This window comes from Pontibacter sp. JAM-7 (genome assembly GCF_048548695.2).
Taxonomy (GTDB): domain Bacteria; phylum Pseudomonadota; class Gammaproteobacteria; order Pseudomonadales; family Balneatricaceae; genus Neptuniibacter.
The window spans coordinates 1-230,686 of the sequence record NZ_JBLYIF020000004.1 but is presented as its reverse complement, the minus strand read 5'-3'; the positions used below and the strand labels follow the sequence as shown (position 1 = coordinate 230,686).

Here is a 230,686-nt window from a genome sequence, read left to right as displayed (position 1 = left end):
GAACGCACCATGGTCTTCTCTGCAGCCGGGAACACGTCTATAACACGGTCAATGGTCTTCGCTGCCGAGGTGGTATGCAACGTACCAAATACCAGGTGACCCGTTTCAGCCGCTGTGAGCGCCAGACGAATCGTTTCCAGATCTCGCATTTCACCCACCAGAATCACATCGGGATCTTCACGCAGCGCAGAACGCAGCGCATTAGCAAAACTGTGCGTATCACGGTGTACTTCACGCTGGTTAATCAGACATTTTTTGCTCTGATGGACAAATTCGATAGGGTCTTCAATGGTCAGAATATGGTCCGGACGCGTGTCATTAATGTAATCGACCATCGCCGCCAGGGTGGTACTTTTACCGGAACCGGTAGGCCCCGTCACCAATACCAGGCCACGGGCCTTCTCTGACAGATCCCTGAAGACCTGACCCATACCCAGGTCATCCATGGTCAACACATTACTGGGAATGGTACGAAATACCGCGGCAGCACCACGGTCCTGGTTGTAGGCGTTAACACGAAAGCGGGCCGTGCCTGGAATCTCAAACGAGAAGTCGGTTTCATAGACTTCTTCATATTCCTTACGCTGCTTATCGTTCATGATGTCGTAAATCAGACCATGAACTTGTTTATGATCCAGGGCAGGGAGTTTAATACGACGCACTTCCCCGTCCACTCGAATCACAGGTGGCATGCCGGCCGAAATATGCAGGTCGGAGGCATTCTGCTGTACGCTAAAGGTCAATAATTCGGTAATATCCATAACGATCCTGTAAGCCGGTACTACTGCTAAACAATTCATTTCTAGCAGATTGGGCTAAGCAATCCAATTGCCAGAGAGCAAACATGCAAAACATTGCAGACAATCTCGCCACAATTCAGCGCCAAATTCATGCAGCAGAAGCTGCCGCAAACCGTCCAGAAGGCACGGTATGTCTACTGGCAGTCAGCAAAACCCAGCCTGCAGAAACTATCCGCGAAGCCTTTGCTGCAGGGCAGCGGCAATTTGGCGAAAATTACCTGCAAGAGGCACTGGATAAGATCCAGCAACTCTCCGATTTGGAGATCCTCTGGCACTTTATCGGCCCGTTGCAATCAAACAAGACCCGAAAAGTGGCAGAAAATTTCTCCTGGGTACATAGCATCGACCGTTTAAAGTTAGCACAACGCTTGTCCGAACAGCGTCCGGCCCACTTGCCACCACTACAGCTGTGTTTACAGGTCAACATCAGTCAGGAAGCCAGCAAAGCTGGCTGCTCCCCAGAGGAAGTACCTGAACTGGTACGCGCGATTCATCCACTGCCACAGATAAAGTTACGCGGCCTGATGGCAATCCCTCAGGCTGTTGCTGATCCTGATCAGCAGCGGCAAGCGTTTCAAGCCCTGCGGGAGTTGTTACAATCCCTGCAACATGAATACCCTGATATGGACACCTTGTCGATGGGTATGTCCAGCGACATGACAGCAGCCATCACTGAAGGCGCCACCATCGTCCGTATTGGCACTGCAATTTTCGGCGCGCGCCAAGCACGCTAACAAAGTTCGGGAGTTACCTTTGAGCACACAACCTGTTTTAGCATTTATCGGCGCTGGCAATATGGCCCGGGCCATTATTGGCGGCCTGCTAGCCAACCAATACCCGGCTGAGCGTATCTGGGCAACCGAACCGGATGCCGAAAAACTCATCGACCTGGCCGACCAAGGACTGCACACAAGCACTGACAACCTTACAGCGGTTACCGCAGCCGACGTGGTAATTCTGGCGGTGAAACCTCAGGTCTTGAAAACAGTGGCTTGTGACCTTGCACCGGCGGTACAAACCCGCCAGCCATTGATCATGAGTGTAGCGGCAGGTATTAGCAGCACCAGCCTACAGCAGTGGCTGGGCGGCAACTGTGCCGTGGTACGCTGCATGCCAAATACCCCGGCACTGGTTCAAACGGGAGCCAGCGGTCTCTATGCCACCGATAACGTCAGCCCGGATCAACGCATTCTGGCAGAACAGATTATGGCGGCCACCGGCATCAGTCTGTGGGTCGATACCGAGTCCCAGCTGGATGCTGTCACCGCCGTTTCAGGGTCTGGCCCCGCTTATTATTTCATGGTGATGGAAGCGATGATTGCCGCCGGTGAGCAACTGGGCCTGAGTCCGGATGTCGCCCGTCAGCTCACGCTGCAAACCGCACTGGGGGCAGCCAAGATGGCCAATGCCAGCGAATTTGATCCCGCCGAACTGCGCCGCCGGGTAACATCACCGAAGGGCACCACTGAACAGGCGATCCGCTGCTTCAGCGAAGATCAGTTGCCCGCCATTTTTGCCCGGGGCATGCAAGCCTGTCATGACCGCTCTGAAGAACTGGCGCGGGAACTGGGCGATGACTAAGCAGTCCTACAGACTGTCATCCATACCATATAAACTCTATACTCTTAAGCCTAACTCGCTGTTTTAGTACGGGAATCGTCATGCAACAGGATCCAGTCAACTTTCTCATCACTGTCCTTGGCCAGATGTATGTGTTTATTGTGGTCATGCGCTTTTTATTGCAGGTTTCTAACGCTGACTATTACAACCCCATCTCGCAGGCAATCGCCAAACTCACCAACAAACCGGTGTGGCCACTGAGCCGGGTACTGCCTAAAGTTGGTCGGCTGGATATCTCAGCACTGGTGCTGGCCCTGCTAGTAAAACTGGCAGTCATTTTGTTGCTGGTGTTATACAACGGCAGCGGCTTGCCACACCCACTGGGCATTCTGATTTACGCATTGGTTGGCGTGTTGGACACCATCCTCACCATCTATTTCTGGGCAATTCTGGGTGCCGTGATTATTAGTTGGGTAGCACCCGACAGCTACCACCCAGGGCCACAACTAATCCAGCAGATCACTGAACCGCTGTTCTCCGTGGCGCGCAAAGTCATCCCGCCGATCGGAGGTCTGGATCTGTCACCAATTCTGATCATCATTGTGATCCAGTTGATTCAGTCCCAGCTGGGACGGTTACTGTAACGGCATGCCCTGGTGTACGTGGCAAGGAGCAGACCTACTGCTCCAATGTCACCTGCAGCCCAATGCCAGTCGGGATGAGTTTTGCGGCCTGCATGGCGACAGCCTGAAAATTCGCATCAAGGCACCGCCAGTAGACGGCAAGGCAAACACTCACCTGGTGAAATACCTTGCCAAACAGTTTGGTGTGGCTAAAAATGCAGTTACCATCGTCAAAGGTGAGCTGACGCGAGAAAAACGCGTTAAAATCAAAACACCACAAAAGATTCCAGACGTTTTAGAGATAGAGATACCCTGACGTGATCACGTACACCCACAATGTTTCCAGCTGTTTGTTAATCCTGTACGAGATGTGATGCTCGATCATCGCTGCAACCAGTGCAGCCAATGTTCCCTGTGTGCCTCCAGAGAAGCCGAGTATCAACATGCCAGATGTAATTCCTGAAGATTCTGTAGGTCTGGTTCAACCCCAGACCATTCACTTTGATGAACCGTTGCAGCTCAGCTGTGGCCGCACCCTGAATCAATATGATTTGGTGGTGGAAACCTATGGCAGCCTCAATGCCGATGCATCCAATGCCATTCTGATCTGCCATGCACTGTCCGGTAACCACCATATTGCCGGCTATCACAACATGGAAGATGCCAAGCCCGGCTGGTGGGACAGTGCCGTAGGGCCCGGCAAGGTGATAGATACCAACCATTTTTTTGTTATCGGCCTGAATAACCTAGGCGGCTGTCACGGCTCTACCGGCCCCAATCAGATCAGCCCTGAAACCGGTCAGCCGTACGGTCCGGATTTTCCCATCGTGACCGTAGACGACTGGGTAGAGAGTCAGGCGCGGCTGGCTGACCATTTCGGCATCCAGCAGTTCGCCGCCATCATCGGTGGCAGCCTTGGCGGTATGCAAGCACTGCAATGGTCAATCAATTACCCGGAACGGCTGCGACACTGCATGGTGATTGCCGCCGCCCCTCGATTATCGGCACAGAACATTGCCTTTAACGAAGTCGCCCGCCAGGCCATTACCCAGGACACCCAATTTCACAACGGCCACTATTACGCACAGGACACTGTGCCTCGCGTGGGGCTGATGCTAGCCCGTATGCTGGGACATATTACATACCTGTCCGATGACGGTATGCGGAATAAATTTGGCCGTGAGATGCGCTCCGGTAAATTGAATTTTGATTTCACGCCGCAATTTGAAGTGGAGTCTTACCTGCGTTATCAGGGTGAGCGTTTCTCAACCGCGTTTGATGCCAACACCTACCTGCTGATGACCAAGGCTCTGGACTATTTTGACCCCGCTTCACGCTACAACCATGACCTTGTCGCGGCGCTGAAAAAAGCCCAGGCCAAATTTATGGTGATCTCCTTCACCTCTGACTGGCGCTTTGCACCTGAACGCTCACGGGAAATTGTCGATGCTCTGGTGGCCGCTGATAAACCCGTCAGCTATGCAGAAATCGATGCCCATCAGGGACATGATGCATTCCTGCTGCCGATCCCCCGCTATCTGGATGTGTTTGCCGCATATATGGAACGGGTAAAGGCCGACACACCAATCCACAACACACTGGCAGAGGAGGGTTGAGCATGCGAGCAGATCTTGACCTGATCAAAGACTGGATCAAACCCGAAAGCCGTGTACTCGACCTGTGCTGCGGCAATGGTGAATTATTGCACTACCTGCAAAACCAAAAGCAGGTCACCGGCTTTGGCCTGGAAATAGGCCACGACAACATCACCGATTGCATCCGCAAGAGCGTAAACGTGATCGAAAAGAATATCGAAGAGGGGCTGGCATCGATTCAGGACAACACCTTCGACAGCGTGGTCATGACCCAAGCAATCCAGATCATGATGCGGCCAGACGAAATCCTTGATGAAATGCTGCGTATCGGCAAAGAGTGCATTGTCACTTTCCCCAATTTCGGCCACTGGCGCGCCCGGGGTTATCTGGCGTTTCGCGGTAAAATGCCGGTGTCCAAGTTCCTGCCCTATACTTGGTATAACACGCCAAACACCCACTTCTGTACGTTCAAGGACTTTGAGCGCCTGTGTGTGGAACGAAACATCTATATCATGGATCGAACAGTGGTGGATCATGAACATCAGCACCGGTGGTGGATTCACCTTTGGCCGAATATGCTGGGGGAAATTGCCATCTACCGGATTACCAAATAACGGAGAGGCAGGTCATGAGCAAACTAACAACAATGGCACGTCATGGAATACAGGGAATGCTGCTGGTTGTGGCAACCCTGCTCAGTCAGCCGCTACTCGCAGAGCAGTTCGTTGCCTATGGCGATTACGAAATTCATTACAATGCATTCAATAGCACCTTTATCGATCCCACTATCGCCAAAAATGCCGGTATCCAACGCAGTAAGGTACGCGCATTAGTGAATGTATCCGTGCTCAAAAAACAGGGTGACACCAAAGTGCCGGTAGCTGCTCAGATCAGTGGTATGGCAACCAATCTGATCTCACAAACTCAGAACATCAACTTCAGCAAACTGGATGAGGGTGACGCCATCTATTACCTGGGACAATTCGGTTTTTCTGATGACATGGTGATGCGGATCGCGTTGGATGTGCAGCCCGATGCCAATGTAGCGCCTTATCACCTGGAATTTGAACAGCGATTCTTTGCTCAATAACCCATTCACCCGGGTCTACCAACCACCCGGGGGATCTATACAGATAGCCCATGATCGAAAAAATTGTCCTCGCCAGCGGTAACCGCGGCAAACTGCGTGAATTTAACCAAATCCTCGAATCACTGCAGGTCAGTGTTATTCCACAATCAGAGTTTGATGTAGCCGATGCTAAAGAAACCGGCCTGAGCTTTGTTGAAAATGCCATTCTCAAAGCCCGTCATGCAGCATCTGTCACCGGCTTGCCTGCGTTGGCAGACGATTCAGGCCTGGAAGTAGATGCCCTTAAGGGCGCGCCAGGCATCTACTCCGCCCGCTTTTCCGGCCCTGACGCAACCGATGCCCGTAATAACACCAAGCTGCTGGCCGAACTGGAAGGCCTGCCTGCGGAGCAACGTACTGCCCGCTTTCGCTGCGTGCTGGTCTTTATGCGACATGCCACCGATCCCACGCCCCTGATCTGCCAGGGCACTTGGCAAGGCCGTATTCTGACTGCACCACAGGGGGACAACGGCTTTGGTTATGATCCGCTGTTCTGGATTGACAGCCTGGGCAAAACCTCTGCCCAACTGGCTTCCGCAGAGAAAAACCGCCTCAGCCATCGGGGGCAGGCCGTCGCCGCCTTCAAGCAGGCCATTGCGGCCTATCTAAAGTAAGCTATATGCCACTGCAACTGCCCCCGTTATCGCTCTATATTCATATCCCTTGGTGTGTGCGCAAGTGCCCCTACTGCGATTTCAACTCCCATGCCGTGCGGGATGCGCTGCCCGAGCAGGAATATATCGAATGCCTGCTGGCAGACCTTCGCGATGAAACGCGTTTTGTGCAGGGACGTCAGATTCAGAGCATCTTTTTTGGTGGCGGCACACCCAGTCTGTTCAGTGCTGACAGCTATCAGCGCTTACTGCAGGACATCGATAGCATTACACCGCTAGCCGACGGTATTGAGATCACCCTGGAAGCCAACCCCGGCACCTTTGAACAGGATAAATTTCGTGGTTTCAGGGCGGCGGGCATCAACCGTTTATCCCTTGGGATCCAGAGTTTCAGCAACCCGCAGCTGCAAGCGCTGGGACGCATTCATGATGCCGATGAAGCGCTGCACGCCGCGACGCTGGCGCGAGAGATCTTCCCCCGGCTCAACCTCGACCTGATGCACGGTTTGCCGGATCAGACTTGCACTGCAGCCCTTGCTGATCTTGAGCAAGCACTGAGCGTCAAGCCGGACCACCTTTCGTGGTATCAGCTAACGATAGAACCCAATACCGAATTTCATGCCAGACCACCGCAGTTACCTGTAGATGAAACTCTGTGGCAAATTCAGGAAGAGGGACAACAGCGCCTGGCAGCAGCCGGACTGCAACAATACGAGATATCCGCCTATTGCCAGTCTGAGCAGGAAGCACGGCACAATCTGAACTACTGGCAATTTGGTGATTACATCGGCATTGGTGCTGGTGCGCACGGCAAGCTGACGCTGCCGGAACAGGCGACCATTTTACGTCGCTGGAAACAAAAACAGCCCAAGGCCTATATGCAGGCAGAAAGTCGGCTGGGCGGCGAAACCATCATCAGCCAGAATGAACTGGCATTTGAGTTTATGTTGAACGCCCTGCGCCTAACCCAGGGCGTCGACAGCGAGTTACTGCAGGCCTACACCGGCCTGACACTGGAACAGCTCTCACCACAATTAAACGAAGCGCGGCGCCGGGGTCTGTTGATCGACAATCCGCATCAACTGGCACCCACCCAACAGGGGCGTCTGTTTCTTAATGATTTACTGGGAATATTTCTGGATTAATCCGCACGCAGCACAGCAGACAGCAGCCCCAAATAAGAACCCACGGCCGACTTACAATCTGACCCGGTTTTGAGCCAGCTCATTAATCTCAGCCACCCGTTGCGGGATTTCACTGAGACAGGTGACGTGTGCATCAGCCAGCACTGGCTGCGCACACTGACCCTGTAAATTAACCCAAATGGTCCATAACCCCAGCTGCCGGGCACCCTCAATATCATGCTGAGGGTTATCGCCAATATGGATCACCTGCTCTGGTCGCAACCGGGTATGGCTCAGCATGGTTTCAAACATCAGCGGGTGCGGTTTCATCGCTCCCACCTCATCCGCCTTGAACTGAAAGTCCATCAGTTCATCCAGACCCACGCGTTGAATATCGGCATTACCATTGCTTAACGCGCCAAGCACATAGCCCTGTTGTTTAAGGTCACGTAACATATCCCAGGCATGAGAGAAAAATTCCACCTGCTGGCGGGCGTGCAAAAAAACAGCAAACGCCTGTTGCGCCAGCTGTTCAACTTGCGAATCTGAATATCCGGTTTGTTGTAACCCGAAACGTAACTGCTCCAGGCGTATCAAGCTGACACTGTGGGCGATCTCGGGTTTTTCTGCCAACACGGTGGCGCGCAGATCTACCAGATCCTGTAGCTGATAACTCTGGGTAAATGCCGGCGCATTCTGCGCCAGCCAGTCAAACAGGGTTTGATTAGCCTGCCGGATTACCGGGTCAACGGCCCACAGGGTATCGTCCAGATCAAACGTAATGCAGCGAATCATTTCTTGGCCTTTTTCGCCCGTGGATGGGCTTTTTCGTATACCTGCATCAAGTGCTGGAAGTCGAGATGAGTATAGATCTGGGTGGTGGATATATCTTCATGCCCCAGCAGCTCCTGGACGGCTCTGAGGTCACCACTGGACTCCAACACATGGCTGGCAAAACTATGCCGCAGCCGGTGAGGATGCACCTGTCCCTGCACACCCATGCGACGCCCCCAGTAATCCATACGTTGCTGTGCCGCCCGTACTGACAGACGACTGCCACGACTGCTGACGAACAGCGCATTGTCGTAAGCATCTGCCAGTTCATGACGGACCTCCAGCCATTGATCCAGTGCTGCCAGGGCCTTGCCACCGATGGGTAGCATGCGGCTCTTGCGGCCTTTACCGGTTACCACCAGGCTATGGTCATGCAGGTCCAGATCATTCAGGTTCAGGCTGATCAGCTCCGAAATACGCAACCCGGACGAGTAAATCAGCTCCATCATAGCGGCATCCCGGGCAGAGATTGCATCTGTAATCGGAATTTCCAACAGCTGACCGATCTGATCCACATCCAGGGTCGCGGGTAATTTACGTGCTGATTTAGGTGCTTGTACTGCATCGGCGGGATTCTGATCCGCCAAGCGTTCACGGATTAGAAAGCGGTAGAAGCTGCGAATAGCAGAGAGATGGCGCTGAATGCTTTTGCCGGACAAGCCCTTGCGATGCAAGCCGGCAATATAATGGCGTAATTGTTTAGTCTGTAGCGCCTGCCAGCTGTCTATCTGTTGCTGTTCAGCATAATCAAACAGGCGCTTCAGGTCCCGACGGTAGTTACTCTGAGTATGCGGGGACAACTGACGTTCACTGGCCAGATGCTGCAGATACTGCTCCAGCCCCGTGAACATATTCATCACCTTTACTGCACCTGGTGTAGCACCCGGCTGACAATCCGGCTCAGCACTTCACCGACATAGCTGAGCAGTACCGTGCCCTGACTGCTCTGGAAATAGCTCGGATCAAAACTGCCGATGGCCAGCAGACCCAGTGTTTCGCCCTGAACCAAGGGTACTACTGCGGCTGACTTCACTTTATTGGCATGATCTTGAAAGATAAACTGGTTTTCCACTTCGGTCAGTTGACCGCAGCAAGGTAGGTTGGAAGAAACCAAAGCATCTATCACTGCGGCCTGATTGCGCGGTACCAACTGCAGGTTATTCGCCGCCAATGGAGCTTCGGTGAACAGCACCAGACTGGTAATATCGCTGTGAAAGTCCTGACACAGACTTTCATCGATGGCGATAGCAATGTCGTCCAGATTTTCCGCTTCCAGCAGACCCAGCACCATGCGTTTAGTTTTTTCAAACTGCACATCGTTATAACGTGCTACCTCAATCATATCTGAAAGGTGAGCACTCAGGTCTTGATTACGTTCCCGCAGCATAGAGGTCTGCCGCTCCACCAATGACACAGCACGACCTGTCTCATGGGGTACCTGCAGTACCTCGAGCAACCGACTGTTACCCACAAAAAAATCCGGATGTGCTAACAGGTACTCAGCCACCTGTGCTGGTGAAATAGAGGTATTAGCCTCAGCTTCGCTGTTCATCATAAAAAAATCTGTCCTTCAAAAACCGTGGTCGCAGGCCCAGTCATAATGACCGGTTCACCATCACCCGTCCAGCTTATCTCCAGTGCACCACCGGGCAAATGCACGGTCACAGGCATATCCAGCAACCCGCGCAAACGCCCGGCAACAACTGCCGCGCAGGCACCGGTGCCGCAGGCCTGGGTTTCGCCTACACCGCGTTCAAACACCCGCAGTTTGATCTCATTCCGCGAGACCACCTGCATAAAACCGATGTTAGCTTTGGCCGGAAAGCTCGAATGCTTTTCCAAGGCAGGCCCCAACGTTGCCACCGGTGCGGTATCGACACTGTCCACCAGCAGCACCCCATGCGGGTTGCCCATGGAAACCGCACTTAACTCGACGGTGGTATCCAGTACCTCCAGCCGGTAAGTAACCGCCTGCTGTTCCGCCTGGAAGGGGACCTGTGCCGGAGCCAACACCGGAGCCCCCATATTCACTTCCACCTGTTTATCTTGGCGCAGTTTCAGCTGCGCCCGACCATTGGCCGTTTGCACCCGGATATCCTGCTTCGCCGTCAGACGTTTATCCCGCACAAAACGGGCAAAACAACGAGCACCGTTGCCGCAGTTTTCAACTTCTGAGCCATCGGCATTAAAAATCCGGTAGGAAAAATCCACATCAGGCTCGGTTGGCGGTTCAACAATCAATAACTGATCAAAGCCGATACCGGTGTGACGGTCGCCTAGTTTTTTAACCAGCTTTGGCGTGACTTTAATACGCTGGCTCACCAGGTCCAGCACCATAAAGTCATTACCCAAACCATGCATTTTGGTAAAACGCACCAGCATTGTCCGATTACCTCAACGATCCTTGGGCAACAATTGTTCACCGCGCAGCATGTCATCTACCGATTCACGCTGACGAATAAGGTACTGTTTGTCGTCATCCACCATGACTTCAGCTGGACGTCCACGGGTATTGTAGTTAGAGGCCATCACATAACCATAAGCCCCGGCAGAACAGACTGCCAACAGATCGCCCGGTTGCAGGTTAAGCTGACGTCCCTTGCCCAGAAAATCACCTGTTTCACAGACCGGCCCCACCAGATCCCAACTTTGGGTAGCATCGGTTTCCCGGATCTGCAGCGGTATGATTTCCTGATAGGCGCTATACAGCGCAGGGCGGATCAGGTCATTCATTGCCCCATCAATGATGGCGAAATTTTTGTCGCCGGTACACTTAAGGAACTCCACCCGGGTCAGCATCACACCCGCATTGGCGGCGATAGATCGACCCGGTTCGAAGATCAGTTCCAGGTCTCGGCCCTGCAATTTTTGCAAAATCGCACTGATATACTGTTCCGGTGTTGGTGGCACCTCATCGGTGTAACAAACACCCAGGCCACCACCCAAATCAAGGTGTTTGATCTGAATTCCCATCTCGGCCAGGCGATCCAACAACATCAACACCCGATCCAGCGCATCAAGAAAGGGGGCCAGATCAGTCAGCTGACTACCAATATGACAATCAATGCCGGACACCTGGACATTGGCCATCTCTGCCGCACGCTGGTAGATCCGCGGCGCATCATCGATATCGATACCAAACTTGTTTTCTTTCAGGCCGGTGGAAATATACGGGTGCGTACCGGCATCGACATCCGGGTTCACCCGGAAGGAAATTGTCGCAACCTTGCCCTCGGCTGCAGCAACAGCATTCACCCGTTCCAGTTCGGCTTCAGACTCGATATTAAAACAGTGGATACCGACATCCAGCGCGCGCTTAATTTCATGGGGCTGCTTGCCGACACCGGAAAACACCACCCGTGCCGGATCACCACCGGCACGCAGTACCCGCTCTAACTCGCCGATAGACACAATATCAAAACCGGCACCCAGTCGAGCCAGCACGTTCAGCACAGCAATATTAGAGTTGGCCTTGACGGCATAACACACCAGTGAGCGCTGACCTTGCAATGCCTGCGCATAAGCCAGGTACGCCTGTTCCAGTGCTTCACGGGAATACACATAGGTCGGCGTGCCATACTCATCGACAATCCGTTCCAGTGCCAGCTCTTCGCAATAAAGCTGGTCGTTGCGATACTCAAAACTGTCCATTCAAATCTCTTTATTTCTGCGCCGCACTTTGAGGTGCTTCATCCGGCAGATACAGGGGGCCTTTCTGACCACAACCACCCAGCAAAACCAGTGAACCCAGAATAATGGAAAGCATGATGTTGTAGAGTTGATTACGCACGGCCAGACACCCGATGGTTAATGGATAAGCGATCGATTATACCTAAAGCCACTGCTCCCGCTAAGCCGCACCGACAAAAAGTTAACGCTTACGGCATAATGACAACACTATTTTGGAGATGAGCCGCTGCAGCAAATTAGCTATACTCCGGCCGTGATTCGATCCGGGGATGATTCCCCTCAGCCAGGAAGCCCGCCATGACCGAAAGCGAATTTAATGATCACGTAGATGATACATTGCAACAGATAGAAGATATTCTTGACGACGCTGAATCAGATCTGGATTGTCGTAACGGCGGCGGTATTCTCACCGTGATCTGCGAAAACGGCAGCCAGGTCATTTTCACCCGACAAACCCCGGTGAAGCAGCTGTGGGTAGCAGCCCGCAGTGGCGGTTTTCACTACGACTATGATGCAGAAAAAGCCTGTTGGCTGAGAGACACCAATCAACAGCCACTTAATATCATGCTGGAAGAGATTTTTACCGAGCAGGCAGGCGAAACCTTTAGCTTTGATCTCTGAGGCAGTGTTTTTCAACCAGCGCATATAGACGCTCCAACGCCCCACGGTTGGCAGCCACGTAATGTTCAGCCGCCTGACCAACCTGTTGTGCCTGCTCCGGTGCCGACAACCAGTCAGCTACCTGAGTATGCAAAGCGGTTTGATCCTCAACCTGAACCAGACCACCCGCACCTGCCAGCGTATCCACGATTGACTGAAAATTAAAGCAGTGCGGCCCCATCAGAACCGGCTTACCCAAAGCGGCGGGCTCCAGCGGATTATGACCACCACGCGCTACCAGGCTGCCACCAACAAACACCATATCCGCCGCCTGATAAAATAACATCAGCTCACCCATGGTATCAGCCAGGTAAACCTGTGTATCCGCCATTGCTGGCTGCTGCAGGCTTCGCCGACTGCAGGTCAGGCCAGCCGTATTGATCTGTTGCGCAACAGGATCAAACCGCTCCGGATGCCGCGGCACCAGAATCAACAACAGTGCCGGGTAATGCTGCTGCAATTGTTGATACAGCGACAGCAATATCTGCTCTTCGCCCTCATGAGTACTGCCCGCCACCAGCACTGGACGCTGGCCCCCCCACTGGTGCTTAAGCGCATCTGCCTGTTCCATCAGCCCTTGCGGGATAGCCAGATCAAACTTAATACTACCAATCACACTCAGTGCTGCATCAGGCAGACCTAAAGCCACCAGCCGCTGGCCATCGGTTTCATGCTGAGCCGCCACCTGAGCTAACTGCTGCAGCATATTGCGGGTCAAGCCACCAAAGCGGGCATAACCCCGGGCAGAACGTGCTGACAAACGCGCATTAGCCAACAACACAGGCACTTGGGCTGCCGCACAGGCGGCAAGCATATTCGGCCAAAGCTCTGTTTCAACCACCACCAGCCCACGAGGTTTCACCCGGCGGATAAAACGCTGCATGGCATGGGGCAGGTCATAAGGGCAAAAACTGTGCATAACCCGATCACCAAACAGGGCCTCAGCCCGGGCAGCGCCGGTAGCGGTCATATGGGTCAAAAGCAGGGGAATCTCAGGGTGGCGCGACAGTAATAGCTCAACCAACGGGGCAATCGCCACGGTTTCACCCACCGAAACGGCATGAATCCAAAGCGGACGACCTTGTTGCGGTGCCAGCTTGCCAAAGCGCTGACCAATATTACGCCCGTATTCTGGCGCGCTGCGGCTCCGCCGCCACAGGCGCAATAACACCAACGGCAGTAACAGATACCACAATAAGCTATACAAGAAACGTGACATCGATAACCCTGATCAGATCACTGAACAACAAACCCAACGGCATCAAAGTCGCTGATAGTAGCATTTAAGCCAGGCTGAATCAGTGCATGCAGCATCGAGACCCAGTGCGCAATCATTGGCACCAACCACGCTGCAATATCAACTCAGCACAGCGTCCAGCCTCATCAAGCACCGTTGCTGATTGCATTGGCTGCCCCGTAAGAACCTGTTCTAGAGAGCTAATCAGTGCCTGCTGCTCAAGCCGTTGCAAACCACTACCGAGGCGACCCAGACGGCCGCCTTCAACCGCCAGAGTACCCACCTGGCACCCGGCGCTCAGGGCTTCATAAATCATCGACACACTGTCTTCGGTCACCCAGCAGACCTCTGTGGTTGCCAATTTATCTGGTAACCAGCCGGACGGTGTCTCTGCCGCAGGAAAGACCTCAACACCTGGCAACTGCAGCAGTTTCGTCAGGGTACTCTCGGGGGTTCTGCGGGAGGTGGTTAACTGCCAGGTACGACGGGGCTGCTGTGCTATCAGTGACTGCAGCTGCGCCAGCAGACGGTCTTCATGCCACGTCACATGTTTGCTGGGGCCACCAATCAACAGCATGCCGCTGTTAGCTGTTTTGACCCCGGGCAGCATTCTATTGAGCGCCCCACGGGTGGGCACTACATTCGCCCGTGCCGAAGGCTGGTCATGCTCCGGTATCAGACAAAGATCGAACCAGGACAGTGGCAGGCTTGGCTTCATCAGCACCACCGCAGGAACTTTCAACTGTCTACCCAGCAGCAGCAAACTGCGGTGGGTCGCATGTCCGGCACCCACTAACAGATCGACCTGCGCGGCTGATGTGCTAAATAAACTGGCCAGTTGCTGATGCAAACTAAGCGGGGCATGTTGCGTTATTTCCAGTTGCGGACAACGCCGCTGCAAGGCTTCCGCCAAACCCAGGCTTTGGTTCAGATGACCAGGTTTGCCATCGCTGATAATCCAGATCTGTGCCACACACACTCCGCAAGCAAAGGTAACGGTTAATTACCGACAGGGGAAAAACTTAATAATACGTGATTCAATTGAAAAGCCCTATCGCAGCAATGAATTACGAGTTTTGCTGACGACGGTTGCAATTGCATAACTGATGCTGGATATGCAGTTTCAAAGCATGCAGGCAGAGACCAAGCCAAGGCAATAAACGTCCTGTTCGGCCACTACTGCTGAGGGTGGCCGTGGTCATTTGCACCGGAAGCTGAAGCTGGCAAATCGATAGCAGCAGACATAAATCGCTATCATCACTGCCGGGCGGAAAACCTCCCAAAGAAGCCAGCATACTCTTGCTGACACAGTAACCCTGTTCCGGAAGGGGCAACTTGATGGCTCTGCTGAGCAGGTTAATTAACGGATTTAATAATCGAAACTGCAACGGCGCAGATTTCAAATAGCGTACCCGGGCACACACCACACCCCGGAACTGATCCAGTTGCATGGTCTGCATTTCGGAGATGAGTTTGATATTCAGGAGATGATCGGGGCGTAGAAACCACAACCAACGCCCCTGAGCGGTAGCGGTGGCGGTATTTAACTGGGCGGTAGTACTTTCCGCTGCACACAACCACTTAATCTGACACTGACTCAGACATGCGTGCACCGGTTCTCGTTCCAGTTGCCGGAAATAATGGCCACTACTGACAAAAATAACCTCTGACCCATCAGGCAGTGCCTGCATGGCTTTGAGCCAGTCCGGATCCAGCGAAGTCTGCCGGCCCAGCGGAATAATCACTGTCAGCTTGGGCATTTCGGGTACCATCGAGCATCAGCTCCATTTTGGTCAATCTGCGCGGCCTTACATCTTTGTTGCGCCGCACAACAGAGCACACCATCTTAATACGAATGTATAAGATGATGCAAAAATAACCAATTCTATGCCAGCTCTGGCCTCTGCCGTACCGCCATTGCTATGATCAACCCCTGACACCTATAAGACAGCCACAGACACCATGACTGACGTGATTAAGCTTATTAAGTCCCACCGTTCTATCCGTAAATTTACCGATCAAGTCGTTGATCAGACAACGGTAGAAGATTGTATTGCCGCCGGGCAGGCAGCCCCGACATCCAGCTTCATTCAGGCCTGTACGGTGATTCAGGTAAATACCCCTGAGACCCGGGCGTCAATTGCTGAATGGGCCGGTAATCAAACCTATGTGGCACAGGCGCCCGTATTTCTGGTCTTCTGTGCGGATATGCACCGGCATAAACTGGCCTGCGAGATGCACGATGCACCGATGCAAACCGGTTTTACCGAGCAATTTATTACAGCAACGGTGGATTGTGGTTTATTTGCACAAAATGTCGCCCTCGCAGCCGAGTCACTTGGCTTAGGCATCGTCTATATTGGCGGCATTCGGAATCAGATCGATAAAGTTGCCAATGCACTGAACCTGCCGGAGCTGGTTTACCCGGTATTTGGTATGTGTCTGGGCTATCCGGATCAGGATCCTGAGGTGAAACCCCGCTTGCCATTGCCGGTTATTCTGAAACAGGATGAATACAATTTTACTAAAGATTGTAAGGAGATAGCCGAGTACGATAATGCAGTGCGTGACTATTACCGCACCCGTACCGGCGGTCAAAAGGAGATGACCTGGAGTGAACAGATATCGGGCATGCTGGTCAAAGAAGCTCGGCCCCATATGCTGAGTTTCCTCCAAAACCGGGGCTTCCTGGAAAAATAAACAACGTCCATTCAGCTGCAGTACAACAGGAGTCGCCAGTGGCGAGTCAATTAGAAAACGAAGAATCATTGGATCTATTACTGGCACGGCAGCCGGTATTTAATAAAAGCCAGGACGTTGTTGCTTACCTACTGCTATATCGCGGTGCCGGTGGTGAGCTACCGGCCGAGCTGAATGACCACCTCGCCACCTCATCGGTCATTCTGAATACCTATGCCAGCATCTGCCAGCAGGGTGAAGTACGCCACCTGCCCTGCTATATCAAGGTTACCGACTCAACACTGATGTCTGAGCAATTCCCGGAACTGCCAAAAGAGCACTTTGTCCTGGAAATTCTCGGCCACTCAAAAATCACTCCGGAATTTGTCGAGCGTGTAGCTGAACTGTCCCAGCTTGGCTACCGCCTGGCATTAAGTGATTTTGAGCCAAGCGAACGATTTATGCCGCTGCTGAAACACATCCATGTACTGAAACTGGATGTGCAGCGCTTTGGTATTGACGGCCTGGAAAAGATCGTCACCGACCTCAAGCCCTATAACCTGGAGTTGCTGGCGGACAAAGTTGAGACCAAAGAAGAATTCCGCAAGTGTTATGAACTTGGCTTCAGCCTGTTTCAGGGTTATTTCCTCAGCAAGCCTGAACCGATCAAGGGCAAGAAGCTCAGCAGCAGCAAGGTGTTACTGTTGCAACTGATGCTGGAGCTGCAAAGCCCACATGCCTCCGCCGCATCGGTGGAGCAAATTGTCATCAACGATCCGCTGCTGACCTATCGCATCCTACGGGTGGTGAATTCTGCTGCCTTTAACATGCAGCGGGAAATTCAGTCGTTGTCCCATGCAATTACTTTGCTGGGCTTTGACCAGATCCGCAAATGGGTCAGCCTGTTCCTGGTCTCAGATACCGCCGACAAACCGGAAGAACTTACCCGAATCATGTTGGTACGTGGCCGAATGTCGGAGATTATCGGCGAAATGACCGGTTTAGATCAGCCAATCAGCGCCTTCATCACCGGGCTGTTTTCGCAACTGGATGTGCTGTTGGATATGCAGATGACCGACCTGCTATCTCAGGTGCCACTGCAGGATGAAATCAAAGCGGCCCTGCTGGATAAAAGCGGGCAGCTTGGCAAGATCCTGAATGAGGTTGAGCTGTACGAGGCTGGAGATTTCGACAACCTCGGCAAGCTACTGGAAACCCGTTTCTACGAAACCGCCTACCGGCACAGCCTGTCCTGGTCACAACAGGTGATGCAGACCCTATACAGCAACGACTGAGCGTAGCCTGGCATGGATATTGGCCTGCTATTCCCCGACCTGCTCAATGAGTGGGTCATTGCAGGTCTGATCCTGACAGCAGGCTTCACCTCTTTCATGACCGCAGCCATGGGTATTGGCGGTGGCGTATTATTACTGGTGGTGATGGCTTCGGTAATGCCCGTCAGCGCCCTGATACCAGTGCATGGACTGGTACAGATGGGCTCCAATGCCAATCGCGCCATACTCACCCGACAACATACTGACTGGCAGCTGGTAGCGGGGTTTACCATCGGAGCAACGCTGGGTGCTGCGGCTGCTTCACTGATTGTGGTGCAACTGCCACTACAGATAATCCAGCTTTCGGTGGCGGTGTTTATTCTTTATCTGGTTTGGGGCCCCAAACCCCGGCAAACACAGATGGGACGTACCGGGCATATGCTTAGTGGTGGGCTCACCACGCTACTATCCATGTTTGTCGGAGCCACCGGACCACTGGTTGCAGGCCTGATACACCGCCAGCAATACGACAAACTGGCCACGACCGCCAACTTTGCCACCTGTATGAGTGTGCAGCATGTACTAAAACTCCTGGTATTTTCGGTGGTAGGTTTTGCCTTCTGGCAATGGTTGCCGCTGATCTTGTTCATGATACTCAGCGGCATGGTCGGCACCTGGCTTGGTATGAAAGTTTTGCATCGTATATCGACCCATCACTTTCGCAGACTATTCCGCATCAGTATCACCTTGCTAGCGTTGCGCTTACTCTGGCAGGGCTTAAGCCAGTAGGTTTAATCCAGACATAAAAAAGGCAGCTATATGGCTGCCTTTTTCTGTTGCGGTAAATAATCAGTCCAACTGCGACAGGTCTCGCACCGCACCCATATCCGCCGAGGTCGCCAGTTTCGCATAGGCTTTCAGTGCAGCAGACACCTTACGTGGGCGCGCTTCCACCGGCTTCCAACCCAGCTTATCCTGCTCGACACGCCGTGCAGCCAGCTCTTCATCGGACAACAAAACATCGATACTGCGGTTTGGAATATCGATACGAATCAGATCACCGTTACGCACCAGACCAATCGCGCCACCCGCTGCTGCTTCAGGCGATACGTGACCAATAGACAGGCCGGAGGTACCTCCGGAGAAACGGCCATCGGTCAGCAGGGCACAAGCCTTACCCAATCCCTTGGACTTGATGTAAGACGTGGGATATAGCATTTCCTGCATACCCGGCCCACCACGAGGGCCTTCATAACGTACAATCACCACATCACCGGCTTTAACTTTATCATCCAGCACATTTGCAACCGCTTCATCCTGAGATTCAGTGATATGCGCAGGGCCTTCAAATACCAAGATGGAGTCATCAACACCTGCTGTTTTTACCACACAACCATTCAGTGCGATGTTACCGTGAAGTACCGCCAAACCACCTTCCAGCGAGAACGCATGCTCAAGGGAGCGGATGCAACCATTAGCACGGTCACCATCCAGCGATGGCCAACGCGTTGCCTGACTAAACGCCACCTGGGTAGGAATACCGGCAGGGCCAGCCTTGAAGAATTCAACCACCTCAGGCGTCGGGTTACGCATGATATCCCACTCATCCAGCGCATCTTTCAGAGTCGCTGAGTGCACAGTAGGGACATCGGTATGCAGCTTACCGGCCCGGTCCAGCTCTCCCAGAATTGCCATAATGCCACCGGCACGATGCACATCTTCAATATGATATTTCTGGGTATTAGGGGCCACCTTACAAAGCTGCGGCACTTCCAACGACATACGATCAATATCCTTCAGCGTGAAGTCGATCTCAGCTTCCTGAGCAATCGCCAACAGATGCAGAATGGTATTGGTAGAACCGCCCATGGCGATATCCAGGGTGATCGCGTTCTCGAAGGCCTTGAAGCCGACTGAACGTGGCAACAGGGTGTCATCATCCTGTTCGTAATAGCGCTTCGCCAAGTCCACAATCAGGTGGCCGGCACGCTTGAACAGCTGTTCACGGTCTGCGTGGGTTGCCAGCACGGTACCGTTGCCCGGCAGAGACAGCCCCAGGGCTTCTGTCAGGCAGTTCATGGAATTGGCGGTAAACATGCCGGAACATGAACCACAGGTCGGACAGGCAGAACGTTCTACCGCATCCACCTCCTCATCAGTGGCCGACGGGTCTGCCGCCAGCACCATGGCATCCACCAGATCCAGCTTATGATCGGCCAATTTGGTTTTGCCAGCTTCCATCGGACCACCGGAGACAAATATCACCGGGACATTGAGGCGCATCGCGGCCATCAGCATGCCGGGGGTAATTTTGTCACAGTTGGAGATACACACCAGCGCATCAGCACAGTGCGCATTCACCATATACTCAACAGAATCGGCAATGATATCCCGAGAGGGCAGTGAATAGAGCATGCCGTCATGGCCCATCGCAATGCCGTCATCCACGGCAATGGTATTGAACTCTTTCGCCACGCCGCCGGCTTTTTCAATCTCACGTGCTACCAGCTGCCCCATGTCCTTGAGGTGAACATGTCCGGGAACAAACTGGGTAAATGAGTTAGCGATGGCAACAATCGGCTTATGAAAGTCTTCATCCGTCATCCCCGTGGCGCGCCACAGGGCACGGGCACCCGCCATATTACGGCCGGCGGTGGAGGTCTTGGAGCGATACTGAGGCATGGAACTGTCCTTTACGATCTTATTCAACGCAGCAAGTATAACGGAATCTCTGCTGACCTGCGCCTGTCTATCTATACTGCACACAAAGATCTTTACGAGGTATCGACATGGATATTGGTGTACCAAAAGAGATCAAGAATCATGAATACCGGGTCGCCCTGCCCCCTTCCGGGGTGAAACAGTTGGTCATCGCTGGACATCAGGTATTTGTAGAACACAATGCCGCCGACCATATCGGTTTCAGCAACCAGGATTATCAGACCGCTGGCGCGATTGTCTGCGACACTGCCGAGCAGGTCTGGCTACAATCCAAGCTCATACTTAAGGTCAAGGAACCACAGACAAGTGAATGCGCCTACCTCAGGCCAGATCATATTCTGTTTACCTATCTGCACCTCGCTGCGGACCAGGCCTTGACCGACAGACTGCTGGCGATTGGCTGCACGGCCATTGCCTATGAAACCGTCACCGGCCGACAGGGCGATCTGCCTCTACTGACCCCCATGAGTGAAGTGGCTGGCCGCATGTCGGTGCAGGCGGGTGCGCACTGTCTGGAAATTTCCCAACAGGGACGCGGCGTATTGCTCAGCGGAGTACCCGGGGTCGAGCCCGCCCAGGTGGTGATTCTGGGTGGTGGTGTGGTCGGCAGTAATGCCGCAGGGGTGGCTCTGGGCATGGGTGCCGATGTCACGGTTCTGGATACTTCACCCAGTCGACTGGCCTGGCTGGAACATACCTATACCGGCCGACTAAGAACCCTATTTTCCACCCCGGAAGCCATTGAACGCCTACTACCCAGCGCGGATCTGGTGATTGGCGCGGTACTGATTCCGGGAGCGGCTGCGCCAAAACTGATTAGTGAAACCCAGGTCAAACAGATGACTAATGGCGCAGTCATTGTTGATGTGGCAATTGACCAGGGAGGCTGTATTGCCACCAGTCGGCCAACCACCCATAGCGATCCTACCTATATGCTGCATAACGTTGTGCATTACTGTGTCGCCAATATGCCGGGGGCTGTCGCCAGGACATCCAGTCAGGCACTCAGCAATGTGACCCTGCCTTACGCTCTGCAATTGGCAGAACATGGCTGGGAAGGTGCCAGCCATTTAGATCCCGGTTTCGCCCAAGGTTTGAACCTGCATCAGGGCAAGATTTATTGCCCGGGTGTAGCCGCAGCCTTTAATCGACCGTTGGCACAGCTATAGCCTACAGATTTGCTTGATCCAAGCCCGACGAGCCACTACTCTGAGGCCAAACTCGGAGAGGTTGTCATGTCATCACTTGATAGAAAAGCCATTCGTGCCGACAAGTGGATGCAACGGTTTATGAAAACCGGCATCCCGGTAGCGGTTGTCAGTGTGCTGAGCCTGTGGGCTGGCTGGTTATTAAAAATTCCCGCGCTGGGCAGTGTGTTTATGATTACCGCCTCGACTGCGCTGGTTATCGGGATGCTCTACAACATCCGCTTTGTCATCCTCTCGGTGCGACAGATCAAAACCAAACAGGATGACTAGCACCAATTCATTCAGGATTCATCGGCATAGGGTTAGGCTATGGTTATTTCCACCAGGCTCTCGTTATGCTGTACTGGGTATAACGCACAAGGTGTAACTTAAATAATCCACGATATCCGGCCATGCCTTTAACTAAACCCATGCTGCGAAGACGATTTACTGCACTCTTTTCTGGCGCGCTGGTCGCTCTATTCTCTGCTGGCGCCCAATCTGTGCTGGCGGCTGAGCCAATGAGCCTGCAGCAGGCACGCCAGATGGTAGAAGCACAGACCGGCGGACAGGTTGTGAAGTCCCAGACAGGCTATTCACAGGGCACTCTGGTTTATCGATTCAGGATCGTACAGCAGGGACGGATCAGAGACCTCCTGATGGACGCGCAAACTGGCACACTGATCAATCCACTGAAGGGAGATAAGAATAATGAAAATTCTAGTGGTCGAAGATGACGCCGATCTGCGCCGCCAATTGGTCGGGGCATTGCAGGAACGCAATTACACCGTAGAGGAGTGCGCCGATGGTAACGAAGCGGCGTTTCTCGGCACCGAGTACCCCTACGATATGGCCATTGTCGACCTGGGCCTACCCGGCCAAACCGGCATTGAAGTGATTCAAGGCTGGCGCAAACAGGGCAGTGATTTTCCGATTCTGATTCTTACTGCCCGAAGCGACTGGCAAGATAAGGTGGAAGGACTGGAAGCCGGTGCCGACGACTATCTGGTTAAACCCTTTCATATGGAAGAACTCACTGCACGACTAAACGCTCTGCTGCGCCGTGCGGCGGGTCATGCCAAACCGGTATTGGAGTTTGGTCCGATCCAACTCGACACAACGGGACAGGCGGTTTATCTGGATGACAACCTGGTCAATCTGACCAGTTATGAGTACCGCACCTTTGAATATCTAGTGCTTAATGCCGGTAAGACCATTTCCAAAACCGAACTGACCGAGCATCTGTACCATCAGGATTTTGAACGCGACAGCAATGTGCTGGAGGTGTTTATCCGACGCCTGCGACAGAAGCTGGACCCCGAGCAAAATCTGCAGCCTATCGCGACAGTGCGAGGACTGGGTTACCGTTTCACCATGGCTGACAAACCACCTAAGACGTGAAAATTATAGCTCCCCTGTACTCGCTGCAGGGCCGACTGCTGATCGCTTCAACCATCGTGCTGCCACTGGTACTGTTTCTGGCAGCATTGGCGCTCAGCAGTGCCTACCGCTTTAATACTGAAAATGCTGTGCGTGAGCAGCTGCAGCTGCAGATCTATCTGCTACTCGGTTCCATCGAGCTGAACGAACAACATATTCAGTTCCCACAACGCCTGCAGGAACCTCGCTATGATCGGGTGGGGTCCGGTTTATATGCATCTATCCATGAACAAAATAACCTGCTGTGGCGTTCGTATTCCTCCAGCCTATTAGACAGTCGTATTCTCAATGATGCCGAGAGTGGCACGTTGTTGCCAGGGCAACCCTATTTCACCCATATGAACGAATTGGGACTGTACCGGTTACAACTCAAGCTGATCTGGGATCACCCCTTAGGCGAACGGGCACTGGTATTTTCGGTGATGGAAACAGACACCGCACCTGAAGCAGCCATTCGCACCTACAACCTGCAGCTAATGCTGTGGATGGGAGTGATTTTCCTGGTGGCGTTACTGGCCCAGACGTTAATCCTCTACTGGGGCCTGCGTCCATTAAATAAGCTGGCAGACGATCTGCTGCAAATTGAACGCGGGCATACCGAATACCTCCGTGGCAACTACCCCACGGAGGTTGAACAGGTCACCCGCAACCTGAATCAATTGATCTCGAGCGAACGCGGCCAACGCGAACGATATCGCAACACCCTGGACGACCTTGCCCATAGTCTGAAAACACCCTTGGCTGTGATGCGGGGTGCAGGAGATGAACAGCTGAATCGGTCTGAATATCAGACGCTGATTACCGAACAAACCCAGCGCATGGACCAGATTGTGCAGTATCAACTCAGCCGTGCAGTCCAATCTGGCAGCCGCCCACTGGGCATGTCCACCGATGTCAGACCAGTAATCGAGCGATTAAGTGGTGCCTTGCAAAAGGTTTATCGTGAGAAACAGCTACAGATAAAACTACAACTAGAGTCACCACTGACATTTACCGGTGATCCCCGCGACCTGATGGAGCTGCTGGGAAATATTCTGGAAAATGCCTGTAAATACGGACAACAGCGAGTAGAAATCAGAGGCTGGCACAGTGACAGTAACCTTAGGCTACAAATCTGTGATGATGGCCCCGGTGTCGGGGAAACGATGCGCAAAACCATTCTGCAGCGTGGTGCCCGGCTGGATACCTCAGTGCAGGGTCAGGGTATCGGGCTGGCAGTCGCGACAGACATTATCAGTAGCTACAATGGCGAACTCAGTGTCACGGAATCCGATTTAGGCGGCAGTTGTTTTGAAATAGTTCTGCCCGGGCACAACTGAACCGATCGGGCAGAATTTAATAGACCGCTTAGAACTTACTGGTCGTTTTCAATCACCAGCTTGCCAAAATGGCCGGCAGCAGCCAGCTGTTGATATGCCTGCATCGCGTCACTGAAGGCATAGGTTCTATCGATTACAGGGTGTAACTGATGCTGCTCCATCAGCGCAACCATCTCCTTCAACATCTCCACACTGCCAACATATACACCTTGGATATGTAACAGGTTAAAAATAGTCATCAAACTCATGGTCGGGCTATCCATACCCGTCAAAATACCAATAACCGACACAGTGCCATTCACTCCGACCGAGGCGACCGACTTCTCAAACGTCCCGGCACCACCTACTTCCAGCACATTGTTGACGCCTTTACCCTGGGTAATCGCCAGTACCTCTTGCTCCCAGTCAGGGCAATCTTTGTAGTTGATAGTGTGATCAGCCCCCAGTCCCCGAGCCCGTTCCAGCTTTTCATCACTGGACGAGGTAATGATCACCTCGGCACCCATGGCTTTGGCCAGTTGTAGACCAAAAATAGACACACCGCCTGTGCCCAGCAGCAAAATAGTATCGCCGGCTTTAATGCCGCCAGCATGCACCAGTGCATGCCAGGCGGTGGTCGCAGCACAGGGCAGGGTTGCAGCTTCTGCATATGAGAGGTAGTCAGGGATCTTAACCGTACCATCCTCGTGCAGGATAAAGTAATCCGCCAACACACCATTGATCGCACCACCCAGTGCCGAGGTCAGGCCCGCATCACCCATGGAGCCTTCTATCCAGTGTTGAAAAAAGTTACCTATAACCCGGTCACCGGCCTTAAAACCCGTGACACCCTTACCAACACTGACGACTTCACCCGCACCATCAGACACTGGAATCATCGGCCGTATGTCATTACGGACATAGCCGCCATTGGCCACCAGAAGGTCGCGGAAATTCAGTGAACAAGCTTTCATCTTCACTAAAATTTCACGGTCGCCGGGAGTTGGTATCTCCAGTTCTACTTGCTGGATAGCTTCAATGCCATCGGGCTCTACTACCTGGTATGCACGCATCTATTTGCTCCAATTATGTCTTTTTTTTAAGGGAGGTACCGACCGCAAAATTTGCCGATACGGCCTGAGCCTGGCCTGCCGCCCGTTACAGGCCGGCTCTAAGCATAAAGCAGGAGGTGAGTGAGATCTGGATCAGTTTTCAGACCACACTTTACAGAGAAGGATTGCTGCCTCCAGCCATGACCCACGGGCCATATGCCTTTCAGCAGCATAGCAGTTTTTTTTAGATACAATCAGTCAGTTTTGGCAAACATCAGATCCCAGACACCATGCCCCAGACGCTCACCGCGCTTCTGAAATTTGGTTACCGGGCGCCAATGGGGTTGTGGTGAATACTGGCCTTCACCTGCGATGTTGCGATAGCCCGGCGCAGCACTCATGATTTCCATCATATGCTCAGCATAATTTTCCCAGTCGGTCGCCATATGAAAGACACCGCCCGGTTTCAACTTGCGATGCAGAGTGGCAGCAAACTCAAGCTGCACAATGCGCCGTTTATGGTGCTTTTTCTTATGCCAAGGATCAGGAAAAAACAACTGAATACAATCCAGGCTATGGTCCGGAATACACTGCGCCAACACTTCGATTGCATCATCACAGAAGACACGAATGTTACTCAGCCCCTGCTCAGAGGCGTTTTTCAGCAAACGACCAACACCGGGTTTATGCACTTCGATGCCAATGTAGTTTTTCTCGGGCTGATCTTTGGCCATCTCCACCAGCGAATCGCCCATGCCAAAACCGATCTCCAGCACCACCGGTGCCTCACGGCCAAACACTTGACCGAGATCCAGCATGCCTTTCGATAGCTCTAAGCCCACTTCAGGCCAACGCGCATCCATGGCCCGCTGCTGACCTTCGGTCATCCGGCCAGCACGCAGCACAAAACTGCGGATGGTGCGCATATGTTTGGTTTCAAGTTCAGTCACGGTCTTAGGATCTTTTTCGCTCATGAGGTTTAGGTATCAGGTTATCAGGCCAGCCAATATGGCTGGCCCTGCGGTGGCATTATGGAGTAGAGATAATGCCGTCTAACGGAGAGGAAGCGCTGGCATATTTTTTCCGCGGCATCCGTCCAGCAAGGTAGGCTTCTCGACCGGCTTGAATCGCTTTGCGCATCGCTGAAGCCATCAAAATTGGATCGCGGGCTCCCGCAATCGCAGTATTCATCAACACAGCTTCACAGCCCATTTCCATAGCAAGTGCAGCATCTGATGCGGTACCAACACCCGCGTCAACCAGCACCGGAACCTTCGCTTCTTCCATGATGATGTTAATGTTGTGCGGGTTCAGAATACCCAGACCAGAGCCAATCATGGAACCCAGTGGCATGATAGCGATACAACCAATCTCTTCTAGTTGCTTGGCCACAATCGGATCATCACTGGTATACACCATCACCTTAAAACCATCTTTAACCAGTACTTCTGCCGCTTTGAGTGTATCGACAACATTTGGGTACAGCGTTTTCTGATCACCCAGTACCTCGAGCTTGACTAGGTCATGTCCACCCATCAGCTCACGCGCCAGTTTACAGGTACGCACTGCATCTTCAGCAGTAAAACAACCGGCAGTATTTGGCAGAATGGTATAGCGATCCGGCGTAATCACATCTAACAGATTCGGTTCATCCGGATTCTGGCCAATATTCGTGCGGCGCACGGCAACCGTAACAATCTCTGCACCGCTGGCCTCAATCGCCAGACGGGTCTCTTCAAGATCCTTATATTTGCCAGTGCCCACCAGCAGGCGTGAATTATAGCTTTTACCAGCAATGATCATCGGGTCGTTTGACTGTTCAGACATGTCAGTTATCCAGATTGAATTATTTTTTGTAAGGAAGGGGAGCCGGAATAGAACCGATTCAACCGCCACCAATCGCATGCACAATTTCGACCTTATCGCCGTCATGCAATGCCGTGGTCACGTGTTGACTGCGAGGAATAATTTCCAGATTGAGTTCTACGGCAATACGCTTTTCTGCCAAACCAAGCTGTTTCACCAGGCCAGACAACATCAGTCCATCGGTGACTTGCATCTGGTCGCCATTTAGCTCTATCTGCATCAATCGTCTCCTCTTGTATAAAAATATGCAGCCACGACCAGGCAGCCCCAGCCACATAGCAACAACAGTCCACCCAGGGGGGTAATCATGCCCAAAGCACCCACGCCCGAAAGCGCCAGAACATAAAGACTGCCACAGAATAACAGGATGCCGGCAATAAACGTCCAGGCTGACCAGCGCAAAGGCAACAGATCATGCTGCTGCCGCATCACGACCACCAGCAGCAAAGCCAGGGTGTGATAAAACTGGTATTCAACACCCGTCTGATACGCAGCATACAACTCCGGCGCAAGACGCGCTTTAAGTGCATGCGCGCCAAACGCACCCAGTGCGACTGCCAGCAGACCACTGATACCCGCAAAAAATAGCTGTACGCGACAGGTCATAAAATCATCCTGAAATCAGGGTGGCGATTATACCCCAAACATATCCGGGATGCTGACCACCTGAAGCAAGAAAAGGAACTCCGGTACATGCCTCAACCCGACACCATGACTTTAAACTTCAGCCAGGCTTGTCGCTATCAATTTGGTGAAGCCCCATCTGAAACGTTGAAACGCCTGCGGCGCTCTATCTGACATAGCGCCATAAAAAAACCGCCATTCGGCGGTTTTTAAAATAGCAGTTTGCGGTCGCGTTAAGCTTCCATCGCCACCCGAATTTTTTTCATGGCGTTCTTTTCAAGCTGACGAATACGCTCAGCAGACACACTATATTCAGCCGCCAATTCATGCAGCGTTGCCTTATCATCCTGTAGCCAGCGACGAGATAAAATTTCCTGGCTGCGCTCGTCAAGGTCGGTAATCGCACTCATCAAGCGACGCTGTGAGTCTTCTTCCCAATTGCTGTTTTCCAGCAGCGTGCTTGGATCAGCACTTTTATCTTCCAAATAATGCACTGGTGCCCAAGCATGATCATCATCGTCAGATTCAGGGGCATCAAAGGCTGTATCAACGGACGCCATACGGCCTTCCATCTGGCGAACGACCTTGGCATCAACACTCAGATCCTCGGCAATCGCCTCAACCTCATCGTTGGTCATCCAGCCAAGACCTTTCTTACGAGAGCGCAGATTAAAGAACAATTTACGCTGTGCCTTGGTGGTAGCGACTTTGACAATCCGCCAGTTACGCAAGATAAATTCATGCATTTCGGCTTTGATCCAATGCACGGCAAAAGAGACCAGGCGCACACCCATGGTAGGATCAAAGCGTTTTACCGCTTTCATCAAACCGACATTCCCCTCCTGGATCAGATCGCCCAGCGGCAGGCCATAACCCGAGTAGGTTTTAGCAACGTGCACCACAAACCGCAGGTGCGACATAACCAACTGACGTGCAGCTTCGACATCTCCATCAAAATACAACCGCTCCGCCAGCGAACGCTCTTCTTCTACGCTAAGCACAGGGATGGCTGCCACCGACTGCATATATGCATCGAGGTTGCGACCCGGAGTTATGTTATTGATAGCTTGTAAGCTGGTGCCCATCTATGACCTCGCATCATGTTACTGACTGCTGCCTTTTCACTGGCCAGCAGCTCGCAAATGTGACCCTGTCAGAAAATAAAAGTTCCACGCTCAAAAATAGCGCGGCACGAAAATATAGCGGGGAACAGATAAAACCGCAACCTTGAAACCCTATTACCTAGGTTCAATCTCGGCCAGATGCTGGCCAACGGCCAAGCGGGCACCCAATAAGCCTAACAAGACTCCAGACAGGAGCAGTGCCAGTGCTTCTTGAGGTGCCAGGCTCTGTAAAGCAAAGCCGCTTTGGTAAAGTCCAACCAACTGTTTTACCGGCTCGGTAATCAAGACCAGACTCACGCCCATTAACAACAGCGCCAGAGCGCCGCCCAGCAGGCCAAACCAGAAGCCAGTATAGAGGAAAGGCCGCCTGATCCAGGCATCGGTAGCGCCCACCAGTTTAGCTACCAGGATTTCATCTCGCCGGTTTTCAATAATCAAGCGGATGGTATTCCCCACCACCAGCAACACAGCCAACGCCAATAACGCACCCAGCACAACCACAATCCGGTTAGCGACCTCAACAAAGGCAGCCAACCGCTTCACCCACTCAATGTCCAGCACCACTTCAGCCACCTCAGGCATGACGGAAAATTCCTGCTGTAACTTATTCAGTGCGACAGGAGTTTGCTCTACCGGTTGCACGACCACCACCGCTGGCAGCGGATTGCCTTTAATGTATTCAAAGATATCCGCCATACCAGAGGTCTTTTTAAAGTCGTACAACCCCTGATCTTTGGAGATCAACTCCACTGCCTGCAAGTCACTTCGCAACAGCAGTTGCTGGCTGAAACGCTGCGCTTCATCATCCGGCAGGCTGGCCTGCAGATACAAGGAGACCCTTGGCCCGCTCTGCCATTGCAGGCTCAGAGCATTAATATTCTTCAGCGCCAGATACATCACCCCTGGCAGAGTCAGGGCAATAGCCAATACTGCCAGCGTCATCAAGGTTGGCAGCGGCGTTTGTAACAGCCGGGATAATGCCTCTTTGGCGGTACTGATATTGTGCCGCCACCAGCTCTGACTTTTCTGTTTCAGCGTCACCTGATGTCTGTCGGCACCACGACGCACAGCAGCCGTGGTAGCTTTCGCCGCCTGACGCACGGCTCCGCGCGCCCGGGAATTATTCGGTTCATTGGCCATGATCAGTCATCCTACCCTGATTCAGGGTCAACTTACGGCAGCGCATCTGATCAATCAGCGCCAGGTCATGACTGGCAATCAGCACGGTAGTACCGTGATGATTAAACTCCATAAACAACCGCATGATTTCGGCTGACAACTCAGGATCAAGGTTACCGGTGGGTTCATCGGCCAGAATCAGCTGCGGCCGATTAACAATTGCCCGGGCAATACCTATACGCTGCTGCTCCCCTGTGGACAGGGCAACCGGGTTAAGTTTTTCCTTACTTAACAAGCCAACTTTATCCAGTGCGGCGCGCACCCGCTTACCAATATCATCCAAGTGATAACCGGAAATGTGCAAAGGCAGGGCAATGTTGTCGTATACGCTACGATCAAACAGTAACTGATGATTCTGGAAAACCACCCCGATACGGCGGCGATGAAAGGGAATTTCCTGGCTTTTGAGCTGAGTCAGCTCCCGGCCGGCAACCTGCAACTTACCCCGGCTGGGGCGCTCCATCAGCATGATCAGTTTGAGCAGAGTACTCTTACCAGCACCGGAGTGCCCGGTCAGGAACGCCAGCTCCCCCTGAGACAGGGAAAAACTCACATCCCGCAGCGCATCATGGCCTGTTGGGTAACGTTTACTGACATGGCTGAACTCAATCACGGCATGGTCTCAATCAGTCAAACAACGCGTCGACAAACTCCTGCGCCTTGAATGGCCGCAAATCATCAATCTGCTCACCAACACCAATAAAACGGATCGGCAGTTGCAGCTGTTTGGCAATGGCAAAGATCACCCCACCTTTAGCGGTACCGTCTAACTTGGTCAGAGAGATACCTGTTACACCAACACTATCGCGGAATATTTTCGCCTGACTCAGTGCATTCTGGCCAGTGCCGGCATCCAGCACCAGCATCACCTCATGAGGCGCCTGCGGCGAAAGTTTCTGGCTGACACGCACCACCTTCTCCAGCTCCTGCATCAGGTTGTCCTTGTTCTGCAGACGACCTGCCGTATCAGCAATCAGCACATCAACCCCCTTGGCCTGAGCCGACTGCAGGGCATCGAATATCACCGATGCAGAGTCTGCACCGGTATGCTGTGCAATGACCGGGACATCATTACGTTCACCCCAGACCTGCAACTGCTCTACTGCAGCAGCACGGAAAGTATCCCCGGCAGCCAACATCACCGATTTACCCTGGCTTTGGAAGCGTTTGGCAAGCTTACCAATGGTGGTGGTTTTACCCACACCGTTCACCCCGACCATCAAAATCACATAAGGCGTTTTATCCGCCGGTATTTCCAGCGGTTGCTCAACCTGTTGCAGCAGATCGGACAGTTCCAATTTGAGGGCGCCATACAAAGCCTGCGCATCGGCCAACTGCTTACGTGCGACTTTATCAGTCAGGCGCAGGATGATTTCACTGGTTGCCGCCACCCCGACATCTGCAGTCAGCAGCAGAGTTTCGATCTCTTCCAGCAGGTCATCATCGATCTCTTTAGCACCCAGAAACAGATTACCCAGCTGCTCGCTAAGGTTTTCCTTGGTGCGACTTAACCCGGATTTGATGCGACCGAAAAAACCGGCCTTTTTTTCTGGTTCAGCACTGACGGGGGATGCCTCGGGCTGCACAGCCGCAACATTGGCCGTTGGTTCTGTCGACGCAGGCTCCGACTCAACAATCTCGGCCTCTGTGGATACGGCGGGTTCAAGCGGCGCATCAACATCTACCGGCGCGACCGGCAAGTCGGTGCGGGGGTCAGCTGATTCTGTTTCAGGCTGTTTGTTTTCCGAAAACAAAGTTTTCAGTTTTTTTAACATGCATCATCCTCATCCGGCCGATGAATTGGCCAAAAGACAGGGGGAGCCACTCAGATAAAGTCGTCCCGATTTACATAGAGAAAAATGGCGGCTAACAACGCAAGACTAAACAGCCCTCCAGCCAGAGCAATCCAACCGGAACCCCAGCCATTAGACTGAAACCAGAAAAACACCGTTTGCATGCTGTATCTCCATCGCTACACCAGACGCTCTAAAGAGGAGCTAACCGGCACAGCAGCACCACCTGATAAAGTCTGGTATCTTATCATAGTGTTCCCGGCTCGCGACTATCTTTGCCATGACTGACGGCTATCGTCCCATCTTCAATCGCAAATACCTTACAGCACTGATCTGGTTCTGCCTGATAGCTATTGTGGTACTCACTTCAATGGGCCCGGAGTCGACCGAACCAGGCAAAATAAACCGACTCTCTGAGCGCAACATCTACTGGCTGGAGCAGCCCGAAGCACCACTGACGTTAACGCTGACGTTTGCCACACCCCCGGCCCTGCATCCCAAGCAGACTCTGCTGCACAAACTGATGTTAGAGATCATGCGGCAACGGCTACAGCCATTTACACACCCGGATTTCAGTTATGGCCTGTCTCAACAACTGGACGGCCTTGCATTAACCCTTAGCTGGTTACCAGAACAAAGCGCTCCACCGCTGACGGCAATGCTTACGGCCCTGCGAAAACCTGTGGATCCGCTGCGCTGGGCTTCTGCACTGGAAACACTAAAAGCAGAAGCCTACCTGGACAACCAAACCACTGAGTCGCAATTGCTGCAGCAATTTTTAGGTCAGTTTCCGGCACCCTCAATACCACTGTTGGAAATGCTTGTCCCCAGCTACGCAGACAGCATGAATTCACCCGCGATCAGCCTAAGCGGCGATGGGGCTGAGCAAGCCAGTCAGCAGCTCCCACCTTTAAGCATTGTCAGCACCAAACGATCGGATATTGACCGGTTTACACCAGCGGCCCAGATCACTGGCAGCCCGAAGGATGAAAATTTTCACCTGTTACTCGGTAGCAGCTTACCCGGACGCCAAGCGGACACTTACCTGATGCAACGCTGGGTAATTCAAACATTGCAGGACCTGCTCGCCAACTACCACCAGCAACAACAGCTTGATTACCGACTGCTGTTCCGCGCCGGTGGCGAAGCAGGCTACCGCGCCATCCTGCTGCACAGCCAGCAACATCCCGCCAAGATACTGCAGCAACTACAGGCAGCAGCAACCGAGCAGCAACTTGAAAGTAGCAGAGCAGGGCTCATCACCCAGTGGCAGGAGGATGCCCGGCAGCCGCTCACACGCCACCTGCAGCTGACTCAACTTAGCCGCTATCAATTCCCCCCCGACCAGCTAGAGCAGGACATCGATCAGTTAAAGTCACTGGATGTGCAGCTGGCTATTGCCGGGGTGAAAGCCGCCTTGCAAAGTCGCGCCCAATTTAGCATCCTGCTGCCGCCACACTGATCAGGAAACCCACTATGGCTCGTCACCACCCGGCACGCCGCACACCGAATAAAACCCCGACGTCCAGCTTACGCATCATCGCTGGTAACTGGCGGGGCAGAAAACTGGAGTTTGCATCAGTGGACGGTTTACGACCAACACCCGACCGGGTCAGAGAGACGCTGTTTAATTGGCTACAGCCTTTTATTAATGACGCCCGCTGTCTGGATCTGTTTGCCGGCAGTGGCGCACTGGGGCTGGAGGCATTATCCCGAGGCGCGGCATCCTGCGCCTTTATCGACCGGGAAGTCACCTCTTGCCGCATGCTGCAAAGCAATCTCCAACAATTAAAGGCGGATAACGGCGAAGTGATACAAGCCTCTGTGGTGACATGGTTACAACAGCGCATCACCGATATGGAACCACGCTACGATCTGGTTTTTATGGACCCGCCTTACCGGCAGGGGCTGATCCAACCCTGCTGCGAGCTACTCGAACAGCATAATCTGCTGGCCGACAACGCCATCATCTATGTCGAAACCGAATCCGATCTGACCGAGAGAGTGGTGCCCGCCCACTGGCGCGAACACCGCAGCAAGCAGGCCGGGCAGGTCAGCTACCGACTCTACCTGCGCGAGCAGCCCACCCCTCAGGACTAGCGTGGCAGCGCATCATCTAGATAGTATTTGCCCGGCAATTTTTTCAGTTCTTCCACACTCAGGTCATCCGGCAGGCGAAACCGGGCAACAAATACCTGCCCCGGGTTTACACTGCCTTCAACATGCGCCACATAACGCAAGAGTTTGTCGTCACGCTTCACCATCAGCCCCATCACAACATTTTTCAGGACTGGCTGTCGCGCCTGATAGCGCCAGCGGGTTTCCAGCAAATGAGGCTCTCGCTGCTGTGCAGACTCCAGCTTCAAACTGGCCTCAACGGCTTTCACAAACTGACTGCGGGCCGCCTGACGCTGCTCTTCCTGTTTCGCTGTTTCATGATCCACATAAGCACCCAGTGCAGTCCCCAGCAGTGCCGCCAAACCACCACCCTCTCCGGCAGTGGTACCCTGCTGCTTTTGCCATAAAACATTGTTTTGCAACAAACTGCCTGCCTCCGGGTTGATCTGCCCCTTGCGGTAGTAAGGGTTCACCGCTTCAGCCACCGCTTTCGCCTCAGCGTAACGTTCGGCATTAACCGGGTGGTCATGATTGAACAGCGCCCGGGCATTACCCTCTTCCGTGTATTTTCGCTGCCAAATGCGGCTTGCCGCCAGTGGGTCATAACCCGCCAACGCGCAATACAGAATGCCGATACGGTCTGCCTCACGCTCGTTTTCATGGGTAAAAGCCGCCTGATAACTACTGCGCCGGGCAGAGTTTGAACCCGTTAATGCCGTAAGCTGACTCATGCTGCGGCGCTCAAAAGCATGATTAGCAACCGTATGCGCAATCTCATGCGCCACCACCGCCGCCAGTTCAGCATCGTCTGTAATGCTATCCATCAGGCCGGAAAACACCACAATATAGGTACCGCCGGTCGTGAAAGCATTGAACTGCGTGTTGTTAACCAAAATCGGCTGCCAACGTTCCTCACTCAAGTGCGAAACACGATGCACCCGGTCAAACACCTGCAGCAATCGCTGATACTGCACCTTATTAACCTGTGCATTGACGCCACGCCCTGCTTTTTGCTCCTGTGCAATAACCTGCTCGACATAAGCATTGCCCGCTTCGATCTGGGCTTGCCGGTCCGCCAAACTCAGCGAGCGGCGTCCGGTCACCCGGTCCTCTTCGCTGACCGCTTCCGCCACCTGATAGAGGCCCTGATCAACTCGTTGCAGCGCCTGACAGCCTGACAAACAGCCACATAGCAGCACAAAAACACCTAAAATTCGTACGGGCATGGCAAAATTTCCTTACTATTTTATTCCAAATAAATATATAAAAAACTTTTCTTATAACTGGTTGTCGTTAGCAGTTTGAATTATAGTGTTTGTGCGCGTTTGCCATTTCGGCTAATATTCCGCGCTTGCACATTTGCTAGTATGTTAAGCAGACACCAGCCTCTGTGAACCCGATATGAATACTGCAGTATATCCAGGTACGTTTGATCCGATAACTAACGGCCATTCTGATCTGATACATCGGGCCAGTCGTTTGTTTGACCGTGTTGTGGTGGCCGTTGCCGCCAGCCCGAAAAAGCAACCGATGCTGCCGCTGGAAAGCCGCACTCAGCTCTGTCAGGAAGTGCTGGGTAATCTCGATAATGTAGAGATTATTGGCTTTGACTGCCTGCTGGCAACATTACTGCAAGAGCAGAATGCAAATATTATACTGCGTGGCCTGCGTGCGGTTTCGGATTTTGAGTACGAGTTTCAACTCGCCAATATGAACCGACATCTGGCACCCAGCGTGGAAAGTATATTCCTGACACCGGCAGAACACCTGTCGTTTATTTCCTCCACGCTGATACGCGAAATCTCCAGCCTAGGCGGAGATGTGAGCAAGTTTGTACATCCGGCGGTTGCCGAAGCATTACAACAGCTTCATGGCCGGTAACCATAGATAGAAAAGTGAGGTAGCCAACATGGCATTGATCATTACTGACGAATGCATCAACTGTGATGTATGTGAGCCGGAATGCCCTAATGAGGCAATCTCTCCCGGTGACGAAATTTATGAAATTGACCCGGGCAAATGCACCGAGTGCGTTGGCCATTACGATACGCCACAGTGTGTGGAAGTATGTCCGGTTGACTGTATTCCTAAAGACCCGGATCACGTGGAAAGCGAAGTGCAGCTGATGGATAAGTACAAACAGCTGACCGGTCAGGCATAACGGCCCGCCCCAACCACACAAAAAAGCCGATCATATGATCGGCTTTTTTATTGCCTTATCAGCTCTCGCAGGCCAACTGGTCCAGCTGAAACAGCTCATCCAGCCGCCGTCCAACCGCACTACCCGCCACTGTGTGAAACGCATATTGCATATGCAGACAACGAATCTTATCCCAGTGACGAATTCCGCCAATACCGTATTGGTCAAATAACGACGTGAAACCAAGCTCCGCAATCCGCTGCCGGTCCTGGCTGGTCATCAGTTGCCAGCGCAGATCAACGTAGCGTTGCTGGTCTACCAAGTGTTCCGCCATGAAAGCGGCATCGCTCTGCAACGCCTGTTCTAATTGTTTAACGGCACCCGCAGTTTCAATCTCGGCGATGGCCTGGTACAGCTCACGACTGCTCAGCCAATACAGGGTTGGAAAAGGCTGGTCGTCCACCAACGAGCGCATCTGCAAAACCAGCGGTATCCCCGCCGTCGACGCCAGAGCAATACCGGCCAGACCACGAGGCTCGCGTCCCAGTTGCTGGCGGATAGTTTCAAACTGTTCAGCCGTTGGAGTAATCAGGCTCATCAGACATTGCCATAATGTTCTGCATGACCCAACCAGCGCTGGATCAATAGATCCACCTGTTCAGGCCACTGCTGCATAGGGTCTGCCAGGGTACGAATACGAGTCAGCAGATCCGCATCACGCTGCAGATCAGCCATGCGGAATTGCATCATGCCCGTCTGCCGGGTACCGAGCACTTCCCCGGGACCTCGCAACTCAAGATCTTTCTCGGCAATACGAAAACCATCACTGGTTTCACGCATCACACTTAAACGTTCACGCCCCTGGCGTGAGAGCGGCGCATGGTACATCAGAACACAATGACTTTCGACTGAGCCACGACCAACTCGACCACGCAACTGGTGCAGCTGAGCCAGGCCAAGGCGCTCCGGGTTTTCAATAATCATCACACTGGCATTGGGTACATCCACGCCAACCTCAATCACCGTTGTCGCCACCAGCAGGTCCAGCTCCGCCTGCTTAAACGCCTGCATCACCGCAGCTTTTTCCGCCGGTTTCATGCGTCCATGTACCAAACCGATACGCAATTCTGGCAAGCTTTCACGTAGCACCTCGGACGTCACTTCCGCGGCCTGACACTGCAACACCTCAGACTCTTCTATCAGAGTACAGACCCAGTAAACCTGCCGTTGTTCGGTACAGGCAGCACGGACCCGGGCGATAACCTGATCACGTCGACCATCGTCTATCACCACTGTATTGACCGGTGTGCGCCCCGGCGGAAGTTCATCGATGACTGAACAATCCAGATCAGCATAGGCACTCATAGTCAGGGTCCGGGGAATTGGCGTTGCCGTCATGATCAATTGGTGCGGCACCTGACCCTGCTGCCGGCCTTTCTCCCGCAATGACAAGCGCTGATGCACCCCGAACCGATGTTGTTCATCAATCACCACCAACCCCAACCGGGCAAATATCACATCATCCTGAAACAAGGCATGGGTACCCACAACCACCTTGGCACGACCGGATTGAATCGCCTCCAGTTGTGCCTGACGCGCTTTGCCTTTTAACTTACCCGCCAACCAAGCAACCTCGATACCCAGCGGCTGAAGCCAGGTCCTGAAATTGATGAAGTGCTGTTCCGCAAGAATTTCTGTTGGGGCCATAATCGCAGCCTGGTAATCGTTTTCCACCGCCTGCAATGCGGCCAGAGCTGCCACCACGGTTTTACCCGAACCAACATCACCCTGTACCAAACGCAACATAGGGCTGGGTTGTGCCAAGTCGCGACCAATCTCCTCGGTCACCCGCTGCTGGGCAGCCGTCAGCGGAAACGGCAGCTGCTGCAGGTAAGCCCGCACCAGTTGCTGCGCAGGCGGCAACACCGGCGCGCCAATTTGCCGGGTTTGCTGGCGCAACTTCATCAGGGACAGGTGGTGCGCCAGCAGCTCCTCGAATGCCAGCCGGCGCTGGGCCGGATGCATACCCTCCAGCAACAGGTGTTGATCCGCATCCACCGGGGGGCGGTGCAGGTACAGCAACGCATCCCGCAACGCCGGGAACTGCCAGTTTCGCCGTAACGGCGCAGGAATCAGCTCTATAATTTCGCCGATTTCCAGCTGTGCAATCGTCTGCTGCAGCAAGCTACGCAAGCGTGCCTGATGCAGACCTTCAGTGGTTGGATATACCGGGGTTAGATATTCTTCAGCCGCCTGCAATTCATCATCGGCCACCCGGCTGTATTCCGGGTGTACCAGCTCCAGCCCGGCAGGCCCCGGCCTGACTTCGCCGAAACAGCGCAGGCGGCTGCCTGCCACCAGATTATTTTTCTGTGCTGCGGAAAAATGAAAAAACCGTAACGTGACGGAGCCGGTGCCATCCTGTAACCGGCATAACAGGCTACGACGGCGGCCATGCTGAATGTCACAGAGTTTAATTTCACCTTCAATGACACACTCATCCCCCGGTCGCAAAGCCCCCAGCGGCACCACCCGGCTACGGTCCTGATAACGTAGCGGCAGATGAAACAACAGGTCCTGCAGGGTCGTGATACCCAGCCGCTCAAGCTTTAGCGACAGTGCGGCACCGACCCCTTTCAAACGACTAACAGGAATATCAGCAAGCGTCTGGCTCATGTCTCCTGAGCCAGCCCACATTTACCAATCGCATTGATCAGCACATCAATCGCCTGAGGACGGGGGAAACTGGCACGCCAGGCAATTGCCACGGTGCGTTTTGGCCCGGGCGCCTTGAATGGCCGAGAGACAACCAAGTCATTCTTTCGCTCTACCTGTAGTGCAGATACCGGTAATACCGAGCAACCCAGACCGGAACTGACCATCATGCGGATGGTTTCCAGTGAACTACCCTCGGTGATCGTGTGCTGGTCATGCAGGGTCTGGTTCAGAGTAGGACAGGACTCAAGTACCTGATCTCGGAAGCAGTGCCCTTCTCCCAGCAACAACAGCGGTGTCTCCGGCAGCAGTTCACTGTCAATCTCCTTACGATTGGCCCAAGGATGCTCTTTAGGCATCAGCATTTCGAAGGATTCGTCATACAGCGGCCGGGTCACTATATCCGGTTCATTAAATGGCAATGCCAAGATCACCGCATCCAGCTCACCATTACGAATTTTAAGACGCAGGCTCTCTGTGAAATTTTCCTCTATATACAGCGGCATATGGGGTGCCAAGGCCTGCACCCGAGGAATCAGATGGGGAAACAAATAGGGACCGATGGTATAGATTGCACCAACCCGTAACGGGCTTTTCAGCTGATCTTTACCCTCATGCGCCAACTCCTTAATGGTTTCCGCCTGCTCCAACACCCGTTGCGCCTGCTGCACCACCTTGGCACCCACCGGTGTCACTCTGACAGAGTTCTTACTGCGCTCAAACAACGCAACACCCAATTCTTCCTCGAGTTTTTTAACCGCGATGGACAGGGTCGGCTGACTGACGTAACACTTCTCGGCAGCATGACCAAAATGCTGCTCACGGGCCAGAGTTACAATGTAGCGCAGTTCGGTAAGAGTCATTCCTGCAGTCCTTTGTTATTATCGAGCGCTGAATTAGGTAGAGGTATAAACATGTCTGAATCACTGACCATTCTGATTGCCGGTTGTGGCGATGTGGGCACTACCCTGGGACGCCAGTTGGCTGCCGATGGCCATCGAGTGTATGGCTTGCGACGTGACATTAGCAAACTGCCGCCAGAGATTAAGGGCATCTCCGCAGACCTGTCTCAACCTGATAAATTGAAACTATCACTCAGCATTCTGTCAAGCTGTGATCTGCTAGTTTATAGCGCGGCCACTTCGGCACCAGGGGAGGAGGGCTACCGCAGCGCCTATGTTGACGGTCCGCAGAACCTGTTAAGCGCCCTGCCGGTGACACCGAAACAGATATTCTTTACCTCGAGTACCGGCGTATATCATCAGGATAATCATGGTCTGGTGGATGAAACCAGCCCCTGCCAGCCCACCGGCTTTCGTGGTCAACTGATGCTGCAGGCGGAACAACAACTGCTGCAGCACTCCATTCCCGCTACCATTGTCCGCTTCAGTGGCATTTACGGCCCTGGCCGCAACCATCTACTGAGCAGCGTGTTAGCCGGCAAGGTAGCACCGGAGTCGCCAACACACTTCAGTAACCGCATCCACCGGGATGATTGTGCCGGCGTACTACTACACCTTATCAACCGCTGGCGGCAGGGTCTGCCACTGGAAGAGATCTACCTGGCCAGTGATGATTGCCCGGTAAGCATGCAGGAAATTACCCACTGGCTGGCCAAGCAACTGAAGGTCACAGTGACTGAGCACCATCTGGCTCGGCGCGCCGGTAGCAAACGCTGCAGCAACGCGCGCCTCAAGGCCACTGGCTACGAATTCAAATTCCCGGATTACCGCACTGGCTACGCGCCCTTGCTGCCAGGCCCCACAGAGCCCTGATCACTTGGCGTAAGTATCCAGCAGATATTGCTGCGCAGAGAAGGCCTCTTCACCCTCGCCGGGCTTGCTCTGGATATAGCTACCATCGGCATGCAGCTCCCAACTTTCACAGTTATCCTGCATATAGCAATCGAGTTCTTTCTTGATACGCTCAGCATGCTTGCCGGTCAATTGAAAGCCGGTTTCTACCCGGTGCAGCATATTACGTTCCATCCAGTCTGCACTGGAGCAGAACACCTCCGGCTTGCCGTTATTACCGAAGAAATACACCCGGGTGTGCTCCAGAAAACGGCCGATGATGGAGCGCACCCGAATATTATCTGACAATCCGGAAATACCTGGTCTTAAACGGCACATACCCCGAATGATCAGCTCCACCTTGACCCCGGCAGCCGATGCTTCATACAGCGCCCGAATCATCTTCGGCTCAGTCAGTCCGTTAACCTTGACCATGACATGCCCCGGCTTACCCGCCTTGGCCAGTTCAGTTTCGCGGCGCACTAACTCAATCATGCGGCTGTACAGGGTAAACGGCGCGGTGAGCAAGCGTTTCAGTTTCTGGATCTTGCCCATTCCGGTCAACTGCTGGAAGACTTTGTGCACATCTTCACCAATATCCTGATCCCGGGTGAGAAAGCTGTAGTCGGTATATAAACGAGCCGTACCTGAGTGGTAGTTACCGGTACCCAGATGAGAGTACCGCACCAGTTCATTACCCTCTTCACGCACAATCAGCATTGCTTTGGCATGGCACTTGTAACCAACCACGCCATATACCACCAGGCAGCCGGCCTCCTGCAGTCTGGATGCTAGATGCAGATTGCTCTCTTCATCAAACCGGGCCCGCAGTTCAATAACTACCGTCACCTCTTTACCAGAGCGGGCGGCTTCCACCAGTGCATTGACGATGTCGGATTTCACCCCGGTACGGTACAGCGTCTGTTTGATCGCCACCACATCCGGGTCTTTAGCGGCCTGGCGCAGCAGATCAACCACCGGCGTAAACGATTGAAACGGATGCAGCAGCAACATATCCGCCTGTTTCAGCGCATCAAACACCGTATCCGAGGCTTTCAACTTACCCGGCACACCGGGCGAAAATGGTTTCCAGCGCAGCTCATTGCGCTCCACCAGCTCACGCACCGCCATCAGTCGGGTCAGATTTACCGGGCCGTCTACCCGGTAAGTCTGGCTTTCGTCGAGTTTGAATTCCCGCTGCAGGAAGCCAATCAGCTCTTCTGGTGTCCGGTTATCCACTTCCAGTCGCACCGCATCACCAAATTTCCGTGAGTGCAGCTCACCCCGCAGGGTATTGGCCAGATCCTCGACCTCTTCCACATCAAAGCTCATATCAGCATTACGGGTGATACGAAACTGGAAACAGCCCTTCACCGTCATACCGGGGAACAGCTCTTCCGCAAACTCATGGATGATGGAGGAGAGGAAAATCAAGTTATCACCGCCCTCACACAGTTCATCCGGCAGGCGTATCAACCGAGGCAAGGAGCGCGGAGCTGGGATAATTGCTAACCCGGTTTGGCGGCCAAAAGCATCTTTGCCATCCAGCTCGACGATAAAGTTCAGGCTTTTGTTGACCAGCCGGGGGAAGGGGTGAGAAGGATCAAGCCCTACCGGGCTGATCACCGGTACGACTTTTTCCTGAAAATATTTACTGACCCAATCACGCTGCGCGTCAGTCCAGTCACGCCGACGCAAAAAGTGAATCTGCTGCAGCTCCATGGCCGGGAACAGAATTTCATTGAGGATTTTATACTGGCGATCGACGGTAGCATGGCAAATCTCACTGATCCGCTCCAACACCTTCTTCGGGTGCATAGCATCTGGACCCACCACTTCACGGCCATACTTGAGCTGGGTGATCTGTTCGGCGACCCGAATTTCAAAGAATTCGTCCAGGTTACTGGAGAAGATCAACAGGAACATCAGCCGTTCAAGCAGCGGATGCTTCTCCTCCAGCGCCTGTTCCAGCACCCGGATATTAAACTGCAGATGACTCAGTTCGCGGTTGATATAAAGCTCTGCTGCCTTCAGGTCTACCGGCGCTTCTTCCACCTCCTGTTCGGTGATGGATACCACTTCACGGCTTTCCAGCAGTGCGGCAGCCGCAGCATTTGGATCAAGCTCACCAGACTCATGACTGAGTGATTCAGAGGTTACTTCTGTCATCTGCGTTTTCTGCCAGTTATGTTGGCGCTCAACGCCAACCGGTTATTGGTTTAGTAGCTGTGCAACATCCTTAGCAAAATAGGTCAGGATGCCATCAGCACCGGCGCGTTTAAACGCCAATAGCGATTCCAGCATAACGCTGTCCTTATCTAGCCAGCCATTCTGAAACGCCGCCATATGCATGGCATATTCACCGCTCACCTGATACACATAGGTGGGCGCTTTAAGTTCATCTTTCACCCGACGCACGATATCCAGGTAAGGCATGCCCGGCTTTACCATCACCATATCTGCACCCTCTGCCAAATCCAGTGCTACCTCATGCAGGGCTTCATCACTGTTGGCCGGGTCCATCTGGTAGCTGTACTTATTGCTCTTACCTAAATTCCCGGCAGAACCCACTGCATCGCGGAATGGGCCATAGTAAGCACTAGCATACTTAGCCGAATACGCCATGATTAATGTGTTGACAAAACCATGCCCTTCCAGCTCATCGCGAATACCGGCAATTCGACCATCCATCATGTCACTGGGTGCCACGATATCGGCACCCGCTTCGGCATGAGAGACGGCCTGTTTAATCAGCGTATCAACAGTACGATCATTCAGCACATAACCCGAGTCATCAATGATCCCGTCCTGACCGTGGGTAGTAAACGGGTCCAGCGCCACATCGGTCATCACACCCATGTCGGGACAGGCGTCTTTGATTGCCTTAACCGCACGCTGGGCAAGACCCTCCGGGTTGTAGGCTTCTTCGGCAAATTCCGATTTAGCACTGCCCGGGGTCACCGGAAATAACGCCATCGCCGGAACACCCAGGCTAACCAACAGTTTGGCTTCTTGCACCAGCAGATCTATGCTCATACGTTGTACGCCCGGCATAGAAGCAACCTGTTCAGTGGCGTTTTCACCTTCTATGACAAACACTGGATAGATCAGATCGTCCGGGCTGAGTTGACTCTCGCGCATCAGGCGACGGGAAAAATCATTGGCTCGCATACGGCGCATCCGGGTTTCCGGATAAAAACGCTGGCTGTTATTAAAGGACACAGGCACTCCCTATTTTGGGCAGAATTAAACAAAACCTTGATGACCGTTTCATGACGGCAATCGACTTTATGCGCGTAGCGCGGGAAAACATCTTATCGTACTCTTTCTTGGTGTAATTATGACACGGAACATCGCTTTGCGGGATTTCGGTCAGACGGACTAGGGACAATAAAACAATGAAAAAAGTTGCTGTAATACTATCTGGTTGCGGCGTATATGACGGCTCTGAGATATATGAAACGGTTCTGACCCTGCTGCATTTAAGTCAGGCGGGGGTAAAATACCAGTGTATAGCACCCAATATTGACCAACTTCATGTCGTCAACCACGCCTCCGGCCAACCGGAACCTGATGCTGAGCGCAATGTGCTACAAGAGGCGGCAAGGCTGGCCCGCGGTGAGATTATTGATCTGGCTGAAGCCGATCCGGATGACTACGACGCAGTCATTATTCCAGGCGGTTTTGGTGCCGCCAAAAACCTTTCCAACTTCGCCCTGAAGGGGGCTGAAGCACAGGTCGACCCAGCCGTGCAGGCTTTCACCAAAACCGTGCATAGAGCAGGCAAACCCATTGGCCTCATCTGCATTGCCCCGGCACTGACACCACTTTTGGTGGGTAAAGGTATAACCTGCACCGTAGGCAACGACGCTGGTGTCGCCACGGCCATTATGCATATGGGCGGCAAGCATAAGTTATGCGCTGTTGACGACATCGTGATCGATAGTGAGCATAAGGTGGTAACAACACCGGCTTACATGCTGGCGGGCTCCATAGCCGAAGCGGATATCGGTATCAGCAAACTGGTACAGGCCATACTCGACATGATTTGAGGCCAACCGAGATAGAGGGTCTGCAAATTATTGCGATACGCCACGTTAGCGGACTAAAAAAGGCCGTCTTTGACGGCCTTTGGCTTACTCGTTAATGTTTTACAACCGCACTTCAATGCCACGTTCACGCATATAAGCCTTAGCCTGCGGAATAGTGTATTCATTAAAGTGAAAGATTGAAGCTGCCAACACAGCATCCGCTTTACCGGCAATACAGCCATCCACCAGGTGATCCAGATTACCCACCCCTCCCGAGGCAATCACCGGCACCGTGACGGCGTCACTTATGGCCCGGGTCAATTGGATGTCATAGCCTTTTTTCACCCCATCCTGATCCATCGAGGTCAGCAGAATCTCCCCGGCACCCAGCGCAACCATTTTACGCGCCCACTCCACTGCATCAATGCCGGTGGGTTTACGACCGCCATGGGTGAAAATCTCCCAACGATTGGTTTCACCCTCAGACGAAACCTTCTTGGCATCAATTGCCACCACGATGCACTGAGAACCAAAACGCTCGGCAGCTTCACGGACGAAGTCAGGGTTGGTTACCGCCGCAGAATTAATGGATACCTTATCAGCACCGGCATTCAGCATGGTGCGAATATCCTCACAGCTACGGATGCCGCCCCCCACTGTCAGTGGGATAAACACCTGGGAAGCCATGCGTTCCACTGTTTCCACCATGGTGTCACGGCCCTCATGGGTCGCTGTAATATCGAGGAAGGTGATCTCATCAGCACCCTGTTCATCGTACCGACGGGCAACCTCCACCGGGTCACCGGCATCCCGGATATCGACGAAGTTAACGCCTTTAACTACCCGGCCGTTTTCCACATCCAGACAGGGAATGATGCGTTTTGCCAGCGCCATGCTAGAACCTCTTAAATCATGTGGGTGTGGTCAGACAATCAGGGCTTGCCGTCCCAATTAAGGAAATTTTTCAATAGCTGCAGACCCACCTTGGAGCTTTTTTCCGGGTGAAACTGCACAGCAAACACATTATCGCGCGCTAAGGCAACATCGAAGTCGATGCCATAGTGACAGGTACCCGCCACCAGCGCGCGCTGTTCAGCCTGAACCTGATAACTGTGCACAAAGTAGAACCGGCTATCCTGCTCAATGCCAGCCCACAACGGATGATCAATGCACTGAGATACCTTGTTCCAGCCCATATGCGGCACCTTCAGGCGCTCACCATCTTCCTGCAGATCAGCACCAAAATATTCAACCTGGCCCTGAAAATGAGACAAACAATCAACACCTGCGTTCTCTTCAGAGCACTGCATCAAAGCCTGCATACCTACACAAATACCCAAAAACGGCTTACCAGAGCTGATCGCCTGAGCAACCTCACGGTCAACGCCAAGCTTAAGCATCTCGGCCATGCAATCGCGGATTGCGCCGACTCCAGGCAGAATCACCCGGTCGGCGCTAGCCACCTGGGCGGGGTCCGCAGTCACCCGAACGTCAACACCGGGTTCAACCGTCTCCAACGCTTTAGCAACCGAGTGCAGGTTGCCCATGCCGTAGTCAATTACTGCAACACTTGCCATTGATCAGAGGCACCCTTTAGTGGATGGCATCACCCCGCTGGCACGCGGATCAAATTCCAGTGCCTGGCGCAAAGCGCGGCCAAACGCTTTAAAGATCGTTTCCGCCTGGTGGTGAGCATTAAAACCTTTCAGGTTGTCGATGTGCAGGGTAACACCGGCATGATTGACAAAGCCCTGGAAGAACTCCCAAAACAGCTGAGTATCCAGTTTGCCAATGCTGGCACGAGTAAACTCCACCTTCATATCCAGACCAGGACGGCCGGAGAAATCTACCACCACGCGTGACAAAGCTTCATCCAATGGACAATAGGCGTAGCCGTAGCGGTTGATGCCCTTACGGTCACCCACTGCCTCTTTAAATGCCTGTCCCAGAGTAATGCCGATATCTTCCACGGTGTGGTGATCATCAATGTGGTTATCACCCTTGGCATCAATCTCCAGATCGATCAGGCCATGGCGGGAGATCTGTTCCATCATGTGTTCCAGAAAGGGCACGCCGGTTTTTGCACGGAACTTGCCAGTGCCATCAATGTTCACAGCAACTGTAATCTGGGTTTCCAGAGTATCCCGGCTTACCTTGGCGGTACGTTCTGCCATGTTGTTCTCCCGCTAACTGAATCAAAGCCGGAATTATACAACCATCCCTGTAACCATGCACTTACCGACCCACTAACAGTCAAAGCGATGCTCGGATTACATTGAAAATTAAACGATTCTGGTTATGCTCAGACAACAAGGTTTATACCAAGGAGATAATAATGAAGGTTTTGCTCAAGATTGTTGCCGGGTTCGCAGCACTGGTCCTTATTCTGGTTGTTGCCGGCGGGGCCATTCTCGGTGCTTTTTTTGACCCCAACGAATACAAGCCCGAGATCGAGCAGGCAGCCCTTGATAAGGGCGGTGTCGAACTGAAGATCAACGGCGACATCGGCTGGTCGGTTTTCCCCTGGCTCGGGCTGGAAGTGAACCAGATTGATGTTAAATATCCGAGCAAACCGCAACTGGCCAGTCTGCAGCAGGCCCAAGTTTCAGTAAAACTCCTGGCGCTCTTCTCCGGCAAGGTCGAGATGAAGAGTGTCCTGATCGATGGACTCAATCTGGCCCTGGTGCAAAACAAAGATGGCAGCAATAACTGGAGTGCCTCCAGCAGCGCAACCCAAGCCAAAACCAAGCCCGATGCGGCAGAGAGTGCCGGTGGTGGAGCCCTGGCGTTAGATATTGAAAGCATCGAGGTGAAGCAAGGCCGGATAAGTTATCAGGATCTGACCAGCGGCATGGAAGCCCTGATCACCGAATTGAACCTCACTTCCGGCCAGGTGGTCACCGGCGCATTTTTCCCGCTGGAGCTTGGTTTTACCCTGGAACAGAAACTACAGGGGGAAAGCCAGGTTAAGGTGGTCAGCCAACTCAAAACAGAGATTTTGCTAGACCTAGAGCAACAGCTCTACCAGCTGCAAGGCCTCGACTCAGCACTGACCCTCAGCGGCAAACCGCTGGCTGGCAACAGCCTGAGCTTCTCCACGCAAGCAGATGTAAAAGCAGACCTGGCCAAGCAGCAGGCAGAGGTCAGCAATCTGACACTGGCATTAGCCAACCTGACTGCCAACGGCAACCTGAAGGTAGCCGACTTCGATAACCCGGTCATCAGCGGTAACCTGAATCTGGCAGAGTTTGACCTGAATAAGCTGCTGGCTGCTCTGGGCCAGACCAAGGTGGAAACCACTGACTCGGACGTGCTGAAAAAGATCAGTCTGCAAGCCGAGTTGGGTGGCGCGGCCAATACCGTCAACGCCAAAAGCCTGACCCTGAAACTGGATGACACCACCTTTACGGGTAATGCAGGCTTTAATCTGGGCACCTCAGCGATCAGTCTCAACCTGAAAGGCGACAGTCTGGATGCCGATCGTTATCTACCACCCGCGACTGATAGCAAACCCGCCAGCAAACCTGTGGCAGGCGTGCCAGAGACCTACTCGAAAGAGCCGGTCATTCCGGTTGAAGCCCTCAAACCTCTGAACCTGGATAGCACCCTGGCGCTGGGCACCCTGAAAGTCAGCGGACTGGATATCAGCAATATCGATCTGGCCGTCAATGCTCGTGGTGGTGTTATTAACGCCAGCAAACTGAATGCGGATATGTACAAGGGGCAGTTGCGTAATAGTGTTCAGCTTGATCTGCGCAATGCCAAACCTTCATTGCGGGTACGCAAGAACATCAGCGGCATCGATATGGGCAGTATGCTGATTGCTCTGGCGCAGGTCGACCAACTTACCGGTACCCTCAACGCGCAGGCGGATATCACTACCCGAGGCAACTCGGTGTATGACTTTGTTAACACCGCTACCGGCAGCTCCAGCATTAAGCTATCCGACGGTGAAATTAAAGGCATTGATGCTGCACAAAGCGTCTGTCAGGCGATGAACAACGTCAGCTCCCTGGGCATAAACAGCCAGGAAGTAGACCGCTCGACTCCGTTCGCTAACATTAGCGCCACCCTGCCGATCACCAACGGCGTAATCAACAGCCAGGACCTGACGGCGCAACTGGATGCCATGGCACTGAATGGTCGTGGACTGGTCAATCTGCCTAAGCAAACTCTGGATTACCGGTTGGGCTTCAAAGTAGAGAAAAACCTGTTCAAGGAAACCTGCTCTTTCCCGAATGCACTGGAAAATGTTGAGATTCCCATTAACTGTAAAGGCGGTTTTGCCACACCACCGCAGAAGATGTGTAAACCTGATCTGAGTGTTATCACTGACGCCCTCAAGGCACGAGTGAAAGAAAAAGCCAAGGCTAAGGTTGAAGAAAAACTCAACAAAGAACTGGAAAACAAACTGGGCGATAAACTCAAGGGGCTACTTGGCCGCTAATGACTCCTTCCCAGTTCAATAGCGCCGTGCTGGCCTGGTTCGATCAGCACGGCCGCCATGATCTGCCCTGGCAGCAAGACAAATCAGCCTATCCAACCTGGATCTCTGAAATCATGTTGCAGCAGACCCAGGTCACCACTGTGATTCCTTATTTCCAGCGTTTCATGACGCGTTTCCCAGATGTATTCAGTCTGGCCGATGCCCCGCTGGACGAAGTACTGCACCTTTGGACCGGCCTCGGCTATTACGCCCGCGCCCGCAATCTACATAAAGCCGCGCAACAATTGGTCGCAGAACATAATGGCGAATTTCCTGACACCGTAGACGCGATGGAGCGACTGTCTGGCATCGGCCGCTCTACTGCCGGAGCGATCCTCTCCATCAGCCGTGGGGTAAGGGCACCGATCCTGGATGGCAATGTCAAACGGGTACTGACCCGCTTTTATGCGGTTGAAGGCTGGCCCGGCAGCACCGCCAACCAGAAAACACTCTGGCAGTACGCCGAGCAAAACACACCGCAACAGCGTGTTGGCGAATACACCCAAGCGATGATGGATCTGGGTGCCACCCTCTGCACCCGAGGCAAACCCCAATGTGGCAGCTGTCCGTTGCAAGCAGACTGTCAGGCCTATCAGCAAAACCGTACCCGAGAGCTACCGGCACCACGCCCGAAAAAAACCTTACCGGTAAAGCAGACTTACATGCTGCTACTGCAGAACGACACAGAAGACACCGTGTTACTGTATCAGCGTCCGCCCAGTGGTTTATGGGGCGGTTTATGGAGCCTGCCGGAAACCACAGACCTGCGCGACCTGCACCAAGAAACAGGTCTGGAGGCGATCCAGGAATCACTGCAGCCATTGACACCTATGCGTCACACCTTCAGTCATTTCCATCTCGATATCACCCCGGTACTTGGCCGACTGAAAGACCCTACAGACTGTGTCATGGATGCGGGGCCGCTGCTCTGGTATAACATACGGCAACCGCAGAACGTGGGTCTGGCTGCACCAGTCAAAAAACTGCTGCAGCAATTGGCCCGACAACCCGCTTTAAGGCTGGAGATTTAGATGAGCCGCACCGTTTTTTGTCGCAAATACAAACAGGAACTGGAAGGGCTGGAACGCCCACCCTATCCCGGCCCTAAGGGTCAGCTTATTTTTGACACTATATCCAAGCAGGCATGGCAGGAATGGACCGACCACCAGACCATGTTGATCAATGAAAAGCACCTCAGCCTGATGGATCCGAAAACCCGCGAATTCCTGTCAGAAGAGATGGAAAAGTTCATGGATGGCGAGGACTTCGAAAAGGCTGAAGGCTACGTACCTCCATCAAAATAATTTTTGTTATCAGGCGCTTGACACTAAACCGCTGAAACGGTTTAATACGCGCCACTTGAGTTGCCCGGATAGCTCAGTCGGTAGAGCAGAGGATTGAAAATCCTCGTGTCGGTGGTTCGATTCCGCCTCCGGGCACCAACTTTAAAGCCTCGCTATCAGCGGGGCTTTTTGTTTTGTGCGAAAGACCGGATGAGAACCGCCGATGCGGTTGTAACGTCGCGCCATTGTAACGTCGCGCCATTTTTGGCACAGATTTACGCATTTTTTGGCATTAGGGTTCTCGAATAATTTCCTCTCTGATGCTTCCCTACAGTTCAATAAATTCTACAGTGGCACCTCTAGCCAGTCTGTCTTACCTACCTCTTCATCTAAAATTTTTTCAGAATAAGGTACCCGATACCATTCTGTCTTTGGCCCATCGACAGGGTTGTAACACTGCCCAGTAGTCTGATTAACCCAAATGGCTCCATCGTCTCCACGCTTCCAAGCCTCGCCCATATTCGCGTCAACCATGCATGTATAGGAGTCAGGGAATGGATCTTTTCCCCACTTATCATGGATTGGTACTGTTATGGTTTGCAGCTTATTTGCTGTATCTGCCATGAGAACTCTCTTTGTAATCTGCTTGCTTAAAACAGCCCTTGCTGTCCTTTTGGTTTCGGTGGTTCTGACCAGTTGCCGTACTGCTCAAAGCAGTTTGCTGCTTCTGGTACCAGGAACCGAAGAATTAAAGAAATTCAGAAAACTCGCGCAGCTTGGAAACCGACTGGGGTAATTGCTGCTTTTGTAGTGTTGCCAAAAATTCATCCACTTCGACAGGTGGATTTTTTAACGCCATACGCTGCTTTTTAATCGCCGAACAGCAAATAGCAGGCGCCATATCGATTTGGTAGTAGATAAAATCATCCGGGTGTAACAAATCAATCCCATATGGCTCTAAAGCATCTGGTGGAAAATCTTTCATATTAAATGTGACGATCGCATCAGCGCCACAACGAATCTCTGCGGCTAATACATGGCGATCATCAGGATCGGGGAGCTGTAACGTCTCAATTAAAGACTCATATCCAGTTACTTTGGCGTCCTTGACATGAGCATCCATCAAATCCCGTACTCGCTCCAGAGCTTCTCGCGTAAATTTGCCTTGGCGGAGTAAAGCATCGATCCATTCTTCATGTATTTTTTCCGTCCAATGAGCTTTAAACAGATCCGTTAATGCCAGCCGCATGAGCGTATCCCGCAAGGGGGCGGGATAGAGCACACAGGCATCGTATATAACGGTAAATTTACTCAATGGAAATCAATACCCCATATCCTCTTCCTGAGACAGGGCCGCCAACTCGTCCAAAGCCTGCTCTCTAAGCTGTGCAGTCCGTTCCCGGTAGGTTAGTACATCATTTAATAACACTCGACGATGGGCGCCTACCTTGCGAAATGGAATTTCACCTTTTTCCAACAGCCCCACCAGAAAGGGACGACTTACATTGAGTAAGTTAGCAGCCTCTTGAGTACTTACCTCTTGATGATGGGGTATCAAACTGATGGCATTACCTTTAGACACCTCCGCCAGTACATCCAACAAAACCTGTAAGACATGACCCGGCAGCACTAAATCGTCTGATTCACCATTGCTGCCTCGCAGTGAAAGTTGCACCCGATCCACATCTGCATATTTGGACAATGTGCGGCTTGATATTTTGGCTTGCTCTACCTCTGCCTGGGTAGGCAATTGGACTATTTTTTGGGCAGACATAACCAATACTCCTTGTTGCTTCATCGCATAAAAAGCGAAGCTTATGTAGAGAAGCTTAGCACAAACGAAATAAACGAAACTATCGAAATAAACGAATAGATTCCACCCATGATTAAAACCATACTGTCAGGCTTTACTCCTTTACCTGCCAATACAAACAAAAAGCATGGCACTCGATGCTGTAAGTTAATGTCCAATTTGGTAGTAAAGCAGGACCGCTCTTGCCATCAAATGGTGATAGTCACAGAGTCGAAAACGAGGCTTTGCCATGCCAAACCCTGACAACAAAATCACCGTGTTCTACGACGGTGCCTGTCCCCGCTGTGTTCGGGACCGGGCGAATTATGAAAAAAGAGATCCGGGTAGCGGGGCTGATATTGAGTGGTTTGATATCACGGGTCGCGAGAGTGAGCTGTGTTCACTAGGCATTGATCCACATAGGGCGTTAACTGAGCTGCATATTCGCACCGCCGAGGGAGAGATCCTGTCAGAGCTGGATGCCTACCGGGTCTTGATGGCGCGCGTACCGGCATATCGTCTGCTGGGCTGGCTGATCGGTTTACCCTTCATCCGGCCCTGGGTGAGCTGGTTATATCATCGCTGGGTAACCCGGCGACTGGCACGGGAGGGCCGGCTTTAGTCATCTCGGCAGCAGCCTTCTGTGCCCAATGCACTTAACGCACAAAACGTTTTTTAAACTCCTTAGGCGTTTGCCCGGTGATCTTGATAAAGGTTTTACGAAAGGCACCTAGGTCTTCATAACCCACTTCCGTGGCGATGCGCTCAATAGATGTGCCGCTGGTTTCAATCAGCTCACAGGCCTTCTGAATACGCAGCTGCTGCAGATACTGGGTCGGTTTTAGACCCGTGGCTTTGACAAAACGCCTCAGGAAAGTCCGTTCGGTCAGGTGTGAAAGTTGCGCCAGCTGCCTGATTACCACGGTCTTCTGGAAATCTCGCTGCAGCTGATGCTGAACCCGAATGATCGTTTCATCACCATGATCCAGTTTGGGCGTAAAACGCCTGTAGTAGCTCTGTTCCCGCGGGCCGGTATCCACAATCAGAAAACGCCCCAACTGACGCATGATCTGCGAATTGGTAAACTGCGCCACCAGTTCCAGCCCCAGATCAATCCAGCTCATTAACCCGCCCGCCGTAATGATATCGGCATCGTTGATCAGCAGCTTATTGATGTCGAGCCCGATCCGCGGAAAGCGACTGGCAAATTCATCAGCCAATGCCCAGTGTGTGGTGACCCGGCGGCCATTCAGCAAACCGGTCTCGGCTAACACAAAGGCTCCGGCACAAACAGAGCAGATAATGGCACCGTTTTGATGCTGTTTTGTCAGCCAGTCCAGCAACCTCGGCTCTGGATTAAGGTAATAGCTATCATCCAGACAGGGCGGCAGAATAACTACCTGCATCGGTGCTGTGTCATCAATTACGCCCTGATTGATCTGCAAGCCGTCAAAAATATGGGTATTAAAAACACCTTCACACCCCTGTTGATGACATATGGTATTAGCCAGATAAAACTGCTCGGCCATCCCTTGAACTGCAGACAACAGTGCACCCGGATAATGAACGATGCCGATCTGAATGGTTTTTTTTGTCATTTTTAACTTCTTTTATGCCAGTTTCACCCGCAGTATGGGATGCTAATTCCTAACATAATAAAAACCAACACTAACCATCATCTGTCTTTGCACGTTTACAGAGACTGATTTCTACACACCCAGACACAGAGGGCATGATATGAGCGATCTGACTACCCTGCGGGACCTTGTTGGCCTCGGCAATACAGCCACCCCAATCAGTGATTCGGCACTGGTGATTATTGATGCACAAAACACCTATTGCGAAGGCATCATGAAACTGGATGGCGTTGAAGCCGCGCTGGAAGAGTGCAAAACGCTGCTGGCTCGTTTTCGTCAGGCCGGACGCCCGATTTTTCATATTCAGCATGATGCTGGCCCTGGCACACCGTATGATGTTTCCAGCCATATTGGTCAGATCACTGAAGCTGTCACACCGCTGGCAGATGAAACGGTGATTACCAAGAACTACCCCAACTCTTTCACTCAAACCGAGCTGGATGCCCTGCTGAAGCAGGCGGGCGTTGCCAATCTGATTCTGGTGGGCTTTATGTCTCACATGTGTGTCAATTCAACCGCACGCGGTGCCTTCAGCCTGGGCTATAATCCCACGGTGGTGGCCTCTGCAACAGCGACCCGATCACTGCCCTCTAAAGTAACAGGGCAGGCACTGCCTGCCGAACAGATTCAGGAAGTAGCACTGGCTGCTTTGTCTGACCTGCCATCTGCAGTCGTGCCATCCTCTGCAGATGTACCTGACTGACACCTGAGACGTAGATGCCCGGCGGACCAAGCGCAGGCCGGGCATCATCAGCTTTTATCCCACGCACACCACCCGCATAACGTCATTGCACGCAGATTCCTGCCTTATCGTTTTGTCAGTGCCTGTCACCTCACAGGCCGCGACTTAAATACCAGCCCTTCCCCGGGGTTTCGGACGGTTGATTAATTAAAGCAATCGACCCTAATAACAGGATCAATTTCATCCCTTCACCGGTTACGACTATAACTAATATGCAGGAACACGACTGGATATGCATGACGCACCTCCATAGGTCGAGAGAGGAGAGAATAATGAACAACAATAATGAAACCACTGCGGGTCAATGCCCATTTATGCACGGCGCGCAAACCCAAGTCGGTGGCAGTGGCACAGACATTCATGACTGGTGGCCAAATGCGTTAAACCTAGACATCCTGCACCAGCATGACAGCAAGACCAATCCACTTGGCGCAGGTTTTAACTATACCGCAGCTTTCAACTCCCTGGATCTGGCCGCCGTGAAAAACGATTTGCACAGTCTGATGACTGACAGCCAGGACTGGTGGCCTGCCGATTGGGGTCATTACGGCGGTTTGATGATCCGTATGGCCTGGCACGCAGCCGGCTCCTACCGTATTGCCGATGGCCGCGGTGGGGCAGGCACAGGCAACCAACGCTTTGCTCCCCTCAACAGCTGGCCCGACAACGGCAACCTGGACAAAGCGCGACGTCTGCTCTGGCCGATCAAACAAAAGTACGGCAACAAGCTCTCCTGGGCAGATCTGATCATTCTGGCTGGCACCGTGGCATATGAGTCGATGGGACTGAAAACCTATGGTTTTGCTGGCGGTCGGGCTGATATCTGGCATCCGGAAAAAGACATCTACTGGGGTTCAGAAAAAGAGTGGTTGGCAACCAGCGACAACCCCGACAGCCGCTATTCTGGTGAACGCGATCTGGCCAACCCACTGGCGGCGGTAATGATGGGGCTGATCTACGTGAATCCGGAAGGGGTCGATGGCAAGCCCGATCCGCTGAAAACGGCACAGGACGTCCGCATCACCTTTGCCCGCATGGCAATGGACGATGAAGAAACCGTGGCGCTGACCGCCGGGGGCCATACTGTGGGCAAGGCACACGGTAATGGCGATGCGGCGAATCTTGGCCCGGAACCCGAAGCTGCTGATATCGAGGAGCAAGGGCTCGGTTGGAACAATAATGTCAGCCGGGGAGTAGGCCGGGATACTATCACCAGTGGCCTTGAAGGTGCCTGGACCACCCACCCAACCCAGTGGGATAACGGCTATTTCCAACTGCTGTTAAGCTATGACTGGGAGTTAACCAAAAGCCCGGCAGGTGCGTGGCAGTGGGAGCCGGTGAATATCAAAGAGGAAGATAAGCCAGTAGATGTTGAGGACCCCTCTATTCGCCTGAATCCAATCATGACCGATGCCGATATGGCCATGAAGATGGACCCGGAATACCGCAAGATTTCCGAACGCTTCTACAACGATCCGGACTACTTCTCAGAAGTATTTGCCCGTGCCTGGTTTAAGCTGACCCATCGCGATCTGGGACCAAAAAGCCGTTATCTGGGGCCAGACGTTCCGGCGGAAGATCTGATCTGGCAGGACCCCGTGCCGACCGTTGATTACAGCCTGAGTGACACCGAAATTGCCGGACTGAAGGCGCAAATACTGGCCAGCGGTCTGAGTGTTTCAGAGCTGGTCAGTACGGCCTGGGATAGCGCCCGTACCTTCCGTGGTTCCGACTACCGCGGCGGTGCCAACGGGGCACGCATCCGCCTGGCTCCGCAAAAGGACTGGCAGGGTAACGAACCTGCCCGATTGGATAAGGTGCTCAACACACTAGAAGCGATACAAGTCGGTTTAAGCAAGCCAGTCAGTATGGCTGACCTGATCGTGCTGGGTGGCAGCGCAGCGGTAGAAAAAGCCGCCTGTGATGCGGGCGTAGAGATCACCGTACCCTTTGTGCCAGGACGAGGAGATGCCACGCAGGAGATGACCGATGTAGAATCGTTCGCAGTACTTGAACCGCTACATGACGGCTACCGCAACTGGCTGAAGGGAGATTATGTGGTCTCCGCAGAAGAGATGCTGCTGGATCGTACCCAGCTGCTGGGACTGTCCGCCCCCGAGATGACAGTCCTGATTGGCGGCATGCGGGTATTGGGTACCAATCATGACGGCAGCCAACACGGCGTGTTTACCGACCGCGTGGGCGTACTGAGCAATGACTTCTTCATCAACCTGACCGATATGCGCTACCGCTGGAATCCGGTTGGCAAGAATCTCTATGAGATTTACGACCGCGCCAGCGGGGAGGTCAAGTGGACCGCAACCCGAGTTGATCTGATATTTGGTTCCAATTCGGTGCTGCGCAGCTACGCTGAGGTGTATGCACAGAACGACGCCAAAGAAAAATTTATCTGCGACTTTGTCAGTGCTTGGAACAAAGTCATGAATGCGGACCGTTTCGACCTGGTCTGACACATGACTCCCAACAAAAACCCGGCATCAGCCGGGTTTTTTATTCAACGGCGAACCTGAAAGCATTTACTCTGCCACTGTCACCGTGATTTTTTCAGACACCACCGGAGGATTATGCGGGGTATGTGTCATATCCCCCAGAATCAGCTGCAAGGTGTGGGCACCCGGACTCAATGTCAGTGTCGTTTCGGTCTGACCACCACCAAAATGCTTCACATCTTTGCCCAGTGGCATGCTCATATCGGGTAAAGCGCCGTCCACCAATAGGTGATGGTGACCCGTGTTCGCTTTATCGGTCCCCGCAGGTGCGACGCCCATACCTTTGAGGCCAAATTTAACGGTGAAGGTTGCGGGTACAGTGGCACCGTCAGCCGGCGCAATAATATAGGCCATCGCCCCTTCGGGGGCATCAGCGGCAATCGCAACCTGCGCTGCCAGCACACTAAATCCAACAGCAAGCAGAAGTTTTTTCATTGTCATGTTCCTTGCAAAGATTAAAAAACAGCACTACACGCACTGATACAGTCCTTTAACTGTAGCCAAGTTGTGCACCGCCACAAGAAAACAGCAGCGAAAATCCCAAAACTGCCAACGCCAAACGTTGGCCCATATATACCAGTAAACACTATGGTTGCCTTACTAAAACGTCTGACTTCAGGAAACAAACCGTCAGAGCGAAAACATTACATTAAGTGTTGAGCAAATCCCGCTGTCATATGTTGATACACAATGCTGAGCTGAGAGCTGCGTGACAACAGTTCTGCTACTGGCTCACGTCGCCCCTGACACGTGACATGATCCATCACAAACGTTCAGTACAACAGTCAGTCTGATCCTGATTGTTACCGGAGATCAACATGGTACAGTTGCGGCCGTCTGATTTAGCTTTGTAAAGCGCCTTATCCGCCAGTGCCACTAACTCATCAACCGAGAGTGAGGACTGATGGGGGTCGATGATACAAATGCCTGTGCTCACCGTAATGTTCAGGCTGACGCCATCCACCCTAAAGGGAACCGAGGCTATATGGTTGCGCAGACGCTCAAACAAACTGCAGATTTGGCTGCGCGAGGTGCTTAATACAATCATAAACTCCTCGCCGCCATAACGACCGATCAAATCATAGGGGCGTAAGGTGTCACAAAGCCTGTTCGCCACTTCGATTAACACCTGATCACCGGCTGCATGCCCGTGGGTATCATTTACCTGCTTAAAGAAATCCACATCGCACAGGGCAATACAAAAAGCCTCATCTTGCCGGGCAGCCCGCGCCTGCTCTACACCGACCCCATCATAGATCGCCCTGCGATTATACAACCCGGTAAGGTCATCGTGACTGGCACGATATTCCAGGTTGGCATAGGCCGCATGCAGTTCTGACTGCATCTGTAACAGCCGCTGGCCGACCCTGATTCGAGCATGCAGTTCAGCATTTTCAAAGGGTTTGGCAATATAGTCGTTGGCGCCCTGATCCAGGCCGGCAACCACATCTTCAACTCGATTCCGCGAAGTCAGCAAAATAATGTAGGGAGGGCTATCAATAAATTTCGCGCGAATTTTCTGGCACAACTCAATACCATTCAGCCCAGGCATTTCCCAGTCCAGTAACAGCATCGACGGAGCCTCTTCCACCTGCATTGCGCGCCATGCAGTCAAACCATCTTCCGCCATCACAGGGTCAAATCCCCACTGCCGTGACAGCATCATCAACATCGTGCGAGAAGTTGCATCATCATCCGCGATCAGAAGCTTCACCGCTTTGCTCCTCAAGTATATTTTTTAACTGGGCATAACTCCGCTCCAGTATTGAGAATAACTGTCGGACTTGTTCCATGTCCTCGGACCCACCTGCCTGCTCCATGGCAAATGCACAACGCCCCATTGCAACGGCCCCGATATTTAATGCTGCGCCTTTTATCTTGTGCACCAGGGCAGTCAATAACACTCGGTCCTGCTGCTCGACCAGATCACGCAGCTGATGTAACTGCTGGGGCATATCCAGCAAAAACGTTTCCAGCACAGCATTGATCATTGACTGATCACCCTGCATGCGGCGCTCTAAAGCGGCATGGTCCCAGATCAGCGGGTTATCGCGATCTTGCTCCGGTGCTTCAGCAACCGCAGGCAACACCGCAGTCTCCGCCGTCCGTTCTGCTGCTGCACACAACCATTTCTGTAAAATATCACGCAGATTGAGCACATCTACGGGTTTACTGAGAAAGTCATTCATGCCCGCGTCAAAGCAGCGCTGACGCTCGTTATTTAGCACATTAGCGGTCATGGCAACGATAGGTACGGCTCGATTCAGTGCCGTAGACGCCGGACTTCGAATCAGTCGCGTTGCCTCATAACCATCCATATCCGGCATCTGGCAATCCATCAGAACCATGTCGTAATCAGTCTCAGCGACAGCGTTCACAGCCTCTGCTCCGTTGGCCACGATATCGACCTTAAGCCCCTGCCGCTCCAGCATCAAGCGAGCAACTTTCTGATTAGTAGGATTATCTTCCGCCAATAACACATGCCCGGAAAAATCTGTGACTGCGGGTGTTACGGTTGTTTCTATCAGCTGGTTTTCTGCTATAAACACCTCGCCGGCCACCACCTGATACAGCTTTTCTTCCACCATCGGCAGCGATACAAAACCATCGAAATAATTGGTTAGCATTTTCCTCACTGCGCTCTGAATACGCATGGATGTCATCAAGTATTTACGCAGCGACGCAAACCCCGGTTGTTGCGACAGAGACTGGCCAAGCTGCTGCAGTTCGACCAATGGAATTTCACTGTCCACCAGCAATACCGTATAGGGCCGATCAGCGGCCATTGCCGACTGCAACAGTTGCTGAGCATGGCCGGTTGTTTCCGCGCAGCCGAAACCCGCTCCCCATTGACGACACAGTCGCTCCATATAGGAGGCGGTCAAGGCCTTATCCGACAATAGCAGAACGTCTGCCTGCGGCAGTTGCCTTGTTGGCGCTGGCTGCTGCTGACTCAGGCTACGCAACGGCAAGGATACCCAGAATGTGGAACCTTCATGCAGCTTACTGTCGACCCCAACCTCACCATCCATCAGTTCCACCAGCTGTCGGGAGATTGCCAACCCCAGCCCTGTACCGCCGTAACGACGCGTGGTGGAGTTATCGGCCTGAGAAAAACGATCGAACAATGTTTGGCGTTGTTCGGCGCTCATGCCGATACCGGTGTCCTTAACCCTGAACCTGACCTCAACCAGCCCATTAGTCTCGGGGCCCAGGTCAACAAACACTGCCACGCTGCCTTTACGGGTAAATTTAAGCGCATTGCCCACAAGGTTGGTCAGAATCTGCCTGATACGCGAGGGGTCGCCAACCACCCGGGTGGGCGGAATGGGGCGAGCCGGACAGACAAATTCCAGATTTTTTTCCCCCGCCTGGACTGAGAAAAACTGCGCCAGTTCCGACAGCACCTGCGACAGGTCGAAAGGCATCACATCCAGTTGCAGTTTGCCCGCTTCAATACGTGAAAAGTCCAGAATATCGTTAATGATATTCAGCAGTGACTCGCCACTTTGCTGCAGGGTTTTAGCCAGCATGCGCTGTTCGGTATCGAGGTCAGAGTCCTGTAATAATTGCGCCATCCCCAGCACACCGTTAATCGGTGTGCGAATCTCATGGCTCATATTGGCAAGGAAGTCGGTTTTTGCCTGGCTGGCAGCTTCAGCCTCGGCACGCGCACGCTGCAACAAGGCTTCATCCGCTTTTTGCTGGGTCATATCCAGATGTACCCCAGTCAGACGCAACGGCTTGCCAACAGCATCACGCAATACCTTGCCCATCATATGCACAAAATGGACTTCACCATCTGGCCAAACAATGCGGTACTCGGTTACCAATGGCAGCGCATCATCCAGAGTCAGTTGCAAAGCCTGGTCAACACGGCTGGCATCGGCTGGATAGATTGCCCGCTGCCAACTGTTATAGTCATGATCAAAGTCACGCTCGGTTAGCCCGAAAATCTCCAGCATTCGGGCATCCCAATACAGGCGATTGGTTTTCAGGTCCCATTCCCAGATACCTATTCCCGCCACCGACGAGGCCAGTTCCATCCTCCGCTTAGCGTCTTCCAGCGCTTCTCTCGCCAGCTTTTGTTCGGTGACATCACGCAACGCGGCAATACTGACATCCCCATCCGGCAACGTGATATGACTGAGGTTAATCGCCACATCACGCTCCTCCCCTGAAGCCATGCGCAGCTTAACTGCCCGCCCTTGCGCCATAACCCGACTGTCGGGTTGCGATTCATAACTTTCACGCAGCTGTGGATGCTGCTGGTGATAACGTGCCGGCAAGAGCGCTTCCACCTGCATACCCAATAGCGCATCCAGGCCATACCCCGTTAGCTGAGCGGCCATCTCATTGGCGCGAATAATCAGGCCCTGAGCATCCACTGCCAACAGCGCATCTGGCAGTTGCTCTAACAATGAGTCGTTGGTTTTACGTGCGTCATCAAGCGCCACGCTGGCGTTCACCAACTGTCGCAACATGACACTGTGTAAAATGGCAAAGACAAACAGCGGCACCAGGCCAATCAGGCCCAGCAACAACAGCTGATTAAACAGCTGCAATTCCCGCCCTGTGGCATCGTGTGCTTGCCAATACCCTTGTTGCAGATGCAGCTGTAACAGAGCCAGCGCCTGAATCGCAGGCTGATCATCCACTTGCACTAAGGGGGCAACATCCTCAATGGACTGGTCCGTCGAAATGAAATTTCGCAACAATGAATATTTCTGCTGATACTGTTGCAGCGTCTGATTGAGTTGCATCAGTGCCGTCTGGTCGGCGCTATCGGGTAACAGTTCCTGCAAAGCACTAATGGCTTGCAAGCTATTGGTGAGCGCCTGTTCAGCGGCGACCGCACTACTTTCAGTACGGTAGAGAAGGTAAGTATTGAAGTGATGCACAAAGCCACCATAACCCAGACTGCGGGTCAGCTGGCTAAGGGTGCCATTGATGGTTTCTACGCCCTGATTATAGTCTTGCCAGGTATCGTTCAGCCGCTTGCCACGGTAATACAAACTGCCACCCCAGTAACAGAACACCGCCGTCAGGAGGACTGTCAGGCTTAATATCAACAGCAGGCGTGTCCGTGTGAAGCGCTTATCCATGAGTCGAGGCCGTAACGCTTGTGCGTCATATCCGTTGGCTATATGTCTCTATCAGCGCACAAAAGCGGCATGATACTTCATCCCATGGAGCCTGATTTCTGTATAAAGATCAAGGAGAAATCAACTGTCTGAGCGATTACTGATCCACATGACCTGATAGGGTTCAACGTCGATGACAGCATGCAGATCGGAGTATTCCGCGCGGGTTAATAGATCCTGCCAGCACTGGGTATTCACCAAATTCAGATCGGACAAACGCAGTTCAGCTTGTTGATTGCTGATATTGGCAATACAGAAAATACTTTGCCTGCGGTTTGGACTCTGACGCCAGAAACCAAATAACTGACTACCTAGGTGCAATGTAAACTGCGTGGCATTAGGGTGAAACGCCGGTTGCCGGGTGCGGATTCGCAGCAGATGCTTAAGCCGCTGCAACACGCGATGGTGATGGCAATGCGGATCATCCAGCTGTTCTTGTAGTTGTTGATATTGCCACTGACTGCGGTTGATTGACCGGTTATGACCCGTGCGTGCCATACGCGCATAATCATTATGGCTGCCAAACAGGCTCTGTATGTAGATTGCCGGAATCCCTTCCAGCGCCAGCATAATGGCATGGGCACAGATAAAACGGTCTTCGTTATAGCTGTCAGGTCCATCCTGGGTACCCTGTAAGGCATCGAACAGCGAGATATTGATCTCGTAGGGCCTGGACTCACCCTGATTCAGACTACGCCAGGAAATTTCGCCGCCAAACTGCTGCATGGTTTCGACCAGCTTTTGCTCTTCTGCATCCGTTAACAGGTTTTCCAAAGGTCTTAAGCCTATCCCGTCATGGGAGGCGATAAAGTTGAAAAACGCGGTACCATCTTGGGCCGGAGGCATCGCCATCAACCACTGCTTGAGGTAATGGCTGTCGCCACTAATCAGGGTGTAGACCAGCAAGGGAGGCAGCGAAAAGTTGTAAACACAATGGGCCTCATTGCCGTTACCAAAATAGGACAGATTTTCCCGGCTAGGAATGTTGGTTTCAGTGATAATCACGGCATCATCACAGGCATATTCAATCAAACTGCGCAGCAGGCGGACCACTTCATGGGTCTGCTCCAGATTAAGGCAACTGCCGCCAATCTCCTTCCATAGAAAAGCGACCGCATCCAGGCGGAAAATTTTCACCCCCTGATCCAGATAGAACCGCACAATCCGCACCATCATTTTCAGCAGTTCCGGGTTTCGAAAATTGAAATCCACCTGGTCGGGACTGAAGGTACACCAGACATGCCGCTTCCCATCCACTGCTTCAACTTCGTTCAGCAGAGGCGTGGTGCGGGGCCGGACCACAGCCGAGAGGTCGGCCTCAGGCTCAGCGGTAAAATAGAAATCCCGCCCCGGGGATTTATTCTGCAGAAAGTTACGGAACCACTCACTGTCGCTGGAACCATGATTGATCACCAGGTCGGCCATCAAGCGGTAATGCGAGGCAATATCCCGGATATCCTGCCAGTCACCCAGACTGTCACGTACGGCAAAAAAATCCTGCACCGCAAAGCCATCGTCACTACTGAACGGGAAGAACGGCAAGATATGCAGGCTATTAATCAAACCCTCCGAATATTCGTCCATGAACCGTAACAGGGTGTGTAGCGGCCACTCATCAGGCGCTAACAGAGTGTCGCCATAGCTGATCAGCACCACATCCTGTTGATCCCAATGGTTTTCCGCCGGGCGCGGCTCATTGGTAACCCCCTGCAAGCGCATCAGTTCGACCAGTTCATCCGCCAATGGCGTTATCTGTTCTGTATCCAGCAAGCCGGCATAGATAACCTGCAGATGTGTTGCCAGTTGAAACCTGAGCTGCTCACAGGCTGTTGTCATGTTTTCCCCTTAGCGGCTGAACTGCTTGTGATCCGCCTCTACCGCATCGATCAGCCGGTCAAACACATCCGGCATGGCACTGGTTACCCGGTTCCAACTAGGAATAAAGGGTTTATCCATTGGATTGGTCAAGAAAGCCTCACCGGCTTTCATGATATTACGGGCAAACATCTCTACCGCTTCCTCTTCCTCATGGATATCAAGCGACAGGCCATTCATCACCGCATCGTTATGGTAAGTCTCGATAAAGTCGAGGGCAATGCGATAATAGGTAGCCTTGAGAGTACGGAAGGTTTCCGTATTGAACGTATGCCCCTGAGTCGCCAGTTTACGGAACAGTGCCTTGGTGATATCGATAGACATTTTCGACAAGCCACCATCATCGTTTTCTAACGACAGGTTTTGATGTTTATGGTCGTAGCGATCCGCAATATCTACCTGACAGAGCCGGTTGCTGGCAAAGTTACGATGTACTTCAGACAGCACACCGATCTCCAGCCCCCAGTCGCTGGGGATGCGCAGGTCGGTCAACACGTCACGCCGGAAAGAAAACTCACCGGACAGCGAATAGCGGAAGCTGTCCATGTACTGCAGATACTCCTGCTCACCAAACACCTTCTTCAGCGCCCGCAGCAGGGGGGTAACCAGCAGGCGGCAGACCCGACCATTAATTTTGCCGTCAGCCACCCGGGCATAAAATCCTTTACAGAATTCATAGTTAAACTTCGGATTAGCGACGGGGTAAATTAAACGCGCCAGCAACTCGCGTTTATAGGTCACGATGTCACAGTCATGCAAGGCAATAGATTCTGCCCGCCCGGTGGCCAGCATATAGCCCATGCAATACCAGACATTACGCCCTTTACCGCGTTCACGCGGGGCAAGATCTAGGTCCTGAAGTTCAGCATCCAGCGCTTTCAGGCGAGGGCCATCGTGCCACAGCACTCTGTGCTCCTGTGGCAAACAGCTGAAAAACTCCAGCGCATAGCGGTACTGTTTTTCATCTGCCATATCCAGACCAACAACGATTTCCGACAGGTAGGGAACCTGACATAGCTCTTCGACAATGGGCCCCAGCGCCGGGCCTTCCAGCTCCGAATACAGTGAGGGCAGAATCAAAGCCATAGGACGCTGACGGCTAAAACCCAACAGTTCAGCTTCCATGTCCTCAATCGGTCTTTGCGCCAAGTTATGCAGGGTGGTAATAATCCCATTCTGATAAAAATCGGCCATAACATCTCCTCAGCATCAATGCTGTTCAGTCTGCTGGCAACGCCAATAGTTGCCTGACTCCTGCCGCCCAACCAGATGGGCCACAGGTTTCACTTAACAGATAATCGGTTTCGGCTGGCAGTACCGGCGGGGCATGAGCCGGTGAGCGCACCAGCAGGGCCCGGTCAGCCGCCTGCAACATAGCAATGTCATTGCCACTGTCACCGGCTGCCAGGGTGATAAGTTGATGTTTCGGTTGGTATAGCTGGTAACAGCGGGTCAACCAACGCAATGCCTGCCCCTTGTCACACTGATCCACCAGATGCAGAAAGCGCCCGCCCTGCAGGGGTGTTACCCCGGCACGGGCAAGTGCAGACAAAAAGGCTGTGCGGCGCTCTGGGCTACCCTGCCAGTGCAGAGGCTCACTGAATTCACGCTGCTGCGCCAGCAAGCCTTGCTCCACCGACAACCCCGTTAATTCAGTCACCTGCTCTGGAGTGGCCTCACTGAGCAGCACAAACTCATCAGCAAAGTCGGTTTTCAGCTGCTGCAACAGTGTCTGCCAGATACCTGTCGGGCGGGAGAACGCCTTAACCCAGAAGCCACCTTGCTGCTGACACTCAGTGGGCTGTATTGGAAAATACTCCACTGGAATATACACCGCCGCCCCGTTTTCAGTAATAAACGGATGTCTATTACCCAACTGGCCCCTCAACGGCAACAGCTCGGCACGGGTTTTACTGGTGACTGGTATCACAGGGATATGCTGGGCTTCCAGCAGATCCAGAGTCGTCTCAGCTGCGGCGAAGCTATAGCTATGGTGATCCAGTAAAGTACCATCAAGGTCAGTAAATACTAGATAATTGAATGGTCGCTTATCGTTCAGCATCTCGGTGCAACTATGGCATTGCGTTTCCTTGCACCACAATAGTGCAAAAAAAACATACCAACCTCTATCAATTAGGTTTAGCCATAGTACTGCAGGTTTTATGCCGATTTATTGCGGCGCACAAAAAGAAAAAAGCCGGCAACGCCGGCTTTGGACAAATCAGGCTACCACCGCCTGACTTGAGGGAGTGAACAGGTCACAGTGAATATCCTGCATACTGGCCCCGGCGAGAAAGGTCTGCTTACGCAGCGCCTGTACCCGCTGTGGCGAGCCGCAGAAATACGCGCGATACCCCTTGGTGTCAGGAAAGCGAGATTTCAGTACCTGATTCAGGTCGCCGTTTTCTCCACCACCCTCCGGTACTGCACCCTCCAGCACCACCGGGGTATAGCTAAAATTCTGATATACCGCATCGAGTGCCCGTAACTCTTTATCCAGATATAAGTCATCTGCCACCCGACTGCCGGCAAACAGATGAATCGGGCCATCATGCCCCACTCTCAAAGCATCCCGAACGATGCCATACAATGGCGATAGACCTGTGCCAGTGCCCGCCAACAGCAACGGCTGCTGTTTTTGCTCCGCCAGATAGAAACAGTCGCCAAAAGCGCCCTGCACTTTAAGCGTGTCACCAATGGCCAGCTTCTGCTGCGCCCACTGACTGAACTGGCCATCTTCATGCACGCGAATCTGCACTTCCAACTCACGTTCCAGTTCAGGCACGCTGGCCAGGGAATAAGCACGGCTCAGACCGTCGTCCCGCACTAGGTTCACAAACTGACCCGGCCGGTAGTGAATGTCGGCACTCATGCGCAACCGAAGGACCCGACCCGGCAGCAGCTCTTTATCAACCACAACTGCCGATACGGTCTGGCTGGCAGGGTTACGCTGTACCCGAAGTCCCGCTTCAGGCTCGCAGCAGCAAGCCAGGAAATAACCCTGGGCCTTATGCGTTGCTTTCAGGCCCTGCTGCGCTGCTGCCGGTAGTTCGCCCTCTATCAGCTGCATCATGCAGCTTTGGCAGGCACCGGCACGGCAGGAGTTAGGAATATCATGCCCGGCAGTCAGCAGCGCCTCCAGCAAGTTACTGCCGGGGGCGACATTCACCTCAGTATCTTCAAAGTGCACCGTTGCCACAGGCGCCTCCTAGCGGTTCAGCACGTCATCACGCACACTGTTGCCGATCCCAGCAATTTGCGTGATTTTTTCGTCATCTACACCCAACTCAGTCAAGGTTGCCGCCAGGTTTTCCAGTACCGCATCAAAATGCGTGTCATTCAGCCCCTTCAGGTGCTTGTGACCTTCACGCATATCTTTACCGGTGTAGCTGTGCGGACCGCCAAATACCATGGTCAAAAAGGCTTTCTGCTTAACCGACTGGGCTTCCATATCGACGCTATCGAAATACTGGCTGATGCGGTCATCTGCCAGTACCTTGCGGTAGAAGATATCTACCGCGGCGTCCACGGCGGCTTCGCCGCCAAGCTGTTCATACAAACTACTCATCTGCTTCCCCGATTATTTATTCAGTACATCACCACGAACACTTTCTGCGATACCGGCAATTTCACCAATATCACTGTCCGCTACGCCCAGCTCAGTAAGAGTGGCCGCCAAATTTTCAACCACCGCATCAAAGTGGGTGTCGTTCAGGCCAGTCAGATGTTTGTGGCCTTCACGCAGGTCTTTGCCGGAATAGTTGTTAGGGCCGCCAAACACCATGGTCAGAAAAGCTTTCTGTTTTACAATCTGCCCATCCATATCAACGCTGTCGAAATAGTGACTGATACGGTCATCCGCCAGGACTTTGCGATAAAAGATATCTACCGCCGCATCCACTGCGGGCTGACCGCCAAGACGCTCGTATAAACTTGGTTTGGCTTCGCCTTTACCGGTAAACAGGCCTTTCAGTTTATTCATGAAACTACACATATTTCACTCCTTTATCGGGCTTCCAGCTGGGACAGCATGTAGTCCACGGCATTGCCGATATCTTCGTCAGTAAGATCTGTATTACCACCTTTCGCCGGCATCAGTTGATAACCGTTGATGGCATGTTGCACCAATACATCTCGACCCTGGCCAATACGCTTGCCCCACATTTTCATGTTGCCAATGATCGGGGCACCATTGATGCCCTGACCATGGCAGGCAAAACAGGTCCCGGAGACAATCTGTTCTCCCTTCTGTAAAGCAGGGGAGAGACTAGCTGCTGGGCCATCGCCTCCGTCACAGCCCGTCAACGCGAGCAACAGTGCCAGGCTTCCGATTCGAGCTGTGTTTCCCATCATGCATCTCCTTGAGGCTTAGCCACCCAGGGGCACACGAATGACAACACCACCCATTACTTCACCAATTTTGAAGTCATTACGTGGGCTGTCTTTGTGCTCGTTATGGCAAGTCACACAGGGTGTCGCTACCGCAACATCGGGATACACCGCTGTAAAGTAGGTAGTGTCACCCAGCTTTTCTTCGCCGTAGAAGTTTTTGCCAGGATTTGCCGCAATGTACTCAAGACCCTGTTTTTCAATTTCCGTACGCGGTGCGTTCTGACTGTTAATTGGCCAGATAGACTGGAGTGAATAGGTGAAGTCATCCGTCATTTCAGCGACAGCTTCAGCACCTGCACGGAACATCTGTGCCGGCAGTGGTGCACCATTTTCCAGGTCCTGCCAGTGCTCCTTAGGCGCGATGGCATCCGCGCCGGCTGGGCCAAGGCGCTTGATGATCAGTTTGGTGTAGTTGGTACGGTCTGCTTTCATGACTGCAAACAGCGAGTCAGTGTACAACTCAGGCTTGATGCCGACCGCTTGAGGTTCATCCTGACAACCAGTCAGGGCCAGGGTGGTAGCCGCCAGTGCGACACCTGCAATTGCTTTTTTCATCATCTCGAACGCTCCATTCTCAGGTTGAGTTGGGTGATAGGTTTATTGCTTTTGCTTGTCCCGGTCCCGGGCCACCGCCATATCGATGGACGGAATGTGACTGCCGGGTTTACCGTTGAAGTTGTTACGAACCAGTGCCGGATCGGCTAAGGCGTCCAGGCTAAATGCCAGTGAATGGCAATCCAGACATACCGAGCGCACCATTTTCTCGTTAGGGCGCAGGTTCATGCTCTGGTTATGCTCAACACGCACTGTGGTCTTGCCGAAGGCTTTATGTGACTCACGCGGCATATGACAGGTAGCACAACTCACACCACTGCCTGCAGGTAGCACTTCAGCCTGTTCCTGCTGCCACAGCTGGGCATGGGGTGACTGAGCATAGTTGCGGCTGTGTTCATCGTCATGGCAGCTGGTGCAGGATTCCACGGCAGCCGTTGCCAGGTCAGGCTGATGGGCATCATGGCAACTGGCGCAGTCGAGTCCGCTCTGATCGGCATCATGTTTGAAAGGCAACCGGGCCATGGCAGGTGACATCTTGCTCAGGCCTGCTTTCAGGCGCATGCCATGCTTACCACTGAGAAAACCTGAGGCTTCATTTTCATGACAGCTGTTACAGCTGGCCAAACCGGGATCATCCTGCCAGACGCCTGAAACGCTATGACAGTCAGTACAATTAACGCCGGCATCGGCATGACCACTGAGGCTCCAGTCCTCCACCAACGCATGTGCAGCCTCGCCATCGGCATCCGCAACGGCCAACGCCGGTTTACGTGCCAGCGCTTCGGTACCATTACGCGCCAGCACCTGTGCCATCGCCTTCACCATAGGGCCGGTTTGATTGGCCAGCAGGAAATCTTCATATAGCGCGCGGTTATCATGGAAGTTGTGGCAACCCGCACTGCCACAGGTATCGAATCCCATACCTTCATGACTTGGCCGATCCTCAGCGATGCTCTGATGACACTCGTAACAGAAGTCTTCCGGCAGGGTGACCCCCATCGCAAAGGTTTGATGTTGTTTATGCTCACCATGGCAACTGACACAGTTGAGGGCATTGATCTTTTCCAACCGGTCAACATTACGCGGATCAGTAAATTTCTTGCGTGGATGGGAGTCGTGGGCGTCTTTCAATTCCTGCTCATGACAACCCATACAGGCATCATGCAGTAGTTCCTGGCCGCCAAACGGATCGGTATGACAAGTGTCGCAACTTAATTCAATCTGATAATGGCCATGGGTGGTGGGCCCGATCAAGAAATGCGGCTTCTCCGGCTGAGCCAGCATTTCATAACCCAGCACCCCCGCCAGACCTGCGCAGAGGGTTAACCAGATAAGCCAGATAGATAGCTTGCGACTCATCAATCCCCCTTAGAAGTAATACACGCTGAGAACATGAAAACTGAGCAGGACCGGTAAGGGCCATGACAGCAAGAGGTGCCCCCAAAAACCGATAGAACGCAGTCGGCGACCAGTTGCTGGGCGGAGTTTGTACTGCAATCCAATCACGACACTTACCGCTACCCCCAGCAGACTGAGCGCCAGAAAATTCACCAGTAACCATTGGTTGAGGTGCTGCCCCGCATGCAACCCCGTATGTACAAACAGGATCAGCACACAGCTAAGTGCCAGAATCGTATGCAGGCTGCGCCAGAAACGGAAACTGCCGAATCCAAGCAAGGGACTGCGCTTCTTCAGCGACATGAGGAGTCCCAGCACGGTTAGACCGAGCAGGGTAAAACCAGAAATTTGTTTAAACAGGCCGTCATTCCATATCAGATCAAGCCGCAACGGAGCCTGTACTGATTGGCTGACATCCAACCCAGGGATCATCAAAAAAGCCAGCACTGCAGCCAGTACGGATAATCCGGTCACCATCAGGGTATTACGATCAGTATCCGGCTGAGCTTTTTCAGCACTGCCCACCATCATCTGTACCAGCGGTTTACAACTACCGCAGGTGGTCGCTGCGCCTGTTGCTTCACCCAGTGCCGTAACCGAGCAACAGCCCGCCTCCATGGCAGCGGTTAATTGCCCCCGGGTCACCTGTTTACAGTTACAGATCACCGACGACTCGGGCCACGCCAATGGGTTATCTGCGGTGGATGGATTCCACAGAAAACCGCGCAGGCGAAAACTTATCAACTGCCATGGGAATATCATTCGCTGGTGGGTAATGAGTTCCTGTAACCGAGGAATCTCAGCCCACTCACCTATGGAAACCGCTCCGACCAATCGCCACCCTTTCATGATCAGCTTACGGTAATCGCCATTATCACCCCGCCAAACGACAAATTGTTTCGGGTCGTTGGGCTGATCATCATGCACATCACCCATGCTGAACACGGGAACGCCGACAACCTTTAACCGGGCAATACTGTGTGAACCAAGATAACGACTGGTACCGGCACTGATATGGTCTGCCGCAATTGCCGCCTGTTCAAAACCGGGGGCAACCAGGCCATAAATCTTTTCGTTATGCTCCGCACACTCGCCAATCGCGTAGATATCGCGGTCACTGGTGCAGAGGTGGTCATCCACCCGAATGCCTCGGCCAACGCTCAACCAGGCCTTACGGGCTAACTCAATATTGGGACGAATACCGGCGGAAATTAACACCGTATCGCAGGCAATAACTTCGCCATTACGCAGTGCCACACCCTCGGCCTTGCCTTCACCTATTACGCCACTCACGCCAGCCCCGGTCACGATGCGAATACCCAGAGACTCGAGTCGTTTCTGCAGCAAATCAGCGGCCGTGTCATCCAGCTGCTGATTCATGATTCTGGGCGCTTGCTGTACCAGGGTGATGTTGATCAGATTACATTGCAGCGCGCGGGCGGCTTCCAAACCTAACAGTCCCCCGCCGACCACAACCAAGTCCTGACAACGAGCAGTACGGGCTTTTAATCGCTCCGCATCACGCATGTTGCGAAAGGTGAAAACACTGTCCAGCTCGACCCCGTCCATATGTGGCACATGGGCCCGGGAACCGGTGGCCAGCACCAGCTTCTGATAAGGGTATGCAGTGCCTTCAGTATCGATGACGCATTTCAGTTCACGGTCGATACTGGCGATTTCAGCACACACAAAACGAAACCCCGGATCCTGTTCCAGGTCGTCCAGAGGCAGCAGCAGGTTATCGGCACTGTCCTGACCCGCCAATAGCGCACTCAGGCGCACGCGGTCATATGGCTGATAGGGTTCGTTACCAAACAAAATGACCGGCGTATCGATGTGCCGCTTGCGCAGCTCCTGAATAAAACGGAAGCCAACAGGACCCGCTCCTACTACGAGGATGGCGTCATCCCAACAGATAGATTCTGGCTCTGATGTAGAGGTGGCAACCGCCTGCATGTTCATATCTGGCTCTGTTACAGTTCATTTTGTACACAACATGAGCACAGCAAAAGCTTTGCCAAAAGCATTATATAAGTATAATCTAATATTTTTTATCTATATAAATCATGCCCTTACATAACAGCAAGCAACATATAAGACAACCCAAAAGATGTATTTGAAATGCACTAAAAGGGGTATTTTTTCGCGCTTGCAGCAAAGCACGCACCGAAAAGACGCAAATAAAGGAACAGTCAGTTGATTAAATCAACCGCCCCAGACTGTATATAAGCCGGAGCGGTTAACTAAGGCGAATTAATTGATCAGCGAATCACTAGATCGGGTAACCAGCGGTGCTTACGTTCAATCGGGTCACGCAGGTTTTCATGTAACGGTGGGATATTCAGGTCGGCCGGCGGAGAAGCCAGATTATTGAGGTCAATCGCTTGCGCCTGACCGGTGATCTGGCCGTCCTTCAGCTGCATCTGGTAGTAGATGCCATTCCAGAAATTAGCCCCAAACTCATCCGGCGACTTAAACATAAATAGCAGATCATGCTCCAGCCAGCGAAGATCATCACCGCTGACCAGGTGCGGCTGTTCATAGGGGTAAGGCAGATGACACCAGAGCTCAGGCCCTTCGAGGCATTTCATCTCTTTCATAGAAAGGAAAAAATCTTTAAACCTGGCATGGTCCATATGCAGAGAGTAGTGAGCGCCCTCTGCCTGGGGTTTAAACGTGATCGTGCCTACCGGGATTTCCATACCGGTTTTATCCAGCAGGTAGATCACTTTATCACCGGCCAACGGTTCGGCTGTGGCCATAGCAGCCCATAGCCAGCAGAGAAGCAGGGGCCAGAGGCGTATGGAGCCACGAGATATTTTATTACTTCGCATCAGACTCTCCGTTGTTGTTATTTTAGACATCAGTAATTCTGCAGTAGCATTTATTGACTATTAATAACTCTACATACAAATATGCAATGCCGCTAATAAAGAAACGGTAAAGATTAAAGGCAGCCCACCACCTGATTGCACCAATGTAGTGCTTCTTCATGAATCGGCCGATATGCCTCTCGCTCCTCTGCGCTTAAAGCCGACCAAACACCATCGCAATAGGCGGTTACCCGACTAAGGAGCGCCCCCAGATCGCCATTGCCACCATTCAGCGCCCGTTTTACCTCAAGCGCGATAGGCAGTTGCGGCATCAATTCATCACGCTCGATATCTAACAGGGCATCTAAACCAGAAATCACCCCAGCCAGAAAAGCAGTTGACGGTTCGACTGAACGACTTTCCTGAGCCAACTGTTCACACATACGGGCCTTGATCAGCAACAGCCGCATAAGCTCCTGGGGTTTGTTCTGATAACGACTAACAGAAAACAGCAATAACCACTTACGTAGCTCATTCATGCCCAGCAAAATAATTGCTTCCTGAATGCTACTGATCTGTCGGTGGCCTCTGAATACTGCCGAATTGACCAGTTTCAGCAGACCAACAACCAGAGAGGGATCACGCTTAATTAATTCTTCCAGAGTCTGCGGAGACGTTTCCGGGTCATGCGCTTCTGCAATCAGCTGTAACATCACCGTCTCTTGCAAACTTAAACGTCGGCCATTTACCGGTCTCGGCCGAGCAAAAAAACTGCCCTGGAACAGCGGCACTTCCAGTGCACTGCAGGCTTCATAGTCGGCATAGTTGTTAATACCCGTCACCAGTAAATCGGCATCCATGGCCAGTAGCGTCCTGGCATGTTTTTCCAATGCTTGCAGTGAAAAACGTGTCAGATCCAGCTTGATCAAGTCAGCCAAGGCTCTGACATGTCGCGGAGCATCCACGGCCACAACCAACCGATAGCCACGGTCATTCAACTGTTTCAAGTACTTAAGATCATCCGCGGTAACCCTATCCATCTCTGACAGCACCAACTCCAGAACAAGCCGATTTGGCATGACTGAGGGCACGACATAGGTTCGCAGCCAATCCAGAGAGATGGTGATAATTGCAGGCAGTATCCGCAACTGTCCCTGATCCAGAATACTGCAACAGGTATCGAGCAGCAGATCATTACACACATCAGGTTCCGGAGGTTGCTCCAGCAACGGCAGATCCGGATGCGCGATACGCAGGTTATAGGCAAAGGTTTCCAGTTGACGGTCAAAAACCGGTTGCCGGGCGAATAGCATTTCGCAGGACATAGTATTCAAAGGATCCAGAAACGATAAGGTATTGCGCACTCAGACTAACAGTAACAACAACTTAGGCGGCGCGCAGCTTTACACGAAAGGATAGCACTTACATTGAGTCAGGTTAATGACTTTTATAGGGAGCGGGTAATTACAAGCATTGGTGCAGATGGGGAGACTCGAACTCCCACGCCCGTGAAGGCACTAGCACCTGAAGCTAGCGTGTCTACCAATTCCACCACATCTGCGTCGAAAGTGGGGCGCATTATATAGAGCAAACCCGCCTTTGTGAAGACTGCCCTAGATTTATTTTTACCGCCAAATGACGACTTATCTGACTATGATCAGATGCCCGAAAGGCAGTGCTGCAGGCGCTGACCAAGCTGCTGCAGGTATACGGCATAATCGGCTTCAGGAGCCAGGTCACTGGCCAGCGGATCAAGGGTCGCTGTCGTCACCGTAAGGCCATCGATCAAGCGCGTGATCAACCCTGCCTCAAACTGCGGCTCCACAAAGATACACCGGGCGTCACCTGAACGCAGCAAACGCCGAATTGCAGCAGTTTTACGCGCCCCCGGAGGCATCCCCGGTTCCACCGCCAGATACGCCACCTGATTTAAGCCATAGTGCGCAACCAGCCGCGAAAAAGCGTCATGAAATACCACAAAACCCACATTCCTCAATGGCTGCAGCAACACTCGGTTATACTCGTCCGCCTCGCTTAATGTTGCGACAAACCGCTGATAGTTCTGTTCAATCTTTTCCGCCTGTGCTGGCCGCAACTGCTGCAATTGCTGTCGGAGTCTCGCTGCAAATGTCAGTACCGCATCAGGGTCCAACCAGATATGTGGGTCCAGCCCTGCATGTTGGTGGCCATCCCCAGCATCATGCTCATGGATCTGATCAATTGCCTCATCGTGTAGCCACTGTAACTGCAAAGCACTGCTGGTTTGCAATGGCCGTTGCAGGAATGGCTCAAGCGAGGGCCCTATCCAAACCACCAAGTCAGCCCGATAGAGCGCCTTTAGCTGAGATGGCTTTAAACTGAAATGATGCGGTGAGCTACCCGCAGGCACCAGCACTTCGCTTTGTCCTACCTCAAGCAGCAGGCTATCAGCAATCAACTGTACTGGTCTGATCGACGCCACCACGTTAAGCGACTCAGCAGGTACAGCGACGCTGTACAAGCAACAAAGTAGACAGAGAATAGACTTCACAACAGGCACTCACAAAAAAATCGCGTTACACTATAACATTATACAGCTTACAGGATAATCTATGGCCTCCGTTTCTCTGGCATTTGATCCTAACCACAATCACAGCACGTGCCGCAAACAAGCATTGGCCAAAGCCAAGCAGCTTTGCCACGAGCGGAAACTGCGCATGACGCCAATTCGCGAGTTGGTGCTGGATACCATCTGGCAAAGCCACAAGCCACTGGGTGCTTACGAACTGCTGCCCACCCTGTCCGAAGCGGGATTCAACTCAGCACCGCCAACCGTTTATCGCGCGCTGGAGTTCCTGCAAGAACAGGGACTGGTCCACCGGATTGCCCTGCTCAACGCCTTCATCGGCTGTCCCCATCCCGGCGCCAAGCACCATTGCTCATTTCTGATCTGCCAGCACTGCGGTAATACTCAGGAACTGGATATGCAGGCAGTCTCAGCGCAGATTAACCTTCAAGCCGCTGATCTGGGATTTACCCCGCAGCAGCAATCACTTGAGGTGCTGGGACTGTGCCGGAATTGCCAGGAGCAGCAACCATGAGCCATACCCACGAAGCCCTGATCAGCCTGCAACAGATCAATCACCACTTTGGCGGCAATCACGTTTTACAGTCCGTCAATGTCGAATTTCACCGCGGCTGCATCACCACCCTTATCGGCCCCAACGGCGCGGGTAAAACCACACTGATCAGAGTTTTACTGGGGTTACTGAAACCGGATAGCGGAAAGGTCTGGCGCCAGCCAGACCTGCGCATCGGCTATATGCCGCAAAAACTGCAGATTGATAAAACCTTCCCACTCACGGTTAAGCGTTTCCTCGAAACCAGCCAGTGCCGGGACACACAACGGTTGCAGGCCGCCCTGAAAGACGTGGGAGCCAGCGCCCTCTGGCAGCAATCGATTCACGACCTGTCGGGCGGTGAAATGCAGCGCATTTTGCTGGCACGGGCACTGCTGCGAGACCCCGAACTGCTGGTACTCGACGAGCCCGTGCAGGGGGTCGATATCAATGGCCAGTTAGAGCTTTACAGTCTGATTGAGCGCATCCGTGACCAACGGGGCTGCGGTGTAGTCATGGTCAGCCATGACCTGCATCTGGTCATGGCTGCTACCGACCATGTGGTTTGCATCAATCATCACGTTTGCTGCTCCGGCCACCCGGAACATGTCACCAATGACCCGGCGTTTGTCGAGCTGTTTGGTCAGCGCGGGGCCGAGCAGCTGGCAATCTATAACCATAACCACAATCACCGTCATACCGTGCACGGCGATATTGTCACAACCCATAACTGCGAGCACCACTGATGGAGATGTTTCTGATATATGCCCTGATCGGCGGGCTGGGTGTCGCAACCATCGCCGGACCTCTGGGTGCTTTTGTCGTCTGGCGCCGCATGGCTTATTTTGGTGACACCCTGGCGCACTCCGCCTTGCTTGGTGTTGCCTTGGGTTTTCTGCTGGATATCAACCTCAATCTGGCCATTATTGCCTGCTGCGTGGGCTTGTCCCTGCTACTGGTCAGCCTGCAACGCCAGCATCTGGTGGCCACAGACACGCTGTTGGGCATCATGGCCCACAGCGCCCTGTCACTGGGTCTGGTTGCGGTCGCCCTGCTGGAGATACGAATCGACCTGATGGCTTACCTGTTTGGCGACCTGTTAGCGATTGGGCCACAACAACTGGCCTGGATCTACGGCGGAGGATTATTGGTACTGGCGCTGCTGTACCGGCTGTGGCAACCATTGCTGGCAATCACCATCAATGAGGAGCTGGCCCGGGTAGAGGGTGTCAACGTGACCCTGATTCGCCTCTGCCTGATGTTGCTAATCGCGGTGGTGATTGCCATCGCCATGAAAATTGTCGGCCTGCTGCTGATCACGTCACTGCTGATTATTCCGGCCGCCACGGCCCGGCGGCTAGCCAGTTCACCGGAGCAAATGGCCATTGGTGCCGCCGTCTGTGGCTGTTTAGCCGTGTCCGGCGGCCTATTGCTGTCATGGTTTGGTGATACGCCGGCCGGTCCATCCGTGGTGGTTATTGCATTACTGTTGTTTATTATCAGCTACTTGTTACCACAACGCCTTACCGCATGACCAATCCGATCCTGCGCCACTGGCCAGAGCCAGACCTATTCAAAAGAGTATGGTCCCTGGCCTGGCCCATGATGTTATCCAATATCACTGTTCCCTTACTGGGTCTGGTGGATACCGCCGTCATCGGCCACCTACCAGACAGTCGGCATCTGGCAGCCGTCGCCGTTGGTAGCATGCTATTTACCATTATCTACTGGGCGTTTGGCTTTTTACGCATGGGCACAACCGGCCTGGTCGCGCAGGCTTGCGGCCGCAATGACGGCGAAGCCAACCGGCGCTTTCTGGCTCAGTCACTGCTGCTGGGCATTAGCATTGGGGGATTGCTCTGGTGTCTGCAGATACCCCTGATCAGTACCGGTCTGTATCTAGTTCAGGCCGCACCAGAGGTCACCGCCGAGGCACAAGCCTATGCTGCCATAAGGATCTATGGGGCACCCGCCATCCTCTGTCACTATGCCCTGATCGGCTGGTTTATCGGTAACCAGAATACCCGCACGCCACTGCTTTTGGTCATTTCGGCGAATCTGGTGAATATGCTGCTGGACCTGGTTGCCGTTTACGGACTGGATATGCGAGCCGATGGTATAGCCGCCGCCACGGTGATTTCCGAGTATTTCAGCCTGGCACTGGGGCTATATCTGGTGCGCCGTCAGCTTCGCCATATTCCTGGCGAACTACCCAGACAAAGACTGTTGCAGTGGTCCGATTACCTGCACCTAATCCGGGTCAATCGCTACCTGTTTGTACGCACCCTGTTATTGTTGGGCAGTATCGGATTTTTCACTGCACAAGGGGCACAACAGGGGACCGACATTCTATCCGCCAACGCAGTGCTGCTTAACTTCCTGCTGTTGATTGCCAACTGGCTGGATGGTTTCGCCCACGCCACCGAGGCACTGTCGGGTAAAGCGTTGGGGGCAGGACAGCTCAATGAATTCTACCAAACCGTCACTGCCGCTCTGTTCTGGTCCCTGTTCACTGCGCTAGGCCTGACACTGGTGTTCTGGCTGGCCGGGGGACTGATTATTGACCTGCTGACCGACATCGACAGCATTCGGGTACAGGCAAGACATTACCTGCCCTGGATTATTGCCTTGCCGCTACTCGGCGTCTGGAGCTTCCTGCTGGATGGCATTTTTGTCGGCACCACCCGTTTTCGGGCGATGCAGTACGGCATGATCTTCTCAGTATTCATAGTTTTTCTGCCCATGTGGTGGATAACTCAGCCGATGGATAACCACGGCTTATGGCTGGCATTTAGCAGTTTGTTTGTGGCTCGCGCCCTCAGCAGTGGCTATGTTTACTGGAGAATCAGTCAAACCCGAGGTTGGATACAATGAAACTCAACAGCCTGCTGCTATCACTGCCGTTACTGTTCAGTGGCAGCAGCTCATTAACCGCAGGCGACCTGCCATTACATCTGCTGCAGTTACCCGACGGCATGCAAGTGAGCGTCGTCGCAGAAGTGCCCAATGCACGGCAGATGGCTCTGGCCCAGGATGGCACTCTGTTTGTCGGTACCCGCCGCGATGGCCGGGTGTTTGTGTTACAGGATAAGGATCAGAACGGTCACTACGAACAACGCACTGCATTGGCTCAGGGGCTAAACCTACCCTCCGGCGTAGCCATTCGCGGTAACGACCTGTATGTCGCCGAGGTTAATCGAATCTGGCGCTACCCTAACCTGATTCCTTATCAAGGACAGTCCGTAGAACCCGAACTGTACTTTGACCAGCTGCCGGACAAATCAGCACATGGCTGGAAATACCTGAGCGTGGGCCCCGATCAGGCACTGTATTTTGGCATTGGTGCCCCCTGTAATATCTGCCGGTCCAACGACCAGCGCTTTGCTTCACTGGTGCGCCTGGGCACTGACAAGCAGCTGAGTATATTCGCCCAAGGGGTTCGCAACAGTGTCGGGCTGGCCTGGCACCCGAACAGCAACCAGCTCTGGTTCACCGATAACGGGCGCGACTGGCTGGGTGATAATCTGCCCTCCTGCGAACTGAATGTGGTAACCCGGCCCGGACAGCACTTCGGCTACCCGTTTGTCCATGCCGACAACCTGCCAGACCCTGAGTTCGGTGCGCAGGCACAAGGGCCATACCAGACACCCGCTTATCTGTTAGGAGCGCATAAAGCCCCTCTGGGCCTGACCTTTTACACCCCAGCGACCCAGGCCACAGCTCGCTTGCCCGGCCTCAACCAGAACAGCCTGCTGATTGCCGAACATGGCTCCTGGAACCGCAGCCAAAAAACCGGCTATCAGGTCGTGCGAGTCGACGTGAACGGTAGCGAGGCTGTGTCCTATCAACCGTTCATCACCGGTTGGCTGCAGGGCGAAACCGCCTGGGGCAGGCCCAATGATCTGGTCGTCGACCCCCGCGGTCACCTGTTGATTTCCGATGATCAGGCTGGGGTGATCTATCGCATTAAGCCGCTGCCTGACCAACCAAAATAACATTGACTTCAGATCGACAGGGTATAGTCTGAGCAGACTCCCTTCTGCAATTGGTAGCACAATAATCGCCATGCAACCCTGCACACACATTCGCCAACTCAGCCTGCAGTTGTCACTGCTGTTGTTGCTCTATTGTGTGTGCCTTTCGCCGGTTACTGTCGAGCCTGCCAGCCAATGGCTGAATGCCGAATACCCGGCCTCTGCCGGTCTGGTAACATCCACAGATAGCGAAGACGATCTAGATAATCTACTGCAGAAATTGCAGCGGTTTGACGCCACGCCACCACGCCAACAGACAGGGCTCAACTACCGGTCACCGCAGCTGCGGTTACGACCACAACCCGCCAACCCCCGCGCGCCTCCTCTGGGCTGAATTCCAGACCAGACAGATCCCTATCTATTTTATCTGCGCCTGAATTGCCAGGTGAGGAGCACGCCATGAACCTTTATCACACTCTGAAAACCCTGTCTTTGGACACTCTGAACTGTATCGCCAGCCCTGTGGTCAATGACCCTTTCACGCCGGACACCCCCGCAATCCGCATCATGACCGATTTCCGCCAGACCGAGCCCGTACAGGTCCAGCTTGATATGAGCCTGGACGAAGCGATGGAGCTGCTGCGTAGAATGCATGTGCGCAGCGGTTTGGTTACCGATGAAAACGGTACGTTCAAGGGCCTGGTTACCGTGGCTGACTTACTCAGCCGACAGGTGCTCAGCATCGCCACCAACCAGGGACTCAACCGCAGTGACCTGACCATTCGCGACCTGATGATTCCAAAACAGAAGCTCAGCGGTATCAGCCTACAGACACTGTTGCAGAGTAATGTAGGCGACCTACTGAAAACTCTGAAACAGGGTGGTAGCCAGTACCTGTTGGTGATCGACGATGCGGCAACCGCAATCTGCGGCATCATCTCGGCCAGCGATATTGCACGCAAGCTAAAGATTCCAGTGGATATCAGCCAGCGCGCCACCAGTTTTCGGGAGATTGTCGAGATTATCAACAGCAGCAATGGACACTAGCCTTGACAGGCTGTCACCGGGCACCTGAAAATGAGCGGGTTATGAATATTTTTGAACCGCCGCAACACATCGCAATTATGCCGGTCAGCCACCCACAGGTGCGCTGGGCACGACTACGCGTGTGCGCTTTGCGGCAGGGATGTTCATAGTCGGAAGATTATTGAAATTGACTGAAGGCCGCAGCATCACCTGCGGCCTTTTTTGTTTCTGGCCGCGGCACTGCCCTTCTCCATGCAGGAGCACATATCATGTCCGTACCCGCCGCCTATCTTGCGGTTATCGCCATCTGGTCAACCACACCACTCGGCATCAGCTGGAGCAGCGCAAGTCTGGGGCCTGAACTGGCCACACTAAGCCGTATTCTGCTGGCACTACCGATGGTGGTTATGGTCGCCTGGGTACTGGGTATACGCATGAGCTGGCGCCGCGATGCCTGGGTCAGTTACGGCATTGGTGGGCTGATGGTATTCGCCCCGATGTACTGCACCTATATCGCAGCCGGATACCTGCCTTCAGGTCTGATCTCGCTATTCTGGGGCATGACACCTCTGCTCTCCGCACTGCTGGCACGCCCTCTGCTGGGCGACCGTATTACGCCAGCACTGATCTTATCCCTGTTGCTGGGCGCAGCCGGGCTAGGGATTATCTTCGCCGAGGAACTGGTGATTACCGTAACAGCCTGGCCCGGAGTTGCCCTGCTATCTTTAGGGGTCGCCCTATACAGCCTGTGCGCTGTACTGTTAAAGCGAGTTGATAGTGGCGTGCACCCGATCAACCAGACTGCAGGCGCGTTACTGGTCGCACTGCCCTGTTACGGCCTGACCTGGTGGTTAAACGGTGCAGAAGCCATGATCTGGAATTGGCAGGACAGAGGCACCTGGGCCGTGATCTATCTGGCCCTGATAGGTTCGGTTGTCGGTTTTTTCTGTTATTTCTACATCCTGCAGCACCTGCGAGCCTCCAGCGTGGCATTGATCACCTTGATCTGCCCGGTATTTGCGCTCCTGCTGGGTCATCTGCTGAATGCAGAACTGGTTACGCTCAAACTATTGGTGGGAGCCTGCATGATTGGTCTGGCACTGGCGTGTTACCACTGGGGCGGGCGCATCCGATGGCACCTGCTGGTGCCGCTGAAAGCCTGAGTCAACCGGGTGCGCGGCACCCGGCTTGCTCATAGTTCAATGATCATGTCGCGTGTTGTCAGGATTCGGATGAAACAGCAATGGCTGGGCATCCGGATCAGCCGCTGCTTCCTCGGCCCGGCTGACCCGGGTCTCAAGCTCTGGTGGCGGATTATCGCCCGCCGCCAACTGCGCGTCGTTAAAATCACAGCGTACACATTCACGATAGATCTGCGTTTCATCACGCCAGGTACGCAGGCAGTCCATCTGGCCACAGCGTGGGCAGACAGCACCGGCAATAAAGCGTTTAACCGGGTTCATGCATTCTCCTCGGTAATACCACAGTGGCGCAGCAGAGCATCAACATTTGGTTCCCTACCACGAAACGCGATAAACAGATCCATCGGTTCGCGGGAGCCGCCCATTTCCAGGATATAACTGCGGAAATCCTGTCCGGCTTCAGGGCTGAATACACCTTCCTCTTCAAAGCGTGAAAACGCATCTGAAGACAGCACTTCAGCCCATTTATAGCTGTAATAACCGGCAGCATACCCCCCGGCAAAAATATGACTAAAACTGTGCTGAAAACGGTTGAATGCCGGCGGTTTAATCACCGCGACCTGGTCGCGCACCTCATTCAGCAACTGCTGAACATCAGTCTGGCCCGGCACAAACTCCTGGTGCAGACGGAAATCGAACAGGGAAAACTCAATCTGCCGCACCATCATCATGCCGGACTGAAAATTACGCGCGGCCAACAACTTATCCAGCAGATCCTGTGGCAACGGCTCACCGGTTTCATAGTGACCGGAGATCAGACCCAGCGCTTCCGGCTCATAACACCAGTTTTCCAGGAACTGGCTGGGCAGCTCAACCGCATCCCAGGCCACACCATTAATGCCACTGACATCGGCATACTCGATCTGCGTCAACATATGATGCAAACCGTGGCCAAATTCATGGAACAAGGTGGTAACCTCATTATGGGTTAGCAAGGCAGGTGCATCCCCCACCGGTGAATTAAAATTACACACCAGATAAGCCACCGGCAGCTGCAAGGCCCCGTCATCCAGACGACGGCGTACCCGGCAATCATCCATCCAGGCACCGCCACGCTTTTTCTCACGGGCATACAGGTCCAGATAAAAGCGCGCAATCCGCTCACCCTTGCGGCTAACTTCAAACAGACGGGCATCCTTATGCCAGCTGTCAAAGCTATCCACTTCGCTAATCTCTATGCCAAACAGCTTGCCGGCAACGGCAAACAGGCCGGACAAGACTTTCGGTAGCGGGAAATAAGGCCGGATCTGCTCTTCTGAGATCGCATACCGTGCCTGTTTCAGTTTTTCGCTGTAGTACGCCAGATCCCAGGCTTCAAGCTGCTCGATGCCATGTTGTTCACGGGCAAAGTCACATAGCTGCTGATAATCCCGGCGTGCCACCGGCAGACTTTTTTCAGCCAGGTCATGTAAGAAGTCGGTCACCTGTTGTGGTGTTTCCGCCATTTTGGTGGCCAACGAATACTCTGAGTAATTATCAAAACCCAGCAATCGGGCCAACGCCTGGCGCAGGGTCAGGATCTCTTCCATAACGGCCGTGTTATCCCACTGCCCCTTACCCGGCCCCTGATCTGAAGCACGGGTGGCAAACGCGGTATAGATCTCCTTGCGCAGTTCCCGGTTATCCGCATAGGTAATGGTGGCGATGTAGGAAGGGAAATCCAGCGTCACCAGCCAGCCCTGCTTGCCTTTCATCTCTGCAAGCTGCTTGGCTGCTGCCAGCGCCATGGGTGGCAGTCCGGCCAGATCCGCTTCATCCTGAATCGATTTCTGCCAGTCATCACTAGCATCCATGACGTTTTCAGAGAAACGGGTAGTCAGTTCTGATAACCGCTGCTGCAGCTCAGCGTAACGCTGCTTGTCTTCACCCTGCAGTGCGATTCCGGACAACCTGAAATCACGCAGGGTGTTATTAACCACCTTTTGCTGTGCTTCATCCAACTGGGCGAATGCTTCACTGTCAGCCAATTGCTGAAAAGCCTGAAACATCTCCTGGTTCTGGCCCATTTCGGTCCAGTACTGGGACAGTTTAGGCAGGCAGGCATTATAAGCCTCCCGCAGGGCATCACTATTCACCACGCCGTTCATATGCGACACCGGCGACCAGGCTTTCGATAACCGGTCATTCATCTCTTCCAGCGGTGCCACCAGGCTATCCCAATCAGGGGTGCTTAAACTGCTGAGTATCCGTGCCACCGTATCCCGGTTGTCCTGTAAAAGCTGGTCAATGGCCGGCTCAATCTGCTCGGGGCGAATCTGACTGAAGGCCGGCAGTCCCTGGGTGGCTAACAGAGGGTTGCTCATAACGGGGTAACTCCTAACGGATACGGTTTCCTATACAATGGGTATGGTAACGCCAATTTCAATCGCCGGGTGATTGAGTTTTCCAATCCGGCGCAGAGTATTTTTCTATACAGGACAGCAACAATGAAGATCCGCAGTTATCAGGGCATGAGCCCGAAATTGGGTGAGCGTGTATTTGTAGACCCCAGTGCGGTGGTACTGGGGGATGTCGAGCTAGGGGATGACGTGTCTGTCTGGCCACTGACGGTAATCCGTGGCGATATGCACCGCATCAGGGTTGGCGAGCGTACCAGCCTGCAGGATGGCTCAGTACTGCATATCACCCATGCCGGCCCTTACAACCCGGACGGCTTCCCTCTGATTATCGGTGATGACGTCACAGTCGGGCATCAAGCAATGCTACATGGCTGCACCATCGGCAACCGGATACTGATTGGCATGGGTGCCATGGTGATGGATGGCGCGGTGGTAGAAGATGAAGTGGTGGTTGGTGCAGGCTCACTGGTGCCGCCGGGTAAGGTACTGCAAAGTGGCTATCTCTATGTCGGCCGACCGGTTAAACAGGTACGCCCACTGACCGAAAAAGAACTGAGCTTTTTAACCTATACCGCCGGTAATTATGTGCGGCTGAAAGACAAACACTTGCAGGAAGACTATGCCCAGTTATAAGCGATTTGGCTTACTCCTGCCCCTGCTGCTGACAGGCTGCGCCGGGGTACAGCAAACCCCTGCAGAGTGGCTGGCATATTACGAAATCCCGGCTCCGGACAGTCAGCACCATCTGGTGTTGTGCAGTAACGTCGACTGCGCACAAAAACAAACCGTGCAGTTGAGCCAGGCACAAATGACCAGATTACGCGCCATTTTTGCGCCAGCCGCTACCGCAGCAGAACAGGAGCGGCATCAACTGGCACAGGCGGTGGGGCTGCTGGAAACAATGGTGGCGCCTGCACTGAATACGGCAGGCGACGGCCCCGGTAACACGCTGGGGTTGTTCAGTGACAGCAATCAGCTAGATTGTGTCGCAGAGACCAGCAATACCAGCGTCTATCTGCTGCTACTCAATCAGGCCGATCTACTCCGTTTCCACCAACCGGCGGGGCGCGCCCATCGTGGTTTTTTCAACGGCCATATGCCGCACAACAGCGCCACCATTATCGATACGACAACTGCCCAACGTTATGTCGTGGATTCATGGTACGGCGCCAATGGCGAACCGGCCTGGATTGCACCGGCAGAGGACTGGCTGGCAGGCGCGCGTCCGCCTAAATAACAGAACTGGGGTGACAAGTCAGCCTTTCATCCCCCCGAGTAAAAGGCCGACTGTCACAAAGACAGCATGAAATATCACGCTGTCCGCATAATCCAACAGCCGCCCGATGAGCGCAAGCAACTCAGTGCAATTTACACCCAATGGATCAGCTCAAGCTGAGTCGTCTCCCGCCTTCGCCAGCGCGATCTCCCGCAACCGCTTAACCACCTGGGCATTAACGCTGCGCTGGGTAAAGCTGCCATCAGCCTTACGACTGCCAGCCTTGCGGCCCATCAGGATTTCTAGGCACTGATCCACATGTGCTACGGCATATACTGAGAATTCACCCCGTTCTACCGCTGCCAGCACTTCGGCTTTCAGCATCAGGTTACGCACGTTTGCACGAGGGATCACAACCCCATGCAAGCCCGTCAGGCCACGGGTTTTACACAGGTTAAAGAAACCTTCGATCTTCTCATTAACCCCACCAATCGCCTGCACCTCACCATACTGGTTAATCGATCCAGTAATAGCAAAGCTCTGACTGATCGGAATATGGGTCAGCGCCGACAGCAATGTACAGACCTCGGCCAATGACGCGCTATCCCCATCGACATAGCCGTATGACTGCTCCAGCGCGATACTGGCTGACAGCGCCAATGGGAAGTCCTGAGCATATTGATGACCCAGAAAACCCGACAAAATCAGCACACCCTTGGAGTGAATCGGCTGACCCAGGGTAACTTCACGCTCAATATCAACAATGCCCCGGTTGCCAGGATGCACCGTGGCTGTAATACGCGCCGGGGTGCCAAAGGACACATCTCCCACCTGCAGCACAGTCAGACCATTGGCCTTACCAACCGCCTCCCCTTCAGTATCGATCAGTACTGTCTGGTTAAGGATGCCCTCCTCAATCTTTTCCGACATGCGCGAGGTACGGCGTTCTTTAGCATCCAGTGCCAGCTCCACGTGATCGGCATTGATCAGACTGTCTTCTTCACGAATCCGTTTGTAATCGGCTTCGCACAGCAGATCAACCAGCTCGCCGATATGAGCTGACAGCAATTCCTGATCCTCGGCCTGGCGAGAACTGTGTTCCACCAAGCGAGAGACCGCACGGCGAGTCAAGGGAGCCAGCCCTTCTTCATCCGCCAGGGTTTTCATCAGTCTTGCATAGTTGCGAATCGACTGTGGGGTACGTTTTACATCTTCATCAAAATCCACCACCACCCGGAACATTTTTTCGAAGTCGTGATCCAGCTCCTGCAGCAAGTAATAAATATTGCGACCACCAATCAACACCAGCTTCACCGACAGAGGCACTGCCTGAGGTGTCAGAGTGATGGTGCTCAGCCCGCTGTATTCACTGGCCGGACTTTCAATGCTTATCTCATGGGATTTCAGCGCTCTTTTCAGCGCCCCATAAACAAACGGCTGCTCCAGGAGTTTTTCTGCTTCCATCACCAGATAACCACCATTAGCCTGATGCAGAGCACCGGGACGAATCAGCTTATAACTGGTGGAAAGTGCCCCCATTTCCGAGGTGTATTCCACCCGGCCAAACAGGTTTTCATAACTGGGGTGGGCTTCATATACCACCGGCGCGCCCTTGATCTTATGGTTATCCACCAGCAGATTAACGCCATAACTGTCTTCGAGCAGATTCAGGCGACCACTGTCGCTGATCACCTCTCCCAGTTTGTCTTCGCCAGCAATGTCATTACAATTTTTAACCAGCGAGGTTTCCATCGCGGTGAGGTATTCATTCACCCCGGGAGTATTGTTGTATTTCTCTTTTGCCGGCTGAAATAGCGGTGCTATGGCCTGTCGGGCAGTATCCCGGTCCAGGTTTTTCAGTTTCTCTGAGGCTTCACGCCGCCATTTCGGCAGCCCGGTCAGTTCCTCGTTAAGCTTTTCTTCCAGCATACTGATCGCCTTGTTGAAGGCATCCCGGGTCTCTTCCGGAAGCTGGGAAAATACTGCCTCATCAATTGCCTGACCATCAGCGACAGGGGTAAAACCAATGCTGCCGGCGTCCCGATAGACCGCAACGCTGTACTGCCGGCCTTCCTTTTCCACGACCTCAATCGCCTGATCATAATAACGGTTCAACTCCCGTTCGATCTTGCTCTTCTTTCGCTGGTAGGTGGGGCTTTCAAACGCCGCAGGCATCTCGGCCAGCACCCCTTCAAGAATGTTTTTAACATCGCGCTTAAAGGTCTGGGCTTTGCCCGGCGGCAACTGTAAGGCAATGGGGTGACGGGTATCGGCCAGGTTATTCAGATACACCCAGTCACCGGGTTTTTTCTCTTTTTTTGCCGCGGATTTCAGGTTTTCCATGGCAAAGGAGAAACGTCCAGTATGTGGGTTACCCATCACGAACAGGTTATACCCGGGCCGGCGCATGCCGATGCCGAACTCCATCGCTTCAATAGCCCGGTCCTGGCCAAAAAAGCCGCTAAAGGGTTCTAGGGTAGCTGTAGTTTTAAAGGGCAGTAGTTCAGGATCGCAGCGCTGATAGAGCTGCTCGGGTGTCAGTCGGGTTTCCATGCTGGCACAGTACTCCTGCTAGGGGCTGGAGGAGGGTCGATGCAGACCGCTGTTACCCTCGTTATACGCCTAGCAGACACACCATGCAAGTGTGAACAGTTCGGAAAAGCATGAATGAGTTGCCTAAAAATCAAACAGTTAGCGACTGCCTTAACTGCACAATGACCGGAGCGGTTTGCGGTAGCACACCACGCCATAAGCGGAAGGATTCTGCTGCCTGCTCAACCAACATGCCCAGGCCATCCATCACTTTCAGCGCCCCCTGCTGCTCTGCCCAGCGGCAGAATGCAGTGGGTTCAGCTGCATACATCATATCGTAGCACCAGCCTTGTGCTGCTAGCACAGCCGGAGGCAATGGCGGCACCTCGCCCTGCAGACTGGCGGCCGTACCATTGATAATCAGATCAAAAGACTGCCCGGCCAGATCGGCAAAACCGCATCCGGAAATCGGGCCATAAGCGGCCATCAAGTCAGCCAGCTGCAGCGCTTTGTCCGGGGTTCGGTTCGCCACCACCACGCTGGCCGGCTGCTGCTCCAGGACTGGCTGCAAAACGCCGCGCACCGCACCACCGGCACCCAGAATTAAGATTCGCTGTCCCTTCAGACTGCCACCGTGATTTTCGACAATATCACGCACCATGCCGATACCGTCGGTATTGTCACCACACAGCTGCCCTTGTTCATTGCGATACAGGGTATTCACTGCGCCCGCGAGCTCTGCTCTTGGTGAGCGTTGCTCGGCAAGGCTCCAGGCATCCTGTTTGAACGGGATGGTGATATTCAAGCCCTGACCCGAAGCCTGCATAAACTGCTGCACTGCGTCCTGAAAACCATCTTCAGCAACGCAGATCGCTTCATAAGTCAGGTCCTGTCCGGTCTGTGCAGCAAAGGCGGCATGAATCTGAGGTGACTTGGAGTGCTTGATCGGATTGCCAAATACGGCATAGCGGTCAGTCATTTATACCTCGAGCCAATTGCGGGGCTGCAGATAACGGCTGTATAACTCAGCTTCGGCAGTATCCGGTTCCGGTTTCCAGTCATAGCCCCAGCGCACCTCAGGTGGCAGTGACATCAAAATTGATTCCGTTCGACCACCTGACTGCAGGCCAAACAGAGTGCCACGATCATACACCAGGTTAAATTCCACATAGCGCCCGCGCCGGTGTAGCTGAAAATCGCGCTCCCGTTCGCCATAGACGCGGTCTTTATTGCGCTCAATGATGGGCAGGTACGCTTTAGTGTAAGCATCACCAATGGATTGCATCAGGCCAAAACAGTGATCAAAGTCGGGCTGGTTCAGATCATCAAAAAACAATCCCCCGATACCGCGCGGTTCCTGGCGATGCTTCAGGACAAAATAATCATCACACCACTGCTTGAAATGAGGGTATACATCCTCACCGAAAGGATCACAGGCAGCTTTGGCAGTTTCATGCCAGTGTCGGCAATCCGCATCATTGCCATAATAAGGCGTCAGATCAAAGCCGCCACCAAACCACCACACCGGGTCAGCACCGGGTTTCTCGGCAATAAAAAACCGGACATTGGCATGCGAAGTAGGGATATAAGGGTTATGTGGATGGATAACCAGAGATACGCCCATGGCCTGAAAACTACGACCCGCCAACTCGGGGCGATGCGCTGTCGCAGAACCCGGCAGGTTATCACCAAACACATGAGAAAAATTAACCCCGCCTTTTTCGACCACTGCACCATTCGTCAAAACCCGGGTGCGCCCGCCGCCACCCGCCTCACGTTGCCAGGCATCTTCCATGAACTGCGCCTTGCCATCAGCCTGTTCCAGCGACTGACAGATTCGATCTTGCAGATCCAACAGGTACTGTTTTACCGCTTCAGTGTTTGGCAATGACATGATGGAACTCCTCGTAATCAGGCACGTAGTAGCTGCCCAGTGGTCAAATCTCGAATCTGAGTAGGTTGCGCCAGATCACCCAGGTCTCCCGGAACCACCGCCGCTAATTGATCACCAAAATACGTGCGTACTCGCAGCGCATCTTTCGCCGGAGCATGGCTGGCCGGATTAGCCGATGTAGACACCAGCAAACCGCCAAACTGCTGACACAGTGTCTGCACCACAGGGTGCGCACTGACGCGAACAGCAACAGAGCGAGAATTGCCACGTATCCATGACGGAATCTGGTTATCAGGGTCGGGAATAACCCAGGTATAGGGCCCCGGCCAGGTCGCAGATAACTGCGCTCGCTGGGCTGAAGACAAGCCCTGAAGCAACGGCTCAACCTGAGCGATACAGGCCGCTACCAATACCAGGCCCTTAGCTTCTGGTCGGCGCTTCATGGCTAACAACTGGGCGACAGCGGAGGCGTTATAAGGGTCACAGCCGACACCCCAGACCGCTTCGGTCGGGTAGGCGATAACACCGCCCTGACGCAGGGCACGGACGGACTGATGAACCTGCCACCAGCCCGCCGGTAACGGTTTAGATTTCACCGTTATTTAGCTGTTCCTGCAATGCTGCATCCTTGGCGATAACAGCATCAGTATTGGCCTGACGCTCATCCCGCAGACGTTGTGCCAGTGCATCATCACCAACAGCCATGATCTGAGCCGCCAGGTACGCAGCATTTTTTGCGCCTGCTTTACCGATGGCAACCGTTGCTACCGGAATGCCACCAGGCATCTGTACAGTAGACAGCAGTGCATCCAGACCATCCAGAGAGGAATTGATTGGCACGCCGATAACCGGTTTAGTCGTATTTGCCGCAACAGCACCTGCCAGATGCGCCGCCATACCTGCTGCACAGATAAAGGCAACTGCACCGCGCTCGTCGGCATCTTTAACGTAATTATGGGTCTGCACCGGGGTACGGTGAGCAGAACTTACTTTCATTTCAAAAGTAATGCCCAGTGATTTCAGGACATCTGCGGATGCTTTCATGACTGGCAGGTCAGAATCAGAACCCATCAGAATAGCAATAAATGGCTGGCTCATATTGTTACCAATTTGTCTAGATTACGGAAAGTGCTGAACGATAAACATTCAGCTCACAGCTTGCAACCATGAGTTGTCCCTTCATTTTATGCGGCAATATCCGATTGGCGACTGCTCAATGATGCCTTTCAATTCTAGCTGCATCAGTAAAGGGATCAATTGCGTTGCGCTAAGGCCAGTATCCGCCATCAGGGAATCCAGATCAGACGCACTAAAATCAACATGATTCAATACGCTAAGCTCTTCACTGGAAAGGTTTTCTGAGGGTAATTCTGAATGTTCAGTCCGGCTTGCCGTGTCAGCCAGCACCCCCAGTAAAGGCCCCAGCTCAGTTACGATATCCTGCTCAGTTTCAGCCAGAGTCGCACCTTCCCGTATCAGCTGATGACAGCCTTTGCTCATCGGGTTGTGAATATGCCCCGGCAAAGCAAAGACAGCACGCCCCTGCTCCATCGCCATACGCGCAGTGATCAGGGAGCCGCTGCGCAGCGCCGCTTCCACCACCAGCACACCCAGACTAAGGCCGCTGATAATTCGATTACGTTTTGGGAAGTGTGACGCGTGTGCCTGTGAACCCGGTAACAACTCACTGACCCAGGCTCCGCCGCACGCCAAGATAGCTTCAGCAAGCGCCTGGTTTCGGCTGGGGTAGATCCGGTCTATACCGGTGCCAAATACCGCTACGGTGGGCTGCTGCAATGCGACTGCTGCCTGATGCGCCGCACTATCAATCCCCCAGGCCAAGCCAGATGTCACCGTGAATCCGTGCTGACTCAGCGCCTTGGCAAATGCTCCGGCATGCTGCAGCCCTGCCCGACTGGCATGACGGCTACCAACCATGGCTAACTGAGGCAGATGCAGACAGCTCACGTCACCACGGACAAACAGCACACTGGGCGCATCCGGTAGTTGTTTCAGTAGACTGGGATAATCAGCATCATTGCAGGCCAACACGCTAGCGTCATGATGACGCTCCAGCCAACGCTCAGTCCGCTGCAAGGCTTCTGCGACCGGCCCATGGCCCGACTTTGCCTGAACTAAGGCATGGCAAGCATTAGGTTTTAAGCCAAGATGTGTTAATTCAGAGGGAGATGCTTGTAACAAGCGATCTGCCGGCCAGCCCCGCTCCGCTAACCGCCTTAGACTGACAGGTCCGAGGCCGGGCAGGGCTGCGGCGGCGATCCAGTCCCTTGGATACGCCATGCATATTTCCTGTGTTCAGATCATGGCTGTTGTAACTTATCGCCAACAGACACCACGTTAGTACTGCGCATAATCAAACCGTAGCTGACTTTTTCAAATACTTTGAAGATCATCAGCTCACCGGAACGTTCCTCCGGCAATTCAACCAGGTCATTGGTGATTGGGTCTTTGATCAACTCGCCTTTACGGTAAATCGCAAACACATGGCCTGTTTCAATGCCTTCGCGCAGACCCCGGTTCAGAGCAACTACGTTAAACTGACCGGCGTCATTCACACCGCCTAATATTGACAAAATCTGGCCCTTCACACCCTCTGGCGAAGGTTTTGGATAGAACACCGACTGAATTCGGGTTTCCTCAGTGGGTACCACCCGGTCTTTCACACGTACTTCCTGATGGGATTTGCTCAGGTCCAATGTCAGTACATCATCATGCCTGGCCACCACAGTGCCATCAGCTATCTTCAGCAACTCATAACCGAGAAATTCACCGGTTTCAGGGTCAACATACTGATTATCAGAACGGTAAACACCTTGGCCTGGCTGCTCCTGCAGTAGTTCACCACGGGCATATACTCGATCACCCGCACCGGCAATAATGCGCTCGTTGCGACCACCCAGGATGTACGGCGCTTTCTGCATCAGGTCTTCTGACAGCACCCGATTATTGTTCAGGAAGCTGTTGATATCCCGTAACGGTATCGCGGGAATCGCTTGGTCCAGCGGGGAAACGCGCGCCCGTGGATAGATTCCACTGTCACGTTTAACACCCAGCCGAGGCTGCCCATCCACCCAGGTCAGATAGATAATATCGCCAGGATAGATCAGGTGAGGGTTATCCACTTGCGGGTTAACGCCCCACACTTCTGGCCATTTCCAGGGGCTTTTCAGGAATCGGCCTGAGATATCCCAAAGAGTATCGCCTTTCACTACCACATAAGATTCCGGGTAGTCCTCATTTAACAGAAGGCTATCCTTGCGAGTCTCTGCCTGAACAGGGGTCATCACAACGATTAAAGTGGCCAACAGTCCGTAAAACAGATTTTTCATGTCCGGTTCCCTTGCTTCACCATGGCGACAAGCCGCTAAAGTAGCAGCGCCATGGAATCACGACAATGCATTGAACGTGCTAATCAGTATAATATGGGGATAATTTATTGCATCCATTGAGTTAAGCATATCGGCAAACTCCTGCAGTAAATGAATTTATCTTAAAATTCAGTTGGCGAAGGCAGAAAATGTCGGCTGAACGCACTCGCAACGGTAACGACAATCTATCATGACAAAACTGACCATACTCGAATTTCCTGATCCCCGCCTGCGAACTGTCGCCGAACCGGTCGAGACAGTTGACGATGAAGTCCGCCAGCAGATCGAGGACATGTTCGAGACCATGTACGCCGCGCCCGGCATCGGTCTTGCTGCCACACAGGTCAATATTCACCGGCGCATCATTGTGATGGATATCTCCGAAGATCAGAACCAGCCATTAGTCCTGATCAATCCCGAGTTTGAAGTCATTGACGATGAGCTGCACCGTTATCAGGAAGGCTGTCTATCAGTACCCGGCTTTTACGAAGACGTTAAGCGCCCACAGCAGATTAAGGTCACGGCCCTGGATCGCAACGGTGAGCATTTTGAATTAATCGCCGATGACCTGTTAGCCGTTTGTGTACAACACGAAATTGACCACCTTAACGGCAGACTGTTTGTTGACCATATTTCCAGCCTGAAGCGCAACCGCATCAAGCAGAAACTAGAAAAAATTCATAAAGCCCAAGTGCAGCACGCCTAATCATTATTACCACCGGACGCCCGTCCGGTGTTTGCACCCGGAGACTCTCCATGCCACAACCGCTGAATATTGTGTTTGCCGGTACGCCCGACTTTGCCGCCAGCAGCCTGCAAGCGCTGCTGCAAAGTCAGCACAATGTGATCGCAGTCTACACTCAGCCTGACCGCCCAGCGGGCCGTGGACGCAACCTGACACCGAGCCCAGTCAAAAACCTGGCATTGGCGCATAACATTCCGGTATATCAACCGCACACTCTGAAACAGGCGGAAGATCAACAGGCACTCGCAGAGCTGCAGCCCGACTTGATGGTCGTCGTCGCCTATGGCCTGTTATTACCTCAGGCGGTGTTGGATATTCCCCGGCTGGGTTGTATCAATGTGCATGCGTCTTTACTGCCCCGCTGGCGTGGTGCAGCACCGATTCACCGGGCTCTGCTGGCCGGTGATGCTGAAACTGGGGTCACCATCATGCAGATGGATGCCGGACTCGATACCGGTGCTATGCTGCTGAAAACCCATTGTCCCATTAGCCCAAGCGATACCAGTGGCGAGCTGCATGACCGCCTTGCCAATCTGGGTTCACAAGCATTGGTTGAGTGCGTCGATAAGTTACAAAACGGCACAGCCACTGCAGAAGCACAGGATGATGCCTTAGCTTGCTATGCCGACAAACTCAGTAAGCAGGAAGGGCTGCTCGACTGGAACCAGTCAGCCACCAAACTGGCACGACAGGTCCGCGGTTTATGCCCCTGGCCAGTGGCGTTCTTCCAATTACAAAACAAACCAGTGCGCGTGTGGCAGGCGGAGGCCGTTGCCGACCGGCAGGGCACCCCCGGAGAAATTCTTGCCGCCGACAAACAGGGTATCGTGGTTGCCTGTGGTGAGGGAGCACTGCAACTGCAGTCCCTGCAGCTCCCGGGTAAAAAAGCCATGGCCGTGGCAGATATTCTCAATGCCCGACAAGACAGCTTTGCACCAGGCTCCCAACTGAGCCTGTAACCGATAGCGGAACAGATGAGCGAATCAAATGGCTGATAATGTACGTCTGCTGGCAATCCAGATTCTAACACCGCTGCTATCGCAGCGTGGTTCGCTACGCACTCACTTGGCTGCACTCGAGCCGCGCTGTGCCGAACAGGATCGAGGGCTGTTGCGCGAACTTTGCTTCGGCACCCTGCGCTACCTGCCCCAGCTGGACCTGATTCTGGAAACGTTGCTGCGTAAGCCGTTTCAGCAAAAGGACTTGGACCTGCAAGCGCTGTTATTAGTCGGGCTTTATCAGTTACGACATACGCGTATCCCTCCACATGCCTGTCTCAATGAAACGGTGCAGTGTTCGCGCCTGTTAAACAAAGAGTGGGCAGGTAAGCTGATCAATGCCATTTTACGCCGCTATCAGCGCGAACAGGCCGAGATTGAAGCCGCCCTGGAAACCGAACCCGCATTTCGTTTTAACCATCCACAGTGGATGGTTGCTAAACTGCAAAACAACTGGCCAGAGCACTGGCAACAGATTCTGCAACAAAACACCCTACCCGCGCCCTTAACCCTGAGGGTAAATCTGGCCAAAATCAGCCGTGAAGATTACCAGCAACAACTGACGACTGCCGGGATCGCAGCAACACCCACAGACTACAGCCAATCCGGTCTGAAGTTGGCCGAGTCCTGTGCTGTCACCGGACTGCCGGGGTTTGCTGAGGGCTGGTTCAGTGTACAGGATGAAGCGGCGCAATTAGCGGGACAACTGCTTGACCTGCAACCGGGTCAGCGGGTTCTGGATGCCTGCGCAGCCCCCGGCGGCAAGCTCTGCCACCTGCTGGAAACTGCGCCGGTACTGGCGCAGATCGACGCCGTGGAACTGGAGGCCAACCGCGCCAAACGCATCAGCGAAAACCTGGCAAGACTGCAATTACAGGCTCGCTTAATCATCGGCGATGCCGCCAGTCAGGACTGGTGGGATGGTCAGACCTATGACCGCATCCTGCTGGATGCCCCCTGTTCTGCCACCGGGGTGATCCGCCGCAACCCTGATATCAAGTTGCTACGGCGCGGTGAAGATATCCACCAGCTGGCACAATTACAGGAGAAAATCCTGGATAACTGCTGGAAAATGCTGAAACCTGGCGGCAAACTCCTGTATGCTACCTGCTCAGTTTTTCCTCAGGAAAACGAACGTCAGATACAACGTTTTCTGGCCAGGCAAGGTGATGCAGCACTGTTACCGTTGCCGGGAAAATGGGGATTACAGCGTGAGGCTGGGCGGCAACTGCTGCCACAAGCAAATGGGCATGACGGTTTCTATTACGCCATGCTGGCAAAAACAGGTTAAGCTTCATTCAGATCACCAGGCAGTCGAAGCGACATATTCATGAAAATCATCATCCTAGGTGCTGGCCAGGTGGGCGCTTCACTGGCAGAAAACCTGGCCAATGAAGACAACGATATTACGGTGGTAGATGCCGACAGCGCCCGACTCCGGGAACTGCAGGACCGGCTTGATATCCGTACCGTAGAAGGCAAAGCATCCCATCCCAGTGTATTGCAGCAAGCTGGGGCACCCGATGCCGATATGATCATTGCCGTCACCAATTCCGACGAAGTGAATATGATCGCCTGTCACCTGGGACAAACCCTGTTCAAAACCCCCACCAAAATTGCCCGCGTGCGCGAGCATGACTACCTGCACCGCAACGATCAGATATTCGGCGAAAAAGGCATCGCCATCGATGTACGCATCAGCCCGGAATTACTGGTAACCAAACATATTAAACGCCTGATCCAGCACCCTGGCGCTCTACAGGTGCTTGATTTTGCTGAAGGCAAAGCGCAGCTAGTCGCCGTTAAGGCTTATTACGGCGGCCCTCTGGTCGGCCGGGAAATCTCTTATCTACGGGCACATATGCCCAATGTTGATACCCGTGTCGCCGCCATCTTTCGCCGCGGCAGCCCGATCATCCCTAAAGGGGATACCGTGATTGAAGCTGACGATGAGGTGTTTTTTATTGCCGCACGCAAGGATATCCGTGCCGTGATGAGTGAGATGCGGCGCCTCGACCGCCCCTACAAGCGCATTATCATTGCAGGCGGGGGTAATATCGGTGCCCGTCTGGCGCAAACCATCGAAGATTCCTTTCAAGTTAAGATCATTGAGCGGAGCATTCAGCGCTGCAATTGGCTGGCGCGTAATCTGGATAACACCATTGTGCTGCAGGGCAGTGCTTCCGACAGGGAGTTATTGATCGAAGAAAATATCGAAGACACCGATGTATTCTGCGCCCTGACTAATGATGATGAAGCCAATATCATGGCTTCGATGCTGGCTAAGCGACAGGGCGTACGTACGGTGATGACCCTGATTAACAACCCCGCCTACGTGGATCTGGTACAGGGTGGCGAAATCGATATCGCCATATCACCACAACAAACGACCATCGGCGCACTGCTGACCCATGTCCGGCGCGGTGACGTAGTCGAAGTACACTCACTGCGTCGTGGTGCTGCGGAAGCCTTGGAGGCGGTAGCCCATGGCGACAAGTCATCGTCCAAGGTAGTAGGGCGTACCATTGAAGATATTCACCTGCCACCGGGCACCACCATCGGCGCGATTGTCCGCAATGATGAAGTATTGATGGCCCACGATGATGTGGTAGTAGAGAGTGGCGACCATGTAATTCTGTTCTTGGTCGACAAAAAACGTATCAACGAAGTGGAACGCCTGTTCCAGGTTGGCCTGACATTCTTCTGATTACTGGCGGAACTTCATGCACTTTAAAGTGATACTGCGCATTCTGGGAATTTTGCTGATGATCTTCAGCCTCAGTCTGCTGCCGCCGCTGGCTATCTCACTAATCTATAACGATGGTGCCGATCTTGCGTTTATCAGTGGTTTTTTGATCACCCTGATCACCGGATTTCTGATCTGGCTCCCCGTACAACGGGTACGCAAAGACCTGCGCACCCGTGACGGGTTTCTCATTACCGTACTGTTCTGGGTGGTACTGGGGCTGTTTGGTAGTTTCCCATTTATGCTGGCCGAAAGCCCCGGCCTAAGCTTTGTCGACGCCGTATTTGAGTCGCTTTCCGGGCTGACCACCACCGGGGCAACGGTCATCACCGGGATCGATTACCTGCCTGAATCGGTGCTGTTCTATCGCCAACAACTACAGTGGCTGGGCGGCATGGGTATCATCGTTCTGGCGGTGGCTATCTTGCCGATGCTGGGAATCGGGGGCATGCAGTTATACCGCGCAGAAACACCAGGGCCGGTGAAAGACTCTAAACTGACACCCCGTATTACCGAAACCGCCAAGGCACTCTGGTATATCTACCTGTCGCTAACCGTCGCTTGCGCGCTGGGTTACTGGCTGGCAGGTATGAGCCTGTTTGATGCGGTAAGCCACAGTTTTTCCACCGTGGCCATTGGTGGTTTCTCCACCCATGATGCCAGTATCGGCTATTTTGACTCAGTACTGATCGAAACCATCTGCGTGGCGTTTATGGTGATTTCAGCAGTCAATTTTGGCCTGCACTTTTTCGCCTGGCGGCAACGCACTCTGCTGCATTATTTCAGCGATCCCGAGTTCCGATTTTATCTGTTTACCCTCGGCAGCATTACCCTGATCACCCTGTTTGTCCTTGTCGTGACCGGCACCTATGGTCCAGAAGAATCACTTCGCAAAGCGGTATTTGAAGTAGTATCCATCGCCACCACAACCGGCTTTGCTACCGCTGATTTTGCTCACTGGCCGGTCATGCTGCCATTTCTGCTGTTTGTTTGCGCCTTTGCCGGTGGCTGCGCGGGCTCTACCGGTGGCGGCATGAAGGTCATCCGGATTCTGCTGATCCTGAAACAGGGCTACCGTGAAATTCAGCGCCTGGTGCACCCCAATGCCATTATTCCTGTCAAACTGGGCAAAAAGCCGATCTCAGAAAAGGTGCTGGAAGCCGTATGGGGCTTTTTCTCGGTATACCTGATCGTGTTTGTTGTGATGCTAATCTCCTTAATGGCCACCGGCCTCGATCAGGTTACGGCCTGGTCAGCCGTCGGCGCTACCTTGAATAACCTCGGTCCCGGCCTGGGTGAAGTCGCAGTCCACTACGGCAATCTCAACGACACTGCCAAATGGGTACTTTGCATCGCTATGCTACTGGGACGACTGGAAGTATTTACCCTGCTGGTACTCTTTACGCCGGCCTTCTGGCGGCGATAATTCGCCATAAACTCCCTTAATAGCGCGAAACTTGCTCGCCTGCGGTCAGGAATACAGCAGAACGGCTTTTTTTTGTTGTATAATTTCGCCCTTATTTTCAGGCCAATGAATTGCAAATGGTGAATTCTGTGACTAACAAGGCAATGCCAGACGTCAGCACATTTCAGGGACTGATCCTTGCGCTGCAGGAATATTGGGCAGAGCAAGGCTGTGTGATCGTGCAACCCCTCGACATGGAAGTCGGTGCCGGTACCTTCCACCCCGCAACCTTTTTGCGGGCGATCGGGCCGGAAACCTGGCGTTCCGCCTATGTTCAGCCTAGCCGCCGTCCCACCGACGGCCGCTACGGCGAAAACCCAAACCGTTTGCAGCATTATTACCAGTTCCAGGTAGTGCTGAAGCCGTCTCCAGACAATATTCAGGAACTCTATCTGGGTTCACTGCAGCATATGGGTGTGGACCTCAATATCCATGATGTAAGGTTTGTGGAAGACAACTGGGAATCACCCACTCTTGGCGCTTGGGGCCTGGGCTGGGAAATCTGGCTCAACGGCATGGAAGTCACCCAGTTCACCTATTTCCAACAGGCAGGCGGACTCGAGTGCTACCCCGTTACCGGCGAAATCACCTACGGCCTGGAACGTATCGCCATGTACCTGCAGAACGTCGACAGCGTATACGACCTGATCTGGGCGAAAAACCCGGATGGCAGTGTGGTTACTTACGGTGATGTTTTCCACCAGAACGAAGTTGAGATGTCCGCCTACAATTTTGAACAAGCCGATGTTCCGGCTCTGTTTGCCAACTTCGACCACATGGAAAAAGAGTGCGAGAAGTTACTGGCCGCCGGTTTGCCGCTGCCCGCCTATGAGATGGTACTGAAAGCCTCACACACCTTTAATCTGCTGGATGCCCGCCACGCCATCTCTGTCACCGAGCGCCAGCGATTTATCCTGCGTGTCCGCACCCTGGCGCGCAGCGTGGCCCACGCCTACTTTAATGCCCGAAAAGCTTTAGGCTTCCCGCTAGCCCCGGAAACACTGCGCAAGGAAGTACTGGCCAACTGCGAGGAGAGTAACTGATGGCACAGCATGATTTTCTGGTAGAGCTGGGCACTGAAGAGCTGCCGCCAAAAGCACTGAAAACCCTGTCTGCAGCCTTTACTCAGGGCATTGTCTCGGGTCTGGCCGAGGCCGGTGTCACCCATGGAGAAGTACTCAGTTATGCGTCACCTCGCCGTCTGGCAACACTGATCCGCAGCGTGGATGAAAAGCAGGCCGACCGCGATATAGAACGCCGCGGCCCCGCAGTAAAAGCCCCGGAAAAAGCGGTAGAAGGTTTTGCCCGCTCCTGTGGTACTACTCTGGACAAGCTGCAGATCGAAGCCACCGCCAAAGGTGATTATTACGTGTTCCGCAGCGCTGAAGCAGGTAAAGCCACCAGCGCGCTGCTGCCGACACTGGTTGACCAGTCACTGGCCAAACTACCGATTCCAAAGCGGATGCGCTGGGGTGCTTCCCGGGTAGAATTTGTCCGCCCAGTACACTGGCTGGTGATGCTGTTCGGCGATGATGTTATCGATTGCGAAATTTTAGGCCTGAAATCTGGCCGTAAAACCCGTGGTCACCGCTTCCACTACAACCATGAAATCGAGCTTATCAGCCCATCCCAGTATGCAGATAACCTGCAACATCCGGGACGGGTTATGGCCGACTTTACCGCGCGCCGCGAAACTATCCGCCAGCAGATCATCGCGGAAGGCGACAAGATCAACGGTATCACCCAGATCGACCCGGACCTGCTGGATGAAGTCACCGCGCTGAACGAGTGGCCCATAGCACTGACTGGTCGATTTGAAGAGCGTTTTCTGGATGTCCCGGCAGAAGCCCTGGTCTCCTCCATGAAGGAACATCAGAAATACTTCCACGTTCTCGATGCCCAGAACAACCTGATGCCAAACTTCATCACCATTGCCAATATCGAATCTACTGACCCCCAACAGGTCGTAGAAGGTAATGAGAAAGTTATTCGCCCACGCCTGTCCGACGCCGCGTTTTTCTTTGAGACAGACAAGAAAACCTCTCTCGAATCACGGGTCGAAAAACTCAAGGACATCGTATTCCAGAACCAGCTGGGCACCCTGCATGACAAAGCCAGCCGCATCAGTGCTCTGGCCGGCATCATTGCTGAACAGTTGCAGCAGGATAAGGGCAAAGCAGAACGTGCTGGGTTACTGGCTAAAACCGATCTGATGACCGATATGGTCTACGAATTCACCGATCTGCAGGGGCTAATGGGTTACCACTATGCGCTGCATGATGGTGAAGATGAAGAGGTTGCACTGGCACAGAACGAGCATTACATGCCGCGCTTCGCCGGGGATGAACTGCCAGGCACATCAGCAGGTATCGCCGTCGCCATTGCTGACCGTCTGGATACCCTCACCGGCCTCTTCGGTATCAATCAGCCACCGACGGGATCTAAAGACCCCTTCGCCCTGCGGCGCGCTGCGCTCGGCGTGCTGCGCATTATCGTGGAGCGCGAACTGGATCTGGACCTGCGCCAGCTGCTGGCGATTGCGGCTGATAACCATACCTCTTTGCCCGCCCGTGACGGCCTGGAAGATAAGGTATTGGAATTTATGCTTGAGCGTTTCCGCGCCTGGTATGAAGATGCCGACATTTCAGCCGGCGTATTCCTGTCCGTGCTGGCACTGAAACCCAGCCGCCCGCTGGATTTCGATCGTCGCGTAAAAGCAGTCAGCCATTTCCGCAAGCTGGTAGAGGCAGAAGCACTGGCCGCTGCCAATAAACGCGTCTCCAACATCCTCAGCAAGCAGGGCAGCCTGAGTCAGGCCGACGTAAACCCGGCTCTGCTGACGGAAGACGCAGAAAAAGCCTTAGCAGATGCCGTCACTACGCAACAGGCAGCACTTGCTCCTCTGTTTGCAGCCGGCAATTATCAAGCAGCTCTGGAATCACTTTCCGCATTGCGTGCTCCGGTCGACGCCTTCTTTGAAGACGTCATGGTGATGGCAAAGGACGAGGCGGTGCGTAACAACCGTCTGGCACTACTGAGCCAGCTACGCAGCCTGTTCCTGGGTGTAGCGGATATCTCGCTGTTGGGTAACTAACAACGTTCATCATCAAAAAAAGCCGGTGTAGACATACACCGGCTTTTTTATATCTCGCTAAAATATAACTCCCTGCCTGCTCAGGATAAACCCCGGTGACTCCGGATAGGCCACTCCTGATGCAATATTACTTCAGCCCCTGCTCTGCGATGATATGCTCATATGAGAACAGATGATGGCTGCCAGCCAGTGGCGCGTGACAAGCCGCACAGGCATTCAGGTCTTTTGCCACACGCTGTCCATCGCCACTAAAGGTAGCAAAGTCCCAATCGTCATTTTTTAAGCCCGTGGGATACACTTCAGAGACCCCTTCTCTGCGCTCCATCACAGCCAATAAAGCTAACTTTGTGGCTATGCGCTGCCCCAGTGCAGAACTGACTATTTGACCCTCCGAGTCTTTCTGCACTTTATAAATTTCGGCCACGATCACCGACCCGTAGGGTAGTTGCCCACCTTCTTCAGTGCCACTCAATCCCTTATCATTGATATACAGGCGAATATACTGGTCAGGGTTTTGAGTACGGTTGAGGGAAAGATACTGCGTAAAATTATCCCGATAATTTTCAGGAAAAGTTACGCCATCGCCAGGCCCGGCAAAACTTAACGAAGCAAACAGCATACCCGCAACCAAACTGATAGATTTTTTCATTAACACTACCTCATACATTATTGTTATAAGAACAAGGGACACAGATTCATATTACTAAGATGTAATTAAAATACATTTTAATGTTTTGTCAAACACCTTATGCCTATGTCAGCGTGTTAATAACGGATTATTGAATACGTTTGGCTGCTCACAGCAAGAAGTCAGCACAGCGTACAAACATTAAAAAAGGCCGCAGGGGAGTCCCGACGGCCTTGTTTAGTGGTCAATCCGCTAAGGAGCCTGCGAACAAATCCAAGACTTTCTCTGCCGGCGATAAATTAGCCTTATGCGCGAAAGGCAGCACAGAGGAATGACAAAGCAGAAGGCTGTTTTAGAGCCCGCCTTATGGGGCTTTCAGAGGCATTGTGGACTTATTCGTAGGTTCCCTAACCCAGCGGCTTGATAAATACCTTAGAGTTACGCTGCAGGTTATACATCGCTTTTTTGCCGTTTGGCAGCTGATCAATACTGCCCGGAACAAATCCATGCTCCAAAAACCAATGCGCGGTTTTGGTGGTCAGCACAAACAGTGCGTTAATTCCCTGGCGCTTCGCCTGCTGTTCCAGTTGTTGCAGTAACTGATCGCCACGATTACCGCCTTTATACCCTTGCGCCACCACGACACAGGCCAGTTCCGCCATCTGCTGCTCTGGAAACGGGTAGAGTGCCGCACAGCCGATCACCGCTGAGTCACGTTCAACCAGCGTAAAGCGTTGAATTTCGTTTTCCAAAATCTCCCGTGAACGACGCACCAAGGTACCGTCTTGCTCCAAGGGCTGAATCAGCTCCAGAATTGCACCGACATCCTCAATAGAGGCCTGACGTAACAGTTCATAGGATTCCGGCAGAACCATTGTGCCCGAGCCTTCCCGAGTAAACAGTTCCGCCAGCAGAGCACCATCCGTGCGGTAGCTGATCAGGTGGCAGCGTTTAACTCCAGCCCGGCAAGCTTTTACGGCGGCATCAAGATGTCGCGACAGCTCGGTATGCGGTTGCTCCGTGTCAGTCAGGGATGACAGATAGTTAGCCACCAGTCGCTCAGCCTTACGGGTCAGCAGTTCACTTCGCAGATTGTCATTGCTATCCATTACACCCGGTTGCTGACCAAACAGAATCAGCTTATCCGCCTGCAACGCTGATGCCGCACAGGTCGCAACATCTTCCACCGCCAGATTGAAGATCTCCCCAGTGGGGGAGTATCCTAGGTGCGACAGCAGCACAATATTGCCGTCATCCAGTTGCTGGCGGATACCTTTGGCATCCAACCGCCGCACCTCGCCAGTATGCGCCATATCAACCCCATCAAGCACACCCACCGGTCTGGCAGTAACAAAGTTACCGGAGACCACTTTAATTCTGGCACCGGCCATCGGCGTGTTGGGCAGGCCCAGAGACAAGCGTGCCTCTATCTCGGTGCGCACCACCGCCGCCGCTTCGATTACACAGCTCAGGGTGTCGACATCGGTAATCCGCAGATGGTGATGCAGACGTGAGGCGATCTGCTTCTGTTGCAAGCGTTGACTGATCTGTGGGCGGGCGCCATGCACCAGCACCAAGCGCACTCCCAAGCTATTCAGCAGGGCAATGTCATGTACGATGTTGGCGAAGTTATCATCCGCCACCGTTTCACCGTCCAGCATCAGCACAAAGGTATTGCCCCGATGCGCGTTAATGTAGGGTGACGAGTGGCGGAACCAATTCACATAGTCTTCTGTAGCCTTGTTCACTGCGGCTAAAACCTTTTACAGACAGTAAGTTGCAATCATTTTTTCCAATAGAGCCACTGTAGGCTGGATCTGACTAAAAGCCAAATATTCATCTGGCTGATGCGCCTGATCAATACTGCCCGGACCCAGTACGATGGTATCCATACCCAGATCCTGCAGGAAGGGCGCCTCGGTGCCAAATGCCACCGACTGCGCCTGATAGCCGGTCAGTTTCTCTGCCATACGTACCAGCTCAGAGTCTTTCTGGTTGGCAAAGGGCGGGATACCCGGGAACAGAGCCTCTGTCGTCAGCACCACACCATATTGTTCTGCCAGCGGTTGCAGGCGACGACTGACATCCTCACGCAAATTCTCCAGGTTCATCCCCGGCAATGGCCGTAAATCATATTCCAGTTCACAACGGGCACATATCCGGTTCGGATTATCGCCACCATGAATACAGCCCAGGTTCAGGGTCGGTTCTGCAATTTTGAAATCACTGTTACGAAAATCCTGCTGCAACTGCTGGCGGAAACTCACCAGTTCGTTGAGTACCGCACGCATCGCCTCCAGGGCATTGGCTCCCAAAGAAGGATCAGACGAATGACCCGCGCGACCCTGGATTCGCACCGCTTCCATCATCATACCCTTGTGCATGTAGATGGGTTGCAGCGATGTAGGCTCACCGATGATGGCATAACGCGCCTTGGGTTTACCTGCTTCTGCCAACGCCCGGGCTCCACTCATGGAGCTTTCCTCGTCCGCGGTAGCCAGAATAATCAGCGGCTGCTGCAGTGTTTGATCTGTAAACTTGCGTGCCGCCTCAATGGCCAGCGGGAAAAAGCCTTTCATATCACAGGTGCCGAGACCGTAAAAACGATTATCTTTCTCAGTCAGGCGAAACGGATCACTGCCCCATAGCTCGGGGTTACAAGGCACCGTATCTGTATGCCCAGACAATACCAATCCGCCCGGGCCACTCCCCAGTGTGGCAATCAGGTTAGCTTTACCTGGTTGCCCTTCGATAGGCATCACTTCGGTCTGGAATCCCAAGCTACTCAGCCAACCTTCCAGCTTTTCAATCACCCCCAGATTGCTCTGATCCAGATCCGCACGGGTACAGCTAATGGAAGGCGCAGCAATGAGCTCAGTGAGCATGGTCACCAGATTGGGGCAGGGGGCAGGCATACACATATCCTCTTAATTAAAGCCTGGACTCATTGTGACAGTTTGCCGAAAAATATCTATCAGTCGGGACACATTCAGCCCCAGGCTTGCGGTAGACTTAGGCAAAAACCAAGATCTGATAAGTATCATTCATGGCATTGGAAATTGAACTTAAACTAAGCCTGCAGCCTCAGCATGTTGCAGACCTGCTGCGCCACCCTCGGCTAGCTGCCTCTGACGTACAAAACCAGGGCAGCCGCACGCTGGAAAACACCTACTACGATACCCCGCAACAAACCTTGCGCCAGCAGCGTGCCGCGCTGCGTATTCGCAATAAGGGGGGGCAGTATATTCAAACCCTGAAAGGAGGCGGGCAGGCCAGTGGGGGCATGCACACCCGTCAAGAGTTTGAATGGTCACTCCGTTCTGCTGAGGTAGATCTAGCCCTACTGCAAAACACCAGCCTGAGTTCAAACCTGCCACTCGAGTCACTGGCCGATCAACTACAGCCGGTATTTCGAACTGACTTTAGCCGTCAAACCTGGTTGCTCACTCGCCCTGCAACGCCGCCAGCACTGCAGATAGAGATCGCCCTGGATCAGGGTGATATTACCGTGCCAGGGCAGGCTCGAGCCGGTCACGACCAGATCTGCGAGCTTGAACTGGAGCTTATGCAGGGAGAGCCTGAGCAACTGATTGCACTGGGACTGGAGCTGGCCCGGGATATTCCGCTGCTGGTTAATGACGTCAGTAAAGCACAACGGGGCTACCGCTTAATGCATCCAGAGCTGCTGCAAATCACACCACCCGCCACGGGCAACTTATCGCCACAGCAACAGGTTCAGCCGCGACTGTCGTACTGGCTACGCTGCGTTGAAGGCTGGCAGTTCAGTCAACAGACAAACCTGCTTGAGCAGGCAGCCGAAGCCTTCTGTGAGCTGCACAATACCTGCTGTGCGTTACCAGAAATGTTACCAGAGCCAATCCAGCACTTATTCAATCGGCTACACCCGGCCTGCGCCACAGCGGATACCGAGGCGTTTAGTAAACAATTAGAAACCACCAACCCCGGGTTACTCTGCCTGTTGTTGCTGCAATGGTTACGGACCAAAGAGACAACAACTGCTTGATCCAGAACAGTGTCGAAACTGTTCGCAACCACTAGACTGAAATACTCTCTTCGTCAGGAGTTTGCCATGCACTTGCCCGACCTTTCAGCCCTTCCTGAATCCCTGCAGCCGATATTGGAACAGCAATGGCAATCGCTACAGGAGAATGTGACAGCCATCACCACAGCAGCAGACAGTGGATGGCAGGAGCAGTTGAAACGGGTGCTGGTAGGCAGTGACTATGTTGCAGAACAATTACAGCGGCGACCACAGCTACTGGAAGAGCTGATCAGCAGTGGCGACCTGCTCCGGCATTATGCTGCCGACGATTATATAAACACCCTTGGCCAACGCCTCAGCAGTGCCGAGGATGAAGCTTCTCTGCACCGCGAGTTACGCCGTTTCAGGCAAAGAGAGCAGGTGCGGCTGATCTGGCGCGACCTGTGCCGACTAAATGATATGCAGGCCACCACCCGGGAATTGTCCTGGCTGGCAGACACCTGTATTGATCAGGCCCTGCAGTGGCTGTACCGGGACGCCTGCAAACGCTGGGGTACTCCCTATGGCATCGTTAACGACGGCAGCAAGCAACCACAGCAACTGGTCGTTCTGGGTATGGGCAAGCTTGGTGCTAACGAACTTAACCTATCTTCTGATATTGACCTCATCTTTGTATACCCGGAGAAAGGAGCGACCGAAGGGGCTCACCGCACCCTGGAGAATCAAGATTTCTTTATCCGGCTGGGTAAAAAACTGATCCAGGCATTGGATAACCAAACCATTGACGGCTTTGTATTCCGGGTTGATATGCGACTGCGCCCGTTCGGTTCTGCTGGCCCGCTGGCTATCAGCTTCGATGCCATGGAGGGTTATTACCAAGAGCATGGCCGCGAATGGGAACGCTACGCCATGATCAAAGCCCGTGTGGTTGCAGGTGACCAGCAGGAAGGGCAGAACCTGATGCAGATCCTGCGACCGTTCGTGTACCGCAAATACATTGACTTCAGTGTCTTCGACTCGCTGCGGGAAATGAAAGAGATGATCAGTCGCGAGGTACGTCGCAAGGGACTGGACCACAACGTCAAACTGGGTGCCGGTGGCATCCGCGAAGTTGAGTTTATCGTGCAGGTATTCCAGTTACTCAGAGGCGGCCGCGACCAGCGGTTGCAGAGCCGTGAACTCTGCCTGGTGCTGCCAAATCTGCCCGAGTGGGTCGGCATGCCCGCACAGGCCGCCGAAGAGCTAATGTCCGCATATATTTTCCTGCGTAATACAGAACATGCCATTCAGGCTCAGGCGGACAAGCAGACCCAGGAGCTACCTGTTGACGAGTCCGCCAAAAATCGTTTGGCTTTCAGCATGGGATATACAACCTGGCCTGAATTTCATGCTGATTTAACGATGCATAGAGAAAATGTAAGTATTCACTTCAAGGCTCTAATCAGTGATGGCGCAGATAACGATGAGGAACAAAAGAGTAACTGCAACCAACAGGCCTGGCTAAGCCTGTGGAACGATGAGCTGACCGCTGAGCAGGCAGAAGACGCCCTGCAAAATATTGGGTTTGACGACCCGCAACAGGCCTGGAAGCTGTTAAATGATCTGCGCCAGAGCCGCCAGATGCAGATGCTGCAACAGATAGCCAAAGAGCGTTTTCTTGCCCTTTTCCCCCTGCTCATGCATGAGGTTTGCCAGACCCATAACCGTACTGAAACCCTGACTCGGGTATTTCAACTGGTACAGGCGGTACTGCGTCGTTCCTCCTATCTGGTCTTGCTCTCAGAAAACCCATCCGCCCTGCAACAACTGGTGCGGCTATGCTCGGCATCCTCCTGGTTCGCGGAAAAGCTGGCACAACAGCCAATTTTGCTGGACGAGTTGATTGACAGCCGAACCCTGTACCACCTGCCCGACACCCAGCAACTGCGCAATGAACTGCGCCAGCAACTGCTGCGGATTCCAGAAGATGATACTGAACAATTAATGGATGCGCTGCGTTACTTCAAAAACGCCCACCTGCTGAAAGTGGCCGCCAGCGAAATCACCGGCGCGTTGCCCTTAATGAAAGTCAGTGATTATCTGACCTGGACCGCAGAGGTGATTCTGCAGGCAGTACTGCAGATGGCATGGCGCATCATGACCGAAAAACATGGCCTGCCGCAGAAGTCTCCCGGGCAGCCGTGTGATCCGGACTTTATCATTGTTGGCTACGGCAAAATGGGAGGGATTGAGCTTTCCTATGGTTCTGACCTGGACCTGGTGTTTATTCATGCTGCCGATCCAAACCTGCACACCGACGGTGAGAAGTCGCTGGTGAACTCAGTATTTTTCACCCGGCTGGGTCAGAAAATCATCCATATCCTCAATACCCTGACCACCTCTGGCCAACTCTACGAAGTCGATATGCGTCTGCGCCCCTCCGGCAACGCCGGCCTGCTGGTATCCTCGCTTACGGCATTTGAACGCTACCAGAATACAGATGCCTGGACCTGGGAACATCAGGCGTTGGTGCGGGCCCGGGTTATCGCGGGGGACCCTCAGCTGAAACAAAAGTTTGAGGCGGTGCGTAGCAGCCTGCTGAGCCAACCCCGGGACAAGGCAGCTCTGCGCCAAGAAGTCGTGGAGATGCGCAATAAGATGCTGCAACACCTGGGCAGCAAAAAAGACAGCCAGTTTGACCTGAAGCACGATCGCGGCGGCATTGTCGATATCGAATTCCTGGTGCAATACACAGTTCTGGCCAATGCGGCCAACGACCCTTCACTGCTAACTTACACCGATAATATTCGTATTCTTGATTGTGCCGAAGCCAGTGGACTGCTGTCACCGCAAGATGCCGATCAGCTGCGCGAAGCCTATAAGGCGTTCCGTTCCGCCGGACACCAGCAGGCCTTAAAAGAACAGTCCGGCGTGCTTGAAGCACATGAGTTGTCAGACCTGCGCGACGCAGTTGCTGCTCTTTGGCAGCAACACATGGAACCCGGTTAGCGTCGCTCTAAGGTGAGATAGGCGTCCCGATGGCCGCGGCCCGCAATAGCGGCCAAATGTGGGACTTGAAAAAGCCGATTTTCAGCACAACTTTTGCTGTTGAAAAAATGACAATTTGGTCATCTCGGACTATGCTTGCAGGGTGATTGTAAGGCGATCCCCTAGCATTTCGCTTCCAGTACGCTGCACTTCTTCTTTGACCCGTAATTTGTATGGACACATCTGTGAGCATGGCTGCTGAAAGATGAAATATATTGCATATAGACGACTCTCAGGCGCGGAAGCGTTTGACTCCAAAGCGACAATGTTTGCTGCTATCAGTGATGCCCCTGAGGGGGACTACTTCCTGAAAGTGTTTCAGGTAGAGATTCAGCATGACCAATTGTTTGCACAGCTAATGGCCAGCTTTCCCCACCTGTTCAGCACCATGATGTCCTGGGAAATGAACCACCGGGACTGGTATACAAGTTTTGAGGTTCATTCTTCCCGGGCGTTAAACCGCACCATTCAGCTGATGTTTGACAGTTTCAACGTCAATGTACTGACGCTGATCTCTTTCTCGGGTCATATACGGGTAGTCAATGAACGGCCGCTGGGCAGAATCAGTGACTTTCCGACCCAGCAGGTCGTGTACTCGGCCGCTTTTCCCCGACTGCCGGAACAACCAGACTCGAACGCGCCGTCTAAACAACTACAAATGCGCCTCTATACCTTACGTCGAGATATTCATGCCGACGACAGTCAGGTCAGCATACCTAACGAAATTCTTACGCGCCTGAATACCAAAACCAAGGTAGAACTCATCAATATGATTCGTCTTGGCAGCTTTGAACTCGATCAGCTAAAGCGACTGCTTAACGAGCACCAGAGCAGGCCCATCTCAGAGCAAGATATTGCGGCACTGTTCCAGTGGTTGCAGCAATCAGCCTCCGTGCTGTCAACTGCCACTAAAGAACATAAAAACGGACGCTAGAAACAATAAAGCCCTGTCTAAACAGGGCTTTATGTTGAGCGTTGCCAGTATGATTACACTTCTGTCAGCCAGCCATGGCGATCTTCCGCTTTACCCCACTGAATATCATTCAGTGCTTTACGCAGCTTCAGGGTGGTAGCGCCGACACCACCATCACCGACGGTGTATTCCTTATCGTGATAGATCAGCTTGCCCACTGGTGCCAGTACCGCTGCGGTACCGGACAAAGCAGCCTCACAACCAGGCTTGGCAGCCCGCTCAAGCAATTCTTCTACTGAGATATTACGCTCTGACACCGTCATGCCCATGTCACGCGCAAGGGTGAGGATGGAGTCACGTGTAATGCCATGCAAAAAGCTCTCATCCAGTCCTTTGGTGATCAATTCATTGCCATCAATCAGCAGGAAGTTGGCAGCGCCGGTTTCCTGAATATCGCCATCCGGGCAGAACAGCACCTGATCAACATTATATTTCGCCTTAGCGCGCAGGGTTGGGCGTAAAGCACTGGCGTAATTACCACCGGACTTGATCATGCCATTATGCGGCGCGCAGCGCAGACCATCATCTTCCACCAGCAAACTTAACGGTCTGTCACCCCCGGCAAAATAATCACCCACCGGAGACAGCAAGATATACAGGCACGAGGTCAGGGATGGCGCAGCAGCCTTACCAATAGCCGGTTCCGTACCAAAGTGCGTCGGGCGGATATACATCGAACCCGGCGGAGCCGGCACATCGGCGGCAAATCGTTTTACCACATCACGGATCATGCTGGTGACCTGCGACTGATCAATTTCTGGCAGTGACAATAACTGACTGCTCTGGGACAGGCGGGCTACATTGCGGTCTATACGGAAGATTTTGACGCTGCCATCATCATGCCGAAACGCTTTCAGGCCTTCAAAACAAGTGCTGGAGTAGTGCAGCACATGAGCTCCCGGATGCAGCTGCATGCTATCGCTTGGCACCATCTCAGGCGCACTCCAGGCCGAACCATCAAACCAAGAGATTGCCATTTCAGGCATAAATACGGTACCAAATGCAGTTGCCATTTCACCTTCCTAACAGTTATGACCGCTCTGAACGGTTTTCGGTCATGCGCGCAGAGTTCAAATAAGGGCAACATTGTAATCAGCCGGTTACTAAAATGGAATGACCCTGCTGCTGTGAAATCCGCATAATAGGTGGATTCAGCCGCCAAATAACCACCTGACCGACAGCAAATCCACTCTGCTTAATGAACTTCAGATCTATTCACCAGACCAAACAGCAGACGACGCATGAATCAGGCGATTCATCGAGTTGCCGATCCAAGCCCAAGCGGCTAATGTGCCCACACCCATTCAGTTAATTCGCAAGACCATGACAGTGTCTTGCAGGGAAGGGCCGTCTATCCTGAGGTGTCAAAATGACCTATAAAAAACTCACTCCAGAAGAAACACATATCATCATTAACAAAGGCACCGAACGCCCTTTTACCGGCAAATATAACGACTTTTTTGCCACCGGCGTTTATACCTGCAAACAATGCGGTACACCGCTGTATCGTTCTGAAGACAAGTTCCCATCCCACTGCGGCTGGCCCAGCTTTGATGATGAGATCCCCGGCGCTATCCGTCATGAAGCCGATGCCGATGGACGACGCACTGAAATTCTCTGTGCCAACTGTGGCGGACATCTGGGCCATGTCTTTGACGGCGAGATGTTAACTGCCAAAAATACCCGTCACTGTGTCAATTCTGTCTCTATGAATTTTATCAGTGCCGAGCAGCATGCTGCCGCTGAAGGCACCACACTGCAAAAAGCCTATTTCGCCGGGGGTTGCTTTTGGGGCGTAGAGCACTTGCTACAACAACAGCCTGGAGTCACCGCTGTCACCTCGGGTTATATGGGGGGCAAACTGCCCAACCCCAGCTATGAAGAAGTCTGCAGTAAAACCACCGGACATATAGAGACCGTCGAAGTACTTTATGATGCCAGCGTGGTCAGCTATGAAGCACTGGCCAAGCTGTTCTTCGAGATTCACGACCCCACCCAAGCCGATGGTCAGGGCCCTGATCTAGGCCCACAGTATGCCTCTGCGATCTTCTGTAATGACGATAAAGAGCAGCAAACTGCCGAACAACTGATCAAACAACTGCAACAGAAAGGTTTTGATGTCGTCACCCAGCTATTACCTATGTGCACTTTCTGGCCAGCTGAGCCCTACCATCAGGGTTACTACGCAAAAACTGGCCGGGCACCTTACTGTCACCGTTACCAGAAGCGTTTTTGATGCCATATATAGCATAAATCATCGCCATATACGGCGATGCACAAAAAAACACCAAGATCACAGTTTATTCGAAGTTTCCCCAAATAAGCCGGACGATAACGGCTTTTTTGGGGAATATACATAACGTTCCCTCGCTCGAAAAACAACTTATCGGTAATTTATAGTTGCCATTTTGCAGACGCAGCATTATGGTCAAAAAGTAATCTCTGTAGTTTACTAGAGGTAGGGAGGTCGCTATGACAGATCAGGAATATGCCGGATTTTGGCTCCGCAGTCTGGCCACAGGTGTCGATTTCACCTTCACCCTTATTCTTTTCTCCGGTCCACTATGGTTAATGGACGATACCGGAGACTGGGAGTTTCCATCCGCCAGCAGCGACCTGCAACCACTCGATCTGGCTGCACACTATATGGTGCCCTTCGTACTCACGGTGGCATTCTGGTTACGTTTTCTCGCCACTCCCGGCAAACTGCTCACCGGGTTAAAAATCGTGGATGCTGAAACGGGAGACCGGATGCATCTGCGTCAGGCCGTATTACGTTATGTTGGTTATCCTCTGGCAATGTTGCCCATGGGCTTAGGCATACTTTCAATTGCCCGCGACCCTAAACGGCAAGGCTGGCATGACAAGCTGGCGGGCACTGTAGTGGTCCGGGTACGACGCAATAACTTCCCCATCGATGCCCAACCTGGCGCCAGCTAGGTTGCAACTCTGCGCTTTGTTGCCAACACTTAAGGACTCAACTATCGGAGTCCCAATATGGCGCTCAGCAGCAGAATCGACCAACTGTATTTAGGTCAACTCAAAGAGATTGGCCCTTCCAATACTCCCACCGGCATTTTCAAACTACCCTGCGAACAGCCGGTTTTGCTTACCCAAGAAGGTCTCGAGGGCGATATCCAGGTTGATCGCCGGGTGCATGGCGGTCCAGAAAAAGCCCTGTATCAATTCCCCGCAGAAAATTATGCGGTACTGCAGCAAGCCCTTGCACACCTGAATGAAGATTTCATACCCGGCAGCATTGGTGAGAATATTTCCAGTCAGACTCTACTGGACAATCAGGTACATATTGGCGACACATTTAGCATTGGCGAGGCACTGGTACAGGTCTCCCAACCGCGCCGCCCCTGCTGGAAGGTTAATCATAAATACGGCAACGGTCATATTGCTGTGTTATTGATGTCCCAAGGCATTTCCGGCTGGTACTACCGAGTGCTTGAACCAGGCATTATCCAAGTTGGCGATGCAATCACCCAGCATGACCGGCTGGATCAGAGCATCTCTGTTGCTGAGGTATGGCAGCGGTTTTTGGAGCGTCTGCAAAAAAGGCTGCCGGTGGAGGCCGTTAACCGTAATATCCCCGGACTTTCTCATGAATGGCAGTTTGAATAGCACCACAACGGACGCAGAGTCATCCGTTGTGGTGGTTTTACTGCCCACTGATTAACTCTCATCAACCGGCGGCAGCAGCACTGCATCAATTACGTGCACATAGCCATTACATGCAACAATATTGGGAATAATCACCTGTGCATCATTCACATTGAATGTCACGCCATCAGTGCTCAAAGTAACGAACGCTTTGTTGAGCATAGACATCTTATCTTTGGCAAAGACCTCCTCGGCATCACGCGCACCATGCACCACGTGATAGAGCAGAATGTTGGGGACTGCTTCTAACTGCTCATCAGTTAGCGCAGGGTTCAATATATCGCCTGAATCCGACTCAATAGCAAAGCCAACAGCCTTAAAGGCATCATCCGTAGGTGCAAACACCGTAAAGTTCCTGTTGGTATTCAGATCATTTGCCAAACCAAAGGCTGTGACCGCCTGCACCAGGACTTCGAAGCGATCATCGCCAACCGCGATATCAACAATAGAGTCAACATCATCAGATTTACAGTTCCCGGCAAGTACCGAACCACTGAGAGCAAGGCCGACAGCAAGTGCGATTATTTTTTTCATGATTTTTATCTCCTTTCAACAGCGTGGAGCGAAAAAAACTAGGGATTGTTATCTACCCCTGCTGAATACGCTTCATGCGGCAAAGCAGATCAAAAAATAATCAATCGCGTGTTTTTTTTCGATGGCGCAATGTTTGCTTGAATAAAGACCACAACACCTAATTGCGTTGCAATCCGTTCAAATATCACAGATAACTAATACACAACCGTAAAGGGACTATGGGGCAATACCATGTGGAAAAGAATCTACGAAAATAACACCCGTCAAAGCGCAGTAGAAACAGCACAAGCCGATGCGCAAAGATACAAAAGCATGCTGGATGCGATCACCAATAACGTAGCCACAATTGAGTTCACACCCCAGGGCGAAATACTCAACGCCAACCCGCTATTCCTCGATACCGTCGGTTACTCATTAGCTGAAATAATCGGGCGTCATCATCGTATATTCTGTGAGGGTGATTATGCTCAATCACCAGAGTATGCAATGTTCTGGCAACAATTAAGTCAGGGGCAAAGCGCACAGGGTAGTTTCTTGCGGGTTGGCAAGAATGGCCGACAAATTTGGCTGGAAGCCACGTATATTCCTGTGTATGACAATGGCCAGGTCACCAAGGTAATAAAGCTTGCCAACGATATTACAAAGTCCAAAGCACAACAAAATTACCAGCACTACCTGCAAGCAGCGCTGGACAAAAGTTTTGCGGTAATTGAATTTGATACCACGGGCACAATCATCAATGCCAATGAAAACTTCCAGGCCACCATGGGATATACATTGGAAGAGATCAAAGGCAAACATCACCGGATGTTTTGTACCGATGAATTCTACCGTCAGCACCCCGACTTCTGGCAAGTATTAGCTGCCGGACATTACCAAACGGGGCTATACCTTAGGCTGAATAAGCACAAGCAGCCGGTCTGGTTAGAAGCCAGTTATAATCCGATTTTTGATTTTTCAGGCCGGGTTAGCCGCATCGTCAAATTTGCCACCAATATTACCGAACGCATCGTCAACCAGCAGCATATTCAAGAAGTCGTGCACCACTCCTCTGAGAAGACGGTGTCCATTTCAGACCAGGCCATCTCTGTAATCGGCGAAAGCAGCCAGATTGCTGAGCAGATTGAAAGCACTGTGGCGCAAGCATATAAGCTAATGTGTGAGCTAAACGATAAGTCATCTGAAGTCGCCTCCATTGTGACCACCATAGATGCGATATCCAGCCAAACGAATCTACTGGCCCTGAACGCCGCCATTGAAGCCGCAAGAGCAGGTGATTATGGTCGAGGCTTCAGTGTCGTCGCCGATGAAGTAAGAGCACTGGCGCATAAGACTGGTCAATCCACCGTTAAAATCGGCGACCTGGTTGGCGAGAACGAGCAACTTTCGAGCTCCGTCGCAGAAATTGTCGATACCATTCGCGCCCAAAGCCAGCGCAGTACCGAACTGATGGACCAGGCAACCTCAATCCTGGCTCAGGTACGTGAGGGTGCACTACAGGTAGCTCAGAACGTCAGTGACTCTACCAATAAAGCCCCCAGCGATGAGTAAAAACAAGCCTGGCAATGGCGCCACAAGATAACCACAGGCAGCCACAATAGCCCCGTCGCTTATGTGCCAGTCTGACTAAGCACAAGATTGGCTCGGCACGCCCGCTTTACTGTTGCCGCCGAGATCCCAAATTCCTGTGCCGTCGACGCAATACTGGCACAGTGTTGCGCTCGCCAGACAGCAACAGCCTGATAGTCGACTTTGCGGCGACGCCCGGGTTTCGGCTCAGGAAATGTTAGCAACTTATGTACACTGGGAAAATCAGACCTCTGCTGTGAAGCATGACTCGGCAGGCTACGCATGACATCCAGGGCGGCTAATACCCCCTGTAGTGAGTCTGATGACAGTTGCAGGCCTTGATTATGCCAATACACAGAAAGTCGCTTCTTACAGAACTTACGTAACCTTTTCTCCACTTCCTCAACACTCTGGCCAAGATCACCCAGATCAAATACCGCCACGGTGTCCTCTGCCCAGAGATACTTGATCAGCTTGTCGAATACCTTTGCGCTATCTGCGCCTGATTTCTCCTGAAACCACTTGCATACTGGCATATTGGATTCAATCGCTAACCGCTGCTGTTTAAGCTTGATCTGCCCCTTCCGGATATACCCAACAACTGCCATGCCGTTTAATCACCTTCGCTGACGCCAAACGTGTATTCAAACATTGCGGCAGTGCTGTGGTTATTTCAGTTTTATGAAACTTGATTCCAGGGCAGTGAAATCAATGCCATAAATAGCTTCTGAAGGGGCAATAACAGCAACAAAAAAGCGAAGAACTAAGGCAAATATACATGCTATTACCTAACCGGTATAAAAACCTATAGCTGTAACCCGACATTGCCACAAGCATATAAAAATATGGCTAAATTAAGCGTTATCGAATATTAACGACATATACCGTCATTTAACCCGCATTTAGCTACAGAATAGCAAATATTCAAAAATACATCATATGTTGCAATTTGTGCGTTATAATTTAAAAAATAATTAAATTTATCAATTTTAATCATTATGACGCATATAAATGAGCTGCTACAGGCGGCAGATACATTCACCCCGACCAAGGTGCACCTAGCTCCCTATAAAGAGGTCATAATTAAACTCAGGCGAAAGGGAGCATCATGGCGGGAGATTGCCAAATTTCTAACCAACGAAGCACATATTAAGGTAGAGCACACGAAAGTGGCTCGGGCAGCTGCAAGCTGGGGAGTTGAGACAGATATCACTGCTTTGCTGCCATTAAGCTCGGACTACACCAAAGCCCTGACTCATTCACAGCTTTCACATGAAGAAAAACAGATGCTGCTGACCCATTTCTATGCCCCCCACCGCAGCGTCTCATACACTCAGCTCGCTTCGTTTGCCGGGCATAACTCGAGTAGAGATGCTGCCAGACTGTATGGTGAATTGGCCAAAACACTGAGCAACACACTTAACTTCACTCCCTTGCCCGATGCATCTGGTCGGCCTTTTTATGCCAGTGTTATTGGCATGAAACACAGCCTTACAGGGCTGAAGGATGAATTTCAGCTGGTTATGCATCACGAATTAAGCATCGCTATCAACCAGCTGATCGAGGAGGGCAGGCTCTAACACCTAATGTCGGATTATGCATTACTGTCTGGCCTAATGACCGGAGTATACTAGGCAGGTTAATTGACTGATGGATCTTATTACGTGGCTCAAAACGCAACCGTTTTCAAAGCGCAATTAAATATTGCCAACATGGACCGGCATTACTACGCCGATCATGCCCTGACATTGGCTTTACACCCTTCAGAAACAGAAGAACGTATGATGATCCGGCTGCTCGGCTTTATTATGCATGCCAGTGAACGGCTCGATTTTACCCGGGGACTCTGCGCTGATGATGAGCCTGATCTGTGGCAGAAAAGCTATTCAGATGAGATAGAGCTCTGGATCGATGTGGGATTGCCAAGCGATAAAAGAGTACGGAAGGCCTGCAACCGTGCTCAGCAGGTAGTCATCATTACCTACGGTACCGATCAGGCCATCAATCCCTGGTTAACCTCAATCCAGTCCGAAATCAGTCGCCAAAACAACCTGACAATCGTGCGGATCCCCGTTGAACAAAGCAGAGCGCTGACCCGTCTTATCACTCGTAACATGCAGCTCCAGAGCAATATTCAGGATGGCCAGATATGGATAACGGGCGATGAAGGCAACGTAGACATAACGCCGGAGTGGATCGTCTCAGCAGGGCTTTAGCGTGCGGTTGTGGGAGATACTAGCGTATGAAAAATGGCGCGCCCGGAGGGATTACTCGGCTACGCCTCGCCCTTCGGGTCGTTGCCCAAGGCAACGCTGTCTCGCTACGCTCGGCCTGAACCCACGGGGCTGCTCACCCTCCGGCATAGAGGAAAAATCAGATAACAGAGTGTCATTCGGGGTAAGAGAAATACAGAAAAAAGTGGCGCGCCCGGAGGGATTTGAACCCCCGACCAACAGGATCGGAACCTGCTACTCTATCCAGCTGAGCTACGGGCGCACGGGAAAGTTTGCAGGCGGTATTCTACCGATGCCTGTCAGCTTCGCCAAGGAAAAATCGAATTATCTTGCTTGCCTGAAGACTGCAGTTTCAATATAGGGTTTTGGCGCCCTGGCGCTGTACGCCAGGTACAATGACTTCCCAGGAGCGAGTAGGGATATGAAACGCCAGGAAAGCCTGACACTGCTGACATCGGTAAACTGCTTGACTGGGGATTTCACTTAACAGGCGGAGGTGTTCGTCGTTGGCCGGTTTTTTTGCATCTGCAAAGCAGGCACAGGGAGGCAAGTCGTAGGCTGGTTGCAGCATGTTACACTCTGTCCGGGGCATGTTAAGACCATAGTATAAGACCGTTTTTTTAGGTTGCGCCAGTTAATTGCTCAATTTTTTTGAAATTTTTATCACAAAAAGTTTATGCCGTGCTGCGAAAGCCCCATTTGAGTTGTGCTTATTTGTCGCTATAATCCGCAACCGGTGAAACTTTAAGCATCTGCGCCTGTATTATCGCCTCTGCAGCAGCAAACATGTTGCCCAGGCAGCCAGCAGGCCACGTTAAACATATTCCAATTTGAGCGATTAAAGAGGTCGTGACTGTGAAAAAAATCACTTCTGTACTGTTTGCGCTAGGACTGAGCGTTTTTCTGGGCACGTCTGCTCAGGCGGCTAATGACGACGCGGCAGTCATCGAACGTATCAAGCCTGTGGGTTCTGTTTGTATCGAAGGCGATTCCAGCTGTGGTGGCGCGGCAGCGGCGCCTGCTGCAACCGGCGGTTCTCGTTCCGGTGAGGAAGTTTACAATACGAAATGTGCGGCCTGTCATGCGACGGGGGCTGCCGGTGCGCCGAAATACGCCACCAGCGATTGGGCTGAGCGTGGCGCTAAAGGTTTGGGCACTCTGATGGAAAATGCGATCAACGGTCTAAATGCCATGCCTCCTCGCGGCCTGTGTGCTGACTGCTCTGACAAAGAGATTCGTAATGCGATCAAACACATGGTTAACAGCGCCAAGTAAGTTGCTGAACCATTAAAAAAGGCCGCTATGCGGCCTTTTTTTTGCATCTGGGCTTAATCAAACATATTTTTCAAGCTATTCAGCGTCGCATTGCCACGTTTCTGGTTAGCAACCTGGCAGCGTTCACCCAGCCCTTCCACCTCAAGGTCCTCCTGAGGTAGTTCATCCAGAAAACGGCTTGGCATACAGTCAATTTTTTCGCCGTACTGCTTACGCTGTTTAGCAAGGGTAATCGTTAACGAACGTTTGGCACGGGTAATCCCCACGTAAGCTAATCGACGCTCCTCTTCAATATTATCGGTTTCGATGCTGTTGCGATGAGGTAGCAGTTCTTCTTCCATACCCATCAAAAACACAAAGGGAAACTCCAGACCCTTGGAGGCATGCAGAGTCATTAACTGCACCCGATTAGAATCGTCTTCCTCTTCCTGCCGATCCAGCATATCCAGTAACACCAAACGATTGATGGCTTCCTCGATGCCCGCATCTGGTTCTTCTTCCTGCAGCCTTGCCAAGGTTGAGCGCAATGAGTCGAGCAGAAAACCGACGTTTTGAATCCGCCTTTCTGCCATCGCATCGCTGGCACTGTTTTCAGTGATCCAGCCTTCATAATCCATGTCCCGCATCATTTCACGAATCGCTTCGATAGGATCCTGTTCATAGCACTGTCGCAAAATATGCTGCATCCACTGGCAAAACCGCCTCAGACGCTGCACAGCATTGGCAGGCATCACCTGCTCCAACCCCAGCTCGGCACAGGCATCAAACAGGCTGATCTGCCGTTCCAACGCATATTGGCCTAGTTTCTGTAGGGTACTGGGCCCAATCTCCCTGCGGGGTAGGTTAATCACCCGTAAGAAAGCGTTGTCGTCATCCGGATTGATCAATACCTTGAGATAACTCATCAGATCTTTGATCTCAGTACGCGCAAAAAATGAGGTGCCACCACTCAGCTTGTATGGCACCTGATACTGCTGCAATTTAATCTCCAACAGGCGGGCCTGGAAATTACCGCGGTAGAGGATAGCCATATCGTGAAATGCGATACTGTTACGCAGATGCAGGTCGAGGATCTCCATGGCGATCCGCTCGCATTCAGCCTCTTCATTGGCATTATGCAGCACCCGAATCGGATCCCCCATGCCCATCTCACTCCAGAGCTGTTTTTCAAACACGTGGGGGTTGTTGGCAATCAACGTGTTAGCCGCCTTGAGGATACGGCTGGTAGAGCGATAGTTTTGCTCTAGCTTGATGACCTTTAAGCTGGGAAAATCCTGCTGCAGCTGCGCCAGATTTTCGGGCCGGGCACCACGCCATGCATAGATTGACTGGTCATCATCACCCACCACGGTCAGTGAGCCACGCATGCCCACCAGCTGTTTTACCAGGCGATATTGGGACAGGTTAGTGTCTTGATACTCATCCACCAGCAGGTAACGCAGGCGGTTCTGCCAGCGCTCAAGAGCATCCGGTTGTGAAGCAAACAAGCGTACCGGAATCAAAATCAGGTCATCAAAATCGACTGCATTGTATGCACGCAAGTGGGTTTCATAAGACTCATACGCACGGGCAGCCAGAATGTCCTGCGGCAGCTGGGCACGACCCAAGGCTGTATCCGGGTCGATCATGTCGTTTTTCCAACTGGAAATCTGGTTTTGAACCGCATCGACCTGATCGGTATCCTCATTGTTATGCAACATCAAATCACGTAACAATGCTTTACTGTCTTGGGCATCAAAGATAGAGAAACCCGGCTTAAAACCCAGCAGCTTGTGTTCGCGGCGAATAATGTTCAGCCCCAGGTTGTGAAAGGTGGCTACCGTCAAACCGCGCGATGCCTGGCCCTCCAGCAGACTGTTCACCCGCTCTTTCATCTCCCGAGAGGCCTTATTGGTGAACGTCACAGCGGCGATATTGGCCGCTTTTATGCCACACTTGTTGACCAAATAAGCAATTTTCTGGGTGATTACACTGGTCTTGCCCGAACCGGCACCAGCCAGAACCAACAGTGGTCCATCGATGTATTTCACAGCATCACGCTGTCGCGGATTGAGGTGTTTCACAAACGCCCACTCAGAAAATATTTAAAGTTTTAATTAGTCAGGCCGAATGCCTATAAACAGGTGATGGCTACGCTGCCATGATTCAGCTGTTCCGGGCCGTGGTATTAGCCCGTGGATATTATTACATGTATAAGTTTACCAGGGCAGCCATCTGACTGCGGTCGCGGCTTCAGTTGTTGTACGGGAAGGGGTTATGTACCAGGCTCGAGGTCACACAGCAGACGACCTTCAGAAGATATTGCTGATCGATGTCGATCGCGTCAGCAAATCTATTCTGCGTTCCCTCGTGAAAACCACACACAAAAACCGTCTAACGATCACCAGCTCCCTGCGTGACGGGGTCTCTTGCCTGCGCCAGGGTCATTACTCCGTGTTAATGTTTGCCGGCAAACAGCTGGGTAATAAATACGGCCAAGCGATTAACCGTCTGGCACAGCTGGTGCCAAATACCCCGATTATTGCGTTAGGCGAGAACATTACTGACGCTGAAGGTGAGAAGCTACTCAAGTCTCGTGCGTTTGATTATGTGTCGATCACACAATTTTCCCCGGAACTGCTCGACCGCGCCTTGCGTCATGCCATCAATAGCCATCATCAAAGCTGCTTGATTCAACAACTGCGCGATACCGACCCATTAACCGGACTTGGTAATCGCCAACACTTCCGCCGCATGCTGGAAAACAAGCTCTGCGCGAATGACGAGAGCGGTAACCGGCTGGCAGTCATCACCATCGATATCAATAATTTCCGCTCTCTCAACAGCAGTTTTGGTCAGCACAACGGGGATTTAATTGTCATCGAGTTGGGTGAGCGAATTCGGCGCTCTTTTAACCCCTGCGAGGTGGTCGCCCGCCTCGGTAGTGATGAATTTGCCGTATTGATAGAAACCTCACCGTTTGAAAACGTTGAAGAGTTTGTCACCCAGAAGCTACGGCAATTTATCAACGATATGCAGCAACCGTTTCACTTCAGTCACCAGCAACTGCAGGTCTGCAGTTCCATTGGTATTGCCATGACTCCGGGGCATGGCCGTGATGGGGAAACACTGCTGCAAAACTCCGTATTGGCACGCCAGGCGAGCAAAGAAAACTTCAATACCAGCTATAACTTCTATCAGCAGAAAATGGCACCCGGCCGGGATGTCTACTCTGAGCTGGCACCGGAAATTGCCCATGCCCTGCGTGGCAACCAGTTTATTCTGCACTACCAGCCACAAATTAACCTGCTGACCGGGCGAATAGAAGGTGCCGAAGCACTGATCCGCTGGCAACATCCGCGTCGCGGCCTGCTAATGCCCAATGAGTTTATTCCCGTATGTGAACAGGCTGGACTCATTGTCCCGATAGGCTATTGGGTTATCCATCAAGCCTGTACACACCTGCAACAACTCAAGGCTGAAGGCATCGACATGCGTCACTTTGGCGTCAACCTGTCGTTCCGGCAGTTTGGCGATGACAAACTGGTGCCTACCATCAAGCGTATACTCGACAAAACCAAGGTGGATACCAATGCACTGGTTTTCGAACTGACCGAGTCTGCGCTGCATAAAGACGAGCAGCATGTGCTGTCCTGCCTGGATAGTCTGTCGGAAACCGGCGTGTCGTTCTCTCTGGATGACTTCGGAACCGGATATTCCTCTTTCTCCATGCTGCAAAAACTGCCCATCGATACCATTAAAATTGACCGCTCATTTATCACCGATGTCACCACCTGCGCTGATGATGCGGAAATTGTCCGCACCATCATTAACCTGGCCCACAACATGGGTAAGTCCGTGGTTGCCGAAGGGGTAGAGCGACAGGAACAGCTAGACTTCCTGGTCGAGCACCAATGTGACATGGTGCAGGGCTATTTCTTCAGCCGCCCGGTCGACTTTGATACCTTCCGCCACACTGTGCGCCAGTGTGCCAATGACAACCAGATGGGACTGGTCGTGGAAGACTACGAAGTCGACGCCGCTTCGCTATAACTCCGTCTATAATCCACTTCGGTAACTCAGTGCTTCCAATAGATCTGCCTGCGCAATCCGCTCCCGGCCGGCCAGATCAGAAATTGTCCGCGCCACCCGCAAAATTCTATGATAAGCCCGGGCAGATAACCCCAATCTTTCCAACGCATCGGCCAGCAGCATTCTGTCATCCTGATTCAACTGGCAGTGCTGTTCCAGGGCTTTACCGGTCAGTTGCCGATTGGCACAACCTTGCCGTTGCATTTGCCGCACGCGGGCATCAGTAACCCGCCGGCGAACGACAGCACTGGGTTCTGCACTGCCTGCATCGCCAATTAACTCATCCTTGGGCAAGGCTCTAACCGATAGCTGCAGATCAATCCGATCCAGCAGCGGCCCTGACAGGCGAGACTGATAACGCCTGACCTGGTCCGGCGTACACTGGCAACGACTGCTGCCATCGGCAAAGTATCCGCAAGGGCAGGGGTTCATAGCCGCCACCAATTGGAAATCCGCCGGAAAGCACGCTTGACGGGCTGCCCGGGCAATCATAATCTCGCCCGACTCCAACGGTTCACGCAACACCTCAAGCACACTGCGACTAAATTCCGCTAACTCATCCAGAAACAGCACACCATGATGTGCCAACGAAATTTCTCCCGGCCGGGGTTGGCTACCACCACCCACCAGCGCAACAGCCGATGCGGTATGATGCGGAGCACGGAAAGGCCGCCTGCTACAACACAACGCATAGCCCGTATCACTGGCAACAGAATGCACTGCGGCAACTTCTAGTTGCTCAGCTTCTGACAGCGGCGGCAACAGGCTAACCAGACGCTGTGCCAGCATGCTTTTGCCGCTGCCGGGAGTGCCCGATAACAACAGATTGTGACCGCCGGCAGCCGCTAATTCCAGTGCCCGCTTAGCCTGAGCTTGACCTTTAACATCCATCAGGTCAGGTAACTCGTCATATGCATGCACCAGCCTGATTGGCTTAACTGGAGGTAGTAACTGCTCACTTACTAGATGTGAACAGATCTTAAGTAGATGATCAGATGCGTATGCCTCAAGGTCTCCGATAATACCTGCTTGCTGGGCGCAGCTATCAGGTAACAGCAACTGTCTACCTGCATCTCGGCATGCCATGGCGGCAGAGATAACCCCGTTGACAGGCCGTAACTCTCCGGAAAGTGCTAGTTCACCAATACACTCAAATTGGGAGCTATTGGCAACCGATAGCTGACCACTGGCGATCAGAATACCAATCGCAATTGCCAGATCATAACGGCCCCCCTCTTTGGGCAGGTCCGCGGGTGCCAGATTGACGGTCAGGCGACGTTGAGGAAAATCAAAACCGGCATTAAGCAATGCACTGCGTACACGTTCGCGGCTTTCTTTAACGGCCGTTTCCGGCAGTCCGACAATAGCGAAGGAGGGCAGTCCACCTGACAGGTGAACTTCAACCGTAACTGCGGGTGCTGAGATACCCACCTGCGCACGGCTATGAATAATAGCGAGCGACATAACTTCCTTCCCTGGAAGATATAACTTTTGATAACAGACTGAGTTGAGCTTAGTGGTCCACCGCCAGATGTGCCAGCAGTTGCTCCAAGGTAAGCGGTAAGCCAAAGTAGCGACCCTGCATCAGCATACAGCCCTGACCCATGAGCTCTCCGCGTTGACCCGCGGTGGACACGCCATCTGCCAAGACTTCAATACCCATGCGTTCAGCCATCTTCAGAACAGCGTTTATCTGTTTCTGACACATGCTGTCGCCGCTCATATTGCTGACAAGTTCAGCATCCAGCCGGATGATATCCGGGTGAATATCCTTGAGCTGGTCCATATTGGGTAGCTTTTGCGCAAAACCACTCAGCGACAGAAGAGCATCAGAGGTCAGTACATCAAACAGCAGTCCCTCTTTTTCCAGCGCAGTCTCAACATCGATATCCAGCAGGATAGCACCCGTCATCTGGTATTTTTGCAGTAACGCCAGCCAGCGCTGGGCATCATCTTCCGCTTTCAACTGCTGCTTCTCAAGCCGCAACGAAATATACCTCAGGCCCGGATAGCGTTCCCATATGAGGTTAAAAGATTGCAGTTCCTGCGCCAGCCAGGCTTCATATTTACGGACCGAGCCAGCGCCCTGCAACAGAGAAGAAAAACCGCTAAAGGGCACCTGACCAAGCTCTTCATGCTGCCAGATAGGGGCCGCATGCACCGCCACCACCTGATGGCTATGCAGGCTGTACACAGGCAGAAAGCAAAGTTGTAGCTGTCCCGCATCAAGTGCGGTTATCAGATCTTCTTCATGCAGAATCTGCGGCCCTTTGCTCAGTTCCAGCAGGGGGTTATACACCCGGAAGGTATTGCGCCCGCCTTGTTTAGCCGCATACATCGCCACATCAGCTTTTTTAACCAGATCACGGGCACGATTACCTTGCTCCGGGGCCATGGCAATACCAACACTGCCACTGATAAAGATCTCACGGTGGTCAACCATAATGCCATGACTTAGCTGTTCGACCACCTGTTGCGCAATGCGCGTTGCTGTCTCGACTCCATCAACACAGGGCACCAGCATGACAAACTCATCACTGTTCAGGCGTGCCAAGGAGTTGGGCGCAGGCACAACCGATCCCAGTCGGCGGGCGACTTCTTGCAGCAATCCATCACCCACATCCCGCCCTAGGGTGTCATTGATCCATTTGAAGCGATCCAGATCCACCAGCAATACCGCCACCTGCTCCGTAATTTCTGCGGCACGCTGCAAGCGGGCATCCATCACATCACGGAACCGATCCCAGCTCGGTAATTGTGTCAGCTCATCATATTGCACCGGCTCTGCCTGCAAACTGATCGCCGATTTCAGCGAGCTGATATCGAAAAACTGCGCCGCGTAGCCCATCAGTTTTGAGCCATCCCAGAGGCAGCAAATCGACAGCCACACCGGATATACCGTGCCATCTTTACGCTGTTGCCACAGCTCACCCTGCCAGTTGCCGTTACTACGCAAAGCAGGCCACAAGACTTCATATGCCTGCATATTAAGGGCTTCAGCCGCCAGAATATGCGCTTTTTCGCCAACCACTTCAGCAAAGCTGTAGCCCGTGGTTCGTTCAAACGCGGGGTTTACCCGGATAATGTTGCTATCGCTATCCGTAATGACCATTGCCTGGGGTGATTGCAGAAAGAACTGCTGTTCGGGTAGGTCCATGGTGTGCCTGTTCAGGAATCGGATGAATGGGAAGCTTCTAATACAGCCAGTTGCGCTTCCAGCGCGTCGACTTTCTCCCGTGTGCGTTGTAACACAGCCTTCTGCGCATCAAACTCCTCCCGGGTAACCAAGTCAAGCCTACTGAAAGCCGATTGTAATATCTGGCGCACCTGCGCCTGGGTACCCCCGGCTTGGCCGGAGACCATCTGACCGAGCTGTTCAGCCAGTCCTTCGATAAATGCCTGATTAATCACCGCCACCTCTCCACACTGGTTGTTTAATCGCTCTGCACTATATCAAGTCAGCTGACAGAGGAAAAAGCCAAAAGAGCCGCACCAAAACAAAACATAGGCTATTTTTTGTGCGCCAAAAAGACGCATATTAGACTTATGGCTCGATCCCGGTTTACTTAAGCTGTTGATTTAAAAGGATCGCTATAAAAATGGCACAGGATTCGCTGTGTAGACGGCATGTCGATCAACTTTCCTGCTCGACGCTTCGTACTGAAGCATAAAGCTTTCGCATTATGCATTTATGGGGGACAACACAATGAAAATGATCTCCGCTGTCATCAAACCATTCAAGTTGGATGATGTCCGTGAAGCTCTATCTGATATCGGTGTTCAGGGTATCACCGTGACAGAAGTAAAAGGTTTTGGCCGACAGAAAGGCCACACAGAACTGTACCGTGGTGCAGAGTATGTTGTGGACTTCCTGCCGAAAGTGCGCGTTGACGCTGCAGTAGCAGACGACATCGTTGATCAGGTTGTAGATGCCATCAGTCAGGCAGCTCAGACCGGCAAGATCGGCGACGGTAAAATCTTTGTCATGCCGCTGGAACAGGTTGTGCGTATCCGTACCGGTGAATCCGGCAACGAAGCACTTTAATTAACCAATTTTATAGCTTCTGGAGGTTACCTCAATGGAAGAAATTCTGAACACAACGGTAGCTGATGTTACTCAGCTGAAGTACGCACTAGACACCTTTTACTTCTTGGTGTGCGGTGCGTTAGTAATGTGGATGGCTGCTGGCTTTGCGATGCTAGAATCCGGTCTGGTTCGCGCCAAAAACACCACTGAAATCCTGACTAAAAACATCTCGCTTTATGCGATTGCCTGCATCATGTACATGGTGTGCGGTTATGCCATCATGTACGGCGGTGACTACCTGCTGTCCGGTATTACCGGTGACGGCTTCTCTGGTGACGAGCCAGCAACCTATGCACCATCTGCTGACTTCTTCTTCCAGGTGGTATTCGTAGCTACCGCAATGTCCATCGTTTCCGGCGCAGTTGCTGAGCGTATGAAACTGTGGGCGTTCTTGGTATTTGCGGTTGTCATGACTGGTTTCATCTACCCAATGGAAGGCTCTTGGACTTGGGGCGGCAACGCTGTCTTCGGTTTCTACACTCTGGGCGACATGGGCTTCTCTGACTTTGCTGGTTCCGGCATCGTACACATGGCCGGTGCTGCTGCTGCTCTGGCTGGCGTACTGGTACTGGGTGCTCGTAAAGGCAAATATGGCAAGAACGGCGAAATCAATGCGATTCCGGGTTCTAACCTGCCACTGGCGACGCTGGGTACCTTCATCCTGTGGCTGGGTTGGTTCGGTTTCAACGGTGGTTCCGTACTGGCAACTTCCGATGTTGAGAACTCTAACGCAGTTGCGGTTGTATTCATGAACACCAACGCAGCGGCAGCTGCCGGTGCTATTGCAGCACTGATCGTTGCACGCCTGCTGTTCGGTAAAGCGGATCTGACCATGACACTTAACGGTGCCCTGGCTGGTCTGGTTGCCATCACTGCTGAACCTTCTACCCCAACTGCCCTGCAGGCTACCCTGTTCGGTGCAATCGGTGGTGCGCTGGTAGTATTCAGCATCCTGGCAATCGACAAGATGAAAATCGACGATCCTGTTGGTGCCATCTCTGTACACGGTGTCGTAGGTCTGTTGGGTCTGCTGCTGGTACCTGTTACCAACGATGGTTCTACCTTCTCTGGTCAGATCATCGGTGCTGCTACTATCTTCGGTTGGGTATTCGTAACCAGCCTGGTTACCTGGTTGATCATCAAAGTGATCATGGGTGTTCGGGTTTCCGAAGAGGAAGAGTACGAAGGTGTCGACCTGTCCGAGTGTGGTATGGAAGCTTACCCAGAGTTCACCTCTGCTAAGTAAGTCCTACCTAACTCCAACAAAAAGGGTGCTAACAGCACCCTTTTTTCGTTTTTGCCCTGCGCGCTTCTGCTTGTTCCATCTAAGCCAAATCTGTTTATACTAGGAGCCTGTCAGAAAGCCCCCGGGCGCTTTCAACAACGTTCATAACCGGTTGTTCTCTGAGGCCTATCAGAGCCAGCCGTTGCAGGCGAGGATAAAGCTATATGAAACTGGTTACCGCGGTAATTAAGCCGTTCAAGCTGGATGATGTCCGCGAGGCACTATCTGAAATTGGCATTCAGGGCGTCACCGTTACCGAAGTGAAAGGTTTTGGTCGCCAGAAAGGCCACACCGAGCTCTATCGTGGTGCTGAGTACGTGGTGGACTTTCTACCTAAAGTAAAAATCGAAATTGCGCTCGAAGCCAGTATGGTCAACCAAGCCATTGAAGCGATCACCAAAACTGCCAACACCGGCAAAATTGGCGACGGCAAAATCTTTGTCTCACCAATGGAGCAAGTAATTCGAATCCGTACCGGCGAAAGCGGCCCGGATGCGCTATAAATAACACGCTCTGAATAAGCACCCACTGGGTGCTTTTTTTATGCCTTCACTAACCCCCGCCCAACAGCAGCCATTGAACCCAGCCGCAACCGACTAAACTGATAGCAACACCACTGCATCCGGAGTGTTTATGCTATCGACCATCACTCGCGACCTGTTTGATGCATATATGGTCCCCAACTATGCTCCCCCAGCGGTAATCCCTGTCAGGGGCAAGGGCAGCCAGGTGTGGGATCAAGCGGGCAAACAGTATATTGATTTTGCTGGCGGTATTGCTGTAACAGCGCTCGGCCACTGTCATCCAGAACTGGTCCACACGCTGCAGCAGCAAGCTGAAAAACTGTGGCATTTGAGTAATGTCTGGACCAATGAACCGGCTTTGCATCTAGCACAACAACTCTGCAAACACACCTTTGCCGAGAAGGTCTACTTTGCCAACTCCGGTGCCGAAGCCAATGAAGCCGCTTTCAAACTGGCGCGCAAATATGCCCATGACCACTATGGTGCGGAAAAACATGAGATCATCAGCTTTCATAACAGCTTTCATGGCCGGACCCTATTTACCGTCAGTGTTGGTGGTCAGCTGAAATATCGGCAGGGCTTTAAACCGGTGCCCGGCGGCATCACCCACCTACCATTTAATGATATTGCGGCACTGACGGCTGCCATTTCAAGCAACACCTGTGCGGTAGTGCTGGAGCCGATACAAGGCGAGGGCGGTATTATTGCGGCGGACCGGGACTTCCTGCTGGCAGCGCGTAGCCTGTGCACCCGGCACAATGCGCTGCTGATCTACGATGAGATCCAAACCGGCATGGGGCGGACTGGGTCCCTGTTTGCTTATGAACACCTGCCTGAAGCCTGCCCAGATATTCTCACCGCAGCAAAAGCCCTTGGTGGGGGTTTTCCCATAGGTGCCATGTTATGCCGCAGCCATGTAGCCAAGGCATTTAATTTTGGCGTGCATGGCAGCACTTATGGCGGTAATCCTCTGGCCTGCTCGGTAGCAGCCAAAGCACTGGAACTGATCAATCAACCGGAATTGCTGGTCGGCGTGGAGAGCCGTCATCAGCGATTTATCGCCGGACTGACAGATATCAACCAAACCATCCCAATCTTTGAGTTATTCCGTGGTCAGGGGCTACTGATCGGCTGTGTACTGAAGCAACAGTTTGCCGGGAAAGCCCGCCAGTTACTGAATTTGGCGCTGGAAGAGGGACTCATGCTACTGATTGCCGGACCCGATGTACTGCGCCTGGCCCCTGCACTGAACATCCCTGAAACCGATATTGATGAGGGTCTGGCAAGGCTCGAACGCGCCATACAGCGCTTTCTGGCTAATCCGGACACAATGCTATGACCATCAGCTGCCACCTGCCAGACTCCATTGAGGCGGACGTACTGAAATGGTGTGCTGCGCAACAAGCCTCCATGGTAGCCCGGCTGGAAACCTTGGTCGCTATCAATAGTGGCAGTGATAACCCTGACGGTATTAACCGTTGTGGGGAACAATTACAGCAGTGGTACCGCGCCAGTTTCCCGCAGTTACAGTGTCAGCGCCATCACCTTGATGGTGGCGAAACACTGACCCTCAACGGCGTAATGCAACCACGCAAACTGGGCGACCTTTGGCAGTTCCGACTCCGCCCGGACGCCCCTTTACAGATATTGTTATGTGGTCACCTTGATACGGTGTTCAGCCCCAGCCACCCCTTTCAACAAGGCCAATACCTGAGCGCAAACCTATTCCGCGGTCCGGGTGCCAGCGATATGAAAGGAGGTCTGCTGGTGATGCTCAACGCCTTACAGACCTTAGAACAGCACCCTGATGCCCAACAGGTGGGCTGGACGGTCCTGTTAAACCCGGATGAAGAGGTTGGCTCGCCCGGTTCTGCGCCCTGGCTGCAGCAGGCGGCTACCCAACACCATCTGGGGCTGGTGTATGAGCCGGCATTACCCGGCGGAGACCTGGCCGGACAGCGCAAAGGCAGTGCCAACTATACGTTGCAAGTGACCGGGCGCAGTGCACATGCCGGGCGCAACCCTGAGCAGGGGCGTAATGCCATCGCCCTGGCAGCAGAGATTACCCTTGAGCTGCAGCGCCTGAATGGCCAGCAACCGGGCCTGAGTCTGAATACCGGTGTGATTCAGGGCGGCCATAGCACTAATCAGGTACCTGATAAATGTGTATTGCGGTTTAACATCCGTATCGCTAAACCGGAAGATGCCATCTGGTGCCAGCAGCAGCTCGACACTCTGATAGATCACTTCCGTAAGCGAGAAGGCTTCGAGTTACGTATACAGGGCGGTTTCAGCCGGCTGCCTAAACTACTCGATTCGGCGCAACTGTCCCTCTACCGGCATGTCCAAGCTTTAGCACAGGAGTTGAATCTGGCATTGCAGTGGCATGCCACAGGTGGCTGCTGTGATGGCAATAACCTGGCCGCTGCAGGCTTAACAAACATCGATACTCTGGGTGTGCGCGGCAGCGGTATTCACAGCGATCAGGAACAGATAGAACTCGACAGCCTGACAGAACGCAGTCGGCTCAGCGCACTGTTGCTGATACGCCTGGCCAAATCAGGCTGGCCTATGGGAGAGCGCCCATGACACGCGATACACTTAACCAACATATCCAAGCAATGTGGCTGGATTACCTGCAGCTCAACCCCCAGGCACGCCTGATTCATGGGTTATTCCTTGCCCGCAACACGCACCTGATCAACGATCATATTGCCCTGCGCACCTTTGACCTACCCGAAGTAGATCTAGCGCACCTGGCACAGCCCTTTCTTGCAGCGGGGTACAGCTATGGCGGTGAATACCACTTCCCCGACAAGCACCTCTATGCCCGCCATCTGCAACACTCTGACCAGGACCTGCCCAAAATTTTTATCAGCCAATTGCAGACCCATAAACTACAGCCAGACAGCCAACAGCTGATACATCAGTGGGTTGACCAGATACCTCCTGCAGTGCGCGCCACAGAGTCATTCTGTTATTCCGGTCGACACTGGAACCCAAGCTGGCACAACTACCAGCAGTTGCTGGCAGAAAGCGAATATGCCGCCTGGCTTGCCGCGTTTGGCTTTCGCCCTAACCACTTCACGATACTCATAAACGCACTGCAGTCACATGACAGCATAGAGTCAGTCAACCAATTCCTAAGCCAGCGGGGTATCACCCTGAATAACCTTGGCGGTACAGTAAAAGGCTCTGCTGCCCAGGGGCTGGAGCAATCCTCAACCCTTGCCAGTCGTATCAATGTCCGCTTCAGCGATGGCACCCACTCGATTCCTGGCTGCTACTATGAATTTGCAAAACGTTACCCGAAAGCAGACGGAGCGCTGTATCAAGGTTTTGTCACCGACTCGGCCAGCCAGATTTTTCACAGCACCGACAATCGACAGGGGAGGTAGCCAATGTATTACATTCGCCCTATTGCCAAAGACGATCTGGATATCCTCTGTCATATTGCCCGAGAGTCTGGTCCGGGGTTCACCTCATTACCCGCTAACCCTGAACTGTTGGAAAGCAGGATCAACCTCAGTCTCGAGGCCTTCAGCAGTAACAGTAACCAGACAACCAACCACAGTTATCTATTTGTACTGGTCGAACAGAGCAGCGGGCAGGTGGTAGGGACGTGCGGTATCGAATCCGCCGTTGGGCTGAATTACCCTTGGTATCACTATCGTCTGGGAACCGTTGTTCACGCCTCACCACAGCTTCAGGTATACAACCAATTCCAGACACTGTACCTCTGCAATGACTACACCGGTTGCTCTGAAGTTTGCACGCTGTTCCTGCTCCCTGAGCACAGGCGTCACCATAACGGCGCACTGCTTTCAAAAAGTCGGTTTTTATTTATGGCAGCAGAACCCGCCCGTTTCTCAGCACGGGTCATTGCTGAGATGCGTGGATTTTCCGACGACGCTGGCCGTTCACCTTTCTGGGACGGGCTGGGCCAGAAGTTTTTCAGCATCGACTTCAGTCAGGCTGACTACCTGACCGGTAGTGGTAATAAAGCCTTTATCGCCGAACTGATGCCCAAGTACACCATCTACCAGCACCTGTTGCCCGAATCAGCCCAGGAAACTATCGGCCGTGTGCACCCGGCTACCGAACCTGCCCGCGCCATGTTGGAGAGCGAAGGTTTCAGGTTTGAGAATTACGTCGATATTTTTGATGCCGGTCCGACCCTGACGGCGCCGTTGAAAAAAATCCGCAGTATCCGCCAGAGTCGTTGTGCCCGCGTGAGCATCACCGACACAGGCCATAGCAACCTGCATGCTGAATACTTGCTCAGTAATGAACGTATTGCCGAATTTCGCTGCACCTTTGCCCCTGCAAGACTACGAACGGGCCGGGTTGAGATCTCACCAGTGGTGGCAGCAATGCTGAATGTCAGTGATCAGGATCTCATCCGCATCGTTGAGTTAAAGTGAGGTTCGATATGAAGCCTATTGCATCTCTGTTTATCAATGGCTGCTGGGTGCCGGGTGATGGTGATGCCATGACATCGATCAACCCGGCTAACGATCAGGCCCTCTGGCATGGTCATGGTGCCAATACTCATCAAGTCGAACAGGCCGTTCAGGCTGCAGCCAAAGCGTTTCCCGGTTGGTCCAGTACGACCCTTAGCGCCCGTAGCCAGTTGATTGAGCACTTTGTCCAACAGTTAGCTGACCACCGCGAACTGATGGCAGATACCATTGGTCAGGAAACCGGTAAACCCATGTGGGAAGCTCGCGCTGAGGTGGATGCCATGCTGGCAAAATTTCCCCATACCCAGCAGGCCTACCAGCAACGCTGCCCGGAGGAGGAAAACCTTTGTAACGATGTACGCTCTGTCCTAAGCCATCGACCTCATGGCATTGTCGCTATCTTTGGTCCGTTTAACTTTCCCGGTCACTTACCCAACGGGCATATCATGCCTGCCATGCTGGCCGGCAATACCCTTATTTTTAAACCCAGTGAACTGACCCCTCGTACCGCCGAATTCATGTTGCACCTGTGGCAAAAAGCCGGGTTACCCGATGGGGTACTTAATCTGCTCCAGGGCGGTTCTACTATCGGTGCCGCCATTGCCAGTCATGCCGATATCAGCGGCGTTTACTTTACTGGTAGCGCTCGGACCGGGACTTACCTGCACCGGCAGTTTGCCGGTCACCCGGAAAAAATTCTGGCGCTGGAAATGGGTGGTAATAATCCGTTGCTGGTGACCGATGTTAACAATGTTGATGCCGCCGTCCTGATGACCCTGCAGTCAGCTTACCTCAGTGCCGGTCAACGCTGCAGCTGCGCACGCCGTTTATTGGTCCCCGATGGCAGCGCCGGTGACGAGTTTATCCAACACCTGCGTATCGCCATACAAAATTTGACCTATGGCGATTATGACCAGGAGCCTCAACCCTTTATGGGCTGCCTGATCAATAAAGATGCGGCACAACGCATGCTCGACGTACAGCAAAAGCTTGTTGCTCAAGGGGGCGTCATACTTGAAGCCATGCAGGTAAAAAATCCGGCAAAAACCCTACTCTCAGCCGGACTGATGGATTGCAGCCAGATCCTCAACCCCGAGGATGAAGAGCACTTCGGCCCCTTGTTGCAACTGTTCAGAGTCAGGGATCTGGAGCATGGCATTCGACTGGCTAACCATACCCGCTACGGTTTGTCTGCGGGCATCCTGACGGATAATGCCGAGTGCTTCGAAATGTTCCAGCGCCATGTGCGGGCAGGGCTGATTAATTGGAACCGACCTTTAACCGGCGCCTCAAGTGCACGGCCATTTGGCGGTACAGGGCTCAGCGGCAACCACCGGCCCAGTGCCTGGTATGCCGCAGACTATTGTGCCTATCCGGTAGCCTCATTACAGGCAGAACGGCTCGTGTTACCGGACACCCTGCCGCCTGGCTTGTCACTGCCAACGGAGTAAACCATGTTGCTCAACCTGGATGGTTTAGTTGGCCCCAGTCACCACTTTGGCGGACTCGCCTACGGTAACCTTGCCTCTGCCCGGCATCACGGTAATCGATCCAATCCGCGACAAGCCGCACTGCAAGGTCTGAAAAAGATGTGGTATCTGCATTGCCGGGGGTTTCCGCAGGCTATCCTGCCTCCTGCTCAACGACCTGAGTTAAGTCTATTACGTGCCGCCGGGTTTAGTGGTGATGATAACGCCGTGGTGTATCAAGCCTCCCGTCAAGCGCCTCAGTTACTGAGTGCCGCTTACTCCGCTTCCAGTATGTGGGCTGCCAATGCCGCCACCGTTACGGCAACTGCTGACAGTCATGCACATCGCCTCCAGTTCACTCCGGCCAACCTGGTAAGCACGTTGCACCGCTCCATTGAGTGCTGTCATAACAGTCGAGCCCTACAGTTAATCTTTGCCGATCGAGGACTATACCAACACCACCCTGCATTACCCGCCCAGCAGTGCTTCAGTGACGAGGGCGCAGCTAACCATATTCGTCTGTTTGACCCGGCAGGAGATGATGCAATTAACCTTTTCGTGTACGGGCGAAATGATCTGCAACATGTGCAGACGGGTAAGTTTCCTGCCCGACAAAGCCAACTGGCCAGCGAGAGCATCGCCCGCTTACACCGCATACCCTCAGCGCAGGCCATGTTTGTTCAACAAAGCCCTGCTGCCATCAATGCCGGTGCTTTTCATAACGACGTGGTTGCCGTGGGTTATGCCAACTTACTGCTGCTACATGCCCATGCATTTGCCGACCAGCCAACTCAACTGGACGCGCTTAAGGAACGCACCCAGCACTGGCAAACGCCCTTGCAAATTATTGAAATTACCAATGAACAGTTACCCCTGAACGCGGCCATTAACTGTTATTTGTTTAACAGTCAGTTACTGCACTCAACCGCTCACGGCTGGATCATGCTGGCACCCCACGAATGTGCCGAGCAGCCCGAAGCCCAGCGGGTTATCGAGAATTTACTGGCCAGCAGCATCGATGAGGTCGTGTATTTTAATCTACGGGAGAGTATGCATAACGGAGGCGGCCCCGCCTGCCTGCGCTTAGCTGTACCACTGACGGAAGCAGAACGGTCAGGCATGCATCAAGGCGTACTGCTCAGTCCTGGTTTGTACCAAGCGCTACAAGAATGGATCATCTGCTATTACCGCGACCAGCTATCAACCGATTCACTGGCCGACCCGTCGCTAAGAAGGGAACACTACAGTGCCCTGGAGGCACTGGAGAGAATTCTGCAACTGCCCGGGCTTTACCAATTCTGAGATTAAAATATCAGCCTTTTTACGTCGGCATTCGGATGATCGCCTGCAAGCCACCTGTCGGGTGATTACTCAGTTCCAGCTCTGCACCCAAACGCGCCAGCGCACGATAAGCAATACTTAGCCCCAAGCCATAGCCGTTGTTATTCGCGCCAGCCCGGTAGAACGGCTCACACAACCGCTGTAATGCCTCTGCAGATACGCCCTCACCATGGTCACGAATAGTGATCACTGCTGCTTGTCGCTGCACCTCCAGCCGGATATCAATAGCCGTCAGATTCGGGGTATGTTTGCAGGCATTCACCAATATATTACTGATAGCGCGATCAAGCAGCTTGGCATTGAGTGTGCTTTGACAGGGCTGCAATGACGTTTGCAGCTTGTGGGACTGATAAGTGAACTGGATATCCGCTACCCATTCCTGCAGCCAGGTATCAAGCGAGTAAGCCGAACAGTTGACCTCCATTTGCTCCAGCCGTGACAGGGAAAGAATCTCACCAATCAGGCCATCAAGGCGTCCGGTTTCCCGGTTCAGGCGGTTAACAATTTTATCTGCTTCCCCCCAACGTTGTTCCGCCAATCCAGCGGCCGCCTGCAAACGCGCTAATGGCGCACGCAATTCGTGGGAAACATCTTGTAGCAACTTCTGCTGAGCACTTAGCGTATGTTCAACATAGTCAGCCATCCGGTTGAAGTCGCGTCCCAGCTCTCCTATTTCATCTCCCCGGTTACAAACACTTTTATCTGTTCGACTGTCTAACTGCCCCTGATAGATTGCCTGGCTATGCTGCCTGAGCAAGTTCACTGGCCGTACGATAATTGCCGAGATAACCCAGGCGCACAAGCCAGACACCAAGACAATGAGGACCACCTGAACCGAGAGCAACTTGCGCAACATATTAGCAGCAGGCGATCCCTTCCAATTCAGATCAATAAACACTTGATAGTTACGACCGCTATCAGAGGTATACAGGGTTTCTTCCACACCACCTTTGAGCCCCTCAAACAGCGGATTCAGCACCACCGGTTGCCCCAACAATTGGTCAACGATCTCGACACGTTTAGAAATACGGGGAGGGCGGGGCGCAAAGCGATGGCGATGATCTTCTTCAGTCCGCAGAGATTGCATAAGCCCTGGCAACTGACGATAACCATTATGCTCATACCGCTCTACCATCAACTCGACATAACCCATCGCCTTAGCAGTAATTACCGCATTAAACTTTTCTTTTTCAGCAATGTTGCCCATCAGCTGCACTGTCGCTACCAGCGCCAGAAAGCTGACTACCCAAATGGCCGCAAAGACCTTCCAGAAAAGCTTTTTATACCAGCGCACAATCACCCCTGTACAAACATATATCCGGCTCCGCGGATGGTTTTAATCAGTTCCTGATCCGGTAGTTCGCGCGCCAATTTCTGTCGCACCCGACTGACATGGACATCCATCGCCCGGTCATAGGCCGTTAACTCGCGATGCAAAACCAGCTCTGTGAGTTGCTCTTTACTCATCACTTGCCCGGCATTCGCCAACAAATAAGCCAACACATTAAATTCTGTACCCGTCAACTCAATCAATGAGGTCGCTACTTTAACCTCACGATTGCCCGGATCGAGACTAATACCCATATGCTCAACTGATCGCTCAGGGAACATGGTTGAGCGCGGAGCATTTTCACTGCGGCGGAGTATGGCACGAATTCTGGCCAGCAGCTCTCTGGGGTTGCAGGGCTTGCTCAAGTAGTCATCTGCGCCCATCTCCAAACCCAGAATCCGATCAATCTCTTCGCCTCGGCCCGTCAGCATAATCACTGGCAAAGTCACCGAGGGCCTTAACTGCTGCAATAATTCCAGTCCACTTTTGCCTGGCATCATCACATCCAGAATCATCAACGCATAACGATCCTGTTGCTTCAGTTTATCCAGTGCCTGATCGGCGCTATGCGCCAGCTCCACCTGAAAGCCTTCATGCACCAGATAATCACCTATCAGCTCGCATAGCTCTTTGTCATCGTCGACCATTAAAAGGCGCACGCCGGTTGCCATATCCACTCCACTGCATTATTACCTTAAGCTAATTGTAAGCCCGCCAGCTCAGGCATCCATATGGTTTTACCTAACTTTACACCGGTCATACCCATCTTTGCGTAGCCATGTACGAGAATTGCAGCATGTTAAATACATTGATGGAGAAGCAATCATGAACAAGAAACTACTTATTGGCCTCACCGCCGCCGTAATTATTACCGGCTCTACCACTGCCGCTTTTGCTTATGACAAACATGAAGACAAAGAACACTACCGTGGCAGCCACAAGATTGAGCATCTGTCAGAACAACTAGCACTAACCGAGGCACAGAAAACCAGCTTGAAACAGACATTCAAAGAAAATTACTCAAAGATGAAGGATGGCATGCGGCAGCATAAATCACATCATCATGCTCTACGGCAGCTTAATCCAACAGCGGATAACTATGAGGCAGAGCTAGACAAGCTTATTGCCGAAGCACAGGCGAACGCCAAAGAGCGAGTAATGATGCGCGCAGAACATCAAAAGGAAATATTTCAAACACTCACACCTGAGCAGCAAGAAAAGCTAACCGCGATGACCAAGGAACGCCCTGAGGGCAAGCATCATAAACATTCGAATCACTATAAAGGCTGCGACCGCTAAACTGTGGCTCCATGTTTCACGTGAAACCTCATTGCTTAACTACAGTGTTTCACGTGAAACACCGCGCACGAAACCAGCCAGGGAGTACGAGGACTCGTGCCGACGATAAAGCAGGGGGCTATTCCTGCTTATCCCGCTCTGCGGGTTTGCCCAATACCTTACTGTTAGTCAGGAACAACGCCAGACCTAAGAGGGCAACCGATGCAGCATACATCAACAGATCCATTGGTGTCTGAATCGACATTTCAATGCTGAGCGAAAGAAACTTTACAATCAGAATCATGATCACCAGCGTACCTAGCTTGCTTTTTAGTTGGGCGATACTGGTGACTACCAACAGCTTGGAAGAGAAGGCTGCCGATTTCTCTGGCATGATTTTGCCAATGAAAATTTCGTAAATACCCAAGCCAAACATAATCATCACTCCAGCCATCAGTGACTGATCGACAATCTCAACCGTAATAAACAACAACTCAACGCGCGTCTGTTGCGTGAATCCTTGCTGCAACAGGACCGCCACCAGATGGACAAGGTCGCTGATAACAAAGCCAATCAACGGCAGGGCGCTGACAATCACCGCCACTACAGTAGGAATCATTAGCCAGCGGCTAGACCAGAGCGTGCGCTCAAATAACTTCATACGTTATGCCTTTATAATCTTGAGAATACGCGGCGGCGCAGCATGAACCACATCATGTGATCGCCAACGACACTTTTTCCTTTCACAAAAAAGCAGCCCTTGGGCTGCTTTCGAATAGCCTTGCGAGGTTAGTGTCACATCTCATATTGGGTGATATCAAGAACGCAGGATTCATCAGCTATATCGTTAGTTATGAGAAAACCTAAACTTAAGAAATCTCATAAGCCCTACTAAGAAATTGACGAAATCTCATATCCACCACATTCACGCCTTTGGCTTACGGGGAATGAAATAGGCATTAGAATAGTCTTGTTTGTCCATATGAGGGGTTCTTTCCACTTCATTGAACGCAGCATCTCTAGCCTTCAAGGTTCCATCAGGCTTAAAGAACACTAGCAGCTCTGCAACTCCGTTATTAAGCCAAACTTGTGAATACACTGAATAATCTTTTGCCGCTTTCCGCTCTAAACGCTTAATTAAACGCTTAGCCTTACTTCTTATGATAGCTGAAAGCTCTTGGCTACAACCAGGTGCTAGGTAAGAAACCATCAGATGTTGAAAAGCCTGAGTAAGTAATGAAACATCATCTTTAGCCCAATCTATGAGAAATGAACCAAATTCGTAGAAATTTTCACTCGTAGGCTTCTTGTCAGTGTACTCCTTATAGAGGCTGACGACCTTCATCACATCTTCATGGCTTTTTGGCTTTAGTTCTGTAAGCAACTTAGCTTTAAACAAAGATGCCTCAATTACACCCGCATCAGATGCTCTATCAAGCCAAAATATCGCGTCATCATACTTCCTTTCATTACAGCAATGCAGGCTTAGTTTTACTTGGGCAGTAGGGAAATCTGAACGGGCTGATTGCAGAAGATACTCATAAGCTAACTGAGGATCAGCTTCTAAGTATTTACCATCTTTATAAACGTCACTTAGGGTAGATAAGGCAAGCGGATCGCCCAGTGAAGCTGCTTCATTTAGGTGCTCTAGAGCAAACGAAATATCCCTTTCATCTGGGTTATATTCACTAAATAGTAACTCCTTACCGACATGAGCTTTAGCCATGGTATGGCCTTTTTCCGCTGCGAACGATAAATAGTCTAGCGCAAGGTCATGATTCTTTTCCCTTACTCCTCCTATCAAATTTAAGTGAGCAAACTCATACATTGCATCGGGATGCCTATGTTTTGCTGCAGCCTCTATTAGATCAGCTGAAAGCAGAAAAGACTCTCTATTAAAAAAAACAAAATCCCCAGGTTCAGCTGCTTGTGCTTTTTCTTCGTTACGTTCAGCATGATACTCACATAACGCAATGCCCAATCGATACTTCGCATCAATATCGTTCTTAAAAAGTGCATCAAACGCTAAGTCTTTTAATTGAGAAGTAGTCTCAGCTTCAAAGTAAAAATCTAAATCAAACTTTCCAAATAGAGAGGCCCTAATAAGCTTCAGTAGCTCACAAAAGCCCACAAATGATTTATGGGCGAGATCAATATATTCATCAGCTGTAAGCTCGTATGATTCCTGATGTGCCGCCTGATTTCCGGCATGCTTAATCTCCAGCAGCCGACTGATGATATCTTGAGAGATGCTGTTAGAAGCTTTTAACTGAGAAATATAATCGTGCTGAGAGAATCGTGATTGCTGATTGGCTGTAGATTCTATTAACTCAATACCAGCAGCTGAAGCTATCAATCGATATGTCTTAGTTAAGATGGATCTTAACTGCACCAAGCTCTGAATTGGAGCAACATTAACGAACAACTTAGCTTCCGAGTAACTCTCTCCCAGAGAGCTCTCTATCTGCGTAACAAAATCAACATCATTAAGCTTTTCTACATTCATCCTTGATCTAATCCATTTAGTAATTAAAGATAACCAACCTCAATACCATACCTTTATTAAAACCCACAAAAACATTTAAAATCAATAAATTAAATAACAAACACATAGCTCTAGAATGACTCATATTCCCAGTCAGCCATAGATGAAATGAACACTTGAACTTCCGGTATGGAAAGCAATTCATGGCGGTAGTAGATCTTCTGAACAAACCGATCATGAGTCTCCCAGTCATGGTCGATAGGGAAGACTTGGCCAGCCTCAAACCTTTTCATTAACGCTGCGGAAGAGGTTGAGCAACACAATGAAAGCTTAGATAGAAGAACATATCGCTCTTTGAACTGATTTACAGCATCGATAGTGATCACTCGATGATTTTCCATTACTGGTTTTTTCACACGTGAAATTAGCCCTTTATTTACCAGTTGAGGGATCAGATCAGAAGAGACCTGAAAGTATGCTCTGAGCGCCTGCATTGTAAAATATTCCGCCCCATTGTCGCAGACGATGGATTTTGGCAATCCTTTAATCTGTTTCAACTCATCTAAAAAACGTGCAACACGCGCGCCTGATATGGAAACAGACACCAATTGCCCCAGTAGTTCACGAGAGTACTCATCAACAACATTAAGAATGCGGAAGCGGCGCCCTGTGCTTAACTGATCAGAGACAAAATCCATTGACCAACGCTGGTTGATGCCAGAAGGCACTTCGAGTGGCATGCGCGGTCTGGTGATCTTCTTGCGTTTTTTGGTACGAACCTGAAGGCCTTCTTCGGAGTAAAGCCTGTAGGTCCGTTTCTTGTTAATAACGAGTCCCTCACCTCTGAGAAGGCCGTGCAACATAAGGTAACCATATCGGCTGTATTCGCTTGCAAGCTCCTTGAGCCGATGGCGTAGTTTGTCATCTTTCTTGGTCACAGATCGGTAACGGTACGCAGTACGGCTTAAACCAACCAGCTGACAGGCTTTCCGCTCACTGATATTGAACTGTGAGATTATGTGGAAAACTGCCTGCTTTTTGCCAGCTGGCTTTACCACTTTTTTGAAACAACATCGCTGAGCGCTTCAACCTCAAGCATTTTCTCCGCCAGCAGCTTCTTAAGTTTGTTGTTTTCGATTTCCAGTTCTTTCAGGCGTTTGGCCTCGTTGACTTCCAGCCCCGCATACTTGCTTCGCCAGTTGTAAAACGTGCCATTTGAAATACCCATCTCACGGCAAATATCTTCGACTTTGACACCTGCCTCATGTTGCTTGATGGCTTTGATGATTTGCTCTTCCGTGTAACGCTTCTTCATGACGAGATCTCCATTTAGATCGTAGATTATCTGGAAATCTCATCGTCGTCATGGTGTTAAATTTGGGGGAAAGGTCAACTAAAACACGCTCATAACACCCGTTATTCCGACGAGGAACTGATATACTCATCTGTTAATTTATTTGGTATGGACAGAGCCTATATTTCCTGTTTCTTACAGCAATAGGCTAAACGGACTTCGTAATCTACAGGTAGAGAGTATCAATGCAGCTAACCCCTGAAACAACAGCCTTTGGCCGACATGAAACGTTTGCACTTCGATACGGGTGGCTTACAAAAGGGTTTCTTGCTTTAAAGGCTGACTGTTCAGTATTCGAATCTGACGAAGCAACTGTTCAATTGGGTGTTGGTAAGAATATGGTGGCATCCATTCGTTACTGGTTACGGGCCTGCCAACTTATTGAAGTTAGCTCTAATCGACCGACTGATTTAGGTGAGCTAATTTTTGATCCTGAGACCGGACTTGATCCCTACCTAGAGGACGAAGCGACAATATGGCTTTTACATTGGCTTCTTGCATCAAATCCAAAGCAAGCAACAACATGGTTTTGGTTTTTTAATAAATTTCATAAGTCTCACTTTGAAACTACGGAGCTAATAGATGCTCTTAAAGAATACGTAAATGAGAATGTGAAGAGCAAAGTATCACCAAGTACTTTAAAAAATGATATTTCAGCGCTTACAAGGATGTATACCAAGAGCAAAGTTAATGGAAAGCTTCCTGCTGAAGAGTCATTAGACTCACCATTTTCAATCATGGGGCTCATAACTAACACTCATGGCGGATATGATTCCACTCCAAGCTATCGAGGCCAATTACCAACTGCCATTTTTGCTTTTGCCGTCACTCAGTTCTTTGAAAGCCAAAGCGCAACGTCAGTACCCCTTGAACAAATCATGTACTCACGTACTCATCAGGTTGCGCCAGGGGCCATCTTTCGATTAGTAGAAACTGATGTTGTAAACAAACTTGAAGATATGATCTCTTTAATTCCGAATACTTATGAGATTCGAGATGTCGCTGGCCAGCTGCAAATATTTAAGACAGGGAATGTTAAAGCCGCAGAGTACTTAAGAAAGTACTACACAGGCATTAGCCAGGAAGTTAAATCATGAGCTTAACTGAAAAGATATTAGTAAACTCTCGCTATACTAGATCAATCAACATTGAGCGTGATGCTAAGTCTAATGAATTAGCAGCAGGGTACATTCCTACATCTAGGGCAGTTAATACGATCCAGCGCTTCGTTGATACAATAAATGAAGAGCAAACCCCACGTTCCTGGTCTCTAGTTGGGCCCTATGGTTCTGGCAAATCATCCTTTCTTCTTTATCTATCTCAAGTTTTAAGTACTCCAAGCAGTGAGTGTTTAAGCATCCTTGAACCAAGTAGCCCCTGTACAGTAAAGAGCCTCAATACTCATTTGGCTTCAACTACGGGCTACCTGAATATACTTGTTACCGGCTCACATCAAGGCTTAGCTCATAGCTTATTGAACTCATTGAAAGACGCTCTCGCCAATTATTTGTCTCAACAGAAAACATCTTCTAGAAAACTCGATGACAAGTTAGCGGCTATTCTTGAACAAAAAGATCTCTCAACTTCTGATGTAATCAGCGCGTTCAAGGATGTGCAGGATCACCTACAATCATCTAAAAAAGTGAACTGCCCAGGACTCCTTATATGTATTGATGAGCTTGGTAAGTTTTTGGAATTCGAAGCTCTGCAGTCCGAAGCTAACGACATATATCTACTACAAGAGCTCGCGGAGCATGCTTGCTCTAAACATGCAGTACAACTCAACTTATTTGTATCCCTTCACCACTCTCTAGAACACTATGCTAAAGGGTTAGGCGATACTCTTAAACACGAATGGTCAAAGGTTCAAGGAAGGTTTGAAGAAATACCATTTCTTGAGTCATCTGAGCAAACTTTACGCGTAGTGAGTAATGCAATTCACTCTAATTTAAGTAGTAATGAAGCTGCTCAAATTGCCTCGTATATTGATCCAATTGTTAGAGCGCTGCATGAAGAGTATGCCTTACCTCATGGCCTTACCATCGATGAAGCAACTCAATTACTGTCTTCGTGCTATCCATTACACCCGCTAACAGCCTTAATATTACCGGTTCTTTGTCAGAAAGTTGCTCAAAACGAAAGAACCCTGTTTAGCTATCTTTCAAGCCATGAAGAAAGTGCTTTTCAACATCTGTTAGAACAGCTAACTAGCGTCGATGAGTACATCATGCCTAGTGACATCTTTGACTACTTCATGAGTAGTCGTGCAGGTGTTTTGGGCGATCATATTACCAATAGGCGATGGCTCGAAGTTTCTTCGGCAATTGATAGGTTTGATCAACAATCTAGTACTGAATTAGAGTTACTTAAAACCATAGGGTTACTGAATGTCATTGGCTCCAAGCGGGGCTTAAAAGCATCTGATCCAATACTAGAGACTTGCTGTGAGTCTCGTGAAGAGTTTATCGCTGCTATTCAAGCCTTAGAAAAAGCATCGCTGGTGAACTATCGAAAATTCAACTCTGAGTATCGAGTATGGCAAGGTAGTGATTTCGATCTAGAGTCTTGTATTCATCATGAAACATCCAAGATACGGGGATTCTCAGTAGCACAAGCCTTAAACAGTGGGTCATATGTAGACCCAATGGTAGCTCGACGTTACACCATACAGAATGGTGCTCTTCGTTATTTTGTTCCGGTTTTTTTAGATTCTGTAGAAGAGCTAGATCAAGTTACGTTTGATGAGCCAACAATTGCTTATGTCCTATGTGAAAAAGCCATTAGCAAAGTCAAGATCAAAAGCAATTCAGCTTCTAAGTCTGAATTTGCAGTTATTGCACTATGCTCAAACACTCCTCGATTGAAACAATTGCTAATTGAAGCCCAAGCTCTTACCCAAATAGAAAACCAGTACCAAGAGTTAAACTCTGATCCAATCGCAAAGAAAGAATTTATAGAACGCAAAAACTCTGTCTTTGCAGCTCAACAAAGAATACTCGAACAGCTTCTTCAGCAACCTGAGAGCAATCACTGGCTTTGGAAGGGCAAACAACTAGACATAGCAAACAAACGGAAATTACAGGAAAATCTTTCGAGCATATTCGAAACCATCTATTCGCATGCGCCATCAATACATAATGAGCTGATCAACCGCGATAAGCCTTCCAGTCAGGCTGTTGCTGGCAGAAATAAGCTTCTGACGGCTATGCTAAAAAATGAATCTAGTATTGACCTCGATATTGATAAATTTCCCCCTGAGAAGGCTATTTATAGGGCCGTTCTGAAAGCTACAGGTCTACATCAAGAAGTAGAGGGTCAATATAAATTTGTTGAGCCAGAAGTCAGCTCCGAATTCTATGACACATGGTGTGCAATAAGGGACTTCTTTGCTTCAACTGAGAATAGCCCACTTTCTTTTAGTGAATTAACAAAGACACTTACTGCACCTCCCTATGGGATTAAGCAGGGACTGTTACCGATTGTTTACTTTGCAGCGTATCTAATAGACCGGCACGAACTGGCTCTGTATGAAGATAGAAAATATATCCCTTCAATTCAGCCGGATCATTTAGAGCGATTCTCAAGAAAACCAGAATCTTTCACTGTTCAACGCTTTAGAATTGAAGGATTGAAAGCTTCTATATATGAAGAATATTCAAAGGCTCTATTCAGCTCGAAGAGCAAAAGGACTGTTGTACAGCTTGTATCTCCTCTAGCAAAATTTATGTCAGAGCTTCCTGAGTATACTTTGAAGACGAAATCTTCAGATTTATCAAAAGAAGCAAAAGCTGTGAGAAGTGCTTATAACTTGGCGAAGTCCCCAGAAGCTTTACTGTTTTCTGAATTACCTAAAGCTTTAGGATACAAGTTTGGTAATACATCTGACTCCCATGAGTTAGAAGGCTTTGCAGAGAAACTAAGAAACGCTCTCAGAGAATTGAAACATGCTTACCCTAAGCTAATTGATCATCAAAAAAGCTTATTAGGGCAAGCCTTTCACATCGAATACTCTAGCTTCGAAGAGCTCAGAGGAAAAATTATTGGGCGATATTCAGACTTAGAGCAGTATACCGTCGATGTAGATGGCTTGAAGGCATTTCTCATGCGTCTCACCAAGACCAACATAGATGATGAAAGCTGGCTCCAAAATATTCTTATGTTCCTGGGCCACAAGCCGCCAACTAAGTGGACAGATGGTAATCGTGCTGAAGCAGAAGTTCGACTAAGTGATTTTTCCAAAAGGCTTCTTGATTTAGAAACATTAAGAATTCATCACGATAGATATCAGCAAAAAACAACAGATGACTTTGATGTATTTCTACTCAAGTCATTAAAGAAAGGGGCGGCGCCTTTAGATCGCGTTATTACGATCGATAAGCAACAACATACAGCTATTCAAGATATTAAGCAGGAAATTGTTTCCCTCCTGAAAGATGGAGACACCAAACATGAAATACAGTTAGCAGTGCTTGCGGAGCTTGTTGATGAGTTCTTAAGCCCATCAAAAGCAACTGACTCACAGGACGAAAAGGTTACGCTGAAAGGGGTTTCGAATGGCCAATAAAAGCAACATCCAGGATGCTCTAATAGCTGATAAAAAGAGACACGTCCTTGGAATTTCGGGCGGCAAGGACAGCGCTGCATTAGCTATCTATATCAAAGACCGCTACCCAGAAATACATGCTCGAGTTGAGTACTTCTTTACAGATACTGGTGCTGAACTAGAAGAAGTCTATGATTTTTTAGATAAAATGGAGGCTTACTTAGGAAAGGAGATTACTCGCCTTTCCAGTGGTCGCGACTTTTCTCACTGGTTGAAGCTACACAACGACTACTTACCATCCGCTAGGCAGCGGTGGTGTACTCGAACAATGAAAATAAAACCCTTTGAAGAGTTTGTCGGTGAAGACCCCGTTATTAGCTATGTAGGAATCAGAGCTGACGAATTTCGTGAAGGCTATGTGAGCAACAAAGACAACATCACTGCGGTTTTCCCTTTTATTGAAGATGGGTTAGTTAGGGATGATATTTTTCAAATCCTAGAAGATAGTGTTGGTATCCCTGCATATTACAAATGGAGATCAAGATCCGGTTGTTATTTCTGCTTTTTTCAACGACAAGATGAATGGCTAGGGCTGAAAAGATATCACCCGGAGCTCTTTGAGAAAGCTAAAGAGATAGAGCAGACTTCAGGTAATGGTTATACCTGGGTACAAGGTAAAACCCTCGATGAAGTGGTTGCACGTGCGGAAGAAAGAGAAAGGGAAGAAGGAGTTATCAGCAAGTCAACTAACGTAAACCCTGCCAAATGGCAGGAAGTACTTAGGCATCAACAAGAAGATGAAGATCCTGAAGATCAAGCTTGTTTGATTTGTTCTCTTTAATTAGTTCTGTTCATGTATATATAAGGAGATTCTTGTGGCGGTAGCTTTTAAAGTTTCAGCTAGGGCGCTTCGCCATTTAGGCGCAGAATTAATAACATCAGATGATATTGCACTATATGAGTTAATCAAGAATTCATTTGATGCTAAATCAGAAAATGTAACTATCAAAATCAGCTATCCTTTCTCCCGTTCAGAGGAGAGGCTTAAGCAACTTTGTAAAAGTTGGTCAAATAAAAGTTTTATTGCTCGATTATCAAGCTACATAAATAGTGACATTAATCATGAGTTAAAAGAAAAGATAGTCAATGAATTTTAAAAATTATCAGCCTCAAAATCATTAGAAAAATCTATATCTTTACTTTATAAAGAATTCTGTAGGATTGAAATTGTTGATACCGGCAATGGTATGAACAGTGATACTTTAGAAAATGCTTTCTTAGTGATAGGAACACCAACTAAATTATACTCAAAGTCTGAAGATAACGATCTGATACTTGGTGAAAAAGGTATTGGCCGCTTATCTATGATGAGACTAGGAAATAGAGCATATGTTGAGTCAGGTGTTTCAGGTGAAGCTTATTGTCAAGCTGTAGATTTTGACTGGTTAGAGTTCAACGATCCAGAAAAATATATTGATGATATAGAAATTGATATTATTGAAGAATCATCAGCTAAAGAAAGTAAACAAAAAGGAACCAGAGTAACTATCACTTCACTTAATTCATTTTGGGATATAAATAAGTCAACTGAGTTTGCACAAACATTTTTAAGAAGACTTCAGCACCCATTTGATAAACACAAACGCATCTACCCTGTTAACTTCTTCTTTAACGATGTACAGATTGGTTCCCCACCAATTAGGAAATGGTTCAAAGAAAGTGCAAACTTCTATGTCGAAATATACTTTGATCCTTTTGTAAAAACCGATGATGAAGTAGTCCTAACAAGACACTTAAAGTGGCAAGACTCAGATGTTTTTGAAAAACGTGAATGGAAAAGAAAAGACTTACTTATAGAGTTAGAAGAGTTTTCAGAAAATGATTTAACTTCACTTGGTTCCTTTGATGTCAAAGCTCTATGGTTCAACCGAGCAAATATTAAGTCTCATAGTGTTGATGGGAAAGTTAACACCGTTAAAGAAGAATTAAATAAATGGTGTGGAGGTTATGCTATCTATCGTGATGGTTTTAGGATAGGACTTACAGGAAGCATGGAAGACGACTGGCTCAAAATGGACTCTAAAGCTCTAAGATCACAAGGTTACGCATTTAACCGATATCAGACTGTAGGTGCTCTATCTATTACATCAGAGCATAATCCAAGTTTAATTGATGCTTCAAACAGAGAAAGTCTTATAAGCTGCGAAGCTTTCGACACATTAAAATGTATTGTTTCTGATGTTATTAATAAAGACCTTAAATCGCATATAAGTACAGTAAAAGAAGTTACATCTAAGATAAAAATATCAGAGCACACTACTGAAAATGCAATTTCAAAGTCTAAGAGTAACTTAAAGCGAACAATTACAGCGGTAAATGATCTTAAGAAAAGAGTGGGTTCAGGCTTTAAAAAAGATTTAGAAGATATTGGTGTATCAATAAAAACACACTTAGAAGATGTACAAAACCTTGAAAAAGCAGTTTCCTTAGCCCGTGACCAAAGAGTTGAGCTATTAGAGCTAGCTGGAATGGGGTTAGTGGTAGACCAAGTAGTACATGATCTAGCTAGGTTGACAGAAAGAGCGAATGAATACCTTAACGAAATAGAAGAAGTTGATCACTCAGAGGAAACAGCAAAGATTATAAAAGTTTTAAAAGATCAACTAAAAACAACTAACAAGCGTATAAGAACTGTAGATAAGCTAAGTCCTTCAGGACGAAATAAAAAAGAAGGATTCGATATAGTTGAATTCTCACATGAAGTTCTTACGGGCTATAAGAGCCGATTTGAAAGGCATGATATAGAAGCCAGTGTTGCGCTAGATGGCTCTACTGCTCAACGCGGGCTTAGAATAACCATGGTACGCGGACTAGTTGCTCAAATTATAGAGAACCTATTAGATAACTCTCTTTTCTGGCTAAAGGTTGGCCTTAAAGATGGTGAGAGCAAACGTAGAATTATGATAGATATTGACAGTCAGTCAAAAACTTTATCATTTTGCGATAGTGGCCCAGGTATAGACCCAGCATATGTTAATGATATTACACGACCATACTTTTCAACTAAACCTAATGGAAAAGGGTTAGGTCTATTCATTATTAAGGAACTTTCTGACTATCATAAGATAAACTTTTATATTGATACTTTGCCTGATGATGATGGAAAGCTAAGAAATTTTGTTTTAGAGCTACCGTAAGGGTTATAAATGGACGTTTCCCAAGAAAATGGAACTAAAGATACAATTAAGATTGCTCTTCTTGATGACAATCTAAAACCTCTAACAATTAATGACATTCAAGATACAAACTTAGTAGATTTAATCCTTACACCAACAACAAACGAGCATAGCTTTGTCATCAATTACTCTATTGATAACAATAAAACGCCTGAAGGTTTTAGTTCAGATGATCCAGACCAAGTTGATGAATTTTTAAGTAGTGAGACCTTCTATAAAGAAGTTATAATAACTAGGGATTTCCAAAAAGCTGCATCTGAGGCTCATCCGAACTTAGTTATTGACGACATTAGTATTGAGTTAATCCAAGACATTGAAGTTTTTAAAAACATATATGAAGCATTTTCGGATAGTAAGTATGAAATCACCCAACTTCATGAAAGACCAAGAGGCGTGGATTTAAAAGGCTATAATTTGATTTTAATGGATCTTATGATGCAGGATGAAATAAAATCAACTGAAGAAATAGCCGATTATATTGGTGAGATTGTTAAGTTTTCTGACGAGAAATCGTTCCCCTCATTTATACTAATGTCTAGTCATCCTGAAATTAATGAGAATAGAGCTACTATTCGAGAAAAGGCTAAACTTAGCTCTTTAGGTTTCACTATATTACATAAGAGTGAAATTTCTAATATTAACGGTGACAAACGACTTTCTCTAATAAGCAGTCAAATGTTTGATAATAAAAAGATATCATATCAATTGAGTAATCTTTTTAAATGTTTCGAAAAAAGCCTATCAGAGGCTTGGTTAAAAACATCTCAAAACATTTGGAATCTTGATGCAGCATTTTTACAGTATATTCATCGAAATACTAGTCATGAAAATTATGCATTTGAAGATCATTTATTAGAAGCCATATGTAAGCACCATTTATGGCATGTTGAAAGCTGCGATGAAACTATAAAAGCTATTAAGTCATTAGCTGCATCTTTCGAGACTAAAAAGGCACCATACGCATCCTTTCAGAGCTACTCCAAAGAATCTCCGTTTGCAGCACACGACCTAGCAGCAAAAAATATGTTCATTGGTTCAACAAAGAGCGCTCCGCATAGAATAGAGTCACATAAGTGTGATGATGATACTTTGAGCACATATTTACCATTTGGTGCTCTATTGGTTGAGGGAAACAAACTCGAAGATGGAAAAAGGTGTTTAATTCATTGCTCACAGCTATGTGATCTAAGTAGAAACATATTTAAGCATGATATGAGCTTAGTTTTCATTGAAGCAACAATCCATAAAAACCAGCCGTATACAGCTTTTGGAAAAACTAACCCCCGGTTTGTAATACCAATCCCTTCTAACAACCCAGAAGAGTTGTGGTCTGCCCACATAAACCTCAAAAAAGTAGTATCAAGACCAGCAAAAGAGATGATTTTTTATCTCGAACAGAACTGTTGGTACACCATAAATTATGTAAGAGCTGATGTAGTAAGACAAATAAGGCAAGAATCCTTTCAGCAGCTTTCTAGAATAGAAGCTAATGTTAGTTCAAGTAATGCATCTAATCATGCAAAGTGCCTTATTAGAGTAAAGACAGATAAGGAAGTTAATGATCATTGGTACAACTCATCCAGCAATACTCAACAAGATGCTCAGCCTATCAATTTGACTAAATTCATTGATTACCACTTGATTGGACCAGAAAGTTTAGAGCTATCAATTTGGCTAAATCAGGTTTTAGAAACTGAAGGCTTTAATCATATTCCTAAAATTGAAGAGATCGAAAATAGCCTTCGCTCAAAGCTAGGACGTGATCACAAAGCCAAAGATGTTATTAAAGAGATAAAAATAATAGTTTCTCCTGAAATCCCCAAACAAGCTAATTGTCTTTCAAAGGGTAATGCAATGATTATTCTAATTATTGAATAATCTATAAAGCCCTACTAAAAAGCAGCCATTCGGCTGCTTTTTTATTTTTAAATCATTTCAAATGAGACGCCGTATCATACTTATGAGACGGAATCTCACTTGATATGAGATTTGACAGTTAGCTATACATCCAGGTTTGATACCTGCAGTGCATTGGCTTCGATGAAGTTACGCCGCGGCTCAACTTCATCACCCATCAAGGTGGTAAACAACTGATCAGCGGCGATAGCGTCTTCGATTGTTACCTGAAGCATACGGCGTGATTCCGGGTCCATAGTCGTTTCCCATAGCTGCTCAGGGTTCATCTCGCCCAACCCCTTGTAACGCTGAATGTAGTACCCGCGACGAGACAGGTCGAGCAACCAGCCGAGGCCCTCACCGAATGACTTGATCTCCTTGCGGCGTTCGCCCTTCTGCATATAAGCACCTTCTTCCAGCAAGCCAGAAAGCACTTGAGCCATTGAGTTCAGCAAATTGTATTCACGCGATGCAAAGAACTCTTGGTTTAGTGTGTAGTAGTGCGAAACGCCATGCTGAATCTGCTTAACCTTGACCACGAAGTGGCTGTGTTCTTTATCTTCCTCTACCAAAGCCTGGTAGCTAACAGCATTATCATTCAATTCAGCCAGGGCATCATCATATGCATCACACCATTCAGCCACCGCATCCTGATTTGACATCTGATCTGCTGGGAAAGCCTGCACCTTCAACAAAGACTTCAGCACATCTTCCGGATAGATGCGGGACATACGGTCAATGGTACGCAATACCGCGCGATACTGGTTAATCAGCGACTCAAGCTCCGCTCCACCAATACCTGGCGCCGCTTCATTCACATGCAACGCTGTATTTTCCAACGCACCCTGCAGCAGATACGCATCCAGTGCCTCATCATCCTTAAGATAACTTTCCTGTTTACCCTTTTTGATCTTGTACAACGGCGGCTGGGCAATATAGATATGGCCACGTTCGATCAATTCTGGCATCTGCCGGAAAAAGAAGGTGAGCAACAAGGTCCGTATATGCGAGCCATCCACATCAGCATCCGTCATGATAATGATGTAGTGGTAACGCAATTTATCAGGATTGTACTCTTCACGACCAATACCGCAGCCAAGCGCGGTAATCAGCGTGCCGACTTCGGCTGAGCTCAGCATTTTGTCAAAGCGTGCTTTTTCGACGTTAAGGATCTTACCTTTCAACGGTAGAATAGCCTGGGTTTTACGAGCGCGCGCCTGCTTAGCAGACCCTCCCGCAGAATCACCCTCCACCAGATACAGTTCAGAGAGAGAAGGATCTTTTTCCTGGCAATCCGCCAACTTACCGGGCAGGCCCGCTATATCCAATGCACCTTTACGCCGAGTCATCTCCCGGGCTTTACGCGCTGCTTCCCTGGCACGAGCCGCATCAATCATCTTGGATACAACTGATTTGGCCTCCTGCGGATTCTCTTGCAGGTAGTCGGACAGCAGCTCTCCCATGATCTGCTCAACTGCAGACTTAACCTCGGAAGAAACCAGCTTATCCTTGGTCTGGGATGAGAATTTAGGATCCGGTACTTTTACCGAAACTATCGCCGTCAAGCCTTCCCGGCTGTCATCGCCCGTGGTATTAATCTTGCCACCTTTATTCAGGCCTTCAGATTCGATGTAGTTATTCAGCGACCGGGTGAGGGCAGCGCGGAAGCCTGACAGGTGAGTACCGCCATCGCGCTGCGGAATATTATTGGTAAAGCAGTGAATGCTCTCTTGGTAACTGTCATTCCATTGCATCGCCACCTCAACAACGACACCATTCTCATGCTCTGATGTGAAGTGGAACATCTTATTGATGGTGGACTTGTTGGTATTCAGGTATTCGACAAACGCAGCCAGTCCACCTTCATATTCATACACATCTTCACGACCACTGCGCTCATCCTTCAACACTATGCGTACGCCGGAGTTGAGGAACGACAATTCGCGCAGCCGCTTAGCCAGTGTGTCGTAGTGGAAAGTGATATCGGTAAAGGTATCAGTCGATGGCCAAAACCGAACCATCGTACCGCTGCTTTCAGTTTCGCCAACGATACCCAGAGGCGCTTGAGGTTCACCATGACGGTAGAGCTGCTCGTGCACCTGCCCATTACGGCGAATACTCAGTTTCAGCTCACTGGAGAGGGCGTTAACCACAGACACACCAACGCCATGCAGACCGCCGGAAACCTTGTAAGAGTTATCATCAAACTTACCGCCAGCATGCAGAACCGTCATGATAACTTCAGCGGCAGAAACACCTTCTTCTTCATGCAGCTCAGTGGGAATACCACGACCGTTATCGGAGACGGTGACACTGTCATCGAGATGGATGGTGACATTGATTTCGCTACAATGTCCGGCCAGTGCTTCATCTATGGAGTTATCGACGACCTCAAACACCATATGGTGCAGACCGGTGCCATCATCCGTATCACCGATATACATGCCAGGGCGTTTTCTAACGGCATCCAGGCCTTTAAGCACCTTGATACTGGAAGAATCGTAATTCTGATTATCGTCGCCGCTCATCCAAGTCTCCTAAACCTCTCATCCGGGTTTACGCGTCTGTTACCAACGCGCCAGCCGCAATATGAAAAGTGGCAATTGCAGTTTCAGGTCGCCAGTGCTCTGCCAGAGAGCTGTGGTCGACACATGTAATAAAACACTGGTTACCGGACTGCTCTAATAATGAACAGAACAGCCGGTTGTGTTGCTGATCCAGTTCTGACGGAAGATCATCTATCAGGTACACACAAGGGCGGTTATGCGTCTGTTGAAATAAAGCACCCTGTGCCAGCTTTAACGCACTTACCACCAGCTTTTTCTGACCCCGTGACAAGCGCTCTGAAGCACTATGTCCCTCGGCTTTAACCCTCAAGTCAGCCCGCTGTGGGCCACTGGTGGTATGCCCCATGGCCAGATCACGGTCAAAATTGGCAGCCAGTACATCATCCAGGCTGCGTTTGCTGTCCCATCCGCTACTGAAACCAAGGTCAATCTTGATGCCGGGTAGCAGATGTTCCAGTGCGTCATTAAACGCCGGGATCAACTGGGCCAGATAGCTACGCCTGAGTTCAGTTAAAGCGTTGGCAAAGCTGACAAATTCTGTATCCCAGACCTGCCTCATTCGAGGGTCAATCTTACCACATTTCAACAGGCTATTACGCTGTTTTAATACCCTTCTGAAGCCCCGCCATAGCTGAATAAAGCCACTATCGGCATGAAACACACCCCAATCGATAAATTGCCGTCTGTGTGCAGGTGAACCTTCCAATAATTGAAAGGTATCTGCATTGATAACCTGCAATGGCAGTAGCTCAGCGAGTGTCGAAAGATCAATATCCTGCCCGGCAAAGCGGATCCGTGGTTCGCCCTCAAGCTGGCGCTCAATGCCGAGCGGTTTGACCTCTCCCTGATTAAGCGGATCAAGCTCTGCGTAGACCACACAGTCCCGCTGTTCGGCCTGAATCAGGTGACGTGCCTGATTGGTGCGAAAGGAGCGTGCCAGACCCAACAGGTGAATGGCTTCAAGCACACTGGTCTTACCGCTACCGTTTTCGCCATAGATCAGATTGATTCCGGGGCAGGGCGTCAGGGAAAGTGCCGAAAGGTTTCGGATCCGGTGAATGCGGAGTTTAGAAATGGCCATGGTGGCAAGGATATGCAGGCCGACAGCGAATACCGTCGGCCTGCATCAAGAATTACATGCGCATCGGCATTACGACATAGAGGCTACCCGCCTCATCAAAACCTTCGACCAGCGCACTGGAATTGGAATCAGCAAGTGTCAAACGCACCACATCGGAATTGAGGATCGACAAAACATCCAGCAGATAATTGACGTTAAAGCCAATTTCAAGGCTATCACCGGTATAATCCACCGCCAGAGTCTCTTCCGCTTCTTCCTGCTCAGGGTTATTTGCCATCACCTGCAGATAGCCATCTGACAGAGACAAACGCACGCCACGGTATTTTTCATTCGACAGAATAGCAATACGGCTCAGCACCTGGCGCAGCTCAGTACGATCCGCGAGGATAATTTTGTTACCGCCCCGGGGAATAACCCGCTGGTAATCCGGAAATTTGCCATCCACCAACTTAGAGGTAAAGGTAAAGTCACCCACATGAGCACGGATATGATTGGCACCCACTACCAGACGCAACTCAGCTTCACCGTTTTGCAACAGGCGGGCGAGCTCAAGGATACCCTTACGCGGTACAATAATCTGATGCTCAAGTCCTTCAGGACCCGATACCTCTGTCACACTGGTCGCCAAGCGATGACCGTCAGTTGACACAGAGCGTAGCTGGTTATCACTGACTTCCAGTAACATACCGTTCAGGTAATACCGTACATCCTGCTGCGCCATGGAGAAGCCGGTTTTATCGATCAGTGTGCGCAACTGATGCTGCACCATCGCCAGCTCCATGGTTTCAGGGCTGTCTTCGACATTCGGAAATTCAGCAGCGGGCAGGGTAGAGAGAGAGAAATGACTGCGGCCAGCGGTGATTTTCATTTTCTGACCGGACAGAGACATCTCGATCCGGGCGGCTTCCGGTAAGGATTTACAGATATCCATCAGCTTGCGTGCCGGAACAGTAACCGAACCACTTTCGGCTGGTTCATCCAGTGTAACGCGACCCACCAATTCTACTTCCAGGTCGGTACCTGTCATAGAGAGCTGGTCATCTTCGGCAACCAGCAAGATATTGGAGAGCACAGGGAGCGTCTGACGACGTTCAACGACACCGGCCACCAACTGCAAGGGTTTAATCAAAGCTTCGCGTGAGATGACAAATTTCATCGGTTATCTACCTACCTTTTATACCGGATCTGTTCCCGTATGATCACGCCGTCAGATGGCGCAGTAAATTCTGATAATCTTCTCTGATATCCACGTCAGTTTCACGCAATTCACGAATTTTGCGGCATGCGTGCAACACCGTAGTATGATCGCGGCCACCAAACGCATCGCCGATTTCCGGCAAACTGTGATTGGTCAGCTCCTTCGATAAGCTCATGGCCACCTGTCGCGGTCTGGCCACTGAGCGACTACGTCGCTTGGACAGTAGATCAGATACTTTAATCTTATAATAATCAGCTACAACCCGTTGAATATTATCAATACTAACCTGTTTATCCTGCAAAGCCAGCAGGTCCTTAAGGGATTCTTTAATAAAGTGGGTAGTAATCGGGTTTCCAGTGAAATGTGCGTTGGCAATTACCCGTTTTAAAGCCCCTTCAAGTTCGCGTACGTTACTGCGAATCTTCTGCGCCAAAAAGAAAGCCGCATCATCGGGCAGGCGCACACGAGCTTCTGCAGCTTTTTTCATTAAAATCGCTACTCGGGTTTCCAGTTCCGGCGGTTCAATGGCTACCGTCAGACCCCAGCCAAATCGGGATTTCAGTCGCTCTTCAACACCATTGATCTCTTTAGGGTAACGATCACTGGTCAGAATCATCTGCTGACCGCCTTCTAGCAAGGCATTAAAGGTGTGAAAAAACTCTTCCTGGGAGCGCTCTTTGCCAGCAAAGAATTGAATATCATCTATCAACAGAGCATCTACGGAACGGTAGTACCGCTTAAAGTCATTGATCGCATTGAGTTGCAATGCCTTAACCATGTCAGCCACAAAACGCTCTGAATGCAGGTAGACGATCTTCGCATTGGGGTTGTGCTTGAGCATTTCATTACCCACCGCATGCATAAGGTGGGTTTTACCTAGACCAACACCACCATAGATAAACAGCGGGTTATAAGATACACCAGGGTTATCTCCGACCTGCCGGGCCGCCGCCAGGGCAAGCTGGTTGGATTTACCCTGTACAAAGCTATCAAAGGTAAAGGCATCATTCAGATTAGACTGAACGTGCTTCAAACCACCTTCAACATCTACCGTACGCTCTGGTGCCGGTTGCCGCATTACCTGAGCATCATGCACCGGTGCGGGAGCAGGCTGATCAAAATCAGCACTGAAATTATCTTCGGGTTCAGAGAAAGCTTCACGGCCTGTGACCGGTCGAACAACACGCGGTTTAACGGGGCGCGGGTGCTTAGGTAAGGCTTGACCCACCTTGGCTTCAACCTCAAGACTCACCTCTGTCGCGATATCACCACTGACATCACACACAATCTGGCGAATGTGCGACAGAAATTTATCGTTAACCCAATCACGTACAAAACGATTTGGCGCAATCAGCACCAAGCCGCGCTCAGAAGCAGTTGCCACTTTAAGTGGGCGAATCCAAGTATTGTATTGCTGAGCAGAAAATTCCGACTTAAGACTTTGTAGGCATCGTGCCCATAGCTCGGATGACATAATTAGGAAGCGTCCCGCTAAATACCCTGTTCATTATTCTTGATTTATAGGTTCCGCAAAAATTCAGAACGTTGATAAATTCTATCTGTAAGCCGTTTAGTTATCCACAGTTATTTGCTGCTATTTATGCTTATTTAACGTAATAAGAAAAATTACAAAAGCGTGATGTGGCGTATCATTCAGACTTGCAATATACCTAATAAAAGCAAACAATCCACATATTACTCACCCTTTGTGCAACAAGTTATTCAACTATAATTGCACAGCGCACTAGGATTTTTGATACTTATCCACAGACAACAGTGTTAACTCTAGTTTACACTGTTGCAGGCGCAATTTTCTGGGTTGCAACAACATAATATGGCTGACGAATTCAGCTTATTTAGAAGAATACTGCGAAAAAAACAAAAAAGTAGTTGAGCAGTACCAACAAATTCTCTAGAATTTCGCCTCTATTTTTCGCGTGGTGCTGACACCACATATTTCGATCACAACCGCGTTGGCAGGATTGACCGATGAAAAGAACATTTCAACCAAGCGTACTGAAGCGTAAGCGCACCCACGGTTTCCGTGCCCGCATGGCTACTAAAGCTGGCCGTCAGGTAATTAACCGTCGTCGCGCTAAAGGCCGTAAGCGTCTAACTGCTTAATAATTGACGTATAGGTCTGGTTATTTGAATGACCGAATTCAAATTTTCCCGTCATCTGAGACTACTCAATGGCGGGGACTTTCAGCATGTCTTTAATGATGTACAACTGAAAGTTCCGGACCAGCCCTTTCTGCTACTTGCCCGCCCCAATCCCCTCGGATATCCCCGTATCGGGTTTATCATTTCGAAAAAAAATGTCCGTCTGGCCGTGAAACGTAATCGGGTTCGGCGTATCATGCGCGAATCTTTTCGTCTGGCTCAGCATCAGCTACCGGCTGTAGACATGATCATTCTTGCTCGCAAGGGAATTGGTGAGCTGGAAAACGAGCAATTGCAAAAGCTAATGCAGAAGTGCTGGTCAAGACTGAAACAAAAATCTAAAAAGTTGCAGCAAATCTGAATGGTGCCTAGCCCATGGATGTACAGCGAATAATCCTTATTGTCGCCCTGTCAATTGTCAGCTATATGCTGGTATTGCAGTGGAATGCCGACTACGGTGAAAAGCCCGCGCCTAAGGCAGCCGTTATCTCTCAATCAGCTTACAGCGACAGTAACGGCGAAACCGAACTGCCTCAAACTGACCCTGAGGCTCAGGCCGATCTGCCGACTACCGGTACCGCAATCACCAAAGCAAAATTGGTTTCTGTGAAAACCGATGTACTAAATCTGCTGATCGATACCAAAGGTGGCGACATCATTCAGGCCTCACTGCCGGCTTATAAAGCCGCACTGGGTTCCGACTTATCCTTTGTTTTGCTGGAACAAACGGCTGAACGCACCTATGTCTCTCAGAGTGGACTGGTCGGTACCAATGGTCCTGATGCATCAACCGATGGCCGTCCTATCTATAGTAGCGAAGAAAGTGAGTACATACTTACAGGTGATTCGCTAACGGTTGACCTGAAATACACAGCTAACACCGGTGTTATTATCACCAAGCGCTTTACTTTCACTCCTGGCTCTTACGCAGTGAAACAAGAGTTCCTGGTAAACAACCAGTCAGAACAGCTGTTCAGTGCCAATCTGTTTGGTCAGATCAAGCGTGATCGCAGCAGTGATCCTGCTGAAACTACCTCTATGGGTATGCAATCTTATCTTGGCCCGGTGTTCTCAACAGAAGAAACCCGTTACGAGAAATACAGCTTTGACGATATGGATGATGCTCAGTTTAAGCGTCGCAGTCAGGACGGTTGGGTCGCCATGTCACAGCATTATTTCCTAACCGCCTGGGTACCAGCTCCAGGGGCTGAATATAACTATCAGACCCGTAAACTGAACGGTAACTACATTGCAGGCTTCCTATCGCCGGCATTCACAGTGCAGCCAGGTAATGAACAAACCGTCAGCGCCTCTTTTTATGTCGGTCCCAAGCTGCAGGAACAGATGGTTAAAACCCAGGAAGACCTGAAACTTACCGTCGATTATGGCTGGTTGTGGTGGATAGCATCACCGCTGCACAGTTTATTGAAGTGGGTATATGATCTGGTAGGTAACTGGGGTCTGGCGATTATTGGTATCACCATTCTGGTTAAAGCTGCGCTGTTCCATTTAAATGCCAAAGCCTTCAAGTCTATGGCTAAGATGCGTAAGTTTGGCCCTGAGATGCAACGGCTGAAAGAACTGTACGGTGACGACCGGCAAAAAATGTCTCAGGAGATGATGAAACTCTATCAAAAAGAGAAAATTAATCCTCTGGGTGGCTGTCTGCCAATTTTGGCACAGATGCCAATTTTCATTGCTCTTTACTGGGTACTGCTGGAATCCGTTGAACTACGCCACGCCGAATTCCTCTACCTGGCTGATCTGTCAGTCAAAGATCCATACTTTATTCTGCCAATTCTAATGGGCATCAGTATGTTTATTCAGCAGATGCTGAACCCGACACCACCGGATCCGATGCAAGCCAAAATCATGAAGATGCTACCGATTGTATTCACCTTCTTCTTCCTCTGGTTCCCGGCAGGTCTAACTCTGTACTGGGTGGTAAACAATATTGTGTCCATTGCCCAGCAGTATGTGATCAACAAACAAATCGAAAACAGCACAGAAAGTTAAATCAAACTGTAATCGACTTAAAAAAGGCCACTCTGTAGTGGCCTTTTTTTTGGTGTAAAATCCGCTCAACTATCCCTGCGCCGGAGCCTGATCATGCAACTTGCCGCCAATGACACCATTACCGCTCAGGCCACTCCTCCCGGCCGCGGTGGAGTAGGCATCATTCGAGTATCAGGCCCGCTGGTCTCCAGCATTGCAAAAGCACTGGTAAAAACAACGTTAAAGCCACGTTATGCGCATTATGGCGGGTTCTGGTCTGCTCAGGGCGAACAACTGGATCAGGGCATAGCTCTGTTTTTTCCCGGACCACACTCATTCACCGGCGAAGATGTACTTGAATTGCAGGCCCACGGTGGTCCTATAGTAATCGACCTACTGTTAAGAGAAGTGATCCAGCTCGGTGCTCGACTGGCGAAACCTGGAGAGTTTTCCGAGCGCGCTTTTCTAAATGACAAACTCGATTTAGCTCAAGCAGAAGCCATTGCTGATCTGATTGACTGCTCATCAGAACAAGCAGCACGCTGCGCTTTACGCTCTTTACAGGGTGAATTTTCCCAGCGTATTCATGATCTGGTGGAACAACTGATTCAGCTGCGTATCTTTGTCGAAGCCGCTATTGATTTTCCTGAAGAGGAGATCGACTTTCTCAGTGATGGCAAAGTAGAAAAAGACCTGACTAACCTTCTGCAGCAAACACGAAATGTGCAAGCCGAAGCACGCCAGGGTAGTTTACTGCGTGAGGGCATGTATGTGGTTATCGCTGGGCGCCCCAACGCTGGTAAATCCAGTCTGCTTAATGCATTGGCAGGCCGGGAGGCCGCTATTGTTACTGCTATAGAAGGCACTACCCGCGATGTACTCAGAGAACACATCCATATTGATGGGATGCCGTTACATATAATCGATACTGCCGGTTTACGCGATGCGCCTGACGAAGTCGAACAGATTGGAATCGCCCGCGCCTGGGAGGAAATCAATCGAGCTGACCGGGTATTGTTAATGGTGGACAGCCAAACAACTCAGAGTGATGACCCCCACCTGATCTGGCCTGATTTTATTGATCAGTTACCTGCCGACTGTCCAGTAACAGTCATTCGGAATAAGGCAGATCTTAGTGGCGAACCATTAGAACTGCGCCAGCATGCTAATCATAGTGTCATCGCGCTCTCTGCCAAAGGTCACCAGGGTGTAGATCTCCTGCGCCAACACCTCAAGGACTGTATGGGCTTTTCCAGCACCACCGAAGGCGGCTTTATGGCACGCCGTCGCCATTTGGATGCGCTACAAAGAGCGCAAAATCTGCTGGAGACAGGTCTTGATCAATTACAAACCAGCGCAGCGGGGGAATTATTGGCTGAAGACCTGCGCCAAGCTCAGCAATCCCTCAATGAAATCACCGGTGAATTCAGCCCCGACGATCTGCTGGGACGTATATTTAGCTCTTTTTGTATCGGTAAGTAGCCATAACCCGCCATTTTCCACCTTAAACCCGGTATTTTTTCAAAAAATCGATTACCGGGTTTTGCACAGCTCCCTCCAAAGTTACAACCATATTATCCACAAAATTATCTACTTATATTTTTTGTTCATTAAATATACATAAGGACAAATAACATTATCAATCAATAGTTTATCATCAAAAAATAACCTATAAAATTAAATCAGCAATCTAAGTTAAATTTAATCCCCAGCGCCTGTGTATAATCTGTTGGCCTGATCATGAACAACGGGGGTGTAACCCTGTGCACAATAATCGCTGTGGACAACTCCCTGTTCTATCCACAAGTTGCCCCCGTATCATCCACCTGTCGTACTCACCAATCAAACCTAGTAGTCATTGCTTTAATATATTGATTTATAAATAAAAATTTCACTTATATACAGAAATATGGCTACTTAATAATAATCACTAAAATAAAAAACCCTTTAAAACATTACTTCTTATATATATTTATCTATAAACAAAACGCTGATTAAAAAATGACCATTTCTAACCTGAGCCACTACAGGTATAATCGCCGTCCTGTTTTTTCGTGATACCCAGATTTTCCATTGAGGTAACTGAGCGTGGATTACCCTGATCAGTTTGATGTCATTATTATCGGTGGTGGCCATGCTGGTACTGAAGCAGCCCTTGCAGCTGCCCGTACCGGCAGTAATACCCTGTTACTGAGTCACAATATTGAAACGCTGGGACAAATGTCCTGTAATCCGGCCATCGGCGGAATTGGTAAAAGTCATCTGGTAAAAGAAATAGATGCTCTGGATGGCGCAATGGCTCGGGCGACAGATCGAGGCGGCATTCAGTTTCGTACGCTGAATTCACGCAAAGGACCGGCTGTTCGTGCTACCCGTGCTCAAGCTGACCGAATTCTCTACAAAGCCGCAATTCGTTCAATTTTGGAAAATCAGCCAAACCTGCAAATCTTTCAGCAGGCGGTAGATGACCTGATTATTGAAAATGACACTGTTCAAGGGGTTGTCACTCAAACGGGCATCCGTTTTCGCGCTAAATCAGTGGTATTAACCGCCGGTACTTTCCTGGGTGGAGTTATCCATATTGGCTTGCAAAATCATTCAGGTGGTCGTGCCGGTGATCCGCCGGCAATCAGCTTGGCACATCGATTACGAGAATTGCCGTTTAGAGTCGAACGCCTGAAAACAGGTACCCCACCACGTATTGATGCTCGAAGTGTTGATTTTTCAATGATGCAGGAGCAACCGGGAGATACGCCAACCCCCGTCATGTCGTATATCGGTTCACAAACTGAGCATCCACAACAAATCAGCTGCTATATCACCCATACCAATGAACAGACTCACGATATTCTGCGTGCTGGCCTGGATCGCTCACCCATGTATACCGGGGTTATCGAAGGAGTAGGGCCGCGCTACTGCCCATCCATTGAAGATAAGATCATGCGTTTTGCTGACAAGGATCAGCATCAGGTCTTTGTTGAGCCCGAAGGCCTTACCACCCATGAGTTATATCCCAATGGCATCTCTACTAGCCTGCCATTCGATATCCAGCTGGCGGCGGTGCGGTCTATTCGTGGCTTTGAAAATGCCCATATCACCCGGCCCGGCTATGCCATTGAATATGATTTCTTTAACCCACAAGATCTGAAGCACACCTTGGAAACCAAGTTTATTCATGGGCTGTACTTTGCCGGCCAGATTAATGGCACTACTGGTTACGAAGAAGCGGGTGCCCAGGGCTTATTGGCTGGAGTTAATGCAGCGCTGCGGGCGCAGGACAAAGAGCAGTGGTATCCACGCCGCGATGAAGCATATATCGGTGTATTAGTGGATGACCTGATTACCCTGGGTACATCTGAACCCTATCGAATGTTTACCAGTCGGGCGGAATACCGACTGATTTTGCGGGAAGATAATGCTGATTTGCGCCTGACTGAAAAAGGGCGCGAGCTGGGTCTGGTAAGTGAGCAACGCTGGCAAGCATTTTGTGCTAAACGCGAGGCGATCGAGCTGGAACAACAACGGCTGAAATCCACCTGGATACAACCAGCCTCTGCTGAAGCTGAACAACTTGCTGACAAGCTTAAAAATCCTTTAACACGTGAATATTCACTGGCAGATCTGCTGAAACGACCTGAACTGGTGTATCAAGATATTGCTGATTTGAAAGGTGAATCAGTTGCTGATCTTCAGGTTGCCGAGCAGGTAGAAATTCAGAATAAATATGCGGGTTATATCGAGCGGCAGCGTGGTGAAATTGAACAGATGCGGCGTCAGGAAAATACCGCGCTGCCGGAAAGCTTTAATTATGATCAGGTTGGCGGTTTGTCTAACGAACTTAAAGCTAAGTTAAAAGACATTCGTCCAACCAGCATTGCTCAGGCCAGCCGGATTCAGGGTATAACACCTGCGGCAATTTCATTGCTGCTGGTGTATCTGAAAAAACAACAGCTGGCTTCGCGGCAGTCTAAGGCTGCAATGTAATGACATCGAATACCGAAATGGCATGGCAAACAGCGCTTGTTCAGGGTATTGCTGCTCTGGGGCTTAAGCTGGATTCAGCACAACAGGCAGCGTTGCAGACATATGTTGAGTTACTGCAAAAATGGAATAAGGCGTATAACCTCACGGCAGTGCGTGATCCGCTACAAATGGTATACCGTCATCTGCTGGATAGCTTAAGTGTGGCACCCTATATCGAGCACAGCCGATTATTGGATGTTGGCAGTGGCCCGGGATTGCCGGGTATTCCTCTGGCCATATGTTTTCCGGATCTGCAGGTTACCTCATTGGACAGCAACAGTAAGAAAACCCGGTTTCAATTGCAGGTTAAAGCTGAGTTAGGCCTTACAAACCTTGAAGTTATTAATGCACGGGCGGAAAACGCAGGGTTGACGCCATTCCCACAGGTGATTTCTCGTGCCTTTGCGTCTCTGCAGGACATGATCCAGTGGACCGATGCACTTTGTGCCGAAAATGGAGTTTTTCTCGCCATGAAAGGATTGTATCCTGAGGATGAGATCAATGCCTTGCCACAGGGATTTACCGTTAAGCAGACATACCCGCTTCGGGTACCCGGTGTGGAAGGGGAACGACATCTGCTTGTTTTAGGGAGACATTGAACGTGGCCAAGATCCTGACGATCACTAACCAGAAGGGCGGGGTGGGTAAGACCACAACCTGTGTCAATCTGGCCGCGTCACTTGTTGCAACCAAAAAGCGCGTATTACTGGTAGACCTTGATCCGCAGGGCAATGCCAGTATGGGCAGCGGTGTAGATAAACACACCTTGGAGACCTCTATTTACGAGGTATTGGTTGATCAGGCCAAGGCATCAGAAGCCATTATCAAAAAAACGCCGGCGGGTTACGATTTAATTGGCTCAAATGGCGATCTGACGGCAGCTGAAGTCGAGTTATTACACATTCCACGGCGCGAATTTCGGCTCAAGATGGCGTTAATGGAGGTTACGGATGATTACGACTTCATTCTGATTGATAACCCACCATCGCTTAATCTGTTGACGGTGAATGCTCTGGCGTCTTCGGCGGGTGTGATTATTCCGATGCAATGTGAATATTACGCTTTGGAAGGTATTTCTGCGCTGATTAATACCATTGATAAGATTAATCAACGCCTTAACCCGTCACTGAGAATTGAAGGTATTCTGCGTACCATGTTTGATCCGCGCATGAGCCTGACCAAGGATGTGTCGACGCACTTGGTGGAATATTTTGGTGACAAGGTATACCGCACGGTAATTCCCCGTAATGTGCGTTTGGCAGAGGCTCCAAGTCATGGCTTGCCGGCCATTCTGTATGATAAACACTCACGTGGCGCTATTGCTTACCTGGCCCTGGCCGGTGAATTGATCAGACGCACAGGGCAAGAAGAAAAACTGAAAGCACAGGCTGAGGAAGCATAGAGCATGGCAAAGAAACGCGGTTTAGGCAGAGGGCTGGATGCGCTACTTTCCAGTGTTACCGATGTGGAACAGGCAGTGTCTGCTGGGGTAACCGACAGTCTTGATGGTTTTACTCACCTGTCTGTTAATTTGATTCAGCGTGGCCGGTATCAGCCAAGACGCGATATGGATCCACAGGCGCTTGAGGAACTGGCCAGTTCGATTCGCTCCCAGGGTGTTATGCAGCCAATCATTGTCCGTCCGATTGATGCGGATCGTTATGAAATCATTGCGGGTGAACGTCGCTGGCGTGCCTGCCAGATGGCAGAACTGACAGATATACCTGCGATTATCCGCGATGTGCCGGATGAAGCTGCTATTGCTATGGCGTTGATCGAAAATATTCAACGCGAAAACCTGAATCCGATTGAGGAAGCTATTTCGTTGCAGCGTTTGCAGGATGAGTTTGAACTCACCCAACAGGAAGTGGCGGATGCGGTGGGTAAGTCACGCTCTACAGTGACTAATCTGTTGCGGTTGATGAATCTGTCAGATGGCGCTAAAAAACTGCTCGAATGTGGTGATCTGGAGATGGGGCATGCTAGAGCGCTCTTGGCACTGGCCGAGCCACAGCAATATGAAGCGGCGCAAGATGTTGTAGCCAAAGGGTTATCGGTGCGTCAGACCGAAGCGTTGGTGAAAGCCTTACAACAGGGTGACCATCTGGCGGCGAAACGGATTAAACCTGAGCCCTCGCCACAACTGAGTCAACTGGCTTCAGAACTGTCGCAACGCTTCGCGGCCAAGGTGGCAATTTCAGAAAATGCCAAGGGCAAAGGCAAGATCACCATCAATTATGATTCTGCTGATGTGCTGGAAAGCATATTGCAGCAGCTAGGGTAGGCTCTACATCTGCGGGTTTACTACTTTCGCACTCAACTGATCACATAGGTACGACATTAGTGCAAATGGTGAAACTGGCTGTTGTTTCGAGGTTCTATAACCCCTATAATCGGCACGCATTTTGGGGTGTCTACGCGCTTCGAAATAAAGTTACAGACAGATAAAACGCAAGTTAAGGCGGCCAATTGAACAGCAATGACCGGGCAAACCGAACTCAAGGGGTGCACAGTCGAAAGGTTCGTCGCCAGGCAGCTCAGGTTTTTCTGTACCAGGCAGTTTTAGGCTTGATTGTAACCGGCATCGCGTTATTGGCATCCGGAACAATCGCTGCGATATCGGCACTGAGTGCTGTAATAGTCTATCTTGTGCCTAATCTTTATTTCGCCAGCCGCGCCCTGCGTTTCAGTAAAGGCCAGACCGCACGACGTGCCCTTGCTGAAATGTACGTGAGCCAAATATGGAAAATGGGTTTAAGTATCCTCGGCTTTGCAACGGTATTTGTCCTGCTGAAATCCGTTGACCCCTTTTCCCTATTTGGCACATTCATACTGTTGCAGATCAGTGGCTGGCTGATGCAACTTAAGCTGAATAAAAGATTCCTGAAACTTTGACTGAGAGAAACTGAGAATGGCTAGCGGAACTGTCACATCCTCAGAGTATATATCCCATCACCTGACAAACCTTACGTTTGGCAATCATCCTGAAAACGGCTGGAGCTTGGCTCACAGTGCGCAGGAAGCTGCTGAAATGGGTTTCTGGGCAATCAACGTTGACACCATGGGCTGGTCCATCGCTCTGGGTGTTTTATTTACGTGGTTGTTCCGTAAAGTTGCGAAAAACGTGACCGCAGGTGTACCGGGAAGTACTCAGAACTTTATCGAAACTATCATCGAATTCGTTGATGACAACGTAAAAGGAATCTTCCACCACAAGAACGACCTGATCGCACCATTGTCGTTGACCATTTTCGTCTGGATTTTCCTGATGAATACAATGGACCTGGTGCCGGTTGACTGGATCCCGTTTATCGCGGGTGAAATGGGCGTTCACTTTATGAAGGTGGTACCCACTACCGATGTCAACGCAACCGCTGGTATGGCATTGAGCGTGTTTGCTTTGATTATCTTCTACAGCATCAAACAGAAAGGCCTGGGTGGCTTCTTGGCTGAGCTTTCTTTCCAGCCACTGGGCAAGGTGATGCTGCCGTTCAACTTATTCCTAGAACTTGTCGGACTGATTGCCAAGCCGGTATCTCTGGCACTGCGACTGTTCGGTAACATGTATGCTGGTGAAATGATCTTTATCCTGATCGCTTTGCTGCCGTTCTGGGTGCAGTGGGTACTATCCGTGCCCTGGGCAATCTTCCACATTCTGGTTATCACGCTGCAGGCGTTCATCTTCATGGTGCTGACAATTGTCTATCTGGCCATGTCGTATGATCATCACTAAGTGATTGCTGAATAGAAGAAATAACCGATTTTTTCAACTTTCAATTTAAACATTTAAAACTTAATTGGAGATAAATCTGATGGAAATGGCATTGCTGTACATCGCTGGTGCGCTGATGATGGGTCTGGGCGCTGTAGGTGCTGCGGTAGGTATCGGTATCCTGGGCGGTAAATTCCTGGAAGGTGCTGCTCGTCAGCCTGAACTGATCCCTCTGTTGCGTACCCAGTTCTTCATCGTAATGGGTCTGGTTGATGCGGTACCAATGATTGGTGTCGGTCTGGGTCTTTACGTACTGTTCGCTGTTGCGTAAGTAACTGCAAGTCGCAAGCAAGACTGACTTGTCGATTAACTTAATCAACCGCGAGGGGTAATGGCGTGAATATCAATCTAACCATCATTGGTCAGGCCATCGCATTCGCTATCTTTGTTGTTTTCTGCATGAAGTTTGTGTGGCCACCAATTACGGCGGCACTGGCAGAACGCAAAAAGAAAATTGCCGAAGGTCTGGACGCTGCTGAGCGTGCCGAACGCGATCTCCAGTTGGCTCAAGAAAAAGCCACTGAAAATATGCGCAAGGGCAAAGAAGAAGCAGCCGCCATCATTGAACAGGCCAACAAGCGGGCTAATCAGATCGTAGAAGAAGCCAAAGAGAAGGCTCTGGAAGAAGCTAACCGTGTTAAAGCGGCTAAAGAAGCTGAACTGGAGCAGGAAGTTAACCAAGCACGCGAAGTACTGCGCGCACAGGTTGCTACTTTGGTTGTCGCTGGCGCCGAGAAAGTTCTTGGAGCCTCTATCGATTCTAATGCCCACGCACAGCTTGTTGAAAAACTGGCCGCTGAGCTTTAAAGCGAGGTTTAACGATGGCTGAAGTCAACACTGTCGCTCGGCCTTACACCAAAGCGGCGTTTGAATACGCACTGGGTAAGGGTAACCTCGATCAGTGGTCCACTATGCTCAATCTAGCTGCAGCTGCAGCAGGTGATGAGAAGGTGGCACGTGTGCTGAGCAATCCTGCAACAACCGTTGCGCAGAAAGCTGACCTTATCGTCAGTATCTGTGAAGAAGCGGATGAGGCAGGTAAAAACTTTTTGAAACTGCTGGCGGCAAACAAACGTTTGGCGTTGTTGCCTGAGATCGCAATTCAGTTCAACAAACTGAAAACGAATCAGGAAAAATCATTGGATGTGGAATTGACCACCGCCTTTGATTTGTTAGATGAGCAGCAGGAAAAACTGGCTCAGGCACTAAAAACCAAGCTGGGTCGAGACGTTTCTCTGACTGCACAGGTGGATAAGTCCATTCTGGGTGGTGTAGTGATCCGTACTGAAGATCTGGTGATCGACGGCTCTATTCGCGCGCGACTCGCGAAGTTGGCCGAAGCGATGAATTCCTGAGGGGAATAAAAGCATGCAGCAACTGAATCCTTCTGAGATCAGTGAGATTCTCAAGAAGCGCATCGAAAATCTTGATGTGACTTCAGAAGCCCGAAATGAGGGCACGGTAGTGAGCGTGTCTGATGGTATTATTACCATCCACGGCCTCGCTGATGTAATGTACGGGGAAATGATTGAATTCCCTGGCGGTATCTACGGTATGGCGCTGAACCTTGAGCGTGATTCTGTCGGTGCTGTTGTATTGGGTGACTACCAGAGTTTGGTTGAGGGCACGACTGCCCGTTGTACCGGCCGTATTCTGGAAGTGCCAATTGGTCCGGAACTGTTGGGTCGTGTAGTAGACGCCCTGGGTAACCCGATCGATGGCAAAGGCCCTATTGAATCAAGCCTAACTGACGCTGTTGAAAAGGTTGCACCTGGTGTAATCGAGCGTCAGGGTGTAGATCAGCCAGTGCAGACTGGCCTGAAAGCGATCGACTCCATGGTGCCAATCGGCCGTGGTCAGCGTGAGCTGATTATCGGTGACCGTCAGATTGGTAAATCTGCGATCGCAATCGACGCTATCATCAACCAGAAAAATACCGGCGTAAAATGTATCTACGTAGCAGTAGGCCAGAAACAGTCTACTATCGCTAACGTTGTACGTAAGCTGGAAGAGCACGGCGCGATGGATCACACCATTGTCGTTGCTGCCGGTGCAGCCGATCCTGCAGCAATGCAGTTCCTGGCACCATACGCTGGTTGTACTATGGGTGAATACTTCCGCGACCGCGGTGAAGACGCGCTGATCGTTTATGATGATCTGACTAAACAGGCATGGGCATATCGTCAGATCTCCCTGCTGCTACGTCGTCCACCAGGCCGTGAAGCATACCCAGGTGACGTATTCTACTTGCACTCCCGTCTGCTTGAGCGTGCGGCGCGTGTTAACGCTGAGTATGTTGAGAAATTCACCAACGGTGAAGTTAAAGGCCAGACTGGCTCCCTGACTTCCCTGCCTGTAATCGAAACACAGGGTGGTGACGTTTCCGCATTCGTACCAACAAACGTAATCTCCATCACTGACGGTCAGATCTTCTTGGAATCTGATTTGTTCAACTCTGGTGTCCGCCCTGCGATTAACGCTGGTCTGTCGGTATCCCGTGTAGGTGGTGCAGCTCAGACTAAAATCATCAAGAAACTGGGTGGCGGTGTGCGTCTGGCACTGGCTCAGTATCGTGAGCTGGCAGCATTTGCTCAGTTTGCTTCCGACCTTGATGACGCGACTCGTGCCCAGTTGGAGCATGGTCAGGCCGTAACCGAGCTGATGAAGCAGAAACAGTACTCGCCAATGTCTATTGCAGACATGGGTCTGAGCCTGTTCGCTGCGAACGAAGGTTACCTGAACGGCGTAGAACTGAACAAAATCCTGGACTTTGAAGCAGCACTGATCTCTTACTTCAACAGCGAACATGCTGATCTGATGAAAGATATCAATGCATCCGGTAGCTACTCTGATGAGATTGCTGCCCAGTTCAAAGCCGGCATTGAAAAGTTCAAGTCTACCCAAACTTGGTAATAACTCGGTTTGAGTGAGTGATCTGCATGCAACCCATGCAGATCTAACACTAAGTCAAGATAGGCGGAACTATGGCAGTCGGAAAAGAGATTAAGACAAAAATTGCGAGTGTGCAGAGCACCCGGAAGATCACTAGCGCCATGGAAATGGTTGCGGCTTCCAAGATGCGTAAAGCACAGGATCGCATGGAGTCATCTCGCCCGTACGCCCGGAGTATCCGTGGTGTAATTCAGCACCTGGCCAAGTCGAATCCTGAGTACACACATTTGTACATGCAGGAACGTGAAACTAAGCGCGTTGGTTTCATAGTTGTTTCAACTGACCGTGGCTTGTGTGGTGGCTTGAACGTGAATGCGTTCAAGGCGGCTGTGAGTAGCATGAAAGCATTCCATGACCAAGGTATCGAAATTGATATCTGTGCATTGGGTAGCAAGGCTGCATCATTCTTCAAGAGTTATGGTGGCAACGTCGTTGCAGTCAAGACTCACATGGGTGATGCCCCTGAAATTGCTGACCTGATTGGTGCTGTGAAGGTCATGCTGGATGCTTACGACGAAGGCAAGCTGGATAAGCTTTACATCGTATCTAACGATTTTGTAAATACGATGACCCAGACGCCGGCTGTTGACCAAGTGCTTCCACTAAAAGCAGAAGATGACGATAAACAACTTAATCACCACTGGGATTATATCTACGAACCAGATGCCAAAGAGCTTTTGAATGGCCTGTTGGTACGTTACGTGGAGTCTCTGGTTTACCAGGGGGTGGTTGAGAATAATGCCTGTGAGCAGGCAGCCCGTATGCTGGCGATGAAGAACGCAACAGACAACGCCGGTTCAATGATTGATGAGCTACAGATGATCTACAACAAAGCTCGTCAGGCAGCGATTACTCAGGAAATTTCTGAAATCGTAAGCGGTGCTGCGGCGGTTTAACGCAGGTCACAGGTTAAATTTAAAGAGGATCCGAACATGAGTAGCGGAACTATTGTTCAGATTATCGGTGCTGTAGTTGACGTGGAATTCCCACGTGACTCTGTGCCGAAGGTGTACGACGCGCTGACCGTGACTAAAAACGGTTTGACGCTGGAAGTTCAGCAGCAGCTGGGCGACGGTGTTGTACGCGCAATCGCCATGGGTCAGACCGAAGGTGTGAGCCGTGGCCAGGATGTTGCCAATACTGGTGCGCCAGTGTCCGTACCAGTTGGTACAGCGACTCTGGGTCGTATCATGGACGTATTGGGTAATCCAATTGACGAGTGTGGTCCTATTGGTGAAGAAGAGCGTATGCCTATTCACCGTAAGGCCCCTTCCTACGCAGATCAGGCAGCTTCTAACGAACTGCTGGAAACTGGCATCAAGGTAATCGACCTGGTTTGCCCATTCGCTAAGGGTGGTAAAGTCGGTCTGTTCGGTGGTGCGGGTGTAGGTAAAACCGTAAACATGATGGAGCTGATCCGTAACATCGCGATCGAGCACTCCGGTTTTTCCGTGTTTGCGGGTGTAGGGGAGCGTACTCGTGAAGGTAACGACTTCTACTACGAGATGAAAGAGTCCAACGTATTGGACAAAGTATCTCTGGTATACGGTCAGATGAATGAGCCACCGGGTAACCGTCTGCGTGTAGCGCTGACTGGCCTGACAATGGCAGAAAAATTCCGTGACGAAGGCCGTGACGTACTGTTGTTCGTAGACAACATCTACCGTTACACCCTAGCGGGTACTGAGGTATCTGCACTGCTGGGTCGTATGCCTTCTGCGGTAGGTTACCAGCCAACCCTGGCGGAAGAGATGGGCGTTCTGCAGGAGCGTATCACTTCTACCAAGACTGGCTCTATCACGTCTATCCAGGCGGTATACGTACCGGCGGATGACTTGACTGACCCATCTCCGGCAACCACATTCTCTCACCTTGATGCGACTGTAGTACTGTCTCGTCAGATTGCAGAGCTGGGTATCTACCCTGCGGTAGATCCACTGGATTCCACCTCTCGTCAGCTGGATCCATTGGTTATCGGTACTGAGCATTATGAAATTGCCCGTCAGGTACAGGGTGTTCTGCAGCGCTACAAAGAGCTGAAAGACATCATCGCGATTCTGGGTATGGACGAACTGTCAGAAGAAGATAAGTCTCTGGTAGCCCGTGCACGTAAGATCCAGCGCTTCCTGTCCCAGCCGTTCTTCGTTGCTGAAGTATTTACCGGTTCTCCAGGTAAGTATGTATCTCTGAAAGATACTATTCGCGGCTTTAAAGGCATCCTGGAAGGCCAGTATGACGATCTGCCAGAGCAGGCGTTCTACATGGTCGGTGGTATCGAAGAAGCGATCGAAAAAGCTAAAGGCATGTAATTGCCTTTAGCTAACCTTTACGAGGTAAAGATATGGCTATGACTGTTCATTGCGACATCGTAAGTGCTGAAGAAGAGATCTTCTCTGGCCTGATCGAGTTCGTATCCGTAACAGGTAGCCTGGGTGATCTGGGTGTTTATCCGGGTCACGCTCCGCTTCTGACGGAACTGAAACCAGGCCCTGTCGAGCTGCGCAAACAGGGTGGCGAGCAGGATGTTTTCTATGTATCCGGTGGCTTCTTTGAAGTTCAGCCTCACAAGGTCACTATCCTTGCAGACACTGCGCTGCATGCTGCTGACCTTAATGAAGCAGCCGCTCAGGAAGCACAGAAACATGCTGAACAGCAGATGGCAGATCGTTCTTCCGAGTTTGAATACTCGAAAGCTGCCACTCAGCTGGCTGAAGCTGCAGCTCAGCTGCGTACTCTACAGCAGATTCGCAAGAAATTGGGTCGATAAGATCCCTTGTGATGTATGCCAAAAGCAGCCTTCGGGCTGCTTTTTTCGTTTCAGGCCCCAGCTAAAGCAGATGCCACAGGGTATCGAAGATAATTTTTTGTGCAGCTGACACATCGACCGATTCAATCACCACGGCCGTGGGGTAGTCTTTCTCGGCCAGAGAAATAATGGCGCACTTCGGGGGATAGATCGCAATATAAGCGGCATTGACCCGATCATCTGTCTTAATCCATTTACGCTCGGATAACTGGGCATCCTCACCCCCCTCACCAATGGCAATGACTCGCACACTGATACCACGCTGAATGCGTTGGCTGGTGAAATTGGGAAATGGCCGGTACAGCAGGGGCCGCACCGGTTTTGATGAAAATACCGAGTAACCGGTTTCAGCGGAACTGGAAACGGTTGTCAGAATATCTCGCAGAACCTGCGCGATACCCTCATCACCCTCGAAAAACTGTACGTTGGCACTGCTGAATGCCGGCTGCAGGTGTTTAAGGTCAGGGATAAAGGTCTGACGCAGATGCTCTAGTGCCCGCTCCATATTGGCCTGACGCTCTTCAGCAAGGTGCAGTAGGCAATCAGGCTCGCGTGGGGCGAAAAAACGTCGCTTACCTTTGGGCAGGTAGGTGACGACCCCTTTGCTTTGCAGTGCTTTGAGGGTTTCATAAGTGGTGCCCCGGTTGATTCCCGCTTTGTCAGCAATGGTGCGGATAGAACTGGCACCACATTGCAGCAGAGCACGATAAACCTCCACTTCCCGGGCGGATAGATTGAGTAATTGATAAATATCTTGGTTAGAAATTGTCATAAAGTTTGTGACAAAAAGCCTTGTAACCGACGTGGTTTACTTTAAAGTCCAAGCCTAATACAGCGATTAATTTTTGTCACAAGGAAACGAACAACTAATGTCTGTTGATGTGGTCATACTTGCCGCCGGGCAGGGGAGCCGGATGAAATCGGCGATGCCTAAAGTGTTGCACAAGGTTGGTGGTAAACCGATGGTGCAGCATGTCATTGATACCGCGCGTACACTGAATGCGGCTGATCTGCATGTGGTTATTGGCCATGGCGCTGACCAGGTACGTGAACTGCTCAATAGCCAAAACATCAACGTAGTGCTGCAAGCAGAACAGCTGGGTACCGGGCATGCCGTGGCTCAGGCGATGCCAGCAGTTACGGCGGACGGGGTGACCTTGGTGCTGTACGGTGATGTGCCGATGATTCGCAGTGAAACCCTGACCCAGATGGTGATCCTGGCAGATCAGGATAACCTGGCTTTGCTGACAGTTAACCTGACCGATCCAACAGGCTATGGGCGTATTGTCCGTGATGCAGCCAGTCATGCAGTACAGGCCATTGTCGAACATAAAGATGCTAATGCCGTGCAATTGGCCATTAATGAAGTTAATACCGGCATTCTGGCCGTGCCCAGCCGCTGGTTACAGCAGTGGTTACCGCAGCTATCTGCCAATAATGCACAGGGTGAATATTATCTGACAGATATTATTGCCATGGCTGCCAGCCAGGGGGTTACCATCGCGGCCATACAGCCAGAGGCTGAGCAGGAAGTGCAAGGGGTTAATAATCGCTTGCAGCTGTCTGAGCTAGAGCGCTGGTATCAATCCAGGCAGGCAGAGCAGTTAATGTTGGCAGGTGTCACTCTGGCAGACCCTGCTCGTATCGATCTGCGCGGTAACCTGACCACCGGACAGGATGTATACCTGGATATTAATCTGGTGGTGGAAGGTGATGTCACACTGGGTGACAACGTTGTTATTGAAGCCAACTGCTGCCTGAAAGATTGCCGCATCGCCTCTGGCTGCCATATCAAAGCCAATACCGTAATAGAACAGGCGGATCTGGGCCCTGACTGTGAGGTAGGCCCCTATGCACGGCTGCGTCCGGGTACGAAGCTGGCCGCGAAAGCCAAGGTGGGTAATTTTGTTGAAACTAAAAAAACCGTGGTTGGTGAAGGCAGTAAAATTAATCACTTGTCGTATATTGGCGATGCTGAGTTGGGTGCTGGGGTGAACGTCGGTGCCGGTACTATCACCTGTAACTATGACGGTGTGAATAAATCTCGTACCGAGATTCAGGATGGGGCATTTATCGGTTCTAATTCTTCTCTGGTGGCACCGGTGACTATTGGCGCGCAAGCGACTATAGGTGCGGGATCAACCATCACCAAAAATGTTCAGCCTGATGCATTGGCCCTGACCCGGGCTAAACAGGCACAGATTGAGAACTGGCCACGGCCGCGGAAGAACACCCAGAAGGGGGAGCAATAATGTGTGGAATCGTCGGTGCGGTTGCCGCACGTCCGGTACAGGAAATTTTGCTGGAGGGGTTACGCCGCTTGGAATACCGCGGTTATGACTCAGCGGGTGTTGCGATTGCCGATCAGAGCCAGATCAGCCGTTGTCGTCGTATAGGCAAAGTACAGTCTCTGGCAGATGCTTTGCAGGCAAGCCCATTAACGGGTCAGCTGGGTATTGCGCATACCCGTTGGGCCACCCATGGGGTACCCAGTGAAGCCAATGCCCACCCACATATGTCTGCAGATCAGCTGGCTGTGGTGCATAACGGCATTATTGAAAACTATGAAGTATTAAAGCAGCAACTACAGGCAGCAGGTTACCAGTTTACTTCTGACACAGACACTGAAGTAATTGCTCACTTACTTGCAGACGCGCTTAAAAAAGAGCCAGATCTATTGCAGGCAGTACGTTTGGTAACCGCGCAACTTGAAGGGGCCTATGCTCTGGGTGTGATACATAAAGCCTATCCCAGCAGGTTAGTGAGTGCTCGCAAAGGTAGCCCTTTAGTGATTGGAGTGGGGATTGGTGAGCATTTTATAGCTTCAGACCAACTGGCGCTGTTGCCGGTGACGGATCGTTTTATCTTTCTGGAAGATGGCGATATCGCGGACCTTACCGCCACAGAAATCAGTATTCAGTCAGCTGATGGCACTGTGGTTGAGCGGCCGGTAACGCAGTTTGAGCATGGCCAAAGCTCGGCTGAAAAAGGTCCATACAAGCACTTTATGCTGAAAGAGATCTTTGAGCAGCCGGCAGTCATCAAGTCTTGCCTCGAGGGGCGCTTGAGTGGTGACCATCTGCTGGAGCAGGCGTTCGGTAATGGAGCTGATAAGATATTTGATCAGGTCAAGCAGGTGCAAATCATCGCCTGTGGCACCAGTTATCATGCAGGTCTGGTGGCCAAATATTGGATAGAATCACTGGTAGGTATTCCCTGTATGGTGGAAGTTGCCAGTGAGTATCGCTACCGCAAGGTGGTGATAGCGGACGGAACCTTGTTTCTGACAATCTCCCAATCAGGTGAAACGGCAGATACTCTGGCGGCACTGCGTGAGGTAAAGGATCGGGTACTGGCCTCATTGGTAGTGTGTAACGTGCCGGGTAGTTCACTGGTGCGCGAATCTGACCTGTGCCTGATGACCAATGCGGGTCCTGAAATAGGTGTCGCGTCCACCAAAGCATTCACCACCCAACTAGTAGCACTGATGCTGGTAACCATTGCCCTGGGTCGCCGCTTTGGTTTGTCGCCGGCGCAGGAAGCGGAACTAGTACATGGCCTGCGTGATCTGCCAGAGCAGGTGTCAGCAGCTCTTATGTTGGATGCGCCGATTCAGACGATGGCGCAGGCGTTCGCTGAAAAGCACCACACCCTGTTCCTGGGACGGGGTACGCTCTATCCAGTGGCGATGGAGGGGGCGCTTAAACTGAAAGAGATCTCCTATATCCATGCCGAGGCCTACCCCGCGGGAGAACTGAAACATGGGCCGCTGGCCTTGGTGGATAAAGACATGCCGGTGGTTACCATCGCTCCGGAAAATGAGATGTTGGATAAACTGAAATCCAATCTGCAGGAAGTGCGGGCGCGTGGCGGAGAGTTATTTGTATTCGCCGGTTCGGCTCAGCTGAAAGCAGAAGAGGGTGTGCATATCATCAATATGCCAACTTGCAGTGCAGTGTTACAACCTGTGTTGTACACCATCCCTCTACAGCTACTGTCATACCACGTGGCGGTACTCAAAGGCACTGATGTGGATCAGCCACGTAACCTGGCTAAATCTGTAACGGTAGAGTAGTCGTACCAGCGACTGCACTTTTCTGATCGCAAAGAATAAAGTCTGTCGGGCGATGCCAGACGCTTTATTCTTTGTGGCATAACGCTTTTAAACTGACATCTAAGTACTTTATACCTAGCCCCGCTATCGGAGTGTTCTGTAGCTTCAACTCTGCTTCTCCCAGTCTACACGGCATACTTTGCTCGGGTTTGCTGTTGTCTGCGCCCAGATAACCCCATACGGATTTTTGCTCTCGACAGGTTTTTCGAGTGTGTTAGCTGTTTCAAATCCGGAAGAGAAAGTCTAATATGTTATGATATAACATAATTTAATTTAGGATTTAGGTAATGCATAGCAAAATGATGGCATTGGCTGCGGCTGTACTAAGTGTACAGGCAGGTGTGGTTAATGCGCTTGATGTAGGGGTGATTCTGGATGCTTATCACAAATCAGAAACGACAGCGTTGGGCGGCCGTAGCGAAGGCTTTGGTTCGAGTCATAGTGAATTAAGCCTGTCCCAGGATGTTGCTGATTTTGCCACAGCACAGGTGAGTTTAGTCGGTGAGTGGAATGAGGATGAAAGCGACCTGGTTGTTGAAGAGGCGTACCTCCAGACGACGGCTTTACCCGGTGGTTTGAATGTGATGGGGGGGCGTTTTTTGGCGGATATCGGTTATTTGAATGCGACCCATAACCATGCGGATAATTTTAGTGAAAGACCTTTACTGTACAGAGCATTTTTAGGTGGGCATTACTTTGATGATGGTGTTGGTGTTAGCTGGCTGGTGCCTACCGCTCGATATTGGCGCTTGAGCGCAGGTGCATTTAGCGGTGATGAGCTGGGAGAGGCCGATTCTGCGTCAAACATTGGTACTTGGACACTGTCCACGGAACTTGGTGATGACATCGGCGAAACCGCAAGCTGGCAGATGGGATTCAGTTATCTGCGTAATAACACGCAGTCTTCTCTTCATCATCATGAAGATGATCACGACGAAGAGCATGACCATGAGCATGTCGGCCATGCGCATGGCGCTGCATACCAAGGGAAAAACCTCTATTTAGCTGACCTGGTATGGAAGTGGGCACCGCAGGGCAATAACCGCCAGCAGCAAATCAAAATAGCAGCTGAATATGCCTACGTGGATGACATTTATACCGCGGAGCTTGGTCATTATGATGGCTGGTACCTGTCAGGTATTTATCAGTTTGACGAAAACTGGGCGACCGGGATTCGCTATGGTCGGGTAAACCTGGCGGAAGAACATGAGCACGAAGGTGAGCATGAGTGGCAACAGGGCCGTTTGACTGAAACCACTGTAATGCTGAGTTGGCAGCCAACGCATAGCCAGCGCTTACGCCTGGAATACAGGCATCAGGATGCGGCGCATATGGAAGGGGCGGACAACGCCATTACACTTAATTACCAAATTGGATTCGGTGCCCATGCAGCGCATAGCTTCTAAATGTAGTGCATTGGGTTTGTTTGCGGTGGTCAACACCGCTCAAGCCTTGACCATTTTTACCTGTGAGCCCGAATGGGCAGCACTCAGCAAGCAACTCGCGCCAGAAGCCAAAGTGTTCAGTGCTACGCATGCCTATCAGGACCCTCATTATATTGAAGCGCGCCCGAGCCTGATCTCTAAACTAGCGCAAGCCGATATTGCTATCTGCAGCGGAGCTGGCCTGGAAGCAGGTTGGTTGCCTGCATTGCAACAGCGCGCGTCTAATCGGCATGTGGTTGATGGTGCAGCCGGTATGCTTTACCTCTCTCAATTTGTCGAGACGATAGACAAGCAGGAAACGGCATTCTTTAGTACAGAGCATGTGCACCCGGAGGGAAATCCGCACTTTCACCTGGATCCTGAGCGGGTCGCAAAACTGGCCGTGGTGATCAGTCAGCGTTTGCAGGCTATTGATACGGACTCATCTCAGCAATATCAGCAGGCGCTGACCAGATGGCAGTCTAACTGGCAACAATCGATGCAAGCGTGGCAGCGACAAGCCGTAGCACTGAAAGGTCGGCCGGTTGTTGTGCAGCATACGGGGTTTAGTTATCTGATCAATTGGACAGGGATGGATGTTATTGCCGACCTGGAACCGGAACCGGGTGTGCCGCCAACGATGGCGCATGCACAGTCGCTGGTTGCAGCTACCCGGCAAAAACAGCCGGTTGCCATTCTGACCAACTGGTATCAAAACGATAGGGCTGCGGGTTGGCTTTCAGATAAAACTGGAGTGAAACATCTAAACCTACCGGCAACGGTGGACCTGAAAGGGGATATCAATAACCTGCGCAGCTTATTTGACCACCTTCTTTCGCAATTGCGGGCAGCTGACTAGTGCAGATATTGGAAATAGGTTTACCCGTATTGGTTACAGGCTTGTTGATATTGGCAAGCCATATTCCGCTTGGTTATCAGGTGCTTAAGCGCGGTATTGTGTTTATTGATCTTGCGATTGCCCAAGTGGCTGCTCTAGGGACGGTGTTAGCCAGTCAGTTGCATGGGCACGGAGGCGATCAGTGGTTGCTACAGGGCATGGCAATTATGTTTGCTCTGTTAGGCGTTGGTCTGGTGGCCTGGATCAATAAATGCTTTCCGCAATGGCGGGAGGCGTTTATCGGCTTGATATACGTCACGGCGGCTTCCGTGCTGGTTTTGTTGGTAGCTGGACAACCGAAAGGGGGGCAGCGATTAACCAGTACGTTAAGTGGAGATATTCTCTGGCTGACCTGGCAAGACGTTATCCTGCTTGGGTTCGTCGCTATCTTTGTGCAACTACTTACCCATGTCTGGCCTGAAAAACTGAGGCGTTTTTTCTACCTGATTTTTGCTGTAACCATCACGCTTTCGGTTGTTAACGCAGGTATATATCTGGTGTTTGTTTGCCTGATAGCACCGGCACTTGCCTCGATTGTCTACAAAAGATCGCAAACTTGGTCGTATGGAGTTGGCTTTGTCGGGTTTGTTATCGGCTTAACTGTAGCTTGGCACTATGACCTGCCCGCTGCGGCTTGTATTGTGGTGAGCGTCATTCTCGCCCTGCTCCTGGCATTGAGTTTACAGCGGTTGCTGGGTCCAACAGCTGCAGTTAAGCAGACTCATTATGGTTAGCAACACTGACGGCACAGGTGGATAACCTCAGATGTAGGTGTATTGCGTAAAGTGGGCTCTGGGTCCAGGTGTTTGGAACAATGCCTAACGTTTGGTGTGTTTGGCTCGGTGGTAGGTGCTTAACCGCCAGGGTTGCTATCAGCGGTTTGAGGTGTTTGCGTTGCGCCTCAATTGGTTGATGAATCAATGTCATGGCGGTTAAAGACGTGGGTTCAGAAGCGTATCTGAGTGCCGCAACATAGCGATTGTCTTGCCGGTTTTAACTGAAAATCGCAAAGATAAGGTCTGTCTGTTCTCGGCAGGTTTACTGCCATAGGTAACAGCTTGCTTGCTTACCCAACACCTGCATGGTGAAGACTTTATCTGCGGCACGCCCGGCACAGCCGAAGCAGACATGCAGAGGCAACAAATGTTCTTCGCGGGGGTGGCTGTAGCGGGCGTGGGGTGCCTGTTCCCAGTTAAGTAGCTGCTGTTCTCGCTCCGCTTCGGCCAGTTCGGCATTACTGAGGGTATCAATCAACCAGTTTTCAAACGCTTCATTTTTCTGTTTTGCAGTTTCACTGCCTGCACTGAAAAACTCAGGCAGATTGTGGAACGTGAAGCCGGAACCCAAAATCATGACATTCTGCTCTCGCAGTGATCGAATGGCCTGACCCAGTGCTATATGTTGCTGAGGGTCGAGATTCTTCAGCAATGAAAGCTGCAGGCAGGGTATATTGGCGTCTGGATATAGCATCAGTAGTGGGACAAACAGGCCGTGGTCGAAGCCGCGCTGCTCATCCGCCTGTACTTCCAGCCCATGTGTTTGCAGCAGATCATATACCTGATCGGCAAGTTCCGGTGCCCCTGGGGCAGGGTATTTAAGGTGGTAGGCGGCTTCAGGAAAGCCGCTGTAGTCGTAGATAAGCCCTGGAGCAGCACTGCGAGTTACCGTGGCCACAGGGGCTTCCCAGTGGGCACTGATAACCAGGATAGCCTTGGGCTGCGGCAATGCGGCTTTCAGTTCGGCAAAGCAATCCACCATCTGCTGATGACCGGGATCGCCGAGTAGCGGCAGTGGGCCACCGCCATGCGAGACAAACAGGACCGGTGCACTCGGCTTATCAGACTGCGACATCTTTTATGCTCCGTATGTGCCCGCAGGCGCTAGCTTTCGTTAGCAGTGGTCTGCAGCGTTGTAGCCGCCAACGATACCCTTGGCAGCGATGGCAACAGCATCATGCGCATGCAGGCTTTCCAGGTGATCAACCCGAAGCCAGAAGTCGGCATATTCAGAATGTTGTGATAGTGCCAGCTTCAGGCGACGTGCGGCATCTTCACAAAACATCAGGTTATGGCCATTCAGGCGGGCAAACTCTTGTTCATCAGCGCGTTTTACAGCGGTCTGCACCGGTGTTTGTAGTGCGTCTTCTATCTGGTCGATCAGTTCAGTTAAGGGCAGGTGAGCCAGAGAACTGTCCAGTTTCACCCAGGCTTTGGCTAGGCTGCGTTGACTGTGTGGTGTGGCATAAGAGCCTTTTTCCGATAGCAGCCACTTCTCAACGTCTTCCCGGTTAAGCTGGTTTTGGTCAGCAAAATCGCTGCTGAAAGCCTGCTGCAGCATCTGTCGTGCCAGAGCGGCTGAGCAAGGACAGGTGGATGAGTAAGGCACTTCCGTACCGAGCTCCAGAGTAACTTGGCCGTCAATCAGTGTTGCCTTAAGGGTGGATGGATAGCTTTTCCAACCCGTGTTGTCGCTTTTCAGTGCTTTGCGTTTGAGCAGGAAATCAAAGTCAAAGTTCAGGCAGACCTGAGTGCTGATGTCATGATGGCTGTCCAGCAGGTGGGACAAAAAATCCGTAAGGCTGCCAATTGACAGAGTCTGGCTTTCAAAAAAATTCGACAGCGCCAGGTACAGCCGGGACATGTGAATGCCCTTCACCTTAGGGTTAATCAGGTTAACATAGGTATTCACCCGTGCCTGGATATGGCACTCTCCCTGCTTGCTGTCATCAATTTGCAGCGGAACCGTGATGCCATTCATGCCGACCCAGTCCAGAACGCCATGGACTTCAGGGTTTTGATGGCTGGTTACATCAGGCAGGTTTGTCATAGACAGTATCTTCCAAGTAATGATTTAAAGCAGACGGGTTAGGCGGGTAACTTAATGCCTTATTTTTAACCTGTCAGGTTTGCCCGCAGGCCAGTGGGTATCGTGGCTGCAAAGCATTTTCAGTAGCCGCGTACCATACCCTTAGACGCTTATTTTGGCAAATTTATAGCACTGCAACTTATACTTTAGCGCAATTTTATGCGTGGTCTTTTTTGCGACTAAAGACGTGGTTTATATAGGGTTTTACCGCATGTGCTTGATCAAGTTGGTATTTACTCTTGCCGTGAAACCGCTTACAACCGTGTAATCAATTTTCTGCCTCTGGAGTCCTGCAGATGAGTGAACCGTTAACCAGTTTTGCCATTAATTTCATCGCTGTGGTTGGGATTGTGTTGTTGGTGGTGGTCACGCTGCTAGGGGTGGCCGCACTGGTGCTTTATCAAGTAGATAAGCACCAGACCAAACATACTATTCGGCGCAACTATCCACTTATTGGCAGATTCAGGTATTTGTTTGAACATATCGGTGAATTCTTCCGCCAGTACTTCTTTGCTATGGACCGCGAAGAGATGCCTTTCAATCGTGCAGAGCGCGCCTGGGTGTACCGCTCTGCCAAAAATATCGACAGTACAATCGCGTTTGGCTCCACTCGTGACCTGCGGATTCCCGGGACCTATTATTTTCTCAATACACCGTTTCCAACATTGACTGAAGATGCGGTACAAACTCAGCCGATGCGGATTGGGCCTACTTGTATGCAACCCTACGACGCACCTTCTCTGTTTAACATTTCAGGCATGAGTTATGGCGCATTATCACGCCCCGCAGTAGAGGCGTTATCGCAGGGAGCCAAAATTTCAGGGTGCTGGATGAACACCGGCGAGGGAGGCATATCGCCTTATCATATTGAGGCGGGCTGTGATCTGGTGTACCAGATCGGCACAGCTAAGTATGGGGTACGAGATGAAAATGGCCGTTTGAGTGACCAGAAACTGTTAGAAAAAGCATCGATTCCTCAGGTGAAGATGTTTGAGATTAAGCTAAGTCAGGGTGCCAAACCCGGTAAAGGAGGCATCCTGCCGGCAGAAAAAGTGAACCATGAAATTGCCGCGATTCGAGGCATTCCCGCAGGTGAGGCCAGCTTGAGTCCGAACCGTCATCCGGACATCGCCAATACCAAAGACTTGCTGGATATGGTGGAACGTATCCGGCATGTCACGGGTAAGCCCTGCGGTTTCAAAATGGTCTTGGGTGAAACGCAGTGGTTGGATGAGTTCTTTCAGGCGGTGATCGAGCGGGGTGTGGATTCGGCACCGGATTTTATCACCCTGGACAGTAGTGATGGTGGTACGGGTGCCGCGCCAATGCCCTTGATGGACAGTGTGGGGTTGCCGCTAAAAGAAAGCTTGCCGTTGCTGGTGAATAAGCTGCACGAATACGGTTTGCGGGAGCGGATTCGGGTGATTGCTTCAGGCAAACTGATTAATCCCACGAATGTGGCGGCTGCGCTCTGCATGGGTGCTGATTTTATCGTGTCTGCCCGGGGGTTTATGTTTGCTCTTGGCTGTATTCAAGCGCTGCAATGCAATAAGAATACCTGTCCGACCGGGGTGACTACGCATAACCCTGAACTGCAGAGGGGATTGGTGCCGGAGGTGAAAGCGGAGCGTGTTGCTTATTATCATAACCATCTGGTGCATGAGGTTGAGATGATTGCTCACTCTTGCGGTGTGACTGAACCTCGGCGTCTGAAGCGTCGGCATGCGGCCATTGTGGTGGAGGGTAGCCGTTCAATACCGCTTAATGTTTTGCATCCGGAGCCATAAGCCTATTAACCATGAAAAAGGCCCGCAGATCGCGGGCCTTTTTCATTTAGTCGTCAAGCCAGGGTTCGGATATTGTTTCCTGTAAGGCCTTTTCTTCCATCCGTTGTTCAATGGCTCGTCTGGCGTGCAGCGCGCGGCGGGATGCCAGTTTTTTGTGTGATAGTTTCTCTTTTTCTTCAAACCCCATCAGTAGGTCGATGACCTCGCGCTGGGTTTGGTTTAACTCCTGTGTCTTCCGCAACATAAGCTGACTCCTGATCAGATGAAACGGTCAGTAATCCCGTCGCACAGTGCTGCTGGCATGGCCACGAGAATTCCTTCACTCCACACATCTCTTTTTTATAACAGAAATGTATCCATTTCAAACGCTTTTGATGCAGCTAATATTACCGTAGAAGATTTACAGAAAGGTGACAGTGGGCGGGCCGGATTAAGCGTCTTTGTCTAGCTCATCAATCCGGCGGAAGGGGAGGCGTTTATCATTCTGACGCAGTGAGCGCAGGCTGCGCTTAATGGTTTTCAGCTGGTCAATCACACCGGGCCCCAGTTTGATTGCGACACCCACGGCCAGTACATCAATGATGACCAGCTGCAGTACCCGAGAGGACATCAGGGCACTGAGGTCTTTGTCCTCTTCCAGGTCAATATGGATCGAAATATCGGCTAAATCTGCCAGTGGGGTATTACTGGGGCAGAGTGCAATCACGGTGGCACCGGTTTCACGTACCAGGGTAACCGTATGCAGCAGGTCTTTGGTGCGCCCGGTTTGAGAAATCGCCACGACCACATCGGTTTTGTCCAGCGATACCGCAGATATAGTCTGCATATGTGGATCAGAATAGGAGGCGGCCCGGACTTTTAAGCGGTGGAATTTATGTTCGGCATCATTACAGACCGGGGCGGAGGCACCAAAACCATAAAACTCAACACGGCTGGCTTTGGCCAGGGCGTTGATTGCCGCTTCCAGTGTGGCGGTATCCAGTTGCTCTTTGATATTCATTAGGTTGCCGATCATGGAGTCAAAGATCTTCTGCTTAAACTCCAGCACGGTATCGCGCGTATCCAGCGAGAATTGCTCAAAACTGGTGTTGCTGGCCAGCCCCTGTGCCAGCGTCAGTTTGAAATCCTGAAAGCCATCATAATTAAGCGCGCGACAGAATCTAACAACAGTCGGTTCGCTGACCTGTGCCTCTGTGGCCAGATCAACAATTCGCATGTGAATGACATCGTTCGGGCGCGCGAGCACAAAATCCGCTACTTTTTGTTCGGATTTACGCAGCAGGTGGCGGGCCTCGGAGATCGACTTCAGCAGGTTCATACTGTTCAAGGGATGTCCTCATAAAAACAAGCATGAAGAGTATACCAAGCTTCTTTCGGCAGGGTATATCTTTACGCGATTGCTGAGTTTCTCCAGGGCATGCTATTTTCAGAACCTGTTGAAGAGGAGACTGGTAAGTGAAACGTCGTCAATTACTTTCTGCCGCTGGCATGGCCACATTAGTCGGCGCAACCGGCATCAGTACTCAGGCACTGGCTCGTCCAGAGTTTCGTTGGAAAATGGTTACCACCTGGCCCAAGAACTTTCCCGGGCTTGGCACCGGCGCTAACTTCCTGGCTGATCTGATTAATCAGATGAGCGGTGGCCGGATCCAGGTAAAGGTTTACGGTGCCAAAGAGCTGGTGGGTGCGTTGGAAGTCTTTGATGCTGTTTCACGTGGAACAGCGGAAATGGGCCATGGCGCTGCATACTACTGGAAGGGTAAAAGTCGGGCAGCACAGTTCTTTTCAGCCGTGCCTTTTGGCCTGACAGCCCAAGAGATGAATGCTTGGCTCTATCATGGCGACGGCATGAAATTATGGCAGGAGGTGTATGAGCCGTTCGGGCTGGTGCCCGGTGCCGCCGGCAACACCGGGGTACAGATGAGCGGCTGGTTTAACCGGGAGATCGGTAGTGTCGAGGATTTGCAGGGATTAAAAATGCGTATTCCCGGCTTGGGTGGCGAGGTGCTTAAACGGGCCGGGGGTGTTCCGGTGCTGCTGCCCGGTGGGGAGATTTTCTCTTCCCTGCAGTCAGGCGCCATTGATGCCACCGAATGGGTAGGCCCTTACAACGATCTGGCGTTTGGTCTGCACAAGGCCGCCAAGTATTACTATTACCCGGGTTGGCATGAGCCAGGCACAACGCTTGAATGTTTTATCAATAAGCAAGCCCTGGAGACCTTGCCCAAGGACCTGCAAAGCATTGTACAGATGGCGTTGCGGGTTGCTAATCAGGATATGCTCGCCGACCTGACAGCCAAAAATAACAGGGCGCTGGAACAGTTGGTTAATGTGCATCAAGTGAATGTAAAACGCCTGCCAGATGATGTGCTTAATCGACTCCGTGGTTTATCGGAAGAGGTTGTGGCGGAAGAGGCAGCAAAAGACCCGCTGACTCAGAAGGTGTTTGATTCATACTTGAAATTTCGTGATCAGGTTGTGCCCTGGCATCGAATTTCAGAGCAAGCGTATATGGCGGCGCGGCAACCTGACTAACCGAACACCTGCTCGGGCAACCAGGTTGCCAGACCGGGCCAGAAACCCAGCAACAGCAAGATGCTCAGTTGTATGATGATAAATGGCACCACGCCGCGATAGATCTGCGGCGTGGAGATTGATTCTGGGGCAACGCCACGCAGATAGAACAGGGCAAAACCAAACGGTGGTGTCAGGAACGAGGTTTGCAGGTTAAGGGCAATCATAATACCTAGCCAGATTGGGTCCAGTCCCATGCTTAACAGAATGGGGGCCACAATCGGCAGTACGACAAAGGTGATCTCGATAAAATCGAGGAAAAAGCCCAGCAGGAAGATAACTAACATCACCAGGATAACCGCCGTGACAGTGCCGCCGGGTAGCGCTTCCAGCCAACCCCTGATCAGTTCGTCCCCACCCAGACCACGAAAAACCAGGGAGAATACAGAGGCACCAATCAGAATCATAAATACCATGCTGCTGATCTGGGTTGTTTCTCGCATGGTGTCCTGCAATACCTGTTTGTTCAGATTGCCTTTGCTTAGCGCTAACAATAAGGCACCCGTTGCACCGACGGCTGCCGCTTCTGTCGGCGTAGCATAGCCAGCCAGAATCGAGCCAAGTACCAATACAATCAGTGCAACCGGTGGTAGCAATGCTAGTAGCCATTCGCGGCAGGCTAAGGGCGATGTAACGCTGTGGTTGGCGGCAGGCATGATGGTGGGGCGCGTCCAGGCGATAATGATCAGGTAGGTGATATAGGCGGTGACCAGGAGTACACCGGGCAGCAGTGCCCCTAAGAATAGATCGCCAACCGTGACGGTTTCTGGACTAAAAATACCCTGCTCGAGCTGAGATTGCTGATAGGCAGAGGCGATGACATCGCCTAACAGAATCAGCACAATCGAAGGGGGGATAATCTGACCCAGCGTGCCAGAGGCACAAATAGTGCCGCAGGCAATACTGGGCGCATAGCCGCGTTGTAGCATGCTGGGTAATGATAGCAGGCCCATGGTCACCACTGTCGCACCGACAATTCCGGTGCTGGCTGCCAGTAAGGCGCCGACTAGGGTGACCGATACGCCCAGTCCGCCGGGCAGGGTGCCAAACAGTTGGCTCATTGCCAGTAGCAGCCTTTCAGCGATGCGGGTCTTTTCCAGCATCACGCCCATAAAGACAAATAGCGGTACCGCAATCAGTACGGGATTCTGCATGATGCTAAATATACGGTTTGGTAATGCCTGCAAAAACACCGGGTCAAATACGCCCAGGTAATCACCAACCGCAGCAAACAGCAGGGCGCTGGCGGCCAGAGAAAAAGCGACCGGATATCCCAGTAGCAGTACCATAAAAGTGACGGCAAACATCACCAGAGGCAGCAGATCAATCATGCCGGGTCTCCGCTGCGGTTGTCAGCAATAGCCAGTTGCGGCCCAGCTCCGCCAATCCCTGCAATAGCAGCAGCACCGGCAGCAGTAACAGGCAGCTTTTTAAAAGGTAGAGGTATGGCAGCCCGCCGGTTTGCTGAGAGCTTTCCTGAATCGCCCAAGCGGCGGCTACATAGTCCCAGGCAAAATAAAACAGCACAATGCAGACCGGAAATAATATAAGCAGGGTGCCAAACAGATTCACACGTGCCTGGCAGTGCGGCGATGACGGCCGAAATAGAATATCTACCCGAACGTGTTTGTCATGTTTTAGGGTGTATGCAGCCCCCAGCATAAAAATCAGGCTATGCAGATAGGTCGTCGTTTCCTGCAGGGCAATGTTGCCGCTGGTAAAGGCATAGCGCAGCACAACTACAGCGAAACTCACCAGCACGAGTGCCAAGGTCAGCCAGGCAACTGTCCGGCCAATAGCTTCATTTATCTGGTCTAAAAGCAGGACTGTTTTGGACAGAAAAAAACGCATCTAGCGAACTCGGAGGAGAACATTTTGTTGGCGATTATAACGACAATAGGCAGTAAAAGCTGTGTTATCAGGGAGATAAAGCCTGCAATGGTTTTTAAAAACGGTACAATAGGCGCATCAAAGTAATACGGTGTGAGCGATGACAGATCAGGTGCAAAATCAGCCCCTTGGTGGCCTGCAGGATTGGCAATTGCTGGCGCTGGCAGCGGCAATTACAGAACGTATGTACCCTAACTTCGCGCTGTTTTCCCGACTGCTGGAATTCGGCGAGTTGGATCGTGTGCGTAGGGTAATAGACGGGGTCTGGGATGCCGTCAGCGGTACCGGTGCCAAAATGAACTTTGATGTTCAGTTACCCCATATTGAACAGAATATTCCGGATCTGGAAGAGTTTGATATGTATGGGGCAATTCCGGCACGCGATGCCATTCTTGCTCTGTGTTGTACCCTCAATACCGCGATCCAGCCTGAGCCTTCTGAAGTGGATGACATTATCCAGTTGTCACGTGAAACAGTGGCTGGCTTTATCGAACTGAATGCAGATGATCAGCTGTCTGATGAAGAGCTGGTTCGTCTAATCAATACCCATGACTTGATGCTGCAGGAGGATGATTTCCTGGCCGACTGTCTCGAACTGTTGGTATCGACTCAGTCTAAGGCTAAAGTGATTCAGCAATTGCGAGCACTGGCCGCTAATGACGGTTACAGCAATATTGGTATCTCCGATAGCGAGTAAGTCCCGTGTTGCGAATAGGTCTTATTTTATTGGTAATCCCGGCCGTGCTGATTATTGGTTTGTATTTCAGTGAGCTGAATGAAGTGCAGGCCTGTCTGGATCAGGGTGGGTCATGGCACTATCAGGTTGGTGTTTGCGATCTTGAAAAATCACACCCATTCGTCCCTTTTTTGGTGCGTTATCCGCTTCTGGTAAATGGCGGCATGTTGCTTAGCTGCCTGGGGCTGTTGCTCTGTGTGGTGGGGTTGTACCGACCTAAAGCTTAGGAACTATCATGTGGCGTAAATTTCTCTATCTGTTGTTTGGCATGCTGGTCGCGGGTGTGTTCCTGCTGTGGCTCAGCAAAAGCACCTGGTTGCCTGAGTGGAACGCCAAACTGTCAGAGCAGGCTCAGACCTTTCGTAGTGAAGGTTTACAGCTGGGGCAACAACACGATCAGGCGTTTTGCCTGGCAGAGTCATTGCAACGCTTTAATCAGTGTTCCGGGTTTGCCTGTACGGTGAATCACGGCATTTTGCTGAAAGCCTGTTTGCAGGAAGCGGCGCCTACGCCGGGATTTTGTGATCAGGTGCCAGCGTTTAATGACACGCCCAGTGAAGATGATAAAAGCTGGGCAAGGGATTACTGCTGGCAACGCGATGTGCGGGGTGACGGATGCAAATTGCTGATGCGTCAGCAGCAGTATTTTTGTTCGGGAATGAACGACGAGTTACCCGATAGTAAGTACTAGCTTACCTGTAACTCTACCTGTTTTGCTGTCGGAGAAGGCTTTACCTGCTTGCTCCAGCGGGTAGCTACCTGCCAGTTTCAGTTGCAATTTTTTATCTGCATACAGGCCAGCCAGCTGATCTAGTTGACGGCTGTCCGGCTCTACCCGGATTGGCTGTACATTCACCCGCATTTTTCCTCCTGCTGCTATCACGTCATCTTTGGTGACTGTGGGCAGGGTGATCAGAGTGCCACCGGGTTTGACGCACTTCAGTGCTTCAATGCCGGTGGCACCGCCAACCCCATCAAGTACTAAATCGACGTTATTCACGTGATGCGTGATATTGTCATCGTGGTAATCAATCACCACATCAGCGCCTAATGATTTGAGAAATTCATGGTTACGTGTCGAGGCCGTCGCGATCACACGTGCGCCGGTCCATTTGCCGAGCTGTATTGCAAGGTGGCCGACGCCACCAGCACCTGCAAGCACCAATAATTGCTGGTCGGGTTTAAGTTGGCCCTTACTGAATAAAGCCTGCCAGGCGGTGAGGCCGGCCAGACCAAGGCCACCAGCCTCTATGATTGGTAGTTCTGCAGGGCGGTGGCTAATCTGGTCCGCGGGTGCTGCCAGGTATTCAGCAAAACAGCCGGCACGTTGTGGGAAATTGATAAAGCCGAATACTTCATCTCCTGGAGCAAACTCGGTGACATCGTCGGCCGCTGCCTCTACTGTACCGGCGAACTCCCAGCCCGGTATAAAGGGTAATTCGCCAATAAAGGGTGCAGCACCGCCTCCGGCACAGGTTTTCCAGTCAATTGGGTTCACGCCGGCAGCATGGTTGCGCACCAGTACCTGACCCGGTTGTAGCGTTGGCACAGGCAGGTCAAGGTAGTTGAGTTGCTCGGTGGAACCAAACTGTTCAATCTGTATCGCTTTCATATAATGTTCCGTCGCGGGTTAGCTGAATCGATGCAGCCGAATTAAAGGTTTTTTGTTAGGCTAGCCCTGCTGCTAAGGTTAGCCTTCTATCTCAGTGACCGACAAGCAGCAAAACGGGTTCCCAAATATTCTGATAATTAAATAAGGCGAAATTCATGTATTTGGCAATAGTGGAACAAGTGCTGTTCTGGGGTGGTCTACTGGTGTTTCTGGTTTCTCTGGCAATGTATGCAGGCCGCACCCGTGATGTTAAATCGTTGTTCTATTTCTGGCGACCTACGATGGAACTCACTGTTAAAGAGTTTAACGTGAATCGGGTTGGATTGGGCATGATGGTTGTGGCTGTTGTTATCAGGCTGGCAAATTTTGTTTTGAATTGAGGTGTTATGCGAGGTAATCCGTTTACCGGTGCCGGGTATTTGGTTAAAGGGCTGAAGATGCTGCCTGACCCGGAAATCAGGCCGTTTGTGCTGGTACCCCTAACCATTAATGTTGTGTTGTTTATCGCGGCGCTCTGGCTACTGTTCAGTCATATGGGCAGTTGGATTGACTATCTGCTGAGTTTTCTGCCGGGCTGGGCTGGATTTCTCCACTGGTTGCTGTGGCCGTTGTTTGCTCTGATGGTGCTGCTGCTGGCGTATTACAGTTTTTCTATCTTTGCCAACCTGATAGCTGCGCCGTTTAATGGCTTTTTGTCCGAGAAGGTAGAAAAGCGCTTGCGGGGTGAGTTGGTGGTGGATGAGGGTTGGCAGGCATTACTGGCGATTATTCCGCGTTCTATTCAGCGAGAACTGGCCAAGTTAGTGTACTACCTGCCCCGTGTGTTGTTGCTGTTGATCGTATCGTTTATCCCGGTCATCAATATTATCTCTCCACTGCTATGGCTTTGGTTTGGTGCCTGGATGATGGCGATCCAGTATTGTGATTATCCAATGGATAACAACAACGTCAGTTTCCGGCAGATGAAAGTGATGCTGAAGCAGGAGCGCCTCACGGCGATCGGTTTTGGCGGTTTGGTTCAGGCGGGTATGCTGGTGCCGTTGCTGAATTTGCTAATCATGCCGGCAGCGGTGGTGGGTGCGACCATCTATTGGGTTGAGGCGCATGCCAGCAGAGAGCGACCCTTGTCAGCAGGCCCAGAAGCACAGCTGGAACGGTTTAACTGATTTTTACTAGGTCGTTGTCGTCCTGATGGCTCAGCATCTCGGTCGGAAAGTGACAGCAGAAGGTACTGCCCTGGTTCAGCTTACTGTTGATGGTCAGCTCACCGCCATGGCGAACCAAGACATGCTTAACGATCGCCAGGCCCAGTCCGGTACCGCCACTGGCAGAAGAGCGACTCTCGTCCACGCGGTAGAAGCGTTCTGTCAGGCGTGGCAGATGGATCGATTCTATGCCGGGGCCGTTATCTGTGACGGCAAAGTGGCCGCCCTTAGCGTCTACCCACCAACGGATGCTGATGTCGCCCCCGGTCTGGGTATAACGCACCGCGTTAAATACCAGGTTGGAAAAGGCGCTGTGTAGCTCCACTTCTTGACCGCACAGGTCAAATTTCTGATCCATTTCCAGTTTGAAGTTTTGCTGTTTGTCACGCCCGAGTTCTTTGGCGGCATCCAGAATATGGCGCAGTATCGAGTGGATCTGAATTGGCTGTTCTGATGAAACTGCCTGACTGGCTTCCAGCCGAGACAGCAGCAGTAGGTCGGAGACCAAATTTTCCATTCGCCGTGCCTGCTGTTGCATCGCCTTCAGGCCGCGCTGCATATGCTGTGGCATCTCATTATCAAGGAAGGTTTCCAGATAACCGCGAATTACGGTCAGCGGTGTGCGCAGTTCATGGGACGCATTAGCGACAAAGTCCTGTCGGGTCTGCTCCAGTCGAATGAGACGCGAAACGTCGCGCGCTACCAGTAATCGGTCGCCATCTCCAAAGCGGGTAATCTGATATTGGATGCTGAATTCGGATTTGACCGGAGAAGGCAGGGTGATGGGATCGGTATACTGGCCACGGTTGTAGTAACGGATAAAGCGCGGATCTCGCAGTAAATTCATCACCGGTCTGCCGCGATCTGTCAGCGGTCTGAGCCCCAGCAGTCGGCTGGCGGTTTCGTTCCACCATTCCATATTGTTGTTACGGTCGATAATGATGATGGCGTCGGGTAATGCAGACGAGGACTGTTGGAAGCGGTCAATCACCCCACGTAGCAGGGTTTCCCGACTGTTCTGTCGCCGTTGCAACCGGGATAGACCATCAAACAGTTCGCCCCAGCGGCCTTTGCTTTCTGGCAGTTCTGCCTGGTCATCATTGTTGTGCACCCAGTTACTCAACTGACGGAAGCGGCGCAATTCCAAAATGGACCAGACCAGTAGGGCTATTGCCAGGGTCCAGCCAGGGGCATCGAGCAGAAACCCCACTGCCAGCGCAATGACGCTAATCAGTCCCAGACGGAAAAACAGATTGTGGTTGGCAGAGCCCATATACGATGCTTATTTCCTGTCAGGCAACACTGGATGAAAAGCGATAGCCGGTGCCGCGTACTGTCTGCACTAGGTAATCGTGACGGTTGCCCAGGGCCTTGCGCAAGCGGCGGATATGCACATCAACCGTTCGTTCCTCCACATAGACGTTGCCACCCCAGACCATATCCAGCAGCTGGCTGCGCGAGTATGCACGGTCCTGATGCGTCATGAAGAACTGTAGCAGACGAAACTCGGTGGGACCTAGTTCAATCGGCGTGCCCTCTGCAGTCACTCGGTGTGATACCGGATCCAGCGTCAGTTCGTCCACCGAAACCGGCTCTTCAACCCCGATAGGAGTACTGCGGCGGAGTACTGCTTTCAGGCGGGCCACCAGCTCGCGGGGTGAAAATGGTTTGGTAATATAGTCATCGACACCGACATCCAGACCCTTGATCTTATTATCTTCATCGGTTTTGGCGGTGAGCATAATAATGGGCAGGTCGGCGGTGGCCTCTTCCTTGCGCAGGCGACGGGCAAACTCGATACCGGTGGTGCCGGGCATCATCCAGTCCAGCAGCAGCATATCCGGCTTGTCATCCACGATCATGGCGTGGGCGGTATTGGCATTATCGGCTTCCAGGCACTGATAACCTGCCATCTCCAGAGCCACGGCAATCATTTCTCGGATTGGTGCCTCGTCATCAACGATCAGTACGCGTTTCGCAGGTGACATTGAATGTTCTTCCCTTGGTTACGGTTTCTACGAGGCCTATTACAAGACAATAGTGTTACACAAATATGACATTGATGACGTTCGCAGGCCGTATCTGCTGTTTTACGTTGATTTGAGTAGGAAGTGCAGCAGCACACCGAGAAAAATAGCCAGACCGGCATAGTGGTTGTTGAGGAATGCTTTAAAGCAACGCTCTCTACCGCGGTGGCGAATTAACTGCTGCTGGTAGACAAACAGACCGGCGGCGGTCATCAGCCCGGCATAGTAGATAAAGGACAGCTCACGCTGAACACCCAGTAAAATCAGGCTTAACAGAGTGGTTATCTGCAGCAGGCCGATAGCCAGCCGATCTGCATCACCAAACAGGATCGCCGTGGATTTTACGCCGATCTTCAGATCATCATCCCGATCGACCATGGCGTACATGGTGTCATACGCCACTGTCCAGAGCACAGTGGCGATGTAGATCAGCCAAGCATAGGGTGGCACGGTTTGGGTGACCGCAGAAAAGGCCATCGGAATTGACCAGGCAAAAGCGGCACCCAGCACCACCTGAGGCAGGTAGGTGTAACGCTTCATAAATGGATAACAGGATGCCAGCAGCAGGCCGCCAACCGATAGCAGGATGGTCTCCTTATTGGTAAACAGCACCAGAATAAAAGCCAGTAGCATCAGCCCGGCAAACAGCAGCAGGGCTTCTCTCGGCGTGACCCGCCCGGTAGGTAATGGACGATTGGCGGTGCGTTTGACATAACCGTCTATTTTGCGGTCAGCAAAATCATTGATGACACAGCCAGCGGCGCGGGTCAGGACTACGCCCAGCGTAAAAATCAGCAGCAGCTTGATGCTGGGGATACCCCCTGAGGCTAGCCATAGTGCCCAGTAAGTAGGCCATAGCAGCAGATAGGTGCCAATCGGCTTATCCATCCGGGTAAGCAACAGGTAGTTGTCGAACTTTTCTTTCCAGCGGGATTGTGCAGCGGGCATCTCGGCAGACATGGTAAGCCTAGTGTTATTGCTGTGATATGAATGAGCCTAGTTTACCTGCTGCAGTGGGGTCAGGAAAACCTCGCATACCAGCAGCGGTTTTTCTTGCAAATAGAATACTGAGCGCCGCGCCCATAAAGGGCTGTCATCCATTGGTATGCGGCAGATCTGTAACGGGCCGCGTCGCATCCCGGGGGTGCTGAACAGCAGGCTGCCTAAAGAACGGTTGCCCAGATGGCGGAGTCGACGTTGCGCGCCAGTGAGTGTTTTTGCCGGAATCAGAGAGCGGGCATACACCCAGGGTTGGCCCTGGCCGAGTAATTGCACCTCGCGGATCAGCGCAACCTGGCGGCTACGCATGCCGAGGGCCTGGGCTTCAGAACGCGTTGGTCGGCCCCATTGCTGGCGGATAACCCGAACTTCGAAATCGCCCTGGCTTAAGCGCACCAGACGCTGCGTCAGAGAGCTGCTATCCATCAGCCAGCCTTGCCAATAGTGCGGTGCCAACAGGGCATAAGCACGACGCAGGGCAGTCCAGCGAGTATCAAAACGCTGGTGGTCAAGGGCAGTTGGAATTGCCAAATCGAGCTCCTTTGCAGCAAGGGCGACATCTTACCAAAAACACCTGCTGGAGACAGTAGGCAGCGGGCTGTTCCTGACTTAAACTAGGCCGATGCAAACCTATCCTCACCCCTTACCCGCCGACCTGGCGCTGTCTCGCAGCCGGAACTGGGTCGATCAGATGGTCATTGGCCTCAATCTATGCCCGTTTGCGGCACCTGACCAGCGTGCAGGTCGGGTGCGTTATGCGTTGTCTGACGCAGAGGGTATGGCAACAGCCGTGGCGGACTTTCTGGTTGAGCTGGAACGCATTCAGCAGGCTGACGCGTCTGACATTGCCACCACGCTATTGATTCTGAACCGCACAGGCGAAGCGTTTGAGACCTATCTTGACCTGCTGGACCAGTGTCAGGGCGCCTTGCAACAGGCCGGCCTTGAGGGGGTATTCCAGTTGGCGAGTTTTCATCCCCGCTACTGTTTTGCCGGAGTCGATGCCGATGATCTCAGTAACTGGACTAATCGTTCGCCACTGCCGATGATACATCTGATCCGGGAGGGGCAGATGAGCCGGGTTTTGGCGCATTACCAAGCGGTGGAAGAGATTCCGGAACGCAACATTGAACGGCTCAGGACGATGGGGCGTGCGGGGTTGCTGCAGCACTGTCCGGTGCTGGCGGAGTATTGGCCGGAGGCGAAACCGCAGCTATAAATAACCACGCAGGAGCGTGGTTATTTATATACGTCAGAGTTTAAGCTTCGCCCTGATCTTCTTCAGGCTCGGTACCTTGTACCGCCGCTTGTTTAATGGTTTGCAGGCTGCTGTGGCGCACATCTGTACCACTGACCATATAGATCAGTTGCTGGGACATGCTGCGGGCGTGATCACCCATCCGCTCCAGGCTACGCAACACCCAGATTACATTCATGATACTGGAGATCGAACGCGGGTCTTCCATCATAAACGTCACCAGAGAACGCATGGCAGAGCGGTACTCTTGGTCTACTGATTTATCCATCTTGGCCACTTTGTAGGCCAGCTCAGTATCATTCCGGGCGTATGCAGTGAGGACGTTTTTCACCATCTCGCGCACCAGATTGCCAATATGACGCACCTCCTGATACCCCCGAGGTGACTGACCCTCTTCCACCAGTTCAATGGCGTGGCGACAGATACGGCTGGCTTCATCGCCCATGCGCTCTAGGCTGGTTACGGCCTTGGAGACCGAGATGATCAGACGCAGGTCACTGGCGGCTGGCTGGCGCCGGGCGATGGTGGTAGCGATCTGCTCGTCGATCAGAATCTCCATCTCGTTAGTCTGGTTGTCCGCTTTGCGGGACTGTTCTGCCAGATTGCTATCGCTGGTCAGCAGTGCCTCGATGGCGTCATGGACCTGGCGCTCAACGATGCCACCCATTGTCAGCAACAGGGTGCGGATCTGTTCCAGCTCTTCATTGAACTGCTGGGAAATATGGCTTGAATAATCGCCTTTGAATTCCACGATAAATCTCCTAATTACCCTGAATTAACCGTAACGACCGGTGATGTAATCTTCGGTCTGCTTTTTATCCGGATTGGTGAACAGTGCATCGGTGGCACCAAACTCAATCAGATCTCCCATGTACATAAAGGCGGTGTAATCGGAGACTCGTGCCGCCTGCTGCATGTTGTGAGTCACGATCACGATGGTGAAATCCTTTTTCAGTTCGTGGATCAGCTCTTCGATCTTCAATGTGGAGATTGGGTCCAGTGCCGACGCCGGCTCATCCAGTAGCAAAACTTCCGGCTTCACTGCGATGGTACGGGCAATCACCAGACGCTGCTGCTGGCCACCGGACATGCCTAATGCGCTTTCATGCAGGCGGTCTTTTACTTCATCCCATAGTGCCGCAGAACGCAGTGCCCACTCGACGGTTTCATCCAGTACCCGTTTCTTGTTGATGCCCTGAATGCGCAGGCCGTAAGCGACGTTTTCATAGATCGATTTCGGGAACGGATTGGGTTTCTGGAATACCATGCCAACCCGGCGTCTCAGCTCCGCGATATCGACGCCGCGGTCATAGATATTGGCATCTTCCAGCATGATCTGGCCGGTGATATGACAATCGTCGACTAGATCATTCATACGGTTAAAGCAGCGCAGCAGCGTTGATTTACCGCAACCGGACGGGCCGATAAAAGCGGTTACGCGGTGCTTGGGAATCTGCATATCGATGCCATGCAACGCTTCATTGTCGCCATAGCAAAGGCGCAGATCTTTGACTTCCAGCGCCAGGGTTTCATCCGCCAGGTCCAGGGTGCGTTTATCGCGCTGCATGGACGCAATATCAATGGCATGAGTTTTTACTTCACCGGTCATGTTAGATACCTTCATTGTTCGGTCCGACTCCGTTACATTTCAAGCGCTTTGTATTTTTCACGCAGATGGTTGCGGATTGCGATAGCTGATAGGTTCAGCAGGGCAATCACCGCTACCAGCAGCAGCGCAGTTGCGTAAACCAGCGGCCGGGCCGCTTCAACATTGGGGCTTTGGAAGCCCACATCATAGATGTGGAAGCCCAAGTGCATAAATTTTTGATCCAGATGCAGGAATGGGTAGTTGCCATCCAGCGGCAGGCTGGGCGCCAGTTTGACTACGCCGACCAGCATTAGAGGTGCGACTTCACCGGCAGCACGGGCAATCGCCAGAATCACACCGGTCATGATGGCCGGGCTGGCCATGGGAATCACCACCTTCATCAGGGTTTCAAATTTGGTCGCCCCCAGTGCCAGTGAGCCTTCGCGAATCGCCCGCGGAATACGGGTCAGCCCCTCTTCGGTGGCGACAATCACGACCGGCAGCGTCAGCAGTGCCAGGGTAATGGAAGCCCACATCAGGCCGGGAGTACCGAAGGTCGGCGAGGGTTTGGCGGCGGCAAAAAAAGCATCGTCTATGTGTCCACCCAGGAAGTAGACAAAGAAACCCAAACCAAATACACCGTAGACAATTGAGGGTACGCCCGCCAGATTGTTCACCGCAATACGAATCACTCGGGTGATAAAACCCTGTTTGGCATATTCACGCAGGTAGACGGCTGCAATCACGCCAAACGGCGTCACGATGACCGACATGATGATTACCATCAGGACGGTACCGAAGATCGCCGGGAAGATACCCCCTTCAGTATTGGCCTCGCGGGGTTCGTCACTGACAAACTCCCACAGCTTGGCCGCATAATGTGTCAGCTTGTTGCCGACATGCATGTCATTAGGCAGGAAGGCGCGCACGACTGAGGATAAGCGGAATTCAACCATGTTTCCGTTGGCAATTTCCGCCACCACACTGTCGCGGTTGATGGCGTTGTATAGATCTAGCAGCTCGGTCTGCAAGTGTTGATAATCGGCATCCAGTTCCTGGCGACGATCGGCAATCTCCTGCAGGCGCTGTGGGTCGTTAATGCCCTTCAGCTCAAGCGAACGTTCTTTAAGGCGCAGGCGCTCCAACTCGTAGTTGATGGCACCGATATCACCCTTTTCGATTGCTTTGATTTGATCGTAAATGCCCAGAGCGCGTTCAATGCGCTGCTGGAACTGTTGCCACAACTCAGTATATTCGGCGGTTTTTTCATAGCCGTCATATTGAGCGACCAAGTTGCCATCTTCTTTCAGGCCGCGTAAGTAGCCGTAAAAATTACCCCATTCGCGACGCTCTGCTGCAAACAGCATCTCAGGTTGCGACATATCAGACAGGTGAGCATCCAGTACCCAGATAAAGTCGGTACCGCCATGGTCTCGGTTACCGATTTTTATCAAGGTGCGTGGCATTTCGAGCACGCCCTCTGGTACCTGTACACCGCTATCGCGCAACTGCTCGGCAGAGATGAGCTTGGTCTGCACCCGCTCACCTACCAGGCGAGTGGTATTGCCATTTTGGTTGTAGTTGGCCTGATAAATATCAGCGGGCCAGAAGTGTCCCAAACCACGTACCGCGATCAGCGACAGTAGACCGACCACCATGATCAGCGAGATAGCCACCGCCCCGGCATTCAGCCAGACCCAGGGTGCGCCGGATTTGGTCCATTCAGAAAAAGAGTAACGCATCAATCCAATCCTCAGTCACACAGGGTTACAGTGAGCCATATTTCTTGCGCAGGCGCTGGCGGACGGTTTCGGCTATCGTATTCACCACAAAGGTGAACAGGAAGAGCACGAATGCTGCCAGGAATAGAATCCGGAAGTGGGTACTGTCGACTTCAGATTCTGGCATCTCTACCGCAATATTGGCTGCCAGGGTGCGCATCCCTTCAAAGATGTTGGCATCCATGATGGGGGTATTACCGGTCGCCATCAGGACAATCATGGTTTCCCCCACCGCACGACCCATACCGATCATCACGGCAGAGAAAATACCCGGACTGGCGGTCGGCATGACGACCCGCACCAGGGTTTGCCAGGGTGTTGCCCCCAGCGCCAGTGAGCCATAAGACAGATGCTTCGGCACAGCGAAAATGGCGTCTTCCGTGATGGAGAAGATGGTTGGAATAACCGCAAAACCCATGGCGAGACCTACCACCAGCGCATTACGCTGATCGTAAGGAATACCCAGCTCGTTGGTGACCCAGTAACGCATCTCGGTACCAAACAGCACTTGTTCAATGCCGGGAGCAATCCAGAAGCTGAACATGGTTGCCAGCATCACCACTGGAATCAACAGCGCAGCATCCCAGCCCTCTGGAATCAGGTAGCGCAGGGTTTTTGGCGCATTGGCCCAGGCAAAGGCAAAGCCAAGGATAGAGGCCGGAACCACCAGCAAGGTGACAAAGATGCCCGCCAGGTTTACCTCGATAAACGGTGCCAGCCATAAACCAGCCAAGAACCCGAGGATGACCGTGGGCAGTGCCTCCATTAACTCGATGAAGGGTTTTACCTTGCGGCGCATCGACGGCACCATAAAGTAGGCGGTGTAGATTGCACCACAAATCGCCAGCGGCGTTGCCAGCAGCATGGCGTAAAATGCGGCTTTCAAGGTGCCAAATGCCAGCGGCATCAGGCTGTATTTAGGTTCGAAATCGTTGTTAGAGGCAGAGGACTGCCAGATAAACTCTGGCTCTTCATAGCCTTCGTACCAGACCTTTTCCCACAGCGCACTCCAGGAAACTTCCGGATGCTCATTGTGGATCTGCCACAGCGAGACCATGCCATCCTGTTCCAGCAACAACGCATCAGAACGGGGCGACAGAGCGGATTGCTGAGCACCACGTTGCAGGATCTGCTCACTCATAGAGGTACGCGCGGCAGTGGTGTTGTAAAAGTCGATCTGACCCAGCTGGTTCAGGGTGATAAAACCTTTACGACGATGCTCTAGAGCGATGGTGCTGATACTGGAGTTATGGGCGCTAAAACTGCGTACCTTGGTTAATTGCCAGGCATTGTTTTCATCACGTACCAAAAACCACTGGGAGATGGTGCCCTGATCATCGCCGACGAGGAGCGAGTTGCCACCCAGCAGCAGTCGGAAGTCGGTGATACGGCCCTTGCTGGCCTCGATCACCTGGCTCACATCAGCGCCGTTACCGGTTTCCAGCTCTACCACAGCCAGTTTGTTTTTCGGCCCCGCCACCAGCAGCCAGTGCTGATCCGGAGTCAGTTGCAATCGGGTCGCCTGCAGGCCAATGCTGGGCAGGGTGCTGGTAGTGATATCGACTTCGATTTCTTCAGTGATCAGATTTTCCGTCAGGATCAGACGGGTACTGCTCAATTGCTCCTGGGTGCCACCAATCAGTGCCCAGTTTTCTTCATAACCATTCAGCGCCAGAACTTCGAGCGGCAGATCACTGACGTTGATCGGTTCAGCACCGAATGGGTACTCAATGCGTGGGGTAATTACCCGCACACCGTTCGGATAAGTGGACTTATAAGCATGTTTGTACACCAGTGCCTGACCATTACTCAGACCAAGCGCGAAGGTGTTGCTGTTGTCGGATGCCAGAGCAAAACTGGTAATGTTGGTGTCTAGCGGCAGCTCAGCTGTCACCTTGTCGATGACCTTGCCAGAGCGGGAATCAAAGAACACCATCTGCCCTTGATCCGTTACCCGTAGACCAATCCGGACCTGTTCTTCCAACGCCAGATACAGGGTTTTCCCTTCGCCGGGGACGGCATAGGGTTGCACTTCTGCATCCTGTTCCTGCCAAGGCTCAATGCTGGCTGACTGAAACAGCGGCAATACTTCATACAGAAGGTAGAAAAAGATCAGCAGGATAGCAACGATGACGCTGATACCCCCAAACGCGATACCGCCAGAGGCGATTTTGTCTTTCAAGGCGCGCAGGTTACGGTGCCGCCGGGCGCTACCTGAATTGAAGTTCAGATCAGGTGCTGTAAGTTTTTCTGAGCTCATAACGCGGGAGTCCAAGAGGGCTGGCCTAGTTTGGGCGCTAGAATATTACGTGTTTGTTACAGCATTGTGACAAACACGCAGAAACAAAACAGGGGAGCCGAAGCTCCCCTGAATACCGGTGCTGCAGGGTTACATGCCCAGTGCTTTCATCTGCTTTTCAACCACAGAGGCTGGCAGTGGGATGTAGCCATCTTTAACAACGACTTCTTGACCGACTTTAGACATCACCATCTTCAGGAACTCTCGATCCAGAGGTGACAGAGCCTGACCTGGCTTCTTGTTGACGTAGACATACAGAGAGCGCGCCAGTGGGTAAGTACCATTCAGAGCGTTTTCCGGAGTCGCTTCTACGAAGTCAGTCCCCGCTTTTTTGGTCAGCGGCAGAGCACGTACAGAGGCAGTTTTGTAACCGATACCGGAGTAACCGATTGCGTTCAGTGTGGTGGACACAGACTGTACCACTGACGCAGAACCTGGCTGCTCATTCACGTTGTTTTTGAAGTCGCCTTTACACAGCGCTTTCTTCTTGAAGTAACCGTAAGTGCCGGATACTGAGTTACGACCGAACAGCTGCACGGATTTGTCGGCCAGTGCACCAGTGACACCTACCTGACCCCAGGTAGAAGCATCTTCAGCAGCGCCACACTTACGGGTAGAAGAGAAGATAGCGTCGACCTGAGGAATCGTCAGGCCAGCAATTGGGTTGTCTTTGTGTACAAACACCGCCAGCGCATCGATGGCAACGGCTACAGGCGTCGGTTTGTAACCATATTTTTTCTCGAATGCTTCAATCTCTTTGTCCTTCATTTTACGCGACATAGGACCGATGTTTGAGGTGCCTTCCGTCAGCGCTGGTGGTGCAGTAGAAGAACCGGCAGCCTGGATCTGTACGTTTACATTCGGGTAGTTACGTTTGAACTCTTCAGCCCACAACGTCATCAGGTTAGCCAGGGTGTCAGAGCCTACGCTGGACAGGTTACCTGATACGCCAGAAGCCTTTTCGTATACTGGCAGGTTAGGGTCCAGCTGATCAGAAGCCTGAGCGGTGACACATGCAGCAGACAGTGCTACTGCAGCAAAAATCTTCTTCATTGGTTTCATGTCGAACTCCAGTTTGTTCGTTTAAGTACGTCAATGGCGGCCACTATACGGAGCCAAGATGACAGTAATGTGACATGAAAATGCGTTTTTTCAGGCGAAAAACCAGTAGCCCACAGCGATTGCGGCGATGATGCCGGCTAGGTCAGCGGTGAGGCCGCAGGCAATGGCATGTCGGGTATGACGAATGCCTACAGCGCCGAAATATACTGCCAGCACATAGAAGGTGGTCTCGGTGGATCCCTGTATCACTGAAGCGAGGTAGGCGGCGAAGGAATCCACGCCATGGCTATGCATGGTTTCCAGCATCATGGCGCGGGCCCCCGAACCTGAGAAGGGTTTCATAATGGCGGTGGGCAGTGCATCGGCAAACCGGGTATCCATGCCCAGCGCAGCGACCCCTTCGCGTAATAACCAGATCAGGCCGTCCAGGGCGCCGCTGGCACGCAGCACACCAATCGCTACCAGCATTGCTAGCAGGTACGGAATAATCGTGATGGCGACCTCAAAACCCTGTTTAGCCCCTTCGATAAACTGCTCATATACATTGACCTTGCGCCAGTGGGCCAGCAATAGAAAGCCGATGATGGCACTGAAAATCAGCAGATTCCCGGTGAGACTGGACTGGCGTTGGAGCTCGTCTGCCCCTAGGGTGGAAAAGTAGCCAATAAAGGCCAGTAACAGGGCGACAAAGCCACCTAAATAAAGCAATACGGTGCGTTGTAGCAGGTTGATTCGTTGTACCAGACTGACCGCCAGCAAACCTGCCAAGGTGGAGCAGCTGGTGGCGATCAGTATTGGAATAAACACCGAGGTTGGATCAGCGGCACCTTGCTGCGCTCGGTATAGAAAAATAGTGATGGGAAACAGGGTCACAGATGAGGTATTCAGCACCAGAAATAGAATCTGGGCATTGCTGGCCGTGTGTTTGTGCGGGTTGAGTTGCTGCAGGTCCTGCATCGCTTTCAGGCCCAATGGGGTCGCGGCATTGTCCAACCCCAGCATATTCGCCGACAGGTTCATGGTCATGGAGCCAATCGCCGGATGGCCCTTGGGCAGTTCCGGCATTAACCGGGTAAATAGGGGGGTGACCGCCAGTGCTAGCTTATCTACCAGACCGGAGGCTTCGGCCAGCTTCATCATCCCTAGCCAGAAGGCAAGGGTGCCTATCAGGCCAATGGCCAACTCTACAGTGAGTGCCGACATATCAAAGGTGGCCTGTACCAACTGCTGGAAGATGCCAGCATTATCCAGCCATAACCACTGATACAGTGCCGCGGCGAAGGCAGCCAGGAAAAAGCTAAGCCATAATCGGTGCAGCATGGGTTCCCTTCGTATGCAATTATCTGGAACAGGCTGAGCCATCATAGCAAGTATGACCGGGTTTGGGAGTGGCTTGGCCAAACCCGGTGATGTTTTGTTGCGGTTTAGAATTTGCCGTTGTTATTTAGCCACTCTGACTGGGGAGGGATTGTCTCAATGGTATCCCAGTGCTCTACGATTCTGCCATCGGCTACCCGGAACAGATCGTAATAGGCTGTCGGGTTACCAGCATAGTTACCTTCACTGACCGTGAGCACAAAGTTGCCTTCGCCCAGCAGCATATGCATCTGGTGGTATTCTAGGGTTATGCCTTGCTCTGCCAGTGCTGCAAATGCTGTTGCTAGCCCGGCAAGGCCATCGCCAATCATCGGGTTGTGCTGTAAGTAGTGATCGCCATCAATATATTGCGGCAGTTTATCCAGTTGCTGGTTGATCAGTACGTCATTAACAAAGTTGCGTACTAGCACTTTGTTGCTATCAGTTTGTTGCAGGTCTGACAGTTCAGTATCGCCATCAAGCATACTGCGGCCGCTGGGGTTCGCTTCCGTCGGAGTGGGCTGTAGGTTGTCCCAGTGCTCGACGATAAGTCCATTCTCAAAACGGAAGATATCAAAGCCGATTTTGGGGCCGAAAAATTCATATTCAGTGTGGCTGAAAACATAGTCGCCATCTTGAAATACGCGGTGGGTATTAACCCGGGCCGAGTCAGGTGGCAGTGCCTGCAGGAGGTCGGCAAACCCTGTCAGACCATCGCCAACCGCCAGATTGTGCTGGATGTACTTTTCCGGGTTGATGTAGGCGGCGGGCGCAGGATCGCCGGTTTCGATACTTTTCAGCAGCTCGATGACCTGTTGCTTCTTATTCATGTCTTGTATACCTGTGTCGGTCGCCGCAGTGGCGGGCAGAGAACTGAGTAATGTCACGCTGACTAGGGCTGACGTGACCAGAGCGTGGGCTTTGATGTTCATATAGGGCCTCGATTAAGATCAAAAACGCTTATTTTCGTGTCATGGGAAATATGTTTAAGATCTATTGTCCATTTATAACTAGGCTTAACGAGGTTGGATTGCGGCAAACAGTGATCAAAATCGAGCGTTTAAGGGAGATGTTAGGTGGCTAATATCCGCCATACCCAGTTTCATAATGCCCGTTTGACGGCCTTGGGCGTGGAACCGCTGACGTTGTCTCAGATGCAAGCCAAGCTACCATCAGGGCCAGAACGGGTAGAGTTCTACATGCTGATGTTGGTTACGGCTGGGCAGGGCAGGCATAAAGTCGACTTTGTTGACTACTCATTACGGCCAGGGAGTCTATTGTTGGTCCGGCCCGGACAGGTTCAGGAATGGCAGCTGAACGCCTCATTGGCGGCGGAAATTATATTAGTCGATCCTGCCTCATTGCCCCACGGAGAACTGCTGTGGGCAGCCGAAGCTGATTGGCTGGCACTGGCGCACTGGCCGAACCATAGTGAGCTCAGCGCTGAGGTGTGTGTGGAAATCATGCAGGCGGTTACTGCGCTGGGTCAAGACTTCGCGCTGTTTAATGGCTCTGAGCTGGATATTGCGCTGATCAGGCATCAGCTGCTTTGCCTGTTAATTCGAGTGGCCAGGTTACAGCAGCATCAGTACGCGGGGCAGACGGATCGTTCCCGGAAGACGTATCGGATGTTTATCGACTTGTTGGAGCAGCATTATCAGTCCTGTCATCAACTGCATTTTTATGCCACTAAATTAGGTTTTGCCGAGAGTACCCTGAGCCGCGCCTGTTATCGCGCAGAGGGTTATTCAGCCAAGGCAGTGATTGACCGGCGTATTGCACTGGAAGCAAAGCGGATGCTGGTTCATAGCCAGGCCACGGTGAGTGAAATCAGTTTTTATTTGGGGTTTAGCGAAAGTACCAATTTCAGTAAATTTTTTCGCCGCCTGGAAGGGTGTACACCGCAGGTGTTCCGGCAGTCGCGAACTGCCTAGGAGGGCCCGCCTGGCTTGCGTTACAGGCTCTGTTTGCGCTTATCGAGAGCTGAAATGACAGCCAGCGACGGAGCAGGTCACCTATAGTAAATGCTGGGGCGGGTATCTCCGCTTCGTCTTGTTTTGTAACTGCCAGAACAGTGCCGCAGGAGGCTCGCATGACGACGCTTTATATCAGCCATCCGGAGTGTATCCGCCATGACATGGGTCAGGGCCACCCGGAAAGCCCTATGCGATTGCAGCGCATTGATCGTGCGGTTCAGCAGGCGCTGGCAGGTCAACTGCAGTTTCTGCAGGCACCGGAGGTCAGCCGTGAGGCGCTGCTACGGGTGCATCCTGAGGCTTACCTGCAGGATCTGGATGTGTTGTCGCCCAATCATGGGCACGCCTATGTCGATGCCGATGTGGCGCTTAATCGTTATAGTCTGGCAGCGGCCCGGCGTGCTGCCGGAGCAGCGATTGAAGCGACGTGCCAGGTGTTGAGTGGCGCAGTGGATAATGCGTTCTGTGCGGTACGCCCACCTGGGCATCATGCTGAGCGGGGTTCAGCCATGGGCTTCTGTGTCTATAACAATGTGGCGTTGGCAGTGGAGCAGGCATTGCTGGATGAAACGGTGGAGCGGGTGGCGGTGCTGGATTTTGATGTGCACCATGGCAACGGTACGGTGGAAGCCTTTCAGGACCGGCCGGAGGTACTGGTCTGCTCCAGTTTCCAGCATCCGTTTTACCCTGACCGCTTTGTACATATCGATCGGCCAAATATTGTTAATACACCGCTTCCGGCGGGAACCCGTGGCGATCAGTTTCGCCTAGCGGTAGAACGCGACTGGCTGCCTGCGTTACAACAGCATCAGCCGCAGATCATTTTTGTATCGGCAGGCTTTGATGCGCACCGGGATGATCCACTGGGTCAATTATTACTGGACGAATCGGACTTCAGTTGGGTCAGTCAGTTGATTATGGATGCCGCGCAGCGTTACGCCGGTGGTCGATGGGTAGCGACTCTGGAGGGCGGCTATAACCTGGATGCCCTGAGCCGCAGCGTGGTAGCTCAGCTTAGGGTGATGAGTGCTGAGGCTGCCAGCACCATCAGGTAAAACAGAGTTATGCTGAGTCGCTTCTGGCCTCAGGCCGGTTGCAGATTGGCAAAACCCACCACTAGCCATTTGTTGCCTTCGTAGTCGAAATTGACCTGCACGCGCGCTTTAGGGCCGCTGCCCTCAAAGCTGAGCACCGTGCCTTCACCAAACTTCTGATGCATCACACGCTGACCCAGTGCCAGGCCTGTATCAGCGTCGCTGGTTGCCATATCCTGCGCAAACAGGCTGCTGCCTGAGGTGTTGCGGCTGGAAAGGGGGCGGCTGACAGAGGCATTAAGCCGAACTTCCTGGATCAACTCTGCTGGGATCTCACGAATAAACCGCGATGGGCGATTGTAGTTGTCCTGTCCGTGCAGGCGACGGGATTCGGCATAGGTAATAAACAGTTTCTGCATGGCTCGGGTGATACCGACGTAACAGAGGCGGCGCTCTTCTTCCAGCCGGCCAGGTTCCTCAATTGACATCTTATGCGGGAACAGACCCTCTTCTACTCCCGCCAGGAATACCTGCGGGAACTCCAGTCCCTTGGCAGAATGCAGTGTCATCAGCTGCACGCCGTCCTGAAACTCATCCGCCTGGGCATCGCCGGCATCAAGAGCGGCCTGGTCGAGAAATGCGGCTAGCGGGGTATTGAAGTTCTCATCGAAATATTCATCCCACTGGCTGTTGAACTGCTTGGCAGCGGTGACCAGTTCTTCCAGGTTTTCTATGCGCGATTGGGCTTTTTCGCCCTTCTCTTTTTGGTGGTGTTCAATCAGACCAGAGTGCTGAATGACATGTTCGGTTTGTTCATGCAGCAGCACATCTTCGGTGGCGATTGCCATCTGCTCGATCAGGTCGACAAAGGCTTGCAGGGCATTGGCGGCACGCGCTGGCAGACGTTGCAGACCGAGGACTTCATGGGCTGCCCGCCACATGGTAATGCCCTGACTGCGGGCGTGTTCCCGCAATAGTTCAATGGTGCGGGTGCCAATACCCCGGGTAGGCACATTGATGATGCGCTCCATGGAGTTGTCATCATCCCGGTTACTCATCAGGCGCAGGTAGGCCAGTGCGTTTTTGATCTCCAGTCGGTCATAGAAGCGCTGCCCGCCATAGATACGGTAGGGCATGCCGCTGCGAATCAAGGCCTCCTCAATAACCCGGGATTGGGCGTTGGAGCGATAGAGGATGGCGCATTCGCTGCGCAGGTTGCCCTGATCCACCCATTTGCTGATCTGGTCGACGATAAACCGCGCTTCATCCTGTTCATTAAAGGCGGCATAAAGGGATATGGTCTCACCCTGGCCGGCTTCGGTATGCAGTTCTTTACCCAGACGTCCCTGGTTGTGGCGGATGACGGCGTTGGCAGCTTCTAGAATCGTGCTGGTGGAGCGGTAGTTCTGCTCCATGCGGATCATTTCAGTATCGGGGAAATGCTGGTTCAGATTCTGAATATTTTCAATTTTTGCCCCGCGCCAGCCATAGATTGACTGGTCGTCATCACCGACTGCCATCAATTTGCGGTCATTGCCACACAGCAGGCGCAACCAGCCATACTGAATGCTGTTGGTGTCCTGAAACTCATCCACCAGCAGATAGCGAAAACGGTCCTGATAGTGTTCCAGCAAGGCGGGGTTACGGTCCCGTAGCAGCTCCAGTGAACGTAGCAGCAGCTCGCCAAAGTCGATCATGCCACTGCGATTACAGGCTTCCTCATAGGCTTGGTACATCTGTAGCATCACCCGGTCGAATACATCGCCGTGTACCTCTACATGCTGCGCCCGCAGTCCTTCATCCTTTTTGTCATTGATATACCACTGGAACTGTTTGGCTGGCCAGCGTTTGTCGTCCAGATTCAGCTCTTTGGCCAGCCGCTTGATCAGGCGCAGCTGGTCATCACTGTCCATGATTTGAAAATTTTCCTGTAGACCAGCATCCTTCCAGTGAGCTCGCAACAAGCGGTGTGCCAGACCATGAAAGGTGCCGACCCACATCCCCTGCGGATTAATGCCCAACAGTTGCTCTATCCGGGCGCGCATCTCCCTGGCGGCCTTGTTGGTAAAGGTCACGGCCATGATGGAGTAGGGGGAGATATCTTCGGTCTGAATCAACCAGGCGATGCGATGCACTAACACTCGGGTTTTACCGGAGCCGGCACCGGCCAGTACCAACAGGTTTTTCACCGGGGCGGTGACGGCGTGACGCTGGGCATCGTTCAGACTGTCGATAATATGGGTAACGTCCATGCGGCTCTCGGTTAGGTAAAGAGTGTCGGATTATAACCAGCCGGGGCGCATTCGATAACCCTGATCAGGTCAGTGTTTTCAGGGCAGACGGGTCGGGTGGTCACGCCGGTCGATCAGAATACGTTTCATCTCGTCCGGGTTTTTCAGTTTCTGGGCGCTGTGATCCTGCAGCCAGGGGATCAGGCGCGACAGCCAGAAGCGCATGGCGGCACTGCGTGCCAGCACCGGCCAGGCGGTACATTCGCTGGAGGTGAAAGGGCGCACGTTAGCATAGGCGGTGAGCAGCGCGGTTTCCCGTATTGGGTCAACCTGCCCGCTAGCGGTGACACACCAGTCATTGGCAACAATTGCCAAGTCGTACAGTAAGAAGGCGCTGGCGGCGTTGTACAGATCCAGTACGGCGCTGATCTCGGTGCCGTTAAACAGCACATTGTCATGGAACAGATCGCCATGAATGGTGCCCTGAGGCAGGTCACTGCAGGTGTCGCGCAGGTGATCAAATTCAGCCACAGCTGCGTTAAGTAGCCGTTGATCTTCAACGGGTAGCTTAGGCATGATCAGACGGCTTTCCCGGCGCCACCAGAACACGCCCCGATGCGCCTGGCGCTGCAGGTAAAATTCCTGACCGGCGAGATGAAGTTGCGCCAGCACCCGGCCAATCGAGGCGCAGTGCGCAGGGGAGAGTTGCCCGGGACTGAGGTGCTCGCCGAAGAACCTGGGCTGAATCACCGCTGGGCGCTGTTTCAGGCGTTGCAGTCCCACGCCATGACGGTTACGGATAGCGTATGGCACGGGTATCTGGCGGTCGCTTAACCACTGACAGAGTTCGACAAAGTACGGCAATTCATCTTGGGAGAGCTCCTCAAACAGGGTCAGGACATACTGCTGTTGCTGCCCATCCAGCAGAGTGGTCAGGAAATAGTTGGTATTTTCGATGCCGCCTTCAATGCCGCGAAAATCGACCAGCTCTCCCAGCGCATAGAGGCTTAGAAACTGGCGAATGTCGTCGGCATCCAGTGAGGTATAAACAGCCAAGGTGTTACCTGTGAGTATGGGTTGTGGTTACCAGCGGAACAAAACCCATTTCGGGATCAATAGCTGGGACTCCTCGGCGCGGATAAAGTCGCCTTCACCGGGTGCTGGCACCAGATAGTAGGGTTTGCCGGATGAGGGTACCACTTTGATCTCTTTCAGCTCGCCGTTGATGCGGTATTCGTAAAAGGTGCTGTCACCATCATGAGAGATGGTGATCTGGGGTTCATTTGCTGCCGGCTCTGGCACAACTTCCGCCAGGCTTAGGGGGGCAACAACCAGCAGCAAGGCGGTTAAGAGCAGCGATTTCATGGCTATTCCTTTTTAATTCAGGCGGATTTCTTTAGACCGGTCAGTGAATCGACTATGATCGGGTGCTGAATTCACCAACACGGAAATACCGATGAGCGAACAAGGTTTTGCACCCCTCTCACCTCTTATTCTAGTCGACGGCTCATCCTATTTATACCGTGCTTTTTTTGCTTCGCAACAGGCCGACCTGCGTAATTCTGAGGGTGTGCCCACCGGTGCCATTCGGGTGGTGACCTCTATGCTGCGCAAATTGATCAAAGATTATCCACAAAGTCCGGTGGTTGTGGTGTTTGATGCTAAAGGCAAAACCTTCAGAGATGAATTGTTTGCCGAATATAAAGCCCAGCGCCCTCCGATGCCCGATGATCTGCGTAGTCAGGTTGAGCCAATCCACCAGATCGTCAAAGCCATGGGGTTGCCGATCATTGTTGAAGCGGGCGTGGAAGCTGACGATGTCATTGGTACACTGGCGCGTCAGGCCAGTGCCGCGGGCAAAGATATGTTGATCTCCACTGGCGACAAAGATATGGCTCAGTTGGTGGACCAACACGTTACCCTGATTAATACCATGACCGATACTCTGATGGATGAGGCTGGGGTCGAAGAAAAATTTGGTATTCCGCCACAACTGATCATCGATTTCCTGGCCCTGATGGGTGACAAGGTAGACAATATTCCCGGCGTGCCCGGTGTCGGCGAAAAGACCGCATTGGCGCTGTTGCAGGGCATTGGTGGCATCCAAGACCTGTATGCTAATCTGGATAAGATTGCTGAACTCGGATTTCGGGGTGCGAAAACCATGGCAGCTAAGCTGGAGCAGCATCGCGAAGCCGCAGAGTTGTCCTACCTGTTGGCCACGATTAAAACCGATGTCGAACTGCATGAAAGCATTGATGACTTTGCTAAGCCTGCCCCGGACAGTGCTGCCCTGATTGAGCTATTTAAACAGTTTGAATTTCGCAGCTGGATCCGTGAGCTGGAAGGGGCCAGCGCAGACAGTGTTTCTGCTGATACGGATGATCCAGCGCTGCCTGATGCGCCGGCCGAGGTTAGCTATGTTCAGATTCTTACCGAAGCAGATCTGGCGCCTTGGCTGGAGCAGTTGGCGGCGGCTGAACTGTTTGCTTTTGATACCGAAACCACCAGCCTGAATTACATGGAAGCTGAGCTGGTTGGCGTGTCGTTTGCCACCGAACCGGGTAAGGCCGCTTATGTGCCGGTTGGGCATGATTATATGGGTGCGCCTGAGCAGATCAGTCGCGAGCGGTTGCTCGAGCTACTGCGCCCACTGCTGGAAAGTGAGCTACACCTCAAGGTGGGTCAGCATATTAAATACGATATGAATGTGCTGGCGCGCTATGGTATCACCCTGCAGGGCGTCGCCTGGGACACCATGCTGGAGTCTTATATCCTCAACTCCACAGCGGGACGGCATGATATGAACTCACTGGCCGAGCGTTTCCTGGGTCAGAGCACTATCCATTTCGAGACGATTGCCGGTAAAGGCAAAAAGCAGCTGACGTTTAATCAGATTGATCTTGAACAGGCGGCACCTTATGCCGCTGAAGATGCGGACATTACCCTGCGGTTGCACCAGACTATTCATCAACGCCTGGCCCAGACTGCAGCGTTGTTGACCGTATTTACTGAGATTGAACGTCCATTGATTCCGGTGCTGTCGAAAATCGAACGCAACGGTGCCCTGGTGGATGCCTCTCTGCTGGGTGCGCAGAGTGTCGAGATTGCCGAGCGGCTGGTACAACTGGAACGGGAAGCGTTTGACTGTGCTGGACGTGAATTCAACCTCAGCTCACCCAAGCAGTTGCAAGAGATTCTGTTCGATGAACTGAATCTGCCGGTGGTGAAGAAAACGCCAAAAGGCGCACCCTCCACGGCGGAAGAGGTGTTGCAGGAACTGGCGTTGGAGTACCCGTTACCCAAGCTGATTCTGGAACACCGTAGTCTGAGTAAACTGAAATCAACTTATACCGATAAATTGCCGTTGATGATCTGTTCTGCCACTGGCCGCATCCATACCTCCTATCATCAGGCGGTGACTGCCACCGGACGTTTGTCTTCTACCGATCCGAATCTGCAGAATATCCCGGTGCGTACTACCGAGGGGCGGCGTATCCGGCATGCCTTTGTCGCGCCGCAAGGTTACAAACTGGTGGCTGCAGATTATTCTCAGATTGAGCTGCGCATCATGGCGCACCTGTCGGCGGATGAGGGCTTATTGCGGGCGTTCTCTCAGGGTGAAGATATCCACCGGGCGACCGCATCTGAAGTCTTTAAGACTGCCTTGTCTGAGGTGAGCAGTGACCAGCGCCGGAGTGCTAAAGCGATTAACTTTGGCCTGATCTACGGTATGTCGGCGTTTGGTCTGGCGAAACAGCTGGGCATTGGGCGTAATGAAGCGGCGCAATATATTGAGCATTATTTTGCTACCTACCCCGGGGTGCAGCGATATATGGATGATATTCGCACTCAGGCAGGTGAACAGGGTTATGTGGAAACGCTGTTTGGTCGCCGCCTTTATCTGCCCGAAATCAAAGCAAAAAACGCCATGCGCAGACAGGCTGCAGAGCGCACTGCCATCAATGCTCCGATGCAGGGCACCGCCGCTGACATTATCAAACGGGCGATGGTGCAGATCGATACCTGGCTGCAGGGTCAGCCCTTTGATGCCCGCATGATCATGCAGGTACATGACGAACTGGTGTTTGAGGTGAAAGCCGAGCAGGCAGATGCTTTTGCGGCGGAAGTCTGTCAAAGAATGGCTGCCGCAGCCGATCTCGCGGTACCGCTGCTGGTGGAAGCCGGCATTGGTGATAACTGGGAGCAAGCGCACTGAGTCTGTCCCATGAGCAGTGCATGGCTGTTCAGAATCGGCGAAGCTGATTAGCACATAATCCGGGAGGAAGCCGGCTTGAATCAAGGAGTGATATATTCACATGGAAGGTGTACATCGTCTGCTCAACGGCGGTTGGTTAGTTGTATTGTGCGGGTTACTGTCTGCGTGCAGTGATCCGGTAGACCCCTATACAACCGTCAGTAAAGATACCCTGAGTTATCAGGTCAGCTTTGTCGATTCATCACAGCAACGTATGCGGGTGGAAATGGACCTGCCGGTGGCAGATGCCAAGCACAATCTGGTGCTCAACGGCGGTGTCGCCGGTGAATATGATTTGCTATCCCTGCATGCGGTCAACGACCAAGGGCAGGAATACGGGGTGCGCCAAGAGGGTGCCTATGTCTACCTGACATCACCCGCCAGCGCCAACAGCGAACGGCTGCGGGTGATCTATGAAATGCGTATTGGCGGGCTGGGTCGCCACGGCCATCAAGGTAACTTTGATGAGCGTTTTGCCGCGTTTGATGGCCGACTTTATCTATTGCCCCAACAGCAGACGCATATTCAGCAGGTGCTGGTTCGGTTCGATACCACAGGCTTGCCCAGCAACCACCGGGTGATCAGCCCCTGGCAACCGGTGGGGGATAAGAATCTGTTTCGGGTGTCGGACTACGGTGATATCTCACTGCTCTTCAAATCGCTACGGAAAACTCTGACCGCGGTCGGTCCCTTCGAATTGCATGCAGAGCAGGTGGGCGATACTCAGGTTGAGGTATACACCTATGCCGACTGGCTGCCGGCTCAACGCCAGTCACTGACGGACACCTCGTTACGGCTGTTCCGTTATTTTAATGCGCAGTTTGGTTATGAAGTGGCAGGAGGTCCTTATCAGATCGTCTGGCATCCCACCGCTAAAGATGGCCGCAAGGTGTGGAGTGCAGTCTGGTCCAATGGCATGGCATACGAAATGGTCCCGGATAACCCGGCCGCGATGCAGCGTAACTGGGAATTGTTTGGTCACCGGGTAGCGCATCCCATTAATGAGTATGCCCCCTGGGGAATGCGCTTCGCTGAGCCGGATGAACACTGGTTTCTTGAGGGTTGGGCCAGTTATATCGAGCTGGTGGCCGGCGAACAGGCAGGTGTATTTAACGCGGATCAACGTTGGCAGCGGTTGTACCGCCGTTACCTCGATGGCGTCATTCGCAATCAGGGGTCGCTGGATTTTCCCCTGGCTCAGGAGCGTCAGATTAACGATGCCGCGACCAAGGAATTTATCCACTATACCAAGGCTCCTCTGGTAACGCGTTTGCTGGCGCACGCTATTTCGCAGCAGAACGGCGGCAGTAAAAGCCTGGAAGGTTTTATGGCAGAGATCTATGCCAGGCATCGGGGGTTCAGTGGTTCAGTAGCGTTAAAAGCGGCCTTGCAGGAGTATGCCGGGTTGGATGTGGCGACTTTTTGGCACCGGTATGTCGATTCCGACTCCCTGCTGTTGCCTCTGTGGCGGGCGCCGCAGCAGGCCGCTGCAATTCCCGCTCCTGATTTGGCTGGGTTGATCGGGTTGGCCTGCTCGCTACAGCAGCCAGCGGATCGGGCTAGCTTGACCGATTACGCTTATGTACGGCATGTGTTATCGCAGTCTGATGTGGCGCAGGGCGATGCTTATCTGAGCGAGCTGCCTATGGGACTGCGGGCCCGGTTCTTCCGCGACCGGTTGTCTGCTTATACCCAAAGTACTGTCTACCCACAGCAGCTGCCGGGCCTTGTCAGGGAAAACTGGCCGGCGGAGATAGTTCAGTTGCAACACCGCCTGACAGTGATGCAGCAGCAGGCTCTGGCTTCGCTTAACGAGGTATACCTCAAAGGTTATCGGCTGGGTTCGAAAACCCAGAGTGGTTTAGCGGTAGACCTGTCTCGCAGATTATTTACCGGTGGGGCAGGGCGGATTGCACTTAATCTGTTCTGGTTAAAAGATGGTCATAAGGTACGTTATCGGGTGCTGAAGTCTGGCGACCTGGTGTTTGAGAAGGTACGTCCGGTTAAAACGGGTTGGGCAACGACATTGACCTATTTTAGCCTAGCGCCTGCAGGTGACGGCGATGGTATTTACGCCGGTCCCGGAGATTATCAAATTGAGGTCTGGATTGAAGATGAAACCTCGCAGCGGTTAGCCTCTCTGCCGTTTCGGCTGGAGGAGGCGGCAATAGTTAATTTGGCGTTAGGCACTGAGCGTCTAACAGCGCAGGATATTTCGGCTTATCTGCTAACCAGTGCAGCGGTGGAGCAGCCCTCAGTCGGGGCGGCGTATCGGCAACTTTTGGCAGCCCAGCAGGTGTTAGTAACGCCGGTTGCGATTGCTGACCTGCATCAGGCCAAATTGCAGCAACACATTGACCAGCAGCTGTGGCGGCAATGGGCGGAAGGTAGACTTAATCTGGTAGAGTTAACCCCGTTGCAGCAACAATTTGAGGCAATTTTGACAGCGCTCTCAGGTCAACCGGAATGGATAGATGCAACACAGCTTATGTCGGCAAGGTTGACTGCTGAGGCGTATCAAAACCAGCCTTGCGATCAATCAGTATTTGCCAAAGACAGTTTGCTTCGTCTGACATTGACGTACGCTAACCGGCACCAGAGAGAGTTACATTTCAGCCTGCAAAACGTACAAGGGGAAGTGGTTTGGCAGAAACAGCGACGTTCCCTGGCCAAATACTCCACCTACTGGGTCGATATTGGCCCGATACCTGCCATGTCTGCTGGCCGTTATCAGCTGGTGGTCATGGATCAAGCACAGCACGCGGCACCGATATTCACGCGTTGGCTTTGGGTGTACTAAAACCGGTTAAATTTTACCCACAGAACGGGAACTTTTCCCGAACTGTGGGTTCTCAACTTTGAGAGCCGCGTCTGTTCTTACGCCATAAGTGGTTGCGGTTCTTATGATAATAAGCATGCATTGAAAGCCCTGAGAAACATGTCGTTCCCCTTCCCCCCGTTCTCTCAGGGCTTTTTTTTACCCTTATGACTGAAACTCATCCGCTTAGTGACATTCCGTATAAATTTTAATCAATTATTTTCCGTATTCGGTCGACTATAGTATTTATAGTGAACTCAAACAGGTGGCAGGCATGAACGTCGATAAAGCAGGAAACTTTGGTACGTACGTTAATCAGGAGCTTAAGCCGAATAAGGTACAGGGTGAACCGTTTGGTCAGGCGGTATCTCAAGCAGCTCAGGAACGAAATGCCCTGCGTAAGGCGGAGTCCGTAGCTGAAGCAGAGCCCTCTGCTGATTTGCAGCGGGATCAGGCTATTATTGATGCGACCTTTGGTGACGTCACGTTCAGTGCCGCTAATGAGCCTTTGGCACTGACACTGAAGACCGCGATTGAGCAGATCAATGAAGTGTTGGCGGAGGATGTTGGTCCCAGAGCGATAGAGACCAGCGTCGAGTCAGGGGCGGATTTTACACCTGAGGCGACCGCAGAACGGATTGTTTCGCTCAGTACCGCGTTGCTGGAACGTTATGCGCAGGCAAACCCAGATCTGGAGGGTACCGAACTGGTTGACCAGTTTGTCTCTGTAATCTCTGGAGGTATTGAACAAGGTTTCACTGAAGCCAGAGATATTCTGACTGGACTGGGGGTGCTGGAAGGGGATGTTGCCACTAATGTCGATCGAACCTATGACCTGGTGCAGGATGGCCTGCGTGCTTTCTTAGAGACTAATGGCGGTACCGTTGTCGAGGAGTCGGACGGCACTGAAGCTCCGTCTGCATAGCCGAGTTGGCTTGTCGCAACACTGGCTCGCCCCAGTAACTGCATAGATAAGAGCCGCCATGTGCGGCTTTTGTACAGCTGTTTAAGAATATTTCATCCATGCCCGGGCTATCAAGTAAAGGTTATTAGTAAGCTGGATAAGCCTGGTTTGGTGAAGGTAGTGATGGTGGGCTTCCCCTTTTTTTCACGCCATCTGGCAAGGGTGTACTCAGGGTGCAGAGCTGGGTATACCGGGATGCTACGAGGTTGTTAACCTGATGCATATTCAACGCGCTGCCAAACAGGACGCGACAGATCTAGCCCAACTGCTGAATCTGGCGGGCGAGAGAATGCCGGCATACCTCTGGCGTGCTATGGCTGCGCCGGGTCAGAACCCGATGGAGGTGGGGGCAATGCGCGCTGCCCGGGAAGAGGGCGGATTTAGCTATAGAAATGCCAGGGTCTGTGTTTCGCAAGCAAGTGTTCAAGGCATGATTGTCTCTTACCCGCAGCCGGACGCTTTCACGACGGAGGGTCTTGATAATTATCCGGACATAGTCAGGCCACTGGTGCGGTTAGAAGCCGAAGCTCCGGGCAGTTGGTATATCAATGCGGTTGCGACCTTTGAACAGTATCGGGGGTTGGGTATTGCGCAGATGCTGATGCGAGAGGCTGAAACCAAAGCAGGTTCGGTAGGGGTGTCGGAAATGAGCCTGATCGTGGCATCAGAAAACCGCCGGGCCAAGGATCTGTACGAACACCTGGGGTATGTCGAGATCGCAGCATTACCTGTCGTTCTCTACCCGGGATGTATGCATGGCGGCGATTGGTTGTTAATGACCAAACAACTGACCAGAGGATAACCCCTGGTATTGGTCTGGCCGGTTGTTGGTTTATCCCTCTGATTCGCTGGCACCAGGTTGTTCTTGTGGTGGCAGTAACCACTGGTTAAGGCGCTGTTCCAGAGTTTCGACGCCCTGTTTTTTCAACGCGGAAAACAGCTGTAGTGAGACATTGTCACCCAAGGCTTCTTTCAGCTGCTTTTTCAGTTTAAGCAGGGCGCTCTGTGCCGGACCCTTTTTCAGCTTATCTGCTTTGGTTAACAGGACATGCAGTGGCATGCCTGATGCCTGACACCACTGCACCATCATTTCATCAAACTCTTTCATCGGATGGCGCACATCCATGACCAGTACCACGCCCTGCAGGCACTCGCGCTGCTGTAAGTAATGGTCAAGGTGTCGCTGCCAGTGTTGCTTCATTTCCAGCGGCACTTTGGCATAACCATAGCCGGGCAGGTCCACCAGGCGGGTGTCTTCAAGGTTCAGATCGAAAAAATTGATAAGTTGGGTGCGGCCAGGGGTTTTCGAAGTGCGGGCCAGCTTGCTGTTATTGGTCAGGGTATTGATGGCACTGGATTTGCCGGCGTTGGAGCGTCCGGCAAATGCGACTTCGGCACCACGATCGGTGGGGCACTGGTCAAACCGCGCGGCACTGGTGGCATAACGGGCACTGTTGTAGTGAAGAGGGCGCTTATCTGACATTTGTATTTGACCGGTGGTGGGGGACACGACTAAAGGAAAAGAGATTATCGTTCCAGTTTGTGTGGATATTAGTTTATAATTGCCGCCAATTTTACCCGCGATCGGGCAAATGTCCTAGTGCGCTGGTTATTAAGTTTAAACAATCCATGCCATATGGCACACGGGTTGACTACAAAATTCTACCTTTTCAAAGAGTCTGGATGTGTCATGAATAAACTACTGATCACTCTTTTGGTTGCCGTTGGTATCTCTGGTGTCGCTCACGCAGCGGGTGACAAAGCTGCAGGGAAAGAAAAATCAGCAGTATGTGCGGCGTGTCACGCAGCAGATGGCAACAGTGCCATTGCTAATTTCCCGAAGCTGGCGGGTCAGAACGACAGTTACCTGATCAAGCAGATGCAGGATATCAAGTCAGGCAGCCGTCAGGTTGTTGAAATGACGGGTCTGCTGGATAACCTGACTGATCAGGATCTGGCCGATATCGCGGCTTACTTCTCCAGTAAAACCGGTACTGTTGGTCATGCGGCTAAAGATCTGGTTGCGCAGGGTGAGAAAATTTACCGTGCGGGTATTGCTGACAAGGGTGTTGCTGCATGTACTGCTTGCCACGCACCGACTGGTCAAGGCAACGCACAGGCAGGCTTCCCTGCGGTGGGTGGTCAGCACGCGGCCTACATCGAAAAACAGCTGAAAGCCTTCCGTGTTAATGCGCGTAACAACGACCCACAGGGCATGATGCGCGATATTGCGGCTAAGCTGAGCGATGCCGAAATCAAGGCGGTTTCCAGCTATATTCAAGGCCTGAGTAAGTAAGTTCAGCTCCGGTTAAAAAAAGGCAGCTTAGGCTGCTTTTTTTATGTTCTGTTTCCAGAACTTATGCTGTAGTGGGCTGTCCATGCTGGCAGTATAAATTCAAGGAGTATGATAATGATTAAAAAACTGGGCGTGTGTCTATTAGTGATGCTGTTGCCACTGTCATTACAGGCGGCAGAATTTAAAGAAGGCGTGCATTACATCAAGTTGCCGCAGCCGGTACGAACTGCGGACCCGAGTCGGGTTGAAGTGGTTGAGCTGTTTGGTTACACCTGCCCCCACTGTAATAATTTTGAGCCGGTACTGGAGCATTGGCAGAGCCAACAGCCGGAATCGGTTAAATTTGTCCGGGTTCCTGTGGTATTCAGTAAAACTTGGGAGCCTTATGCGCGGGCCTATTATGCTTCTGAATTGCTGAAAACGCTGGATAAGACGCATCAGGCAACCTTTGATGCTATTCATATCCAGCGCAAACGGCTGAGTAATCAGTCAGTGATCAGTTCTCTGTATGGTGATCTGGGCGTAGATACAGCGGCTTTTGATAAAATGTATAACTCATTTGCTGTGAGCATGAAGCTGAAGCAGGGTGAATCCAAGGTGCGTGGTTATGCCATTACCGGTGTGCCCTCTATGGTAGTAAACGGCAAGTACCGCATCACGGTGGACACCGCTGGTGGTCAGAAAGAGATGCTCGATGTGGTGAATTTTCTGGTCGAGAAAGAAAGCCAGATCCAAAAGTGACCCAAGCGAGTATGAAATGATTGGGTTTGTTTCCTTATTAGAGTCTGGTTGATCTAAGATAGAGTCAGCGTTAGTGCGCTTCATTTCAAGTTGTCAGGACTGCTAAGTGGCTTCCCAAGAAGACTGGAAAGAAAAATATCGTGCTTTGTCGCTTGAGCTAGAGTGTAATGCTCAGTCAGGAACAGAGTCAGCCCAGGTTCTTCGGCAGCTGTTGATGCAGCTCGGTATCGCTGTCGCAGGCGAGGATGCTGAGCTCGATAAAGAGATGGCGGCCCTGCGAGCCTGCCTGCAACAGGGTACCAGCCCAGATACCAATCTGCTGACTTTGATCCAGCCGCTGGAGATGCAGTTGCAGCGGTATGGCCAGGATCGTAGTGCCAGTGCCCGGCAGGCGGCGGCGGCGCTGGAAAAATGGCTCAAGTTGCTGAAAGGGGATGGCAAAGCCAGCCATAAGCGTCTGCAGCTGATAGAGCAGAAGTTACCGGAAATTTCAGAAAGCCTGCAACGGCTTGGGCCATTGCTCGAAGAGCTGGTGGAATACCTGCTACAGCAAACCCGGCCACTCTCCTCCGAAACGGTCGCAAGCCCCGCCCCGCAATTTGTGACGGAGGGCGATGTTGCGGGTCTGCTAAGTCAAGTGCGGGATGAGTTCAGACAGCTGCTGACACGTATTGCTATTTCAGATGCCGGTAAACTTAAAGCGGATCAGCTGCTTCAGCATCTGGATAAAGGCCTGTCTCTGCCAGAGCTGCCTAATTGGGTCAGCCAACTCGCGCAATTGATACTGCAACTGCCTCAGGGGCCCGGAGATGAATTCGAGCGGTATCTGATTGAGATCAGCGAACGACTCGCCGAGGTGCATATCAGTGTTGCGTCCTATCGTAAAATACAGTCGGATGGTTCCGACAGTCAGTCATTGCTGCAGTCTGAGGTTAAACAAAATGTAGCTGAGATCACCTGTGCGGTTAAGCAAAGCCATGATTTGGTCCAGCTGAAAACGGTGATTTCTGAACAACTGTCCGGCCTGGAAGCGAGTATGACTGCGTTCTGGAGTCGTGAACAAGCGCGCACGGATGAAATGGAACGCCTCAATGAAACGCTGACAAGTAAGATTCAGTTGCTGGAAAGCGAAGCAGGTAAGGCTAAAAAACATATGGAAGCGGAACGCGCCCGCGCGCGCACCGATGCTCTCACTGGATTACCGAACCGTGCCTCTTATGAGGATCAACTGGAGCAGGAGTTCCAGCGCTGGTTGCGCTATAAAGTTCCATTTTCAATTGTGATTGGTGATATTGATCATTTTAAGCGGATCAATGACAGCTTTGGGCATCTGGCGGGAGACAAGGTTTTACGGCTGGTGGGTAAGCTGATTAAAACCAAATTGCGCACCACTGACTTTGCTGCGCGTATTGGTGGCGAAGAGTTTGTCATGATCCTGCCATCCTCGGAAAGCGATGGTGCGATGCAGGCGGTTGATAAGTTGCGCGCGTTACTTGAATCTAGCCCGTTTAACTTCAATGGTAAGCCGGTCAATGTCACCATGTCATTTGGTGTGTCGCAGGTAGAACCGGATGATTCAGAGGAAACGCTGTTTACCCGTGCGGATCAAGCGCTCTATCAGGCAAAAGCCGATGGACGAAACTGCATTCGTTCGAAATAATAGCCAGCGTTCAGTGGCAATTGACCAACCCGATTATAAAGACAAGGTTTCTCCCTAGTGCGACGTATTACCCGTAGCCTGAGAATTGCTCAGGTGTTTGCTTATTACCGCCTGGATACTCTGTTCCGGGAGCTGGCACTGCCCTGGTATGCCCGTGCGTTGTTTTGGCTGCTGCCCTGGCGGCTATTTATCTTTGCGCGCAGGCCGCAAGCCGAACGTTTACGGCTGGCACTGGAAGATCTGGGCCCGGTATTCATAAAATTTGGTCAGATGCTTTCCACCCGGCGGGATTTGTTGCCGGATGATATTGCCGATGAATTAAAGAAACTGCAGGACGACGTACCTCCCTTTTCGGGTCAGCAGGCGCAAGCGCTGATTGAAAGAGCCCTACAGCAACCGGTTACTGAGTTATTTGCTGATTTTGACGTATCGCCATTGGCGTCGGCTTCTGTCGCCCAAGTGCATCGGGCGACGTTGAAGAGCGGCCAGGATGTTGTCGTTAAAGTCGTTCGGCCAGGCATTGAGAGAACCATTCGTAAGGACGTTGCGCTACTCTACAGTTTGGCATCGTTGGTACAGATGCTATGGAAAGAGGGGCGGCGGTTGAGGCCGGTGGAAGTAGTTGCCGAGTATGAGCAGACAATTTTTGACGAGCTGGATCTGCGCAAAGAGGCGGCTAATGGCTCACAATTAGGCCGTAATTTTGCGGGTAGCGATATTCTCTATATTCCTGAGATCTACTGGGATTATACCCGCACCAACGTGCTGGTCATGGAGCGCATTCATGGCATACCGGTGGCGGATATGGCGCAACTGAATGCGCAGAATACCAATATGCAGTTGCTGGCCGAGCGTGGCGTCGAAATCTTTTTTACTCAGGTGTTTCGAGACAGCTTCTTTCATGCGGATATGCATCCGGGGAATATCTTTGTCTCCCGGGATAACCCCTCCAGCCCGCAGTACATTGCTGTGGATTTCGGTATTGTGGGTTCGTTATCACCTGAAGATCAAAGCTATTTGGCACGTAATTTCCTAGCATTTTTTAAGCGTGATTACCGACTGGTAGCACAGCTGCACGTGGACTCAGGTTGGGTGCCACCGAACACCAATATTGATGCCTTCGAAACCGCAATTCGCAGTGTGTGTGAACCCATTTTTGAGAAACCGCTTAAAGAGATCTCATTCGGGCATGTGTTATTGGGGCTGTTCCAGACGGCGCGGCGCTTCAATATGGAGGTGCAGCCGCAATTGGTCTTGCTGCAGAAAACATTGCTAAATATAGAAGGCCTGGGGCGTCAGCTGTATCCGGATCTGGATCTTTGGAAAACCGCCAAACCGTTTCTCGAAGATTGGATGAAACAGCGGATGGGGCCACGTGGTGTGTATCGTGCTATCAAGCAGCAGGCACCAGACTGGCTGGAAAAAATGCCGCATATGCCGCAATTGGTGTTTGATGCGTTATCCCAGGTACGTCAACTGGATGATAATCGGCTGCGTGATCAGCGGGCCTATCAGGCCGCTTATCAGGCATTACAAAGTAAACAGCGTCATCGCAACCTGCTGGGTGCAGCTCTGGTGCTGTCAGCAGCCGCTCTGGCAGAGCCAGCAGTGTTTGACTGGCTTGCTGAGTTGCCGCTGAGTAGCTGGCTGATGGCTGCTGTAGGGCTGTTTATATTGATGCGCCGGCCGGGATAGTAATGGGATAGCGCTGCTATAACGCATCCGTTATGCTTCAATCTTTGATACACAGCTAAGTGATTAATTGCGATGAGTGATGTACTAGCGCGCCTGGGTGAGGTGCTTGAAGAACGAAAAAATGCGGCACCTGATAGTTCTTATGTTGCCAGCCTGCACGCCAAAGGCCTGAACAAGATTTTGGAAAAAGTGGGCGAAGAAGCCACCGAGACTATTTTGGCCGCAAAAGATGCTCAGCACAGCGGAGATAATCATGATCTGATCTATGAAACAGCAGATCTCTGGTTTCATAGCCTGGTGGCACTATCGCATCTAGGCGAAAACCCGCAGGCAGTGCTGGATGAATTGGCGCGACGGTTCGACCTTTCCGGTCTGGAAGAAAAAGCCTCTCGCAGTAAGCCCTAACGGATGTCAGCCTGTGTTTTTTGCCGCATTGCGCGTGGCGAAGTCGTCGCTGATGTGGTGTACACAGATGATCAAATACTGGCGTTTAAGGATCATGCACCCAAGGCGCCGGTACATTTATTGGTCATTCCGCGGCGACATGTTGCCAATTTGGCTGAACTGACACCGGCGGATGCGGATCTAATGGCACATATCATGCTATGTATTCCTGAAATAGCAGCGCAGGCTGGTTTGAACTCAGGCTTTCGCACCATTACCAACACGGGTTCTGGTGGCCGGCAGGAGGTCTACCACATGCATTTTCATATACTGGGCGGCGGCAGACTGCCGGCCATGTGACAGAGGAGAGATTGAATGGGACTGGGTGGAATTAGCATTTGGCAGTTGTTGATAGTCTTGGTGATTATCATCCTGATTTTTGGCACCAAAAAGTTCAAAAACATCGGCACTGACTTGGGTGGCGCGCTTAAAGGCTTTAAAAAAGCCATGAATGACGAAGACAAAAAACAGGAAGATGAAGCAGAACCGGATACAGTTGCTGCTAAAACAATAGACAAACAAGATGCAGATTTTGAGGCGACGGATAAAACCGCTCAGTCGCAGGATAAGCCGGTTGATAAATAACAGACACCCCCATGTTTGATATAGGCTTTACAGAGCTACTGATTGTCGCAGTGGTGGCACTCATTGTCCTAGGTCCGGAAAAACTGCCAATGGCGGTCCGCACTCTGGGGTTATGGGTTGGTCGCATTCGTCGGTCTGTTGCCAACATTCAGTCGGAAATCAGCGAAGAGCTACGCCTGGATGAGTTGAGACGTCAGGCATCAATGGAAAAAGATGAGCTTGAACGTGAGTTGAATGAAATGCGTCAGCCGTTTCAGCCAACCCCCGATGTAGAACGTGAAGCTGCTCAGACTGATGCTACGCGAGGCGCGGCACAGCACGCCCCGTCAGTCGATGCCTCTGCTACCGATAAGCCCGCAACTAAAGACGAGCAGCATGAGTCAAAATGAACACGACATGCCTGATGAAGGGCAGGATCAGGAACAGCCGTTAGTCAGTCATTTGGTTGAGTTGCGCCAGCGGTTAATGCGCATTTTACTGATTATCTTTGTGCTGTTTCTGGCAATGTTTTATTTTGCCAATGATCTATATACCTATCTGTCTCAACCATTGACTGCGTTGTTGCCTGCCGGCACCAGTATGATTGCGACTGATGTGACGTCACCATTTTTCGCGCCCTTTAAGCTGACGCTGGTGCTTTCTATACTGCTGGCGGTACCGTTTATTCTTCACCAGATCTGGGGTTTTATTGCGCCGGGCCTGTACCAGCATGAAAAGAAGATGGCGATTCCGTTACTGGGGTCCAGCATTATCTTATTCTATGCGGGGGTGGCATTCGCTTACTTCGTAGTATTCCCGCTGATATTTGGTTTTTTTACCAGTGTCGGGCCGGAGAATGTTGCGGTGATGACAGATATCAGTAGCTATCTTAACTTCGTTCTCAAGTTATTTTTTGCTTTTGGTATCGTATTTGAAATTCCAATTGCTACCTTGCTGTTGATCTGGACTGGCGCAGCAACCGTTCAGGGTCTGCGTCAGAAGCGGGCATACGTCCTGGTCGGCTGTTTTGTTATTGGTATGTTGCTCACGCCGCCGGACGTTATTTCGCAAACCTTATTGGCGTTGCCAATGTGGCTGCTGTATGAACTCGGAATCCTATTGGGTTTGCTGTTGGTGAAACGTCCTGCTAATGATGACGCCATGGCGGAAGACGAAGATAGCCGCAATATCTAAAGCCGCCGTAGCGTATTCTTCCTGCTTTTTCCTCTAAGCCTGTTGACCTTAATTCTGTGCGGTGTAGAATGCGCCTCCCTGACCGCTACAGGGCAGTGTTTATCTGCCGGTGGGGTTTAGGATTAACCGCTGTAAACAAATGAAATTGTTTATATTTTGTGCGTTTTATGTGGTGTGAAGTTAGCGTTATGTACGGTGTGATAAATTGTCACAAAGGGTAAAAATAACGGTTGACTTTGAAGGGGCGGGAAGTAGAATAT

General features: G+C 51.6%; 220 protein-coding genes, 3 tRNA genes, 1 other RNA gene and 1 pseudogene (1 of these 225 cut by a window edge). 120 read left to right on the top strand and 105 right to left on the bottom strand.

Translation table 11 applies throughout. The features are described from left to right. Window positions 1-761, bottom strand: the 5' portion of a protein-coding gene (locus tag ACFVYJ_RS07300; protein WP_419414665.1) for a type IV pilus twitching motility protein PilT. Its footprint begins 274 nt before the window's first position; the window shows 761 of its 1,035 coding nt (coding positions 1-761); the start codon lies at window positions 759-761; its stop codon lies off the left edge, out of view. Window positions 762-844: 83 nt separating this feature from the next. Between ACFVYJ_RS07300 and ACFVYJ_RS07295 the strand changes: the two genes are divergently transcribed. From ACFVYJ_RS07295 to hemW, 9 genes are all read left to right on the top strand, one after another. Beyond that, window positions 845-1,534, top strand: a complete 690-nt coding sequence (locus tag ACFVYJ_RS07295; protein ID WP_419414666.1) for a YggS family pyridoxal phosphate-dependent enzyme — start codon at window positions 845-847, stop codon at window positions 1,532-1,534. 19 nt (window positions 1,535-1,553) lie between these two features. Then, window positions 1,554-2,381: a pyrroline-5-carboxylate reductase gene (gene proC, locus ACFVYJ_RS07290; protein ID WP_419414667.1), complete on the top strand. Its 828-nt coding sequence runs from the start codon at window positions 1,554-1,556 to the stop codon at window positions 2,379-2,381. Window positions 2,382-2,461: 80 nt separating this feature from the next. Further along, window positions 2,462-3,004: a YggT family protein gene (locus ACFVYJ_RS07285; RefSeq protein WP_419414668.1), complete on the top strand. Its 543-nt coding sequence runs from the start codon at window positions 2,462-2,464 to the stop codon at window positions 3,002-3,004. Window positions 3,005-3,008: 4 nt separating this feature from the next. After that, a complete protein-coding gene (locus ACFVYJ_RS07280; RefSeq protein WP_419414669.1) occupies window positions 3,009-3,299 on the top strand; it encodes a DUF167 domain-containing protein in 291 nt (96 codons plus the stop codon). 127 nt (window positions 3,300-3,426) lie between these two features. Then, window positions 3,427-4,599: a homoserine O-succinyltransferase MetX gene (gene metX, locus ACFVYJ_RS07275; RefSeq protein ID WP_419414670.1), complete on the top strand. Its 1,173-nt coding sequence runs from the start codon at window positions 3,427-3,429 to the stop codon at window positions 4,597-4,599. Window positions 4,600-4,601: 2 nt separating this feature from the next. Then, window positions 4,602-5,192 carry a methionine biosynthesis protein MetW gene (metW, locus tag ACFVYJ_RS07270; protein WP_419414671.1) on the top strand — a complete coding sequence of 197 codons (591 nt, stop codon included), beginning with the start codon at window positions 4,602-4,604 and terminating at the stop codon, window positions 5,190-5,192. Between the two features lie 14 nt (window positions 5,193-5,206). Continuing rightward, window positions 5,207-5,668 carry a DUF4426 domain-containing protein gene (locus ACFVYJ_RS07265; RefSeq protein WP_419414672.1) on the top strand — a complete coding sequence of 154 codons (462 nt, stop codon included), beginning with the start codon at window positions 5,207-5,209 and terminating at the stop codon, window positions 5,666-5,668. A 50-nt stretch (window positions 5,669-5,718) separates the two neighbouring features. Continuing rightward, window positions 5,719-6,321, top strand: coding sequence for an XTP/dITP diphosphatase (locus ACFVYJ_RS07260; protein ID WP_419414673.1), 603 nt, complete (start codon window positions 5,719-5,721; stop codon window positions 6,319-6,321). 5 nt (window positions 6,322-6,326) lie between these two features. Continuing rightward, window positions 6,327-7,466: a radical SAM family heme chaperone HemW gene (gene hemW, locus ACFVYJ_RS07255; protein WP_419414674.1), complete on the top strand. Its 1,140-nt coding sequence runs from the start codon at window positions 6,327-6,329 to the stop codon at window positions 7,464-7,466. A 51-nt stretch (window positions 7,467-7,517) separates the two neighbouring features. Here hemW and ACFVYJ_RS07250 read toward each other — a convergent pair whose 3' ends face one another. Genes ACFVYJ_RS07250 through lptM form a run of 6 tightly spaced genes read right to left on the bottom strand, consistent with a single transcriptional unit; the run spans window position 7,518 to window position 12,069 of the window. Beyond that, complete coding sequence (locus ACFVYJ_RS07250) at window positions 7,518-8,240, bottom strand: HAD family hydrolase (RefSeq protein WP_419414675.1); 723 nt, start codon at window positions 8,238-8,240, stop codon at window positions 7,518-7,520. Then, a complete protein-coding gene (xerC, locus tag ACFVYJ_RS07245; RefSeq protein WP_463255092.1) occupies window positions 8,237-9,136 on the bottom strand; it encodes a tyrosine recombinase XerC in 900 nt (299 codons plus the stop codon). The genes ACFVYJ_RS07250 and xerC overlap by 4 nt, the downstream gene beginning before the upstream one ends. Window positions 9,137-9,141: 5 nt before the next feature. After that, window positions 9,142-9,834: a DUF484 family protein gene (locus ACFVYJ_RS07240; protein ID WP_419414677.1), complete on the bottom strand. Its 693-nt coding sequence runs from the start codon at window positions 9,832-9,834 to the stop codon at window positions 9,142-9,144. Beyond that, window positions 9,831-10,661, bottom strand: coding sequence for a diaminopimelate epimerase (dapF, locus tag ACFVYJ_RS07235; protein WP_419414678.1), 831 nt, complete (start codon window positions 10,659-10,661; stop codon window positions 9,831-9,833). Before dapF ends, ACFVYJ_RS07240 begins: the two co-directional genes overlap by 4 nt. Window positions 10,662-10,673: 12 nt before the next feature. Beyond that, the gene (gene lysA / locus ACFVYJ_RS07230; RefSeq protein ID WP_419414679.1) at window positions 10,674-11,930 is read right to left on the bottom strand and encodes a diaminopimelate decarboxylase; all 1,257 of its coding nucleotides are present in this window, start codon (window positions 11,928-11,930) and stop codon (window positions 10,674-10,676) included. 10 nt (window positions 11,931-11,940) lie between these two features. Continuing rightward, window positions 11,941-12,069, bottom strand: coding sequence for an LPS translocon maturation chaperone LptM (gene lptM, locus ACFVYJ_RS07225; RefSeq protein WP_419414680.1), 129 nt, complete (start codon window positions 12,067-12,069; stop codon window positions 11,941-11,943). A 197-nt stretch (window positions 12,070-12,266) separates the two neighbouring features. On the opposite strand from lptM, the gene cyaY reads away from it, so the two are divergent. Further along, the gene (gene cyaY / locus ACFVYJ_RS07220) at window positions 12,267-12,590 is read left to right on the top strand and encodes an iron donor protein CyaY (RefSeq protein WP_419414681.1); all 324 of its coding nucleotides are present in this window, start codon (window positions 12,267-12,269) and stop codon (window positions 12,588-12,590) included. Here the strand turns inward: cyaY and waaA are convergent. The 3 genes from waaA to ACFVYJ_RS07205 form a co-directional block, all read right to left on the bottom strand. Next, window positions 12,574-13,848, bottom strand: coding sequence for a lipid IV(A) 3-deoxy-D-manno-octulosonic acid transferase (gene waaA, locus ACFVYJ_RS07215; protein ID WP_419414682.1), 1,275 nt, complete (start codon window positions 13,846-13,848; stop codon window positions 12,574-12,576). The genes cyaY and waaA overlap by 17 nt on opposite strands. Window positions 13,849-13,960: 112 nt before the next feature. Continuing rightward, a complete protein-coding gene (locus ACFVYJ_RS07210) occupies window positions 13,961-14,839 on the bottom strand; it encodes a mitochondrial fission ELM1 family protein (protein WP_419414683.1) in 879 nt (292 codons plus the stop codon). A gap of 94 nt (window positions 14,840-14,933) precedes the next feature. Further along, window positions 14,934-15,638 (bottom strand): hypothetical protein, encoded by a 705-nt coding sequence (locus ACFVYJ_RS07205; protein WP_419414684.1) that lies wholly within the window; start codon window positions 15,636-15,638, stop codon window positions 14,934-14,936. Between the two features lie 190 nt (window positions 15,639-15,828). Here ACFVYJ_RS07205 and nfsA point away from each other — a divergent pair, with 190 nt between their 5' ends. Genes nfsA through ACFVYJ_RS07190 form a run of 3 tightly spaced genes read left to right on the top strand, consistent with a single transcriptional unit; the run spans window position 15,829 to window position 18,608 of the window. After that, window positions 15,829-16,566 (top strand): oxygen-insensitive NADPH nitroreductase, encoded by a 738-nt coding sequence (gene nfsA / locus ACFVYJ_RS07200; protein ID WP_419414685.1) that lies wholly within the window; start codon window positions 15,829-15,831, stop codon window positions 16,564-16,566. A gap of 38 nt (window positions 16,567-16,604) precedes the next feature. Beyond that, the gene (locus ACFVYJ_RS07195; protein ID WP_419414686.1) at window positions 16,605-17,840 is read left to right on the top strand and encodes an EAL and HDOD domain-containing protein; all 1,236 of its coding nucleotides are present in this window, start codon (window positions 16,605-16,607) and stop codon (window positions 17,838-17,840) included. 12 nt (window positions 17,841-17,852) lie between these two features. Further along, entirely contained in the window at window positions 17,853-18,608 is a 756-nt protein-coding gene (locus ACFVYJ_RS07190; RefSeq protein WP_419414687.1) for a sulfite exporter TauE/SafE family protein, read from the top strand. A 60-nt stretch (window positions 18,609-18,668) separates the two neighbouring features. On the opposite strand, the gene ilvD is transcribed toward ACFVYJ_RS07190, so the two are convergent. Continuing rightward, the gene (gene ilvD, locus ACFVYJ_RS07185; RefSeq protein ID WP_419414688.1) at window positions 18,669-20,501 is read right to left on the bottom strand and encodes a dihydroxy-acid dehydratase; all 1,833 of its coding nucleotides are present in this window, start codon (window positions 20,499-20,501) and stop codon (window positions 18,669-18,671) included. Window positions 20,502-20,608: 107 nt separating this feature from the next. Here ilvD and ald point away from each other — a divergent pair, with 107 nt between their 5' ends. From ald to ACFVYJ_RS07160, 5 genes are all read left to right on the top strand, one after another. Further along, window positions 20,609-21,709 carry an alanine dehydrogenase gene (ald, locus tag ACFVYJ_RS07180; RefSeq protein WP_419414689.1) on the top strand — a complete coding sequence of 367 codons (1,101 nt, stop codon included), beginning with the start codon at window positions 20,609-20,611 and terminating at the stop codon, window positions 21,707-21,709. A 66-nt stretch (window positions 21,710-21,775) separates the two neighbouring features. After that, window positions 21,776-22,018 carry a hypothetical protein gene (locus ACFVYJ_RS07175; RefSeq protein WP_419414690.1) on the top strand — a complete coding sequence of 81 codons (243 nt, stop codon included), beginning with the start codon at window positions 21,776-21,778 and terminating at the stop codon, window positions 22,016-22,018. 122 nt (window positions 22,019-22,140) lie between these two features. Beyond that, window positions 22,141-22,464: a PepSY domain-containing protein gene (locus ACFVYJ_RS07170; protein ID WP_419414691.1), complete on the top strand. Its 324-nt coding sequence runs from the start codon at window positions 22,141-22,143 to the stop codon at window positions 22,462-22,464. Beyond that, window positions 22,439-23,128, top strand: coding sequence for a response regulator transcription factor (locus tag ACFVYJ_RS07165; RefSeq protein WP_419414692.1), 690 nt, complete (start codon window positions 22,439-22,441; stop codon window positions 23,126-23,128). Before ACFVYJ_RS07170 ends, ACFVYJ_RS07165 begins: the two co-directional genes overlap by 26 nt. Then, a complete protein-coding gene (locus tag ACFVYJ_RS07160) occupies window positions 23,125-24,486 on the top strand; it encodes an ATP-binding protein (protein ID WP_419414693.1) in 1,362 nt (453 codons plus the stop codon). The genes ACFVYJ_RS07165 and ACFVYJ_RS07160 overlap by 4 nt, the downstream gene beginning before the upstream one ends. Before the next feature lie 35 nt (window positions 24,487-24,521). Here ACFVYJ_RS07160 and ACFVYJ_RS07155 read toward each other — a convergent pair whose 3' ends face one another. The 10 genes from ACFVYJ_RS07155 to ACFVYJ_RS07110 form a co-directional block, all read right to left on the bottom strand. Next, window positions 24,522-25,538 (bottom strand): zinc-dependent alcohol dehydrogenase family protein, encoded by a 1,017-nt coding sequence (locus tag ACFVYJ_RS07155; protein ID WP_419414694.1) that lies wholly within the window; start codon window positions 25,536-25,538, stop codon window positions 24,522-24,524. Window positions 25,539-25,771: 233 nt separating this feature from the next. Continuing rightward, window positions 25,772-26,491, bottom strand: coding sequence for a tRNA (guanosine(46)-N7)-methyltransferase TrmB (gene trmB / locus ACFVYJ_RS07150; protein ID WP_419414695.1), 720 nt, complete (start codon window positions 26,489-26,491; stop codon window positions 25,772-25,774). 55 nt (window positions 26,492-26,546) lie between these two features. Further along, the gene (locus tag ACFVYJ_RS07145) at window positions 26,547-27,344 is read right to left on the bottom strand and encodes a thiazole synthase (RefSeq protein ID WP_419414696.1); all 798 of its coding nucleotides are present in this window, start codon (window positions 27,342-27,344) and stop codon (window positions 26,547-26,549) included. A 58-nt stretch (window positions 27,345-27,402) separates the two neighbouring features. After that, complete coding sequence (gene thiS, locus ACFVYJ_RS07140) at window positions 27,403-27,603, bottom strand: sulfur carrier protein ThiS (RefSeq protein ID WP_419414697.1); 201 nt, start codon at window positions 27,601-27,603, stop codon at window positions 27,403-27,405. After that, a complete protein-coding gene (locus ACFVYJ_RS07135) occupies window positions 27,603-27,989 on the bottom strand; it encodes a DUF423 domain-containing protein (RefSeq protein ID WP_419414698.1) in 387 nt (128 codons plus the stop codon). The genes thiS and ACFVYJ_RS07135 overlap by 1 nt, the downstream gene beginning before the upstream one ends. Before the next feature lie 251 nt (window positions 27,990-28,240). Further along, window positions 28,241-29,092 carry an RNA polymerase sigma factor RpoH gene (rpoH, locus tag ACFVYJ_RS07130; RefSeq protein ID WP_419414699.1) on the bottom strand — a complete coding sequence of 284 codons (852 nt, stop codon included), beginning with the start codon at window positions 29,090-29,092 and terminating at the stop codon, window positions 28,241-28,243. 153 nt (window positions 29,093-29,245) lie between these two features. Next, on the bottom strand, window positions 29,246-30,271 hold the full coding sequence (gene ftsX, locus ACFVYJ_RS07125; protein ID WP_419414700.1) for a permease-like cell division protein FtsX: 1,026 nt from the start codon (window positions 30,269-30,271) through the stop codon (window positions 29,246-29,248). After that, window positions 30,261-30,923 (bottom strand): cell division ATP-binding protein FtsE, encoded by a 663-nt coding sequence (ftsE, locus tag ACFVYJ_RS07120; protein ID WP_419414701.1) that lies wholly within the window; start codon window positions 30,921-30,923, stop codon window positions 30,261-30,263. Before ftsE ends, ftsX begins: the two co-directional genes overlap by 11 nt. Before the next feature lie 13 nt (window positions 30,924-30,936). Continuing rightward, window positions 30,937-32,085 (bottom strand): signal recognition particle-docking protein FtsY, encoded by a 1,149-nt coding sequence (gene ftsY, locus ACFVYJ_RS07115; RefSeq protein ID WP_419414702.1) that lies wholly within the window; start codon window positions 32,083-32,085, stop codon window positions 30,937-30,939. Window positions 32,086-32,135: 50 nt separating this feature from the next. Next, window positions 32,136-32,267: a hypothetical protein gene (locus ACFVYJ_RS07110; RefSeq protein WP_419414703.1), complete on the bottom strand. Its 132-nt coding sequence runs from the start codon at window positions 32,265-32,267 to the stop codon at window positions 32,136-32,138. A gap of 116 nt (window positions 32,268-32,383) precedes the next feature. Here ACFVYJ_RS07110 and ACFVYJ_RS07105 point away from each other — a divergent pair, with 116 nt between their 5' ends. After that, window positions 32,384-33,565 (top strand): hypothetical protein, encoded by a 1,182-nt coding sequence (locus ACFVYJ_RS07105; RefSeq protein WP_419414704.1) that lies wholly within the window; start codon window positions 32,384-32,386, stop codon window positions 33,563-33,565. A 14-nt stretch (window positions 33,566-33,579) separates the two neighbouring features. Continuing rightward, window positions 33,580-34,203, top strand: coding sequence for a 16S rRNA (guanine(966)-N(2))-methyltransferase RsmD (gene rsmD, locus ACFVYJ_RS07100; protein WP_419414705.1), 624 nt, complete (start codon window positions 33,580-33,582; stop codon window positions 34,201-34,203). On the opposite strand, the gene ACFVYJ_RS07095 is transcribed toward rsmD, so the two are convergent. Next, window positions 34,200-35,447: a M48 family metallopeptidase gene (locus tag ACFVYJ_RS07095; protein ID WP_419414706.1), complete on the bottom strand. Its 1,248-nt coding sequence runs from the start codon at window positions 35,445-35,447 to the stop codon at window positions 34,200-34,202. The two genes, rsmD and ACFVYJ_RS07095, sit on opposite strands and share 4 nt — an antisense overlap. A 175-nt stretch (window positions 35,448-35,622) precedes the next feature. Here ACFVYJ_RS07095 and coaD point away from each other — a divergent pair, with 175 nt between their 5' ends. Both coaD and ACFVYJ_RS07085 read left to right on the top strand, forming a co-directional pair. Beyond that, entirely contained in the window at window positions 35,623-36,102 is a 480-nt protein-coding gene (gene coaD, locus ACFVYJ_RS07090) for a pantetheine-phosphate adenylyltransferase (RefSeq protein ID WP_419414707.1), read from the top strand. A gap of 28 nt (window positions 36,103-36,130) precedes the next feature. Next, window positions 36,131-36,382, top strand: a complete 252-nt coding sequence (locus ACFVYJ_RS07085) for a YfhL family 4Fe-4S dicluster ferredoxin (protein ID WP_419414708.1) — start codon at window positions 36,131-36,133, stop codon at window positions 36,380-36,382. 58 nt (window positions 36,383-36,440) lie between these two features. On the opposite strand, the gene ACFVYJ_RS07080 is transcribed toward ACFVYJ_RS07085, so the two are convergent. The 3 genes from ACFVYJ_RS07080 to ACFVYJ_RS07070 are packed head-to-tail and all read right to left on the bottom strand — an operon-like array spanning window position 36,441 to window position 39,939. Further along, window positions 36,441-36,959 carry a DUF501 domain-containing protein gene (locus ACFVYJ_RS07080; protein ID WP_419414709.1) on the bottom strand — a complete coding sequence of 173 codons (519 nt, stop codon included), beginning with the start codon at window positions 36,957-36,959 and terminating at the stop codon, window positions 36,441-36,443. Next, window positions 36,959-39,037, bottom strand: a complete 2,079-nt coding sequence (gene recG / locus ACFVYJ_RS07075; protein ID WP_419414710.1) for an ATP-dependent DNA helicase RecG — start codon at window positions 39,035-39,037, stop codon at window positions 36,959-36,961. The genes ACFVYJ_RS07080 and recG overlap by 1 nt, the downstream gene beginning before the upstream one ends. Then, window positions 39,034-39,939 (bottom strand): hydrogen peroxide-inducible genes activator, encoded by a 906-nt coding sequence (locus tag ACFVYJ_RS07070; protein ID WP_419414711.1) that lies wholly within the window; start codon window positions 39,937-39,939, stop codon window positions 39,034-39,036. The genes recG and ACFVYJ_RS07070 overlap by 4 nt, the downstream gene beginning before the upstream one ends. A 51-nt stretch (window positions 39,940-39,990) precedes the next feature. On the opposite strand from ACFVYJ_RS07070, the gene ACFVYJ_RS07065 reads away from it, so the two are divergent. Next, a complete protein-coding gene (locus ACFVYJ_RS07065) occupies window positions 39,991-40,851 on the top strand; it encodes an SDR family oxidoreductase (protein ID WP_419414712.1) in 861 nt (286 codons plus the stop codon). Here ACFVYJ_RS07065 and ppk1 read toward each other — a convergent pair whose 3' ends face one another. Next, on the bottom strand, window positions 40,852-43,038 hold the full coding sequence (gene ppk1, locus ACFVYJ_RS07060) for a polyphosphate kinase 1 (protein ID WP_419414713.1): 2,187 nt from the start codon (window positions 43,036-43,038) through the stop codon (window positions 40,852-40,854). Between the two features lie 42 nt (window positions 43,039-43,080). Next, window positions 43,081-44,091, bottom strand: coding sequence for a porphobilinogen synthase (gene hemB, locus ACFVYJ_RS07055; protein WP_463255081.1), 1,011 nt, complete (start codon window positions 44,089-44,091; stop codon window positions 43,081-43,083). A 176-nt stretch (window positions 44,092-44,267) separates the two neighbouring features. On the opposite strand from hemB, the gene elbB reads away from it, so the two are divergent. Continuing rightward, window positions 44,268-44,921 carry an isoprenoid biosynthesis glyoxalase ElbB gene (gene elbB / locus ACFVYJ_RS07050; RefSeq protein ID WP_419414714.1) on the top strand — a complete coding sequence of 218 codons (654 nt, stop codon included), beginning with the start codon at window positions 44,268-44,270 and terminating at the stop codon, window positions 44,919-44,921. Between the two features lie 99 nt (window positions 44,922-45,020). Here the strand turns inward: elbB and hisF are convergent, their stop codons facing one another. The 3 genes from hisF to hisB are packed head-to-tail and all read right to left on the bottom strand — an operon-like array spanning window position 45,021 to window position 47,074. Next, entirely contained in the window at window positions 45,021-45,794 is a 774-nt protein-coding gene (gene hisF, locus ACFVYJ_RS07045; protein WP_419414715.1) for an imidazole glycerol phosphate synthase subunit HisF, read from the bottom strand. 38 nt (window positions 45,795-45,832) lie between these two features. Further along, window positions 45,833-46,477: an imidazole glycerol phosphate synthase subunit HisH gene (gene hisH / locus ACFVYJ_RS07040; RefSeq protein WP_419414716.1), complete on the bottom strand. Its 645-nt coding sequence runs from the start codon at window positions 46,475-46,477 to the stop codon at window positions 45,833-45,835. Window positions 46,478-46,480: 3 nt separating this feature from the next. Then, the gene (hisB, locus tag ACFVYJ_RS07035) at window positions 46,481-47,074 is read right to left on the bottom strand and encodes an imidazoleglycerol-phosphate dehydratase HisB (RefSeq protein ID WP_419414717.1); all 594 of its coding nucleotides are present in this window, start codon (window positions 47,072-47,074) and stop codon (window positions 46,481-46,483) included. 161 nt (window positions 47,075-47,235) lie between these two features. On the opposite strand from hisB, the gene ACFVYJ_RS07030 reads away from it, so the two are divergent. From ACFVYJ_RS07030 to ACFVYJ_RS07015, 4 genes are all read left to right on the top strand, one after another. Beyond that, a complete protein-coding gene (locus ACFVYJ_RS07030; protein ID WP_419414718.1) occupies window positions 47,236-49,347 on the top strand; it encodes an AsmA family protein in 2,112 nt (703 codons plus the stop codon). After that, window positions 49,347-50,417 carry an A/G-specific adenine glycosylase gene (mutY, locus tag ACFVYJ_RS07025; protein ID WP_419414719.1) on the top strand — a complete coding sequence of 357 codons (1,071 nt, stop codon included), beginning with the start codon at window positions 49,347-49,349 and terminating at the stop codon, window positions 50,415-50,417. The genes ACFVYJ_RS07030 and mutY overlap by 1 nt, the downstream gene beginning before the upstream one ends. Further along, window positions 50,418-50,690, top strand: a complete 273-nt coding sequence (locus ACFVYJ_RS07020) for an oxidative damage protection protein (RefSeq protein ID WP_419414720.1) — start codon at window positions 50,418-50,420, stop codon at window positions 50,688-50,690. 62 nt (window positions 50,691-50,752) lie between these two features. Beyond that, window positions 50,753-50,828 (top strand) — tRNA-Phe (locus ACFVYJ_RS07015). A gap of 186 nt (window positions 50,829-51,014) precedes the next feature. Here ACFVYJ_RS07015 and ACFVYJ_RS07010 read toward each other — a convergent pair. The 3 genes from ACFVYJ_RS07010 to ACFVYJ_RS07000 all read right to left on the bottom strand — a co-directional run bounded on the left by ACFVYJ_RS07010 (window position 51,015) and on the right by ACFVYJ_RS07000 (window position 52,443). Further along, window positions 51,015-51,293: a hypothetical protein gene (locus tag ACFVYJ_RS07010; RefSeq protein ID WP_419414721.1), complete on the bottom strand. Its 279-nt coding sequence runs from the start codon at window positions 51,291-51,293 to the stop codon at window positions 51,015-51,017. A gap of 124 nt (window positions 51,294-51,417) precedes the next feature. Then, the gene (locus ACFVYJ_RS07005; RefSeq protein ID WP_419414722.1) at window positions 51,418-51,984 is read right to left on the bottom strand and encodes a PIN domain-containing protein; all 567 of its coding nucleotides are present in this window, start codon (window positions 51,982-51,984) and stop codon (window positions 51,418-51,420) included. Window positions 51,985-51,990: 6 nt separating this feature from the next. Then, entirely contained in the window at window positions 51,991-52,443 is a 453-nt protein-coding gene (locus ACFVYJ_RS07000; protein WP_419414723.1) for an excisionase family DNA-binding protein, read from the bottom strand. Between the two features lie 268 nt (window positions 52,444-52,711). Here ACFVYJ_RS07000 and ACFVYJ_RS06995 point away from each other — a divergent pair, with 268 nt between their 5' ends. Next, the gene (locus ACFVYJ_RS06995; protein WP_419414724.1) at window positions 52,712-53,083 is read left to right on the top strand and encodes a thiol-disulfide oxidoreductase DCC family protein; all 372 of its coding nucleotides are present in this window, start codon (window positions 52,712-52,714) and stop codon (window positions 53,081-53,083) included. Between the two features lie 34 nt (window positions 53,084-53,117). Here the strand turns inward: ACFVYJ_RS06995 and ACFVYJ_RS06990 are convergent, their stop codons facing one another. Continuing rightward, window positions 53,118-54,059, bottom strand: coding sequence for a GlxA family transcriptional regulator (locus ACFVYJ_RS06990; protein WP_419414725.1), 942 nt, complete (start codon window positions 54,057-54,059; stop codon window positions 53,118-53,120). Between the two features lie 139 nt (window positions 54,060-54,198). Here ACFVYJ_RS06990 and ACFVYJ_RS06985 point away from each other — a divergent pair, with 139 nt between their 5' ends. Both ACFVYJ_RS06985 and katG read left to right on the top strand, forming a co-directional pair. Continuing rightward, a complete protein-coding gene (locus ACFVYJ_RS06985) occupies window positions 54,199-54,801 on the top strand; it encodes a cysteine hydrolase family protein (protein WP_419414726.1) in 603 nt (200 codons plus the stop codon). 311 nt (window positions 54,802-55,112) lie between these two features. Beyond that, entirely contained in the window at window positions 55,113-57,311 is a 2,199-nt protein-coding gene (katG, locus tag ACFVYJ_RS06980) for a catalase/peroxidase HPI (protein ID WP_419414727.1), read from the top strand. Between the two features lie 66 nt (window positions 57,312-57,377). Here katG and ACFVYJ_RS06975 read toward each other — a convergent pair whose 3' ends face one another. The 17 genes from ACFVYJ_RS06975 to ACFVYJ_RS06895 all read right to left on the bottom strand — a co-directional run bounded on the left by ACFVYJ_RS06975 (window position 57,378) and on the right by ACFVYJ_RS06895 (window position 75,988). Next, the gene (locus ACFVYJ_RS06975; RefSeq protein WP_419414728.1) at window positions 57,378-57,785 is read right to left on the bottom strand and encodes a DUF4399 domain-containing protein; all 408 of its coding nucleotides are present in this window, start codon (window positions 57,783-57,785) and stop codon (window positions 57,378-57,380) included. A 328-nt stretch (window positions 57,786-58,113) separates the two neighbouring features. Continuing rightward, a complete protein-coding gene (locus ACFVYJ_RS06970; RefSeq protein ID WP_419414729.1) occupies window positions 58,114-59,064 on the bottom strand; it encodes a GGDEF domain-containing response regulator in 951 nt (316 codons plus the stop codon). After that, a complete protein-coding gene (locus ACFVYJ_RS06965; protein WP_419414730.1) occupies window positions 59,042-62,455 on the bottom strand; it encodes a response regulator in 3,414 nt (1,137 codons plus the stop codon). The genes ACFVYJ_RS06970 and ACFVYJ_RS06965 overlap by 23 nt, the downstream gene beginning before the upstream one ends. A gap of 120 nt (window positions 62,456-62,575) precedes the next feature. Next, the gene (locus tag ACFVYJ_RS06960) at window positions 62,576-64,330 is read right to left on the bottom strand and encodes a sugar phosphorylase (protein WP_419414731.1); all 1,755 of its coding nucleotides are present in this window, start codon (window positions 64,328-64,330) and stop codon (window positions 62,576-62,578) included. 9 nt (window positions 64,331-64,339) lie between these two features. Continuing rightward, on the bottom strand, window positions 64,340-65,563 hold the full coding sequence (locus ACFVYJ_RS06955; RefSeq protein WP_419414732.1) for a glycosyltransferase family protein: 1,224 nt from the start codon (window positions 65,561-65,563) through the stop codon (window positions 64,340-64,342). Between the two features lie 25 nt (window positions 65,564-65,588). Continuing rightward, window positions 65,589-66,431, bottom strand: a complete 843-nt coding sequence (locus tag ACFVYJ_RS06950; RefSeq protein ID WP_419414733.1) for an HAD-IIB family hydrolase — start codon at window positions 66,429-66,431, stop codon at window positions 65,589-65,591. A gap of 159 nt (window positions 66,432-66,590) precedes the next feature. Further along, window positions 66,591-67,568, bottom strand: coding sequence for a 2Fe-2S iron-sulfur cluster-binding protein (locus ACFVYJ_RS06945; protein WP_419414734.1), 978 nt, complete (start codon window positions 67,566-67,568; stop codon window positions 66,591-66,593). A gap of 9 nt (window positions 67,569-67,577) precedes the next feature. Further along, the gene (locus tag ACFVYJ_RS06940) at window positions 67,578-67,937 is read right to left on the bottom strand and encodes a group I truncated hemoglobin (RefSeq protein WP_419414735.1); all 360 of its coding nucleotides are present in this window, start codon (window positions 67,935-67,937) and stop codon (window positions 67,578-67,580) included. 12 nt (window positions 67,938-67,949) lie between these two features. Further along, complete coding sequence (locus tag ACFVYJ_RS06935; protein WP_419414736.1) at window positions 67,950-68,363, bottom strand: group I truncated hemoglobin; 414 nt, start codon at window positions 68,361-68,363, stop codon at window positions 67,950-67,952. 11 nt (window positions 68,364-68,374) lie between these two features. Then, on the bottom strand, window positions 68,375-68,722 hold the full coding sequence (locus ACFVYJ_RS06930; protein WP_419414737.1) for a c-type cytochrome: 348 nt from the start codon (window positions 68,720-68,722) through the stop codon (window positions 68,375-68,377). Between the two features lie 15 nt (window positions 68,723-68,737). After that, a complete protein-coding gene (locus ACFVYJ_RS06925) occupies window positions 68,738-69,319 on the bottom strand; it encodes a Tll0287-like domain-containing protein (RefSeq protein ID WP_419414738.1) in 582 nt (193 codons plus the stop codon). A 39-nt stretch (window positions 69,320-69,358) separates the two neighbouring features. Then, complete coding sequence (locus tag ACFVYJ_RS06920) at window positions 69,359-70,675, bottom strand: cytochrome c3 family protein (RefSeq protein WP_419414739.1); 1,317 nt, start codon at window positions 70,673-70,675, stop codon at window positions 69,359-69,361. A gap of 9 nt (window positions 70,676-70,684) precedes the next feature. Further along, entirely contained in the window at window positions 70,685-72,676 is a 1,992-nt protein-coding gene (locus tag ACFVYJ_RS06915; protein ID WP_419414740.1) for an FAD-dependent oxidoreductase, read from the bottom strand. A 299-nt stretch (window positions 72,677-72,975) separates the two neighbouring features. Beyond that, entirely contained in the window at window positions 72,976-73,548 is a 573-nt protein-coding gene (locus ACFVYJ_RS06910; RefSeq protein ID WP_419414741.1) for a hypothetical protein, read from the bottom strand. 113 nt (window positions 73,549-73,661) lie between these two features. Then, the gene (locus ACFVYJ_RS06905; RefSeq protein WP_419414742.1) at window positions 73,662-74,852 is read right to left on the bottom strand and encodes an EAL and HDOD domain-containing protein; all 1,191 of its coding nucleotides are present in this window, start codon (window positions 74,850-74,852) and stop codon (window positions 73,662-73,664) included. Window positions 74,853-75,001: 149 nt separating this feature from the next. After that, a tRNA-Leu gene (locus tag ACFVYJ_RS06900) sits at window positions 75,002-75,088 on the bottom strand. Between the two features lie 96 nt (window positions 75,089-75,184). Next, the gene (locus ACFVYJ_RS06895) at window positions 75,185-75,988 is read right to left on the bottom strand and encodes a zinc ABC transporter substrate-binding protein (protein ID WP_419414743.1); all 804 of its coding nucleotides are present in this window, start codon (window positions 75,986-75,988) and stop codon (window positions 75,185-75,187) included. A gap of 130 nt (window positions 75,989-76,118) precedes the next feature. Between ACFVYJ_RS06895 and ACFVYJ_RS06890 the strand changes: the two genes are divergently transcribed. The 8 genes from ACFVYJ_RS06890 (at window position 76,119) to ACFVYJ_RS06855 (ending at window position 82,788) form a co-directional block, all read left to right on the top strand. Beyond that, the gene (locus ACFVYJ_RS06890; RefSeq protein ID WP_419414744.1) at window positions 76,119-76,607 is read left to right on the top strand and encodes a Fur family transcriptional regulator; all 489 of its coding nucleotides are present in this window, start codon (window positions 76,119-76,121) and stop codon (window positions 76,605-76,607) included. Then, window positions 76,604-77,371 carry a zinc ABC transporter ATP-binding protein ZnuC gene (znuC, locus tag ACFVYJ_RS06885; protein WP_419414745.1) on the top strand — a complete coding sequence of 256 codons (768 nt, stop codon included), beginning with the start codon at window positions 76,604-76,606 and terminating at the stop codon, window positions 77,369-77,371. The genes ACFVYJ_RS06890 and znuC overlap by 4 nt, the downstream gene beginning before the upstream one ends. Beyond that, entirely contained in the window at window positions 77,371-78,159 is a 789-nt protein-coding gene (gene znuB / locus ACFVYJ_RS06880; protein WP_419414746.1) for a zinc ABC transporter permease subunit ZnuB, read from the top strand. Before znuC ends, znuB begins: the two co-directional genes overlap by 1 nt. A gap of 68 nt (window positions 78,160-78,227) precedes the next feature. Continuing rightward, window positions 78,228-79,499: an MATE family efflux transporter gene (locus ACFVYJ_RS06875; RefSeq protein ID WP_419414747.1), complete on the top strand. Its 1,272-nt coding sequence runs from the start codon at window positions 78,228-78,230 to the stop codon at window positions 79,497-79,499. After that, complete coding sequence (locus ACFVYJ_RS06870) at window positions 79,496-80,620, top strand: PQQ-dependent sugar dehydrogenase (protein WP_419414748.1); 1,125 nt, start codon at window positions 79,496-79,498, stop codon at window positions 80,618-80,620. The genes ACFVYJ_RS06875 and ACFVYJ_RS06870 overlap by 4 nt, the downstream gene beginning before the upstream one ends. A gap of 70 nt (window positions 80,621-80,690) precedes the next feature. Beyond that, window positions 80,691-80,993, top strand: a complete 303-nt coding sequence (locus tag ACFVYJ_RS06865; protein ID WP_419414749.1) for a hypothetical protein — start codon at window positions 80,691-80,693, stop codon at window positions 80,991-80,993. Between the two features lie 65 nt (window positions 80,994-81,058). Then, window positions 81,059-81,646: a CBS domain-containing protein gene (locus ACFVYJ_RS06860; protein ID WP_419414750.1), complete on the top strand. Its 588-nt coding sequence runs from the start codon at window positions 81,059-81,061 to the stop codon at window positions 81,644-81,646. Between the two features lie 248 nt (window positions 81,647-81,894). Further along, entirely contained in the window at window positions 81,895-82,788 is an 894-nt protein-coding gene (locus ACFVYJ_RS06855) for a DMT family transporter (protein ID WP_419414751.1), read from the top strand. A gap of 36 nt (window positions 82,789-82,824) precedes the next feature. Here the strand turns inward: ACFVYJ_RS06855 and ACFVYJ_RS06850 are convergent, their stop codons facing one another. Continuing rightward, the gene (locus ACFVYJ_RS06850; protein ID WP_419414752.1) at window positions 82,825-83,088 is read right to left on the bottom strand and encodes a YheV family putative zinc ribbon protein; all 264 of its coding nucleotides are present in this window, start codon (window positions 83,086-83,088) and stop codon (window positions 82,825-82,827) included. Beyond that, window positions 83,085-85,130 carry an oligopeptidase A gene (prlC, locus tag ACFVYJ_RS06845; protein ID WP_419414753.1) on the bottom strand — a complete coding sequence of 682 codons (2,046 nt, stop codon included), beginning with the start codon at window positions 85,128-85,130 and terminating at the stop codon, window positions 83,085-83,087. Before prlC ends, ACFVYJ_RS06850 begins: the two co-directional genes overlap by 4 nt. A gap of 123 nt (window positions 85,131-85,253) precedes the next feature. Between prlC and ACFVYJ_RS06840 the strand changes: the two genes are divergently transcribed. Further along, the gene (locus ACFVYJ_RS06840; RefSeq protein ID WP_419414754.1) at window positions 85,254-85,799 is read left to right on the top strand and encodes a gamma carbonic anhydrase family protein; all 546 of its coding nucleotides are present in this window, start codon (window positions 85,254-85,256) and stop codon (window positions 85,797-85,799) included. After that, window positions 85,786-86,403 (top strand): hypothetical protein, encoded by a 618-nt coding sequence (locus ACFVYJ_RS06835; protein ID WP_419414755.1) that lies wholly within the window; start codon window positions 85,786-85,788, stop codon window positions 86,401-86,403. The genes ACFVYJ_RS06840 and ACFVYJ_RS06835 overlap by 14 nt, the downstream gene beginning before the upstream one ends. 150 nt (window positions 86,404-86,553) lie before the next feature. On the opposite strand, the gene ACFVYJ_RS06830 is transcribed toward ACFVYJ_RS06835, so the two are convergent. From ACFVYJ_RS06830 to ACFVYJ_RS06800, 7 genes are all read right to left on the bottom strand, one after another. Continuing rightward, window positions 86,554-88,935 (bottom strand): Lon protease family protein, encoded by a 2,382-nt coding sequence (locus ACFVYJ_RS06830; protein ID WP_419414756.1) that lies wholly within the window; start codon window positions 88,933-88,935, stop codon window positions 86,554-86,556. Between the two features lie 130 nt (window positions 88,936-89,065). Further along, window positions 89,066-89,893: a shikimate dehydrogenase gene (gene aroE, locus ACFVYJ_RS06825; protein ID WP_419414757.1), complete on the bottom strand. Its 828-nt coding sequence runs from the start codon at window positions 89,891-89,893 to the stop codon at window positions 89,066-89,068. Beyond that, window positions 89,894-90,808, bottom strand: coding sequence for an oxygen-dependent coproporphyrinogen oxidase (gene hemF / locus ACFVYJ_RS06820; protein ID WP_419414758.1), 915 nt, complete (start codon window positions 90,806-90,808; stop codon window positions 89,894-89,896). A gap of 17 nt (window positions 90,809-90,825) precedes the next feature. Next, window positions 90,826-91,404 (bottom strand): L-threonylcarbamoyladenylate synthase type 1 TsaC, encoded by a 579-nt coding sequence (gene tsaC, locus ACFVYJ_RS06815; RefSeq protein WP_419414759.1) that lies wholly within the window; start codon window positions 91,402-91,404, stop codon window positions 90,826-90,828. After that, complete coding sequence (gene purE / locus ACFVYJ_RS06810; RefSeq protein WP_419414760.1) at window positions 91,394-91,906, bottom strand: 5-(carboxyamino)imidazole ribonucleotide mutase; 513 nt, start codon at window positions 91,904-91,906, stop codon at window positions 91,394-91,396. The genes tsaC and purE overlap by 11 nt, the downstream gene beginning before the upstream one ends. A gap of 81 nt (window positions 91,907-91,987) precedes the next feature. Then, on the bottom strand, window positions 91,988-93,109 hold the full coding sequence (dprA, locus tag ACFVYJ_RS06805) for a DNA-processing protein DprA (RefSeq protein WP_419414761.1): 1,122 nt from the start codon (window positions 93,107-93,109) through the stop codon (window positions 91,988-91,990). A 20-nt stretch (window positions 93,110-93,129) separates the two neighbouring features. Further along, entirely contained in the window at window positions 93,130-94,158 is a 1,029-nt protein-coding gene (locus ACFVYJ_RS06800; RefSeq protein WP_419414762.1) for a LysM peptidoglycan-binding domain-containing protein, read from the bottom strand. 229 nt (window positions 94,159-94,387) lie between these two features. On the opposite strand from ACFVYJ_RS06800, the gene def reads away from it, so the two are divergent. The 7 genes from def (at window position 94,388) to glyS (ending at window position 103,245) form a co-directional block, all read left to right on the top strand. Continuing rightward, window positions 94,388-94,903 (top strand): peptide deformylase, encoded by a 516-nt coding sequence (gene def, locus ACFVYJ_RS06795; RefSeq protein WP_419414763.1) that lies wholly within the window; start codon window positions 94,388-94,390, stop codon window positions 94,901-94,903. Window positions 94,904-94,953: 50 nt separating this feature from the next. After that, entirely contained in the window at window positions 94,954-95,901 is a 948-nt protein-coding gene (gene fmt / locus ACFVYJ_RS06790) for a methionyl-tRNA formyltransferase (protein ID WP_419414764.1), read from the top strand. A 28-nt stretch (window positions 95,902-95,929) separates the two neighbouring features. Next, window positions 95,930-97,231, top strand: coding sequence for a 16S rRNA (cytosine(967)-C(5))-methyltransferase RsmB (gene rsmB / locus ACFVYJ_RS06785; protein WP_419414765.1), 1,302 nt, complete (start codon window positions 95,930-95,932; stop codon window positions 97,229-97,231). A gap of 39 nt (window positions 97,232-97,270) precedes the next feature. Beyond that, window positions 97,271-98,647 carry a Trk system potassium transporter TrkA gene (gene trkA, locus ACFVYJ_RS06780; RefSeq protein WP_419414766.1) on the top strand — a complete coding sequence of 459 codons (1,377 nt, stop codon included), beginning with the start codon at window positions 97,271-97,273 and terminating at the stop codon, window positions 98,645-98,647. Between the two features lie 16 nt (window positions 98,648-98,663). Then, window positions 98,664-100,112, top strand: coding sequence for a TrkH family potassium uptake protein (locus ACFVYJ_RS06775; protein ID WP_419414767.1), 1,449 nt, complete (start codon window positions 98,664-98,666; stop codon window positions 100,110-100,112). A gap of 128 nt (window positions 100,113-100,240) precedes the next feature. Further along, window positions 100,241-101,194, top strand: coding sequence for a glycine--tRNA ligase subunit alpha (gene glyQ / locus ACFVYJ_RS06770; protein WP_463255071.1), 954 nt, complete (start codon window positions 100,241-100,243; stop codon window positions 101,192-101,194). Next, window positions 101,194-103,245, top strand: a complete 2,052-nt coding sequence (gene glyS, locus ACFVYJ_RS06765) for a glycine--tRNA ligase subunit beta (protein ID WP_419414768.1) — start codon at window positions 101,194-101,196, stop codon at window positions 103,243-103,245. Before glyQ ends, glyS begins: the two co-directional genes overlap by 1 nt. A gap of 127 nt (window positions 103,246-103,372) precedes the next feature. Here the strand turns inward: glyS and ACFVYJ_RS06760 are convergent, their stop codons facing one another. The 3 genes from ACFVYJ_RS06760 to argE all read right to left on the bottom strand — a co-directional run bounded on the left by ACFVYJ_RS06760 (window position 103,373) and on the right by argE (window position 106,788). Then, window positions 103,373-103,894 carry a cytochrome P460 family protein gene (locus tag ACFVYJ_RS06760; protein ID WP_419414769.1) on the bottom strand — a complete coding sequence of 174 codons (522 nt, stop codon included), beginning with the start codon at window positions 103,892-103,894 and terminating at the stop codon, window positions 103,373-103,375. A 386-nt stretch (window positions 103,895-104,280) separates the two neighbouring features. After that, complete coding sequence (gene argA, locus ACFVYJ_RS06755) at window positions 104,281-105,621, bottom strand: amino-acid N-acetyltransferase (RefSeq protein WP_419414770.1); 1,341 nt, start codon at window positions 105,619-105,621, stop codon at window positions 104,281-104,283. Between the two features lie 15 nt (window positions 105,622-105,636). After that, complete coding sequence (gene argE / locus ACFVYJ_RS06750) at window positions 105,637-106,788, bottom strand: acetylornithine deacetylase (protein WP_419414771.1); 1,152 nt, start codon at window positions 106,786-106,788, stop codon at window positions 105,637-105,639. A gap of 131 nt (window positions 106,789-106,919) precedes the next feature. Between argE and ACFVYJ_RS06745 the strand changes: the two genes are divergently transcribed. The 3 genes from ACFVYJ_RS06745 (at window position 106,920) to ACFVYJ_RS06735 (ending at window position 111,837) form a co-directional block, all read left to right on the top strand. After that, window positions 106,920-107,897 carry a CYTH domain-containing protein gene (locus ACFVYJ_RS06745; RefSeq protein WP_419414772.1) on the top strand — a complete coding sequence of 326 codons (978 nt, stop codon included), beginning with the start codon at window positions 106,920-106,922 and terminating at the stop codon, window positions 107,895-107,897. A 66-nt stretch (window positions 107,898-107,963) separates the two neighbouring features. Beyond that, a complete protein-coding gene (gene glnE / locus ACFVYJ_RS06740) occupies window positions 107,964-110,864 on the top strand; it encodes a bifunctional [glutamate--ammonia ligase]-adenylyl-L-tyrosine phosphorylase/[glutamate--ammonia-ligase] adenylyltransferase (RefSeq protein ID WP_419414773.1) in 2,901 nt (966 codons plus the stop codon). Window positions 110,865-111,108: 244 nt separating this feature from the next. Beyond that, entirely contained in the window at window positions 111,109-111,837 is a 729-nt protein-coding gene (locus ACFVYJ_RS06735; RefSeq protein ID WP_419414774.1) for a hypothetical protein, read from the top strand. 53 nt (window positions 111,838-111,890) lie between these two features. On the opposite strand, the gene ACFVYJ_RS06730 is transcribed toward ACFVYJ_RS06735, so the two are convergent. Continuing rightward, entirely contained in the window at window positions 111,891-112,889 is a 999-nt protein-coding gene (locus ACFVYJ_RS06730) for a branched-chain amino acid aminotransferase (protein ID WP_419414775.1), read from the bottom strand. A 356-nt stretch (window positions 112,890-113,245) separates the two neighbouring features. On the opposite strand from ACFVYJ_RS06730, the gene ACFVYJ_RS06725 reads away from it, so the two are divergent. The 3 genes from ACFVYJ_RS06725 (at window position 113,246) to ACFVYJ_RS06715 (ending at window position 115,506) form a co-directional block, all read left to right on the top strand. Beyond that, on the top strand, window positions 113,246-114,112 hold the full coding sequence (locus tag ACFVYJ_RS06725; RefSeq protein WP_419414776.1) for a bifunctional methionine sulfoxide reductase B/A protein: 867 nt from the start codon (window positions 113,246-113,248) through the stop codon (window positions 114,110-114,112). Window positions 114,113-114,348: 236 nt separating this feature from the next. After that, complete coding sequence (locus ACFVYJ_RS06720; RefSeq protein WP_419414777.1) at window positions 114,349-114,816, top strand: RDD family protein; 468 nt, start codon at window positions 114,349-114,351, stop codon at window positions 114,814-114,816. Between the two features lie 57 nt (window positions 114,817-114,873). Further along, entirely contained in the window at window positions 114,874-115,506 is a 633-nt protein-coding gene (locus ACFVYJ_RS06715) for an MOSC domain-containing protein (protein WP_463255067.1), read from the top strand. 51 nt (window positions 115,507-115,557) lie between these two features. On the opposite strand, the gene ACFVYJ_RS06710 is transcribed toward ACFVYJ_RS06715, so the two are convergent. Beyond that, window positions 115,558-116,079, bottom strand: a complete 522-nt coding sequence (locus ACFVYJ_RS06710) for a fasciclin domain-containing protein (RefSeq protein ID WP_419415603.1) — start codon at window positions 116,077-116,079, stop codon at window positions 115,558-115,560. 231 nt (window positions 116,080-116,310) lie between these two features. Between ACFVYJ_RS06710 and ACFVYJ_RS06705 the strand changes: the two genes are divergently transcribed. Beyond that, entirely contained in the window at window positions 116,311-117,630 is a 1,320-nt protein-coding gene (locus ACFVYJ_RS06705; protein ID WP_463255065.1) for a methyl-accepting chemotaxis protein, read from the top strand. Window positions 117,631-117,689: 59 nt separating this feature from the next. Here the strand turns inward: ACFVYJ_RS06705 and ACFVYJ_RS06700 are convergent, their stop codons facing one another. Next, window positions 117,690-118,256 (bottom strand): recombinase family protein, encoded by a 567-nt coding sequence (locus ACFVYJ_RS06700; RefSeq protein ID WP_419415604.1) that lies wholly within the window; start codon window positions 118,254-118,256, stop codon window positions 117,690-117,692. Window positions 118,257-118,646: 390 nt separating this feature from the next. Here ACFVYJ_RS06700 and ACFVYJ_RS06695 point away from each other — a divergent pair, with 390 nt between their 5' ends. Then, entirely contained in the window at window positions 118,647-119,228 is a 582-nt protein-coding gene (locus ACFVYJ_RS06695; protein WP_419415605.1) for a hypothetical protein, read from the top strand. 84 nt (window positions 119,229-119,312) lie between these two features. After that, window positions 119,313-119,864, top strand: a complete 552-nt coding sequence (locus tag ACFVYJ_RS06690; RefSeq protein ID WP_419415606.1) for a YaeQ family protein — start codon at window positions 119,313-119,315, stop codon at window positions 119,862-119,864. A 34-nt stretch (window positions 119,865-119,898) separates the two neighbouring features. Here the strand turns inward: ACFVYJ_RS06690 and ACFVYJ_RS06685 are convergent. The 3 genes from ACFVYJ_RS06685 to ACFVYJ_RS06675 all read right to left on the bottom strand — a co-directional run bounded on the left by ACFVYJ_RS06685 (window position 119,899) and on the right by ACFVYJ_RS06675 (window position 120,453). Next, window positions 119,899-120,021: non-coding RNA, RtT sRNA (locus tag ACFVYJ_RS06685), on the bottom strand. A 46-nt stretch (window positions 120,022-120,067) separates the two neighbouring features. Then, window positions 120,068-120,144: transfer RNA gene (locus ACFVYJ_RS06680), tRNA-Arg, on the bottom strand. A gap of 90 nt (window positions 120,145-120,234) precedes the next feature. Next, window positions 120,235-120,453, bottom strand: a complete 219-nt coding sequence (locus tag ACFVYJ_RS06675) for a hypothetical protein (protein WP_419415607.1) — start codon at window positions 120,451-120,453, stop codon at window positions 120,235-120,237. Between the two features lie 284 nt (window positions 120,454-120,737). Here ACFVYJ_RS06675 and ACFVYJ_RS06670 point away from each other — a divergent pair, with 284 nt between their 5' ends. Beyond that, entirely contained in the window at window positions 120,738-121,157 is a 420-nt protein-coding gene (locus ACFVYJ_RS06670) for a c-type cytochrome (protein ID WP_419415608.1), read from the top strand. 53 nt (window positions 121,158-121,210) lie between these two features. On the opposite strand, the gene rep is transcribed toward ACFVYJ_RS06670, so the two are convergent. Continuing rightward, a complete protein-coding gene (gene rep, locus ACFVYJ_RS06665; protein ID WP_419415609.1) occupies window positions 121,211-123,220 on the bottom strand; it encodes a DNA helicase Rep in 2,010 nt (669 codons plus the stop codon). Between the two features lie 193 nt (window positions 123,221-123,413). Here rep and ACFVYJ_RS06660 point away from each other — a divergent pair, with 193 nt between their 5' ends. Beyond that, window positions 123,414-125,189 (top strand): EAL domain-containing protein, encoded by a 1,776-nt coding sequence (locus ACFVYJ_RS06660; RefSeq protein ID WP_419415610.1) that lies wholly within the window; start codon window positions 123,414-123,416, stop codon window positions 125,187-125,189. Window positions 125,190-125,195: 6 nt separating this feature from the next. Here the strand turns inward: ACFVYJ_RS06660 and ACFVYJ_RS06655 are convergent, their stop codons facing one another. Genes ACFVYJ_RS06655 through ACFVYJ_RS06645 form a run of 3 tightly spaced genes read right to left on the bottom strand, consistent with a single transcriptional unit; the run spans window position 125,196 to window position 128,639 of the window. Continuing rightward, on the bottom strand, window positions 125,196-126,692 hold the full coding sequence (locus ACFVYJ_RS06655; RefSeq protein ID WP_419415611.1) for a YifB family Mg chelatase-like AAA ATPase: 1,497 nt from the start codon (window positions 126,690-126,692) through the stop codon (window positions 125,196-125,198). Window positions 126,693-126,741: 49 nt separating this feature from the next. Further along, window positions 126,742-128,385 (bottom strand): diguanylate cyclase domain-containing protein, encoded by a 1,644-nt coding sequence (locus ACFVYJ_RS06650; protein WP_419415612.1) that lies wholly within the window; start codon window positions 128,383-128,385, stop codon window positions 126,742-126,744. Between the two features lie 11 nt (window positions 128,386-128,396). Then, on the bottom strand, window positions 128,397-128,639 hold the full coding sequence (locus ACFVYJ_RS06645) for an accessory factor UbiK family protein (RefSeq protein ID WP_419415613.1): 243 nt from the start codon (window positions 128,637-128,639) through the stop codon (window positions 128,397-128,399). A gap of 295 nt (window positions 128,640-128,934) precedes the next feature. Between ACFVYJ_RS06645 and glnK the strand changes: the two genes are divergently transcribed. The 9 genes from glnK (at window position 128,935) to ACFVYJ_RS06600 (ending at window position 138,358) form a co-directional block, all read left to right on the top strand. Continuing rightward, on the top strand, window positions 128,935-129,273 hold the full coding sequence (gene glnK / locus ACFVYJ_RS06640) for a P-II family nitrogen regulator (RefSeq protein WP_419415614.1): 339 nt from the start codon (window positions 128,935-128,937) through the stop codon (window positions 129,271-129,273). Between the two features lie 34 nt (window positions 129,274-129,307). Further along, entirely contained in the window at window positions 129,308-130,561 is a 1,254-nt protein-coding gene (locus ACFVYJ_RS06635) for an ammonium transporter (RefSeq protein WP_419415615.1), read from the top strand. Window positions 130,562-130,764: 203 nt separating this feature from the next. Then, window positions 130,765-131,103, top strand: a complete 339-nt coding sequence (locus tag ACFVYJ_RS06630) for a P-II family nitrogen regulator (protein WP_419415616.1) — start codon at window positions 130,765-130,767, stop codon at window positions 131,101-131,103. 130 nt (window positions 131,104-131,233) lie between these two features. Next, window positions 131,234-132,463 carry an aspartate aminotransferase family protein gene (locus ACFVYJ_RS06625; RefSeq protein ID WP_419415617.1) on the top strand — a complete coding sequence of 410 codons (1,230 nt, stop codon included), beginning with the start codon at window positions 131,234-131,236 and terminating at the stop codon, window positions 132,461-132,463. Beyond that, window positions 132,460-133,713 carry a hydrolase gene (locus ACFVYJ_RS06620; protein WP_419415618.1) on the top strand — a complete coding sequence of 418 codons (1,254 nt, stop codon included), beginning with the start codon at window positions 132,460-132,462 and terminating at the stop codon, window positions 133,711-133,713. The genes ACFVYJ_RS06625 and ACFVYJ_RS06620 overlap by 4 nt, the downstream gene beginning before the upstream one ends. Continuing rightward, a complete protein-coding gene (locus ACFVYJ_RS06615) occupies window positions 133,710-134,522 on the top strand; it encodes a DUF1338 domain-containing protein (protein ID WP_419415619.1) in 813 nt (270 codons plus the stop codon). The genes ACFVYJ_RS06620 and ACFVYJ_RS06615 overlap by 4 nt, the downstream gene beginning before the upstream one ends. Before the next feature lie 3 nt (window positions 134,523-134,525). Beyond that, window positions 134,526-135,548, top strand: coding sequence for an arginine N-succinyltransferase (astA, locus tag ACFVYJ_RS06610; RefSeq protein WP_419415620.1), 1,023 nt, complete (start codon window positions 134,526-134,528; stop codon window positions 135,546-135,548). 8 nt (window positions 135,549-135,556) lie between these two features. After that, a complete protein-coding gene (gene astD, locus ACFVYJ_RS06605) occupies window positions 135,557-137,038 on the top strand; it encodes a succinylglutamate-semialdehyde dehydrogenase (RefSeq protein ID WP_419415621.1) in 1,482 nt (493 codons plus the stop codon). Between the two features lie 3 nt (window positions 137,039-137,041). Beyond that, window positions 137,042-138,358: an N-succinylarginine dihydrolase gene (locus ACFVYJ_RS06600; protein ID WP_419415622.1), complete on the top strand. Its 1,317-nt coding sequence runs from the start codon at window positions 137,042-137,044 to the stop codon at window positions 138,356-138,358. A 19-nt stretch (window positions 138,359-138,377) separates the two neighbouring features. Here the strand turns inward: ACFVYJ_RS06600 and ACFVYJ_RS06595 are convergent, their stop codons facing one another. Together ACFVYJ_RS06595 and ACFVYJ_RS06590 are read right to left on the bottom strand one after the other, a co-directional pair. Further along, window positions 138,378-139,691, bottom strand: a complete 1,314-nt coding sequence (locus ACFVYJ_RS06595) for a sensor histidine kinase (protein ID WP_419415623.1) — start codon at window positions 139,689-139,691, stop codon at window positions 138,378-138,380. A gap of 2 nt (window positions 139,692-139,693) precedes the next feature. Then, on the bottom strand, window positions 139,694-140,398 hold the full coding sequence (locus ACFVYJ_RS06590; protein ID WP_419415624.1) for a response regulator transcription factor: 705 nt from the start codon (window positions 140,396-140,398) through the stop codon (window positions 139,694-139,696). Between the two features lie 154 nt (window positions 140,399-140,552). Between ACFVYJ_RS06590 and ACFVYJ_RS06585 the strand changes: the two genes are divergently transcribed. Next, window positions 140,553-141,026 carry a Spy/CpxP family protein refolding chaperone gene (locus tag ACFVYJ_RS06585; RefSeq protein ID WP_419415625.1) on the top strand — a complete coding sequence of 158 codons (474 nt, stop codon included), beginning with the start codon at window positions 140,553-140,555 and terminating at the stop codon, window positions 141,024-141,026. A gap of 118 nt (window positions 141,027-141,144) precedes the next feature. On the opposite strand, the gene ACFVYJ_RS06580 is transcribed toward ACFVYJ_RS06585, so the two are convergent. The 3 genes and pseudogenes from ACFVYJ_RS06580 to ACFVYJ_RS06570 form a co-directional block, all read right to left on the bottom strand. Beyond that, window positions 141,145-141,666 carry a YqhA family protein gene (locus tag ACFVYJ_RS06580; RefSeq protein WP_419415626.1) on the bottom strand — a complete coding sequence of 174 codons (522 nt, stop codon included), beginning with the start codon at window positions 141,664-141,666 and terminating at the stop codon, window positions 141,145-141,147. Between the two features lie 264 nt (window positions 141,667-141,930). Continuing rightward, window positions 141,931-143,511, bottom strand: coding sequence for a DUF4145 domain-containing protein (locus ACFVYJ_RS06575; protein WP_419415627.1), 1,581 nt, complete (start codon window positions 143,509-143,511; stop codon window positions 141,931-141,933). Window positions 143,512-143,918: 407 nt separating this feature from the next. Beyond that, window positions 143,919-144,805 (bottom strand): annotated as a pseudogene (locus tag ACFVYJ_RS06570) (IS3 family transposase); the annotation flags it as partial. 224 nt (window positions 144,806-145,029) lie between these two features. On the opposite strand from ACFVYJ_RS06570, the gene ACFVYJ_RS06565 reads away from it, so the two are divergent. From ACFVYJ_RS06565 to ACFVYJ_RS06540, 6 genes are read left to right on the top strand one after another with little or no spacing between them, the layout of a single operon-like run. After that, on the top strand, window positions 145,030-145,941 hold the full coding sequence (locus tag ACFVYJ_RS06565) for a DUF4007 family protein (protein WP_419415628.1): 912 nt from the start codon (window positions 145,030-145,032) through the stop codon (window positions 145,939-145,941). After that, on the top strand, window positions 145,938-149,408 hold the full coding sequence (locus ACFVYJ_RS06560; RefSeq protein ID WP_419415629.1) for a hypothetical protein: 3,471 nt from the start codon (window positions 145,938-145,940) through the stop codon (window positions 149,406-149,408). Before ACFVYJ_RS06565 ends, ACFVYJ_RS06560 begins: the two co-directional genes overlap by 4 nt. Next, window positions 149,398-150,228 carry a phosphoadenosine phosphosulfate reductase family protein gene (locus tag ACFVYJ_RS06555; protein ID WP_419415630.1) on the top strand — a complete coding sequence of 277 codons (831 nt, stop codon included), beginning with the start codon at window positions 149,398-149,400 and terminating at the stop codon, window positions 150,226-150,228. Before ACFVYJ_RS06560 ends, ACFVYJ_RS06555 begins: the two co-directional genes overlap by 11 nt. Window positions 150,229-150,262: 34 nt before the next feature. After that, complete coding sequence (locus tag ACFVYJ_RS06550) at window positions 150,263-150,544, top strand: hypothetical protein (RefSeq protein ID WP_419415631.1); 282 nt, start codon at window positions 150,263-150,265, stop codon at window positions 150,542-150,544. A 33-nt stretch (window positions 150,545-150,577) separates the two neighbouring features. Beyond that, window positions 150,578-152,584, top strand: coding sequence for an ATP-binding protein (locus ACFVYJ_RS06545; RefSeq protein WP_463255110.1), 2,007 nt, complete (start codon window positions 150,578-150,580; stop codon window positions 152,582-152,584). Between the two features lie 9 nt (window positions 152,585-152,593). Next, window positions 152,594-154,501 carry a hypothetical protein gene (locus tag ACFVYJ_RS06540; RefSeq protein WP_419415632.1) on the top strand — a complete coding sequence of 636 codons (1,908 nt, stop codon included), beginning with the start codon at window positions 152,594-152,596 and terminating at the stop codon, window positions 154,499-154,501. A 122-nt stretch (window positions 154,502-154,623) separates the two neighbouring features. On the opposite strand, the gene gyrB is transcribed toward ACFVYJ_RS06540, so the two are convergent. From gyrB to dnaA, 4 genes are read right to left on the bottom strand one after another with little or no spacing between them, the layout of a single operon-like run. Continuing rightward, window positions 154,624-157,047 carry a DNA topoisomerase (ATP-hydrolyzing) subunit B gene (gyrB, locus tag ACFVYJ_RS06535; protein ID WP_419415633.1) on the bottom strand — a complete coding sequence of 808 codons (2,424 nt, stop codon included), beginning with the start codon at window positions 157,045-157,047 and terminating at the stop codon, window positions 154,624-154,626. A 28-nt stretch (window positions 157,048-157,075) separates the two neighbouring features. Then, window positions 157,076-158,167, bottom strand: a complete 1,092-nt coding sequence (recF, locus tag ACFVYJ_RS06530) for a DNA replication/repair protein RecF (RefSeq protein ID WP_419415634.1) — start codon at window positions 158,165-158,167, stop codon at window positions 157,076-157,078. Window positions 158,168-158,219: 52 nt separating this feature from the next. Further along, complete coding sequence (dnaN, locus tag ACFVYJ_RS06525) at window positions 158,220-159,323, bottom strand: DNA polymerase III subunit beta (RefSeq protein WP_419415635.1); 1,104 nt, start codon at window positions 159,321-159,323, stop codon at window positions 158,220-158,222. A 43-nt stretch (window positions 159,324-159,366) separates the two neighbouring features. Continuing rightward, entirely contained in the window at window positions 159,367-160,839 is a 1,473-nt protein-coding gene (gene dnaA / locus ACFVYJ_RS06520) for a chromosomal replication initiator protein DnaA (protein ID WP_419415636.1), read from the bottom strand. A gap of 515 nt (window positions 160,840-161,354) precedes the next feature. On the opposite strand from dnaA, the gene rpmH reads away from it, so the two are divergent. The 17 genes from rpmH to ACFVYJ_RS06435 all read left to right on the top strand — a co-directional run bounded on the left by rpmH (window position 161,355) and on the right by ACFVYJ_RS06435 (window position 177,037). Beyond that, window positions 161,355-161,489, top strand: coding sequence for a 50S ribosomal protein L34 (rpmH, locus tag ACFVYJ_RS06515; protein ID WP_419415637.1), 135 nt, complete (start codon window positions 161,355-161,357; stop codon window positions 161,487-161,489). 28 nt (window positions 161,490-161,517) lie between these two features. Further along, on the top strand, window positions 161,518-161,889 hold the full coding sequence (rnpA, locus tag ACFVYJ_RS06510; RefSeq protein ID WP_419415638.1) for a ribonuclease P protein component: 372 nt from the start codon (window positions 161,518-161,520) through the stop codon (window positions 161,887-161,889). 14 nt (window positions 161,890-161,903) lie between these two features. Further along, the gene (gene yidC / locus ACFVYJ_RS06505; protein WP_419415639.1) at window positions 161,904-163,544 is read left to right on the top strand and encodes a membrane protein insertase YidC; all 1,641 of its coding nucleotides are present in this window, start codon (window positions 161,904-161,906) and stop codon (window positions 163,542-163,544) included. Between the two features lie 93 nt (window positions 163,545-163,637). After that, window positions 163,638-165,005: a tRNA uridine-5-carboxymethylaminomethyl(34) synthesis GTPase MnmE gene (mnmE, locus tag ACFVYJ_RS06500; protein ID WP_419415640.1), complete on the top strand. Its 1,368-nt coding sequence runs from the start codon at window positions 163,638-163,640 to the stop codon at window positions 165,003-165,005. A gap of 606 nt (window positions 165,006-165,611) precedes the next feature. Beyond that, window positions 165,612-167,507, top strand: coding sequence for a tRNA uridine-5-carboxymethylaminomethyl(34) synthesis enzyme MnmG (gene mnmG / locus ACFVYJ_RS06495; protein ID WP_419415641.1), 1,896 nt, complete (start codon window positions 165,612-165,614; stop codon window positions 167,505-167,507). Beyond that, window positions 167,507-168,145, top strand: coding sequence for a 16S rRNA (guanine(527)-N(7))-methyltransferase RsmG (rsmG, locus tag ACFVYJ_RS06490; protein ID WP_419415642.1), 639 nt, complete (start codon window positions 167,507-167,509; stop codon window positions 168,143-168,145). The genes mnmG and rsmG overlap by 1 nt, the downstream gene beginning before the upstream one ends. Window positions 168,146-168,147: 2 nt before the next feature. Then, on the top strand, window positions 168,148-168,948 hold the full coding sequence (locus ACFVYJ_RS06485; RefSeq protein ID WP_419415643.1) for a ParA family protein: 801 nt from the start codon (window positions 168,148-168,150) through the stop codon (window positions 168,946-168,948). Window positions 168,949-168,951: 3 nt separating this feature from the next. Then, window positions 168,952-169,830 carry a ParB/RepB/Spo0J family partition protein gene (locus ACFVYJ_RS06480; protein ID WP_419415644.1) on the top strand — a complete coding sequence of 293 codons (879 nt, stop codon included), beginning with the start codon at window positions 168,952-168,954 and terminating at the stop codon, window positions 169,828-169,830. A gap of 185 nt (window positions 169,831-170,015) precedes the next feature. Then, window positions 170,016-170,441: an ATP synthase subunit I gene (locus ACFVYJ_RS06475; protein ID WP_419415645.1), complete on the top strand. Its 426-nt coding sequence runs from the start codon at window positions 170,016-170,018 to the stop codon at window positions 170,439-170,441. 16 nt (window positions 170,442-170,457) lie between these two features. Further along, a complete protein-coding gene (gene atpB, locus ACFVYJ_RS06470) occupies window positions 170,458-171,279 on the top strand; it encodes a F0F1 ATP synthase subunit A (RefSeq protein ID WP_419415646.1) in 822 nt (273 codons plus the stop codon). Between the two features lie 79 nt (window positions 171,280-171,358). Next, window positions 171,359-171,589: a F0F1 ATP synthase subunit C gene (atpE, locus tag ACFVYJ_RS06465; protein WP_091354170.1), complete on the top strand. Its 231-nt coding sequence runs from the start codon at window positions 171,359-171,361 to the stop codon at window positions 171,587-171,589. A 65-nt stretch (window positions 171,590-171,654) separates the two neighbouring features. Continuing rightward, complete coding sequence (locus tag ACFVYJ_RS06460) at window positions 171,655-172,125, top strand: F0F1 ATP synthase subunit B (RefSeq protein WP_419415647.1); 471 nt, start codon at window positions 171,655-171,657, stop codon at window positions 172,123-172,125. 14 nt (window positions 172,126-172,139) lie between these two features. Next, complete coding sequence (locus ACFVYJ_RS06455; RefSeq protein WP_419415648.1) at window positions 172,140-172,673, top strand: F0F1 ATP synthase subunit delta; 534 nt, start codon at window positions 172,140-172,142, stop codon at window positions 172,671-172,673. Between the two features lie 13 nt (window positions 172,674-172,686). After that, window positions 172,687-174,231 (top strand): F0F1 ATP synthase subunit alpha, encoded by a 1,545-nt coding sequence (gene atpA, locus ACFVYJ_RS06450; RefSeq protein ID WP_419415649.1) that lies wholly within the window; start codon window positions 172,687-172,689, stop codon window positions 174,229-174,231. Window positions 174,232-174,302: 71 nt separating this feature from the next. Continuing rightward, a complete protein-coding gene (gene atpG, locus ACFVYJ_RS06445; RefSeq protein ID WP_419415650.1) occupies window positions 174,303-175,166 on the top strand; it encodes a F0F1 ATP synthase subunit gamma in 864 nt (287 codons plus the stop codon). Window positions 175,167-175,202: 36 nt separating this feature from the next. Next, window positions 175,203-176,579, top strand: coding sequence for a F0F1 ATP synthase subunit beta (gene atpD / locus ACFVYJ_RS06440; RefSeq protein WP_419415651.1), 1,377 nt, complete (start codon window positions 175,203-175,205; stop codon window positions 176,577-176,579). A gap of 32 nt (window positions 176,580-176,611) precedes the next feature. Beyond that, window positions 176,612-177,037 carry a F0F1 ATP synthase subunit epsilon gene (locus ACFVYJ_RS06435; protein ID WP_419415652.1) on the top strand — a complete coding sequence of 142 codons (426 nt, stop codon included), beginning with the start codon at window positions 176,612-176,614 and terminating at the stop codon, window positions 177,035-177,037. A 61-nt stretch (window positions 177,038-177,098) separates the two neighbouring features. Here ACFVYJ_RS06435 and ACFVYJ_RS06430 read toward each other — a convergent pair whose 3' ends face one another. Then, window positions 177,099-177,848: a TrmB family transcriptional regulator gene (locus ACFVYJ_RS06430; protein WP_419415653.1), complete on the bottom strand. Its 750-nt coding sequence runs from the start codon at window positions 177,846-177,848 to the stop codon at window positions 177,099-177,101. A gap of 97 nt (window positions 177,849-177,945) precedes the next feature. Here ACFVYJ_RS06430 and glmU point away from each other — a divergent pair, with 97 nt between their 5' ends. From glmU to ACFVYJ_RS06405, 5 genes are all read left to right on the top strand, one after another. After that, on the top strand, window positions 177,946-179,328 hold the full coding sequence (gene glmU, locus ACFVYJ_RS06425) for a bifunctional UDP-N-acetylglucosamine diphosphorylase/glucosamine-1-phosphate N-acetyltransferase GlmU (protein WP_419415654.1): 1,383 nt from the start codon (window positions 177,946-177,948) through the stop codon (window positions 179,326-179,328). Next, entirely contained in the window at window positions 179,328-181,151 is a 1,824-nt protein-coding gene (gene glmS, locus ACFVYJ_RS06420) for a glutamine--fructose-6-phosphate transaminase (isomerizing) (RefSeq protein ID WP_419415655.1), read from the top strand. The genes glmU and glmS overlap by 1 nt, the downstream gene beginning before the upstream one ends. Before the next feature lie 326 nt (window positions 181,152-181,477). Then, the gene (locus ACFVYJ_RS06415) at window positions 181,478-182,596 is read left to right on the top strand and encodes an outer membrane beta-barrel protein (RefSeq protein WP_419415656.1); all 1,119 of its coding nucleotides are present in this window, start codon (window positions 181,478-181,480) and stop codon (window positions 182,594-182,596) included. Then, window positions 182,577-183,473 carry a metal ABC transporter solute-binding protein, Zn/Mn family gene (locus ACFVYJ_RS06410; protein ID WP_419415657.1) on the top strand — a complete coding sequence of 299 codons (897 nt, stop codon included), beginning with the start codon at window positions 182,577-182,579 and terminating at the stop codon, window positions 183,471-183,473. The genes ACFVYJ_RS06415 and ACFVYJ_RS06410 overlap by 20 nt, the downstream gene beginning before the upstream one ends. Continuing rightward, the gene (locus ACFVYJ_RS06405) at window positions 183,473-184,246 is read left to right on the top strand and encodes a metal ABC transporter permease (protein WP_419415658.1); all 774 of its coding nucleotides are present in this window, start codon (window positions 183,473-183,475) and stop codon (window positions 184,244-184,246) included. The genes ACFVYJ_RS06410 and ACFVYJ_RS06405 overlap by 1 nt, the downstream gene beginning before the upstream one ends. A gap of 304 nt (window positions 184,247-184,550) precedes the next feature. Here ACFVYJ_RS06405 and ACFVYJ_RS06400 read toward each other — a convergent pair whose 3' ends face one another. Both ACFVYJ_RS06400 and folE2 read right to left on the bottom strand, forming a co-directional pair. Next, window positions 184,551-185,363 (bottom strand): DODA-type extradiol aromatic ring-opening family dioxygenase, encoded by an 813-nt coding sequence (locus tag ACFVYJ_RS06400; RefSeq protein WP_419415659.1) that lies wholly within the window; start codon window positions 185,361-185,363, stop codon window positions 184,551-184,553. Between the two features lie 39 nt (window positions 185,364-185,402). Beyond that, window positions 185,403-186,338 (bottom strand): GTP cyclohydrolase FolE2, encoded by a 936-nt coding sequence (gene folE2 / locus ACFVYJ_RS06395; RefSeq protein WP_419415660.1) that lies wholly within the window; start codon window positions 186,336-186,338, stop codon window positions 185,403-185,405. 335 nt (window positions 186,339-186,673) lie between these two features. Here folE2 and ACFVYJ_RS06390 point away from each other — a divergent pair, with 335 nt between their 5' ends. After that, window positions 186,674-188,164, top strand: coding sequence for an FMN-binding glutamate synthase family protein (locus ACFVYJ_RS06390; RefSeq protein WP_419415661.1), 1,491 nt, complete (start codon window positions 186,674-186,676; stop codon window positions 188,162-188,164). A gap of 46 nt (window positions 188,165-188,210) precedes the next feature. Here ACFVYJ_RS06390 and ACFVYJ_RS06385 read toward each other — a convergent pair whose 3' ends face one another. Both ACFVYJ_RS06385 and ACFVYJ_RS06380 read right to left on the bottom strand, forming a co-directional pair. After that, the gene (locus ACFVYJ_RS06385; protein ID WP_419415662.1) at window positions 188,211-188,408 is read right to left on the bottom strand and encodes a PA3496 family putative envelope integrity protein; all 198 of its coding nucleotides are present in this window, start codon (window positions 188,406-188,408) and stop codon (window positions 188,211-188,213) included. Between the two features lie 186 nt (window positions 188,409-188,594). Then, window positions 188,595-189,482, bottom strand: coding sequence for an SIS domain-containing protein (locus ACFVYJ_RS06380; protein WP_419415669.1), 888 nt, complete (start codon window positions 189,480-189,482; stop codon window positions 188,595-188,597). A gap of 137 nt (window positions 189,483-189,619) precedes the next feature. Between ACFVYJ_RS06380 and ACFVYJ_RS06375 the strand changes: the two genes are divergently transcribed. Then, window positions 189,620-190,699 (top strand): TRAP transporter substrate-binding protein, encoded by a 1,080-nt coding sequence (locus ACFVYJ_RS06375; RefSeq protein ID WP_419415663.1) that lies wholly within the window; start codon window positions 189,620-189,622, stop codon window positions 190,697-190,699. Here ACFVYJ_RS06375 and ACFVYJ_RS06370 read toward each other — a convergent pair. Both ACFVYJ_RS06370 and ACFVYJ_RS06365 read right to left on the bottom strand, forming a co-directional pair. Then, window positions 190,696-192,069 carry a TRAP transporter large permease gene (locus tag ACFVYJ_RS06370; RefSeq protein WP_419415664.1) on the bottom strand — a complete coding sequence of 458 codons (1,374 nt, stop codon included), beginning with the start codon at window positions 192,067-192,069 and terminating at the stop codon, window positions 190,696-190,698. The two genes, ACFVYJ_RS06375 and ACFVYJ_RS06370, sit on opposite strands and share 4 nt — an antisense overlap. Beyond that, the gene (locus ACFVYJ_RS06365; protein ID WP_419415665.1) at window positions 192,062-192,589 is read right to left on the bottom strand and encodes a TRAP transporter small permease subunit; all 528 of its coding nucleotides are present in this window, start codon (window positions 192,587-192,589) and stop codon (window positions 192,062-192,064) included. Before ACFVYJ_RS06365 ends, ACFVYJ_RS06370 begins: the two co-directional genes overlap by 8 nt. Window positions 192,590-192,728: 139 nt before the next feature. Between ACFVYJ_RS06365 and ACFVYJ_RS06360 the strand changes: the two genes are divergently transcribed. From ACFVYJ_RS06360 to ACFVYJ_RS06350, 3 genes are read left to right on the top strand one after another with little or no spacing between them, the layout of a single operon-like run. Continuing rightward, window positions 192,729-193,325 (top strand): DUF416 family protein, encoded by a 597-nt coding sequence (locus ACFVYJ_RS06360; RefSeq protein ID WP_463255051.1) that lies wholly within the window; start codon window positions 192,729-192,731, stop codon window positions 193,323-193,325. A 5-nt stretch (window positions 193,326-193,330) separates the two neighbouring features. Further along, on the top strand, window positions 193,331-193,591 hold the full coding sequence (locus ACFVYJ_RS06355) for a hypothetical protein (RefSeq protein WP_463255049.1): 261 nt from the start codon (window positions 193,331-193,333) through the stop codon (window positions 193,589-193,591). An 8-nt stretch (window positions 193,592-193,599) separates the two neighbouring features. Next, window positions 193,600-194,055 carry a hypothetical protein gene (locus ACFVYJ_RS06350; protein WP_419415965.1) on the top strand — a complete coding sequence of 152 codons (456 nt, stop codon included), beginning with the start codon at window positions 193,600-193,602 and terminating at the stop codon, window positions 194,053-194,055. Here the strand turns inward: ACFVYJ_RS06350 and ACFVYJ_RS06345 are convergent. After that, on the bottom strand, window positions 194,035-194,976 hold the full coding sequence (locus tag ACFVYJ_RS06345) for an NADP-dependent oxidoreductase (protein ID WP_419415966.1): 942 nt from the start codon (window positions 194,974-194,976) through the stop codon (window positions 194,035-194,037). The genes ACFVYJ_RS06350 and ACFVYJ_RS06345 overlap by 21 nt on opposite strands. A 155-nt stretch (window positions 194,977-195,131) precedes the next feature. Here ACFVYJ_RS06345 and ACFVYJ_RS06340 point away from each other — a divergent pair, with 155 nt between their 5' ends. Next, window positions 195,132-195,356, top strand: coding sequence for a hypothetical protein (locus ACFVYJ_RS06340; protein WP_419415967.1), 225 nt, complete (start codon window positions 195,132-195,134; stop codon window positions 195,354-195,356). Window positions 195,357-195,362: 6 nt separating this feature from the next. Continuing rightward, on the top strand, window positions 195,363-196,142 hold the full coding sequence (gene cysZ, locus ACFVYJ_RS06335; RefSeq protein WP_419415968.1) for a sulfate transporter CysZ: 780 nt from the start codon (window positions 195,363-195,365) through the stop codon (window positions 196,140-196,142). On the opposite strand, the gene phoR is transcribed toward cysZ, so the two are convergent. The 4 genes from phoR to ACFVYJ_RS06315 all read right to left on the bottom strand — a co-directional run bounded on the left by phoR (window position 196,135) and on the right by ACFVYJ_RS06315 (window position 199,738). After that, window positions 196,135-197,454 carry a phosphate regulon sensor histidine kinase PhoR gene (gene phoR / locus ACFVYJ_RS06330; RefSeq protein WP_419415969.1) on the bottom strand — a complete coding sequence of 440 codons (1,320 nt, stop codon included), beginning with the start codon at window positions 197,452-197,454 and terminating at the stop codon, window positions 196,135-196,137. The two genes, cysZ and phoR, sit on opposite strands and share 8 nt — an antisense overlap. A 19-nt stretch (window positions 197,455-197,473) precedes the next feature. Then, window positions 197,474-198,169, bottom strand: coding sequence for a phosphate regulon transcriptional regulator PhoB (phoB, locus tag ACFVYJ_RS06325; RefSeq protein ID WP_419415970.1), 696 nt, complete (start codon window positions 198,167-198,169; stop codon window positions 197,474-197,476). Window positions 198,170-198,271: 102 nt separating this feature from the next. Next, a complete protein-coding gene (gene ubiA / locus ACFVYJ_RS06320) occupies window positions 198,272-199,168 on the bottom strand; it encodes a 4-hydroxybenzoate octaprenyltransferase (protein WP_419415971.1) in 897 nt (298 codons plus the stop codon). Between the two features lie 36 nt (window positions 199,169-199,204). After that, entirely contained in the window at window positions 199,205-199,738 is a 534-nt protein-coding gene (locus ACFVYJ_RS06315; protein ID WP_419415972.1) for a chorismate--pyruvate lyase family protein, read from the bottom strand. Window positions 199,739-199,829: 91 nt separating this feature from the next. Here ACFVYJ_RS06315 and ACFVYJ_RS06310 point away from each other — a divergent pair, with 91 nt between their 5' ends. Continuing rightward, entirely contained in the window at window positions 199,830-200,426 is a 597-nt protein-coding gene (locus ACFVYJ_RS06310; RefSeq protein ID WP_419415973.1) for a DUF1415 domain-containing protein, read from the top strand. A 40-nt stretch (window positions 200,427-200,466) separates the two neighbouring features. Here the strand turns inward: ACFVYJ_RS06310 and phoU are convergent, their stop codons facing one another. The 7 genes from phoU to ACFVYJ_RS06275 all read right to left on the bottom strand — a co-directional run bounded on the left by phoU (window position 200,467) and on the right by ACFVYJ_RS06275 (window position 209,483). Continuing rightward, complete coding sequence (gene phoU / locus ACFVYJ_RS06305) at window positions 200,467-201,216, bottom strand: phosphate signaling complex protein PhoU (RefSeq protein ID WP_419415974.1); 750 nt, start codon at window positions 201,214-201,216, stop codon at window positions 200,467-200,469. Between the two features lie 24 nt (window positions 201,217-201,240). Next, on the bottom strand, window positions 201,241-201,990 hold the full coding sequence (pstB, locus tag ACFVYJ_RS06300) for a phosphate ABC transporter ATP-binding protein PstB (protein WP_419415999.1): 750 nt from the start codon (window positions 201,988-201,990) through the stop codon (window positions 201,241-201,243). 116 nt (window positions 201,991-202,106) lie between these two features. Beyond that, on the bottom strand, window positions 202,107-203,795 hold the full coding sequence (gene pstA, locus ACFVYJ_RS06295) for a phosphate ABC transporter permease PstA (RefSeq protein ID WP_419415975.1): 1,689 nt from the start codon (window positions 203,793-203,795) through the stop codon (window positions 202,107-202,109). Window positions 203,796-203,820: 25 nt separating this feature from the next. Next, window positions 203,821-206,094, bottom strand: a complete 2,274-nt coding sequence (locus tag ACFVYJ_RS06290) for an ABC transporter permease subunit (protein WP_419415976.1) — start codon at window positions 206,092-206,094, stop codon at window positions 203,821-203,823. A gap of 129 nt (window positions 206,095-206,223) precedes the next feature. Next, window positions 206,224-207,195 (bottom strand): PstS family phosphate ABC transporter substrate-binding protein, encoded by a 972-nt coding sequence (locus ACFVYJ_RS06285; protein WP_419415977.1) that lies wholly within the window; start codon window positions 207,193-207,195, stop codon window positions 206,224-206,226. A gap of 90 nt (window positions 207,196-207,285) precedes the next feature. Further along, the gene (locus ACFVYJ_RS06280) at window positions 207,286-208,515 is read right to left on the bottom strand and encodes a nucleoside recognition domain-containing protein (RefSeq protein ID WP_419415978.1); all 1,230 of its coding nucleotides are present in this window, start codon (window positions 208,513-208,515) and stop codon (window positions 207,286-207,288) included. A gap of 104 nt (window positions 208,516-208,619) precedes the next feature. After that, window positions 208,620-209,483, bottom strand: a complete 864-nt coding sequence (locus ACFVYJ_RS06275) for a nuclear transport factor 2 family protein (protein WP_419415979.1) — start codon at window positions 209,481-209,483, stop codon at window positions 208,620-208,622. 144 nt (window positions 209,484-209,627) lie between these two features. On the opposite strand from ACFVYJ_RS06275, the gene ACFVYJ_RS06270 reads away from it, so the two are divergent. Both ACFVYJ_RS06270 and ACFVYJ_RS06265 read left to right on the top strand, forming a co-directional pair. Further along, a complete protein-coding gene (locus ACFVYJ_RS06270; RefSeq protein WP_419415980.1) occupies window positions 209,628-210,485 on the top strand; it encodes an AraC family transcriptional regulator in 858 nt (285 codons plus the stop codon). A gap of 158 nt (window positions 210,486-210,643) precedes the next feature. Then, a complete protein-coding gene (locus ACFVYJ_RS06265) occupies window positions 210,644-211,582 on the top strand; it encodes a histone deacetylase family protein (RefSeq protein WP_419415981.1) in 939 nt (312 codons plus the stop codon). Between the two features lie 29 nt (window positions 211,583-211,611). On the opposite strand, the gene uvrD is transcribed toward ACFVYJ_RS06265, so the two are convergent. From uvrD to ACFVYJ_RS06250, 3 genes are all read right to left on the bottom strand, one after another. Further along, entirely contained in the window at window positions 211,612-213,813 is a 2,202-nt protein-coding gene (gene uvrD / locus ACFVYJ_RS06260; RefSeq protein ID WP_419415982.1) for a DNA helicase II, read from the bottom strand. A gap of 78 nt (window positions 213,814-213,891) precedes the next feature. Continuing rightward, complete coding sequence (locus ACFVYJ_RS06255; protein WP_419415983.1) at window positions 213,892-214,848, bottom strand: homoserine kinase; 957 nt, start codon at window positions 214,846-214,848, stop codon at window positions 213,892-213,894. 27 nt (window positions 214,849-214,875) lie between these two features. Beyond that, window positions 214,876-215,157 (bottom strand): DUF2782 domain-containing protein, encoded by a 282-nt coding sequence (locus ACFVYJ_RS06250; RefSeq protein ID WP_419415984.1) that lies wholly within the window; start codon window positions 215,155-215,157, stop codon window positions 214,876-214,878. A 91-nt stretch (window positions 215,158-215,248) separates the two neighbouring features. Between ACFVYJ_RS06250 and polA the strand changes: the two genes are divergently transcribed. From polA to ACFVYJ_RS06230, 4 genes are all read left to right on the top strand, one after another. Continuing rightward, window positions 215,249-218,011 carry a DNA polymerase I gene (gene polA / locus ACFVYJ_RS06245; protein WP_419415985.1) on the top strand — a complete coding sequence of 921 codons (2,763 nt, stop codon included), beginning with the start codon at window positions 215,249-215,251 and terminating at the stop codon, window positions 218,009-218,011. A gap of 100 nt (window positions 218,012-218,111) precedes the next feature. After that, a complete protein-coding gene (locus tag ACFVYJ_RS06240) occupies window positions 218,112-220,850 on the top strand; it encodes a gluzincin family metallopeptidase (protein ID WP_419415986.1) in 2,739 nt (912 codons plus the stop codon). Between the two features lie 292 nt (window positions 220,851-221,142). After that, a complete protein-coding gene (locus ACFVYJ_RS06235) occupies window positions 221,143-221,793 on the top strand; it encodes a DUF5610 domain-containing protein (protein ID WP_419415987.1) in 651 nt (216 codons plus the stop codon). A gap of 256 nt (window positions 221,794-222,049) precedes the next feature. Next, a complete protein-coding gene (locus tag ACFVYJ_RS06230; RefSeq protein ID WP_419415988.1) occupies window positions 222,050-222,634 on the top strand; it encodes a GNAT family N-acetyltransferase in 585 nt (194 codons plus the stop codon). 30 nt (window positions 222,635-222,664) lie between these two features. Here ACFVYJ_RS06230 and yihA read toward each other — a convergent pair whose 3' ends face one another. Further along, window positions 222,665-223,315 (bottom strand): ribosome biogenesis GTP-binding protein YihA/YsxC, encoded by a 651-nt coding sequence (gene yihA / locus ACFVYJ_RS06225; protein ID WP_419415989.1) that lies wholly within the window; start codon window positions 223,313-223,315, stop codon window positions 222,665-222,667. A gap of 207 nt (window positions 223,316-223,522) precedes the next feature. On the opposite strand from yihA, the gene ACFVYJ_RS06220 reads away from it, so the two are divergent. The 9 genes from ACFVYJ_RS06220 (at window position 223,523) to tatC (ending at window position 230,426) form a co-directional block, all read left to right on the top strand. Then, the gene (locus tag ACFVYJ_RS06220) at window positions 223,523-224,128 is read left to right on the top strand and encodes a c-type cytochrome (protein ID WP_419415990.1); all 606 of its coding nucleotides are present in this window, start codon (window positions 223,523-223,525) and stop codon (window positions 224,126-224,128) included. Window positions 224,129-224,242: 114 nt separating this feature from the next. Next, on the top strand, window positions 224,243-224,869 hold the full coding sequence (locus ACFVYJ_RS06215) for a thiol:disulfide interchange protein DsbA/DsbL (protein ID WP_419415991.1): 627 nt from the start codon (window positions 224,243-224,245) through the stop codon (window positions 224,867-224,869). A gap of 106 nt (window positions 224,870-224,975) precedes the next feature. Continuing rightward, complete coding sequence (locus ACFVYJ_RS06210) at window positions 224,976-226,529, top strand: GGDEF domain-containing protein (RefSeq protein ID WP_419415992.1); 1,554 nt, start codon at window positions 224,976-224,978, stop codon at window positions 226,527-226,529. A gap of 57 nt (window positions 226,530-226,586) precedes the next feature. Beyond that, a complete protein-coding gene (gene ubiB / locus ACFVYJ_RS06205) occupies window positions 226,587-228,224 on the top strand; it encodes a ubiquinone biosynthesis regulatory protein kinase UbiB (protein WP_419415993.1) in 1,638 nt (545 codons plus the stop codon). Window positions 228,225-228,296: 72 nt separating this feature from the next. Continuing rightward, entirely contained in the window at window positions 228,297-228,629 is a 333-nt protein-coding gene (locus tag ACFVYJ_RS06200) for a phosphoribosyl-ATP diphosphatase (protein ID WP_419415994.1), read from the top strand. Between the two features lie 3 nt (window positions 228,630-228,632). Continuing rightward, window positions 228,633-228,968 (top strand): histidine triad nucleotide-binding protein, encoded by a 336-nt coding sequence (locus ACFVYJ_RS06195; RefSeq protein WP_419415995.1) that lies wholly within the window; start codon window positions 228,633-228,635, stop codon window positions 228,966-228,968. Window positions 228,969-228,983: 15 nt separating this feature from the next. Next, window positions 228,984-229,253 carry a Sec-independent protein translocase subunit TatA gene (gene tatA, locus ACFVYJ_RS06190; protein WP_419415996.1) on the top strand — a complete coding sequence of 90 codons (270 nt, stop codon included), beginning with the start codon at window positions 228,984-228,986 and terminating at the stop codon, window positions 229,251-229,253. 11 nt (window positions 229,254-229,264) lie between these two features. Further along, on the top strand, window positions 229,265-229,642 hold the full coding sequence (gene tatB, locus ACFVYJ_RS06185) for a Sec-independent protein translocase protein TatB (RefSeq protein ID WP_419415997.1): 378 nt from the start codon (window positions 229,265-229,267) through the stop codon (window positions 229,640-229,642). Beyond that, window positions 229,629-230,426, top strand: coding sequence for a twin-arginine translocase subunit TatC (gene tatC / locus ACFVYJ_RS06180; protein WP_419415998.1), 798 nt, complete (start codon window positions 229,629-229,631; stop codon window positions 230,424-230,426). Before tatB ends, tatC begins: the two co-directional genes overlap by 14 nt. Window positions 230,427-230,686 lie beyond the last annotated feature (260 nt).

What these genes read in the sequence shown, in the direction of transcription:
- ACFVYJ_RS07295 (WP_419414666.1), top strand. Translation starts at nt 845, where the DNA reads ATGCAAAACATTGCAGACAATCTCGCCACAATTCAGCGCCAAATTCAT.
- ACFVYJ_RS07285 (WP_419414668.1), top strand. Translation starts at nt 2,462, where the DNA reads ATGCAACAGGATCCAGTCAACTTTCTCATCACTGTCCTTGGCCAGATG.
- ACFVYJ_RS07280 (WP_419414669.1), top strand. Translation starts at nt 3,009, where the DNA reads ATGCCCTGGTGTACGTGGCAAGGAGCAGACCTACTGCTCCAATGTCAC.
- metX (WP_419414670.1), top strand. Translation starts at nt 3,427, where the DNA reads ATGCCAGATGTAATTCCTGAAGATTCTGTAGGTCTGGTTCAACCCCAG.
- metW (WP_419414671.1), top strand. Translation starts at nt 4,602, where the DNA reads ATGCGAGCAGATCTTGACCTGATCAAAGACTGGATCAAACCCGAAAGC.
- ACFVYJ_RS07265 (WP_419414672.1), top strand. Translation starts at nt 5,207, where the DNA reads ATGAGCAAACTAACAACAATGGCACGTCATGGAATACAGGGAATGCTG.
- ACFVYJ_RS07260 (WP_419414673.1), top strand. Translation starts at nt 5,719, where the DNA reads ATGATCGAAAAAATTGTCCTCGCCAGCGGTAACCGCGGCAAACTGCGT.
- hemW (WP_419414674.1), top strand. Translation starts at nt 6,327, where the DNA reads ATGCCACTGCAACTGCCCCCGTTATCGCTCTATATTCATATCCCTTGG.
- ACFVYJ_RS07250 (WP_419414675.1), bottom strand. Translation starts at nt 8,240, where the DNA reads ATGATTCGCTGCATTACGTTTGATCTGGACGATACCCTGTGGGCCGTT.
- xerC (WP_463255092.1), bottom strand. Translation starts at nt 9,136, where the DNA reads ATGAATATGTTCACGGGGCTGGAGCAGTATCTGCAGCATCTGGCCAGT.
- ACFVYJ_RS07240 (WP_419414677.1), bottom strand. Translation starts at nt 9,834, where the DNA reads ATGATGAACAGCGAAGCTGAGGCTAATACCTCTATTTCACCAGCACAG.
- dapF (WP_419414678.1), bottom strand. Translation starts at nt 10,661, where the DNA reads ATGCTGGTGCGTTTTACCAAAATGCATGGTTTGGGTAATGACTTTATG.
- lysA (WP_419414679.1), bottom strand. Translation starts at nt 11,930, where the DNA reads ATGGACAGTTTTGAGTATCGCAACGACCAGCTTTATTGCGAAGAGCTG.
- cyaY (WP_419414681.1), top strand. Translation starts at nt 12,267, where the DNA reads ATGACCGAAAGCGAATTTAATGATCACGTAGATGATACATTGCAACAG.
- waaA (WP_419414682.1), bottom strand. Translation starts at nt 13,848, where the DNA reads ATGTCACGTTTCTTGTATAGCTTATTGTGGTATCTGTTACTGCCGTTG.
- ACFVYJ_RS07205 (WP_419414684.1), bottom strand. Translation starts at nt 15,638, where the DNA reads ATGGTACCCGAAATGCCCAAGCTGACAGTGATTATTCCGCTGGGCCGG.
- nfsA (WP_419414685.1), top strand. Translation starts at nt 15,829, where the DNA reads ATGACTGACGTGATTAAGCTTATTAAGTCCCACCGTTCTATCCGTAAA.
- ACFVYJ_RS07190 (WP_419414687.1), top strand. Translation starts at nt 17,853, where the DNA reads ATGGATATTGGCCTGCTATTCCCCGACCTGCTCAATGAGTGGGTCATT.
- ilvD (WP_419414688.1), bottom strand. Translation starts at nt 20,501, where the DNA reads ATGCCTCAGTATCGCTCCAAGACCTCCACCGCCGGCCGTAATATGGCG.
- ald (WP_419414689.1), top strand. Translation starts at nt 20,609, where the DNA reads ATGGATATTGGTGTACCAAAAGAGATCAAGAATCATGAATACCGGGTC.
- ACFVYJ_RS07175 (WP_419414690.1), top strand. Translation starts at nt 21,776, where the DNA reads ATGTCATCACTTGATAGAAAAGCCATTCGTGCCGACAAGTGGATGCAA.
- ACFVYJ_RS07170 (WP_419414691.1), top strand. Translation starts at nt 22,141, where the DNA reads ATGCCTTTAACTAAACCCATGCTGCGAAGACGATTTACTGCACTCTTT.
- ACFVYJ_RS07165 (WP_419414692.1), top strand. Translation starts at nt 22,439, where the DNA reads ATGAAAATTCTAGTGGTCGAAGATGACGCCGATCTGCGCCGCCAATTG.
- ACFVYJ_RS07155 (WP_419414694.1), bottom strand. Translation starts at nt 25,538, where the DNA reads ATGCGTGCATACCAGGTAGTAGAGCCCGATGGCATTGAAGCTATCCAG.
- trmB (WP_419414695.1), bottom strand. Translation starts at nt 26,491, where the DNA reads ATGAGCGAAAAAGATCCTAAGACCGTGACTGAACTTGAAACCAAACAT.
- ACFVYJ_RS07145 (WP_419414696.1), bottom strand. Translation starts at nt 27,344, where the DNA reads ATGTCTGAACAGTCAAACGACCCGATGATCATTGCTGGTAAAAGCTAT.
- thiS (WP_419414697.1), bottom strand. Translation starts at nt 27,603, where the DNA reads ATGCAGATAGAGCTAAATGGCGACCAGATGCAAGTCACCGATGGACTG.
- ACFVYJ_RS07135 (WP_419414698.1), bottom strand. Translation starts at nt 27,989, where the DNA reads ATGACCTGTCGCGTACAGCTATTTTTTGCGGGTATCAGTGGTCTGCTG.
- rpoH (WP_419414699.1), bottom strand. Translation starts at nt 29,092, where the DNA reads ATGGGCACCAGCTTACAAGCTATCAATAACATAACTCCGGGTCGCAAC.
- ftsX (WP_419414700.1), bottom strand. Translation starts at nt 30,271, where the DNA reads ATGGCCAATGAACCGAATAATTCCCGGGCGCGCGGAGCCGTGCGTCAG.
- ftsY (WP_419414702.1), bottom strand. Translation starts at nt 32,085, where the DNA reads ATGTTAAAAAAACTGAAAACTTTGTTTTCGGAAAACAAACAGCCTGAA.
- ACFVYJ_RS07110 (WP_419414703.1), bottom strand. Translation starts at nt 32,267, where the DNA reads ATGCAAACGGTGTTTTTCTGGTTTCAGTCTAATGGCTGGGGTTCCGGT.
- ACFVYJ_RS07105 (WP_419414704.1), top strand. Translation starts at nt 32,384, where the DNA reads ATGACTGACGGCTATCGTCCCATCTTCAATCGCAAATACCTTACAGCA.
- rsmD (WP_419414705.1), top strand. Translation starts at nt 33,580, where the DNA reads ATGGCTCGTCACCACCCGGCACGCCGCACACCGAATAAAACCCCGACG.
- ACFVYJ_RS07095 (WP_419414706.1), bottom strand. Translation starts at nt 35,447, where the DNA reads ATGCCCGTACGAATTTTAGGTGTTTTTGTGCTGCTATGTGGCTGTTTG.
- coaD (WP_419414707.1), top strand. Translation starts at nt 35,623, where the DNA reads ATGAATACTGCAGTATATCCAGGTACGTTTGATCCGATAACTAACGGC.
- ACFVYJ_RS07085 (WP_419414708.1), top strand. Translation starts at nt 36,131, where the DNA reads ATGGCATTGATCATTACTGACGAATGCATCAACTGTGATGTATGTGAG.
- ACFVYJ_RS07080 (WP_419414709.1), bottom strand. Translation starts at nt 36,959, where the DNA reads ATGAGCCTGATTACTCCAACGGCTGAACAGTTTGAAACTATCCGCCAG.
- recG (WP_419414710.1), bottom strand. Translation starts at nt 39,037, where the DNA reads ATGAGCCAGACGCTTGCTGATATTCCTGTTAGTCGTTTGAAAGGGGTC.
- ACFVYJ_RS07070 (WP_419414711.1), bottom strand. Translation starts at nt 39,939, where the DNA reads ATGACTCTTACCGAACTGCGCTACATTGTAACTCTGGCCCGTGAGCAG.
- ACFVYJ_RS07065 (WP_419414712.1), top strand. Translation starts at nt 39,991, where the DNA reads ATGTCTGAATCACTGACCATTCTGATTGCCGGTTGTGGCGATGTGGGC.
- ppk1 (WP_419414713.1), bottom strand. Translation starts at nt 43,038, where the DNA reads ATGACAGAAGTAACCTCTGAATCACTCAGTCATGAGTCTGGTGAGCTT.
- elbB (WP_419414714.1), top strand. Translation starts at nt 44,268, where the DNA reads ATGAAAAAAGTTGCTGTAATACTATCTGGTTGCGGCGTATATGACGGC.
- hisF (WP_419414715.1), bottom strand. Translation starts at nt 45,794, where the DNA reads ATGGCGCTGGCAAAACGCATCATTCCCTGTCTGGATGTGGAAAACGGC.
- hisH (WP_419414716.1), bottom strand. Translation starts at nt 46,477, where the DNA reads ATGGCAAGTGTTGCAGTAATTGACTACGGCATGGGCAACCTGCACTCG.
- hisB (WP_419414717.1), bottom strand. Translation starts at nt 47,074, where the DNA reads ATGGCAGAACGTACCGCCAAGGTAAGCCGGGATACTCTGGAAACCCAG.
- ACFVYJ_RS07030 (WP_419414718.1), top strand. Translation starts at nt 47,236, where the DNA reads ATGAAGGTTTTGCTCAAGATTGTTGCCGGGTTCGCAGCACTGGTCCTT.
- mutY (WP_419414719.1), top strand. Translation starts at nt 49,347, where the DNA reads ATGACTCCTTCCCAGTTCAATAGCGCCGTGCTGGCCTGGTTCGATCAG.
- ACFVYJ_RS07020 (WP_419414720.1), top strand. Translation starts at nt 50,418, where the DNA reads ATGAGCCGCACCGTTTTTTGTCGCAAATACAAACAGGAACTGGAAGGG.
- ACFVYJ_RS07010 (WP_419414721.1), bottom strand. Translation starts at nt 51,293, where the DNA reads ATGGCAGATACAGCAAATAAGCTGCAAACCATAACAGTACCAATCCAT.
- ACFVYJ_RS07000 (WP_419414723.1), bottom strand. Translation starts at nt 52,443, where the DNA reads ATGTCTGCCCAAAAAATAGTCCAATTGCCTACCCAGGCAGAGGTAGAG.
- ACFVYJ_RS06995 (WP_419414724.1), top strand. Translation starts at nt 52,712, where the DNA reads ATGCCAAACCCTGACAACAAAATCACCGTGTTCTACGACGGTGCCTGT.
- ACFVYJ_RS06990 (WP_419414725.1), bottom strand. Translation starts at nt 54,059, where the DNA reads ATGACAAAAAAAACCATTCAGATCGGCATCGTTCATTATCCGGGTGCA.
- ACFVYJ_RS06985 (WP_419414726.1), top strand. Translation starts at nt 54,199, where the DNA reads ATGAGCGATCTGACTACCCTGCGGGACCTTGTTGGCCTCGGCAATACA.
- katG (WP_419414727.1), top strand. Translation starts at nt 55,113, where the DNA reads ATGAACAACAATAATGAAACCACTGCGGGTCAATGCCCATTTATGCAC.
- ACFVYJ_RS06975 (WP_419414728.1), bottom strand. Translation starts at nt 57,785, where the DNA reads ATGAAAAAACTTCTGCTTGCTGTTGGATTTAGTGTGCTGGCAGCGCAG.
- ACFVYJ_RS06965 (WP_419414730.1), bottom strand. Translation starts at nt 62,455, where the DNA reads ATGGATAAGCGCTTCACACGGACACGCCTGCTGTTGATATTAAGCCTG.
- ACFVYJ_RS06960 (WP_419414731.1), bottom strand. Translation starts at nt 64,330, where the DNA reads ATGACAACAGCCTGTGAGCAGCTCAGGTTTCAACTGGCAACACATCTG.
- ACFVYJ_RS06955 (WP_419414732.1), bottom strand. Translation starts at nt 65,563, where the DNA reads ATGGCCGATTTTTATCAGAATGGGATTATTACCACCCTGCATAACTTG.
- ACFVYJ_RS06950 (WP_419414733.1), bottom strand. Translation starts at nt 66,431, where the DNA reads ATGCTGAACGATAAGCGACCATTCAATTATCTAGTATTTACTGACCTT.
- ACFVYJ_RS06940 (WP_419414735.1), bottom strand. Translation starts at nt 67,937, where the DNA reads ATGAGTAGTTTGTATGAACAGCTTGGCGGCGAAGCCGCCGTGGACGCC.
- ACFVYJ_RS06935 (WP_419414736.1), bottom strand. Translation starts at nt 68,363, where the DNA reads ATGTGTAGTTTCATGAATAAACTGAAAGGCCTGTTTACCGGTAAAGGC.
- ACFVYJ_RS06930 (WP_419414737.1), bottom strand. Translation starts at nt 68,722, where the DNA reads ATGATGGGAAACACAGCTCGAATCGGAAGCCTGGCACTGTTGCTCGCG.
- ACFVYJ_RS06925 (WP_419414738.1), bottom strand. Translation starts at nt 69,319, where the DNA reads ATGATGAAAAAAGCAATTGCAGGTGTCGCACTGGCGGCTACCACCCTG.
- ACFVYJ_RS06920 (WP_419414739.1), bottom strand. Translation starts at nt 70,675, where the DNA reads ATGAGTCGCAAGCTATCTATCTGGCTTATCTGGTTAACCCTCTGCGCA.
- ACFVYJ_RS06915 (WP_419414740.1), bottom strand. Translation starts at nt 72,676, where the DNA reads ATGAACATGCAGGCGGTTGCCACCTCTACATCAGAGCCAGAATCTATC.
- ACFVYJ_RS06910 (WP_419414741.1), bottom strand. Translation starts at nt 73,548, where the DNA reads ATGCGAAGTAATAAAATATCTCGTGGCTCCATACGCCTCTGGCCCCTG.
- ACFVYJ_RS06905 (WP_419414742.1), bottom strand. Translation starts at nt 74,852, where the DNA reads ATGTCCTGCGAAATGCTATTCGCCCGGCAACCGGTTTTTGACCGTCAA.
- ACFVYJ_RS06890 (WP_419414744.1), top strand. Translation starts at nt 76,119, where the DNA reads ATGGCCTCCGTTTCTCTGGCATTTGATCCTAACCACAATCACAGCACG.
- znuC (WP_419414745.1), top strand. Translation starts at nt 76,604, where the DNA reads ATGAGCCATACCCACGAAGCCCTGATCAGCCTGCAACAGATCAATCAC.
- znuB (WP_419414746.1), top strand. Translation starts at nt 77,371, where the DNA reads ATGGAGATGTTTCTGATATATGCCCTGATCGGCGGGCTGGGTGTCGCA.
- ACFVYJ_RS06875 (WP_419414747.1), top strand. Translation starts at nt 78,228, where the DNA reads ATGATGTTATCCAATATCACTGTTCCCTTACTGGGTCTGGTGGATACC.
- ACFVYJ_RS06870 (WP_419414748.1), top strand. Translation starts at nt 79,496, where the DNA reads ATGAAACTCAACAGCCTGCTGCTATCACTGCCGTTACTGTTCAGTGGC.
- ACFVYJ_RS06865 (WP_419414749.1), top strand. Translation starts at nt 80,691, where the DNA reads ATGCAACCCTGCACACACATTCGCCAACTCAGCCTGCAGTTGTCACTG.
- ACFVYJ_RS06860 (WP_419414750.1), top strand. Translation starts at nt 81,059, where the DNA reads ATGAACCTTTATCACACTCTGAAAACCCTGTCTTTGGACACTCTGAAC.
- ACFVYJ_RS06855 (WP_419414751.1), top strand. Translation starts at nt 81,895, where the DNA reads ATGTCCGTACCCGCCGCCTATCTTGCGGTTATCGCCATCTGGTCAACC.
- ACFVYJ_RS06850 (WP_419414752.1), bottom strand. Translation starts at nt 83,088, where the DNA reads ATGAACCCGGTTAAACGCTTTATTGCCGGTGCTGTCTGCCCACGCTGT.
- prlC (WP_419414753.1), bottom strand. Translation starts at nt 85,130, where the DNA reads ATGAGCAACCCTCTGTTAGCCACCCAGGGACTGCCGGCCTTCAGTCAG.
- ACFVYJ_RS06840 (WP_419414754.1), top strand. Translation starts at nt 85,254, where the DNA reads ATGAAGATCCGCAGTTATCAGGGCATGAGCCCGAAATTGGGTGAGCGT.
- ACFVYJ_RS06835 (WP_419414755.1), top strand. Translation starts at nt 85,786, where the DNA reads ATGCCCAGTTATAAGCGATTTGGCTTACTCCTGCCCCTGCTGCTGACA.
- ACFVYJ_RS06830 (WP_419414756.1), bottom strand. Translation starts at nt 88,935, where the DNA reads ATGGAAACCCGACTGACACCCGAGCAGCTCTATCAGCGCTGCGATCCT.
- aroE (WP_419414757.1), bottom strand. Translation starts at nt 89,893, where the DNA reads ATGACTGACCGCTATGCCGTATTTGGCAATCCGATCAAGCACTCCAAG.
- hemF (WP_419414758.1), bottom strand. Translation starts at nt 90,808, where the DNA reads ATGTCATTGCCAAACACTGAAGCGGTAAAACAGTACCTGTTGGATCTG.
- purE (WP_419414760.1), bottom strand. Translation starts at nt 91,906, where the DNA reads ATGAGCCAGCCATTTATTGCTATTCTGATGGGTTCTGATTCTGACCTG.
- dprA (WP_419414761.1), bottom strand. Translation starts at nt 93,109, where the DNA reads ATGGCGTATCCAAGGGACTGGATCGCCGCCGCAGCCCTGCCCGGCCTC.
- ACFVYJ_RS06800 (WP_419414762.1), bottom strand. Translation starts at nt 94,158, where the DNA reads ATGAAAAATCTGTTTTACGGACTGTTGGCCACTTTAATCGTTGTGATG.
- def (WP_419414763.1), top strand. Translation starts at nt 94,388, where the DNA reads ATGACAAAACTGACCATACTCGAATTTCCTGATCCCCGCCTGCGAACT.
- fmt (WP_419414764.1), top strand. Translation starts at nt 94,954, where the DNA reads ATGCCACAACCGCTGAATATTGTGTTTGCCGGTACGCCCGACTTTGCC.
- rsmB (WP_419414765.1), top strand. Translation starts at nt 95,930, where the DNA reads ATGGCTGATAATGTACGTCTGCTGGCAATCCAGATTCTAACACCGCTG.
- trkA (WP_419414766.1), top strand. Translation starts at nt 97,271, where the DNA reads ATGAAAATCATCATCCTAGGTGCTGGCCAGGTGGGCGCTTCACTGGCA.
- ACFVYJ_RS06775 (WP_419414767.1), top strand. Translation starts at nt 98,664, where the DNA reads ATGCACTTTAAAGTGATACTGCGCATTCTGGGAATTTTGCTGATGATC.
- glyS (WP_419414768.1), top strand. Translation starts at nt 101,194, where the DNA reads ATGGCACAGCATGATTTTCTGGTAGAGCTGGGCACTGAAGAGCTGCCG.
- ACFVYJ_RS06760 (WP_419414769.1), bottom strand. Translation starts at nt 103,894, where the DNA reads ATGAAAAAATCTATCAGTTTGGTTGCGGGTATGCTGTTTGCTTCGTTA.
- argE (WP_419414771.1), bottom strand. Translation starts at nt 106,788, where the DNA reads ATGCCTGCCCCCTGCCCCAATCTGGTGACCATGCTCACTGAGCTCATT.
- ACFVYJ_RS06745 (WP_419414772.1), top strand. Translation starts at nt 106,920, where the DNA reads ATGGCATTGGAAATTGAACTTAAACTAAGCCTGCAGCCTCAGCATGTT.
- glnE (WP_419414773.1), top strand. Translation starts at nt 107,964, where the DNA reads ATGCACTTGCCCGACCTTTCAGCCCTTCCTGAATCCCTGCAGCCGATA.
- ACFVYJ_RS06735 (WP_419414774.1), top strand. Translation starts at nt 111,109, where the DNA reads ATGAAATATATTGCATATAGACGACTCTCAGGCGCGGAAGCGTTTGAC.
- ACFVYJ_RS06730 (WP_419414775.1), bottom strand. Translation starts at nt 112,889, where the DNA reads ATGGCAACTGCATTTGGTACCGTATTTATGCCTGAAATGGCAATCTCT.
- ACFVYJ_RS06725 (WP_419414776.1), top strand. Translation starts at nt 113,246, where the DNA reads ATGACCTATAAAAAACTCACTCCAGAAGAAACACATATCATCATTAAC.
- ACFVYJ_RS06720 (WP_419414777.1), top strand. Translation starts at nt 114,349, where the DNA reads ATGACAGATCAGGAATATGCCGGATTTTGGCTCCGCAGTCTGGCCACA.
- ACFVYJ_RS06715 (WP_463255067.1), top strand. Translation starts at nt 114,874, where the DNA reads ATGGCGCTCAGCAGCAGAATCGACCAACTGTATTTAGGTCAACTCAAA.
- ACFVYJ_RS06710 (WP_419415603.1), bottom strand. Translation starts at nt 116,079, where the DNA reads ATGAAAAAAATAATCGCACTTGCTGTCGGCCTTGCTCTCAGTGGTTCG.
- ACFVYJ_RS06705 (WP_463255065.1), top strand. Translation starts at nt 116,311, where the DNA reads ATGTGGAAAAGAATCTACGAAAATAACACCCGTCAAAGCGCAGTAGAA.
- ACFVYJ_RS06700 (WP_419415604.1), bottom strand. Translation starts at nt 118,256, where the DNA reads ATGGCAGTTGTTGGGTATATCCGGAAGGGGCAGATCAAGCTTAAACAG.
- ACFVYJ_RS06695 (WP_419415605.1), top strand. Translation starts at nt 118,647, where the DNA reads ATGACGCATATAAATGAGCTGCTACAGGCGGCAGATACATTCACCCCG.
- ACFVYJ_RS06675 (WP_419415607.1), bottom strand. Translation starts at nt 120,453, where the DNA reads ATGCTGCAACCAGCCTACGACTTGCCTCCCTGTGCCTGCTTTGCAGAT.
- ACFVYJ_RS06660 (WP_419415610.1), top strand. Translation starts at nt 123,414, where the DNA reads ATGTACCAGGCTCGAGGTCACACAGCAGACGACCTTCAGAAGATATTG.
- ACFVYJ_RS06655 (WP_419415611.1), bottom strand. Translation starts at nt 126,692, where the DNA reads ATGTCGCTCGCTATTATTCATAGCCGTGCGCAGGTGGGTATCTCAGCA.
- ACFVYJ_RS06650 (WP_419415612.1), bottom strand. Translation starts at nt 128,385, where the DNA reads ATGGACCTACCCGAACAGCAGTTCTTTCTGCAATCACCCCAGGCAATG.
- glnK (WP_419415614.1), top strand. Translation starts at nt 128,935, where the DNA reads ATGAAAATGATCTCCGCTGTCATCAAACCATTCAAGTTGGATGATGTC.
- ACFVYJ_RS06635 (WP_419415615.1), top strand. Translation starts at nt 129,308, where the DNA reads ATGGAAGAAATTCTGAACACAACGGTAGCTGATGTTACTCAGCTGAAG.
- ACFVYJ_RS06630 (WP_419415616.1), top strand. Translation starts at nt 130,765, where the DNA reads ATGAAACTGGTTACCGCGGTAATTAAGCCGTTCAAGCTGGATGATGTC.
- ACFVYJ_RS06625 (WP_419415617.1), top strand. Translation starts at nt 131,234, where the DNA reads ATGCTATCGACCATCACTCGCGACCTGTTTGATGCATATATGGTCCCC.
- ACFVYJ_RS06620 (WP_419415618.1), top strand. Translation starts at nt 132,460, where the DNA reads ATGACCATCAGCTGCCACCTGCCAGACTCCATTGAGGCGGACGTACTG.
- ACFVYJ_RS06615 (WP_419415619.1), top strand. Translation starts at nt 133,710, where the DNA reads ATGACACGCGATACACTTAACCAACATATCCAAGCAATGTGGCTGGAT.
- astA (WP_419415620.1), top strand. Translation starts at nt 134,526, where the DNA reads ATGTATTACATTCGCCCTATTGCCAAAGACGATCTGGATATCCTCTGT.
- astD (WP_419415621.1), top strand. Translation starts at nt 135,557, where the DNA reads ATGAAGCCTATTGCATCTCTGTTTATCAATGGCTGCTGGGTGCCGGGT.
- ACFVYJ_RS06600 (WP_419415622.1), top strand. Translation starts at nt 137,042, where the DNA reads ATGTTGCTCAACCTGGATGGTTTAGTTGGCCCCAGTCACCACTTTGGC.
- ACFVYJ_RS06590 (WP_419415624.1), bottom strand. Translation starts at nt 140,398, where the DNA reads ATGGCAACCGGCGTGCGCCTTTTAATGGTCGACGATGACAAAGAGCTA.
- ACFVYJ_RS06585 (WP_419415625.1), top strand. Translation starts at nt 140,553, where the DNA reads ATGAACAAGAAACTACTTATTGGCCTCACCGCCGCCGTAATTATTACC.
- ACFVYJ_RS06580 (WP_419415626.1), bottom strand. Translation starts at nt 141,666, where the DNA reads ATGAAGTTATTTGAGCGCACGCTCTGGTCTAGCCGCTGGCTAATGATT.
- ACFVYJ_RS06575 (WP_419415627.1), bottom strand. Translation starts at nt 143,511, where the DNA reads ATGAATGTAGAAAAGCTTAATGATGTTGATTTTGTTACGCAGATAGAG.
- ACFVYJ_RS06565 (WP_419415628.1), top strand. Translation starts at nt 145,030, where the DNA reads ATGCAGCTAACCCCTGAAACAACAGCCTTTGGCCGACATGAAACGTTT.
- ACFVYJ_RS06560 (WP_419415629.1), top strand. Translation starts at nt 145,938, where the DNA reads ATGAGCTTAACTGAAAAGATATTAGTAAACTCTCGCTATACTAGATCA.
- ACFVYJ_RS06555 (WP_419415630.1), top strand. Translation starts at nt 149,398, where the DNA reads ATGGCCAATAAAAGCAACATCCAGGATGCTCTAATAGCTGATAAAAAG.
- ACFVYJ_RS06540 (WP_419415632.1), top strand. Translation starts at nt 152,594, where the DNA reads ATGGACGTTTCCCAAGAAAATGGAACTAAAGATACAATTAAGATTGCT.
- gyrB (WP_419415633.1), bottom strand. Translation starts at nt 157,047, where the DNA reads ATGAGCGGCGACGATAATCAGAATTACGATTCTTCCAGTATCAAGGTG.
- recF (WP_419415634.1), bottom strand. Translation starts at nt 158,167, where the DNA reads ATGGCCATTTCTAAACTCCGCATTCACCGGATCCGAAACCTTTCGGCA.
- dnaN (WP_419415635.1), bottom strand. Translation starts at nt 159,323, where the DNA reads ATGAAATTTGTCATCTCACGCGAAGCTTTGATTAAACCCTTGCAGTTG.
- dnaA (WP_419415636.1), bottom strand. Translation starts at nt 160,839, where the DNA reads ATGTCATCCGAGCTATGGGCACGATGCCTACAAAGTCTTAAGTCGGAA.
- rpmH (WP_419415637.1), top strand. Translation starts at nt 161,355, where the DNA reads ATGAAAAGAACATTTCAACCAAGCGTACTGAAGCGTAAGCGCACCCAC.
- rnpA (WP_419415638.1), top strand. Translation starts at nt 161,518, where the DNA reads ATGACCGAATTCAAATTTTCCCGTCATCTGAGACTACTCAATGGCGGG.
- yidC (WP_419415639.1), top strand. Translation starts at nt 161,904, where the DNA reads ATGGATGTACAGCGAATAATCCTTATTGTCGCCCTGTCAATTGTCAGC.
- mnmE (WP_419415640.1), top strand. Translation starts at nt 163,638, where the DNA reads ATGCAACTTGCCGCCAATGACACCATTACCGCTCAGGCCACTCCTCCC.
- rsmG (WP_419415642.1), top strand. Translation starts at nt 167,507, where the DNA reads ATGACATCGAATACCGAAATGGCATGGCAAACAGCGCTTGTTCAGGGT.
- ACFVYJ_RS06480 (WP_419415644.1), top strand. Translation starts at nt 168,952, where the DNA reads ATGGCAAAGAAACGCGGTTTAGGCAGAGGGCTGGATGCGCTACTTTCC.
- atpB (WP_419415646.1), top strand. Translation starts at nt 170,458, where the DNA reads ATGGCTAGCGGAACTGTCACATCCTCAGAGTATATATCCCATCACCTG.
- atpE (WP_091354170.1), top strand. Translation starts at nt 171,359, where the DNA reads ATGGAAATGGCATTGCTGTACATCGCTGGTGCGCTGATGATGGGTCTG.
- ACFVYJ_RS06455 (WP_419415648.1), top strand. Translation starts at nt 172,140, where the DNA reads ATGGCTGAAGTCAACACTGTCGCTCGGCCTTACACCAAAGCGGCGTTT.
- atpA (WP_419415649.1), top strand. Translation starts at nt 172,687, where the DNA reads ATGCAGCAACTGAATCCTTCTGAGATCAGTGAGATTCTCAAGAAGCGC.
- atpG (WP_419415650.1), top strand. Translation starts at nt 174,303, where the DNA reads ATGGCAGTCGGAAAAGAGATTAAGACAAAAATTGCGAGTGTGCAGAGC.
- atpD (WP_419415651.1), top strand. Translation starts at nt 175,203, where the DNA reads ATGAGTAGCGGAACTATTGTTCAGATTATCGGTGCTGTAGTTGACGTG.
- ACFVYJ_RS06435 (WP_419415652.1), top strand. Translation starts at nt 176,612, where the DNA reads ATGGCTATGACTGTTCATTGCGACATCGTAAGTGCTGAAGAAGAGATC.
- ACFVYJ_RS06430 (WP_419415653.1), bottom strand. Translation starts at nt 177,848, where the DNA reads ATGACAATTTCTAACCAAGATATTTATCAATTACTCAATCTATCCGCC.
- glmU (WP_419415654.1), top strand. Translation starts at nt 177,946, where the DNA reads ATGTCTGTTGATGTGGTCATACTTGCCGCCGGGCAGGGGAGCCGGATG.
- glmS (WP_419415655.1), top strand. Translation starts at nt 179,328, where the DNA reads ATGTGTGGAATCGTCGGTGCGGTTGCCGCACGTCCGGTACAGGAAATT.
- ACFVYJ_RS06415 (WP_419415656.1), top strand. Translation starts at nt 181,478, where the DNA reads ATGCATAGCAAAATGATGGCATTGGCTGCGGCTGTACTAAGTGTACAG.
- ACFVYJ_RS06410 (WP_419415657.1), top strand. Translation starts at nt 182,577, where the DNA reads ATGCAGCGCATAGCTTCTAAATGTAGTGCATTGGGTTTGTTTGCGGTG.
- ACFVYJ_RS06400 (WP_419415659.1), bottom strand. Translation starts at nt 185,363, where the DNA reads ATGTCGCAGTCTGATAAGCCGAGTGCACCGGTCCTGTTTGTCTCGCAT.
- folE2 (WP_419415660.1), bottom strand. Translation starts at nt 186,338, where the DNA reads ATGACAAACCTGCCTGATGTAACCAGCCATCAAAACCCTGAAGTCCAT.
- ACFVYJ_RS06390 (WP_419415661.1), top strand. Translation starts at nt 186,674, where the DNA reads ATGAGTGAACCGTTAACCAGTTTTGCCATTAATTTCATCGCTGTGGTT.
- ACFVYJ_RS06385 (WP_419415662.1), bottom strand. Translation starts at nt 188,408, where the DNA reads ATGTTGCGGAAGACACAGGAGTTAAACCAAACCCAGCGCGAGGTCATC.
- ACFVYJ_RS06380 (WP_419415669.1), bottom strand. Translation starts at nt 189,482, where the DNA reads ATGAACCTGCTGAAGTCGATCTCCGAGGCCCGCCACCTGCTGCGTAAA.
- ACFVYJ_RS06370 (WP_419415664.1), bottom strand. Translation starts at nt 192,069, where the DNA reads ATGATTGATCTGCTGCCTCTGGTGATGTTTGCCGTCACTTTTATGGTA.
- ACFVYJ_RS06365 (WP_419415665.1), bottom strand. Translation starts at nt 192,589, where the DNA reads ATGCGTTTTTTTCTGTCCAAAACAGTCCTGCTTTTAGACCAGATAAAT.
- ACFVYJ_RS06360 (WP_463255051.1), top strand. Translation starts at nt 192,729, where the DNA reads ATGACAGATCAGGTGCAAAATCAGCCCCTTGGTGGCCTGCAGGATTGG.
- ACFVYJ_RS06350 (WP_419415965.1), top strand. Translation starts at nt 193,600, where the DNA reads ATGTGGCGTAAATTTCTCTATCTGTTGTTTGGCATGCTGGTCGCGGGT.
- ACFVYJ_RS06345 (WP_419415966.1), bottom strand. Translation starts at nt 194,976, where the DNA reads ATGAAAGCGATACAGATTGAACAGTTTGGTTCCACCGAGCAACTCAAC.
- ACFVYJ_RS06340 (WP_419415967.1), top strand. Translation starts at nt 195,132, where the DNA reads ATGTATTTGGCAATAGTGGAACAAGTGCTGTTCTGGGGTGGTCTACTG.
- cysZ (WP_419415968.1), top strand. Translation starts at nt 195,363, where the DNA reads ATGCGAGGTAATCCGTTTACCGGTGCCGGGTATTTGGTTAAAGGGCTG.
- phoR (WP_419415969.1), bottom strand. Translation starts at nt 197,454, where the DNA reads ATGGGCTCTGCCAACCACAATCTGTTTTTCCGTCTGGGACTGATTAGC.
- phoB (WP_419415970.1), bottom strand. Translation starts at nt 198,169, where the DNA reads ATGTCACCTGCGAAACGCGTACTGATCGTTGATGACGAGGCACCAATC.
- ubiA (WP_419415971.1), bottom strand. Translation starts at nt 199,168, where the DNA reads ATGTCTGCCGAGATGCCCGCTGCACAATCCCGCTGGAAAGAAAAGTTC.
- ACFVYJ_RS06310 (WP_419415973.1), top strand. Translation starts at nt 199,830, where the DNA reads ATGCAAACCTATCCTCACCCCTTACCCGCCGACCTGGCGCTGTCTCGC.
- pstA (WP_419415975.1), bottom strand. Translation starts at nt 203,795, where the DNA reads ATGCGTTACTCTTTTTCTGAATGGACCAAATCCGGCGCACCCTGGGTC.
- ACFVYJ_RS06290 (WP_419415976.1), bottom strand. Translation starts at nt 206,094, where the DNA reads ATGAGCTCAGAAAAACTTACAGCACCTGATCTGAACTTCAATTCAGGT.
- ACFVYJ_RS06285 (WP_419415977.1), bottom strand. Translation starts at nt 207,195, where the DNA reads ATGAAACCAATGAAGAAGATTTTTGCTGCAGTAGCACTGTCTGCTGCA.
- ACFVYJ_RS06280 (WP_419415978.1), bottom strand. Translation starts at nt 208,515, where the DNA reads ATGCTGCACCGATTATGGCTTAGCTTTTTCCTGGCTGCCTTCGCCGCG.
- ACFVYJ_RS06275 (WP_419415979.1), bottom strand. Translation starts at nt 209,483, where the DNA reads ATGAACATCAAAGCCCACGCTCTGGTCACGTCAGCCCTAGTCAGCGTG.
- ACFVYJ_RS06265 (WP_419415981.1), top strand. Translation starts at nt 210,644, where the DNA reads ATGACGACGCTTTATATCAGCCATCCGGAGTGTATCCGCCATGACATG.
- uvrD (WP_419415982.1), bottom strand. Translation starts at nt 213,813, where the DNA reads ATGGACGTTACCCATATTATCGACAGTCTGAACGATGCCCAGCGTCAC.
- ACFVYJ_RS06250 (WP_419415984.1), bottom strand. Translation starts at nt 215,157, where the DNA reads ATGAAATCGCTGCTCTTAACCGCCTTGCTGCTGGTTGTTGCCCCCCTA.
- polA (WP_419415985.1), top strand. Translation starts at nt 215,249, where the DNA reads ATGAGCGAACAAGGTTTTGCACCCCTCTCACCTCTTATTCTAGTCGAC.
- ACFVYJ_RS06240 (WP_419415986.1), top strand. Translation starts at nt 218,112, where the DNA reads ATGGAAGGTGTACATCGTCTGCTCAACGGCGGTTGGTTAGTTGTATTG.
- ACFVYJ_RS06235 (WP_419415987.1), top strand. Translation starts at nt 221,143, where the DNA reads ATGAACGTCGATAAAGCAGGAAACTTTGGTACGTACGTTAATCAGGAG.
- ACFVYJ_RS06230 (WP_419415988.1), top strand. Translation starts at nt 222,050, where the DNA reads ATGCATATTCAACGCGCTGCCAAACAGGACGCGACAGATCTAGCCCAA.
- yihA (WP_419415989.1), bottom strand. Translation starts at nt 223,315, where the DNA reads ATGTCAGATAAGCGCCCTCTTCACTACAACAGTGCCCGTTATGCCACC.
- ACFVYJ_RS06220 (WP_419415990.1), top strand. Translation starts at nt 223,523, where the DNA reads ATGAATAAACTACTGATCACTCTTTTGGTTGCCGTTGGTATCTCTGGT.
- ACFVYJ_RS06215 (WP_419415991.1), top strand. Translation starts at nt 224,243, where the DNA reads ATGATTAAAAAACTGGGCGTGTGTCTATTAGTGATGCTGTTGCCACTG.
- ACFVYJ_RS06200 (WP_419415994.1), top strand. Translation starts at nt 228,297, where the DNA reads ATGAGTGATGTACTAGCGCGCCTGGGTGAGGTGCTTGAAGAACGAAAA.
- ACFVYJ_RS06195 (WP_419415995.1), top strand. Translation starts at nt 228,633, where the DNA reads ATGTCAGCCTGTGTTTTTTGCCGCATTGCGCGTGGCGAAGTCGTCGCT.
- tatA (WP_419415996.1), top strand. Translation starts at nt 228,984, where the DNA reads ATGGGACTGGGTGGAATTAGCATTTGGCAGTTGTTGATAGTCTTGGTG.
- tatB (WP_419415997.1), top strand. Translation starts at nt 229,265, where the DNA reads ATGTTTGATATAGGCTTTACAGAGCTACTGATTGTCGCAGTGGTGGCA.
- tatC (WP_419415998.1), top strand. Translation starts at nt 229,629, where the DNA reads ATGAGTCAAAATGAACACGACATGCCTGATGAAGGGCAGGATCAGGAA.